The sequence below is a fragment of the Oryzicola mucosus genome (assembly GCF_014534685.1).
Taxonomy (GTDB): Bacteria; Pseudomonadota; Alphaproteobacteria; order Rhizobiales; family Rhizobiaceae; genus Oryzicola; species Oryzicola mucosus.
In genome coordinates, this window is record NZ_JACVVX010000007.1 from 1 (window position 1) to 175,594 (window position 175,594).

The window sequence follows — 175,594 nt, forward strand, 5'->3', positions numbered from 1 at the left end:
GTTCAGGCGCAGGTCAGTGGTGACGACGGCCGGCAGCTTCAAGGATACCGTCTGCAGGCCGCCGTCGACTTCGCGCGTGACCTTGGCGGTCTCGCCGTCGATCTCGACCTTGGAGGCGAAGGTGCCCTGTGCCCAGCCGAGCAGGGCTGCGAGCATCTGGCCGGTCTGGTTGCTGTCGTCGTCGATCGCCTGCTTGCCCAGGATCACAAGGCCGGGCTGTTCGGCATCGACCACGCCCTTGAGCACCTTGGCCACGCCCAGCGGCTCGACAAGACCGTCGACCTTGACCAGGATTGCGCGGTCGGCACCCATGGCGAGTGCTGTGCGCAGCGTTTCCTGCGCCTGCTGCACGCCGATGGAGACGACGATGACTTCCTCGGCCTTGCCGGCTTCCTTCAGCCGCAATGCTTCCTCGACGGCGATCTCGTCGAACGGGTTCATCGACATCTTCACATTCGCAAGCTCAACGCCCGAACCGTCCGACTTCACCCGGATCTTCACGTTGTAATCGACAACCCGCTTAACCGGGACCAAGATTTTCATGGGTATTTTCCTTGAAACGTCTTCAGCTCTTTTTGCTGGCCTTGAATTCGTCCCAGCGCTCGGGCGTCCAGTCAAAAAGACCGACGACACCGGCACCGCCACCATTCTGAAGGTCGCGACCGCCATCAATGGTTATGCATTCGCCGCTGATGTAGCCCGCCTGATCAGACATTAGGTAGGACACGAGATTGGAGATCTCGACATGGTCGCCGACGCGGCGGAGCGGCACTTCCATCTCTTCCGGCCTCGCCTTCGAGCCTTCTGGATACAGGTTTTCCCAGGCACCCTTGGTCGGGAACAATCCGGGCGAAACTGCGACAGTGCGAATACCGTGCGGGCCCCATTCGACGGCGAGGCTTTTCATCATCGCAAGCACGCCAGCCTTGGCGCTCGCCGAGGGCACCGTGAAAGCGCGACCGGCATTGGCGGCAGCGGAAACGATGCTGAGCACCGTCCCCGGACGCTTCTCCGCGATCCAGCGCTTGCCGGCGGCGACCGTGCAGTAGAATGTGCCGTGAAGAACGATATTGAGCACCGAATCGATCGCCCGGGGCGAGAGCGTTTCCGTGCGGGCTATGAAGTTGCCGGCGGCATTGTTGATCAGGCCATCCAGCGGCCCATCCTGCCAGATCGCGTCGAACATGGCCTCGACAGAGACCGCGTCGCGCACGTCGCAGATATATGTGGTCACCTTGGCGCCGCTTGCCACGCGAAATTCTTCCGCTGTCGCCTGCAATACTTCGGCCCTTCGGCCGCATATCACGATTTCCGCGCCGAGTTTCGCCATACGCGCGCCAAAACTTTTGCCGAGGCCGGAGCCGCCGCCGGTGATTAGGATTTTTTTTCCTTTGAGAAGACCGTGTTCAAACATTGGATGCCTCGCTGGTCGATTAGGAATGCCGATCGATCGCGTCTATTAATGAGAGATGATGGTCGACGTCGCCGAACTGACGTTCGATGGCTGTCGATCGCTTGAACTGCTGTCCAACGATGTATTCGTCGGTGACTCCGATGCCGCCGGAGAGTTGTACTGCTTGCTGCCCGACGAAATGCAGCGATTTGCCGATCTGCACCTTGGCGAAAGACAAAGCGCGGCGACGTTCGCGATCGTCCGGTTCACCCGCCATCATAGCGGCATAGATCGCCATGCTGCGCGCCTGCTCGGTCGCAACATACATTTCGGCGGCGCGATGTTGCAGCGCCTGGAAACGGGCAAGTGGCCCACCGAACTGGTTGCGGGTCTTGAGATACTCGACGACCGTGTGAAGCATGACCTCCATGAGGCCGACCGCCTCGCCGCAGACGGCGGCCAACGCGTCGCTGACGGCGCGATCGAGAACGGCAAAGCCCTCGTCGATTGTTCCGACCAGCGCGCTTTCCGGGAGCGTCACTCCGGCAAGGGTCACCGCCGCGTAGCGTGACCCGTCGATGGCGCGATAGGGCTCGACGGTCACTCCGGCCTGATCTTTCGACACGGCAAAAATCGAGATGCCGCCTTGGTCGCGGATGCCGCCGCCGGTGCGCGCGGTGACGAACAGCGTATCGGCGCTGTCGCCGGCGATCACGTTGATCTTACGCCCCTCCAGCACGAAGCCGCCGGCGGTACGTCTCACCTTGGTCGAGACATGGGACAGCACGTAACGCGCGCCTTCCTCCTCATGGGCGAGAGCGAAGAGCCGGCTGCCATCCGCCCCGGCTGCGATCATGTCAGCTCGCGCGCCGAATTCGGCATGGCGGAGTATCCCGCCGCCGAGAACGACGCTGCCCAGATAGGGTTCGATCACCAGGCCGCGGCCGAACGATTCCAAGACGATCATGGTGTCCACCATGGTGCCGCCGAAACCACCGAGGTCTTCGTCAAAGCCAAGGCCCAGCAGGCCGAGTTCGGCGAATTGCCGCCAGTTGTCGCGGCTCCACCCTTCGGGCTCCGCCATGAAGCGCTGACGCGCCTCCTGCGTGTAGCGCTGGGTCATGAGCCGGTGGACGCTATCCTTCAGCATCGACTGTTCGGATGAGAGGTCAAAATCCATGTCAGAGGCCGAGGATCGCTTTGGAGATGATGTTCTTCTGAATTTCGCTGGCGCCGCCGTAGATGCTGGCTGCGCGTGCGAGGAAGTAGTTGGGGACTGCGCCGAGCACGGCCGTCAGGTCGTCGGCGGCAAAATCCCGCCAGGGCGCCTTGCCGCCATGGGTATAGGCGAGGCCCAGCGGCCCAGCGACCTCTGCGACGAGTTCGGACGTAGCCTGCTGTGTTTCCGCGCCGCGCAGCTTAAGGATGGAGGAGGCAGGGTCCGGCTGGCCGTCATTGCGCTTGCGCTGCCGGTCGATGATGCGCAGCGCTGTGATTTCCAACGCCTTCAGTTCCACCTCGATCTCGATGCAGCGGCGGCGGAAGAAGGGATCGTCTGAGAGCTTTCCCTCTTGGGTCTGCGACAGTTCAGCAAGGCGCTTCGCCCGGGTCAGGCGTCCCTTCGACAGGCCGACGCGAGCGATGCCCGTCCGCTCGTTTCCGAGTAGGAACTTGGCGTAATCCCAGCCCTTGTTCTCCTCGCCGACGCGATTTGCGATTGGCACCCGAACATTGTCGAAAAAGACCTCGTTTGTATGGTGCTCGCCATCGATAGTGATGATGGGCCGGACGGTAATGCCAGGTGTTGCCATGTCGATCAGAACGAACGAGATGCCCTCTTGCTTCTTGCCGGTCGTGTTCGTCCTAACCAGGCAGAACATCCAGTTGGCATCGTGGGCGGTAGAGGTCCAGATCTTTTGACCGTTGATGACGTAGTCGTCTCCATCCCGAATCGCGGAGGTGCGCAGCGATGCGAGGTCGGAGCCCGCCCCCGGCTCGGAAAAGCCTTGGCAGAACCAGTAGTCAAGGCTGCGAATCTTCGGCAGGAAATGCGCCTTCTGTTCCTGCGAGCCGAAGGTGTAGACGACGGGACCGACCATATTGATGTTGAATGAGAGTGGCTCAGGCGCCGGCGCCTGAAGGATTTCTTCCATGAAGATGTAGCGTTGGACGGCGCTCCAGCCCGGACCACCATACTCGACCGGCCAGTGCGAGGCGGCCCATCCCTTGTCGTTGAGGATGCGCTGCCAGGCGCGCAGATCCGCCGCCTCGTAATAGGCCGAGAGGCCGGCCTTGGCGCGGATCTCATCCGGCAGGTTCTGCCGGATGAACGCGCGCACCTCCTCCCGGAAGGAAAGCTCGGCGGGAGTGTAGGAAAGATCCATCTTGATCGTCGCTCCAACGAATGGCCTGGACAGCCCTTACCCCTGGCGAAGAGTGCTGGCAAACGGTGCCGCATTGGTGCTTCGGCAAGCAACACATATGCGCTTTTGGCCCGTATATAGGCGGGTGGACGCCTCGGTTTACGCTAAGAACGGCTTAAGGGCTTCCGCCCGCATCCTTAAAAATTCGGAGACTGACAGCATGATCGACGAACGCTATTCACGCTACAAGCGGCTGACCTTCGATATGCCGGCCGACCGCGTGCTGCGCATCCGCATGAACAATCCAGGCAAGCTCAATGCGGCCGACCAGACCATGCATGGCGAACTGGGTGAGATCTGGCGCGACATCGATGCCGATTCCGGCGTTTCGGCAGTAATCCTGACCGGCGCAGGGGATGCCTTCTCGGCCGGCGGCGAAATGAGCATGATCGACGGGATCATGAACGACTTCCAAGTTCGCGCCCAGAACTGGAAGGAAGCCCGCGACATCGTCTACAACATCATCAACTGCTCCAAGCCGATCGTCAGCGCGATCCGCGGTCCAGCCGTCGGCGCGGGTCTGGTCTGCGGCATGCTCGCCGACATATCGATCGCGGCGAAGACGGCCAAGATCATCGACGGTCACACGAAGCTGGGCGTCGCCGCCGGCGACCATGCCGCGATTGTCTGGCCGCTGCTGTGCGGGCTCGCCAAGGCAAAGTACTATCTTCTGCTCTGCGACCCGCTGTCCGGCGAGGAGGCCGAGCGCATAGGGCTCGTCTCGCTCGCCGTCGATGACGAAGTGTTGGACGAGACCGCGGTGAAAACCGCCACGAAGCTTGCCAACATGGCGCCGAGCGCTATCCGCTGGACCAAATATTCGCTCAACAACTGGCTTCGCCAAGCGGGGCCGATCTTCGATGCATCGCTGGCACTGGAATTCCTCGGTTTTACTGGACCCGAGGTACGCGAGGGCGTTGCCGCTTTCACCGAAAAGCGCAAGCCGCAGTTCCCGACACACTCGCCACTCTAAATTGACGGCGGTTTGATATTGGCGGGCGTGGCGGCAAATGGCGCAGCGCCCGCTTCAGGTTTAACGGTTTTTCCCGAAGGCGAGGGCGGATTATTCCGCAACGGGTCGTTGTAGCCGAGCGCACGCGATGCTTTGGCCGCGGCCTCGATGACAAGTCGCGACAGCTTGTCCCTCTCGACCTTGGCACGCATTTCGGGCGCGCCGATGATCATGGTAGCGAAAATGGTGCCGTCCTGGTCGAAGATCGGTGCGGCAAAGCCTGCTGCGCCGACAACCGCCTGCCCCATGCTGACGGACAGTCCCGTCAGGCGGATTTCAGAGAGGATGTCCCTCAAAGTGTCCGCGTCCGTGATGGTGGCATCGGTAAGCGGCTTTAGTTCCGCATTGGCCAGGTAGCTTTCGCGCCAGCTCTCGTCCTGAAACGCAAGCATGACCCTGCCGCCGGCCGAGGCGTGTAAAGATCGGAGCTCTCCGGCCGGCACCACGTAGCGGATGGCCTGAACGCTCTCGATAACATCCTGATACAGGATCATGCCGGCCGCGCGCTCAAGCGTGGCAATGATCACCGTTTCTCCTGATGCGGCCATCAACTGCTCCATGATCGGGCGCATAAGATTGGAGAACTTCCGGCTGGCGATGATTGTGGCTGCAAGACCGTAGATCTCGGGCCCAAGGCCGTAGCGGCCGTCCTTGTGTGTCAGGTATCCCTGCGCGACGAGCGGCCTCAGCAGGGTCAGAAGGCTGCTTTTCGGAGCGCCTAGAGAAATGCTCAGCCGTGCCAGTGTCATGCCTTCCGCCTCGAGCGCGATGACGCCGAAGACGCCGAGCAGCCGGTTCATCCAGCGGGGAGAGGGGGTGTCATTCGCCGCTTCAACAGTCTTGCGCAAAGAAATCGCGTCCATGTTAATCATCGCAACCCCCGACTGCATTGTTGATGTCCCGCGGCGGCTCACGCACAAACAGTTGATAATGTAACATGGTGACGCGGGGAATAGACAATGAGTGACGCTATTCAATTGATCAATGTTTCCAGGGAGGGCCGCACAGGGGTGATCGAATTGGCCCGCCCCTCAGTTTTCAATTGCCTTTCCATGGAAGTCCATGCCGCCATTCTCGCGGCCTTAAAAGGATTCGAAGCGGACACTTCCATCAGCGCGCTGCTCATATGCGCAGAGGGGAAGAATTTCTGCACCGGCGCCGAACTCGGCGAGGTCAAGGAGAAGCGGAGGAGTGAGGCGGAGATCGATGCGTTCCTGCGTAGGGGGCATGAAACGCTTCAGGCGCTGGAGGAGAGTCGCCTGCCGGTGGTTTGCGCCGTGCAGGGGCTATGCCTGGCCGGCGGTATGGAACTGCTGCTTGCCTGTGACGTGGCCTTCGCGGCACAGACTGCGAAATTCGGCGACCAGCATGCCCAGTTCGGCCTCGTCCCCGGCTGGGGCGCGTCTCAAAGGCTACCGCGGCTGATCGGCCTTCGCCGCGCCATGGACCTGTTCATGAGCGTCCGCTGGATCGAGGCGGAAAAGGCGGAGCAGTGGGGGCTGGTCAACTATGTCCTCCCGGAAGGCGACCTGCGCTCGGAGGCTCTTGCCTATTGTGCCAAGCTTGCGACGCGCAATTCGGTAGGCTTGGCCATGATGAAGCGGCTGGCGATCGAAGGTCTCGACATGCCGTTGGCCGACGCGCTGGAATTCGAAATCCGCAATGTCAACGCTCCGTTGCGATCCGATGCCGTCACGGAAGGCCTCGCCGCGTTCGAAGAAAAGCGTCAGCCGAATTTCGGCTGACGCTTTTCGGCGTCATGAGACGTCAGATCACGCCGCGCGATTTCAACTCGTCCTGCTGCGCAGCGTCGAAGCCAAAGCGCTCGAGGATCTCCGCGGTGTGCTCGCCAAGAAGTGGCGGTGCGCGATAGTCGGTGATAGGCGTTTCGGAAAATTTGAGGGGATTGCCGACGAGGTCAACGGAATCGTTGTGCGGATGGCGGACGGTCACCTTCATCCCGCGCTCTTTGATCTGAGGATCGTCGAAGACCTGCTCAAAATTATAGATTGGGCCCGAGGGTACGCCCGCGGCCTCAAGAGCCGGCAGCCATTCTTCCGGCATTTTCTGCAGGAAGACCTCCTGCAGTTCGGCCGATAGCGCGTCGCGATTGCTGATGCGCGTCCGTCCATCCTTGAAGCGGGGATCGGTCGCCATTTCAGGATGGCCGATCGCCTCGCAAAGGCGGCGATACTGGCTGTCATTGCCTGCCGTCAGCATCAGGCCGCCTTCGCGGCATAAGAACATTTGCGACGGCACGCCGCCGTTACCTTGGGTCCCGCGACGCCCCGGGGGCGTTCCGGAAGACAGGTAGATCTGCACATAGTGGGAGAGAGCGGCGACGGCGGAGTCGAACAGAGACAGATCGACCTGCTGGCCGATGCCGCCGTTCTGGTCACGGTGGTAGAGAGCCGACACGATGCCGATCACTGCGTTCAGTCCAGTAATAATATCGACGATCGACGGGCCGACCTTCATGGGTCCGCCGCCCGGCACGCTGTCTGGATATCCGGTGACACTCATCAGGCCGCTCATGCCTTGAAAAACCGCATCATAGCCGGGACGCTTGCGATAGGGGCCGGTTTGGCCAAAGCCGGTAATCGAGCAATAGATCAGCTTTGGATTCAACTTGTGGAGCGTTTCGTAGTCGAGCCCGTAGCGGGCGAGGTCGCCGAACTTGAAATTCTCGATCAGCACATCGCTTTCCATGACGATCTTGCGGATGATTTCCTGACCTTCAGGCTTCGCCATGTCTACTGTAATAGACATCTTGCCGCGGTTGCAGGACAGGTGGAAGAAATTCTCGCTGGTCGGATTGCCATCCGCGTCCTTGACGTAGGGCGCACCGTAGTGGCGGGAATCGTCACCGCTTCCCGGCCGCTCCACCTTAATAACTTCCGCGCCAAGGTCGGCGAGATATTGTGCGGCCCAAGGACCGGCGAGAATGCGCGACAGGTCGAGCACCCGGATGTTCGAGAGCGGAATATTGGCCATGGGAACTCCAGTCAGGTAGACGGCAGGTTCAGGACGTTACCGGCGACGATGTTTCGCTGGACCTCGTTCGTGCCGCCATAGATAGTTGAAGGACGCGCGTTATAGAATGTGGAAAGCGTATCGAACGAGCCGCCCTCAAAGTCCGAGGGGCCATCGATCATGCCGGCGCCTGCTGACACTTCCACAATCAGATCGCCGATACGGGAAAACGTCTCAGTCCCCCAGATCTTCAGGATCGAGACGTCGGGGCCGAGCTTTTCGCCATCGCTCACCTGCGCGGTGAAGCGGCGGTAAAGGCCGTTGAGATCGTCGACATCGAGTTGAAGAGCCGTGAACTTGTCACGAAACACTGGATCGCGGACGCGACCGCTCAGGACTGCAAGGGTGGAAAGGCGGGAAAGGGCACTCTGAGCAAGTTTCGGGCTGCCCAGGAACAGGCGCTCGAAACTGAGCAAGGCTTTCGCGACGCCCCAGCCCTTGTTGATCTCGCCGACTATGTTTTCCTTCGGCACGCGGACATCGTCGAAAAAGACTTCGCAGAACTCCTCGTGGCCCGAGAGGGTGCGCATAGGGCGAACCGTGATACCCGGCGTAGTCATGTCAACCAACAGGAAACTGATGCCTTCCTGTTTGCGAGCCATCTTGTCGGTGCGTACCAGCATGAACATGTGCGTTCCATCCTGGGCTAGCGTCGACCAGGTTTTCTGGCCGTTGACCACGAAATGATCGCCATCGAGCACAGCCTCCGTACGCAGGCTAGCAAGGTCAGACCCCGCGTTAGGCTCGGAATAGCCCTGGCACCAGATCTCCTCGCCTGTCAAAATCTTCGGTAAGTAACGCAGTCGTTGTTCATCAGTGCCCTGCTGGATCAGCAGCGGACCGACCATGATAATACCGTGGTCGGGGACCCGGGCGACGCCATAGGCCTCCTGCTCCTCGATGAAGACGACGAGCTTGCCTGGCTCTAGGCCCATGCCGCCGTATCTTGTCGGCCATGACGGCGCCACCCAACCGTGCTGCGAGAGCGTGTCGTACCAGCCACGCATGTCGGACAATCGTCGCCGGCTTGGTGAATAGCGAAGGTGTTCGGGATAATGTGTGGTGAAGAAGGTTCGCACAACCTTGCGGAAGTCGTCGTCGGAAAGGGCGTTCCAGTCCTGTGCGGGAGCGCTCATGCGGCTTCTCCCAAAGTCAGCCGGGCAAATCGCGCGCGGTGCTCGGCGGCATTGCCGAGCCAGGCCGAAAGGGTCAGTGCGCGCTTGAGGTAGAGCCCGATGTCATGCTCGTCCGTATAGCCGATGCCGCCATGCATCTGGATCGCCTCCTTTGTGACGATGAGGGCTGCGGAAGACAGCCGGGCCTTGGCGCGGCTGGCCGCGATTGCCCGGGTTCTCGAATCGGTCGCCATCTCGAAGTCCGCGACAGCGCGGCTGATAGCGACGGCCGAAAGCTCCTGCTGTATAAAGAGATCGGTCGCCCGATGCTGTAGCGCCTGGAAAGAGCCGATGGTGCGATTGAACTGCTTGCGGGTCCGCAGGTAGTCCATTGTCATGTCGATCGCGCCGCGGATTAGGCCGAGAAGTTCCGCGCACACGGCAATCGTCGCCAACTGCTGCGCTTCGTCGAGAAGGGCAGCGCCGTCCACCGACAGGACGTCGTCGTCTGTGACGGCTACGTTTTCAAAATGAACGGTCGCTGCCTCGCCGCCGTCAGCCGCACGCCGTGTTTCAACCTTGACACCCTCAGCGTTAGCAGCGACCCAGACGAGCGTGGTCACTCCAGCGCCGCTGGCCGCAACGATGAAGCCGTCCACCTCATCGCCCGGCGTGACCAGGATCTTCCGCCCAGAGAGGTTTTGCCCGCCATTCTCTTTAGATAGCTTCGTGGACGTGTGGTCGCCCGCGAGATCGTAGCTTTCCTGCCAGGCGACGGCGGGAATCAACACGCCTTCCGCCAAGCTCTCCAGCAGCGACGCGCTTTTTGGCGTGCCAGAGCCTGCCAGAACGACACCGGCCAGCACCGCCGAAGCGATGAAGGGCTCTCGCAGGAGCGGTTTTCCAAGCTGTTCCAGCGCGGGCACAAGATCGCCTATCTTTAGCCCCAGGCCGCCGGCGTCCTCTGGAATCAGCAGAGACATCAGCCCGAGTTCGGCAAGCCCCTGCCAGCGCGTGTGGCTGATTGAGCCAGATCGCAAGGCTGACGGCAGAAGCTCGCGCTTGGCGAAGGCAGCCGCCGATTCCGTAATGAGCTGCTGCTGCTGCCGCCGCTCCGAAAGATCGCTGGTCTTTGTCACGCCTTCACCAAAACCTTTTCTGCCGAACCTTCACCAGTCATCGCATCGATCTCATCGGCATCGAACCCACAGCCCTCGAGCACCTCATGTGTGTGTTCGCCAAGCCGCGGCGCAAGCCGCCTGATCGAGCCGGGGGAGTCGGAAAAATCGACGGGGATTGCCGTCGTCATGAAACGGCCTTCGGTGGGATGTGTCGTGCGTTGGAAGAAATTAGTCTCCTGGAGATAAGGATCTTTGAGGAGGTCTTCGAAATCCTGCACTGGCCCGTTAGGGATGTCAGCCTGATCGAGGCGCTGACGCCATTCGGCGGTCGTCTCCATCACCATGCGCTCGGACAGGATCGAGTAGAGCGCGTCGATATTCTCCGAACGGGCACTGACCTTGGCAAAACGGGTGTCCATCGCCATATCGGGGCGACCGATCACCGAGAACAACCGCCGCCACTGTTCATTGGTGATGGCAAGCAGGCAGATATAGCCGTCCTGCGTACGGTAGGGTCGCCGGTGCGGCGTGAACATCCGGCTGTAGCCGAGCCCTTCCGCTGGATCGTCCAGTACGCCGCCCCAGAGATGTTCGAGCATGTTGAAATTCACCATGCTTTCAAGCATCGGAACATGCACTTCCTGTCCTCGGCCCGTGCGTTCGCGCCAGAGAAGCGCCATGGTGATCGCGGAGGACAGGACATAGCCGCAGTGCTTGTCAGCGATCACGGTCGGAAAATAGCGCGGTTCGCCGTGACCCTTGCCGTTCATCCAGGCAACGCCGCTCATGCCTTGGATGACGTCGTCGAAGGCTGGCCAGTTGCGCCGCGAACTGTTCAGCCGGTAGCCGCTGGCCGAGGCATAGACAATCTTAGGATTGATCGCTTCTATATCCTTATAGCCGATGCCAAGCCGCTCGGCCGCCCCCGGGCGCATGCTGTGGACGAATACGTCGGCCGTCTCCACCAGCTTGACCAGCCCCCGCTTTGCTTCCGGCTTCTTTAGGTCGAGCACGACGCTGCGCTTATTCCTGTTCAGGTTGAGGAAAAACACGCCCATCGCATCACTGCGCGACGGTCCGACATTTCGGTTGTGATCCCCTTCGGGCGCTTCGACCTTGATGACATCAGCGCCCATGTCTCCAAGGATTTGAGTTGCCACCGGTCCGAGCACGTTCACCGTGAGGTCAACGATGCGAAACCCCGAAAGCGGGCCGGCATTTCCGGACTGGATGGCGGGCTCGGTCACTGGGCGTTCTTTCCGTCGGTTTTGGCCTTCACCATACGTAGCGGCGTGTAGATCATCACCGTCTCACCTTTCTGGTTCACCACCTTATTGCGGGTGCGCACGATGCCACGATTGGGGCGGCTTCCAGAGCGGCGCGATTCCGTGACCTCCACCTCGACGTGAATGGTGTCACCGGCAACCGTCGGTCCCTTGATCTCAAGTTCCATGCCGAGGAACGCGAAACCGGTATGCTGCATGCTCGCCTGGACAAGAAGGCCTTCGGAAAAAGTGAAGACTAGAGCCCCCGGAGACACGCGGCCCTGGATATCCGATTCCTTCTCTTGGAATTCATGGTTGGTGAACAGCACTTCGGTCATGCCGGTGCAGGTTGTGAAATTGATGATGTCGGTTTCGGTGATCGTGCGGCCGATGGTCTTGAAAGAGCGGCCAACCGGCAGATCTTCGTAAAACAGGCCAAGTCCCAGAACGTCCATGATGATGTCTCCGATGCCGATTTCAGTCGAGCAAATTGCGTGAAATGATGTTCCGCTGAATTTGGTTGGTGCCTTCGATAATCTGCAGCACCTTCGCGTCGCGGAAGTAGCGGTTGATGGGATATTCGTTGGAAACACCGGCGGCGCCGAACAGCTGAACGGCATCGGTGGCGACCGACATGGCGGTGTCCGTCGCGTGGCACTTGGCGATGGCCGCCAGTTGTGCCAGCTCCTTGCCCTTGATGCCGGCATCGACAGCTGCTGCAGCTTGATAGACCAGCTTGCGCGAGGCTTCGATCTGGATCGCCATGTCGGCGATCATCCAGCGTACGCCCTGAAAGTTGGAGATCGTCTGGCCGAAGGCGCGCCGGGTCTTAATAAAATCGATGGCATGATCCATCGCGCCCTGCGCCAGGCCGACGCCGCGGGCGCCGATGATCGGTCGCGAGTCGTTCAGCGCGGCCATGGCGACCCGGAAACCGGTCTGCTCATCGCCAAGCATATTTTCGGCAGGCACATAGGCGTCATCGAAGAACAGCGCATGAGAGGGGATGCCCCGCGCGCCTATCTTGTCCTCTTTGCGCCCGACTTCGAAGCCGGGCGTGCCCTTTTCGACGATGAAGAGATTGATCTTGCCGCGTTCTTCATCTTCCCCGGTCTTGGCTGCGACCAGCACGAAATCCGCCATGCCCGCATTGGTGCACCAGATTTTCGAGCCATTGATGCGAAAGCCGTTACCGTCGCGCCTGGCGCGGGTCTTGATGCCGGCGACGTCGGAACCGCTTTGCGACTCGGTCAGCGAAAGCGCACCGCGCAGGTCGCCTGAAGCAAGGCCCGGAAGATATTTCTGTTTCTGCTCAGGGTTACCGCCTGACAGGATAGCCCCAATCGGCACCCATTGCACGACGAGCAGGTAGGCTGTGTTGTAGCAAATGCGACCGAGTTCCTCAACGGCGACGCAGGCCGACAGCATGCTGCCAGTTCCCCCATACTCCGCGGGAAAGGGCAGCGTGAACAGGCCGAGTTCCTTGATCAGCGCGTACATGTCATGCGGATATTCGGCAGTCAGGTCGATGTCCTGTGCCCGTGGGGCGACCTTTTCGCGCGCAACGCGACGGACCAAGTCCTGAATTTGCAACTGATCGTCATTCAGCTCGAGCGCCAACTTCTAACTCCGCATGCCATTGGGACAGCAACCGTATCCGCCCTTCATGGTTCGGTCGTATTTCCGAATGGCCGAAGGGGTCAATTGCTAGGCCCCGCTAGATGCCGGTTGCGGGCAACCTCAACATGCATATGTTGAAACGGCGCGTCTGCCGTCTTTCCGGAAAGTTTCCGCTCTCCGTTAATGCCAGCCGGAAGGCGGAAAAGTAAAAGGCGCGCAACCGTGTCATCGGTTGCGCGCCTTTTATGCAACGTCCTTCCAAGGCCTCAGCCGATCTCGGCGCGTCCGTTCGAAATGGCGATGACATCGCGCTCTACAGCACGTGTGCGGAAGCTTGCAATGTTTCCATCCATCCAGATCTCCGTCCGGAATGTTTCTCCGGGATAGACCGGCGCGGTGAAACGGCAGTCCAAAGATTTCAGACGGTTGGGGTCATAGCCGCAGACAGTTTTCAGGATGGCATGGCCGGAAACGCCGTATGTTCCCAATCCATGCAGTATCGGTCGCGGAAAACCGGCTTTTGCAGCAATTTCCGGATCAGCGTGTAGCGGGTTCATGTCAGCGCTCAGGCGGTAGATTAGCGCCGCCTGCGGTAAGGTCTGGAGATCGCAGACGAGGTCTGGCTCACGTTCTGGAAGCTCATGGGGCTTCGGCGTCGGGCCAGTAGGCCCACCGAAACCGCCGTCGCCACGGCAGAACGTTGTCTGAGTGACCGTAGCCAAAAGATCGCCGCTTGCCTTGTCGACGATCTTGCGCTCGGAATACACAAGCGCACCGCGACCTTCGCCCTTGTCGACAACGCCGGTGATCCGGGAAATGCCAAGCACGGTGCCTGTAGGGGGTAGAGATTTGTGCAAGGTCAGGCCTTGTTCGCCATGGACAAGCTTGACGTAATCGATCCCGGTATCCAGATCACGGGTCCAGAGGCCTGGATGGGCCAGAACGACGGCCTGGGTCGGCAGTGCCCTCAGGTTCTTCTCGTAGACGAACTCCAGCTGGGCACCGTCCACTGGGTCCTGCCCTAGGCCGACGCCCAGAGCATAGAGCATAGTGTCTTTTTGCGTATAGGTCTGCTCGACGGTCGGGATGTCGAGGTTCATCAATTTTTCGTATACGATGGCCATGTCAGACTGGATCCCATAAGAAAACGTCGCCCGAAACTTCGAGCGGGACGAGCGAGCCCTTGAAGGCAGCATTCATCATCTGGCCAAGCGATGACGGAGTCCAACCGTCGGCGGTATGGACGGTTCGCACGGGCCGGGGCTGGCTAAACAGCATCACCTCGTTATTGCGAACGCAGAAGATCTGGCCGGACATGTCCTTCGCCTCGTCTGAGCCGAGGAAGACAACGAGTGGGGCGACTTTGTCGGGATCCATCTGCTGGAACTTGGCGACGCGCGCTTTCTCTGCCTCAGTCTCGTTCGGGATCGAGCTCGTCATCCGGCTCCAGGCGAAGGGCGCGACGCAGTTCGACCGGACATTGTAGCGCCGCATATCGAGCGCGATGCCGCGTGACATGCCGACGATCGCCATCTTTGCGGCCATGTAATTGGCCTGTCCTACCTGTCCGATCAACCCGGAGGTTGAGGTCATATGTACGAAGCTACCCGTGTTCTGCTCACGAAAGCGCGCGGCCGCCGCGCGGCTTAGGGCAAAGCTGCCGTGCAGATGCACCTGGATGACATCCGACCAGTCGGACCAGGACATCTTGTGGAAGATGGAGTCGCGGATGATGCCGGCATTGTTCACGACGATATCGACGCGCCCGAACGCTTCGACCGCTGCTTCGACGATGCCTTCTGCGTTTTTCGGCTCGGAAATTGAAAGGGTGCTGGCAATCGCAACGCCGCCCGCAGCCATGATTTCCTTGGCTACACGGGCTGCCAGACCCGTATCTTCGCCGGATCCGTCGAGCGCGACACCGATGTCATTGATTACGACTTTGGCGCCCTCGGCGGCGAGCTGCATCGCGACCGAGCGCCCTATGCCACGACCCGCGCCGGTGACGATCGCCACCTTTCCATCAACCATTCCCATCCTAGCGCTCCCTTAGCCGTGCATCGTCAGGCCACCGGAGACGCTGATCGTCTGGCCGGTGATGAAGGCGGCATCGTCGCTGAGAAGAAAAGCGATCATGCCGGGATAATCGTCTGGCTTGCCGAGACGCTGCAGCGGGATAGCGCGGGCCAGGCCCTCGGCAATCTTGCCGCCGGTGGGTGAGGCAGCCTTGAAACCGTCGAACAGAGGCGTGTCCGTCGGCCCCGGTGCCACGACATTGAGCACAACGCCGCTTCGGGCGAGCTCGCGGGCAACGGTCTTGGTGAAAGCGATGATACCGCCCTTGCACGCGGAATAAACGGCTTCGCCGGACGATCCTACTCGGCCTGCGTCCGACGAGATGTTGACCACACGACCGAAGCCTCGCTCCGCCATGCGCTTGACCACCACGTGATGCATGTTGAGCGGCCCATAAAGGTTGATCTGGATCACCTTGTCCCAAAAAGCGCGATCCGTATCGAGAAACGGCACCGGGAGGTCCCAGCCGGCTACGTTTGCCAAAAGCTCGACAGGGCCGGCCTCTGCCTCGAAGGCATCGACGGCCTTTTCGATAGAATCACGGTCGGTGATGTCCACCCGAAAGGGAAGCACCCGGCCACCGGTCGATTTGGCGCTCTCGCTGACCTCTCTCGCGGCCTGTTCATTCAGGTCGAAAATCGCGACGATGCAGCCCTCTTCCGCCAGGCGCAAGGTCGCCGCCCGGCCGATTCCACTTGCGCCACCGGTTACGATGACGCGTTTTTCCTTCAGTCCGCGCAAATCCGTGCTCCATAAAATATGTAATCTGCTCCTAGCTTCGAGGGCGAGCCCTGCCAATTTTTCTCTGTTGGCCATCCTCGGTTTCACACGTATCTGCTGTTTACGGATGGTCGGTTGGTGAAATCTCGTTGACACGAATAAGCGCGCCGTTCACAATGCTGAACGCCATTCAAAAAATGGCAGGACAGTATGTGGGAGGAAATCGCATGACGTCTTCGAACAAGCCTGCATCAGCGGGCGAGGGAACGCATATCGTCAAATCCGTCGCCAGAACGTTAGAAATCCTGGAGTATTTTGATGAAGTGCGACAACCCGTAAATGTGATAACCGTCTCGCTGGCACTAGGATATCCGCAGTCCAGCACCTCGGCGCTGCTTCGCAGCATGGTTGCAATGGGCTACCTCAAATTCGATCGTGTTGAGCGAACATATCTTCCGACCGACAGAGTGCCGCTTCTCGGCTGTTGGCTAAATCCAACTTTATTTGCGGAAGCATCGCTGCCGCGCCTTCTTCAGGCAATTACCGAACGCAGTGGGCAGCTTGTCCTGCTTGGCGCGCGCAATGGCGACCATGCCCAATACATTCAGGTTCTGGATGTCAACCATGCCGTCGATCACCATATCCGATTGGGCACGAAGCGTCCGTTGGCGACCTCCGGCGTTGGCAAGGCGCTTCTCAGCGCCCATGATGACAAAGAGGTTCGTCGGATATTTCACCGGATCAATGCTTATCGCGAGGAAGGCGTCGAAGCGATTAAGATACCCGAGCTTTTACTTTCGCTCGCCGACGTACGTCGCAAAGGCTATTTTGTTTCCATCGATCAGGTAGTGAACGGCTCTGGCTTGATCGCCATGCTGCTGCCGACCGAATGCACAGATCGTCCACTTGCTCTCGGCATCGGCGCCCCGACTGCAACCATCCTAGCTCGAGAATCGGAATTGGTGCAGATCATGCGCGAAGAAATGAAGCGATTTTTCGGACAATTTATGAACGAGACAAACGTCCCGAAGGCCGCGAATCGGAATGCGTTTGGCGGCCAGAAAATTCAGGCGCCAACGCAGACGGTGGTCAAACGCCCATACACCTCCATCATGCAGACTGTTTGACGCCAAGGATCGAAATTCAGAACCGTGTTGAATGGCTGGCGCCCGTCGCTCCAGCCATTTTTGTTTGACAGGGTGAACGGTCGTCAAATTTTAGGAGATGTTATGGGACCGCTCAGCGGGGTAAAAATTGTAGAGCTCGCAGGGATCGGACCAGGTCCGATGTGCGCGATGTTGCTCGCCGATCTTGGCGCGACGGTGCTGCGAGTTGAACGGAAAGTGCCGTCGGGTCTTGGTATTGCTCGCCCGCTAAAATACAATCTCTTGCTAAGGGGCCGCAAACAAATTGCCGTCGATCTGAAAAGCAAGGCAGGGGTCGATTTCGTTCTTTCTCTTGTGGAAGAGGCGGATGGGTTGATCGAAGGTTTTCGGCCCGGTGTCACGGAACGGCTGGGATTGGGGCCAGATGACTGCCTGGCACGCAATCCCCGCCTGGTTTATGGGCGCATGACCGGCTGGGGTCAGACAGGTCCGCTTGCTCAGGCGGCGGCACACGATCTCAACTATATCGCCATTACCGGCGCACTGGCCGCTATAGGCCGCAAAGACCAGCCACCGACCCCGCCGCTCACGCTTGCCGGCGATCTTGGCGGCGGTGCTCTCTATCTCGCCCTCGGTATGCTCGCGGCGATTATCGAAGCGCGCAGCTCTGGCAAGGGCCAGACGGTCGATGCTGCGATTTCCGACGGAACCGCGCACCTGATGACAAATTTCCACGGTATGCGCGCCGCCGGGCTGATGTCGCTGGAGCGGGGTACCAACTACTCGGATTCCGGTGCTCCTTTTTATGACGTCTATGAATGCGCCGACGGCCGCTTCGTCTCTGTTGCGCCGATCGAGGAGAAGTTCTTCGAACTGTTGGTGGAGAAGATTGGCCTCTCGGTCGCTGAGCTTCCGCCTCAGAACGACAGAGACCGCTGGCCCGAAATTAGGGAGCGGTTCGCGGCACGGTTCAAGGAAAAGACCGCCGCAGATTGGTGTGACCTTCTGGAAGGGACAGACGCCTGCTTCGCACCTGTTTTGACGATGGACGAGGCCCCGGATCATCCGCATATGAAAGCCCGCGGCGTCTATGTCGAGATCGACGGCGTGGTACAACCCGCTCCTGCCCCGCGCTTCAGCCGCACGGTTCCCGAGAATCCTTTTGCAGCCAAGGCTGCGGACGACACACCGATAGCGGAGGCCCTATTCGGTTGGAATGTAGCCGGCGATGAGTCGGATTGGACGGCAAAGGGCGCGATTGGCTGAAAAAAAGACCCCGGCGCTTAAAGTGCCGGGGTCGCCGGTCCAGCCTTGGGAGGATTTCCTGGCCGGTCTTGTTATTTGCCGTTGAATTCCGGCAGACGTTTTTCACGGAACGCGTCGATCGCCCCTAAATGGTCTGCGCTGCGAACCAGCATCGGATGATGGTCGCGTTCGGCGCGAAACGCATCGTCAAGCGTGAGTACGCCATCGGCATAGACCGCTTTGGTCACCGCGATGGAGAGCGGCGCAGCAGCGGCAAACTGTTCTGCGACGACCAGCGCCCGCGCCAGCGCTTCGCCGTCCGCCGCGACCTCATCGACCAGTCCTATCGTTTCGGCCTCGGCCGCCTGCAGTGTTGGAGCAAGCATAATGAGCCGCTTGGCGCGGCCGAGGCCAACACGCTGCGGGAGGGTCCAGTACAGACCGAGATCGGGCGCGAGCCCAACCTTGGCAAAGGCGGCGCAGAATTTAGAGCGCTGCGAGGCGACCACGAAATCGCAACCGGCCACCAGCGACATGCCGGCTCCGAAAGCGGCCCCTTCGACTGCAGCAATCACCGGCTTGGCGCCGTTGACCACGGCGCGAATGATCCGGTGCGCGCCGCCAATATAGACGCGCGTATCAAGAACCTGACGGTCGCGCTGCATGCGCGAGACGTCGCCTCCCGAGCAGAAGGCGCCGTTTGCTCCCGTGAGCACGATGGCGCGGCAGTTCCAGTCGCCCATCAGTGCCTCGAGCCGGTCGCCAAGGTCGCGGATCATTTCCGGCGAAAGCGCGTTTTTTGTCTTGGGATTGTCCATTGTGACGACAACGACATTGCCCTTGAACTCGACCTTTACCGGCGACTCGTGTTCCGCGCTCACAATGTTGCCTCCGATCCTAGAATTAGCGTCGCTTGGCTCGACAGCGTACCGCCATTGCCGTGCGATAATGCCAAGTTCACATCCTTGGCTTGGCGGTCTCCCGCGATGCCCATGACCTGCTCCATGGCCTCGACGATGGTAAAAAGACCGTACATGCCAGGATGGACACAGGACAGGCCACCGCCATTTGTATTGACGGCAAGCTTTCCTCCTGGCGCAATGGCTCCGCCTTCGACGAACCGTCCGCCTTCGCCCTTGGGGCAGAAGCCGAGGTCTTCAAGAAAGAGAATAGTGTTGATGGTGAAGGCGTCATAGATTTCCACCACGTCGATATCCTTCGGACCGACGCCGGCATGAGCGTAGGCGCGACGGCCGGATTCAACGGCTGCGGTCACGGTAAGATCGGGCATGGAGGCGATCTCCATGTGCGTCGTGGCCGAGCCGGCGCCGAGGAGGTAGGCAGGCCTTGAGGCATGATCCTTTGCCCGGTCGGCACGCGTCATGACGACAGCGGCAGCGCCATCGGTCACGAGGCAGCAATCGTTCTTTGTGAAAGGATCGGAGATCATCCGCGCTTTCAGGCAATCCTCGATTGTCAGGGCGCCATGCATGAATGCATCGGGATTGAGGTTTGCCCATTTCCGTGCCGCTACTGCGACTTCGGCAAGTTGTTCACGAGTGGTGCCATATTGATGCATGTGGCGCGAAGCGGCAAGCGCGTAGGCCGAGATCGGCAGCATCGGCTTGTAGGGCGCCTGATAGATCGACGGCTTGGTGCTGGAGATCAACTTGCCCGAGGCCGTCCGCTGGTTGCTGCCATAGGCGATCAGCGCTACGTCGCATTCGCCGGCGGCTAGCGCCAGAGCGGCCATGTGCGCATAGGTCTGAAAGGAAGATCCGCCCGTGCGATTGTTGCTCATCACGCTCGGCTGGATGCCAAAATATTGCGCCATCGTCAGCTGCGACATCATATCGGACGGCAGCGCTACAAACAGCCCGTCGACGTCGGCCGGGGTCAGACCAGCCTTGTCCAGTGCCTTCAAACTGGCATGCACGGCAAGATCCATGGAATCGAAGCCCGGTGCCTCGCCCATGCCGAAGGTTGCGCCGGCGACGAAGGCGGTGGCACCACGGGGAAATGCCTGGATGCTCATGCCAATGCTCCTGTTACCGGAGTAAAGACGACGAAGGACCGCCCGTCCTCCGTAACGATGCCTGCCTTGACCGGCATCCCGATCTTCACCGCATCCGGCGCGATTCCATCTACCCTCGACATCATCCGCGGTCCTTCGGCAAGGTCGACCAACACGACATTATAGTCTTTCTCCGGGGGGCGCTTGTGCACGACAGTCACGGCATAGACGACGCCGTCGCCCGAGGCTTCCACCCATTCGAGGTCTCGCGAGCCGGTGCGCGGCTCGGCGACGCGCGGATAGAAGACATGGTTACCGCTGGAGCGGCTGCGCTGTATCATGAAGCGTCCCTCTGCGAGGAAGGCTTCGAAATCTTGGTCTGGTCTGATCTGGTCCATAACATCCACGGATTTGCTGGCCTCGCTTTTCTTTGGAGGAAGTTTGGCCCCCGCGGGAGTCGGGCATGGTTCAATCGCATATATGCGTTGGCGAAGGAGGCGCAGCCTTCTTTCGCATATCCGTGATGGCTTGCCGATGCATATTTACCAGCAGTGCCGATAGCGGCATGCCACCTTAAACAAAGTGTGAGGATGACTATGCCGCTGATCCAGTTTGTCAATCGAGTGTGGTTCGATGCGGGTGCCACCAAGAGGATCGGCGCTGAATTGCAGAGGCTCGGCGTCAAGCGACCCTTGGTCTGCACCGATCGCGGCATCGCCGCTGCCGGTATCCTCGATCAGGTGAAGGAGCACTGGCCGGAAGACCTGCCCTGGATTGTCTTCGATGGAACACCGCCGAACCCAACGGAGGCAGCAGTGAAGGCCGCGTTGGAACTCTACCGAAGCGAGGGCTGCGATGGGATCGTAGCCATTGGTGGCGGCTCGCCGATCGACCTCGGCAAGGCCGTCAACCTGCTTGCCAGCCACGCGGAGCCGCTCGCCCAGTACGAAACTGCGCGAAAGGGCCAGGGAAAGATCGGCAAGGTTGGCCCTCTGATCGCCGTGCCGACGACGGCCGGCACGGGCACTGAGGTCAGCGTTGGTACTATCATCGTCACGGAGGACGGGCGCAAATCGACCATCGCCAGCCCCTACCTCATCCCCAACGCGGCGATTTGCGATCCCGAACTGACGTTAAAGCTTCCCGCGTCGCTGACGGCGGCTACAGGTATGGATGCAGTGACCCACTGTATTGAGGCCTATCTGTCGCCGCTCTATAACCCGATAGCAGACGCCATTGCCCTCGACGGGTTGAAGCGGTCAATTCGCGATGGCGCGCTGGAACGTGCGGTCGCCGATGGTAGCGACATCAATGCCCGCAGCGATATGATGATGGCGGCGCTAGAAGGCGCCCTTGCCTTCACCAAGGGGCTCGGGGCAGTGCATTCGATGAGCCATGCCGCCGGTCGGATAGAGAAGCTGAAGCTGCACCATGGGACGCTCAACGCGGTCCTGCTGCCGCCGGTCCTACGCTTCAATGCGCCGCATGTCGGCACCAAGCTCGATGACATCGCTGCGGCCATGGGCCTGAAATCGGGCGGTGACGTCGCCGAAGCCATCTCCGCGCTCAACCGCCGGCTCGGCATTCCTGCGTCGCTTGGTGCGATGGGCGTGACCGCCGATGCCGTCGACGAGATGGTTGGCTATGCCAGCGACGACGTTTCGACGCTGACAAATCCCGTGAAACCGTCGGCAGAAGACTATCGCGCGCTCTTTGGAGCATCGTTGACTTAAGGCTTCGCTCACCCACACAAGGACAACGTTGCATGTCCAACCTCTATGACCTGCCAGATGAAATCAGTGTTTCCGCAGAAGGCGCGTTACGCGTGATCACGCTTAACCGCCCGGAGGATATGAATGCGTCCACCAGCGAGATGCTTTTTTCGTTTCCCAAGCTGTTTCAGGCACTTGCCGCTGACAAACAGGCTCGCGTCGCGATTTTGACGGGCGCCGGACGGGCGTTTAGCGCGGGCGGCGACATGAACCATTTCGTCAAGACCCTAGAAGATCCGGAGTTTGCTGCGGAGGTCCAGGAAAACGCACGCCGGACCATCCATGGGTTCATCGATGTCCCAATCCCAATCATTGCGGCGGTCAATGGACCAGCAGTCGGCTGGGGCGCCACGCTGGCCACGCTATGCGATATTGTGTTGATGTCGGAAAACTCCTTCATAGCCGAGCCACACATTAATATTGGTCTCGTAGTAGGCGATGGCATTTCGGTTTCCTGGCCTCTTTACATGAGCCTGCTGCGGGCAAAGGAGTTAATCTTTACCGGCGAGCGGATCACTCCGCAGCGGGCGGTAGAATACGGCTTGGCTAACAGGGTGGTTGCGCCGGACGCTTTGATGGGAGAGGCGCGCGCGTTGGCAGCGAAGATGATTGCCCAGCCGGCCAATGCGCTACGCGAGAGCAAGAAGCTCATGAATTCCTACTTGCACCGCTCTGCTGCTAGCATGCTCGACACAACGCTTGCACGCCAGCTCACCGCCACCTTGAGCGACGAACACCATGCGATTGCCTCTGAATTCATCTCAAATCAGAAGCGAAAGTCGCAGAATTGAAGTCAGCGCACACAATTTCATTGTTGCGTCGAAGCCACTGGCGAGCACAGCACTGGATATTATACGTAAATTTATGCGCTTCTCGTGATCATCAATTCAGATCAGGCGGACTGCACGGCGGCAGCAATCTTCGCTGCACAAGCTCTTTTGAAGGCGATATGATCTGCGGCCTTAAGCTTGGTGGTCGGGCGCCATCACCACGGTCGATGGTGTCTTCATCGCGATCGGTCATTCTCCTGCCGTCACTTTCTTCGGCGGGCAGCTTAGACAGAAGTCCAATGGCTACCTCTGGAAAGAAGCGTGCAGCACCCGAACCAGTATTCCAGGCGTATTCGCCGCCGGGGATGTCGCCAACGACATCTATCGCCCAACCGCGACTGTGGCGGACTCTGCTGCATGGGGCTCTCGAAGCAGAAAATTCCTGAACAGCCTTGAGGGCAAGCAGCAGGCAGCCTGAACACAACGATCGACTTTAAAGGGGGTGCCGGTAGGGCGCCTCCTTTTCTGTTTTTCAAAACCGCGGAACAATTACCGCATCGAGGGCGATGGCGCCGCCTTTTCCGCTGAGGATACGCAGGGGATTGAGGTCGAGGCTTTCGATGGTATCGCTGTTTAGCGCCGCAAAGCGCGAGACGGCGGCGAGCACCTTTGCCAGCGCCTCGATGTCGTAACGGCCCGCACCGCGCACGCCTTCCAGCACAGTATATCCCTTGATTCGCCGGATCATCGCCATTGCCTCCGTCTCATCGAACGGCGCGATGCTGAAGGTTACGTCCTTCAGCACTTCCACAAGAACGCCACCCAGACCGAACATCACAACCGGGCCGAAAACCGGATCGCGCATCACGCCGACGATGGTCTCGACGCCCTGCGGCGCCATGGGTGCGACAAGCACGCCGTCGATGTCGGCGTGGGGCATATGGCCACGGACATTGTCCATGATGGTATCGAAGGCAGTACCCGCAGCGCTGGTATCCTTGATGTTGAGGACGACACCGCCGATGTCGGACTTGTGCTGGATCTCGGCAGAGACGATTTTCATGGCGACGGGGAAGCCGATTTCGGAGGCGGCGGCAACCGCCGCGGTCCGGTCCGACGCAAGGCGCTCCTGCAGGAAGGGAACTCCAGCCTCACCTAGGACAGCCTTTGCAACATGTTCCGAAAGCGTCCCGGAATTCGGCTCGAAGCGTGGCGCTGTGCCCGCCACCGAGAGACCTGTCTTGACTTCGAAGCTCCGGCCGAAATGGGTGAGGGCGCCCACCACCTGCACGGCCCGGTCTGCATCTTGGTAAACCAGGAAGCCTGCATCGCGGTAGCTTTTCACTGCATCCGGCGGCGCGGCCATGCACAGGACGGCAAGCCGGTCACCGCCAGCCGCCGCTACGCCCGCGAGAATGGCGTCGCGCAGCTTGGTGCCATAGGCCTTCGCCGCCGGCACCGTGGTCAGGAAACTTACCAGCGAATCATATCCGCCGTCCCTTAGAACGATCTCGAGGTTCTTGGCGACGAGCGACATGTCGTTCATGACCTGCGCTGTAGTGTCGATCGGATTGGCGACTGCGGCGTAGGGAAGAAGGGCGCGCAGTTTCTCTTGTGCAGGCTTCGGCATGGGGGCAACATCAAGCCCGTAGGTTTCTGCCGCATCGCACATCTGGACCCCGACACCTCCCGAAAGTGTCACGATACCTAGGCGGTTGCTGACTGGGAATTTGCCCGCGAGGCAGGCTTCGGCAATGTCCAGTTGCTCTTCCGTGGTACGGGCGCGGAAGGCCCCATACTCGCGGAAGACCGCGTCGTAAACTGCATCGGTGCCGGCCAGCGACGCAGTATGCGACGAGGCGGCGATGGCGCCGGCCGCCGAGCGGCCGACCTTCATGACGACCACCGGCTTGCGCGCCGCGCGAGCGGTCGCGAGCGCCCGCATAAAGGCTGGGCCGTTGCGCACGCCTTCAAGATAGACCGCTATCACCTGGACGTCGTCGCGCAGGGCGAGCCAGGCGATCGCCTCTGCGGCGTCGACATCCGCTTCGTTGCCGGTCGTGATCCAGTAATTCAGGCCGAGGCCGCGTTCGCGGGCGAGATAGGCGATGTAGCCCCCATAGGCGCCACTTTGCGACACAACGGCGACGCCGCCGGCCGGTGGGACGCCGCCGTCGAGCGACTGGGTGAAAGTACCGTAAAACCGGCTGCTCGCCGAGAAAAGCCCCACGCAGTTCGGGCCAATCAGTCGGACGCCTCCCTGTTTGCCGAGGCGCACCAACTCCCGCTGTAACGCCACCCCATCGCCGCCGGCTTCCGCGAAACCGGACGACATGATGATGGCTGAGGCAACACCCTTCTTTCCAGCGTCAGAAACGGCCTGGAGGACATGCTGAGCGGAGACGGCAATGATTGCGACGTCAGGAATTTCAGGCGGGTCGAGAAGCGACGGATAGGCCTTCAGGCCCTGGACCGTCTGACGCTTCGGATTGATCGGGTAGATGGTGCCGGCGAAGCCATAAGCTTTGAGATAGGCCAGCGGCCGACCGGAAATGCGGACCGGATCGTCGGATGCGCCGACCACGGCGACTGAGCGTGGATTGAAGAGTTGGTCGAGCCGGCTGTCCGGTAGATCGAGAGGCTGCATGGTCTTTCCTGGCCGATGGGGAGAAGCATGATGTCTGGTCGATAGCAGGCGCGAATTCTACGTGTGGTTCCATGGTGCAGTGCCACAAAGTTCATATGTGCTCAAAACTGCCGCCGTCGCACGGGTCGTCCTGGATCAGCTATGAAGCGACCTGAATAGAGGTAGCGGGAGAAGGGACATTATGAGCATCTGGTCGGACAAGGGGCACTTCATCAACGGTATCTGGACCGGAGCGAACGGTGCGACACCGGTCGAAAATCCGACGGACCACTCCATCATCGCTCATATTTCCGCCGGGTCCACGCGCGACGTTGATTCCGCGGTGGCCGCCGCGAAGACCGCATGGCCTGCCTGGATGGCTACGCCGGTTGCCGAGCGTGCCGCATTACTCGCCCGCGTCGCCGAGCTGATAGAGGCCCGGCAGGATGACCTTGCCAGAGCCATTACCTTCGAGGTCGGCATGCCACTGAAGCTGGCGAAGATGATTCAGGTCGGTCTGCCGCTGCAGAGCTTCCAGAACACCTCTCGCATCGCCAGCGCATTTCCGTTCGAACGGAAGGTCGGCAATTCCATGGTGCTGCAGGAGGCCGTCGGCGTCGTTGCCGCAATAACGCCGTGGAATTATCCCCTGCACCAGATCGCTGCGAAGGTGGCGCCTGCGCTTGCCGCCGGGTGCACGGTCGTGCTGAAGCCCGCTGACCTGGCGCCGCTGAATGCCCTTTTGTTGGCGGATATCTTCGAGGCTGCCGGCGCGCCGGCCGGCATCTTCAACGTCGTGACCGGATCCGGCGCGAAGATCGGGCTGCATTTAGCTACCCATCCGGATGTCGACATGATTTCGTTCACCGGCTCCACCCGCACCGGCGCCACGCTTGCGCGCGAAGCGTCCGCCCAGATAAAGCGTGTTTCCCTGGAATTGGGCGGGAAGTCCGCCGCCTTGGTGTTGGAGGACGCCGACATCGTGAAGGCGGTCAAGGCTACGGTGAATGCCTGCTTCCTCAATTCCGGCCAGACCTGTTCGGCACTGACGCGTCTGATCGTGCCTGCATCGCGCAAAGACGAAGCCGTCGAGATCGCCCGCGAGGCGACGCGCGCTTTCGTGCTCGGCGATCCGATGGACCCTGCGACACGGCTCGGACCGGTGATCTCGGAAAAACAACGCGAGGGCATCCGACGCCTGATCCGAACCGCGGCAGACGAGGGCGGAACACTGGTGACCGGTGGCGCAGAGGCGCCGGACGGCCTAGATCAAGGTTACTTCGTCAAGCCGACGATCTTCGCCGACGTGATTCCGGATTCCACGTTGGCGCAGGAGGAGGTCTTCGGGCCGGTTCTGGCGATCCTGACGGCTAGCGACGATGACGATGCGGTAGCAATCGCCAACAACTCGCGCTACGGGCTCTCCGGCTCCGTCTGGGCCGGCAGCTCGGAACGCGCCACTGCCGCCGCCCGCCTCATTCGCACCGGCCAGATCGAGATCAACGGCGGCCGCTTCAACGCGCTGGCGCCGTTCGGCGGCTTCAAGCAGTCCGGCTACGGCCGCGAACTCGGCGTTTACGGCATCGAAGAGTTTGTCGAGCCGAAGGCGTTGCAGTTCTGAGGGCGTTCCAGCAAACGGGAAACGGCCTTGCCTCAAATGGCAAGGCTTTTTACACTGGAAAAAAAGCTCAGCTACCCGACCGGAGCAGTTCGTCGAGCAACTGGCGTTTCAGGATCTTGCCGGTGGAGCCGAGCGGCAGGTTACTGTGGATCAAGAGACGCGACGGAACCTTATAGGGCGCGACCTCGGTGCGCATGTGGCTTTTAAGCTCGCTTTCCGATATCGCCGCCTCGTCGCGCGGCTGCACGAAGGCAACAACCTCCTCGTCGCCGTCCGGACGCCGGACGCCCAAGACGGCTGATTGCAGCACCCCGGGGTGTCGGTTCAAGGCAGCTTCCACCTCGGCCGGATAGACATTGAAGCCGGATCGGATGATCATCTCTTTTTTGCGGCCGACAATGCGGATTTCGCCGTCCTCGGCGCGGGTCGCAAGGTCGCCCGTCGCCATCCATCCGCCGTCGCGCAGCGCTTCGCCAGTGGCCTCCGGATTGCGGTAGTAACCCTGCATCATCCCCAACGCGCGGGCCCACAACTCGCCGATTTCGCCCGGCACCGCATCTTTCCCGTCTTCGCGGACGATGCGGATTTCCGCTCCTGGCTCGGCATAGCCTATGCTGTCATGGTCGTAGTCCCGGTCAGGGCGTGTGCGCGTAATGGGGCAGCATTCCGTCATGCCATAGCCATTGACGAGCCGAACTCGGAAAAGCCTCTCGATTTCGGCTTTCAGCGTCGGATCGAGCGGTGCGCCGCCTGATGAAATATACTCGAGACGCGATCCAGACATGTCGATACCGTTGGTGCGGATGTGATCCAGCATGCGGGTGTAGACGGTCGGCACGAAAGAAAGATGCGTCAGCGTCCCGTTGGCGATGCGGCGCACGACATCCGGCACGTCGATGCGTCCCGTGAAAGTAAGGTTGGCTCCCCCTGTCAGGACTGACATCAATGTGCAGATGCCCATGACGTGGGAAAGCGGCGCACCGCCATCGTAGCTACCGCCTGGCCTTACCTTACGGACATCGGCAAGGGCCGCACCAATCCTGAGAAGGGCGGTATGGCTGAGCATTACCGCCTTCGGAAGTCCCGTTGTACCAGAGGTAAAGAGAACCAGCGCCGTCTGACGCCCAGCGTCTTTCTCGACGAGTTCCCGCGTGTAGCCTCCAATCGTGGCGACTGAAAGTTGACCGAGCACTCCAGCATCGACGGTCGTTGCACCGACGCGACCTGCGAACTCGATAGCCTCCCGGGACGAGGTGGAGGCTATCACAACGACCCGCGGCTCGACCAAATTGCGCAAGGCTTCCATTTCCGCGGCTGCGACCCGAGCATTAACGATGCATGGCCAAGCGTCCATGGCCTGGGCGCCCAGCATCAGCACCGGCGCCACTAGATCGTTGTCGGCAACGATGAAGACCCTGTCGCCGGGCTGCGCTCCTTGTCGCCGCAAGAAATCCGCTGCCCGGCTTATCTCATCGACGAGAGTTGCGTAGGTGAGGCGCTGGGCGCCGTGGATGAGGGCAAGCGCAGTCGGGGTTTCTCCGGCCCATCGATAAATGGCGTCCGAGGTTCGCGCCTCCGGAGCAAAATTGAGATATGGGATCGTCGTCATCGCGGCGACATGCTCCTTGCAGGCCCGCGCAGAGCGGCCGGTTGCTTAATCGACGGTCGCGCCCGACGCCTTCACGATCGGCGCCCAGCGGGTCATTTCCGCCTGGACGAAGGCTTGGAAGTCCGCCGGCAGCTGGTAGATGATCTCTGCACCCATTTTGCCGTAGTAGTCTTCGGCTTCCTTGCTTGCGAGGATGGTTTTAATCTCACTGCTGATTTTAGCGAGAATGTCATCCGGAATGCCCTTCGGACCAATCAGCGCGTACCAGCTTGTGACGTCGAAGTCCGGGTAGCCGGATTCAGCAACGGTTGGGACGTCGGGTAGCTGCCTAGACCGTGTCTTCGTCGTCACCGCCAGCGCCTTGACCGCGCCGGCCTTGATCTGACCGAGCGCACCAGGGAGATTGTCGACCGCCACGTCGAGCTCTCCCGACATGATGGCGTTCATCAGCGGAGCGCTGCCCTTGAAGGGGATGTGGGAAATCTGCGTGCCGCTGTTTTGCATCAGCAGGACGCCGATCATTTGCGTCGAACTCCCGACGCCGATCGAACCCTGCGAAATCTCGCCTGGATTTTCCTTGGCGGCCTTCACGAGATCAGCCAGCGAATTGTAAGGAGAATCCTTCGGCACATAGATCACATTCGGAAAGCCGGCGATACGCGCCACGAAGGTGAAGTTGGCGGGGTCGTAGCTAAGCTTCTTGTACAGCGTCGGGCCGATGCCGTGCGGCGCGACGGACGTCATGCCGAACGTGTAACCGTCAGGTGCTGAACGCGAGACAAATTCATTGGCGATGTTGCCGCCTGCACCAGGCTTGCTTTCAATCACGAATTGCTGGTTCAACATCTTCGAGAGTGGCTCGGAAAAGCCACGGACGACCATTTCGACCGGTCCGCCCGGCGCGCCGCCGCCTATGATCGTCACCGGCTTGGCCGGCCAATCCTGGGCCTGCGCCGAGATGGCGCACGTCACGCTTAGGACGCTGGTCATGAGAGCTGTAGTCAGGAAACGCATGCTGTTCTCCTCCAATCCGACTGCTGCACAGTTTCCCGTCCATGAACGGGCTTGCAAGTCCGATGACGGGTTCGCAAGCCTGGGAGCATGGATGTGTTTTCAGGCATGCGGACGGTGTTGAGCGGCAAAGAAGCTTCGAATCTCCCTCGTCAAAAGGTCGGGGGTTTCGAGGCCCGGGAAGTGCCCGCCCTTCGGTGCGACGAACCAGCCCTGCACATTGAAGGCCAATTCCGCGAGCCGCCTCGGCGGCGGACCCGTGCGCTCCGTCTTGCCTGGTGAACTGCTCCGCGGGGCTTCCAGAAAGAAGCCGCTCGGCACCTCGACTCGTTGACCTGGTGCAAGGCGCACGGGATCTCGCCGGCTTTCATAGTAGATACGCGCTGAACTCGAAGCAGTCTGCGTAAACCAGTAAAGGCTGAGCGTTGCGAGGATGGAGTCCATTGCAATGATTTCTGCCGGGTCATCGATACAGTCTGCCCAAGCCCTCCATTTTTCGATGATCCAGGCGGCGAGACCTGCGGGAGAGTCGTTCAGCGGAATGCCGACGGTCGCAGGCTTCGTGCCCTGCTGGTAGAAATAGCCGAACTCCTCATCGTTCCAGCGCCGACGCCGCTCGCCATAGGCCTTCTCCTCCAAATCGGACGCATTCGGCCTGGCATCGGGAGACATCAGGCTCAGGTAGCCCATCTGGATCGCGCTTATTCGATCAGGATGGTCGAGGCCCATCAGCGCCGTGACATAGGCGCCCCAATCGCAGCCGAAAGCCGCGAAGCGGTCATAGCCGAGCCTTTGCATCAGTTTGACCCAGAGGCCGGCAATGCGGCGCGGAGACATACCTGGCCATTGCGGCGCCGCCGAGAAGCCGAAGCCCGGCAGCGAAGGGACGACGACGTCAAATGCAGGCCCGTCTTCCGGGCCGTTGCCGACGGGGTCGGTGAGGCGATCGACGATCGGTAGATATTCCAGAAAGCTGCTCGGCCACCCATGCGTCAAAATCAATGGCACTGCATTGGGACGTGGCGAGCGGACCCAAAGGAAGTGGATCTGCTGGCCGTCGATCTCGGTCACGAAATTTGGCCGCGCGTTCAGCCGTTTCTCGAAAGCCGGCCAATCGAATTGGCCCCAGAGGCACACAATCCGGCGTATGTAAGCCTGATCGGCGCCTCCCGCCCAGCCATCTTGCGGCCCGGCGGGAGGCCAGCGGGTCTCGGCGAGACGGCGATGGAGGTCGTCGATATCCGTTTGCGGAACACTGCTCCAGAAAGGTTGAATGAGAGCCGTCATTGCTTCGCCTCCACAGCGTCTTGCGGGACCTGAAGCGACGCAAGCCGCGCCATCGCCATAACCGCATCGTCGACGATCTCGTCAAAGATCGCCTCGACCGGCTTGATCTTGTCTGCGAAGACGACCGCGGGGCCATAGTCGATCATGCCCTTAGACACATCGCCGCTGCGGTAGGCGTGGCGTGTTACGGCGCCGTTTATATGCGGGCGATAGGCCTCGAAGTCAGTGACCTTGTCGTCCTCGAGAGCCAAGATGGCTTTTGCGCTATCGTTGTCGAGCACCCGGTGATGGTCGCGCAGGAGTTTCTTAACGACTTGGCTCTCGGTGCCGTCGCCGGCGACAACCCTTCGCTTGTAGTCTTCGTGAACCCAAAGCTCTTCAGCGACCATCATGCGCGAGCCCATCAGCATAGCACCGCAGCCCATGGAAAGGGCAGCTACAAGCTGGCGGCCGGTGCCAAATCCGCCGGCCGCCACCACTGGTATGCTCGCGATTTCGGGGGCCCGCGTCGCTTGAACGATCGAACTGATCTGATAGACGCCCGGGTGTCCGCCGCAGTCCGCACCAACTACGATCACCGCATCGGCGCCGATCCGCACCGCCGTTGGCACGTAGCGAACGGCCGGGACCTTGTGCAGAACCTTGATGCGCATCTCCTTGAGTGCCGGAATGATTGGCTCAGGACTGGCGCCTGCCGTCTCGACGCACGCCACGCCGTACTGATCGAGCAGATGCAACAGATCCAGCACACGCTCGACGCCACCGGCGAAGCGGGAAATATAAAGGTTGACGCCGAACTGCTTGCCGCCCGTCAGTTGACGGCAAATCTTAAGCTCTTCCTCGAAACGGTCGGGGTCGTCGTAACCGGTCGATACGATGAAGCCCATTCCGCCGGCATTCACCGTCGCGGCGACATAGCGTCCGTCCGATACGCCGGGACCAAGTCCGCCGCACAGCAGCGGATGGCGTATTCCCAGCAAAGTGGTGATGGAGGTTTCGAAAACCTGTGGTCGCATGTCGTTCGCCCGATCTCACTCGCAACGACATTGAAGCTCATTGGGTGCCCCCCGCCAGCAAGGTCCAAAAACAGAGCACATTCGTGTTGTCTGACCGCGCCGGCCAGCTTGGGATTGGACCGGGCAAGGGGCCATGGTGCTAGAAGTCTGCGCAGTCATGCCGGAGCCCCACATGAAGCTTCTTTCCGACGTTCACGAGCGCAACGCATCCTTGTTTCCAAATGCGCCTGCGATCGTCTTCGGCCAGCAGGTGATCAGTTTCGGCAGCCATTGGAGGCGACTCAATCAGCTGGCCGATGGCTTGCACCGAGGTGGCGCTCGCCGGCAGGACCGGATTGCCATGCTGGCTATGAACACGCCCGAATATATTGAGGCGTACGGTGCCTGCGAACGCGGCGGTTATATCTTCAGTACCGTCAATTTCCGGCTGGCTGCGCCGGAGATCGCCTTTGTCTTGAAGGACAGCGCACCGCATACCCTGATCTTCGAGGCGCAATACGCCGAATTGGTGGACAGCCTGCGCAGCGAGCTTGAGATCGAGAGCTATATCTGTCTCGGCGGACAGACGCCGCCATGGGCGCTTTCCTACGAGGAGGTTCTGGCGGCCGGCTCGCCTGAAGGACCGCCTTTCCGCGGAAAACCGGACGACGGCGTTCTTATCATGTATACAAGCGGCACGACGGGGCGGCCGAAAGGCGTGCTGCGCTCGCAATATGGCGAGGCCCGGCTCGCCGAGGTTATGGCAGGCCAACTCGCTATGACCAGCGATGGCAGGCAACTCCTGATGATGCCGTTCTTTCATGCCGGGTCGCGCAGCCAATATATCGGCAGCTTCTGGAAAGGCGGCGCCGTCCATATGCACAGGGTCTTTGATCCGCAACTCATCCTGAAAACGATCGAGGCCGATCGCATCACCCATCTTCATCTGGCGCCCACAATGGTGCAGAGCATCCTCGACGTTCCGGACATAGGCGATTACGATCTGTCCAGCGTTCGAACAATCCTGTACGCGGCGGCACCCATGCCGGTGCCAGTACTCAGGCGAGGTCTGGCTGTTTTCGGTCCGGTCTTCGCCAACGGGTACGGCTCTACCGAAGTCAACTGCACATGTCATTATCCGCACCAGCATAAACTGAACGGCACGCCGGACGAAGTTCGCCGGCTCGGCTCGGTCGGCCAGCCCGCCACAGATACCGATATCCGCATTGTCGACGATCATGGCAACGAGTGCCCGGCGGGAACGCCTGGGGAGGTGGTGGCGCGTTCGGGCACCGCCCTGATGCGCTACTGGAACAATGACAAGGCAACGGCACAGTCACTTAGGGACGGGTGGTTCCGCACTGGCGATGTCGGCTATCTGGACGACGAGAAATTCCTTTTCCTGGTAGACCGGAAGAAGGACATGATCATTTCGGGCGGCGAGAACGTTTATTGCCGGGAAGTCGAAGAGGCGCTGATCACTCATCCAGCACTGTCTGATGTCGCTGTCATCGGTGTGCCGGATGCGAAATGGGGTGAAACGGTGAAAGCCGTTGCCGTGCTAGCCCCCGGCCGGCATGCGACGCAGGATGACCTCATCGAGCACGCCCGAAGCCTGATTGCGCGGTACAAATGTCCGAAATCTGTCATTTTCGTCGACGACCTGCCACGTTTGCCCAGCGGCAAGGTCAGCAAAGTCATACTTCGACAGCTCTACGGAGCATGTCTTTAGGGCCGAGTGCTCAACCCGGCGAGCCGCGCAATCGTCGCTTCGGCTTCTCCGACGAGCCGGCGGACGAGTTCCGCACAACTCGGCACGTCATTGATCAGGCCGAGCGCGATGCCTGACGGGATGGGCGCTTCAGCAAGCCGCCCCGAAATCAACGCCCGGTGCCAAAGCTCGGCAGAGATCAGCGGCGCCAGAGCCTCCTTGCTAGCACCTGCTCGCTCCATCGCCAGCACTTCCGCCGTCACCGGCGTTTTCAGCACGCGAACGGAATCGCCCAGCGACCGGGCGACAAGCGTCGTGTCCCTTTCGCTCGCTTGCGAAAGACCGGTTTTGCTGTCGGCGTGGATCGGGCTTTCCTCTGTGACGAGGAACCGCGTTCCCATGTTGACGCCGACGGCGCCGAGCGTGAGAGCGGCGGCGAGCCCGCGGCCGTCGGCAAAACCGCCGGAGGCAATCACTGGAATCGTCAGTTCATCCACCGCGCGCGGTACGAGCACGAGGCTCGGCACGTCGTCCTCCCCCGGGTGCCCGGCGGATTCGTAGCCGGTGACGCAGACGGCATCGACGCCGTATTTTTGCGCCGAAAGCGCATGGCGTACAGATGTGCATTTGTGGATGACCTTCACGCCGGATTTCTTTAGCCTATGAATGAAGGCAGCCGGCTTTGCGCCCGATGTTTCAACGACGGCGATGCCTTCACCGACGATGACGTCGATATAGTCGTCATATGGGTGGGAGGCGATGTTCTCGGGCAGCAGAGTGAGGTTCACGGCGAAAGGCTTCGCGGTCAGCCGACGCGTCTGGCGTATTTCTTCGGCCAGGTCGCTGCCAGTCGGCTGAGTATGGGCCGACAGGGTTCCAAGCGCCCCGGCATTGGAGACGGCAGCCACGAACGGTGCACGCGAAATGTAGCGGAACCCGCTTTGCATGATTGGGTGTTCGATCCCGAAAAGGGAGGTCATGGGCGTGGAAAGCATCGTCTGATCCTCAAGCTCGTCGATCGAATGTGCGTCGGTGGCCATTGCGAAAAAATCCCACAAGCCGAAGCGCCACATATGTAATTTGAACGCCCGGAGCCGCCTGGCGTGGTGGCGCTTTGAAAACGGCGCGGCGATAACATGACCTGAGAAGCGAGGCGACATGAGCTACAAGACAATCCTCTACGATACCGCCGATGGTGTCACCACGATCACGTTGAACCGTCCCGAGCAGATGAACAGTCTCAATGACGAGATTGTCGCCGAGCTCTACGAGGCTATGTGGCAGGCGGATGCGGACCCCGAAACGCGCGTTATCGTGCTCACGGGTGCCGGTCGGGCGTTCTGCGCGGGCGGAGACATCAGCGGCTTCGGGGGGCAGACACCAAAGGAATTGCTCACCAAGCTGCCTCGGCTGTTCGACATGAACAAGCGGCCTGACTATCAGACCCGCCATACCTATTTTCCGCGGCTGCGAAAGCCCGTGATCGGCATGCTGAACGGCGCCACCGCCGGGCTCGGGATGGTCTATGCGCTCTGCTGCGATATCCGCTTCGCCGCTGAAAACACCGTCTTCACCACTGCCTTCGCACGCCGTGGCCTTTCCGCCGAGTACGGCATGGCGTGGATGCTGCCGCTCGTCGTCGGCCATGCCAACGCGCTAGAGTTGCTGCTGTCTGGCCGCAAGTTCCATGCGCCGGAGGCCAAGAAACTTGGCCTCGTCAATCGTGTCTTCCCGGCTGACAAACTGGTTGAAGAAACATACACGTACGCCAAGGAGATGGCCGTATGGTGCTCGCCGCGCTCTATGCGCACCTTGAAGGAACAGGTCTACGAGGTCCCGTTCCAGTCGTTGGCCGAAGCCGTCCGTATGGCTAATCAAGACATGCTCGTCAGCAACCTTTGCGCCGATTTCAAAGAGGGAACGGCAAGCTTCAAAGAGAAACGCACGCCCAATTTTCCAGGTGAGGACGATTGAGCATGGTTCCTGAAAAGATGCGCGCTTTGATGGTTTCCGCCTATGGCGACTGGAATGCAGCGCAGATATCGTGGGCGGATCGCCCGTCACCGGCTGCGCATGAAGTGCTGATCCGTACCGAAGCCGCCGCTCTGAATTTCCCCGATCTGCTGATGATCGAGGGCAAGTATCAGGTAAAGCCGGAGCTGCCGTTTGTGCCAGGCCGCGATGTCGCCGGCACGGTCGTATCAGTCGGTTCGGACGTCATTGATTTCAAGCCGGGCGATCGGGTGGCAGCCCAACCTCAGTTCGGGGCATTCGCCGAATATGTTGTGGCGCCGGATTGGACCTGTATCGCAATTCCCGAAGAAATCGATTTTGCAGAAGCTGCAGCGAGCGGCACGGTAATCGCTACCGTGGTCGGAGCCATGCGATTGCGGGCGCGACTCCAGCCCGGGGAATGGGTGTTGATGACGGGGGCGACTGGCGGCGTTGGTTCGGCTGGCATCCAATATGCCCGTCATCTTGGTGCTCGAGTTGTTGCCCTGGTCTCTTCCGGAGAAAAGGAAGCTGCCGCCCGCCGCTTGGGTGCCGAGATCGTGCTGCGTTCGGACAGGATCGCTGCATCGCGAAATGCGATGAAGGAAGCTCTGGCCGCAACTGGGCTTAAGGGCGTTGACGCGGTGGTGGACGTCGTCGGCGGCGACGCCTTCGAGGGTGCCATCCGCTGTCTGGTGCCGGGTGGACGGTACGTCGTTGTTGGGTTCGCGTCCGGACAGATACCGCAAATCCCGGCCAACTATGTCTTGGTCAAGGATCTGATCGTGCTCGGATCAACGCTCGACCGCCTATTCAAGCTGCGTGACCCTGGCCTCCTTGAGGGCATCGGGGATGCTTTCGCGGCGCTTGCCGCGGGCAAGATGACGGCTGAGATCGACTGCATTCTCCCGTTCACTTGTTTTTCCGAGGGCGCTGGGCGGATCGCGTCGCGCCGCGCGGTTGGCAAGATCGTTTTTCAAGGCTTCGGAAGGGAACGACAATGACGGACGACAATGCAGACGGTCGCATCAATGTCAGCAGCGATGGCGCCCTGCGACTGATCGAGATCGATCGCCCTGCCAAGCTGAACGGCTTCACGCCGAAGATGCTTAGTGAATATGCCTATGCGATAACTGACTTCGATCGGGATCCGGAGGCGCGTTGCGCGCTGATCTATGCGGGGGGTGCGAATTTCACGGCGGGGCTGGACCTCCCCAAGATTTCCGAGGCCTGGGCGCGCGGCGAATCCATTTATCCCGCCGATGCGCTGGATGTTTGGAACCTGCGGCCGCCCTTCCGACGCAAACCCATGGTCGTGGCCGTGAAGGGCATCTGCTACACCGTCGGCGTCGAGATGATGCTCTCTGCCGATATCGTGGTTGCCGCCGACAATTGCCGTTTTACCCAGATGGAGGTGAAGCGTGGCATCATGGCGGCAGGAGGTGCCACGATCCGCATGGTGGAGCGGGCAGGCTGGGGCAATGCCATGCGCTATCTCCTGACTGGAGACGAGTGGAACGCCGAGACAGCTCTGCGTTTCAACTTCGTTCAGGAGGTGGTGCCGGCAGGACAGGAGTTCGAGCGCGCTCGTGAGATCGCACTGAAGATCGCCGAGACGGTGGCGCCGCTTGCCGTAGAGGCGACGATCGCCAACGCCCGAACAGCGCTCGAAGAAGGTGCTGCGGCAGCGGTTGCGGGGTTCGACGAAATCCGGTCTCGTCTGCGTCAGAGCGAGGACGCGAAGGAAGGGGTCGACAGCTTCCGCGAGAAACGGGCGCCAAGATTTAAGGGCCGCTAGGCCAGAACAGCAGGAGGGCGCCGCAGGTGAACGTGGTATCGTGAGCACGGAGCCTGCACCGATCGGTCGCGTCTATCTTGGCATTGCCATGCGTATGGGAGCGGCATTCTGCTTCATCTCCATGGCAGCTTTGGTAAAAGCTGCAGGTGAGCTTCCCCTTGGTCAGATGCTGTTTGCCCGCTCGTTTGTCATCGTGCCCGTGATCGTCGCGGCACTCGCGGTCAGGGGTGACCTTGGTCTGCTGAGAACGCGCAAACCCGGTGGGCACCTGGTCCGGTCGGTACTTGGTTGCGGAGCGCTCGGCTTCTGGTTCATGGCGCTCGGCTACCTGCCTCTAACGGATGTGACGGCGCTGCTTTATCTGTCACCGATCCTGAACGTCGTCCTGGCCGTGGTATTTCTGAGAGAGTCCGTCGGTCTATGGCGAGCTGGGGCCGTGGTCGTCGGTATCGTCGGTGTGCTCATCATTATGATCCCGAAGGTTAGCGGGAACTACGAGGCCGCGGCGCTGATCGGTGTCGCCTTCTGCCTCGCCAATACGCTTTGCTTCTCCTTTTCAGTCGTGCAGATCCGTCAGCTTTCAACAACGGAATCGCCCACAGCCATCGTCTTCTATTTCTCACTGTTTTCCTCGCTCATCGCTCTGGTCACCTTGCCATTCGGCTGGGTGTCGCCGGTCGGACATGAATGGCTTCTCCTTTTTGGAATCGGTGCGTTGGGGGGCATTGGCCAACTGTTGCTGACTACCTGCTACAAATACGCGCCGGTCTCGCTAATCGCGCCGTTCGAATATTCCACACTGATATGGGCCACGCTGATCGGCGTCGTTTTCTTCAACGAGCGTCCAGGGCTTTCAACGCTCGGCGGCGCTGCACTGATCATCGCGGCCGGCATTGTCGTCGCCCATCGGGAGCACAGGCTAGGGCGCCAACGCCTTGCAGCGGAGATACAACCATGACAAGCACAGGCAACCAGGATCTGATCGTTACAACGGAAGGACATGTCCGAATCCTGCGGATGAACCGGCCCCGCGCGCGTAACGCGCTGAGTGTGGCGCTACGCGATGCGATTTCGTCTGCAATTGTCACCGGCGACCGCGACCCACAGGTCAGAGCGATCGTCATCACCGGCAGCGACACGTGTTTCTCGGCGGGCGGGGACATCAAGGAATTTCCGGATGCGGCCAATCAGGAAGACAGCATGTTCGTCTCGCAGCGCATCTGGTCGCCGCTCGGCTCCTGCCGCGTGCCGCTGATCGCCGCGGTGGAAGGGATCGCCCTGGGAGGCGGGGCAGAGTTCGCGATGCTTTGCGACATTATCATCGCGGGGGACACGGCCGAATTTGCTTTTCCCGAGGTGCGCTTAGGTATCCTGCCCGGCAATGGTGGCACGCAGCGTTTTCCCCGCGCCGTCGGCAAGTACAAGGCGATGCGCTATCTGCTGACAGGAGATCGCATTTCGGCAGGTTCCGCGGCCGAGATGGGTCTCGTTAGCGAGGTCGTCGAGGCGGGGAGCGCCTTCGCCTCGGCGCTGGCGCTCGCGCAGCGTATCGCAGAACTGCCGCCGCTCGCAGTCCGCCAGATCAAAGACGTCGTGACGCATGGCGCCGACGCGCCGCTGTCGTCCGCACTCAACATCGAGCGGGAGGGCAGCCGCCTGCTGATGCGCACCAGCGACCACAAGGAAGCATCAAACGCTTTTATTCAAAAGAGGAGGCCGGTTTTCACCGGAAAGTAACATGAGCGCCTACGACAGATACAAACATCTCAAATTCTCATCGCGCAGCGGTGTGTTGACCATCACATTGGAAAGTGGATCGACCAACGCCGTGACAGCCGGCATGCACGAGGATTTCAAAACCCTTTTCACTACGATCAACCAGGATAGCGATACCAAGGTGGTCGTGATCACAGGCGCCGGGGAACGCGCCTTCTCCGCTGGAGGCGATGTCAACGACATGGTCAAGCTGCTGTCGGAGCCTATGGTCGCCGCCCATTCGATGCGCGAGGCGGGGGATATGCTCTACGGCCTGCTGCGATTGGAAAAACCGATAATCGCGCGCATCAACGGTCACGCGATCGGGCTCGGCGCGACACTCGCGCTTTTTTGCGACCTCACCTATGCCGTCGAGACCGCCAAGATCGGCGACCCGCATGTGGCCGTCGGCTACACGGCCGGCGATGGCGGTGCGCTGATCTGGCCTCAGCTGATCGGCTACCAGCGCGCCCGGGAATATCTACTGACCGGCGATCCGATCATTGCCAGGGAAGCCGCCGAGATCGGGCTTATTACGCGTGCTGTTAAAGCCGACAAGTTAGACGAGACTGTCTACGGCATCGCAGACCGTCTGGCCTCCGGGGCAAGCTTCGCGATCAACTCGACGAAGCAGGCGATTAACATGGTTCTGCGCCGCCAGTTCGAGGCGGTGATCGAGGCCCATAACGGACTTGAGCTGATGTCGCATTTTACGGCGGATCACGCCGAAGCGGCGCACGCGTTTCTGGAAAAGCGCAAGCCCAACTTTACCGGCAAGTAATCGATGACGGCGGAGGCGCCTCAGGGCGCCTCCGCCTCTAGTCCCAGCGCAAGATGCTGTTGATACGCCGGGCCACAAGCTCGCCCGCCGCATTGTGATACAGTTTCTCCGCGGTAATCAGGTAAAGGTCGCGACTGCTTCCAGCCTTCTTCTCGACTGAGCGCAATTCGGTCTTGACGGTGATGTCCTCGCCTATGAAAACGTCGCCGAAAAACTCGAATTCGTCACTGGCGTTGACCGTTCCACCCGGTAGTCGGTTCAGATGAGGCCTTCGGTTGCGGCCGAGCGACAACAGAAAAAGGGGAGGAACCGGCTCGGAAGGATCCGTCAGGTCGCTCTCCAGCGCGAGAAGATAATCGCGGACACGACCGGCCTCCACGCGCTCGGTGACCGCTCCACGATAGCGTGACCTCTGCTCTTCGGCATAGCGCTCTGCAACGGAATCCATGGATTTACCTCCCGGCGTACTGTCTTCTCCAATAGCACTGACTGAACATGTGAGGTCAAGCAAGCCCTCCAGGCACAGCTGCCTTTGGCAGCGGCAGTCTTCACGAATGTGCTTTTTGAGAGTTTTGAAGCCGTTGCCTCGCCCGAGGATTTTGGGTACGCCACTGCCGAGGACAGGCCATGACTACATCCCTTTCGACGCTTACGGAATCCATATCGCTGGTGAACCGGGTTGCAGAAGCAATCCGGGGGGCGATCATGAGCGGAGAGATCGCTCCGGGAGAACGACTGAGCGTTCCCGATCTAGCAAGACGGCTTGGTGTCAGCCGCACACCGGCCCGCGAGGCGCTGCTCATTCTTGAGCGCGACGGGCTGGTAGAGTCGCGACCGCGCCTCGGCGTTGTCGTCCTTAGCGGCAACGAGCAGAACCTTCAGCAACTGTTCGAACTCCGCGAGGCCCTAGACGGGCTGACGGCACGGCTGGCTGCGCGTTCAATGACCTCCGCCGAACGTGGTAGCCTGGAAAGCATCATAGTGTATCACGAGGAAGCGGTCGCTAGGCAGGACATCGACGGCCACATCGCCCAAGACATAGCCTTCCACGCCGCGCTGCGAGAAGGCTCACGCAACCTTTATCTGTCTCAATCTATCACGCAGATCGAGCGGCAGATCATGGTATTGATGCGGAAGCTTTCTTCCGCTCCGCGTGCGATGAGCGACGGTGTCATCCGCGATCACCGGCTGATCGCCTCGGCGGTGGAGAGAGGCGACGAAGACGCTGCCGAAGCAGCAGCACGTCGCCACGTGCGGAACGTATGGGCATTCTATCAGACATCGCTTGATCATATACGGGCGCCCTAGCTTGCTTTCGGCCCCGGTCTCTTCACAGTCCGAGATAGGCCTGCTGTATCCGAGGGTCATTGAGGAGCGGCCTCGCTTCGCCATCAAGCGTCGTGCGCCCGGAATCCAACACGTAGGCCCGCTGAGATATGCGAAGCGCCGCTCGAGCGTTCTGCTCGATCAGCAGGATGGCCATTCCTTCGCCGTGGAGGCGGGTCAGAAGCGCGATCACCGTGTCCATCATTAGTGGGGAGAGGCCGAGTGATGGCTCGTCGAGCAGCAATAGATCGGGATCGCTCATCAAAGCGCGCGCGATAGCCACCATTTGCTGCTCTCCGCCAGAAAGCGTCCCGGCGATCTGGTTCAGGCGCTCGCCGATGCGTGGAAAATAGCCGTCAATCTTTTCGAGCCGGCTTTGGAATCCCTTGCGGTCAAAACGCATCCGGAACTTCCGACCGTAGCCGACCTCCAGGTTTTCCTGGACTGTCAGGTGGCTGAACAATTGCCGGCCTTCCGGAACGAGCGCAACGCCGAGATCGAGAATACGATTTGAGGGCCGGCCAACAAGGTTTTCGCCCTTCAGGGTGATAGTGCCGGCCTTCGGCTTAAGCAGCCCCATGACGCTGTGCAGGACCGTCGTCTTGCCGGCGCCGTTCGCGCCGATCAGCGCAACCATTTCACCAGTTCCGACAAAGATCGACACGCCGCGAACAGCTTCGACCTGTGCATAGTTCACGATGAGATTGTCGATGCTAAGCACGTGCCGTCTCCGCCTCGTCGTGGCTCTTGCCCAGATAGCTTTCGATCACCTGAGGATCCCGTCGGATTACCCCTGGGCTGCCCTCGGCGATCTTCTTGCCATAGTTCAGCACGACGATCCGATCGCACAGCCCCATGATCACCTTCATGTCATGTTCGACGATGACGATCGTGATGCCGAAATCGCGCAACCGCCGCGCAAGCTTCGAGAATTCTGCCGATTCCGTTGGATTGAGCCCCGCTGCCGGTTCGTCCATAAGCAGCAGGGCAGGGTTGGTCCCTAGCGCAATGCCGATGCCAAGCCGTCGCAGATAGCCGTAGGGCAGGCCCTTGGCGCGGCTGTCCTGAACATGCCGCAAGTCGATCATCGACAGGATGTCGTCGACCGAAGTCTTCAGCGAAATTTCGCTCGAACGGTAGCTGGAGGTGCGAAGGAGCGTGCAGCCAAGCCCAACCTTCGACCGAAGCCAACAAGCCGCTTCGATGTTTTCGCGCACCGTCAAGTGCTGGAAGACGGTGGTATGCTGGAACGTGCGCGCAAGCCCCATGTGTGCCGTTAGGTAAGGCGGCATGCCGGTAATGTCTTGTTCGCGCAACTCGATCCGCCCGCTGGTGGGCTTTAGAGTGCCGGTGATCACGTTGAAGCAGGTGCTTTTGCCGGCGCCGTTGGGCCCGATCAAGCCGAGGATTTCGCCTTCGTCGAGATGGAAGCTGACCTGGTCAAGCGCCACAAGCCCGGCGAACTTCTTGGTAATGTCGAACGCCTGGAAAAGGTGGGTCATGCCTCGTCCTTTCTGTTCACATCGAGCACCGCAGGCTCGCGGCGCGAAGGCCGGCGCAGGTAATCGATCAGCGGGGTAAGGACGCCGCGAGGCATAAAGATGATCGCGGCGATCAGCAGCGCAGAAAAGATAATCATCCGAAGCTCTGCGGCGGCGCGGAAGATTTCGGTGACGACGGAGAACATGAACGCGCCGAATATCGCACCGTAGATTGTGCCAAAGCCGCCAACGACGACCATAAGCATTCCCATCGCCGAATATGTCGGGGACAGAAGATCGGGCGATATGATGCCGATGAAGGGTGCATAGATCGCACCTGCGAGCCCCGCCAGTCCGCCGGAGACGCCGAACGCGTAGAACTTGATGCGAAACACCGGCACGCCGACGGATGCTGCGAGTTGCTCGTTCTCCCGGATTGCGATGAAGCTTCGGCCAAGGGGCGATCGCCGGAAGCGCTCGAGGAGGAAACAGGAGAGCGCCAGCACTGCGAAAGTTAGATAATAGAAGCCGAGATTCTCGTAGCCATAGGGTACGCCTGGGAAGCTTGGCAAGGGAGTTGTCAGGCCCATCGTTCCTCGCGTAACGCTCGGCACGTTGGTAACGATGAGGCGAACGACCTCGGCACAAAATAGCGTTGTGATCGCAAAATAGATGCCGCGCATGCGAAGTGCCGGGATCGCGACCAAAAGGCCGAGCAATGCCGATAAAACCGTTGCTGCGACCAGCGACAGGCCGAAGGATACGCCATAGGTCTCCATCAGGATTCCGCAGACGTAGGCGCCACCGCCGAAGAAGGCGGCATGGCCGAATGAGTGGACGCCAAGAAAGCCAAACAGGATATCCAGCGCCACCGCGAAAATCGCGTAGATGCCGAAGATCACCATGACCTGCTGAAAATAGAGGTCAGTGACGACGAAGGGGGCACCGATCGCCACCACGACGGCCACGGCAGTGAGAAAGATGCGGATCATCAGTGAGCAACTCCTTGGCCGAAAAGCCCATTCGGCCTCGTCAGCAGCACCGTGATGAGCACGAGGAACGCCACGCCGTCTTTCCATGCGCTCGAGAGATAGCCGGCGGTGAGGGCCTCGACCATGCCGAGACCGACGCCGGCGATGATGGCGCCTGGGATGCTGCCCATGCCGCCCAGCACGATAACGGCGAAAGCCTTGAGCGTGTACGCGGTGCCGACGCTCGGGACGAGCGGCGTCAGAGGCGCGATCAGGACACCGGCGACCGCTGCCAGCGCTATGCCAAGCCCGAACGTGAATCGGTCGATCCTTTTCACGTCTATGCCAAGCACAGTGGCCGCGTATCGGTTTTCCGCCGTTGCGCGCATCTGCTTGCCGACAGGCGTATGGGAAAGAAAGACGGCCAGAAGCCCAAGGAAAATGACGCCTGCCACCATCACTAGGAGCTTCTGTTCGGTCAGGATCACGTTGCCAAGCGTGATCACGCCATCGAAGGGTGTATCGATGGTGCGCCCTCCCGAACCGGAGATGACCACGACGGAATGAAACATGAAGAGGCTGAGTGCAAAAGTCGCGAGAAGGGTATTCAGCGGGTCGGTTTCCATCAGCGGCTCGATGGTCAGCCGCTGGATGAGATAGCCGAATGCGACGACCGCCACGATCGCCAGAGCAGCGGCGGCGAAGTATGGCAGCCCGAGAACCGACATGCCGTAGTAAAGGACATAGCCCGCGATCATGAAGAACTCACCATGGGCGAAGTTCACGATGCGCATGATGCCAAAGATGGCAGCCAGTCCTCCGGCTACCAGCGCATAGCCCACTCCGATGGTCAAACCATTCAGAAGCTGCTGTAGAAGAATGTTGAACGCCAAGATCATGCCTCCGCTGGAAGGTCCGTCCGGGCGGCGCGAGCTACCCGGACGGTCGCGCCGTCACGGCTTATAGTTGATGATCTTGCCATCCTTGACGGTCAGCAGCGCGAAGCCTGCCGGCGCCTGATAGGATTGACCGAGCTTGTCGAAACGCCATCTGCCGCGAGCTGTATCCATCTCCAGCTGGGAGATCGCCTCGCCGATCTCGCGAGGACCGCCATCGGGGCCAGCATTTTCCAAACCCTTGGCCGCCACGGTCACCGCCTCGTAACCGAGCAACTCCATCTTTTCCGGGGGATAGCCGTATTCTTTTTGGAACCGCTGAACGAAGTCCGTACTCTCTGGCAGTTCGCTGCCGTTCGAATAGAAATCTCCGAAGATAAGCCCCTCCGTAGCTTCGCCAGCAAGCCCGATAAGCGATCCCGTCATGGCGCCCGGCGCAGGCAGGACAATGCCAGGCACGGCAAGCTGATTGCGCTGCTTCAGGATATTGGCAAAGGTCTCGACTGCACCGCCTGGGGCGACATAGAGCGCGTCGGGCATAGCCCCTTTTATTGAGGTGAGGATCGGCGAAAAATCAGTATCACGTGGATCGAAGCGCTCGATGGCGACGATTTCGGGCGCATTTGGATCGTCCTTCCAGAGCGATGTGATGGAATTGATCGCCGACTGGCCGTAATCAGATTGTTCGGCGATGATCGCAACGCGTTTCAGTTTCAGATTGTTGACGATGAAGTCGCTGTACTGCGCCGTATCTTGGCCGACAGTGCTATTGAGGAAGAACTGGAGCGGCGTGCCGCCCTCGCGCAAAACCTCGGATTTAGCCGACCAGCCGACGAGAACTGCGTTGCGACGCTTGGCTACCGACGACAGCGCCGCAGTCGCGGTAGTGGTCAGGGAGCCGAGGATCACCTTGGCCTTGTCGCGCGAAATCAGCCGCTCGGCCGCAGCCGCAGCTTCCTCCGGCTTGTTCTGGTCGTCATACTTGATGAGTTCGATGGGGTGGCCGCTCCAAACGCCACCTGCGCCGTTAATCTCCTTCACCGCGAGATCCATGCCGCGAACGCCTTGTTGGGTGTAAGCGCTGCTCATCAGGGCGACGCTGCCTATTTTGACGGTTTCCTTCTCCTGAGCGAAGGCGGGCAGCGTCAAGCCCGCCGCTGCGGCTACGGTCAGCGCATAGATCATCGTACGCCAGCCGCCACGCCGGACGTCTCTAAAAATGTGCATTCGAATCCTCCCTGAACCAAAGCAATTAACACACCAAGTTGATTACACAATCGATTGTGTTGCTTTAGACAATCGATTGTGTAACAGGGTATTTGCCGCTTTGACAAGCGGTTTCGATCAAATGAATGCCGCGCATTACGTCGTCGACGTCAAGAGGCGGTTCATCGGCGCATAGGGGAGAACGATCTATGTCGATCAAACAAGATGTGGATCCAAATATTGCAGATGCTGCGCGCAGGGCGGCCGCCGTAGCCGCGCGTTATGCGACGGAAGTGGACATTGAGGAGCGCTTTCCGGAGGAAGCACTGGCGGCCCTGAGCGAAGAGGGTCTGCTCGGCCTCGCCGTTCCGAAAGAGTATGGCGGGCTCGGCGCGAATTCGCGCACCGCATCGCTGGTTGTTGAAGAGGTCGCGGCGGCCTGCGCATCGACGGGCGCCATTCTGCTGACATGGGCCGGCCCGATCACCGGCTTGGTTGATTTCGGAACCAGCGAGCAGAAATCGAAATATCTGCCAGAGATCGCCGCAGGTCGCTGCAAGCTGAGTTTCGCCTTGACGGAGGAACACTGCGGTTCGGATGCCGGTGCCATTACGACGACGGCCGTCCTCGATGGCGACCACTACGTCCTGGATGGCAAGAAGGCCTGGATAGGCAATGCCATCAATGCCGACCTGACACTCGTCGCCGCGAAAACCGATCCGACAGCTCGGGCTAAGGGTGTAAGCAGCTTCCTCGTTGAAAATGGCACTGCCGGTTTAGCGGTAGAGGAAATCTATTCGAAGATGGGAGCAAGGGGCACCAAGCATGGTGACCTGGTGCTGCGCGCTGTGAGGGTCCCCCGGGCCCAGCTTCTCGGCCAAGAGGGGCGCGGGCTAGCGCAGATGCTGCAGTCGCTGGACTACATCCGCCTTATGACGGCAGCCCACGCGCTCGGTATCGCCCGCTCTGCCTACGAAGCTGCCGTAGGCTACGCCAAGACCCGCGAAGTATTTGGCAGCCGTCTCCACAAGAACCAGGCGATCAGCTTTCTGATAGCCGATTGCGCCACCCAATTGCATGCGTCACGTCTGATCATGCTTGATGCTGCTGCGGATCTCGACGCAGGCAAGTCGATCGGGGCCAAGGCGGCGATGGCGAAACTTCATTCTAGTGAGATCGCCACCCGGATAGCCCATGCTTCGGTGCAGGTCCACGGCGCCTGGGGCCTCAAGAAAGGCAACGCGGCTGAACGCGCTTATCGCGACGCCCGCATCACCGAGGTTTGGGACGGGACGTCCGAAATTCAGAAACTGATCATAGCACGCGAGATTTTCGGGAGGGACTGAGACATGTCAAGCGCAGAAGTACGCACGGAGAAAATCGAGGCAAAAAAGTGGGGCCTTTCGGTTTCTCAGCTTGCCGCGCACCCTACGGTTTTCGCGGATGGGCTGCTGTCTGGCCAGTCCATACTGATATCAGGTGGCGGCAGCGGCATGGGACGTGCCACCGCAGTCCTGGCGGCCCGCCTCGGCGCCAAGGTGATGATCTGCGGTCGTGACGGCGATAAGCTCGACCGCGCTGCCGCCGAGATCAGCGAACATGTCGGCGCCGACGTTGTGACCTTTGCGATGTCGATCCGCGATCCCGACGCAGTCGACCGCCTGATGGACGAGGCATTCTCGCGCCTCGGCAGAGTCCACGCGCTGATCAACAGCGCTGGCGGCCAGTTTCCAATCAATGCCATCGACATGTCGAAGAAGGGTTGGAACGCCGTCGTTGATACCAATCTGAATGGTACCTGGTACATGATGCAGGCGGCTGCCATCCGCTGGCGGGACCGGGGAGAGCCGGGCAGCATCGTCAATATCGTGGCTACTATCGATCGCGGCATTCCCCAATCGGCCCACACGGCTGCTGCGCGGGCAGGCGTCGTCTACCTGTCGCGTTCCGTAGCGGTGGAGTGGGCGCCACTCGGCATTCGAGTCAATTCACTGGCGCCCGGAACGATCGAGACTGAAGGGCTGAATAATTACCCTCCGTCGCTCATGGAGCGTCTCGGAAAGGGAAATCCGATGCGCCGTATGGGTGATACGTGGGACATCGCTGAGGGCGTCATCTATCTTACGGCGCCCAGCGGAAAATTCGTTACCGGCGAACTGCTTCAGATTAATGGCGGCATGCATCTTTGGGGTACAAACTGGCCGCTGGGCGTTCCCGAGCCATTCCAAGGGGTTGGAGGATGAAAAGTGATCAACTTCCCGTTCACCACCGCGCGTCCGCTGACCGCTATCGAAGGCAAGGATGGTGGAGCGCCGAGCCGGTTGCGGATACCCTTGCAGCCTTCGCGGCGCAACAGCCAGATCGCCTCGCCCTCGTAGATCACTCCAATCGGCTGAGCTATCGCGACTTCAATCATCTGGTCACCCGTGCGGCCGCAGGCCTATGGGCGGTCGGGATGAGGCCGGGAGACGTCATCGGCATTCAACTGCCAAACATACTGGATTTTGCGATTTTCCAACAGGCAGCTGTCCGCATGGGCGCAATTTATCTCCCGCTCATCCCACAGTTGCGAGCACTCGACCTAAGTTACCTTCTCGACGTGGTCAAGGCCAGGGTACTCGTCATCCCGGGAGGCTACCGGGGCTTCGACCACACCGCGATGATCGACACGATCAGCGCGAACGTTCCCTCTCTTCAGAAGATACTGGTCGCCGGTGAGGCATCGGCTTTTCTCGAAGATACACGCACCTTTCTCGACCAGCCCTGGGAAACGCAGCACGGCACACATATCTCGGGAATCGTGAGGGATCCGGACTCGGTGCGCATCATCTCGTTCACGTCAGGCACGGAATCCAAGCCGAAGGCGGTCCAGCATTCCCACAATACGATGCTCTTTCCGCTACGCAACCACACGCGTCTGTTCGGTCTCAGCGTTGAGGATGTTATTTTCACCCCGAGCCCCGTTGGCCATTCGACCGGCGCCGTCTTCGGCGTCGAGATGGGCCTCTACTTCGGTGGCACCGTCGTCCTCATGGACGGCTGGCATGCGGAGCGCGCCGTCGAAGTTATAGCCCGTGAGGGGGCCAGCATCATGTGGGGCGCGACGACCTTCTACAACGATCTCGTTAACGCACCGAACCTGTCTAACCACGACCTCTCGCGGTTCCGGCTTCTCTGCACGGCGGGCGCCCCGATCCCCCGAAGCCTCGTTACCCTCGTCAAGGAGCGCATCGGCGGCCAACTCGTCACCGCTTACGGCCAATCGGAGGGCCAGAACATTACGATCACGCGTCCCGACGATCCCATCGAAAAGGTCACCGGTTCGGACGGACGGTTCCAAGAAGGCATCGACTACAGGCTAGTGGATGGAGACGGGAAGCCGGTGGCCGCAGGTGATGAGGGGGAAATCCATTATCGCGGGCCTAATGTCTGCATGGGATATCTCGACCCTGAGCACAGTGACCACGCCTTTGCCGCGGACGGCTTCATTAAGTCCGGCGATCTCGGCATCATGGACGAGGACGGCTATCTGCGGATCGTCGGTCGGCGCAAAGAGATCATCATTCGCGGCGGCGAGAACATCAGCCCGGCAGAGATCGAGGACTATCTCTTCAAACACCCTAAGATCGCCAGCGTTGCGGTTGTCGGGTTGCCGGACGAGAGGCTTGGCCAACGTGCATGCGCCGCCGTAATAGTGCGCGACGGCGCGACGCTGACGCTTGCCGAACTGACCGAATTTATGAGTGAACTGGGCGTTGCGAAGTTCAAGTATCCTGAACGGCTGGAACTCGTCAGCGACCTGCCAAGGACGCTGACCGGAAAGGTCCAGCGGGACATCCTGCGAAATCGCATTTTGACCGGTACGACGGCGTGATCCTTCTCGCCTGAGCCCGGCTGGCTCCTTACGCCCGCGGCGGTGCCGTTGATCCGCGGAGCACCAGCGCGGGCAGGAACACCGAAGCGGGCGTTGCCTGGGTCCTGCCGGACATGGCGTCGAGCAGAACTTCGGCGGATTTCTGGCCAATCGCCGTTAGATCGGTGTGGACTGTGGTCAGTGGAGGGGTCATCAGGTCGCACATGGCGATGTCCTCGAAACCCACCACGGAATAATCGTCAGGGCATGACAGCCCGGCCTCTCGCAGCGCGTCGTAGCAGCCGAGCGCCAAGAAGTCCGATGCCGTGGCGACAGCGGTGGGCGGCGTGGGCAGTGCTATCAGCTCGGCCATGGCGGCCCGGCCTTCCTCTCGCGTATGGCTAAGCGCGCTGTGGAAATATTCGGGAGGCTGTGCGAGTCCCAGCCCGACGAGCGCCTGCGCAAAGGAGTCCTTTCGCACCCGGCTGCTTCCCAGCCCCACAGGGCCGCTGATGTGAGCGACACGCCTATGCCCGAGGCCGACGAGATGTTGGACGATGGCAAGCGTCCCTTCCACGTCGTCTCCAAGAACCCTTAAGACATCATCCCCGCCGTCCCGGTTAAAGATGAGGACCAGCGGGACGCAGGCCGCTGCGCAGGCGGCGACCGCCTCAGTGCAATCGTAAGAGGAGGCCAGGATTATGCCGTCCACTTGATGAGCCAGCAAATTGTCGACCGCTTCCAAGACGCCGCCCTGATCCTCGCTAAGCGACTGGATGTAGCAGACGTACCCTGCAGCTTTCGCAACCGTTTGAATCACCTCAATGAGGGGCGGGAAAACTGGATAACTGATGCTCGTTACCAGGATGCCGATTGTATGGCTGCGCCGGCCACGCAAACCGGCGGCTTGCAGATTGCGTTTATAGCCCAGCTCCTCTGCGGCCTTCGTAATGCGTTCTGCTGTTTCGGCACCCACATAGGCGGTGTTGCGAGCGTTCATGAAGCGCGAGACAGTTGCTGGATGGACGCCAGCAGTAAGAGCAACGTCTTTCAATGTGACCTGCCTGCGCGGTAAATTTGGAGACAAAGACGAACCCTTTCAAGCGACGCCCATTGCAATTAACGGATGCCGAGCATGGAGTGTTTAGACACGCCGCGCTTCGAACGCAATTCGCCTCTGCATTCGCAGGCACAAACACATCGCCGTTCTGCCGCGCTGGCTGCAACACAGAAATGCCCTGAACGCGCGCCGCTGCGCCTCCGTCGAAGCCGTCTTCAGCGCAATGAAGCGCCTCTACGGGAAAGCCGTACGCGATACCATTCGCTCTTCGCCAACGCCCGCTTACCTCATCCTTGCCACAACAGTCTACAACCTCCGGCATGCTACCATAATCATGGGTCACTGACCCAAGCCCGCCAAGGTTCCAAAAAAGCTCGCTAATTACTGAGTCCTAGCAGGAGGCCTCCCAAAACACCTCAATAAATCCGCCCTCATCAATCCGAGACGGCGTTTCTCAGAGAAACTCCCATGGCCATGAGTTCCATAATACATATTATGCGCGCGGAACGTGTAGCCGCAAAGTTAAAGTGTCCTGTTTCTGCAAAGTTGGAATGTCACACTCCCCGGGCCTGAACGATGCCTGCGAGATTGCAGATGGGACTGATAGCGATGAGCGAACGCGATCTTCAGCGGATCGAGGTTTTGTCGAGGGTGATTGCCGGTCGGATGACAATAGTCTCGGCGGCATATGTGCTGGATATCAGCACACGGCAAGTCCGCCGGTTGTTGAACAGGATACAAACCGGCGGCGCAGCCTCGATCCGTCATAGGTCGATTGGCCGGCCGTCCAACAACCGGATCAGCGACGGGGTTCGCGATTATGCAATGACTCTGGTTCGCGAACGCTATGCGGATTTCGGGCCGACATTGGCGACGGAGAAGCTGGCCGAGCGCGATGGACTGCGTGTATCGCGCGAGACGGTGCGCAGCTGGATGGCTGATGCCGGCCTCTGGCTGTCGCGCAAGCAGCGGCGGACGTTTCATCAGCCGCGGTTGCGACGAGAAGCCTATGGCGAACTGGTGCAGATCGACGGCTCGGAGCATCGCTGGTTCGAGGATCGCGGACCGTCTTGCTCGCTGCTGGTGTTTGTCGACGATGCGACCGGCAGGTTGATGCAGTTGCGCTTTGTGCGCTCGGAAAGTGCCTTCACCTACTTTGAGGCGCTCAAGCTCTATCTGCAGGCGCATGGTGCTCCCGTCGCCTTTTATTCCGACAGGCATTCGGTGTTCGGGTGGCGAAGAAGGATGCCAAAGGCGGTCAGAGCATGACCCAGTTCGGGCGCGCGCTTTGCGAGCTAAACATCGAGATTCTCTGTGCAAATTTGAGCAAAGTCTCTCGACCGGATCGCGGATGAGATAGGTTGCGAATCGGGAAGCGCCTTTAGCACAGCGTCAGCAAAAGGCTTGGCTGGTCCCCGGGCAGGTTCGCCCGAACGCATGAGCTCAGTGCCAGCCCTAGTATGCGTGCGATCTTATTTGATGATACCCGAGGCCGTCCCCCGGCGGTAATAGTTCATATAACCGCCGTTTGCGCATTCTTGCCATCGATGTCGTAGCGGCATTTTTCGGAATGCCCAATCGAGCTTGGTCAATGTTTGAGAAAAACACCGCTTACGATAGAAGCCAAATCCGTCACTTGTTCAACAGGCAGCTAGCCCCTTCACGGCCTTTCTGAATCCACCCCAGAAAGATCGACCCTTATTCCAGCATTATTGGGATCAGTATCAGGCGTTGGGGCTTTAGCGTCCTCGCCAAGTTCTTCAAAGCGGTCGCTTTCAATTTCTAAGTTCTCTTTGATTTCCGGTATCGGGACCGCGAACTGTTCCTTTCCTGGATTTGGGGCCTGAAAAACTGTGACCCCCTCGAAATAGCCAGTCTGCCAAGCAATGACTGCCTCGTCGAACACTCGCGGTAGAACCTCCTGCTCGGTTGGGCTTCCATACCACTTGGCTACGATACGATAAATTCTGGCGAACAGCGCCGTGCCCATGCGAATGTTCTCGCAGGCGTCGAGCATATCCCGCTTCAGCTCGCCGGAATCGCCCAAGCCAACGCCGGCGGGGTATTGCGTGATGCCGACACGCACCACGCTGCGGCCGATGTGCTGCCGGATCAGTTTCATTGCCAGGTCAGGCGTGGAAGGCTTCTGAAACAGCACGGCTCTGTTTCCGGAGCGGACCGTGATTGCGAGCGGATCCGGTGCCCCTGCCCGCTCGATAAGTTGTTCGACGATCGCCGGCTTCAGTCCGGGATCGGCGCATTGCTTGATAAGAGCGGCATCGATCATGCTGGTTCTCCTGTGCTCAGATGTTGAAGGCGTTGACGAGAGGCACATCGAAAAGCCTTGCCCACGCAGCGGCGCTAGCTTGCTGGATTGCGACAATCGAAGTACCTGCGGTCCACCAGCCGTTTCCGGTCGCGACGACGACGTCCGGCGAATGCAGCATCGACTGCAGGACGGGCCACAGGATGAGCTGCTCGTAGCAGACCAACGGCGCGATCCTATTCCCCCCGATTTCCACGGCAGGATTGTTGAAAAAATGCGCGCGAGCTCCACCGCCCCGGCCAGTCCACCCCCGCCATGGCTGCCACATCGATACTGGAACCGGCATACGCTCGCGATAGAGGACGTGGGTTCCGTCGGGCGAGATCACCACCATGACATTGTCATATCCGCCGGCATCAACGGCTGCCGCACCTGCGATCACGACGAGGTCCGAGCCTCGCAGGCTTTGCTGCCAAAGCTTTGCGACGGTCGGCGTCCAGAAGCCAAGCGCGCTTTCGGGAAGAACCACAAAACGCGTTCCCGCTCCTGCGGCGGCGCGCACCGTTGCGATCAGATCACGGTGATGATTTAGGGAACCGTCGCGCCCAAGGTCTTGGCCGTGCGCGAAATTAATGCCTTTCCATCCTTCCGGGGGTGGTGGTTGCGTCCATGTAGCGGCGGACGACAACCACAGACCTACGAGCGCAATGGCGGTGATCGGCCAATATCGTGATGTCATCATTGCGAGGCCGGCGGCGGCCGCGCCGAGGCCCCACCAGCCCCATCCGGGAAACAGCACGCCCGCTGCAGTCAGCGGATGCGCCCAGCCGGTTATGCCGAAGGGCGGCAGTCCCATAAGCGTCACCACCGTCAAATAGCGCGCCGCCCTGCTAATTCCCGGTCGACCTTTTTTTTCCGAAGGCAGCCCCTCCATGTGCCCTTCCCAGAACACCGCATGCACGCCAGCGAAGGAAAGCGAGGCAGCCGCCCAGAGCAGCAGGCCAGGCCAAAGATCGGCGGCATAGAAATTGGCGACACCTTGCGGCAGGCCTCGGGATGCAGCGAGAAAGTACCCCGCTGATACCAGCGCTGCGACCGTTCTCGACCCTGAGGTTGCCCAAAGCGATGGGAAGACCATAGCGACCGGAAGCAGGAGGACCTCGCCACTCCAGCCGACCCAACCGCAGACGCCCGACATGGCGATGAGCAGGCTGGATCGCCATTGGTGGGACGATTGGACATGAAGTTGACTACGGAGCGAAGGTGAACACCGGCCGCGCCAGGCCAAGAAGACCCGCTTCCGAAAGCGATCCAAAATATCGGCTGTCATAGGAGCTCGCAAAGGATGAATAGAGAAACAGATGATGGGGCGGCACGATGCCACCGGGATCAGGTGCGAGCGCTCTGCCCTCGCCGTCCCTATCCTGGACCAGCGACGCGGGAACCGGACGACCATCGACGAGAACGTGATCGGTGATTTCGACACGCTGTCCAGGAAGTGCTGCGACCGTCTTAAGCAGCGGCGCGACGCCGCCAGGGCAAAGCCCGCGGCGGAGGTAACCGCGGCGTTGCGCCTCCCTGAATGCGGCTGTCGCGGGCGGACACATAAACACCAGATCCCCTATCGCAACCCGCCGCTGAAGCGTTTCGATACGCCAAAGCCCGAGCGGCTCGCTTGGAGTCAGGTTCAGCCGATAGCCACCGGCGAAGGCAGCCGCCGCCAATGCGGACATGATGACGGCGATGCCCGTCAGAAACAGAACAACCCCTCGCCGCCTCATTGCTTTAGCACCGGCTTCTGGGTCTGTGCGAGACGCGGTTCCTCGGCTAGCTTCAACGATTGCACGGTGCGCTCATGAGCCGCGAGTTGCTGGACCGTGCGCATCACTGGCCAGGCTTGTTTCAGTTGCTCCTTCTGCTCGGACTTCATGCCCTCGGAGAGCTTTTCGTAGATCTTTCCGGACGGCTCACGCGCAGCGTTGCTCAACAGCACCCGCTCACCGAACCGCTCAGTGACAGCCTTGTTGAAGCCATCGATTTCGAGCTTGGTTTCGCGGTTGCTAAGCGCACAGGCCATCGCCGCCGGCAGGTCATTGCGGTCGATGGCATCGCGGACACGCTCCAGCACAACCCATGCCGCCGGTGACAGGGCCGGAATGTCGATCGAAACGCGCTGGCGCAACGCCTCTTCATCAGTCGCCATGCGCTGCGTAGCCGTCTCACGCATGCGCAGATACCGCTCGAGGTCGCGCTTCAACGCCGGAACGTTGACCTCGGCGATGCGGCGCGCTTCCCGATCAACCTTGCTGGCGAGAATGCCGATCTTGCCCTTCAGCGGGCCGATCGATGCCGCGTCCGCCACCAGCTTTTGCAAGACCTGTTTCGCCGTTTCCTTGTTCACCAGAACCGCATCGAAGTTCATCGCCCGGAATGCGGTTTCGGGATCGGCGAAGACGTAAGCGAAACGCGCCGACACTTCCTCCCATTGCTGTTTGAGGGCGGGATCGTTGCCGACTTTATCGCCAATGGCGTCGGCAACGGAGCCGGGGAATATCTTGATGCCTGCGACCATGGGGTTGGCCTCCTTCATCGTTTGGATTTTCGGGGATTGGTTGAGGCCAAGCCGAACGGCAAAAGCGGCCAGTCGCTGAGCGAGATCAGCCAGCTTGGTCTTCTGGCGCAACGTCCAGTCGAGTTGGTCGCGCAGTAACGTGCGGGCGACCTGGACAATATGCAGGCCACGGGCCTCGGCAAACCGCAGCGTCTCGCGATAGAGCCGGCCGCGCTCATAGTCGAGCGTCGTCTCCTTGGCGTTCTTTCGGGACAGAACGGCCGCAAGACCACCATTGTAGGAGAAGGACCGCGTGCCGTAGTAGAGTTGCAGATCCTCACGATGACGGGTCAGCGCCACGTAGCTCAGATGGCGATCGAGCGACAGAGACGCGAGCACCTTGACTCGGTCGACGGTGGCGCCCTGGCTTTTGTGGATCGTGGTGGCATAGCCGTGGTCGAGATTGTTATAGAACCTCTGTTCGACCGTGATTTGTCGGCGCTGGTTGTCCTCTCCGATGACAGCAACGATCCTGTTGGGCGCGGCTTCGACCACACGGCCGATCGTGCCGTTCTTGACGCCGAGCGAGCTCTCGTTTTTCAGGAAGACGATCTGGTCGCCGGCGTCGAACTGGCGCACGCCGTCAGCCGTCTTGAAAACATGACCCTCGCCGACAATACCGCGCTCGACCAGTTTTTCGCGCGCCATGACGTTCAACATGCGAACGTCGCGGCGCAGATGGGCGAGGATCAATGTCGTCTTCGACTGGTCGTGATCGCGGTTCCAGTCGGCGACCAGCTTCTCGACCGCTTCGGCCTTCAGACGCTCGCCTGTAATCCTGCCATTGGCACCATACGCACTCATCGCCTTCTCGACATTGCCACGCGCGACGTCGAGCGATGCCTTGCGCATCCAGTCCTCGCGCTGGCGATAGATCGTTCCGAGTTCAACGTAACCAATACGGTCGACAATGGCGCGGAAAGCAGCCCCTGCCTCGATCGGCTGAAGCTGCTCGGGGTCGCCGACCAGAACGATCTTCGCACCCGCCCTGACCACGGCATCGACGAACCCCGCCATTTGCTTCGACGCCACCATGCCCGCCTCGTCCATGACGAAGACGGTTTTGTCATCGAGGACGTCACGACCGCGGTTCCAGCGCAGCTCCCATGACGCGAGCGTGCGGCTCTGGATCCCGGCCTCCTTTTCCAGACCCTCTGCCGCCTTGCCGGCAAGCGCGCCGCCGACCACATGATATCCGGCCACTTCCCACGCCTCGCGGGCAGCCTTCATCATCGTGGTTTTGCCGGCGCCGGCGCGTCCAACCACGGCCGCGATCCGGGCGGGACCGGCAATCCGCGCGATTGCCGCTTTCTGCTCCTCCGATAGGCGCTCATGACGACTGAATGTTGCGTCGAGCACCGCCGCGGCAACCGCATGCGCATCCCTGTTCGACAGCCACATCGCCTGGCGCGCCATCGTCGCTTCCAGCCGGATCATCGCCCGCGTCGAATAGCGGGCCGGCACCTTGTCTCCGGTGGCAAAATCGATCGTTTCGCGCTGCAAACGCAGAACTTCCGGGTTCAGGATGATCTTGATCATCAACTGCTGGAAGACAGTCGGGTCATCGACATAGCGATGCAGAACCTTAGCCACATCGCGTTCATCGAAGACGCTCTTTTCCCGCGTAATCAGATCGAGCACGATGCCGGGATTTTTAAGGATGCGGCGGGCGTTTTCCGAGCGGCGCTGCTCGTTCAGCTCGATCCGTTCAAGCTCCGGCCGAACACCCTGTTTCTGCGCTTTCCGCTCGATCGCCTTGGCCCCGACACCGAGATGAATGGTCGGTTCCAGGTCGATCCCCTGCCTTTCGTAAGAGCGGCCGTCGACCCTGAGATCAATGCCGCCAAGCGCCAGATGATGGTTCAGCCGCTCGAACCATCCATCGCGCAGGACGTTGAAATCGTCCGTCGAACCGGCCCACAGTTCGTAGAGGATTTTGCCGGATCTCGTGCGGACCGACTGGCCGTCCTCCCCAATGACAGCAACCTTCTTCGACCCGAACCCATCCCCGGTGAGCGGCCGCAACGTGGTCATCAAATGGATGTGCGGATTGCCGGGACTGTCGTGATAAACCCAGTCGGCGACCATGCCTTTGGCGAGAACATGTTTTTCGACAAAGTCCCGGACCAGCGCGACGTTCTGTTCGGCGGAGAGCTCCAAGGGCAGCGCAATCGTAAGGTCACGGGCAAGCTGGGCATCGGAACGTTTTTCGAAAGCCTCGACGCTGTTCCAGAACGCTTCCGAGGCTCCGGCAACAGAGCGGTCGGCTATTAGTGAACGAACCCATTTCGGGGCATCGGCCGGCAGGACAAATTCCTCATGCAGAAGACCTTGCTTGCGCGTGTAATCGATGGTGCGGGCTTCGCGCTCGTATTCCATCTTTGCGCAGTGCCGGTAGGCCGCGGACAGCACGATGCTGCGGCCGGAGCCACGGCTGACGATGCTGGCTGAGAAATGGGCGATGGCCACGGCGAACAATGCTTCCGGTTAGAACCATGTTCGTCCAGAGCGGCGGCGAAGCCGGGCCCCGCCAGGGCTTTAAAGCAACACGTCGCATCGCGACGTATAATTGCGCCCTTGGATCCGCTCCTTCGGAACGGCGGGATCATCCTCCAAAGTGTCGGCTTTGCCGACGTGCAGATCTGCACATTCCTTCGGAAGTGCTTTTGGGGAAATCTTGCAACGGAACAGACGCCGCAAGATTTCCAGGGAGATACGACCGGAATGAAGAAACCATCATCGAAGATCAGGGAAGAAATCGCCCGATTGCAGGAGCAGCTGAGAGCCGCCGAGAGCCGTGAGGCCGAGCGCATTGGTCGGATAGCGCTGAAGGCAGGTCTCGGTGAGATCGAGATCGATGAGGCCGAGCTTCAGGCGGCTTTCGAACAGATCGCCGAGCGGTTTCGTGGAGGTAAGGAAGCGGCATCCGGGAGAAAAAATACCAGCGACGGTAGGGCCGACAGTGAGATGGCCTCAACACTCACGCCTGGCGCGGATGCGGGCGGCACTGGCGAGGCTTGATCGGATGGCCAAGAAAATATCGACGGAAGCACGCAAAAAAGACACGCATGAGAAGATCCAGCTCGGCGGCCTGATCGCCAAGGCGGGACTTCGCTACGAGAAGCGCGCGTTGCTGCTCGGCTTGCTCATCGACGGCGCCAGCCGGATCAAGGCCGACGACGCGGAACGCCGTCGGCTGCTGGAGATCGGGGAAAAGGCGTTTGCCAGTGACGCCGACTAGAATCGCCTTGCTTATAGTGCCGGGCGTGCTGATGGCGGGGATGCTGTTCCTGTTCGCCGGCATCGAGCACTGGCTGGCGAGGTTCGGCTCGACAGAACAGGCGCAGCTCATAATGGGCCGGATCGGCATCACCCTGCCTTATGCAATCTCCGCCGCGACCGGCATCATGTGCCTGTTCGCTGCGAAGGGCGCGATCGCCATCAGAAGCGCTGGTTTCGGCGTGCTGATCGGCGCGGTCGGTGTCATTCTGATCGCGACCGTTCGGGAGATCGGTCGGCTCACCGCTTTCTCGGACGCCATCCCCGCCGGCGGCAGTATCCTGAACTATGCCGATCCGGCAGCCGGAGTGGGTGCGGTCCTTGCTGCCTTCGCCGGCATATTCGCCGCACGAGTCGCGATGCGTGGCAATGCGGCCTTCGCCGCCTCGGCGCCACGCCGCGTCAGCGGCAAGCGCGCGATCCATGGCGAGGCCTACTGGATGACGCTCAACGACGCAAAGCGCCTGTTCCCGGAAACAGCCGGCATCGTCATCGGAGAAGCCTACCGCGTGGACAAGGACACCGTCGCCGATCGCGGTTTCCGCGCAGACGACAGTGAGACATGGGGGGCAGGCGGCAAATCCCCCGTGCTCTGCTTCGACGCATCGTTCGGCTCGACCCATGGCCTCGTCTTCGCCGGCTCCGGCGGATTCAAGACGACGTCGGTGACCATCCCGACCGCACTCAAATGGGGTGGCGGGCTGGTCGCGCTCGATCCGTCCAACGAGGTCGCGCCGATGGTGATCGCCCATCGGCGCAAGGCGGGCCGCGATGTCCATGTCCTCAATCCCAAGGATCCGGCGACAGGCTTCAATGTACTCGACTGGATCGGCCGCTTCGGCGGCACGAAAGAGGAAGATGTCGTCGCAGTCGCCAACTGGGTAGTGACCGATACGGGGCGCTCGACTTCCATCCGCGACGACTTCTTCCGCGCTTCCGCGTTGCAGCTCATCACCGCGCTGATCGCCGATGTCTGCCTGTCAGGGCATACGGAAAAAGAAGACCAACATCTGCGTCAGATGCGAGCGAACCTGTCGGAACCAGAACCGAAACTGCGCGAGCGGCTGCAGAATATCTACGACAATTCCGAAAGCGATTTCGTGAAGGAAAACGTCGCCCCCTTCATCGCCATGACGCCGGAAACCTTTTCCGGCGTCTATGCCAATGCGGTCAAAGAAACCCATTGGTTGTCCTATCCGAACTATGCCGCGCTGGTGTCGGGATCAAGCTTTGCCACCGACGATATCGCCGACGGAAGGACAGACATCTTCGTCAATCTCGATTTGAAAACGCTAGAGGCGCATCCGGGTCTGGCGCGCACGATCATCGGCGCGTTGCTCAACGCCATCTACAACCGAAATGGAGACATCAAGGGACGGACCCTGTTCCTGCTCGATGAGGTCGCTCGGCTCGGCTATCTCAGAATTCTGGAGACCGCACGCGATGCCGGCCGCAAATATGGCATCAGCCTGGTGCTGCTGTTCCAGTCGATCGGCCCGATGCGCGAAACCTATGGCGGCCGGGACGCGACGTCCAAATGGTTCGAGAGCGCGTCATGGGTGTCCTTCGCCGCCATCAACGATCCGGAGACGGCCGACTACATCTCGCGCCGCTGCGGCAACACCACCGTCGAGGTCGACCAGCTTAGCCGGTCATCACAGATGTCCGGATCGTCGCGCACGCGCTCGAAGCAGCTGGCCGCTCGCCCGCTGATCCTGCCCGAAGAAGTGCTGCGCATGCGCGGCGACGAGCAGATCGTATTCACGGCCGGCAATGCGCCGCTACGTTGCGGCCGCGCCATCTGGTTCCGGCGCAACGACATGAAAACCGTGGTCGGCAAGAACAGGTTCCACCCGAATTCCTGACCTCACACGCCGGTCGATGTTGTTGCCGGGCGCAGCGATCGCGCCAGCGGCGGCGCGTGGGGGAGGTTCGCACCGGCGGCGCCACATCGCGAGAGGTTCGTCACCCGAATGGGCCGAAACCGCGTCGCGGGTTCGGTGAGCGCCCCCTTATGGGCGCGAGTAGAGCCGTGCCCGTTAGGGCATCGCCCAAACCGTCCTTTTCGGAAGCCGGAATAGATACTTTCGACAAGAGAAGAGCACCTATCAGCGCCGTGAATCGAACCTGCCGTTACGATTCATGAAACTCGTTGGACGCCGCTTCCACAGGAAGCGAGACTCCAGCCCATGGAGAATGAGGAAATAGCCCCGGTTCATCTTCGCCGTATAGATCCGTCGCAGAATATGCGCCGGTTCTATACGCTCGCCATCCAGCCGACATTGTTCGGCGGCGCGTCCGTCATCCGCAACTGGGGCCGGATCGGCACGAATGGCCAGTCGATGATGGAGACCTTCGACGAGACCGAAGAGGCGGGGGCGACCATGGCGAAGCTGGAACGAACCAAGCGGCGACGCGGCTATCGGGATTGAGCCGGCTCAGCAAGAGCCGATGCACAAGCCGGCCACGAATCCATGAATTCCGGCGTTTTCGGTGGATTCTCCCGGATTACAAGAGTCCCGGCCTCTTCCGAAGGAAGGATTTCGTTGTCATAGGTGGTTGGGGCTTTCCAACGCAAAGGTATTTCAATGACAACGACGAATGAGATTGCCGACAAGATCGCATCCGAGCAGAGCCTGACGAAAGCTCAGGCCAAGACGATTGTTGAGAGCGTGTTCCAGCAGATTGCCGATGCCGCCAAGGCAGGCGCCGAAACCAGCATCCCGGCGTTTGGGAAATTCAAGATAAAAGACACCCCGGAGCGTGAGGGCCGGAATCCTTCGACCGGCGCGACGATCAAGATTGCGGCGTCGAAGAAGCTGACCTTCACGCCGGCGAAGGCGATCAAGGATGCCCTCAACGGCTGAGCCGGGACGGTCGGGGCGTGCTTGCTCGCATCCGAAAATCGATCAGCGCCGCTCTCAATCGATGCGGCGCTGATGAAGGCCTGCCCAGAAGGGAGGCTCGCAAAGAACGGCCCGTGGGCTTCGGCAAGAAACAGATCTCGCTCCGTAATCGCCTTGGCCAGTTCCGCCTCGATCTCGCGGCGTTCATCGGGATACACCGCGTTGCGCCTCTCGGCTTTCAATTCCTGGATGTGCTGATGTATCTTCGCCCAGCTTCCACATCTGGTAGTTGAGGTAGTTCGGAATAACCCGCACATTTTTGTCGATCGACATTGGTCGTCTCCTTGATGCTGGTGAAAGACGACATCGGCTGTCATGGCGGACCGGAGGGGTCAGGGATCGCGTAGCGACCGCCAGCGGCGGCGAGTGGGGGAGCCGGAATGCGCCAGCATTTTGGGGGAACCGCTCGTCCTTGAGGCCTCGGGCCGGCGTGGCAGCCTGGACGATCGGAGCAGACCCCCGTTCCACCGGTTGACGCCAAAAAGCCGGCAACAGGCTCGATGCCTGTTTCCGGTTTCCGCTCCTGTGCAGGAAGAAGGCCCCGCCTTGCGGCGAGGCCCTCTGGCGGGAACTTCAGTCCCGGTTGGGGCGGGACCAGATCAGCTGCAGGCCTTCCTCGCCTTCAACCTCGATCAGGGTGGCGTAGATCGGGGCGGGGAAGCTCGGGTCGTCCAGCTTGACCGAGAGGTAGTCGCGGCCCTCGTTGGAGACCTTCTGCCAGGCTGCGCCGAGTTCGACACTGGCTCCAGCGAAGATGCGGAAGTGCGGTCCCTTGTCGGAGGGGTTTTCGACGCGGACCAGCTTGGCCTTGACGTTGAGGTTCAGAGTCTTGATGGAACCGGAAAAGCCGTTGCCCGTGGAGGTGAAGGTGCCGATGGTAGCCATGTGTTTCAGTCCTTGTGTTTCTCGGGCCGCGCCCATCGCGACCTCGATAAGGGCGGGTGGACCGGAGGCGATCGACCTGCACCCCGAAGGGGCTGGAACGAAGTGGAAGGGGGCCGGGAGAGACTTTCTTGCTCCGCGGGGAATGCGAACGCAGTTCGCAGGGGAAGAAAGTCGCGAAGGCCTTTGCCAGGACAAGATCGAAGGGGCGGCGCAGCGCCCCTGGCCTTCGGTCAGACAAGCCACATCGAGGACGTCTTGATGGGTGTGCCCGTCGCGGAAACATTCGGAATGGGATCAGGCGACCTGCTATCGGATACCTCGCGTCCCCCGGCGGTGTGGTGGTGGCACAGGATCGTAACCAACTTTCCCCGGCAAAGCCGCGCTCTCGCCGAAACTCCGCACAAGCGCCCCCTCGTCGTATTCTTTCGGGCGAGCAACCGACGCTCAACAAACGGAAAGGAACCCGAACGAGCCTTCCGCGCAACTCCGGACATCGGCGGCCACGATGACCGCTGTCGGCTCTTTTCGCCACGCCGACGGAGGTGGATGGCCAGACCTCGATCTGTTGCCGGGGGCCGGCTTTCCGGGCGTTGCCTGCCGACAAGCCCGGCGCGAGACGCTTGCTTCAGCCGCCCATACAGAATGGTACTATAGGAAAGGGGATGCAGGCAGAGAAGACGCTGCGCGGCGGGCAGGCGCAGCTGCGGATTGCCGGTCCCGGCCCGGGCGGAAAGGTCGGGAATGGGGATCAGACGCCGCACATCCCCTCACATTCGTTCGGCCACAGGTCGAGCTGACCATGATCTGCCGCGGTCGATAGATCGACCTCATCCAGCGGGACGCAGGAGCGATGCAGGAAAACTTCACCGCGGATGCCGCGCAGCCCGGTACGCAGCGCCCGATCAACCTCGACAGCATCGTTCCACCCCTCGACATCATGATCGCGCATGTGCCGCCACCGTGCATTGTCATGAAATGGGCAGCCGATGCAGGCCGATTTGGGGGGATCCGGATAGTCGTGCCGGCGCAGCCAAGCGAGGCAATCCCGGCGGCTCAGGCACTTTTCGATCAGTGGAAACCGTTTGACCTGCCATGGCTCGAAACTCGGCTTCGCCCGGATAATCTCGTCCGTCGATATCCCTATCCAGCACTCAACGACCGGGAAGGATGGTGAGCGCTTGCGGGGGAGCCCCGCCAGCTCACGGATCTTACGGCGGATCGGCACGATCTTGAAGTCGGTCGTGCACTGGCGACGGATCATTCCGATGGACACCGTCTCGACTGAGGTTCGGCGTCTACCTATCTCGATCAGCTCGCCATCGTCGTCCTCGTCGAAAACGGCAACGTCCGCTCCTGCCGGCGTGACGGTCTTGGCGAAGGCGGGGATGGATGCCCAGCGCTTGCCCTGCCCGGCCGCGATCAGCTGCTCGCGGATATTGCCGACCGAGACGATATATACCGGAAAGGGCAGGACGTTGGGCGACATCAGCCATGCCAGATGATCGTATACGGCGCGCGGCTCCCAACCAGTATCGGCAAAAATCGCACAATCGGGCATGGGAGCGATCTCACCATGTGCTGCCATCAGCGCGAGCGTGGTGGATTGCACGCCAGCGCCGAGCGAGAGCGCGCGCAGGCGGATCGGGGAAGGCTCGCGGGCCTCCCCGGTGATGACGTGAGAATGGAACATTACGCGGCCTCCACGACCTGGGCCGCTTGAGGCTGGAGCTCATGCAGATAATTGACGGCGCGCTGCGCATGGGCCGCCGCCTGGAAGATCGCCCGCTTGTCGGAGCGAAGCACGGCCGCCCAGCTTTGGATATAGGCCGCATGGTCAGGCCTCGGCTCGAGCTCGGGCACGATGCCGAGGTCCGCGCAGATCATTGCGGCTCCAAATTCTACAAGCATCTCTTCTCGCGCGCGATCCGTGCGATCCTTGTGATACCGGCTGAGATCCCTGTTCAGGCGGTGAGGAGCCGCCGTCCAATGCAAGGTTTCGTGCGCCCTGATGGCGACGAATGAGGCCATGTCCCTGAAAAATTCAGGGGCAGGCAGCTGCACGTGATCGGAGACCGGAGAATAATAGGCCTTGTTGCCGCCATAGCGGACGACCGCTCCGGTATTGTCGAAGAACCGATCGGCGTGCTCGATACGCTGGACAGGTTCAGCAACAGGTACAGGTGCGGCATAGTAGTGGGCCGGAAGCCCCTCGATCTGATCGGCGCAGAACACGGTGTAGGCCTTGAGGAAGGGAATGCCGCGTTCGACTTCCTCGCCTTTCGCATCGGTTTCGGTGCGGGTGAAACGGCTGGCATAGACGACCATGGAGCCAGTTTCGCCCTTGCGGACATGACCACCGAGCTCGACGCTCTGCTTGAACGTCATCCAGGTGGGAGAGACGAACGCTCTCGCCGCTGCTTCCGACCAGAGAAGCAAGGTATTGATGCCCTGATAGGGCAGACCGTTGTGGCGCAGCGGCCGCGTGATGCGACCCGTCGTATTCCCGGGGCGCCACGGCTGCACCCAAGGGCGCACGCCCTTTTCCAGATCCGCGACGATGCGGTCGGTGATCTTCGCGTAGATATCGACGCGGGATTTGCTCTCTTTCCTGCTCATTTTTCGAACCTCCATTCCGGGCCGCGCCACTCGCGGCCGTCACGAGGTCCGCAAGCGCAGGACCGCAGGTTCGCGAACCCGCAGACAAGCAATCGGAAGGAGGAGAGATGTCGTGTGCGGGCCGCAACGTCAGTGAAGGACGGCAAAGCCGTTTCGCGAGGTGAGGACCGGAGCAGGACCAACATTCGTGACGGTCGCGAGTGGCGCGGCCGGCAGGATGATTTGCCATTTGTCGAATTTCGTTGGCGACGCACACGCGAAGAGGCCGGCGTCAAAAAGGACGCCAGCCTCAATGCACGATATATCGGCGGAGCCGAAGCTCCCCCCGGTAGCGATCAGCCCAGAGCCGCCATCTGGAGATCGGCCGCCTGCCGGCTGACGGTCTGGCCGGGTTTCTCGACCTGACGCTCGTAGGGCTTCCAGATCTCGCCGACGATGTGCTCGTAGGCAGCGACGGCACCCTCGGCGGCCATGCGCAGGGCGTGAGACTGAAGGCCCATGTCGGCGGCGAATTCGCGCTTGCGCTGGGCGTTGCCGTCGAAGCCGACCGGGCCGTCGAGATCCTCGTCGCGGGTGTCGTTGGCGAGTTTGGCCGTGGCGTCTTTCGCCTCGGTGACGGCCTTGGAGTAGAACTGGCCTGCCCCGTAGGCGGAGCCGACATAGGAGCCGACGATCCGTTGCAGGTGGATCTGCATCGCCTTGTCGGAAAGTCCTTCGGAAAGGGTGTCAGCGCCCTCGATCAGGCTGCGCTCGTGGAAGTCACGGATGCCGTCGCTGTCGAGGACGGGAAGGCCGAAGCTTTCGGAGATGAGGGCGGCCTGGTTGCCATCCGGGCAGCAGAGCCGGACCATTTTGAGGGTCGTGCCCTTGCGGAGCGGGACGACGCGAGCCTTGGACTTGGTGGAGCGGGTTGAACTGGACATTGAGCGTACCTTTCTAGCGATGCCCTTCAGGCGATCCGGCCCTCGGCCGGTCTGTCCTGCGGGTGCGGTCGAAAGGAACCGGCGGAAGCTGGACGCTTCAGGGTCCGGGATCTGCCAGGCGAGCGAGGTCGGCTTGCGGACAAGCGGGGGCCAGTCCTTCACTGGTTCCTGCGCGGGACGCGGGCCGGCCTTGCCGAGACTGGCTGCGTTCCGGCCGCTCCGCGGCGCGATAGCGGCCTTGAAGGGGCTAGCCGCTGGTTCAGACCGCAGCAAACCCGCCGGAAAGAGCGGCCGAGGGATGATCTACGACACCGGCATGCGGATCGGTAAGCGTCCAGTCGGATCGCGCGTCGCCATGGTGTTTCACGGCATGCCACGCACCCGATGGGGGTATCCACGATGGCCCTGGGCCGTTTGGGCACCATGGTCAGCATCGTCGCCACGGATGAATGTCGTCCCACGGCGAGAACAACATCCGCGTCAAGCCCGCAGCTCTTCCGGCTTGAGCTGCGCCCGCAACGCCGCTATGGCGCTTTCCTGGCGTGCCAGTTTGCGCGTCAAGGCGTCGATTTCCGGCTGACGCTCCGCGGTAATGGCAGCCAGATTGGCCCGATACCGTTCGAGGAATGCGCCAGGGTCGGGCGACTTTCCGCGCCGATACGTGGTCTGGCGCGGATGCAATTGCGGTATCAGCGCTGTCATGCGCCGCGTGATCTGCCGGTCGATCATGTCCAGCCGACGCTGGATTTGCCGGCGAGCTTCCTCCATGCGGAAGAGCTGCGTCCGGCGATCTCGCTCGAGCATCACGCTGGTCTCTCTTGCCAGGCGACAAAACTTGATGGCCCGCCATAGACGGTATGTCGCTTCGGATCGACGACGAAGCCGAAACGGCCAACTCGATACTCTCCCGAGGGGACAAGAAAGCGACGTTCCTCGCCGCCGGGCCCGCGTTTACCGCCGAGGGTGGCGATGACTTCAGTGAATCCGGGATGCTGATCGGACATGATCGCCGAGATGACGATCCAGTCATCGCGGTGGTCCGCGAAGAATGCACGTTCATCCTTCTTCCAGGACTCACCGGCACCAAGGATATTGCCGGTAATCGTCTCCCAGGCATCCGGGAAGCTATCCTTCATCGTCTTTTCCGCGGCCCGCCGTTCGAAGGCGGTAAACAATTGAGGAAAGCTGAAGGCGACGATCGCCCAGGCCTCATCCTCCTCATAGGCCCCGCCTGTGACGCGAATCGACTGATCAACCTTGCGGTTGCGGTCGATTGAGAGAAGGAAACCGCCATGGCCGGCCGTTGAGTGGAAGACAACGCCATCGGCATAGACGGTGGCCCCCTGCGATGGACCCCATGGTGTATTCGCCGTGGATCGCTCTTCGCGTCGGCCGAGCGCGATCTTCTCTTGGCTGTGCTCGGCGTTTTCCAGAACCTTTGCCCGGAACGCGTTCTCATCGGCGAGGTCGCCGCCATGACCGTAGAAGTCGCCCCGCGTCCACTCGGCCATGGGCCGGCGGAGACGCCAGCCGGTGACAAGAAAATGGCGTCCGTCCCGGGCGGGTGCCATGGCAAAGGCGTGCTCGCCGACAAGTGCAACGAGCAGACCATCGGCACTTTTCCCAAAAGAAACCCCCGGAAAACCGGGGGCTGCGATGACGTTGATTTCGAGAGCAGGTGTGGTCATTCCGCTGCCCTCCCCTCGACACTGTCCGCCGCTTCCGTGTCGGCGGTGATTTGCTGCAGCACGGCATGGGGATAACCATGGCGGGTCAGCCATTCCTCGGCGGCCGCACGATCGCCGGCAAGATGGACGAGCTCTGCATCGTCTCCGGCCCGATTGAGGACAAGGACCGAGCCGATGGCCGGCGGTTCCTTGACTGCGAATCTAAGTTCGCTGTTCACCGAAAACGTCCGGTGGACGCGCAGGACGATCGTCCCCTGACTGCCATAGTCACCCTCATGGAGGGTGATGGAGGCGGGGATCGTCGTATTTCCGACACGCGCTTCGGCCTGTTTGCGGATCAGGCGGCCACAGGAGTTGCGAGTTTCCCAGGCGACGAGCTTCTTGGCGAACCGGTCCGGGGGGCGCGCGGAACCGTCGGAATATGTCAGGGTCGAGCCAAGAGGCACGAGGTCGTAGATCAACTGAGCGGACATGGTTTTCTCCATGGTGTCGAGTGGGAAACAAAACCGCCGCCGGTGCGGGCCGGCGGCGGAATGATCGTTCGAAGGGGAAGGTGTGACGCCTATTCGGCGGCTACCTTGTAGGCTTCGCGCTGCTCGTCGGTGAAATCCTCGTCCTGCGGAGCCGGACCTTCATCGATGAAGTCATGCGCGGGTTCAACGACCGCATCGCCGTCGAGCTCGTCCTGGTCTTCCGGCGTTCCGCCGTCTTCAGGCTGCTCAACGCGCTCGTTCTTCTTCAGCCACAACGCGAGCTTCGTCTGGTCAGGACCAAACAGCGCTGACGGATGGACGAAACGACCGTCCTTAAAGTTCTCGACCAGGGCCGCGCGGGTCTCCTTGACCTTCTGCCGGGGAAGGACCGACGTATCCGCACACGACGCCTCCAACGCAGGACGCGACAGGCACGAGAGAAAGTCCTCCGTGCCCATGTTCGGCAGGAAGCTGTCGGCGCCGATCACGTCGCCAGCTACACGGGATACCACGCCACTATCCGAACGGTTTTCCCTGCACGACAGGACGTCGATCAAAAGCGAGCGCACGGCGACGCGAAGCGTGTCCATGTCGAAGTCGAGCTTGCGCTCCTGGTCGAAGAGGCGAGCAGCATGTTCGCCAAGGCCGGCCGTCCCATAGTAGGAGACGTCACGCGTACCCGACGCCACCGTCACGTTCTGCCCCGCAAACGCCAGGACCAACAGCGCCATCAGCGTGCCGTCCTCGATCGGTGCCCGCGCGAGCGCTTCATGCAGAGCATCGGTGCGCAGATCGCCGATCATCTCGATGCCCTTGCGGGTGACATCGGGCCGCGTCTTCACGACGATGGCGGCATCGTCACCCTCGCCCGCCGGCTGCTCGCCCTTCTTCAGCTTTTTCGCTTCCGGCGTACGGAAGTGCACTGTCTGCACCTTGCCCTCGCGATCGATGTACAGAGCCGTATGGTCTGACTTGGTCGGCTTGCCATAGACGCGTTCCGCCTTCTTCGGCAGTTCGGGCTGCCCCCAAGTGTTGGTCTCGGCGATGATCCCCTTCTTGGGCAGGTTCTGCGTCATCCACTCCTGCTGGGCGCCCAGGAATGCCTCGACATCGGTGGTGTAGCGGCTGTCCTGATCGGCCGGTGCGAACAGGTCCTCGACCCAGGCAATGCCGTAGGCCTGCGCGAGCTCGTCGCCAAAGCTCGCATCGCGGGCATACATGCGGGTCTTCTGCAGGCCCTGGGCCACACTCCACCAGGAGACCTGCGGGTCGGCCTTAGACGGCTTGTGCTTCTTCCAGACCTCCTTCTGATCGTCGAGCGAGGCGGAGGCGATGGTACGCAGCTGGCTCTCATTGGGCATGTCGCCCTTGGCCATCTGGTCGAGCATGGCCGGCAGCACGTTGGCGAGCAGACGAAGCTTGCGGATCTGGCGAACCGGCAGAGCCAGGGCGACAGCGATCGCTTCCTCGGTCCAGCCGAGTGCGACCAGGCGCTCGATCGCCCGCCACTGATCGACGGGATTGAGCTGTTCATGTGCCAGCGTTTCTGCGAGCGAGCGCATCGCGCCGCCATCTGCGGCGCGCTCGATCACCAGCACGGCGATCTCTTCAAGCCCTGCCGCGATGGCCTGCTTGACGCGGCGATGGCCGGCATCGATCACGAAGCCGTTGCCACCATCAGATTCCGGCGCCACGACGGGCGGCTGCACGATACCGACAGCACGGATCGTCGCCAGCAGCAAGGCGTCAGCCTGCGGGCTGGACTTTGAGCGCCGCGCCTTGTCGGGGTTTTCTTTGAGCCCACGCGGATCGACAAACTTCAGTTCCATGGAAATGCTCCTTACGGGGTTGCCGGACACAGCCAATCGCTGCGTCCTTTTCCGTCTTCTTCTCGAAGACACCCCCCGGCCCGCGGAGCGGACGGGCCGGAGCAACTGCGGCCGAGCATCCCTGCCCGGCAGGCCAAGCGGGGCTAACAGCCCTGCGCAGGACGACGTGGCCGGGATCGCGAGCGGCGCGGTTGAGCGCAAGCGTCAGCGGCTCGCCCGATCTGGGAGCAAGTCTTTCCTATTCTTCTCCTCCCTATTTTCTCGCCCTCCCTTGCAATTTTTGTATATGTTGACAATATACAGCTATGGTCGCATGGGACAAAATTGTCGGCTTCGACTGGGACGACGGCAACGCGCGCAAGAGCGCCGATAAGCACGCTGTCAGCCAGATGGAAGCCGAGCAGGTGTTCTTCAACGAACCCCTGCTGACGGTTCCCGACGTGAAGCACAGCAGCGCCGAGCGGCGCATCCATGCCCTCGGACGCACCGATGACGGGAGGCTGCTGCACATCACCTTCACGCTTCGGGAAGATGGGAAGAAACTGCGGGTGATTTCAGCCCGTGATATGAGCCGCAAGGAGCGGAGCTATTATGAACAGGGCATCTGACACGATACCGACATTCACGAGCGAGGCTGAGGAACGGGCTTTCTGGGAAAGCCATGACTCCAGCGAGCACATCGATTGGAGCAAGGCCGAAAAGGTGCGGTTGCCCAATCTGAAGCCTTCGTCGACATCAATTTCGTTGCGACTGCCCAATTCCCTTCTGGAGCGGATCAAAGTTGCGGCTGGCAAGCGCGATGTCCCTTATCAGTCCCTTATCAAGGTCTGGCTTGCCGAGAAACTCGATACGGCCGGTCCGCAACGCTGATCCAAACCACATGGAAATGGCCGGTCAATCCAGAAGGCAGACCGGCCATGATCGTAGCGTCAGGCAACGATCGTGTCGGAAGCACCGTCGATATCGGCAGCAAGCGCTTTCTCAATCTCCCCAAGTTGTTGACGCTTATCGGCCAGTTCGCCGGCGAAGGCGAAATCAGTTTCGCCGCTACGCGATTGGTATGAGGCAAGCCTCCGGCGCGCGTCGGCGAGGCGCTGGCGGTTGCGCTCACGCTCTCCCTCGAAATCGTCAAGCGCATGTTCGACGCGCGACACGGCGCCAAGCGGTGTGACTGTCATGGGAAGCTCGATCTCATAGTCCGCGCCGGTTCGCATCAGCATGGTGGTATAGCGATAGCCGTCCCTGCCGAAGCGCTGACCGTCAAATTCGAGATCGAAGCCGCCTATGGAGGCAATGACGCTTTCGCCCTCCTGCTGGAGCTGCGCCACGGTAAGAACTTCCTTCATCAACGCCCTGCCCGCCTCCTTGCGCTCGGTATAAGTCTTGTCCGCCACGGTCATGGTGAAGGCTTCGCCCGTGGTCGGAACCAGCCGTTCAATATCCTGTCCGATCTCGGCAATACGCCGGGTCGACAACTCGATATCGCGCTCGGCATCGCGGACCTGACGACGAACCGCATGCTGGTCATCGATATGAGCGGCGCGCAGGCGCTCCAGCCGGGCGATGTCGGCTTCGAGTCCCGCCTTCTGCATCAGGCGTTGGTCGCCTGATGCGATCGCCTTCGCCATGGCGAACTGGCTGGCCTGGCCTTCGCCCATGTCCTCAAGGCGGCGAATGGAGGTGTCGCCCGACAGTGCCGCGGCGATGAAGCGGGCCTTGCGCTCATTGTTCTGCCACATGGTCGCGTCGAGGCTTCCTTCGGTGGCGTATGCGAACAGATCAACACTGTCGTGCTGATTGCCCTGCCGGACAATGCGGCCTTCCCGCTGTTCGATTTGGGAGGGGAGCCAGGGGACGTCGAGATGATGCAGCGCCTTCAGGCGAAGTTGCGCATTGACGCCGGTGCCCATGGTTTCGGAGCTGCCGAGAAGGAAGCGGACCTTGCCGGCGCGGACATCACCGAACAGCCGCTGTTTGGCCTCGGACTTCTTGTAGTCCTGCATGAAGGCGATTTCGGAAGCCGGAACGCCCATCCGGATCAGTTCGTCCCGGATCCAGCGATAGGCCGAGAAGCCCCGCGTTTTTTCGACGTTGATCGTGCCGAGATCGGAGAAGATCATCTGCGCCGCGCCGGGGAACTCGAATGGCTTGCCGTCGGGCCGGACATAGGCGTTCCCGGCTGTCTCCTGCTGTCAGTTTGCATTTAACCGTGAGATTCCGCTCCTAATATTTTCAACAAGATAGCTTGGCACTTAATTTGCGACTTGGCATTTAATGTGAGATTCCTTCTTGGATTTTGGCACTTAATGTGAGATTCAATCGTCGACGCAATCGACGGTATTTCTGCATGATTGATCCATTACCTGAGGAGGTTGACGAAGCGCTTTGGGATGAGGCGTGTCGACGAGCCGAGGCCATTCGAGGATTTCTGATGCGTCGGTCTGGCAAGGTAGCGGCCGGGGATATGGCGCTGCTGGCTGCCGAACTCGACGTCAGTCGGGCAACCGCATTCCGCCTTATCAAGCTATTTCGAGCTGGAGGAACGGTGATGTCGCTGGTGGAGCGCAAACCCGGCCGGCCTAATGGCCGCAGGATGCTCGATGACAGGCGAGAGGAAATCATCCGCACCAGCATCAACCGATACTACTTGAATAAGAACCGTCCGGGCGTTTCTCAATTAATTCGCGATGTACAGACGACCTGCGTCTCGGTCGGGCTCAAACCGCCACATCGCCGGACGATCGAAGCACGGATCGAGGACATCGACCTTCAGAAGCGCGCCAAACGACGGGGCGAAGCCGAAGTCGTGAAGCGGACAACAGCTGTTCCGGGAGTGCTCGCTGCCTCACGTCCACTCCAGATTGTCCAAGTCGATCATACCAAAGCAGATGTCTTTATCGTCGACGAAGAAACGCGTCTGCCGATCGGGAGGCCTTGGCTAACTCTTGCCATGGACGTCTGCACTCGGATGGTGACAGGGTTTTACCTCACGATGGACGCCCCCTCCCGGCTCTCGACCAGTTTATGCTTGCTACACTCCGTCTTTGACAAATCGCCTTGGCTGCGGGAGCGCGAGATCATCGAACCGTGGCCCGTAGCCGGACTCCCAGAGACGTTGCATGTCGATAATGGCAGCGACTTCAGGAGTCGTGCTTTCAAGAGGGGGTGTGAGGACGCGGGCATGGCGATCAACTGGCGTCCACCGGGCGAACCGCGGTTCGGTGGCCATATCGAACGGTTGATCGGCACCCAGATGGGAAAACTCCACTTACTACCCGGTACGACGTTCAGCAATGCACAGGAGCTTGGCGAATACGATTCGAAGCGGCATTCGGCGCTGACTTTGCGCGAACTCGAGCGATACATCGCCCTCGACATTGTTGGTAACTACCATCAGTCGATCCACGGCAGTCTAGGCCGTCCCCCAATCGCCGTCTGGCGCGAGCAAGAGGGTGAAATTCCGCTCCGATTGCCGCAGGATCGCATGCGTTTTTGGCTGACATTCCTGCCCGAGCAGGAGCGCACGCTGCAACCAACCGGGATCCATCTCTTTGGACTGCGCTATTGGTCGGCAGCCCTAAGTGCCGACGTCGGGAGTGCAAATCGCCGGTTGCTCGTCAAATACGATCCTCGGGACATGTCTCGTGTCTTCGTGCGGCGACAATCGGGCAACTTCGTGGAAGCTCGCTACGCCGATCTTACCTTGCCTTCGATAACACTGCACGAAGCCTTGGCGGCGCGCCGTGCGCTTCTGGCGAAGGGGCGACGAGAGGTGAATACCCGCACCATCGTTGGCACAGCGATTGAGCAGCGCAAGCTGGTGGATGCAGCGGTCAAGGCGACAGCGACTGCGCGACGGGGGTGCCCTGCCCGCGCGAAAACGAAAGTGGATGACGGCAGTTGGGGCTCGCTTCGGGGGATCGACTCCAGCAAACCTGTTGCTTTCGAGGACACGGAATGAGCTTGCATGAACACAGAAATCTCTCACCTGACGGCGAATGCCGCGGTACTGCTCGGTGAAGCAGATAAACAGCGCATCCGCGCGATAAGATCACGCCGCTGGCTCGTTTATCCGCGTGCCAAGCAGGTGCTCGATCGCCTCAACCTCCTGGTTGATCATCCACGCGGGACGCGAATGCCTTCCATCGCCGTATACGGTGACAGTGGAATGGGCAAAACAATGATCATGAAGCGTTTCCGTGACCAGCATCCGCCAAGCTTCAATTCGCTCACCGGCAGGCTGAAAACGCCGGTTCTCGCAATGGAGATGACCAGCCGGCCTGGTGAGAGACGGTTTTATGCCGAACTTCTGACCCTCCTCGGCGCACCACAGCGGCCGCGCGCCGATATCGCACAAATGGAGCAGGCTGCGTTGCGCATCATGGAAGCAATCGGCGTGCAAGTGCTGGTGATCGACGAAGTGCATAACATTCTCGCTGGAACATATCGCGAGCAGCGCATCGTCCTCAATACGCTGCGCTTTCTGAGCAACCGCCTTCAGATCTCGCTCATCTGCTTCGGGGTCAATGACGCCCGTGAGGCCATTGGCGGCGATGTACAATTGGCGCGCCGCTTCGAACAGTTCACGCTGAGCCGCTGGGTTGCAAATGAGCAGTTCGAAATCTTGGTTGCCTTGATCCTGCGCAACACACCACTGCGTCACCCATCGGTGCTAACCGCAAAATCATTGCGGCGGATACTGCAGATCAGCGAGGGCATCACTGCCAACATCTTCCACATAATCAACTCACTGGCTATCGAGGCGATCGAAAGCGGAAAAGAGCGGATTACCGATGAAGCCATTGAGAAATGGGAGCCGGAATTTGACGCCGAAGCAGCGTTCGCATGAGATGGGATTATCCGCACGGCAATTGCCGGTAAGGCTGGCGCCCTACCCCGATGAACTTCTGTCGTCGTGGATCATTCGGCATGCTGCTTTCTATGCGGTCCCTCCCTTGGCTATGCTTCAGCATTGCCTTCCCGAGATACAATCTTTGCGCACGGCCGATCTAGACATCACCGAAAGTCGGGTTGCCCGCATCGCCCGTATGTTCTCTGCTGATCCCGCCACGGTGCTGCGCATGACGTTCTCGAACATCACGCAGTCATCGCGGCGCCTGATTGCCAGCGAGCCCCGGCAATTATGTTGCAGCTGTAGTCCGATTACTAACGAGTTGCATCCCGTTCTTCGTAGCCGGTTTCTCGGCTGGCGCATCACCTGTCCGCTTTGTGGCAACCTCCTTCAGAACGCTGACGGGGGTCCCCGACGCTCTCCCTTCAGCCGCTATCACAATAGTGCCCTTATAGGAGAACAGCTTCTCGACGACGAGGCCGAGCGCGGCATGCAAAACTGGATGCCGCCAAGCGAAATTGCTCGCCTCCTCCTGATGCGGCGCGTCCCAAGGCCTTTGCCCGATCGTTACGAACCATCAAACTATAGAGTGCTCGGCGTGATCATTCCTGATCTCGACGACGTTCTCAGGGTGCAAAATAGCAAACTTCCGTCGCGAGCAAGTACGCTCTTGCCGCTGCACTTGAGGCCGGCTCTTTTAGCTGGTGTAGCCATCGTCCAGCGCTCAGGCCCGGAGATGCTTCACATGCTGCGAAGCCATATGATGGGCGAGAACAAAGCTCGCTTCGGGAGCGCCATAGACGAGATCGTGGACTGCGCACGTCAGTCACGGACATCTTCGCAGCTGCACTTAATTTGAGATTCTTTGCCCATAGAATCTCAAATTAAGAGCCAAACAAGAAGAAACGGCCGCATTCTTACGTTTAAGTGCCAAACGACACAAGCCCAAGCCTCGCGACGCGCCAACGATCAACGCATTCTGGTGATGATCTGCCATAACGTTTCCTCCGGATTGTCGATGAATTTCGAGATCATTGTCGATTGAGTTGCCTGACGATCTCCTCGCTCTGCCGCATGGCGAGCGCGACGATGGTCAGTGTCGGATTTGCCGCCGCCGAGGTTGTGAAGATGCTCCCGTCGGCAACGAACAGATTGTCGATTTCATGGGCACGCCCCCAGCGGTCGACAACGCCGGCGGCTGGATCGGCACTCATGCGCATCGTTCCCATATTTGGGATGTCGGCAAGGGCGGCATTTCGATCATTGTCGCCGACATTCTGTGCGCAGGTCCAGGCGGCCAATGGCAGGAACTCGGTTTTCTGGTCAGATGGCATCGGATGGATTGCGAGCTTTGCTGACAAGGCACTCCTATCACCTTGCGATGCGGGCAGTTACTGCGCGATCAAGGCAGCTGCTTTCTCGCCGATCATCGTGCACGCAGCATTCGTGTTTCCGTTGGGTATGAGCGGGATGATAGACCCGTCGGCAATCCGCAATCCATCTATCCCACTTACCCGCAAGAAAGGATCCACGACAGCCCTAGGATCTGAACCCATCCGGCACGTGCCGACGGCATGGAAGTTTGGGCGCCCAAATTTTCTAGCATAGTTCAGCAACTCTTCATCTCCCTCGAACGCTGGACCGGGAACGACTTCCCTTAGTGATATGTTCTTAAGTGGAGATGTTGCGGCGAGCGATCGGGCGAGCTTCATGGCGCGAACGATCGCCTCCCGATCTCGGTCAGTTTCCAAGAAAGGCGCAGAAATATGCGGCAGTTGGTGGATAGACGGGCTCGTTATCTTAACCGTCCCACGAGCTTCTGGTGTTAGGTCGACAACGGTTAGCCGAAAGGCGGAAAAGGGATCCAGCAATGGCGCCTTCTCATCTCCCAACCCGCGCGAGGTCGACCAGGCACCGAAGTTTATCTGACAATCCGGAAATGACGAGTTTGGGTTCAAGCGAAAGAAGCCACCGCCCATCGTGCCCGCTCCTGCCATCGGCCCACTCCGTTTGAGAATGTAACGGGCACCCATAGCCAACCGGCGGGCAATCGAATTGTAGCTATCATTGATCGTAATTTTCTTGCTGCATTCCATCACCACTCTGGATTCAAAATGATCCTGATAGTTTTCGCCGACCTCTTGCAAATCCACAATTGTTTCTATGCCGAGGGACGAAAGTAGAGCGCCTGGTCCTACCCCTGACAATTGCAGCAACTGCGGGGTACCAAAGCTGCCTGCGCTCAAAATGATTTCGGCACATGCGCGGAAGAAACGCCGTTCGCCTTTTATCACGGAGCTAACTGTTGTGGCCCGTTTTCTGTCGAACAGAATACGGTCGCACAGCGCGTCAGTAACGATCCGCAGGTTCGGCTTAGAGCTCGATAGATAAGCAGTGGCGGAACTCGAGCGCCTCCCATTCGAATAGGAAAATTGGAAGTATCCCACGCCATCTTGTTGTCCAGAATTGAAGTCTGGATTTCTTGAAAAGCCAAGCGTTGACGCCGCGTCAACAAATGCCGTCATCAAAGGATGGCACTCTGGATCAGATATTCGGATAGGGCCGGTTCCTCCATGTGCCGCATCTTCGCCACGCACGTTGCTTTCGGCTTTTCGGAAATATGGAAGTACATCGTCGTAGCTCCAACCTGAACAGCCATTTTCCGCCCAAGCATCGTAGATTTCAGGAGCGCCCCTTACGTAGGTCATGCCGTTAATGGAACTTGTCCCGCCAAGGACACGGCCACGGGGCTGGGGGGTGACACGGCCTTCCAACCCCAGACGGCCGTGAACATTGTGCGGCCAGATTATGCCCGGGTTGTCGAAGAGCTTTCCGAACCCTAGGGGTATATGTATCCAAGGGTTCCTATCCCGGGGACCAGCTTCCAAGAGAACGACGCGATGCCCGGCCTGCGCCAGGCGCGCAGCCACGATGGCACCAGACGATCCCGCCCCTACGACTACATAGTCGCTCTCGATCGTATTCGCGGGCGACGGCATTCCCGGCGGCGGGGTAGTGGCACTCGTCTCTGTCATGCAGGAGTCTCCATTCTAACGTGGCAAAACTTCCTTGCGGCCGCGCAGAGCAGGGGCTCGCTGCCCATTGGGCCTACGAGTTGGAGGCTAATTGGTTGCCCGGCGACGGGCTCCAGCGGTATCGCAATCGCCGGATGCCCCGAGAGATTGAACGGCCTGACCATGCTGGTCAGGTTCACAATCCTCGGAGTGCGCCTTGCCGCTTCAAGCCTTGGGGGAAACACGCTCAGCGTCGGTAGTACCAGCAGATCCACCTTAGTGAATATCGCTGCCAGTTCGGCGCGCAAATCACGCCTGCATTCTTCCGCAGAAGAGATGTCCTTGTCCGTGATGTTCCCGTCGACACTGAGGCGGGCTTCGATATCTGATCCAAGAAGCCCTCTTCCAACGAGGTGGCCAAATGCCCTGAAGTTCTCCGCGCCGATGATTGTCAGACCGGCCTCAAATGCCTTCTCTAAGGTTCGGATCGGTTGTTCGGAGCTTTCGAAACCAGATCTTTCAATGGCTGATGCGATCGACAGCCTGATGTGGTCCACACTTTTTACAGGAACAATGCCTAGCTTCAGGTCGGGTGTCTTAGTTAGCGGAACAAAACCTGAGTCCAAAATGGCCATCGCATGCTCGATCCAGTCAATCGATCGGGCGAAGATGCCCACGCAGTCAAGTGAGCTATCTGGAGGCATGACACCTTCTCGCGATAGCGTGCCAAAACCAGGCTTCAGGCCGTAGATGCCGCAACATGCGGCGGGGATGCGCACTGATCCTCCGGTATCCGTTCCTAAGGCGAATTCCACCAGCCCAGCCGCTACCGCAGCGGCGGAACCACTGGACGAGCCACCCGGTATCAAGTCCGGAAAAAGTGGATTCGGCGGCGTTCCCGCCCAATCGTTGATGCCGGTGACCCCATAAGCCAATTCATGCAGCACCGTGATGCCTACAATACGACAGCCGGATACTAGAAGCTTTCTCACGACCTCAGCATGGGCTTTAGCTGGCTTGACATCCCCCAGGGCCCTTGAACCCGCGGTTGTAGGGAAACTTGCGACGTCTATTGTATTCTTGATGGCGACGCGAGGTCCGTCACCCCCAATATCGACGACGTACTCGAAAAATTTCTTGGTAAAGTTCATAAGGTAGGGTTCTTCGTGCTGATGCGCCGCTCGGTTTCCGGATCGAACAGGTGCATCAGGCCGGGACGAGCCTGTACGTGGATTTCATCGCCGGGCCGGAAGAATCTGCGCTCGTGAAGAAACACGGTGATGGGTTGCTGGCCATGGAGACAGAACAACATGGTCTCCGCGCCGGTGGGTTCCACGACCTCGATCCTGCACGGAATGCCCTCATCCCCGACGACAAGATGCTCCGGTCTAATGCCATAGATGAGGCTGCGTTCGATCAGCGATGGCTCGGGATCGCCCAATAGCCGTAGCCGGTTCTGCTGATTGTCGGCGAGCTGGAAGCCTTGGCTGTCGATCGTCCCCTTGAGGAAATTCATGGAGGGCGAGCCGATGAAGCCAGCTACGAACAAGCTTTCCGGCTTGTCATACAGCTCAAGCGGGGTCCCTACCTGCTCGACCCGTCCCTCCTTCATCACCACGATCTGATCGGCCATTGTCATGGCTTCAACCTGGTCATGGGTGACATAGATTGTGGTCGTTTTCAGGCGCTGCTGAAGAGAGCGGATTTCCGTCCTCATCTGAACCCGCAACTTCGCGTCGAGGTTAGAGAGCGGCTCATCGAATAGAAACACGTCAGGCTCGCGGACGAGCGCACGACCCATGGCGACCCGCTGACGCTGTCCCCCGGAAAGCGCCTTGGGATAACGGTCAAGGAGCTGCGACAACCCCAGTGTGTCGGCGGCCGATGCGACCTTCTGCGCGATCTCCGGCCTTGGGACACGAGAAAGCCGTAGCCCGAAACCCATGTTCTCGGCGACCGTCATATGCGGGTAGAGCGCATAGTTCTGGAAGACCATTGCAATGTTGCGCGCTTTCGGGCTGAGACCGTTAACTACGCGTTCGCCGATACGGATAGTTCCATTCGAAATCGGTTCCAACCCGGCGATCGTCCGTAGAAGTGTGGACTTGCCACATCCGGACGGGCCTACTAGAACGACGAAATCTCCTTGCGGTATCCTGATATTGATGTCGTGTAGAACGGTGGTGTGCCCGTATTTTTTGACGACATTCTCTATGCTGACAGAAGTCATTGTTCTGAGTTTCCGATTTTAGGATAATCATAAGAAGCTGTCAGCCTTTGACAGCTCCGCTGCCAAGCCCTGAGACGAAGTGCTTCTGGATGAAAAGGAACAACGCCACCGGTGGAACGGTGAAGGCCAAGGCAATCGCCATGACCTCGTTCCAAGGTGTCGCGTTCTCTCCCATGAAGGACGACAGACCTATTGTTCCGACCCATTGGTCGACGCTGCGCAGTAGCGTGCGAGCCAAAAGGAACTCATCCCAGCTGTTAAGGAAAGCAAAAATTGACGCAGCTATAACGCCCGGCAGCGCCAACGGGACAACTATTAGGAGCGATATGTGGAACCAAGAGGCGCCATCGACCCTTGCCGCTTCGTCTATTTCAAAGGGAACTGTATCGAAGCTCGTCTTCAACATCCAAACGATCACGGGTAATGCGAACGCGGCGTTGGCAATGATCACACTCCACAGGCTGTCCGCGAGGCCGAACCGAATGAAGAAGGTGTAGAGTGGTATGATCAGAACGATGGGCGGCATCATCTGCGCCGACAGGATAGCCACACTGACGCCGCTTTTTCCCCAGAAACGGAACCGAGAAAGGGCGTAGGCGGCGGGTATTGCAAGAGCGAGGGCTAGGAGGGTCGAAACGGCAGAGACGACGAACGAGTTCCACAACCACAGCAACAGTTTTGAATTAAAAAAAATCGTCTCGAACGTTTCAAAGAAACCGCCATCCGGCAAGAGATTAGGTGGGAAGGCCGTAGAGGCGGCGGAGCTCTCGGTCGCAGTTTTCAGCATCCAGAGAAAAGGAAGTGAAATCACTAGTGCGACCGCATAGGTGAGGGCGGTTGCCAGCCAACCCCATCCGCCTTCTCCGGGTGAACGAGTTTCATCCATTCTTCCGACTCCCGACTGCGAGGACCATTATGTAGGCGATGGCAAATACCAGCGATATGAGCAGAACCCCTACCCCGAGCGTCGCTGCCGTTGCAGGCTTAAAGAGCTGGAACATCTGCAGGTAGCTTTTGAGAACGAGTGTTTCGCTGCAACCTGCTGGCCCCCCGCCGGTGAGCAGATAGATAGCTGTGAATGACCTTCCGAAACACCATATCATCATCAGCAGCGTCAGCGTAATAGTGGTCGAGCGAAGGCCGGGTAAAGTCACGAACCAGAACCTTTGCAATCCCGTTGCCCCGTCGACTCTGGCAGCCTCGTACTGTGTCTCCGGAATGCTCTGGAGCCCGGTGAGCATCATTACGATCCCGAGGGGCAGTAATTTCCACACCGAGATTCCCGTGAGACTGATTAGTGCGTTAGGGCACGACGTGAGATAATCGATACGAAGCTGGCCGTAGGACAGGAGACCCAGCAAGTAGTTCAAAATTCCTACGTCGTAGTTGAACATCAGCGAGAAGATGAGGCTTGCGGCGACATAGGGCGTGGCCCACGGCACGATGAAGGCAGCACGCACCAATCCACGTCCAACGAAGTTCCGGTTAAGCAACAAGGCAATCCCGAGCCCAATAAGCCACACGAAGATTACATTCCCGGCCGTGTATAGGACCGAAGTCGTCATTAGGCGGACGAAATTTCGGTCGCTGGCGACCGCGATATAGTTCGCTAGGCCGACATAGGCGGGATTGGGTGCCATCGTGTCCGCATGTACGCTCATCACGAACGTTTGCCACACCGGTACGATGAAAAAGGCCATCAACGCGGCGACGCATGGCCCCAAAAATAAAACCAAATGGCGGTTCATGATGTTGTTCCCGGTCTGGACCTGACAGAAACGCGACTGTTTCCATCAGGCCCAGGATGTCACTTGGACTCGATGAATTTCACGAGATCGGCCTGCATCTCTGTGGAAACCTGCTCTGCAGGCACCCCGGTGAACAGCATTCTCTCTATGTGCCCACCGATAATGTTGATGATGTCGCTGCCATATTGCTCTGCCCCTTCCGGCGCGTATGAGGTGGCGGAGTCGCCAAGCTCGGCGAAGGTCTTGAACCAAGCATTCTCGGCCAGGATGCTGTCGGGCACCATCCCTTTCCGACCTGGAATTGTGTTCGTGAGCGCGACAATCCGCTTCTGCCAATCGTCTTGCAGGATTGTCATCAGAAGCTTTGCGGAGGCGTCCTTGTTTTTCGCGTTCTTCGGGATGGCCAGATAGTTTGTCACGGTTAGGGGCTTGCCGCCGCCCAGTTGCAGAGGGATGGTCACTAGGTCGGAATATGTCTCGGCGTTGGTGGACTGAGTCAGAGCCCCCATGAACGGGCCAGCGACATACATCGCGATCTTGCCGTTCATGAACATAGGCCGGTATATATCGAACTTCGCGCCTTTCGGCACCAGGCCCTGATCCACGATGTCCTTGTAGAAGGTGAGAGCTTTAATCATTTCTGGTGTATCCGCCGTCGGTTTTCCTTCCGTGAAGAACTTGGCACCAAAGCTCGCAAAATAGGGTGCATACTCAAGGAATTGCATGCCCGGGGCGCCCGATTGAGCGGATATGGCAACGCCGAACGTCTGCGTGGATGGATCGCGCAGAGCCGAGACAACTTTGTTAAATTCTTCAAGGTTTGTCGGCAGCGGTAAGCCGGCCTTGTCGAGCATTTTCTTATTTACGAATAATGCACGCGGATTGGTCAAAAACGGGATGCCGTAGATATGACCATCCTTGACGGCCAGCTGCGCGGGAGCGATGAAATCGTCAATCGAATATCCGGCTGCCTCGAGGTAAGCGTCAAGCGGTTCCAACAGGTCGGCGTCTATATAGCGTTTGAAGTCGGGATCGAGAGAGGTCAGGATGTCCGGCGCATTCCCGGCCGTGATGTCAATATACATCTGATCAACATAGCTCGTATACGGCACGAATGTGTCTTTGATCGTGACTCCAGGGTTCTTAGACTCGAAATCAGTTTTCAGTTCCTTCAGGAAGGCGCCATAGGTCGGCTCTTTCCAATGATAACTCGGATAGTCAATTTGCTGGGCTTGGACTCCACCTACTGCAAGACCGAGGATCGAGATAACTGCTGCAGTGCGCAGACAGCTTCCAATGATTGAGGCTGTACGGGAATTTGTATTTTTCGTGTGAATGTAAGTCATTTCTTTTTCTCCCATTGTATTACTATTTCTAAAGATGCTTCTTACTGATCTTGTAGAAGAACCGAGCGATCAACGAAGCTTTCCCACCAGTTATCGGGCATCTTCGCAACGAATACGTTCTCGGTCCTGTACCGAGACATCTTCCAAATGCCGTCTACCTTCCTGAATGCATTAAAAAGCCGGCTAGATCGGAGAGCTGAGGTCCCGTCACTGAAAATCCAGGGCTGGAAATGCACCCATCTACCCTCGGCACTTTCCCCGGTGACCGTAATATGTTCTGCGGTTAGATAGTGGCAGTTCAGGAGCATAGCCGGGTCCCTGGATTTGAAGAACCCCTGGAAATGCGTGCGTAGCTCTTCCATACCACGCCTGATGCCGAACTGATCTTGATAGAAAGTGCCCACGCCTTCCCAAGTTGCGTCGGCAGTGTACAGATTGAGGATCAACTCGATCTTCTGATCGACGTCTATACCCGGTTCCATGATCGGAATATCGCACAGGAACATGTACTGGCTGACGATACGTCGGATCTCTGCCTCGCCTTGAAGCGCATCTACTGTTGCTGAAAGCTGTTCGAAACGCTCTTCAAGAGAACTCATCGGCATGCTCCTTTTGTATTCTCATTATTCAGTTCCTCAAGGTTGGTGATCTCGATTTCACCTTGTACGTAACGCTCTTTTCCATGCATAAATTCCGCAAACACATCACCCTCCAGATGCAAACGGAAGGCGGCCTTGTCCTCCCATATCTCATAGAAAATCAGCATGACTGGCTCATTCGCGTCTATATGGATATTGTAAGTTAAACAGCCCGGCTCGCTTCTCGACCTCACCTTCGCAGTGTTCAGCCATGAAGCCGCCTCGTCCCGGATCTCGGCACGCAGACGCATTTTGGCGATGAGAGCTACGCGGTCCGACATGGAGGCTCCTCTGGATGAGAAGGGCCTTCGAGATGCCGCCGAAACTCGTTGGCCAGGAGCTCCGCGCCGCGGGCAAGTATTGCTACGTCGATACCGATTGCAACGAAGTCCGCGCCGAGGTCTAGACATTGTTTTGCGAACGCTTTGTCGCTGGACAATATTCCCGCGGGTCTGTCGGCGGCGTTGATCCGCTTCAATGCCTCTGCGACCGCGTCCAGAACGCGCGGATGACCAGGCTGGCCGATCAGCCCCATGCTCGCAGCCAGATCCGCCGGGCCAATAAAAATCCCATCGACTCCATCGACTGCCGCAATCTCTTCGATGTTCTCGAGCGCCTGCTCGGTTTCAATTTGGACTAACAGGCAGACTTCCTGTTCGATGCGCTCGAAATAGTCCTTGATGCGCCCGAACTGTGTGGCGCGCGTCAGCGCGGACACACCGCGGATACCGCGAGGCGGGTATCGAATCGACGAGACGGCAGCCCTGGCGTCTTGCGCATTCTGTACAAAGGGGATCAAAAATGTTCTGACGCCAAAGTCGAGATACCTCTTTATTAAAACTTGATCGTTGCTGGCAGGACGCACAACCGGGTGGACCGGATATCCTGAAAGCGCCTGGAGTTGTGCGAGCACGGTCAGAACGTCGCCAGGTGAGTGTTCAGTATCGAGTAACAGCCAATCATACCCGGTCTCCGCAACCACCTCCACGGCGAACGCAGTGGACAAAGTGATCCACAGACCCAACTGCTTTCGCCTCTCGGCTAGGGCACGTTTGAAGATATTCGATTGAAGCAGCATGGCATTACCCTATCGAGACGCCGATGGAACCCATTTGCCCATAGTCAGCATGCAGCACGTCGCCTGCTGCAATATCGACTGGGCGCGTAAAGGAGCCCGAGAGAATAACTTGACCTACTTTGAGCTTGGCACCGACGGCATGCAGTTTATTGGCGAGCCAAGCGACCCCAGCCGCCGGATGGCCCATAATCGCGGCGGAAACACCCGATTCCTCAATCACGCCGTTCTTTGAAAGTGTTGCACCGACCCACCGAACGTCGATATCTTGGGGCCGAGCAATTCGCCCGCCCAAGATCAACGCCCCGAATGCCGCGTTGTCTGCAATCGTGTCGACGATCTTACGCGGTACTTCGGTTCGATAATCGATAATCTCGATGGCAGGCGTGATAAATTCAGTAGCCCGCAAAACATCGTGCACCCGCACATTCGGACCTTCGAGATCCTGGCAAAGCACAAAGGCCAGCTCTACTTCCAGCCTGGGCTTCAAAAAGCGATCAGCGGGAATGCACGCCCCGTCGTTGAATACCGAGCTATCAAAGATCTGACCGTAGTCAGGTTCAGTCATTCTGGATGCTATTTGCATTGCGCGAGAGGTCAGGCCGATCTTGTGACCGATAACACGCGAGCCTTCCGCAATCTTTTTCTGGGCCCACGCGTCTTGCACACGATATGCATCGTCGATGGTCATGGAGGGATAGATTTCGCTAATTTGCGGAACGGCTACCTTGCTGATCTCAGCCTGATGAAGGGAGGCTGCCGCGCGATAGATGTCGTCTATGGTGGCTGACATTTCGATCTCCTGTATTGTAATGAAGAACAGGGCCAGGGTCCTGACTACTTTCCGTCCCCCAGCCAAAGCAACGCGATGATACCGACCGCTAAAATGCTCGTTGCCACCGTGAAGATCGTAACATTTGCATCCATTTCGACACGCCCAAAGCGTAAAGGCGGAACGCCGTTGGCGTCAGCATTTGCGCCGCCGTAGAGCGGCTTACTCGCCATTGCAGTGAAAAATCCTATATATGGAGCTGCGCAGAGAGTAGCCGCCAGCCAGAGCCGGTCGCCTTCTTCCACGCCGGCTGTCCAGATAAGGCAGAGGCTCACCAGACCTAGGCAAACATAGCTGACCACCTGCCAAACGACATGGAAGCGTGCATGAGGTGTCCACAGTGGATTTGTGGCATGGGTTGAGTTGCTGTCAAAAATAGCCGGAACTGCACTAAACCCGAGGACTGCCAAGGTCAGGAGTATCTTAACCCAAATTATGCTCATTCTTCCCCCAAAGGCACTTGTCATTCAGAAGACATATGCCAACATCACAGCCGTATATGTTCACATAGCGATACAACTGTATCGAAAACGAGATTAGGCAAGGAACTTTAAATTGTCAACAAGCGATCTGGGCCTCAACCAGCCCAAAGGGCAGCGGAATGAAATGCGAATGATTGCCCGCGCGGCTGCGGTTTTGCGCGCAATAGCCGAAAGCGGGACTGCGCTAAGCCTCGGACAACTTGCCAAGAAGACGGACTTGCCAAGAGCGACGGTGCAACGTTTGGTCGGGGCGTTGGAAGCGGAGCGGTTCGTGATCACCGACGCCACTATGCCAGGTGTGAGATTGGGTTCGGAGGTCGCAAGGCTGGCGGCATTAGCTCATCAGGACCCAAGGGCGGTTTGCAAACCGTGGATACAGTGGTTGAGCGATAAAATTAACGAATCAGTCGATCTCACCGTACTGCAGGGTGATTCAGCAATCGTAATTGATCAGGTCTTGACCCCGCATCCGTTCAAGATTGTCACACATATAGGTACAGCTCTTCCAGTCCATTGCACGGCAAGTGGGAAGGCACACTTGTCGCAAATGAGTATCGATCTGGCGGCGAGAATTCTTGACAAACCACTACTTGCGCACACAGAGAATACGATCACCGACAAGGAGATACTTTTGTCATTGGTCGGTACTGATCCTAGCGCCGACAGATGCACCGATAATGAAGAGTACGTATCCGGAGTTGTGGCAGTTGCATTGCCGATCCGAGGACTACCCAGCGGCAACTATGCTATTGCGGTCTCGATGGCTCGACAATCTTTCCTCAATCGAAGATTGCAAATAGCAGATGCGCTTACTACTGCAAGGGGCTCCATTGAACGCTCACTTGGTCTCGATGAAAATGCATGATCTAGCGTCTTCGCTAATTTCAAAACTGGAGTGAGGGGTTCCCTTTTTGCCGCCAGCCTCTCGATCGCCAGGAAGGTATTGCCGGCAGGCCCCCGATCATCTCCAGCATCGGTGAGCAAAGCCGCATCACGCAACGCGTGTTCGTCCTCCTTGCGGCCGCTCAGCCGCACGGCTGTAGCGGCTGATTTCAGGGCCTGTCGAGAGCGCCAGCAGCCGATCCAAGGTGGGGCGGCGCGGACCAAATCATCGAGAGATTTCACAGCGATACCGGCGGCGAAGGCAGCGTCTGCTTCGTTGAGGTCGCCGCCGCGTGCCTGCGCCCAGACGGGCAGACGGGGCGACCACAGTGAGGCGCGTTCTGTGATTGGGGTGATATCGTCCATGCAACGAAGTATTAACCATGCGAGCGGTTTGTGCCACATTTTATTAACCAAACCGCACGGCCTGTCGGCAAAACAAAACGCCCGATAATCTTGCATTATCGGACGTTTTTGATACCGTCCCAAAATGACCGGAATCCCCGAGAAAACAACACCAGCCCTCTCCGAATCCGGCGCTGGTTCAGAGCCGCTAGGGACGGCCAATGTCCCGCTTGGAGCGTCCCTGCCGCAGGACGACGACGCCAAGGCAAAAAATGCCTTATCGGACATCATCGAGATCGTCATGCAGATGGGCAGGAGTAAAGCCGCCGACTCCGCTGGGAAGAGCGCTGCTTCAAAGAGTTCGCAGAGCCTGGATGTCCCCTCCCCTGCTGCATCGGCATTGCCAGCAAGCCATCTGGAGCAACTCGCCGATCGCGCCCGCTTCTATGTCGAAGCGGCAAACTCGACCAACACCCGGCGCGCCTATGCGTCCGACTGGAAACAGTTCGAAGCTTGGCTTCGCCGCCAGAATCTTCAGGCGTTGCCGCCCTCCCCACAAACCGTCGGGCTCTACATCACCGCCCTCGCCTCGGGCGCCGCGTCCGGTAAAAAAATGGCGGTGTCGACGATCGAGCGGCACCTGTCATCGCTGACCTGGAACTACACCCAGCGCGGCTTGTCCCTCGACCGTAAGGACCGGCATATCGCCACCGTGCTTGCCGGCATTCGCAACAGCCACGCCAGGCCACCGGTGCAGAAGGAGGCCGTTCTGCCGGAGGATCTGATGGCGATGCTGGAGACACTCGATCGAGGCACCCTGCGGGGCCTGCGCGACCGGGCAATCCTCCTGCTCGGTTTCGCCGGGGGTTTGCGCCGCTCCGAGATCGTTGGCCTGGATTGTGGCCGCGATCAGACCGAGGATGCATCTGGCTGGATCGAGTTTTACATGGACAAGGGTGTGTTGGTGACACTGCGCGGCAAGACCGGTTGGCGCGAGATCGAGATCGGCCGCGGCTCGACCGATCTGTCCTGTCCGGTCGTTGCTTTGAAAGACTGGCTCACGCTCGCCCGGGTCGCACATGGGCCCTTGTTCCGTCGCGTTACCGGCAAAGGCAAGGTGATTGGCACGACACGGCTGAACGACAAGCAGGTAGCGCGGCTGGTCAAGCGTACCGCAATCGCCGGCGGCGTTCGTGTCGACTTTTCCGAAGACGACCGGGAGCGGAAGTTTTCGGGGCACTCTCTGCGGGCTGGGCTCGCATCCTCGGCCGAGGTCGATGAGCGGTATGTACAAAAGCAGCTTGGCCATACCACTGCTGAAATGACACGAAAATACCAACGCCGGCGCGATCGTTTCCGTGTCAATCTCACCAAGGCGAGCGGGCTTTAAAGCCCCCTGCCCTGCTGGTCAACCAACAGCGAAAATGGGCATCTCTACTCCGTGCGACCGACGCTGGTGTGATTTCGCGATCGAGCAACGTCGACGAATCGGCGCTTCACCATCTCGAAAAGAACCGGCGGAATAGCGCCGTAGTAGCCATTCTCCGTGCCTACTGGTCGAATGTCCGGCCCCGGCCAGACAAAATGATTGCTTTCGGTCAAAACGATCCATGAGCGGTCATCGTCCAGCTTCAACCTTGCCTTTACCGGTAAGGGAATCTCGACAGCGTCATCGGGATTCTCAGGTGCTGTATGCGTCACTGGAAGCACTCGAACGAACGGCGAGCCGTCCTCTTCGGTCGTTACGATGGCCAACACGAGGCACGGCCGATCCTTGTCGCCCTCCTCACGTCCTTCGAGATGCTGCCAGTTCCAAAGATAGGAATAACGGAAGATATAACCGACTTTGACTTCAGTCGGCAGCATTTGCCGTCATCTCCTCGTCCAGGTGCTCATGGCCCGGCGCCATTGCCGAACGTTCAACGTCGGCGATCTCGGCCGGGCTGAGTTTACTGGTCAGCTGAACGCGACGATCCCTCTTAGACAACCGAACAAAATCCTCATAAGCCATCAAAACGGTTCTAGGCCGGCCGTTCTTGGTGATGATAACGGGATCGCGGACGGCGGCATCCTGATATGCACCAAAATTCTTGGAAACTTCAGCGGCGGTAACGGTTGACGTCATGGCGATCTCCTTTATTCCGCAATATACGGAAATACCGTAATTCCCGCAAGGCTCAACTCGTTCCGACAAAGGGCGCAAACGTGTCGGAGTACCGATGGAAAGCCGATGAGGAGTTCCAGGAATTGGTGACGGCGATCCTGCGCAGCCTGCCACTGCAACTTCCGTCGGCTTTATCGAGCCAAAGCCTTCGACATCTTTCCCGTCTGGGTGATGGAATCAGCCCGCGTCTTCGGGATACTCAATGAGCTAGCAATCGAGGCAATCCAAGACGGTATCGAACGCATTCCCAATGACAGCATTGAATCCTAGAGGCCAGCCTTGGAAAAGGAGGCTGCCTTCGCAAAAACCCCCTCCCCTGCCTGCGATCAGCTCAACTGTTCGGTGTGATCAGTTTCAATGATGGAAAATAGGTGCGATAGCGGCCGACATCGCGGGTGAGCAACGGCAGCCCATTCACGGCGGCATAGGAACCGATGAAGAAGTCGGGTAACACGCCGGTGCGCGTTCCCCCCGACTTCCGGTACTGCGTAAAGACTTTCCCGGCGAGAAACAGCGCCGCCCGGGGCATCGGAGCCATTTCGAAACCGGCTTCGGCAAGAAACGCGTCGAGGTCCTCGATACGTTTATATCGAACCGAAAGCTCGGCATAGACCGCGTCGTTGATCGACAACGCCCCGTTGAGGCTTGCTGCCTCAAGCTGAGCGATCGACCAATCCGCCCACTTCGGATCGTCAGTGACAAGGTCGAGCAGAACGTTGGTGTCGACGAGCGTCACGCTTCGCCACGTGTCAGGGCCATGATCGCGTCAGTACCGAGCCCCTCACCGGCATGGCCGCGCAATTTTGCGAAGCGGCTCGCGGGCTGCTTCTTGTCCATGCGGGCAAGCACCACGCTGCCATCAGCGGCGCGGCGGAAGTCAACCTTACTGCCCGGAACAATCCCGAGAAGATCGCGGACCGCCTTTGGGATGGTCACCTGTCCTTTGGCTGTGACTGTCGTGGTCATGTTCGCACCTCGGTAATACCAGATTTACAGAAAGTATTACTTAGGGAAGTAAATTTCAATCCCGTGGACGATCGAATTCAAAGGGCCACGTCCTCGACGCCCCCTCCCCTGCTTCCGAACTACAATTCTGGCAGCATTACGAAAGGATCCAGCGCACGAACCCCAAAGGTTCGAAGTGCCGCATGTCGGGTCAAAACAGTGAGGCCGTGAATCTTAGCTGTGGCTGCTATTGCGATATTTTCGAATCCAGGCTTACGGGCACGAGCGTCGTCAAGAATCTGACCGGCGGCATGGGCGCGGCTGAGATCGAATGGCAGTAGTCTCTGCGCATAGAGATACTCGATGCTCTCCCACCATTCCGCGAGCCCCTGGTGCTTTGGTCGTTGCACCTCTCGCGCGGCTTTTGCTACTCCGGATCTGACTTCAGCAGCCGAGACCATCGAGAGAAATAGCTGCTTACTAGCCCTGTCGAGCCATTCGGCCAGTTCGATAGCGCCCGGTCGTTTGGCTGGCGCCAACGCAGGTGGGATCGCATGTGACGCCAACCACCGATCGTTTTGGCCGAATCTTCTACGTTCGGAAAAAGGGGCTCTGTTGGTCCCAAGCTCGGCAAAATGGCTCGAAATAGTAAAACTCGAGTTCTGTTCCACCGTAGGGACGCCTGCTCTGGTATGCGCGTGTCTTCACGGAGGGGCAGGTGACCGAGCTGCGCTCGGCCGGCTGTGTTTCGATCGTCCAAGAGCACGAACCCGCCGCCTCGAAGGCCCGCCTGCCTGCATGACGCGCTCTGTCAACCGTCTGCTTGATTTGTGCTCGGTCAAATCGAGAAGCATCAACGTGGGTTTACCCGGTCCGTGACGTAGCGGGCGAATTCGCTCGCGCCAGCGCCATTAGCATCGGACCAATCGCAAATTCGCTCCGCTCCGCACGCCGTGTAAGATCTCGCAGATAACCTCCCGCTGAATTGATGTGCCCTCCCCTCTCCAGTATGCAGGCTATTATGGTGGCCGCATTTTCAGGCCCCATCGTAAGACACGCGTCCTCGTAGGCAGACGGACTCACCCCCAGCATCGAGCGGACAATGACTGCGGCCGACATCAAGTCCCGCCAATTTCCGACCTTACCTCCAGGACCATAGTCTGCAATCTGGGGGCATGCCTGCAAAACCAGACCCAGCGGGAACGATTTCAGCTGGGTTTGTTCTAGCCGTTCTACTGGCCGATGCCCCACCGGGCGACTGTCAGTCAGCTCTTCGCCCTGCTTTTTTTCGAAGCAAGGTTCAAGTTCAGTAAGGGAATCTGGATTTGAATTCTGTATGTGCCGCTCAATATGAGACTCACTGGCGTTCATTTTTTGTGAATTTAGCTGCATTTCCAGTATGTTGACGATCTCGTCCCGCAACATGGCCAGCTCTTCCAGAACAGGCGAGAGGTTTTCGATCGTGGGCGAACGTGGAATGCTATCGACAAGCCTGCGGTAGATTACAGATATCTGTTCCCAGTTGCCCGGGACATTCTCCTCCATAGCCGACGCAATAAGTTTCGCCACATCTCGGCGACAAATGGTCAGGCGCTCCCGCGTAACCCGCAAAAATTCGCGATCGGCGATGACCTGGGCCGCCATAGTTTCAATTTCACTAGCACGTGCAAGCAGCGGCGTCAGACTAAAGCCGTAGGCTTCATCGATCTCCCCTTCCCCGCCGCGGCGGGCATAGCGCTTGCCGTTCGGGCTATCTTTCCGCGCGACAAGCCCAGTTTCGACGAGCACAGCAAGATGCCGGCGCAGGGTCGCGGGTGCCATACCGCGTGCCCGCAGTGACAACTGTGCATTCGATGGAAAGACCACCAGACCCTGCCCTGCCACCAACTCGTCGCCGGGAAGAAACGACAACAAGGCGTCGAGCACGGTAAGCGAGCGCTCCGTCACGCCAAGCATTGGCCTTGCCTCGCAGCAGGCGCGAAACAGCTTCCATTTGCTCCGGATTGTACCCGGCTCGACTTTGTCTGCCAGTTGCTGACTGGCCAGCATGCCAAGAGTCATCGACCGCCGCCCAAACGGCGTCGTCACATATCCATTTTCCATTTCCGTTTACCTACGTTGAGGCAAAAGAAATAGGTTCGCCAAAACAGCGTTGAGCCTCAGATGACTCTTGACGGCGATTCCAGGAAATGCGATTCTCTAACTCGCCAGAGATTGAGAAGGGCTTCCGGAATTCGTTTCGGGGGCCTTTTTCTTTTGCGGGATTAGCTACATTTTTTCCGTTCCTTGAAATTCCTTATAGAGACGCTCTAACTGCTCCGAGAGGTAAGCGCCGAAGCGAGATGCGTCTTTCGCCTTCAGCGCCAAGGTAAAGCCCCTTCCAGTGTCCCTGGTCGCGACTTTCACTGCATTTTCGGCAAGCGACCAATTTCTCTCCGCAGGCTTGGCCACCTCCGACTTTCTACTTTTCGCCTTCTTCCTCAGCTCAGAAAGCAGAATCGAAAATCGAGCGCCTTGGTCTATTGCGGTGAATTCGTCGCTTCGTACGAGAGCCAACGCGTGCTCGATTTTTCCAGGTAACTGAAGAAGTTTCTTGAGGTCCTCCCACCGATCTCTTCCCACTCCTTTGGCTGCGCCCAATGTGTTGAGAACGTCTCCAGGCACTTGTTCTGCGACCGCTAGCATGCGGGAGAGGAGGCTATCATCGATAGTAAGCGCGCTCTTGACGGTTTCCTTATCGATTCCAGATCCGACCAACTTTCTCGCGAAGAGCGCTTTTTCGATGAACGTAAGATCGGATCGCGCAGTATTTTCTTGCCCTTGCGCAACCACATGGGCGATTTCCTCAAGGGGTTTGATAATAGCGCGGACAGTAGTACCGAGTTGCCGCGCAGCGCGGGCTCGGCGATGCCCGTAGACGATTATGAAACGACCTTCGACATCTGGATGAGGTCGGACAAGAATAGGGGACGATTGCCCTGCCTTTTCGATAGCCGCGACAAGAGCAGAAAAGTCGTCATCCTGGCCTTCAATACGGTCAGCAAACGGTGACGCGTCAAGCACGTCAGGATCCAAAGCGACGACCGTCTCGCCTCCTAGCGCCCGCATTGAATTTTCCGCCATCTCGTCGAGTGACATCATCATCGACCGCGATGCCCCTTTTCGGGCATAGTCTGCTCTGCTTTCGAAAGCAGGATTTTTGAGGGTCCCGCTTGTTCCGGCGCCAATGTTGGTCAGGAGGTGCTTTCTAGCCATTCACACCCTCCACTTTGAAGCTATCGATATGTTTTCTCTAAACTTTTTCCCGTTCTGCACGGCTGTCAAAAAAAAGATCATTTGCGCCCCCAAGCCTTGTGTATCAACTCGACAAGCTCACCGTTCACCGCGTTGAGGGATTCCATTGCTCGATCATATGTCGATCTCGTGAACTGACTCCGATCAACTTCATAGAGCGTTTGCTTGGTGATGCCGGCATCGGAGATCGCAGTGGACTTTACCATCTGATTGGCGAGCATTCGCTTGTTGAACATGGCCTGCATAAAGCCGACCATTTGCGCCTGCGGTCCGTCGGTGGGCTCGTACCTGGTCACAAGATAACGGAACCAGTTTAATCTCACCCTGGCCCCGACCCCTTTGATGGATTGCAGGATACCCCCCAGCATCAACAGGAACTGGCTCATTGACATGATGTCGAGCATCTGGGGATGCACCGTGATAAGAACGGAGGTAGAGGCGGTCAGGGCCGTGAGTGTGAGGTAGCCAAGTTGAGGAGGACAATCGATTACTACTACGTCATATTGATCGTCGACTTCTTTGAGGGCTCGCGAAATGCGGGTGAAGAACAAGCGTCCTTCGGGAGATTGCTTATTTGATGCGGCTAGAGGGGTCTCGTATTCGTATTCCTGCAGTTCTAAATTGGCCGGTACGATATCGAGACCAGGGAAGTTCGTTGGTTGTATTACCTCTTTTATCGATTTGCGCTGATCGTCGTAACGAAGCGCTTCAAAAAGGGACGGGTTCTTGTCCAGTTCGGGCTGCATTCCATGAAGCGCGGTCAGTGACGCTTGTGGATCAAGATCGATCGCAAGTACGCGATGTCCTGTGAGTGCGAGATACTGTGCAAGATGAGCGGTGGTCGTCGTCTTTCCACTACCACCTTTGAAGTTGACAACGGAGATCACTTGTAGAGCATCGCCCGGCCGGCGATGGGGGACGTAACGCTTGAAATCGGTGCGACCGTGTTTGTCGAGGAAGACGCGCAACTCCATCATCTGCTCGGCTGTGTACGAGCGGCGGCCCGATTGCGTGACATGCGGCACCGGCCCTTTACCTTCAAGGTGCAGCTTCTTGATGTGATTTTGCGTAACGCCAAGAAATTCCGCCGCCTCGGCAGATGAAAAGAGCCGCAAGCCTTTTTCGGCATCTGGCGGGTACTGTTCAATCCGCAACATATTCAGCTTGTCAGAGATAAGTTCCCCCTGCTGGAGGATCTCCTCATCAAAGTCGATGCTTGGTTCAACGATATGCGCCACGTTCAAAATCACTGCAAACAGAGGAATAACGCTTTTCCACCCACGCTAGGCATGAAAGCGTGATTACTATGTGCGATTCTGGCAGGCCTGCAAGACGATTTTGGTAAATGAACGGTAAGCCCGCTCAATCCTAGAAGATATCTCAACTGCGATTGTTGAGTATTTTCCATGCCTTAGCGTCAAATTTCCGCTCTGGACGATTGGCCAAAAAGTGCAGATTTGCACATCTTGTTTGCAAGTGGTGGCTCGGGCGACGGTCGAACTCGAATAAAAATCTAATGCTTTGCGAGAATCAGCGAATGCAAATCTGCACATAGACCCCATACGAATTGCATGATTCTTTCCGCACGACCTGTTCAACGGAGAACAAGATGCGGATAGTCTCCATCCCACCTCAACATCACGAACACAGCCAACGTCTGCTTAATCAGATGTACCGCCTGCGCGCAGCGGTTTTTAGCGAGCGCCTGCGATGGAATGTCGACGTCACGGAGGCAGGCGAGCGAGACGACTTCGACAATCTCGACCCAACCTACATCCTAGCGGTCACACAGGACCTGAAGGTCGTTGGCAGCGTGCGGCTGCTACCAGCGTTGGGCCCGACTATGCTGGAGCAGACGTTCCCGCAACTGTTGGCGGGCGGCTCCTTTACGGCATCTGCCTCTATGTTGGAAAGCTCTCGGTTCTGCGTTGACACATCGTGGCGCGCCGGCAGGGGAGGGGCACCTTTGCACGTTGCAACGCTCACTATGTTCGCCGGCATCATCGAGTGGTCGATCTCGAACGGTTACGACGAGATCGTTACCGCAACCGACTTACGCTTCGAACGCATTTTGAGGCGGACCGGATGGCCGATGAAGCGACTTGGAGTTCCGGTGACGATCGGCAGGACGGTCGCAGTCGCCGGAAGGCTGTCAGCCGATCAAGCAAGCTTTGATCGGGTCTGCCCGGCAGGCTACCGATCAATCATCGCCTCCGACCTTGACCTGCGGATCCGGAGCGCTGCGTGAGCCAGCTCCGTTCCCACCCCCGCCTGGTGCGCAAACTGCAGGACGCCCTCGGCGAGCAGCTCTGCGTCGCGCTGGACGACGCCGCAGTGGTCGAGATCATGCTCAATCCCGATGGACGGCTCTTCATTGAGCGGCTAGGGCACGGCGTGGCGGCTGCGGGCATAATGAGTCCGGGCGCCGCTGAAGTCGTAATTGGCAGTGTCGCACACGCCCTGCAGTCGCAAGTCGACAACGAGCGGCCAATCATATCCGGCGAGTTGCCTATCGGTGGGCACCGCTTCGAGGGGCTATTGCCGCCGATCGTATCAACACCGGCATTCGTCATTCGCCGTCGCGCCTCCCGTCTCATCCCGCTCGCCGAATATGTGAGGTTAAAAATGATGACGGATGCACAAGCGTCCGCCATTCGCAGCGCGATCGACGCCCGAGTGAACATCGTCATCTCCGGTGGTACAGGCTCCGGCAAAACAACGCTTGCCAATGCTATCATTGCTGAGATCGTGGCTGCTGCCCCGGACGACCGGTTGGTTATCCTAGAAGACACCGCAGAGATACAATGCGCGGCCGAAAACGCCGTATCCCTTCACACCAGCGATAGCGTCGACATGGCCCGCCTGCTCAAGAGCACAATGCGCTTGCGGCCGGACCGGATCATTGTCGGGGAAGTCCGCGACGGTGCCGCGCTGACGTTGCTAAAGGCGTGGAACACCGGACATCCGGGCGGCGTCACCACGGTTCACTCAAACACGGCGATGTCAGCCCTACGCCGGCTTGAGCAACTGACAGCGGAAGCCAGTCAGCAGCCGATGCGCGAGGTGATCGGTGAAGCCGTCGGTCTTGTCGTCTCGATTGAGCGAACGGCCAAGGGGAGGCGGGTGCGCGAGATCATCCACATCGAAGGCTACCGCGATGGGCGGTACCACATGGAACCCAATTCCCCTGCCGACGAGGACCCCCATGTCACGTAAATCCCGCTTTTTTCTCGTCGGCGCTATGCTGGCGACCATACCGGTAGGCCTTTCGGATTTCGCCTTGGCATCCTCAGGCGGCAGTCTCCCATGGGAATCGCCGCTAGAGCAAATTCAGGAGTCAATCACGGGACCTGTCGCCGGCTTTATCGCGCTGGCTGCGGTTGCCATTGCCGGCGCCATGTTGATCTTCGGCGGTGAGCTCAATGATTTTGCACGGCGGCTTTGTTACGTCGCCCTGGTCGGTGGCGTCCTGCTCGGCGCTACCCAGATCGTGGCTCTTTTTGGAGCGACCGGCGCATCGATTGGCCAAATTCCCACTCAAGCGGAACAAATGGTATGGTTTCAGTCGACGATTATCTCCTGGGCAAGGGAGTCGGCGCATGGGTGAGGCTGCCTCCGGTCTCGCTCGCTCGCGGGTGCATCGGGCGCTATCACGCCCAAACCTCTTGATGGGTGCCGATCGCGAGCTGGTGCTCCTAACGGCACTTGCAGCCGTCATCTTGGTCTTCGTCGTCCTCACCTGGTACGCCGCGCTGTTCGGCGTCACGATCTGGCTAGTCGCGGTCGCAGCCCTTCGCATGATGGCCAAGTCCGACCCCCTAATGCGCCGAGTCTATTTTCGGCATATCGCCTTCAAGGCCTTTTACCGGGCGACGTCGTCGCCATGGCGAACCTACTGAGATCCCTAAATGGTTGCCCTGAAATCACTCCGCCATTCCGGACCGTCCTTTGCCGACCTCTTGCCCTACGCCGGGCTGATCGAAAACGGCGTCATCCTCTTGAAGGACGGCTCGCTGATGGCTGGGTGGTATTTTGCAGGCCCCGATAGCGAAAGCTCTACTGACGCCGAGCGCAATGAGGTGTCTCAGCAGATCAACGCCATCCTGTCGCGGCTCGGCTCAGGATGGATGATGCAGGTCGAGGCGGTGCGGGTGCCCACTGGCGATTACCCAAACGAGGCTGAGTCGTATTTTCCCGATCCCGTCACCCGCGCGATCGACGGCGAGCGCCGCGCACATTTTCAAAAAGAGCGGGGGCATTTCGAAAGCCGCCATGCCCTGATCCTGACCTGGCGCCCGCCGGAACCACGGCGCTCTGGGCTGACGCGATATATCTACTCGGACTCCGCCAGCCGTTCAGCGACCTATGCTGACAAGGTCCTCGAGAGCTTTCTCAACTCGATTCGGGAAGTCGAGCAATATCTTGGCAATGTCGTGTCGATCCGCCGAATGATGACCCGGGAAACCCCCGAGCGAAGCGGCTTCCGCGTCGCACACTACGACGAACTTTTCCAGTTTATCCGATTCTGCATCACTGGTGAGAACCATCCGGTGCGGCTACCAGAAATCCCGATGTATCTCGACTGGCTGGTGACGGCCGAACTGCAGCACGGGCTCACACCCTTGGTCGATAACCGCTTTCTCGGCGTGGTGGCGATCGACGGCCTGCCGGCGGAAAGCTGGCCTGGAATCCTCAACACGCTTGACTTGATGCCGCTGACTTTTCGCTGGTCGTCCCGTTTCGTTTTCCTGGACGCCGAGGAGGCCCGGGCCAAGCTCGAGCGCACCCGGAAGAAATGGCAACAGAAGGTGCGACCTTTCTTCGATCAACTGTTCCAGACACAAAGCCGTTCGGTCGACCAGAATGCCATGGTGATGGTGGCTGAAACAGAGGATGCAATCGCTGAGGCCACCTCGCAGCTCGTCGCCTATGGCTATTACACACCGGTGATCGTCCTTTTTGAGGAAGATCAAGCCCACCTGCAGGACAAGTGCGAAGCTATCCGCCGTCTGATTCAGGCCGAAGGCTTTGGCGCACGCATCGAGACGCTGAACGCCACGGATGCCTTTCTTGGCAGCCTGCCAGGTGTCTCCTACGCCAACATCCGCGAACCCCTTATCAACACCCGAAATCTCGCAGATCTCATCCCGTTAAACTCCGTGTGGTCGGGCAATCCGAACGCGCCTTGCCCCTTCTATCCTCCTGCCTCCCCACCCTTAATGCAGGTGGCATCCGGTTCGACACCGTTCCGGCTGAACCTGCATGTCGCAGATGTCGGACATACGCTGATCTTTGGACCCACCGGCTCCGGCAAGTCGACGTTGCTGGCGTTGGTCGCCGCGCAGTTCCGACGTTATGCTAATGCCCAGGTCTTCGCATTCGACAAGGGCGGTTCGATGCTTCCGCTGACGCTCGGCGTTGACGGTGACTACTATCAGATCGGGGCCTACGCGACCGCGGAAGAGGAGGCGAAGGGTCTCTCCTTCTGCCCACTGGCGGAACTCTCTACCGATGGTGATCGCGCCTTTGCGTCCGAGTGGATCGAGATGCTCGTAGCGCTGCAGGGGGGCACCATCACCCCGGATCATCGCAACGCCATTTCGCGCCAGATCGCCTTGATGGGAGAATCGCGTGGCCGCTCGTTGTCGGACTTCGTCTCCGGCGTCCAGATGCGCGAGATAAAGGACGCGCTGCATCACTACACCGTCGACGGCCCGATGGGGCAGTTGCTTGACGCGGAGCGAGACGGCTTGGCGCTTGGTGCATTTCAGTGCTTCGAAATCGAGGAACTGATGAACATGGGTGAGCGCAATCTCGTTCCGGTCCTCACCTATCTGTTTCGCCGTATCGAGAAACGCCTTACCGGCGCACCCAGCCTGATCATTCTCGACGAAGCTTGGCTGATGCTTGGCCATCCTGTGTTTCGCGACAAGATTCGCGAGTGGCTGAAGGTTCTTCGCAAGGCCAATTGCGCCGTGGTACTCGCCACCCAGTCTATCTCGGACGCTGAGCGCTCCGGCATCATCGATGTTCTGAAAGAGAGCTGCCCTACGAAGATTTGCCTGCCAAACGGCGCCGCGCGCGAACCGGGCACACGCGAGTTTTATGAGCGCATCGGCTTCAGTGAACGACAGATCGAGATCGTCGCGACCGCCATTCCCAAGCGCGACTACTACGTCGTCTCGCCGGAGGGACGTCGCCTGTTCAACATGGCGCTCGGTCCGATAGCGCTTTCATTCGTCGGAGCTTCCGGCAAGGAAGACCTGCAGCGCATTCGTGCCCTGCATTCCGAACATAGGGCCGCATGGCCTCTCTACTGGCTTCAGCAAAGAGGGATCGACCATGTCGAAACATTGTTTCCGGATAAGTAAGATGCCGGGCGCAACCGTAATCGCAGCCGTCATTCTCCCGGCCATACTTCCAGCCTCAGCCGAGGCCGGCGGCGTCACTGGGCAGGCGACCGAATGGACCCAGCTCGCCAACAACGCAGAGCTGGTTTCACTGGTGGGAAAATCGGCAGAACAGGTCAACAACCAGATCACCCAGATCTCGCAGCTTGCCGAGCAAATCCAGAACCAGATCAACATCTACAAGAACATGCTGCAAAACACGGCGCAACTGCCAAACCACGTCTGGGGCCAGGTCGAGAACGACCTGAAGAACCTTCAGAATGTCGTGGCCCAAGGGCAGGGCGTCGCCTTCTCGATGGGGAATATCGACGACGTCCTGAAGCAGCGCTTCCAGAGTTTTTCCGAGATGAAGAGCAATCTACCGGATAGTGCGAGCTTCTCGTCGACCTATCAGAGCTGGTCCGACACCAATCGCGATACGATCGGAGGCACCTTGAAGGCCGCAAACCTGACGGCGGACCAATTCTCAAGCGAGGCAAGCACGATGTCGTCGCTGCGATCGATGTCGGAGACGGCTGATGGGCAGATGAAGGCGCTGCAGGTCGGACACCAGATCGCCGCACAACAGGTGGCGCAAATGCAAAAGCTGCGTGGCCTGGTTTCCCAGCAGATGACGATGATGGGGACATGGTTCCAGTCGGAGCAGGCGCAAAAAGATATGGCTCAAGCCCGACGCGAGCAGTTCTTCAGCGGAACCGTGCCTGACATCCGGGGTGGGCAGAACATGGAACCCCGCTGGTGAGTTCGCGCAGTCTCCTCATCCTCACGGGGGCGGCATCCGTTGCTGGCACCATCACATCGATTCTAGTCCAGTGGCTGCCACGCACATCTTTGGAGCAGGAGAGGCATCGCCGAAATCCGAACCAGATGCTGACCGCCGCGCACACCGGGAACAATTCTCTGGCGGCAGCAGCGACCGTGACACTCGCAGTGGTGAGGAGATGAAGCCGCGATGGTGATCTTTCCGGCTTCTCGCCGCTATGACGTCGCTTTTGTTGGGATTGGGATCGTCTTGATCGCAACCGCACCAACCTTTGCACAACAGGGTGAGGTGCTTACCACTCTGGAAAACTCCGTTGTTGCAGCTGCAAAGGAGTGGGAGACGACCGTCATGGATGCGGCGCGGTCGTTGTTCTGGATACTTGCGGGTATCGAGATCGGTGTCGCGGCCGTGTGGCTGGCGATTAATGCTGCCTCGCTTGACAGTTGGTTCGCTGAGCTTGTCAGGCGCATCATGTTTATCGGACTCTTCGCTTTCATTCTCGACCAGGGACCTGCCTTCGCCAAAGCTGTGATCGACAGCCTCTACCAGATCGGTGCCGGAGGTGGATCAGCCTCCCCCGCCAACATTTTCGACGCCGGCATCCGGGTCGCGACCAAAATGTCGGAGCAAGCACAGTTCGGGCTTTGGGAAGACAATGCGCTGGCGATCGCTGCGGTCTTCGCAATGGTTGTGGTCGTCGTTTCCTTTTCGCTCGTTGCGGCAATCTTCGTTGCCATAATGGTTGAGATGTATGTCGGCTTGCTCGCGGGAACGATCATGCTGGGATTAGGTGGCACATCCTACACCAAGGACTTTGCCGTTCGATATCTCGTCTATGCCTTCTCCGTCGGGATAAAGCTGATGGCTTTGGTGATGATCGCCAAGATCGGCTCTGACATTCTGCTGGACTTGGCGGAGGCACCGACGGCGCAGACCGAGCAATTTGTCACGACACTCGCGATCGCCGGCATTTCGGTCGTGGTCTTTGTCATTGCGATGTATGTACCGCCGATCCTGCAGGGCGTGGTGCAGGGAGCCTCGGTTTCAGGTGGCATGGAAGCTATTCGCCACGGCGGACAAGCCGCATCCGTCGCCGCGGGAGCAGGTTTCTTGGCCACTTCTGCAGCTCGCGGCGGCGCCCAAGCCGCGAGCAGTGCAAGGGCAGGGGGGGCGTCTCTTGGGAGTGCCGCCCTACGCGGTATGGAGGCTGGGATCAGCGGGGCGACCGGGGCAGTCGGCTCGGCCGCCAAGGATAAGGCGATCCGTTCACCAGGTGCGTATGCCGGGTCGCTCCTGGGATTGGCCAACGCCAAACTCGACCAGCAACTGGGCCGTTCCACATCGATGCCTCCACAACCGCCGATCAACGACCCCAAATGACTGGAGGCTGATAAGCCATGGCCGGGACTCCGCTTGAAAAGCCTGATATCTCCAATCCCTACCTTGCTGCGCGCAACGAATGGAACGAGCGCTATGGATCCTACGTAAAGGCGGCCGCAGGCTGGCGGATCGTCGGTGTCACCGGCATGACCATGGCTGTGATCGGCTTTGGCTACGCGCTCTACCAAAGTACCCAGGTAAAGCTCGTTCCCTATATCGTCGAGGTCGACAAGCTCGGCACAGCGGTCAATGCAGGCTTTCCACAGCAGATCGAATATGCCGATCCACGTGTGGTGCGCGCAACGCTCGGCAGCTTCATATCGAATTTTCGAAGTGTCACGCCGGATGCGGTCGTACAGAAGCAATATATCGACCGGACCTACGGACTTCTGAGGACATCCGATCCCGCGACCGAGAAGGTCAACGCGTGGTTCCGCTCGAACTCCCCCTTTGAAAAAGCCAAGACGTCCACGGTCGCGATCGAGGTCAGCAATATAGTCGCGCTTTCGAACCAGACCTACCAGATTGACTGGACCGAGTTTGAGCGCGATCGCCGCGGCAAAGAAACCGCCGTGCGTCGATTTCGTGGCATCGCGACCGTGATCCTAACGCCTCCGCAGGATGAGGGCGTCATTCGTGTGAATCCCATCGGACTCTATCTCCGCGATTTTGATTGGACAGCGCAGCTTTGAAAGGCATCGCCCAGGACATGAACATCCTACGCACAAGAACACTTGCCACGCTTGTAGGCGCTATCGCCTGGGCGATTCTAGCCTCCTCGACGATCGCTCCGCTCCACACTTTTGCTGCCGACGGCGTAACAGCGAACGAGGCCAAGGGTATGGGCATCTCGACACAATGGCGCGGGTCTCCCGGTTTGGTTACCAAAGGTGCCGACGGCAAGGTGATCTTCCTGTACGGCGAGGTTCAACCATCCGTCGTCTGCTCTCCCCTGCAGGTTTGCGATATCGAATTGCAAGGCGGCGAGGTAGTCCGAGACGTGCTGGTCGGCGACACAGTACGGTGGAAAGTTGAACCCGCTACTTCAGGGGCGGCCGGAGGGCAGGCGATCCACCTGATCGTCAAACCGTCGGAGCCAGGCCTCGTAACCTCCATGGTAGTGACGACCTCTCGGCGTACCTACCATATCCAGCTTAAGTCCCATTCGACACAGTACATGGCACGTGTCGGGTTCGAATATCCGGAAGATGTCTCGGCAAAGCTGTCCGACATCAACGCAAGGTTGGAAGCAAGCACTATTCCCGGCGCCGGTGTCCCTGCGGAACAGCTGAACTTTTCCTATTCGGTTTCGGGTAGCGCAGGCTGGCGGCCGACCCGTGTGTATTCGGACGGAGAGAAAACCTACATTCAGTTCCCTCGCTCAATATCCGGCCAGGACGCGCCGGTTTTGTTCGTCACGTCTGGCGAGCAGAACCGGATCGTCAACTACCGCATGAAGAACAACATGATGGTCGTCGACTACCATATTGACCGAGCGGTGCTTGTTTCCGGCGTCGGTTGGAAACAGGAAAAGATCACGATCAGAAGGGGAGGGAGGTAGTGTATATCGTGCCCTCCCATTCGCGCGGCTTGCGGCCCATCCGCAGCTTTGCCGCAGCCTGTGCTTTAGCTATCCTTCTTTCCGGATGCCAGTCGACGAGAACAGAGGGTCTTGTCTCCAGCGCGGCGCCGCCAGAAATATCCGGTCCTGCCGCCAGCTCCATTGCCGGTGATATGGTCAGCCGCCTTGCCGAACAGATCGGACCGGGAAAGGCGACCGTTGCGCTGGAACCTGATACCTCGCCCTTCGGCCAAGCGCTGGAGGCGGCTCTGAAGGGTTGGGGCTACGCCGTCGTCACCGACCAGAAAACGGATGGCGATACGAAGCTCATCGAACTCGCCTATGTGGTCGTGCCATTTGATGGTCAGGTGCTGGCCCGTCTTTCGACGTCCAGCGTGGAGTTGGGGCGGGCCTACACGGTCACTACCAACGGCGCTACGCCGACGAGCGCCTTGTCCCTCATGCGGAGAAATTGAGGAGGAGAACGCAAACATGGTACAATCCCTCAACCTCGGCAGCGCGCAAGCCAGCCAACCGCAATCCGGCATTCGGCGGATCAACCGCCTGCCGGTTGTCGTCGCTATCGTCTTGGTCGTTGCCTTTATCGGCGTTATCTTCTTTGGAATAAACTCTCGTGGACTATTTTATGGCCGAGAGAGCCGACTGGAAACGTCGCCCGGCGACCCGGCCTCCACCTATGCTGACCAGATCAAACGCGGTGTGACCGATGGCATTATTGGAGAACCCCAGCAGATAACGATGTTTCAGCCTTCGCCGGCCGAGACAGACGGAACCCCAAACCCTTTCACATCGCCACCTGGCCAAAAGGAAGACATCAGAAGTTCGCAGGATTTAGAGCCTGAATGGGTATGGCGAGCTCGGCTCGAGCGCGAACAGCGCGAGCAATATCTGCGGGAACGGCATCGCCAGCAAATGGCGCGGCTCCAGGCAGATGACGCAGCGTATGACGCGCCTATTGCGCTTGATCGTGGGAAGCTTGACTCTGGCAAAGGGGCTACAGACGGGGAGGTTGGAGGTGGAGTTGCTGCTCAACCCGCGACCATTTCGCCTGCAGGCCCTGCCTCAGACCTTTATTCCACAGCTCTCCGCGCTGGTTTCGCTAGCGAGAAGACCGACCCAAACAATCAGCGTGGGAAGGAAGAGTTTTTCAACGCCGACTTGAAGGAACTTGGATATCTGGCCAGCCGGGTTTTGCCGCAGCAATCGCCCTTTGAGCTGAAGCGTGGCTCAGTTATCCCGGCGACACTGATCACAGGCATCAATTCCGATCTCCCAGGCCGGATCACCGCCCAGGTGAGCCAGAACGTTTACGACAGTGCGACAGGGCGCCGGTTGCTGATTCCCCAGGGGACGAAGCTCTTTGGCCGTTACGACAATGAGATTTCATTCGGCCAAAGCCGTGTGCTTGTGGTCTGGACCGATATCATCTTTCCCAACGGATCTACCCTTCAACTTGGCGGTATGGCAGGAACGGATGTCCAAGGTTATGGGGGCTTCCGCGATAAGGTTGATCGGAAGTGGCTTCAAACCTTCGGTTCTGCGGTTCTGATCGCTATCATTGGCACCGGTATTGACTTGGCTGTCCCGCAAGGCTCCACGCTTTCGACGCAAGCCACGGCGTCCGACGCCACGCGCCGCAACTTCGCCGAGACCTTCGGGCGTTTGGCGGATCGAAACGTTCAGAAGAATATGGACGTGCAGCCCACGATGGAAATCCGGCCTGGCTATAAATTCAATGTGCTTGTTGACCAGGACATTATTTTCGATCGCCAATATGCAGGGTAGCTGTAGCGATCATCATTCTGCGGAAAAGACGCGCCTGATCAAGAATTATAGCGCACCAGAGATTTAGATTAAACTCCTTCGGATAGCCACAGCAAGAAGATGTGAAATATTATAGACGTCGAACCTCTTCCGTGCCTGGTTTAATTTAACGCGCACAGTATTGTACTTTACCCCCTCGATATCAGCTACTTCCCGCATGCTCTTTCCTACAGCAACCCACCGAAGATACGTGGATTCCCTGGAATTTAAATATCCATTTTCCTGACTGGTCGGTTGAATCTGCAAAAAGGTGATCCGGGCATGAAGCTGCGCGACGGCGGCGGCGGCCATGACAGGATCGATATCCTTGTCTTCGTACAGGACGGGCTTTTTAGAAGCCAAGGTGAACACCGACATGAAACCATTCGCCGTCCGGATGGGAATGGTGGCGCCAGACCGTACACCGAAGTCAGAAGCGTGAGCGAGGAAATTCTGCTCCTGAAGTGACAGTCTCGACTTCATCTTGTCTCCGCTCCACACGAAAGCGCGATCACACGTTTTCGCAAGTTTGACGATGGGATCGATGGCCGCGTATTTCCTCTCGAAATAAAGCTCCTGCCATTCCGGGGGATAGTTCGAGATCGCAAAACTCTGTCCCGGCTGGAGATAGAGGTAGGCATAGCCTCCAAAACCGAGCTGGTGGGCAAGCTCGGCGAGTGAATCCTCAAGTTTCGACTTGCTGGTGCCTAAAGCCGCAATATCCGTAATTTTATCGAACCATTGCTTCAATACAGAGCTCCTTTGAATCCGTTACGGTTAGTAATACGCCATAATAAGTTCGTTTGTTCGAGCCGTTTAACTTTTTAAAGCCATTGAGCCCAACGCTCCTATTGCACCGGACATCCCATGGTTGTTTCTCGACAAAAGCGCGTCAACTCGGAAAAACCCTAGGTGACGGCTAGCTTGTTTGCGCCCAATACTAGGTTTCCGGCCCTGCCGTCTTCCAGTTCCAAAATCCAAGGATGAGCGGAGAATTCCATGTGCGAAATTGCAGAAGGCGTCGCTGCCAGCCGCATCGGCGTCGGAAGTGCCATCGGACACCACGGCGAGCTTATGCAGGGCGCATTCGAAGGCTCCGACGGCCATTTCTATCGAGCTCTTGTGACGCTCCCGATGCGAACACTTCAGTCACATGCCACCTTTGAGCTGTCGAAGGGGCATGAGATAGCGGTCTATCCTGCAGACCGCACGAAAGCTCTGCGAGCAGCAATTCTGGTCATGGAGCGTTGTGCCCCGTCTGGGTTCGGCGGCGTGCTGAGAGTTCGGAGCGAAATTCCGGTAGGACATGGTTATGGCTCATCCAGCGCCGACGTGATCGCGGCGATACGAGCCGTAAGCAACGCTTTGGGAATCGATCTACTACCATCGACCACAAGTGAAATCGCGGTCGCTGCTGAATCTGCGTCTGATGCAATAGCCTATGAAGAGGAGGCGGTTCTTTTCGCCCATCGGCAAGGGCGGGTTATCGAACATTTCGGCGGGAGCTTGCCACCTTTCTACCTGACAAGTTTCAAGCCATCCGACGCAAAACCGATCAACACCGATGAGATTGGACGCGCACGTTACACCGCCGAGGAGATCCAGATGTTCCGCTGCGCGGCGGGTGCAGTCCGCCGCGCGGTTCGGAACCAGGACCCAAGACTCTTGGGCTTTGCCGCCAGTCTCAGCGCAAGAATCAGTCAGCGGCATCTTCCAAAATCCGACTTCGAGAGTGCTTCAGCGATAGCTGGCCAGCATGATGCCTGCGGCGTCCAGGTTTCTCACAGCGGCTCGCTGATCGGTATCATCGTTGATGCAGGTGAGCCCGGGGCTGCGGCAAAGGCTGCAGGGATTGCTGCATCTGCACGAAACGCTGGCTTTATCGAAGCGGGTGTTTTCGCCGTTAACGTCGAGGAGGTGAAAGGTGAGAATCGATTCTGACTTCTTCCGCCACATGGAGACGCCACGACTGGTCCACCTGTCGACGACCTTAGTGGGAGCGGCATTTCCAATGATGAAGTTGATGCCTGCCCGTTACATACTAGACCAAGCGGAAAAAAGCGGCGAGGTTAAACCGGGCGCCCATATCATCGAGACAACTTCCGGCACATTTGGGATGGCGCTCGCGCTATTGGCAGCGGCGCGCGGATACAAGTTGACCCTTGTGTCGGCCTTGAGTCTGATGGACGAGAAGTATCGCCAGCGACTGGCGATGTTGGGAGCTGATGTCATCGCGCTTGAGGATGAAAAGGGCGATGGCAATCAGGTTGGTCGGCTAGAGCAAATTAACCGTCTCCGCCTCACGAGTTCCGGCAGTTATTGGACGCGGCAATACGATAGTGACGGCAATTGGCTTTCCTATGCTCGACTGGCCGAACAGTTGGTGGTCGCTATGGGTAAGATCGATTGCCTTGTCGGATGCGTGGGGACCGGCGGCTCGCTATGTGGCACAGGCACTTTCCTGCGGTCTTTGTACCCCGACCTACGGATCGTTGCTGTCGACACACATCGCAGCGTTTTGTTTGGTCATCCTGTTGGAAAACGCGTCTTACGCGGGCTGGGCAACAGTGTCCTGCCCAAAAATGTTCGCCATGAACTTGTCGATGAAATCCACTGGATGGGAGCCTATCCTGCGTTTAGGAATTGTCACCGGCTCTACAGAAAGTACGGAGTGTTTGCCGGCCCGACAAGCGGTGCTTCTGCGTTGGTGGGACGATGGATTAGCAAAACAAATCCCGGAATGCGTATCGCGGTCATCATGCCGGACGAAGGCCATCGGCATGCCGAAACAGTGTTCAACGAAACCTGGCTATCAGCCTTGCCGAACTGGACCGAGAAAATCGCGTCCGCGCCGACAAAGGTCTCAACGATTGCGCCGCTTGATGAGGGAGACTGGACGTTTTTCAATTGGTCGCGGAGGACGCTGGCGGATGTAATGCGGAGCCAAAAGGAGGACTGAGCTACCTAGTTCCGACCGGGAGCGTGATCGTTTGCTTCCAGGTGTGATAGTGCCGCTTCGACGCTGGAAAATACCGTCAAGGGCAAGTTATCGCGAGTGGCCCGATCAACATCCTTCAACCCGCTTGCAGTGGCGACTGCCACGACCAGGTCATTTTCCTCAATGACCCCGTCTTTGCGAAGAGTGTCAAGCACCACCAGTGGCGCTACAGAAGCGAGCTCGGCAAAAAGACCCTCGTGCGAGGCGAGCGTTTCTTGCATCCTTAGGAGGGACGTATTGTCAACAGAGATCGCCACACCGTTGGACTCCCTTAAGGCCTTGAGCGCCTGGAAGGTGCTTCGAGGCGCGCCGATTGAGACCGCAATGCTCGTAGTACCCATAGGTTGTTCAGCGAGGAGATCCGTACCGGTGGCCATCGCGTGACTCAACGATCCATAGATCTCGGCAGCGGCAAGTCTTGGGAGCCTTTGGATGCGACCTGCATCAGCGAGATCCTTAAAGCCATGCCAGAGGCCTGCAAGTGCGTCCCCGTAACAGACCGGCAGGATGCACCAATGCGGAACCATTCCTCCCATTTGCTCAACGATCTCATAAGCCAAAGTCTTATATCCCTCTATTCCAACGGGATGGCTGCCGACGACTGGTGCATGATATGGCGAGGTAACAAACCAGCCGTGGCGGTCGACCCCTTGCTTGAGAAACTCCCAACGGTCTTGTTTTTTAACGAAAGGGATAACCTCTGCTCCATATCTGCGCATTTGGGAGACCATTGGACCGGCTGTGTCAGCGAATGTCGCAACCACGCATTTCATCCCCGCACGAGCGGCATACGCTGCAAGCGAGGCGCCCGCATTGCCAGAGGAGGCCGTAGCCACGACCCGGGCACCGCAGGCCTGGGCATAGGAAACTGCAACTGTCGAGAATCTGTCCTTATGAGACCAAGTTGGATTTCGCCCCTCATCTTTGATGTAGATGGCCTGCATACCGAACGCTGCTCCCAACCTCTCGGCGAGGATAAGAGGGGTAAGGCCTTCCCCAAGCGTTATGGCTTCCGACCGCAAGCAAGGCAGCGCAGCGGCGTAGCGCCAAAGGGAGAATTCACTTCCGAAACATTTTTCCGGAGTCTGGACATCCACCGGATAGACTGGCCTCAGATTTGCCGGGGCGGTAGCATAGCAATGGCCGCATCCGCTGGAGTCGATTTCAATGTCGGCTCGATACCGTGCTCCGCAGCGGATGCAGGCGAAACTTTCAATCAACATGAGCGAGGGCTCCGGAGGTTTATGATGGACCGCATTTTTCGCACGAACCTGACAAACGGCTCGCGCGCCGGGCCCGCGGCACAGCGTGACGTTCCATTCTAGGAAAACAAAGCGATTCAAGCAGGCTCGAAATCGGCTGTCAATTGAAAATGTAAACTATAGTGCGTCTTCTTATAGAAAGCATTTAGGGGATTTTGTATGAATTTGCGCACCGCTTTTGGCATCAATCTCCAGCGCATAAGGCGTCAGAGGGGACTCTCCCAAGAGCAGCTAGCCGCCCGTGCCGGTCTTGCCAGGGCCTATCTGAGCGGAGCAGAAGCCGGCCGTCGAAATCCGACGCTCGATACAATCGAAGCATTCGCCCAGGTTTTGGAGGTTGACGCCGCAGAGCTGCTCCTCAAGCCCAGTTCAGGAGCTAGCGAATTGACGAGTTGACAGTATCAATTCGCTCCCAGGAAACGCATGAGTATTAAATGCTAAGTTCTCAAGCACTCTGATACATTTATTTAGCAAAATTTTGAGCCTACTTGAGATCGACCGCCTGGAAGAATATTGAAAGGAATGCGTTGTAGCGAAGTACCTAAATCGATAGAGTACCCTTGCGAGTTAGTGGAAACTCTCCTTCACATCGATGCCTCCGATACGGTGTCCGAGGCAGTGGTGAGATTTCTGACCGCTCTGGCTCCATATGGACTTCGCGATTTGCTCATTACCGGATTGCCTTCCGGACCTCGGCGGCAGTGGCAAAGCGAGATCATCTGCCTGGGGTGGCCGGAGGAATGGTACCAAAGATACCTTGAGCAGGATCATTTCGCTGCCGATCCATGCGCCGCCCAGTGTCGAAGCTCGATATTGCCGTTTCGGTGGAGTGATCTCAGTCTCGCCGACCTCACACCCCGACAGCGCCTAGTCATGAGCGAAGCCACCGAGTTTAATATGCATGATGGTGTATGTGTCCCGATCCATGCACCGTTCCGTGTGCCCGCCGTTGTCACGCTGGCCGGCGATCGTCTCGATGTCGGGAAGCGGGAGTTACTGCATATAGAGATGATGGCGCAATGTGTTTTCCGTACTATCTGCCAACTGGAGGGATATGACTTGATGAATCCGACACCGATGCTCTCGCCGAGGGAGCGCGAAATATTGCAATGGTCATCCGCTGGAAAATCTGCGGAAGACACAGGCTGCATTCTGGGCATCACGAAAAAAACCGTTGAATACCACTTGCGCAACAGTCGCATGAAACTTGAGACGATCAACACGGTCCACACCGTGGTCGAAGCGATCCGCCAAAAGGAAATTTTGCCCTGACGACCTAGTAAAAACCCCAGTTTATTTTTTGGCGTACCCCATTTTAAAAAAAGGCGGGGGCACGCCATGTTCAAAATTCGCGTAATCGACTGGAATAGCCGCAAGGAACACGCTGAACTCTTGGAAGCTTATTTTCGTCTGCGGCATAAGATATATGTTGAGACCAGGGGCTGGACCGACGTCGAACGGCCCATACCCTTTGAGATCGATGCCTACGACAATCGACACGCTGTCTATCTCGTCGGAATCGATAAGCAGGGTGAATTGATGTCTGGCACCCGCCTGGTGCCTACGACAGAGCCGCATCTGCTTGCGGATATTTTTCCGATCCTCGCACGCGGAGAGCCACCACGTCAGCCGGGTGTTTTTGAGTGGACGCGTTTCTTTGTAGCTCCGAAACTTCGAACAACAGGCGCCTCTTCAAAAGCATCGGGCATAATGCTGACGGGATTGCTCGAATACTGTCTCCACTCCAAGATAAGCGTCATAACCGTGGTCTGCGAAGCGTTCTGGCCCGAACGGTTGCGCGCGCTGGGTTGGCATTTGAAAAACCTTGGAGAGGTGTTGAAACACGTAGATGGCGATATCGTTGGGCTCGCTATCACCGTAACGCCGGCAATGGTCGAAACCACCAAGAATGCTTACGGTCTCCCGGCTGACAGAAGCGTTTTGGAAAGCCATTTTGCAAAATGAATTGTCTCAACCGCAGATATTCCAACTAGCTTCCTGCACCTCCTCACGAGGAAGAAATGACCCCGCGAGTACATAAGAGACACCTGGAGCTCCGATGCCTCTCCGATCTCACGTCCCTGGACGATTTCGAACTTGGAGATCTGGAGCAGGAATACGCAGGCGGTCCAATTCAGCGGGTAGTTGACCGGGCAAGAGCAACAACACATCCCCTGCTTCACCATTTCTTTGTGGCGCGGGACCATAAGCAACTCGTGGGTTTTTTTTGCTTGCGTGAAGGGTTGGCACGTCCGGACTGGGCCTTCGACGATACGATCAGCCTTCATCACATGAGGATTTCCAAGCAATTTCAGGGAATGGGATATGGCGCCAGGACGCTCGGCCTGGCTGCAGATTGGATTTATCGCAACAGACCAAACGTTCACACCCTCATATTGTCAGTCAACAGCGAAAACCTAAATGCCCGCAGATTCTATGAACGTTGCGGCTTTGAACAATCCGGCACCATCCGTGATGGACGACTCGGTCCGGAATTGGTGATGACGGGTTCTATCGGCGAGTTGACCAGAATCGAGTGGCCAGCCGCTATGTAGATTCTGTGACCGGCAAAGAAGTCAGGGATGAGGACACGCCACCGTCAACCCCGGGACGCGGCATAGCACGGCCGTCATTGCGCTTCCGCGAGCGCTACAGCATCAGGCCCCGCGGGAAATCGAAGCCGACCGGTTACATCATGTACGGCGTTCCAGACGCCCTCGGCCACATCGATTTCCCTGGTGGTCAGCGCCGGCGTGGCAAAGCCTTTCATGATTGGCTTTGCGAAATCGGCGTACTCGCCCGGAAGCAGCTGGTCGAACGGAATGATGGCGTTCGCGCCGAAGTTGGTGGTCGGGGCGTAGCCGGGCTCGACCAGCTTCACCAAGATATCGAAGTAGGCGAGCTCATGGGCAAGCGAGCCGGTGAAGCCCTGGATCGCCTGTTTGCTCGCGGTATAGGCAGCAGCTAGCGGGAAAGCGTCGAGCGTGACGCTCGATGTCACATTGACGATGATGCCTGAGCGACGCGCAGGCATCTGAGGTAAGACCGCTTGGCACATCGCCATCGCGCCGATCGTATTGGTCTTGAGCAACTGGCGGACAAGCGACATCGGCATCGCCTCAAAGGCCCCGACCGCGCCGATGCCAGCATTGTTCACCAACACGTCGATGGGACCAGCGGTCTCAAACAGCGCCGCTATGCTCGCCTCGTTGGTGACGTCGAGCGGCAGGACCCGTAGGCGGCTTGTATCGCCAGAGAAACCGGCCGTCCCAGGCCGCCGCATCGTGGCGATCACTTTCCAACCTTGTGCGAGGAAATGCTCGGTGATTGCCTTGCCATAGCCCGACGAGGTTCCGGTAATAAGAATGGTCTTAGTCATGTCAGTCTCCTTCGGTTTGATGATCAGGAGATAGACAAAGTGATCTGTACGATCTATAATCAAGGTTCTGTATTTATTTATGGATCGTCCAGAAATATGGATCTGCTCAGCGATGTGATTGCCTTGTTGCGCCCGAGTGCTGCGGTGTCGAAGCCGATCTCCGGAAAGGGGCGCTGGGCTGTTCATTGTGAGGCGCATGACGAGCCTGGCTTTGCGATCGTCCTGTCCGGCGAGGCTTGGCTGACCTTCGATGCCCAGGAGCCGTTGCGTCTCGCGGAAGGAGATTTTTTGTTGTTACCAACCACGCCGGCCTTTTCGCTGGCGAGCAAACCTCATATTTCCGGCACGCGTGTCACGCCGCGTGACGAAGCCGTCCGGCATGGAGACGCTATTGGTACGCCTGACTTCATGGCGTTGGGCGGGAGCTTTGCCTTCGAGCGGGTCAATGCTCCTCTCCTGCTGTCTCTTCTGCCCGAGCGTATCCATATCCCGGCATCCGAAGGTCGCGCGACGCGTCTTGGACGTTTTATCGATCTGCTGGCCGAGGAATGCGCCACCGACTACCCCGGCAAAGAGCTCATCATTCAGCGCATGCTGGAGGCCTTGCTTGTCGAGGCGCTTCGCTGGCGCAGCCTTGGCAAAGAGGCTGTCCCGGCGAGCCTGTTGAGCGGGATGCAGGACCCGGCGATCGCCCGCGCGCTACAGGCGATCCATGCCGATGTCCGCGCCAGCTGGACAGTGGCAGAACTCGCAAGTATCGCGGGCATGTCGCGCTCTGCTTTCTCGGCCCGGTTCGGTGAGCTCTTGGGATGCGCGCCAATCGAGTATCTGGTGCGCTGGCGCATGGCGATCGCCAAGGAAGCGCTGGCCCGCGGCAACAAGAAGCTCGACCGAATCGCGCAGGAGATAGGCTACGAGTCGGCGAGCGCCTTCAGCACTGCATTTCGCAAGCGACTCGGATATCCACCCGGCAAGTTCGCGCGCGCTGCGGCCTGAGCCCACCCACTACGAGCACTGCCACCCGCTCAGAAGGCCAGTGGGGTGACAAAGGGCAACGGTATTTGAGACGCTTCAGTTGAACGTATTTCTAAGCGGAGCTCGCTTCAAGTCATCTCTCCAAACTGCGGCCCCGCATTGTCATCCGAGGGAAGTATCCAAGACTCCCGCTGTTGATCAGTACACCTTCGTCCTCAGCCGCCTTCGCGAAGGCTCGGCGCGCGACGATTGAGTTCTTCTGATCAGTGCAAACCCTTTGGGGCTGAGGCAGCCGAAAGGACCGTGCGGGCGTTGCGCTGTGGTGATGCACATCGCCTTCCCGCCCGGAGGGCCGCGGTCTCGCCGCCCTGAAACTTAGAAAATTCCTACGGCAAGGTGGGCCCAGACCGCCAGCGCCGCAATTACGACAATCGCCATCAGGAGCCCACGGGCCGGCTGCGAATGGATTGTGCGGCTCACCAGCAGAACACCCACTCCGACCGCGATCAATATTGCGGCGGCGGCTACAAAGTCCTCAGCGCCCCAGTTCATCGGTCTGCCTCTCCTGCTTAAATGGGTTCCATCCGCGACCAGAGCCCAAGGCCAGGCGCCGGATTTGGACGCCGGGCGTGAACCTCAATCCGATGGCCGTCCGGGATGCCCGCTTTGGCGACGCCACCGATGCCGAGTTCATCGCGGAACTGCTGATATCAGTCATTGTCAGTATTGGCCATTAGCAGTGCGCTTCGTTAGCAAGCGGCAGGCTGGGTTACCTGCGGCGGTGACCGCGAGTGCTTGGTGATCGCGCCATTGATCGGGCCAAAGGATCAGCGGACACCATCAGAGCCAGCGGTGACAATACCACAACGACAGGCCGGAGACATAACCGCATCCGCGACCATCCCATCGCCGAAAACAAGCCCTTGATCCGCGGGCGCCGTCCAGACATGGCTATGTTGTATCGCTCGACGGATTGCCGCTGTCGTTGTGGCGCTTGCGTGGTCAACTTACCCATAGACCTTCCTTCCACTCGTATGAAAAGATTGCACCATCAATCCTGGAATCAAACAATTTCATTCCGGATGATAGCCCGCAATCGTACCTCTTTGCAGACTTTGGGGCCTGACGTCACCCGGGCGTTTGTACCTTCTGCCTCAGTTCGGTCTTCAGCACCTTGCCGTAGTTGTTTTTTGGCAGCGTTTCGATGACGATGTAGTCCTTGGGACGCTTGAAGCGGGCGATCTCGTTGACGCAATGGGCGTCGAGGCTCTCGCGGTCGAGAGTTGCGCCAGGCGAGAGGACGACGAAGGCTACGATGTCCTCGCCCCATTCGGCGGAAGGACGACCGACGACGGAGACTTCGCGGATACAGGGGTGGGTGAGAAGGACTTCCTCCACCTCGCGGGGGTAGATGTTGGTGCCGCCGGAAATAATGACGTCTTTCGAGCGGTCCTGAAGGGTGAGGTAGCCGTCCGCGTCGAGATAGCCGACGTCGCCGGTCATCAGCCAGCCGCTCTTCAACGTCTTTGCGTTTGCCTCCGGATTACGCCAGTAGCCGGGCATGACCGGCAGCCCGCGCACCATGATCTCGCCCTGCGAGCCAAGGGGCAGGGGAGCGCCGTCCGCGTCGCCGATTGCCACCTCCACGGCGCATTGGGCGCGGCCGACGCCGGCCAGCCGCTCGCGCCAGTGCGGATGGGTCCGGTCGGCGACTTCGGCGCGGGAGAGGGCGGTGATCGCCATTGGGCACTCGCCCTGGCCGAAGATCTGCACGAAGCGGGGGCCGAACCAGTCGACTGCCTCCTCAATGTCGGCGCGATACATGGGACCGCCGCCATAGACGATGGTGCCGATGCCCTCGCCGCGGCGGCCGGCGGCCTTGGCGGTCTCTGTCAGGCGCTTGACCATGGTCGGGGCGAGGAACATCGAGGTCGGGCCGCAACGTCCCGAAAGGTCCAGCAGGTCCTGAGGATCGAAATGGGCTGCGGCCGGCACGATGTGACGCGCGCCCCGCAGAACATGCACTGGCGCATAGAGCCCCGCGCCGTGGCTCATCGGTGCGGCGTAATAGGCGGCCATGTCGGGTGCGATGTCATCAACGTCGTTAAGATAGGCGAGCGACATGGCAGTGAGCATGCCGTGGGTGATTTGCACGCCTTTGGGCCGCCCGGTCGTGCCGGAGGTATAGAAGAGCCAGGCATTCTCGTCGGCGCGGCAGGAATGTGCCGGTATGCAATCCCCCAGGACGGGGGTTTCCAGAAGGCTGTCTCCGATCGTGCGGATCGGCCCGCAGAAGTGCGTGGAAAGATCTCCGGTCATCGCGTCGTCGGCAAAGACGAGCTTCGCTTCACTGTCGCCGATGATCCAGCCGGCCTCCTTGGGGTGGAGCTTGGCGTTAACCGGGACGATGACGCCGCCGGCGATCCAGACGCCGAACATGGCGACAAGATAGTCAGGGCAGTTCTTCGCCACCAGCGCCACACGGTCGCCGGGCGCGATACCGTCGGCGCAAAGCTCCACGGCAAGCGCGCTCGCGCGACCGAGAAACGCATCGTAGGTCGCAAGGATTCGCTCGCCGAGGAGGATCGCCGGCCTATCGCCGCTGGACTTCGCCGTCTTCTCCAGCCATGTCGCAATGTTCATCGGGTGCGCTCCGCCTCGAGGATCGAGCAATAGTTGGCGACGCCCGATCCGCCCATGTTGAAAACGAGGCCCAGCGAGGCGTCCTTCGCCTGCATCTCGCCGGCCTCGCCCAGCACCTGCCGAGCGATCATCACATGCATGGAGACGCCTGTTGCGCCGACCGGGTGGCCCTTTGCCTTGAGGCCGCCGGAGAGATTGATCGGCAGGGCGCCACCCGGCGCCACAAGCCCACTTTGCAGAACATCTTCGCCGCGGCCGGGGGCGGCTAAACCCATAGCTTCGTAGATCATCAGCTCGGCAATGGTGAAGCAGTCGTGCACTTCGGCGACATGGAGGTCTGCATTGTCGACGCCTGCGGCGGCCTTTGCGCGGCTGATCGCCTCGCGTGGACCCTCGAAGGCGGTCAGGTCGCGGCGCGACATGGGGAGATAGTCGCTGACCTGCGCCATGCCGCGAAAGCGGGCAGCGCGGCGCATGTCCCGTGCTACCTCGTCCGAGACCATGACGATGGCTGCGGCGCCGTCCGAGACCAGCGAGCAGTCCGTGACTTTCAGAGGCGCGGCGACGACCGGGTTCTTCTCGCTAACGGTGGCGCAATATTCGACCGTCAGTGGCTTCCTCAACTGCGCCAGCGGGTTGTTCATTGCGTTCTGGTGGTTCTTGGCGGCGATTTGGGCCAGAACGCGGGTCTTATCACCGTATTTCTGGAAATAGGCCTGGGCGAAACGAGCGAAGACCTGCGGGAAGCTGTAGCCGCTTTCCTCCGCCTGATAGGAGGCATGGCCCAGCGCTGCCGCGACTTCGGCCGTCGGCAGATGGGTCATCTTTTCGACGCCGATCACGAGCGCGATCCTCGTCTGTCCGGCCTCGATGGCGTTGCGGGCCGCGAAGACCGCCGCCGAACCAGAGGCGCAGGCGTTCTCCAATCGCGTCGCGGGCGTGAAGCGTAGCGCGGGATCGATCGACAGGGCGAGCGAAGAAGGAAAGCCGTCCGACACCATCCCGGCATTGAAATGCCCGACCCAGATGCCGTCCACGTCGGCCGCCTCCACGCCCGCATGGACCAGAGCCTCCGCACCGACCTCCCGCATCAACTCTTCGACCGAAGTTTCCTGATGCTTTCCGAAGCGCGTGTGTCCCCAGCCGACGATCGATGTCATGATGCTCTCTTTCGTGTCTAGACAAATGCTGCTTTTGCGGCGCGGGCGGCGGATTTCAGCATGGCCTGCTCGGTGCCGACGATAAAGATGGAATAGCCGAGCGCGCGCCAACGCGGGGCCTCCTCGGGCGAGGCGATCATGATGGCGAGCGCCTTACCGGCCCGCTGGCCTGCCTTGGCCACGCGTTCGCTCGCGCGCTCGACGGCTGGATCGAGCATGCTTCTTGCGCCGAGCGAGCGCATCAGATCGGCGCGGCCGACGAAAAGCGCGTCAATTCCCTCGACGGCGCAAATCTCGTCCAGCCGGTCGATGGCGTCGCGATCCTCGATCTGGCACCAGAGGCTGACGGCACGGTTGCTGGCTTCGATAAAGTCGCCCAGCGCAGCACCACCGTAATTTCCGGCGCGGCCGGAGGGCGATAGACCGCGCCCGTCCTCGGTGAAGCGTGCGGCTGCGACTGCCACTTCCGCGGTGCGACGGTCGACGACATGGGGCAGCACGATTCCGGCGGCGCCGGCGTCGAGGCAGACACCCATGAAGGCGGCTCGATGGTCGGGCACGCGAACGAGAACCGGAAACCCTCGTGACGCCGTGACGCCAAGGATGTGGTCAATGGCGTCAATGCCAAAGGGGGCATGCTCGGCGTCGAGAATGACGAAGTCGAGCCCGCTCAGCGCGAGCACTTCGGAAATTTGTGGCGAGGGCGTCTTCTGGAAGGTGCCTGCAACGATTTCACCCTTCCGGCAGCGATCGCGGAACGCGGCGGATGCCTCAAGCATGGCGGTCACGCATACTCAGGGCGCCGGGGGGTAAAGACGTCGAGGTTCAGGACGACCTCGTCGCCCACGACCTCGCCCCAATGCCGAACGTTCGGCGGGATGACCAGCACGCCGCCGGGACCGAGCAGATGCTGCTCCTCGCCGACGAAGAAAAGGATCTGGCCCTGGAGGATGTAGGCTATCTGCTCGTTTTCGTGCGAGTGGGGCAGCGGCTTGTGGCCTGGCTGAAGCCGGTGCAGAGCGACTGTCGCGCCGTCGCCGGAAAAGGCCTTGCGCTCGACGCCCTCGCGGACCGCTGTCCACTCGATGGCGCTCCAGTCGATCGATCGGATGTTCATGGCTTGGTTCCCTTAACGTGTGCTGCCGAGCAAGCCCGAGGGCCTGAAGAAGAGGAAGAGGAGAAGCAGCGATAGGGCGGCGACGTTCTTGAAGCCCGCCCCGAGGCCGAGAATCGCCATCGACTGGATGACCCCGAGCGCGATGCCGCCGATGAAGGCGCCGAGCGGCTTGCCGAAACCGCCGATGATCGCCGCTATGAAGCCGGAAATGGCGAAGGGCACGCCCATGTTGAACGCGGTATACTGCGTCGGAGTCAGAAGGATGCCGGCAACGGCGCCGAGCATGGCGCTGAGCACGAAGGCCAACGTCAGCATACGCGAGACGGGAATGCCCTGCAGGGCGGCAGCCTCGGCGTTGATCGAAACGGCGCGCATCGCCTTGCCAGTGCGCGTTGACCTGAAGAAGGAGTTCAGCGCCAGTATGATGAGCACAGAGCAACCGACGATCCAGAGAGACTGATAGTTCACGGCGATGCCGCCGAGCCTGATCGGCGCGATATCGGTAAAAGGCGGCAGGGTCTTTGGCTGGTCGTCGACCAGGATATAGGCGAGGCGCTCGATGACGATCTGGGCTGCCAGCGTCGCCAGGATCATCACGAACATCGCCGCGTTGCGATCCCAGAGCGGGCGAACCACGAGCCGTTCGACAACCGCACCAACGATGCCGGCCAGCAGAATCGCGCAGATGGCGGCGACCGCGTAGGGCAGGTTGTAATCGGTCATCAGCACGTAAGTCGCCATTCCGCCGATCATGACGAACGCTCCTTGGGCGAAATTCACGATGCCGCTGGCATTGTAGATTACGCAGAAGCCGATGCCGATCAGGCCGTACACGCAGCCGATACTGATGCCGCTGATCAGGCTTTGCAGGACGAGGTTGAGATCCATCTTTTTCCGTCCTTATCCGAGATAGGCCGCGAGCACCGCGGGGTCCTTCTTGACCGCCTCAGGCGTGCCCTGCGCGATCTTGCGGCCGTAGTCGAGCACGACCACCTCGTCGGCAATGTCCATCACCAGCTTCATGTCGTGTTCGATGAGGAGCACCGCCGTGCCGTCCGCGGCGATGCGCCGGATGGTCTTGGCAAGCCGTTCGCTTTCCTCGGCGTTGAGGCCGGCGGCGGGTTCGTCCAGAAGCAGGATGCGCGGTTCGGCGGCGAGCGCCCGGGCTATTTCCAGCAGCCGCTGCTGACCATAGGGCAGGACTGAGGCCGAGGTTCGGGCGACCTTGGAGAGGCCGACGAGATCGAGCAAGGCGGCGGCCTTTTCCTCCGCGTCACGCTCGGCCTGTTTTGCCCAGGCGGGTTGAAACAGCGCGGCCAGCAGACCGCCGCGCGACTTCAGGTGAAAGCCGACTTTGACGTTCTCCGTCGCGGTCAGGTCCTGGAAGAGCTTGACCAGCTGAAAAGTGCGCACCAGTCCGCGCGCCGCCTTCGCCTCCGGCTTCAGGGCCGTCACGTCCTCGCCGGCGAGCAGGATTGCGCCTTCGCTCGGCGGGATCGAGCCGGAAATGATGTTGAAGAGCGTTGTCTTGCCGGCGCCGTTCGGGCCGATCACAGCGGTGACGCCGGTGGAGGAGACCTTGAAGGAGACATCGTTGACGGCGACGAGACCGCCGAAGCGGCGCGTGGCCTTGGTGACTTCGAGGATCGCGGTCATGCCGACCTCCGGGCATCGAGCGCGCCGGCAACGCCCGCGATGCCCTTGGGCGCATAGATCAGGATGAGGATCATCGTCACGCCGTAAGCGAGGTCCTGATAATCCTTCATGCCCCGGAAAACCTCCGGCAAGATGCTGATGATCAGCGCGCCGATCAGCGGCCCCGCGACGGTGCCGAGCCCGCCGATATAGACCATGGTGAAGGCGAGGATGACCATGTGCAGGCCGAAGACTTCCGGGCTGACATAGCCGACCACATGCACGAAGAGCGAGCCGGACAAAGAGGCGATAGCGGCGGCGATGAGGAAAGAGACGAGCTTGTAGCGTGAGACATTGATGCCGAGGGCACCCGCCGCTTCCTCGCTGCCCGCCACGGCCGAGAAGGCGCGGCCGAGCCGCGAGCGGCGGATGCGGGTCACCGCGAAGGCGAGGATGACGACGATGACGGACAGCACGGAAAGGATCGCCCGATCGCTGACGGCCTCGAAGGGGCCGATGCCCAGCGGCGGAATACCGGAAATGCCCAGATATCCCTGCGTCACCGATTCCCATTCGACCGCGATTTCATAGGTGATGAGGCCGATGGCGAGCGTCGCCATGGCGAGATAGTGACCCTTGAGGCGCAGCGTCGGAAAGCCGATCAGAAAGGCAGCGACCAGCGCGAAGACGAGGCCGGCGACCATCCCTGGCAGAGGCGCCCATTCATAAGTCGTGGTGAGCACCGCGGACGTATAGCCGCCGATCGCTGCAAACGCGCTTTGGCCGAAGGACACCTGCGCGGTCAGGCCCATGAAGACATTAAGGCCGGAGACGAAGACGGCATAGATCAGCGCGAAGGCGACAATCGTCGCCATGTAGCCGCCGAACACCAGTGCATAGCCGATGATGGCAGCCGACAGGGCCCAAACGGCGGCGGAGCCAAAATGGCGCGTGTGGGGCCGGGCGAGGCCGGGCGCCTCAGGCGAAGTAGTACTGGGCGAGTTCGTCATGGGATTTCACCTCGCGGGGATTGATCGTGGCGACGATGCGTCCGAGGGAGAGAAGATAGGCGCGGCAGGCGAGTTTGAGCGCCAGGGGCGCCTTCTGTTCCACCAGCACCACGGGCAACCCGCTTGCGCTGAGCGCGCCGAGTGTGTCGAGGATTTCGCCTGTGACGCGGGGCGCAAGGCCGAGCGACGGCTCGTCGAGCAGCAGCACCTTGGGATCCGACATCATGGCGCGGCCGACGGCGACCATCTGCTGTTCACCGCCTGACATGGAACCGGCGACTTGCTTCAGGCGCTCCTTGACGCGTGGAAAAAGCTCGAAGACGCGGTTAAGGCGGCGTTCCATCTCGGCCTTGTCGCGGCCGATGGCGAAGGCGCCGAGCTCCAGGTTCTCGAGCACCGTCATCGGCCCGAAAATGCCGCGGCCTTCGGGAACGAGCACGACACCCTTGTTGGCCGCGCCGGCAGGATCGCGGCGCGGCAGGCTCTTGTCGAGAAACCGGACCTCACCCTGATTGGGAATGAGGCCCATGATGGCACGCAACAGGGTGGACTTGCCCGCTCCGTTCGGACCGAGCACGGCGACGAGTTCGCCGCGTCCTGCCGTAAGGTCGACGCCCTTCAGCGCCTCGACGTGGCCGTAGCGGGCGGTCAGCCCCCGGACATCGAGGACCGGTGGCACCACCTCAAGCGTGCCGGCGGCTGTCATTGGGCGATCCTGACCTGGCCGTCGATGATCTGCGCGACCACGAAGGGGTTGCTGGAAATGCCCTGGTGCTGTGTCGGCGACATGTCATAGACGCCGGTCGTGCCCTGGAAGCCGGTGATCTTCTCGAGGTTTTCACGCACAGCCTGGCCCTCGAAGGACTTGCCGGTCTCGATGGCTTTGGCGGCCAACATGACGCTGTCCCAGCCGCGCGAGGCCCAGTTGGGGTCTCGGTCGCCGAACTTCTTCTTCCATGGATCGAGGAACTGGCCGATGGCGGTTTTCAACGGACCGTCCGGATAGGCCTCGAAGACCTGCGAAGGGGAAGCTACGAAGAAGAACTTGTCGCCGAGCACTTCGGCCACCGGCTTGAAGACGGCGAGGTCTTCAAGGCTGGTGAGCAAGAGCATGGGAGAGTCGAGCTGCTTCAGGTTCTTGGCCGCCGTCAGCGTCGTGCCGCCCAGGCCAATTTTCATGACCGCGCCCGCGCCGGCCGACTGCATCTTGGACAGTTGGACGCTGAGGTCGGCATCTTCCTGCTTGTAGGCTTCGGTGGAAACGACTTCGATGCCGTATTTCGCGGCAACCTTCTGGGCGACATCCTTCTGGAGCAGTGCATAAGGGGTGGGGTCGTGCAGCACGCCGACCTTGCGGATCTGGGTCTTGTCGCGCAGATATTCGAAGCGCTTCTCGATCTCGAAGCCGGCCGGCGGCAGGGTGGTAAAGGCCCACTCGACGTCCTTTGGCAGGATCGAGCAGAGGATCATCGGGATCTCGGACTTGGCGACCATAGGGGCGGCCGCCGCATTGCCGGCTGACACGCAGCCGCTCGAAAACAGGTTGACCTGGTCGGAGCTGACCATCTTGCGATAGACGGTGACGGCTTCCTGCGGGTTGGAACGATTGTCCTCAATGACGACCTCGAGCTTGCGCCCCATGACGCCGCCTTTTTCGTTGAGCACGTCGACGGCGGTTTGCACGCCGTCGCTCCAGGCACGGTCGACGGTCGCGGCATAGCCCGTCAGGCCTGCCGAAATGCCGATCTTGTAGGTCTCCTGGGCCTGGGCGGCGCCCGCAAAAGCGAGCGCGACGACGAGGCCGGCGATGAGTTGGTGTTTAGCTTGGAACATGAACTTCCTCCCACGTTCAGATGAAAAAACGACTGTCTGCTGGAACTCTTAGACCGGTTTGCCGAAGCCTCCGCCCCCTGGTGTCTCAAGAAGCACCCGGTCGTCCGGCTGCATCGTGAGCTTCTTAGCCTCGCTGACGGACGCGCCATTGACGAGGAATTGACCCGCCGCCCCCGGCTCGCCGCCGCCGATGCCATCCGGCCCCTTGAGGAGCCGGCTCGGTACGGCGTTCAGGAGCCAGGGCTGGTCGGTGCGCATGTGGAAGCCGATGGACTGGCCGTCTCCGCCCTGCGTGCGTCCCTTGCCGCCCGATCCGCGCCGCAGCTCCTTTTTGTCGAAGACGATGGGCATGGCCGCCTCGAGAATCTCGATCGGCACGGCCGCGACGCCGGTCGGGTAGCAGGTGGCGCTCGGGCCGGTCTTTTCGGCGCGCGCACCCATGCCGCCGGAATAGTTGAACATGGACGAGGTGAAGTTCTGGCCGGCGGCGTTCTTGCCCTGGATCTGGATCGTCCAGACGGCGCCCGAGCCTTCGGCCAGCACCTGGTTTGGGATGACCTGGTGCAGCGCTTTGAGGATCGGCATCGGCACATACATGCCGACTACATGGCGCGCGTTCACTGGCGCTGGATATTCGCAGTTGATGATCGAACCCTTCGGCGCCCGGATCTCGATCGGCGCGAGGCTGCCGTAATTGTTCGGCAGGTCGGGGTTGAGGCAGGAGCGGATCGCAAAGGTCGAATAGGCGTGGGTGTAGTTCAGCACCACATTGATGCCGGTGGTGGTCTGCTTCGAGGAGCCGTCGAAGTCGACGATAATGCTGCCGCTTTCTGCATCCACCGTCACGGCCGTCTTCAGCGTGATGACCTCGCCGCCCGGAACGTCGAAACTTGATTCGCCGTGATAGGTGCCGGGCGTCAGCTTGCGGATCGCGGCGCGCGTCGCGTCTTCCGAGCGCTGGATGATTTCGTCGGAGAGCATTTCGATGTCGTCCACGCCCTGTCGCTCGCAAAGGTTGATCAGGTGTTCAGCCGCCGCCTGGCCGCTCGACACCTGCGCCGACAGGTCGCCGAAGACGGCATCTGGGGTGCGCACATTGCGGCGGATCATCGCTGCCAGAACGGGATTGGCGACGCCGCGCTCGTAGAGCTTCAGCGGCGGAATCCAGAGACCTTCCTCATGCACGTCGCGGGCGCCGGCTCCGATGCCGTAGCCGCCGATATCCGTGTGGTGGATGGTCGAGCCGATATAGGCGATCAGCCGCTCGCCGTTGAAGATCGGCGTCAGGATGGTGATGTCGAAAAAGTGGCCGGCCGACAGCCAGGGGTCATTGGTGATGAGAACGTCGCCCGGTTCGCAGCGGCCGGCAAATTCCTCCACCAGGTGGCCGCCGGCAAAGGCCAGCGAATTGATATGGCCGGGCGTGCCGGTATTAGCCTGCGCGACCATGCGGCCGCGCTGGTCGAAGAGAGCGCAGGCCAGGTCGCCGGCTTCGCGCACGATGGGCGAGAAGGCGATACGTTGCAGGGCCTTCGCCCGCTCGGTCACGATGCCGATGATGTTCGACCAGAGAATCTCGAGTTCGACGCCGTCCATGGTCATGCTCCTCAGTTGGCCGTCTTCTTGGTGGCGACGATGCAGCCGAGATGGTCGATGGTGGCGACCCAGTTCGGCGGTATGGCGGTCGTGGTCTCGCGTTCCTCGATGATCAGCGGGCCATTCACGATCTGGCCGACGGCGAGCGCCTGACGGTCGTAGACCGGTACCATTTCGTCGTCCTGCCAGGCATGGACCGGACGATGGCGCTTCGGCTCGCCTTCCGCGCTGCCCGGCTGGCCGGCGGGGTGGAAGCGGATTGCCGGACCGTTGACGACAACGCGCCAGGAGACGATCTCGACCGGAACGTGGTTTGGATTGACGCCGTAAAGCGTCTTGTAATTCTCGGCGAAAAGGTCAGCCAACGCCTCCGTGTCGCGCGATATGCGCGGATCGGCATCGAAGGTGACGGTGACTTCGTGCTGCTGGCCGAAATAGCGCATGTCGGCGCCGACATGGATCTCGATGTCAGCCGCTGCGCAGCCGGCTTCCAGCAGGGCCGTGCGACCCTCCTTCTCCATCTCCCCGATGACCTTTTCGACGCGGCCCCAGTCTATATTGTCAAGGCGCACCAGATCGGAGCGCACCAGATCGAGCCGCAGCGGCGTCACCAGCGTGCCGAAGGCGGAGAGCACGCTGGAGCGCGGCGGCACGATGACGGACGAGCTCTGCAGCAGTTCGGCGACGCCGCAGGCATGCAAGGGACCGGCGCCGCCAAAGGCGAAAAGCGGCAGACCGCGATAGTCGACGCCGCGATCGGTTGCATGTGCACGAGCCGCCGAAGCCATGGCTTCGGTGACGACGCGGTAGATGCCGCGCGCCGCCTGTACGCCCGAACTGCCGAGCTTGTCGCCCAGCGCCTGCATGGCGCGGTCGGTGGCCGGCTTGTCGAGTTGCATGTCGCCACCGAGGAAGTTTTCGGCATCGATCAGGCCGAGCACCAGATCCGCATCGGTGACTGTGGCATGGGTGCCGCCGCGACCGTAGCAGGCTGGGCCCGGATTGGAGCCGGCGCTTTCGGGGCCGACCTTGAGCAGGCCGAGGTCGTCGACATGGGCAATGGAGCCGCCGCCCGCGCCGATCTCGATCAGGTCGATCGACGGCACGGTTACCGGCAAGCCGCTGCCTTCTTTGAAGCGATAGCGGCGGTCGACCTCGAACAGGCCAGTGATCAGCGGCGTGCGGTTTTCAATGAGGCAGGCCTTGGCCGTTGTACCGCCCATGTCGAAGGACATCAGGCGGTCTATGCCGAGCACCTCGGCATAGTGGCAGGCGGCGAGCGCGCCCGCTGCCGGGCCGCTCTCGATCATGCGCACGGGATTGCGCCCGGCCGTTTCCGCGCCGACGACCCCGCCGGAGCTCAGCATAATCAATGGCGTGTTGGAAAAGCCTTCCGAGCGCAGCCTGTCGCTGAGGCGGCGCAGATAGGGCTGCGAGATCGGCATGGTGTAGGCGTTCACCGTCGCCGTCGAGGCGCGCTGATATTCGCGAATCTGCGGCGCCACGTCCGACGAGGTGCAGATGAAGATATCGTTCAGATGCCGGGCCAGCTCGCCGGCCACCAGTGTCTCGTTCTCGGCATTGATGAAGCTGTTAAGAAAGCAGATGGCGACCGATTGCGCGCCGCTTTCGCGGATCTGTTTCGCCAGCGCGGCAATGTCGGTCTCGGAGGGCTTCATCAGAACCGTGCCGTCGGCGAGCGTCCGCTCCGCAATGCCGAACGTCAGATGTTCCGGCACCAGCGGCTCGGGGAACTCGATCTGCGGATCGTACATGTCGTAGCGATGCTCGTTGCGGATCGACAGGACGTCGCGAAAGCCTTCGGTGACGACCAGCGCCGTGGCCGGCCCCTTGCGCTCGATCAGAGCGTTGGTGACGACGGTGGTTGCATGGACCACGACGCCATCCACCGCGTCGGATGAAATGCCGGCGTGGGACAGAACGGAATTGACGCCGCCGAAGAAGCCCTTCAGCAGGTCTTCATGGGTGGTCAGCGTCTTGTCGACGGTGAGGCGGCCATCGGAATTGCGCAGAACGATGTCGGTGAAGGTGCCACCGATGTCGACCGCCAGCGAATAGGTCATTTACGTATTCCTCCATCCAAGTCGTTCGGAGATCCTGTGCGCCGTGGCGAGGACCACCTCTATCTGCTCCGGATTCGGTGGTTCCGGAATGAATTGCGTCGCACCGACGATCGCGACGGAGCCGACGATGTCGTTGTGGTGATTGAAGATCGGCGCGGCGAGCGCGTTGACCGCCGTGATCAACTCGTCCGGAGCAGCGGCCCAGCCGCGCTCGCGAACAAGTGCGATCTCTTCGCGCAGCCGTTCCGCTCCGGTGATCGTGCGCGGCGCCCATTGCTTCATGGGCTGCGAGACGACGTGATCGAAAAGCTCAGGTCCGCTATAGGCCAGCCAGATCTTGCCGTGCGCCGAGGAATGGATCGACAGTTCCGTGCCCGGGCGGGTGCCAAATTCGATGACCGTGCGGCCATGCAGAAGATCCAGAACCACGAGTTTCCAGTCAATCAGACGGCAAATGGTCACCGCCTGGCCGGTCGCCGCGCCGAGTTGCTCGGCCTCCTGCCGACCGATGGTGGCGACGTCGAAGCGGGCACGCACGCTTTCCCCGAGCATCAGCAGCTTGATGCCGGGCTCGTAGCGGCTTGTATCCGCGTCCTGCCGCACCAGGCCATGGCGCTGCAGGGTCACGAGATGGCGATAGACCGTTGCCTTGGAGGCGCCGAACGTCTTTGCAATTTGAGCAAGGGTGAGCGGCTGGTTTTGGGTGGCGAGATAATCGATCAGGCGCAAGGCCAGATCGAGCGTGCTCGTCCCTCCCGGTTCCTTCGCCGAATTCTCCACCCTGCCCTCCTTTATGCGTTTCATTTAATGAAACATCGTTTTATATTTTTATGCTAGCTTCCCCGCGCCGACGCGTCAAGCGGTCTGCCCCCTGAAAAGTGGTCCTCCCTGAGGTAGGCGATTGAGCCATTTGGATAGGACGTTGGAATGCCCCAGAAGAAGCACAAGCCCGAAGAGATCGTCGCGAGGCTGCGCCAGGTCGATGTTCTGTTGTCTCAGGGCTGATCTGTTGGCGAAGCGGTTCGCTCGATCGGCGTGACGCAGTTCACCTATTACCGCTGGCGCAATCAGATCGGTGGCCTGAAGGGTGACCAGGCAAAAGCGGCTGAAGGATCTTGAGAAAGAGAACGAGCGGCTTCGCAAGGTGGTGTCGGACCTGACGCTCGAGAAACTGATCTTGAAAGAGGCTGCCTCGGGAAACTTCTGAGCTCTTCCCGCCGCCGCCGACGCATCGACCATGTCATGGCGAAATTCTCCGTCTCGCAGCGCTTCGCCTGCAAGGTTCTGGGCCAGCACCGTTCGACCCAGCGCAAGAGGCCTGGAAGCAGGCCGGATGAAGAGGCATTGACCGCCGACATCATCCGGCTCGCTTCCCACTATGGCCGTTATGGCTATCGCAGGATCACCGCGATGCTGCGGTGCGAAGGCTGGACGGTGAATGCCAAGCGCGTCGAGCGCATCTGGCGGCGGGAGGGGCTGAAGGCTCCCCAGAAGCAACCGAAGAGAGGTCGTCTCTGCTGAATGACGGATCGTGCGTCCGGCTTCGGCCGGAGCACCCCAACCATGTCTGGTGCTAAGACTTCGTCGAGGGCCGGACCCACGAGGGCAGGAGGTTCCGCATGCTCAACATCATCGACGAGTTCACCCGGGAGTGCCTGGCGATCCGCATCGCGCGCAAGCTCAACTCGACCGACGTCATCGACGCCCTGTCGGACCTGTTCATCCTGCGCGGTGTGCCCCGCCATGTTCGTTCCGACAACGGCCGGGAGTTCATCGCCAAGGCCGTGCGGGAGTGGATTGTCGCCGTCGGTGCGAAGACTGCGTTCATCGAGCCGGGAAGCCCGTGGGAGAACAGCTGCTCCGAGAGCTTCAACTCGAAGCTTCGCGACGAACTGCTCAACGGTGAGATCTTCTACAGCATCGCCGAGGCTAGGTCATCATTGAGGCATGGCGGCGCTACTACAATACCGCGGCCGGACTCATCGCTCGGAGATAAACCGCCGGCACCGCAGGCGATCATCTGGCCTGCGCCGCCCCCCGGATCGACACGCCATCTGCCCAGGCCATGGCCGAAAAGCCGATCATACAATAAGACTGAAACCACCTTATGGGGTCAGGCCAGCTCTCGATGCTGCTAGGTGGAGAGTTTGCCTAAGTTCATGACCAATGTGATGATAATTCCCTCTGGCGACCAATCGGTCTCGATGCTGCCGCCAAGCTGGCCGGCCACGCTTCGTCTGAGCAGCTTGCTTCCGTATCCCTCGCCTTCCGGGGCCTGAACAGGAGGGCCGCCTCGCTCCGTCCACGCAAGACATACTTCATGGTCGTCGCCCGTCCCGGAAATGTCGAGCATGCCAGACGCTACGGAAAGCGCGCCATACTTAACAGAGTTGGTCGCCAACTCGTGAATGACCAGTGCCAGCGTTGTGGCTGCCTGCTCGCCAATTCCCATTCTTGGGACCGCCACCCTTATGCGTCCACTGAAAGCACCGGAGTCGTCGTATGGCGCAAGCAGCACCGCCAGAAGATCCCCTAGAAGCGCGGCACGCCCCTGATGTCCCGGCAGAGGTCGGACCGTGTCATGGGCTCTGCCGAGCGCCGACAGCCGTTCCGTCAGCTCTTTCGCCATTTCTGGAACTGTGGTGGCGGACCGGGACGTGAGATTGGTGAGGCTCGAAGCAATGGCCAGCAGGTTCTTCACCCTGTGGCTCATCTCGCCCGCGAGCAATTCGTGGCCTTCCTCCGCCTGCTTGCGCCCGGTAACATCAAGAAAAACGCCGGACATTTTGCCTCTGTGCAATCCCTCGTCGTTTCCAAGCCCTAGCGCCGAGACCCAACGGATTTCCTCACCCAACATGATACGAAAGTCGATCTCGTAGGCGCCAACGACCCCGCGCGTTGCCGTGAAAGCTGCGCGCACGCGGTCCCGGTCCGCGGGATGAATACGAGACGACAGGTCCTCAAACGTAACGATGTCTGCAGGGGGCAAGCCCCATAAATCAAAACCCTTATCGTCCATGGCAAAAGCATCGGTCTCGACACGCCAAGACCAAAGCGCCACGCCCGCGGCATGCAGGGCCCGCTTCAAATTTGCGACTTCTCTGAGCGGGTGGTTCGGGTCACTGAATGGCATGGGATCTCAATCTCGGGGTAGACCGAAAGGCGGCGGGTTCGACTGCCGTTCACCGGCTACAAACAGGTTTCCCTATGCGTCTGCAAGTTGTTTTCATACGTCGGTGGTGCCTCGCTCTCGAACTCGGTCATGGCCATATCGAGCGCCGCATACCGGCCTGCGCCCCGATATGCTGGGCGGTTACAAGTATCAAAGCGACCATCGGTCTGCTAGGGTGTCACCCGCGCAGGCATCAAGCGCTCAGTTACTCGAAATGTCGTCAATTGCGCCCTCGTCCAGGCCCCCGACGGCAAGGAAAGTACCCAAATGGACAAACCATACAACAACGCTCGCGATCAGTTCTTCGCGGCGATACGCCTGCTTGCGACTTCGACAGACACCATCCAGACCCGGGTGATCGACGCCACACGGAGCATCCTTCAGGTGACCATCGACGAATTCGAAACTGAGGCGGAATTGAAGATCAGTTTTGCCCGCCTTCTCGACCGGTTGGCGATCGACCATGATGATCTGACAATGACGGCGGTTGAGAATGCAGCCTATATGACCGACTTCGAGGCGGCAAAGGTGGCTGACCTCATCTGCGATTTTTACTATGATTTGAGGTGATCGGAAAACCCGCTCTGCCTGTACGACAGTCTCAATTCCAGCCCGTACCTGCGATATGCAACAGGAAAAGATAGCGGCGACCGAATTGCTCTTTGGCGCGGGACATGTGCTGCGGGCCCAGCAAGCAGTACCCGCCAGACCGAAGCGGCGTCGTTTATAGCAGCCATGACCTCTGCCAGGGCTGTCCGGTCAAGTCCGGGTTTTAACCTGTTCAGACTTGAACATCCGCCACCCGCCGATCCACAGAACAGCACCCAGGATAAGAAACCCTGCATCCCAGTAAATCCATTGATCGGGTGGTACGGTTTCATTGACATGATGCAGGCCAAGAATATGGTGGTTTATGGTTCCCTCGACCACGTTGAAGATGCCGAATCCCATCAGCATCGAGGCGATGAGCAGCCGCGCCGACCACTTGAAGTGCTGCTTGCGTGCTGAGTGCCAGAGGACAGTCAAACCGACCACGGTGAAGATATATGTCGCGGCGTGAAACAGTCCGTCGAGCATCACGTTCAGCTGGAGATTGGACAGAGAGTGTGCTGGATATCCGGCGCTCGTTGCCATGTGATGCCATTGAAGAATCTGATGGAAAACGATGCCGTCAAAAAAACCGCCGAGGCCCAATCCCAGTAGGATTCCGGCTGACATTGGGAATTGACGGATTTCAAGCGGTACTACCAAAGCTATCTCCGCATACTTTACGACCCAGGCGCGCTGGTTCTTTTTCCCAAAGGTGCTCGGCAGACAGTGCCATCGGTAGTAAGTGCGCTTCGTCCATCGCGCTAGCACGTGCCGCTGCTACACCGCCCAAAAGAGCGCGAAACGCAGGGGGCTGACGCCCCGTGGATTGTCTTCATCATGCTCTGCCATTGGTGACCGCGTATGGATACTGGTCATCAACATGAGAGATTCAATTATGTTCCGCCAACGTCGGATATCAAATGTTATACGCAGGTCCACCAAGAACTGCCTGCTTCTGGGAAGGATAACTCTTCTTCGGCGCTATTGGTCGCATGGATGCGACGACCGCCTAAGTTCAGGACCAATTATTTCCGATTGACTTGTGATTCACGGTCTCCGAAGGAGGCCGCAATGGGTGATATGTTTCTGCTAATCGAGCGGTCAAAGTCATTGTCGCTGCGGGCTATGCCCGAGCTACCAGGAGGAGAAGGCGGCTGTCTAAACCCTTTACACAGGCACAATGACCGACGCATTGGCGACGGTGGTAGAAAACGATATGCCATTGCTTGATCCTATTGCGACGACACCTCAGGCTTAGCGCTTAGATGCGCTCCGTATGCAAGGTAGCTTCAGCTGCAGCAAATGCTTCCATTTGGAGATAGACAGCTCTTCAAGAGCTCGATCCTGGCAGGCTTCGAGTGCGGTCTCGTTCACCGGGGTCGCCATGACCTTTTGACTACGACCCACCACACCGCCCAATCGCGGATGCTTGACCATTTTCGCATCGTCCGTGAGCATGGGGTAAAGACAGTACGCGATGGACTTGTGCCCGGGCATCGCGCCATCGAGCGTCTTAGGATTGCAAGGCAGGCGGGTGTGGAAGCGATATGGGATCTTTCACATTACCATCGAAACCAAGATCCCGCTCGATGTGCGAGGATTGTAAGTGACGCTGCGTTGGCGGTGAACGGGCCGGATAAGCTCCGGCTCTGCCCCGTCAACGAACCTTCTGTCTATCCTGCCATCGCTGGCGTGCCACGTCACGAGGCTGTTGACATGGCGGTAACCATGGCACGCGTTGCCCGCGATCACCACCCCAACATCGGTATAATGACGAATGACCCTATAACCGGTGTCGGAGATCGGCAGTTCGAGGCGACAGATGCCATTGTTTCGGCCGTCGACGTCGATGTTGTAGGCGTCAACTACTATCCGCACACGGCGCGGACCTCTTTGATTAAAGTGCTGTTGTCGACCTGGGGTCGGTACCGCAAGCCAATCATGGTTTCCGAAACCAGCTGGCACGATGGCCATCCTGTTCACCATCGTCGTCATCCCAGGTTGCATAAGGGCACGTGGCTGCGGCATATTCTTGATCAGGTCCGCATGGCCCAGTTCCACGGTGTGATCGTCGTTGGAGTTTGTTGGTATCCCATCGTTGACTGTCCGCCTTGGAACGCACCGGGTTCTCGCAGCAGATGGAGCCACGGCCTCATTCGAAAAGATATGTCTCTTGATTCGTTACTCTCAGCTGAGCTGACCAAGGCAACAGGGCTCCGTGCCGCTTAGCCAGGGCGAAGGCCAGTCAACCTCCGCATCTTTGCCAGCCTGCTTTGTTGCTTCGCTAGTTCACTCCCACACTATGCCACGCTGTGGGTACCAGTGTCGCCGACGCTGGTATCACCGGCGAGGTATGTGCGGAGCCTTACCCACCTTGTCCAGCCTTGTGGTCGCCCTTATCCCCCTCACCGGGCCTAGCATCATGCGTCGCTTTGTGCCGGGCGTCTGCTGAGAGCGATCTCGATACGTCAACACTCTCTTTAAACTTGCCATCTTTCTCACGCCGGACGTAGCGCTTATCGGTTCCGGTATCGATCAGTTCGCGTTTGGCCATAACGGGCTCCTTTCTCTTGTTGGAAGTCGATGCTCGGATAAACGCGGTTTTGGATCAAAAGATGCATGCGAATCAAAGCCCTAACCTAGCGACGGATCAACGGGCCTCGTAGCGCGTCTAAGTCATTGGAAAATGATTCGTTTTGGACTCGGAAAAATTGCATCACGATCCGATTGAATCGCTTAAGTTGTGCGGGAGTTCTGTGTATGGTTGCGCTAAGAGCCAATTGGAAAGGCTTCATCAAGTTCGGTGAAGTGTCATGTCCGGTTTCTCTGTACACCGCCGCGTCGTCCTCCGAGCGGATCGCCTTCAACACCCTCAACCGCAAGACGGGGAATCGCGTCAAGCGGGAGTTTATCGACAGCGAGACCGGCGATCCGGTTGAGCGTGACGACCAAGTGAAAGGGTACGAGATCGAGAACGGCCAATATATCGTGCTCGAGCCAGACGAGGTTTCCGCCGCAGTCCCGGCAAGCGACAAGACGCTGAAGATTGATGCCTTTATACCTTGTGACGAAATCGACGACGTCTATTTCGATAAGCCCTACTATCTTGCTCCCGACAAGCTGGGCGCCGAAGCTTTTGTTTTGTTGCGCGACGGGATGAAAAAAGCCAGGGTCGCCGCCATCGCCCGCACGGTCCTCTTTCGCCGCATGCGAACGGTATTGATACGCGCTCATGGCAAGGGTCTCATCGCAACGACCCTCAATTTTGACTATGAGGTCCGCTCTTCCGAGAGAGCTTTCGAAGATTTGCCGGAACTGAAGATGGAAGGCGAGATGCTGGAATTGGCAGAACTCATCATCGGGAGAAAGAGCGGAACTTTCGATGCCGGCGCCTTCGACGATCGATACGAAGCTGCGGTCGCCGAGCTGGTCAGGGCCAAACTCGAAGGCCGGACGCTGCCCAAGAAAAAAGCGGTGGCTCCATCAAAGCAAAGTGACCTGCTGAAGGCGCTGCGTGAAAGCGCCGCCCTTGCATCCAAAGCAGCGTCGCGCGGGACCGACACGCCTTCCATCAAAGGCACCCGTCGTAAGAAAATGGGCAACCCTGCCGCGCCCGCAAAGCCTCCGGCCGCGCTGCCTGCGCGCCGAGCAGGCTGATTGGAGAGTTGAATGGCAGTTCGCCCATATTGGAAAGGCTATCTGAAACTGTCGCTCGTCACCTGTCCAGTGCAGATGATGCCGGCAACGTCAGAAAGCGAGAAGGTGCGCTTCCACACGCTCAATCGCCAGACCCAAAACCGTGTGGTCAGTCATTACGTGGATTCGGTAACCGGCACAGAAGTCAGGGACGAGGATTCGGTCAAGGGCTACCAGCGTGGGCAGGATGAATACATTATCCTGGAGGACGAAGAACTTGAAAACGTCGCACTCGACAGTACCAAGACGATAGACATTTCCACCTTCGCACCACGCGAAAGCATCGAGTGGATTTGGCTTGATACGCCTTATTACCTGTCGCCGAATGACGCTGTCGGTCAGGAGGCTTTCTCGGTGATTAGAGACGCGATGGTGTCAAAGGGTATGGTCGGCATTTCACGCTTGGTGATTACCCGCCGAGAGCGAGCGGTCATGCTGGAGCCGCGCGGCAAAGGTATCGTTCTTTGGACATTACGTTACGGCGATGAGGTGCGAGACGAGGACACCTATTTCGCGTCCATCGGCGACAAATCCGCCGACAGCGAGATGATGCCGTTGATCCAGCAACTTATAAAAAAGCAGACCCGGCACTGGGACCCGACGATGGTCGTCGATCCCGTCCAGGACCACCTGCTCGATATCATTGCAGCCAAAAAGAAGTCAATGAGGAAGCCGTCCAGGGTGAAGGGCAAAGCTGCGGTCCCATCGTCAGCACCAAGCAACGTCATCAATATCATGGACGCTTTGAAGAAGTCGGTCGCGTCGGAAATCCGGAGCGGGAAATGACCAAACGCTCCCAGCCGCTACTTCACGATGACGGCCTCATCGTCCAATCACAGCCCAGACGCAAGCGCGACGTGGCACAACAAAACCTACCCTTCGATCCGATGCCCGATCGGATAGAACCTTGTCTGGCATTACTGAAGTCGGCACCACCGACTGGCCCTGACTGGTCCTACGAAATAAAATGGGATGGGTATCGCCTGGCTGTTCACATTGAATCGAACAGGGTGCGGATTATCACCCGTGGTGGCCATGATTGGACGCATCGCTTTCCGGCGATCGCGACTGCCGCCAAGGAGCTTGGGATTAGGACGGCGATTCTGGATGGCGAAGCGGTTGTCCTGGACGAGCATGGCCGATCCGACTTTGGCGCGCTGCAAAGATCGTTAGGTGGGCGCGGGGGCAAACGAGCCTCGACGGAATCAGTGCTCTTCACTTTCGACCTTCTTTATCTCGATGGGCACGATCTGACACAAACCGAGCTTTCCGTCCGTCGCCACCTTCTGGAAGACCTTCTCGATGGGGTCGCCGGGGCAATCCAGCTATCCGAGGAAGTGGACGGTGATTGCAACGAGTTGTTGGCGAACGCTTGCTTGACCGGGATGGAAGGCATCATCGCCAAGCGCCGAGACAGACCGTATCGCTCCGGTCGCACTGGTGATTGGCTCAAGATCAAATGCGTGCAGAGCGAAAGCTTCATGATCATCGGTTACGAGCAGTCAGAAAGCGCGCGAGGTGGGATCGGGAGTCTTCTGCTTGCAGGAAGGCGAGGCCGTGAGTGGGTCTATGTCGGGGCCGTGGGAACAGGCTTTAAGGAAAAAGATGCGTCTCTTCTGAGAAAGTCGCTGGACGCGTTGAGGGTTCAGGAGCCGGTCGTGCCTTTGAAGGGCAAGAGATACGTCTTTGTGACACCAGATTTGATAGCCGAGATTGAATTTCGCGGTTGGACGGACGATGGCAACTTGCGGCACGCCTCATATAAAGGCCTGCGCGATGGTCAGGATCAGGCCTTAGTTTACGAGCTGGCTTGACCTGATCCTCTTTTCTAGCCGGCCTGCTTGGTTAGCAAAAGAAACAGAGGACCACAGCGGATGGGTGTCACTGTTGCTGCTGCTTAAGCGACCTGTTTCATTGACTTGGCGAGCCGTTTCATGGCCTGATCGAGCGAGCGCTGGCCATCACAATAATCTTGCCAGGCGGTCGACTTCGCCAGCAATGCCGGTACAGTTCGGATGGTAAAGCGCGTCGGATCGAGATCTGTCTTCACCTGGCTCCAGTTGAGCGGCATCGATACAGTGGCGCCGGGTCGAGCACGCGGCGACAACGGCGCGACCGCGGTCGCCATCCGGTCATTGCGCAGATAATCGAGGAAGATGCGGCCATGGCGCTGGTTCTTCGCCATTTTAATCAGATAGCGGTCAGGGTTATCTCGGGCCATCTGTAAGCAAACGTCGTGTGCAAAAGCTTTGGCTTCCGGCCAGGCGAGTTTCTTGCCCTTCGACACGGCGAGCGGCGTAACCACATGGAGGCCCTTACCGCCGGTCGTCTTGCAGAAACTCACGAGCCCAAGTTCCTCAAGCCGGTCGCGCATCTCGCGGGCGGCTTCGACCACGGTTGCAAAGGTCACGTTTGGGCCAGGATCGAGATCGAACACGAGACGACCAGGGACTTCCGGCTGACCTGGTTGGCAATTCCAAGGATGCAACTCCACCCCACCAATCTGGGCGATCGCCGCGAGACCTTCGACGCGATCGATCTGCAGATAAGGTTTCTTGTCACCAAAGACTGCCACCAGCTCGATCAAGTTTGAAGTTCCCGGCATAGCATGGCGCTGGAAAAACTGTTCGCCGCCGATTCCGTCCGGCGCTCGAATGATGGAGCACGGCCGGCCTTTAATATGATCGATCAGCCAGTGGCCGACGGCTTCATGATACTGGGCAAGTTCGACCTTGGTTACCGGCTTATCGTCGAGCGCGTCCGGCCATAGCGGTTTGTCCGGATTGGAGATCAGCACGCCCATCACATTCTCTTTTCCGCCCTGACGACGAGATGTCTTTGCTGATGGTGTGTCGGTGTCGATCTCAGGATCGGGGGGCTCCGCTTGGCTCGGCGCGGCTGGCTTTTCAGCTACCACCTCTTCGGCGGGTTTGTCCTCGCGCAAGCCTTTGAAGGCTGCCTGGCGTACTAGCCCGTCCGTGGTCCAGCCCGCGAACTCGATCTCTGCCACCAGTTCCGGTTTGACCCACACCACATTGGGGTCCTTCTTTGGCGCTCCGATGCCCGTGAACGGTGACTTAGTCGTCTCGAGCTTTCGCAGCTTGGACATCAGCACATCGACCTTGCTACTGCCATAGCCGGTACCCACGCGACCGACATAAACGAAATGGCGTCCTCGGTTGGCGCCAACCAGCAGCGAGCGGAACTTGCCGTTGGTTGTTGCGTAGGCGCCGATCACCACCTCATGCCCGGCACGACACTTCGACTTTACCCAGGTCTCGGTGCGACCGGACTGATAGGGGGCATCGGCCAGTTTCGAGACGATGCCCTCGAGCGACAAACGGCAGGCTGAGCGGAGCACAGCGGCTCCACCGGTCTCGAAATGCTCAACGAAGCGCAATCGCGGATCGTCTCCAGCATCGCCAAGCAACTCCTCAAGCCGCTTCTTCCGCTTGGTCAGGGGCTGCTCCCGCAGGTCTTTATGTCCGTCAAACAGCAAGTCGAACGCGAAGAACACCAGCTCATCGGTCTTGCCTTCCGACAGGGCCGCCTGAAGGGCAGCGAAGTCTGGCGCGCCGTTCTCGTCCAGCGCGCAAATCTCGCCGTCGATGATTGCGTCAGGCAGCTTGGCTCCGGAGCCTGCGATCGCAGGATACTTGGCCGTCCAATCCAATCCCTTGCGGGTCATCAGCCTAACCTCACCATTCTCGATCCGCATCTGGATGCGATAGCCGTCAAACTTGATTTCATGTATCCAGCCATCGGCAGCCGGCGGGCGCTGGCGTGTCTCGCAGAGTTGCGGAGCAACGAAGTCGGGCAGTTTCGACTTCGACGTGCTGGCGGACGCCGTTTTTTTCTTTTTTGCAGTCCCCGCAGCACGTTTGTCGGCTGCGAGGCCATGATTGCTATTCCATACAGCATCAGCCTGAAGATCGCCGGACACAGTCATAAACGGTTTTGGCTTTCTTCCTTTGCCAGAGGCAATAGCTTGCATGGTGCGTCCGGAAGCCACAGAGGTAGCGTTCTCCTCCAGAATGACGGCGCCGTTTTCTTCAACTGAATAATCGTCCTGGTGCTTGATGAGAAGCCAGTTGGTGCGCTTGCCACCGTCACGGTCGTGTTTCATCCGCACCAGGACAAAGCTGCCGCGCAGCCGCTTGCCCTCTAAAGTGAACTTGAAATCGCCTTTCGACAGCGCCTGTTCGGGGTTCCTGTTTCCCTCCGGTTCCCAATAACCGCGGTCCCAAAGCATAACTGTTCCGCCACCGTACTGGCCTTTCGGGATCGTGCCTTCAAAATCGCCATAGTCGAGCGGATGGTCCTCGACCTCAACGGCAAGTCGTTTATCGTGTGGATCGAGCGACGGGCCCCTGGTCACCGCCCAGGACTTGAATACGCCATCGAGCTCCAATCGAAGGTCGTAGTGCAATCGGCTCGCGTCATGCTTCTGGATCACGAAACGGCGGCGGTTCGACGACTTCAGTTTCGCTTGGCCACTTGGCTCCTGAGTTTTTTGGAAATCGCGCTTTTGCTTGTAGGTTGATAGCTTGTCGCTTGCCATGGCCACTCCCTTCCCTCAACGAGCGTCCGCCGCAGGACGATGACGGAGCTGAGGCGCGGGCCGGACAGGGGGACGCTCGACTGCCGATCCGTTGGCCACGAGGAGAACCGGAAAACCCTCGCATTCATCATCCCTGTCACGTCCGGTTGACACGGCACGCAACCTCGGAATTGAGAAGCTATCACAGGGGTTTTAGTTCCATGCAGGTGCGTTATGGCTCCAGAAAACAAGCCGCGCCGGCCCTCATGTGGCGCGGCTCCGGCGAAGACCGACGCCCATTCTCACAGTCGCCGGCGGCGCTCTTCGAGATATTCGACCACTGGAAGTGGGCGGGATTGTGCTCGATAATACCCGCTTCGAAAGCGCAGGTGTAAGCACGCCGTCGCGGAATTTCAAGGCGCCGGTGAATTCCATCGGTCAGAAAGGCCCGCCGGGCCGCTAGTCTTCGTGCTATTCGTTGAATTCAGACGCTTGTCCCAGAGCAGCGAGCCCCAGCCAAGAATGGCGATGCGCGAATGGTTTCTTGCCTTAGACAGAGGCGACTGCTGCCAATGAATCGGCGATGAGCCGGATACGGTGGCTGAGAGCCGCCATAGTTGATGTCACCAGCTGCTCTGGAAATCCCTTGGGTAGCGCCACGATCACGGCCTCTGCCTGCCCTTCGGCGTTCGCTGCGATATCTTCAAAGATCGCCTTCATCGCCGGGTTGCCGACACCGGCGATGTCCGCCGTTTGTAGGAAATGGCGTGGCACGATGTCGTGAATGGCGGAGTGGCGGTTTGTTCCGACCGACATGGCGAGCTTGAATTTCTTGCGCGGGATTTGGCCATCGTCGAGGCTCGGCTGCGCAGTCAGGACGTCGTATAGCGGCGTCATGCGGAACCGTCCGCCAGGGCTGAGGAAAATGCTGAAGTTCTTCGCGTGACCGTCGGTCGCGCCCAGCAGCCAGAAAATGATGCAGGCGCGCATGAATATTGCGATGTCGACTTCCGGCGTGTCGCTGCCTTTGAGCAGGTTGATGATCTCCCGCATGCCTGGGCCGCCGTCGGACTGGTATTTTTTGGTGGGCGGGATCGACAGGGCCTGGCAGGTGTCCTCTTGCGGAAGCCGTAGCAATCGTCCATCCTTTGTCCAAAGGCGGTCGAAGCGTTCGACGATCAGCGTGCGGCGTTCCCCGAAATCCGCGAACTCGACGTTGGCGGCGGGGAGGCCGAACGCTTCCACCAGTTTCAGGCACAGATATTCGTTCTCGACGCTGTTCGAGAGGTCGATACCATTAGGCATTTGGCCTATCTGCGGTTTTAGAATGTGGGTGGTGGCGGCAGTGCCGGTCGGTTTGAACCACTGGCCGTCCTTGCGCAGCAAAGCGGTTTTCTCTTGAGCACCCGCGATGGAGATTCGAAAATCCTCGTCCTCGCCCATGCCGAGCGGCGCGGCGGCGAGGTTCTTGATGATATCGGCGACCTCGTCGTCGCTGACCGGTTTGCCCGCGGTGTCACCGGCGGTGCCCGGATCCGTTCCGTCGGGCAGGAATTGCAAAGCACCGACGCAGTCATGGCCGAGGGCGGTCAACAGGCTGAAGGTGTCTGTGCCGTCAGCGCCGACGCGCTCCGCGACACGCTTACGGATCGGATAGCTGTCTGGCAGCAGGTTGTCGAACACGTTGATGACCGGGGTGCCGATATAGCGATCCTCGCGCAGAGGCAGTGACAGCGACACCGGGAATGTGCCGCGCCAGTCCAACCAGTCGCGCCCGTACTGGAAGTCAATCGCCCCTGTCGCCTCACGGCGCAGTACGCCCAGGTGGCGACTGTTCAGAAAGACATTAAGAGGAACGTGGGCGCGCTTCCGTGCCATCAAAACAAATCCTCGATGTCGGTGAGGCTGCCCTGGCTGCGCGCTCGGACGACCAGTTCGAGATTGAGCGCCGAGAGGACTTCCATCAGGGTACGCAACTGGACGGCGGGTTCTCCGGCTTCGAGGCGCGAGACTGTGCCCTGCCGTAGGTGGATTTGTTCGCCGAGCGTACTTTGGCTCAGCCGCGCCTGCTTGCGGGCGCGGCGCAGGATGGCGCCGAGTTGCTTTTCTGTGCGGGCGATCTGTTCGTTCATGGCTGCCTTCACGTACAAATATACGCGAGGGCGTATATCATTTCAATATACGGGGTCGCGTATAAAGGTCAGATATACGTAGTCGCGTATTAAACATAGTTATACGCGCTCGCAGACCGAGGCGCCAGCAAGAGATTCCAACCCCTTTCAAGGTGGGCGCTCTGCGAGAGAAAGCCGTTTCAAACCTGCCGGACGATCGTGCCGACCACATTGACGACAATACCTGCGGCTGTTCTCGCAGACATACCGTCAATATCGGCCGGAGGATAGAGCTCGAGGTGGAACCGTGCGACGCTAGCTCGTTTGCCAATGGCCTAAAGGACAGTGCACTGGGCTAGGGGGACAGCGGCATGAACTCGCGCCGGGGACTAACTTACTGCCCCAAGAATATCGGTGATGATGTGCTGGCGGCTTCAAGTTCTTTCGTGCTTGACACGAGCCAGGGCAGTATCTCATCCATGCGTTTGGCTACTCAGCCGCATCGATGGACCCGCGACGCTTAGGGTGCCGATCGGCACACCCGTCGCGCGACGCACAATCGGAACCGCCATGGCGGTCGTGCCAACGGCATAGCTGTCCTGAACGCTCGAGTAGCCTCTTTCTCGCGCAAAAAGCAGAACGGATCCCTTCCTGCAGGAACAATCCCGAGCAGAACTCACGAAGCCATTGATTTCCGGGCTCATGGTCAAATCGCGAAGCCACCACCCGTTGATCCACTTGAGACACGCCTCCATCATCGAATGCGTATAGGCGCCCTTATCCCATGCGAAAACGATCGTGTGCACTGAGCCGCAACGTCAAAGGATCGGCATCCTCCCAACGATAGATCTCTGTCCGAAGATAGCGGAGTTCGGCGTCGTAGAGGTCCTCATCAACTTCGATCCACCAGGCCTTCGGCCGACCATCTGATCCATCAGACCAGCGATATCCCCGGTTCTTGAGGTGGTCCTTCATGTCAAAAGGCGAATTCTGAGCAAAAATCCGAACACGCTGGGCCGCACTGGCCTGCAGCAGTTGCGCAAAGGGCGTTCGGCCAGCGTCTCCCTGTGAACCGGCCAGAACTTCGAGGAGAGCGTGGCAATCGTCTGTGGCGCGATGCCCATCATGAAACAGCCCAGACTGGCCGACGAGATAGCCGAGCTTGTTGCCTTCAAATCCAAGTTCCGCCCAATTGATCTCCTTCACAGAGCATGCCCAAGCCTTTGGAATGAATGACGGAGTCAGCTTCTCGCAGAATGGTCTGTCAAAGGCAGCGTTGTGAGCGAGCACTAGGTCTGCAGGTTCGATAAGGGCATCTAGCTTAGCCATCTCGAGCGCCTGTCCCGCGACCATATCATCAGTGATCCCTGTTAGCCTCGTGATTTCAGCCGGGATTGGGGCAGATGGCTGCTGCAGGCCACCATAAACGTCGACAACGTCACCGATCCGCCCATCGTCATCATACGTGAAGGCTATGGCACCGATCTCGATGACTTCGTCGCGGGCGTGCTGGAGGCCCGTTGTCTCTGTATCCACCAAGAGCGCAAGCCTAGGAAACCTGCTTTCGCCCCGGGAGATGATTGGACGAGGGACCAGCTTGCGCAAAACCTTATATCGACCACTGTCTTCGAGACGTGCCGCTGCCTTTTCGGCGTCCCACACATCCATGATTACGGGTGCCTTAGAGCGTCTTCTCCCGAAAATGCGTCTTGGTATCTCCCTGTAGCCAGGTGCTTCATCGAAAAGGTCAAATTGGCCCGACAGTGTCTGTACTCCACCCACTTACGATATGACCCTTCAGGTCCCAGGACCACATTATAGTTGCTTTTTTCGATCAGCGAACAGCAAGTAGCTTAGAATTCACCCGCAACATAGAAGAAGATTTACCTGAGATCCTGCGTTTTGACCTTGCTCTCACAGAGATGAAGACGGGGGTCGATGATGTCGCGTGGCTATACTCCTTTGGGACGACCACATGGGGGTCGTTTGCGGGAGGGGGCGGAATCCTACGCTAACGCATTGGCCAACGATAATCTCCAGTAAGATTGATGTGTTCCCATCCCAGCGGCGAGACATGGGCCAGCAGATCGGGCGATAGCAGCTTTCCCTCGCGTTTCTGACTGGCGACGACGTCGCCCACCTTCATGATGTCCCAGAAGACGATGATCGAGGTGATCCGGGAAAGCCCCATTCTGGATGAGCTGGAACTTGCGACTCCTGGGTAGCCCCAGTCTCGATCCGGAAAACTGATTGCAGGGCGTGCGACACTTCGCAGTTCTGAATCTTTTTTGACACCCTTGAGACGGGTGCCTTGGCAACCAGCACCAAAGTGGAAACTTAACGCTGAAACGCGCCACCGCCCAAGGTTGGCGTTGAAAGCGCGCGAGCGTGCTTTTTCGAATTTTTGGCCAGTTGGTAAGGCCAATTGACTCTAAGTCCAATTATGTTAAGTCTCCTGCCAGGAGGGTCACATGCACAAGAGAAGCATTGAGTTTCAGGTCGTCCGGCCGAGACGGCTATACGAACAGGTAGCCGATCATGTGCGCGAGCTTGTTCTCGACGGCACCTTCCCCCCGGGTTCGGCACTGCCGCCGGAACGAGAACTGGCCGAGATCATTGGCGTCAGCCGCCCATCGATCCGGGAAGCTTTGATCGCCCTTGAAGTCATGGGGTTGGTGGAGAGCCGGCAGGGTGGCGGAAACTATGTGCGCGCCGATGCCGGCGGCCTGCGCATGATCCCGCTTTCAAAGGGGCGTGATCTCGGCCCGGGACCGATTGAGCAGTTTGAGGCGCGGCGCACGATAGAGCTGACTTGCGCGAAACTGGCCGCGCAACGCGCCACGCCGGAGGATGTTCTCGATCTTGAGCAATGCCTCGTCCGGATGAAGGACCTTGTCGCGCGGGATGTCTCGCCCGCGGCTGAGCACAGGTGCTTCCACATGACGCTCGCAAATATTTCGCAGAACCAGATTTTCGCATCAGCAGTCGCCGAGCTTTGGCGTGTCCGTGACGGCAAGCTTTGGGACACGCTACGCCAGAAGGTCGACAACAAGGAGAGCTGGCAGCTCGGCATCAAGTTTCGCGCGCAGCTTATCCACGCCATACGCAACGGGAATCCGGCCGCGGCGGTCGCCATTATGAGCGATCACTTCGACCGGATTGGCGAACTCTACTTTGGGTTGGCACCACAGTCCGACAAAACATCAAGGGAGGAATAGGATGAAGAAATTCTGGAGCATTGGCGGCGGCCTGCTGGCCGTGTCGCTGATGGCAAGCAGCGCTGCCATCGCGCAGACGACGCTGACGATGTGGACGTTCCTCGACATCAATGCCAAGGGCGGTCGCAATGCCGCACTGAAGCAGATGATTTCTGATTTCGAGGCAGTCAATCCCGATATTAAGGTCAAGGTCGAGCCGCAGGTTTGGTCGACGCTGGCCGAAAAGTTCGTGCTCGGGTCGAACGCCGGGAATGCACCGGATATCGGCTGGGTGAATTCGGAGAACCTCGGGTTTATCATGAATTCCGATGCCGCCGCAGACCTGAAGCCCCTGGTCCTCGATGGCTGGTCGGATCAGCAGAAGCAGGACTTTCTGCTGAACAGCAGCTTCAGCGCTGTGACGGACGGAGATGCGGTCAAGGCGATGCCCCTACTTCCGTCGACATGGGTGCTCATGTACCGCAAGGATCTGTTCGATGCGGCCGGGTTGACACCGACCGACGTAGCCACCTGGGATGGCGTGACCAAGGCAGCAAAACTGCTGACGAAGGACACCAACGGTGACGGTCAGAACGACGTCTGGGGCATCGGGCTTGGTCTCAGTCAGGAACGTTTTTCGGTGACGCCGGCATTTCTGGCGACGGTCGACGGAAATGGCGGCATCTTCGATGATAGCTGCAAGGCTACGTTCGACAATGATGCGGGTCGCGCCGCCGTCACCATGCAGGTTGACTGGATCGACAAGGACAAGGTGACGCCGCGAGAGGCGCTGGCCATGTCGTCAGACGACGCCATAGACCAGTTCGCGGCAGGCCGCTATGCGATGATGATCATCGCGAATTCACGCTACGAGCAGATTCAGCGCACGGCAGCCGGATGGGATGGTAGCCATCTGGCTATCGCCCCTGTACCGGGCACGAATGCCGGCAAGCCGGGACCAGCCTTGCTTGTGGGATGGTGGGCCGTTCAGTGGTCAAAATCGCCCAACCAGGAGGCCGCCGCGAAATTCATCAGTTACATGTCGGGTCTGGACGGCGCGAAGCTCTGGAATGTGCCAGGCGAGCAGATACCCACCTACCGGTCGGTCGCCGAACGTCCCGAAATGTCTGATCCCGTTCGGCAAGGACTTCGCGTCACATCGGAGATTCTCGCCAACAGCGGTGTGCTGATGCCCGGTAAGTGCAACTGGGGTCGCACCCAGGCAGACTTCAATCTTGCCACGCAACAGGTCATCCTCGGCCAGGCAACGCTTGAAGATGCTCTGCGCCAGGCCGAGCAAGCCACCAACGACCGCCAGTAAAGCAGGCTCCGGGCGAAGCTGTCCTGCGTCGTCTCCGCCCCGCACAATAACGGTCCATCATGTTCAGTTCAGAGAAATTCACGCCTTATCGGTTGGTCGGGCTGGCGGTGCTCGTCGAGCTTGGCTTTGTCATCGTCCCCCTAGTCATAGGGTTCTGGTACAGCGTCAACCGGGTGCAGTTCTTCCAGATCCGCAGCTTCACGGGCTTCGACAATTACTGGCGAGTGCTTACCTCGCCAAGCGTGGCCAACGCCCTCGCCGTCACCGTCACATTCTCCGTAATCTCGCTCGTGCTCACCTTCGTCATCGGCTTCGGACTGGCAATGTGGCTGGAGCGCTCGAACAGGCTGAACGGCGTCATGCAGGCCGTAGTGCTGATCCCCTACATGATCGCAATGCTGGTCGGCTCGATGCTCCTCAAATGGGTGTTCTCGAAAGAGTCCGGCCTTTCGGATCTGGTTCTCGCGCCCATGGGAATGGGTGACGTGAGCATTCTCGCCGACCCCGAAACGGCGATGGCCGCGCTCGTCTACAATGCGGTCTGGCGAGACAGCGCCTTTGCCATGATCATGCTGCTCGCCGGACTGAAGAGCATTCCGGGCCATCTTCAGTTGGCGGCCCGCGTGGACGGCGCTTCAGCCTGGTATCGATTCAGGCGGATCACCCTGCCGCTGCTGCAGGTGCCGATTTTCATCACGATGATCCGGCTCTTCATTCATCTGGTGAACACGCTGACCTATCCGCTGATCCTGACCGGGGGCGGTCCCGGAACGTCGACGGAAACCGTCGTCCTCAAGATGTACCGCCTTGGATTCAACGACAATGTGCTCGGACAAGCCAATGCGCTGGCGATCATGGTCTTCATCGTCAACATCGCACTGGTGGCCGTTCTCCTGCGTCTCTTCAAGAAGGCGGGCAATATCCAATGAACGACAATCCCTACCTGCGTCATGCGTTCAGGCGCGCAGCCCTACGAACCGTAGTCAATGCCGGTATCGTCTTCTTCGCACTGGCGCCGATCGCTTGGGGCGTTCTGTCCTCTCTGAAGCCGACCAATCAGATCCTGGAGGTGCCGCCGCGCTTCATTCCCCAGGATGTCACGCTCGAACACTATGAGCGCGTGATCGGCGACAAGGGGCTGCTCTTCCTCGGAAACAGCGCCCTCATATCCGCCATCACCATAGTCTGCGCCCTGGCTATAGGCTCTATCGCCGCTTATGCCATTGCGCGCTACGAATTCCCGGGTCGCAAGGTGCTGATGGTGTTCACCATCGGTGTGATGAGCATTCCCATCGCGTCGCTGCTGATTCCGACCTTCACGCTGCTCAGCGTCGTGGGCCTGATCAACACGCATGTCGGCCTGATTCTCCTCTACACCGCCTACCAGCTGCCGATCGTCATCTGGATGCTCTACGGCTATTTTCTTTCGCTGCCTGTGGAGGTCGAGCATGCTGCCCGCATAGATGGCTACACGGCGCTTGGCACATTGCGGCGCGTGGTGCTGCCGCTCTCCAAGCCCGCGCTCGTTGCCGCCGCCTTGTTCGTGCTGGTCTTCGCGTGGAACGACTTCGTCGTGGCCGTCACCATGACGTCCTCGGAGAGCGTCCGCACCTTCCCCGTCGCGGTCTATTTCTATCTCGGCTTCTATGGGCGCGAATGGGGTCCGCTGCTGGCCGCGGCTGTCATCTCCATCATCCCGATCATCCTCATCTTCATTGTTCTGCAGCGCTACTTCATCTCCGGTCTCACCGGCGGTGGGGTGAAGGGTTAATCCATGTCCACTGTCACCTTCAGGAATGTCTCAAAGCGCTATGGCGCGATCACCGCGCTCGACGATCTCGACCTGGAGATCGGCGACGGGGAATTTGTCTCGCTGCTCGGGCCATCGGGTTCCGGCAAGTCGACCACGCTCAACCTGCTGGCAGGGCTGATTTCCGCAAATTCGGGGACCATTCACATCGGCGAGCGTGAGATCACCCATCTGCCGCCGGAACAGCGTGATCTGGCGATGGTCTTCCAGAACTATGCCCTCTACCCGCATATGACCGTTGCCGAGAACATCGCGTTCCCGCTTGAGGCGCGAAAGCCGCGTCCGGACAAGGACGTCATTTCGCGAAGCGTCGAGCGCGTGGCCGAGACATTGAGCATCGGCAATCTGCTTGCGCGCTATCCGAAGGAGATATCGGGCGGCCAGCAGCAGCGCGTTGCACTCGGCCGCGCCATGGTCCGCGACCCCCGCGTCTTCCTGCTCGATGAGCCGCTGTCTAATCTGGATGCGCGACTGCGCGTGCGGATGCGCCGTGATCTCAAGGAACTTCACCGCCAGCTCGGCTCGACCATCGTCTATGTCACGCATGACCAGTCGGAGGCGATGACACTGTCGGATCGCGTCGCGGTGTTCGCACAGGGGCGGTTGCAGCAGGTGGCGCCTCCGCGCGAGATCTACGACAACCCGGTCAACACCTTCGTTGCGAATTTCGTCGGCGACCGCGAAACAAACTTTCTCGACGGCGTGCTGGAGGGAGATGACTATCTGACCTTCCATAGCGGACCGGTGGCACTCAAGCTCGGCAAAAGGCAGCTCAAGAATGCCAGGCAGAAGGTGACGCTGGGGGTTCGGCCGGAGGCAGTCGCCATTGCGTCGTCGGCGACCGACGGCATGCGTGCCGAGGTCATACTGACTGAACTCGCCGGCGCGGAACTGTTCGTCTACCTCCGGCTGGCCAGCGGCGACGAGATCGGTATGCGCTGTGATCCGCGAGAAGTCTCCGTTGCGACCGGCGAGACCGTCAATGTTCGCTTCGACCCCCGCCAAATCCACCTTTTCGATCAAGAGAGCGGTCAAACCCTCGCCTGATCTCCTCCCACCATCCCTTAGGAGTTACGAATGGCTCAGACCTTGATTCAAGAAAACTATGACGTCGTCGTCACCGGCGGCGGATGTGCCGGAATCGCTGCGGCAATCAGCGCCGCTAAGGCCGGCATGAAGACCCTGCTCGTCGAAGCGGGTTCAATGCTGGGCGGAGAACTCATCACCGGCCTTTGCATCGACGGCGCCCTCAACGCGCGCGGCGAATGGATAGTCGGCGGCGTCCTGAAGGAAATTCTCGACGAGCATGAACGGCTCGGCGGGTATATCGGCCCAGTCAAGGACTGGCGTTTGATCTGGTATGTCTGCGTCGACCCAGAGATCATGAAGCTTGCCGTTGCCAATGTTGTGCGCCGCGCCGGTGTCCACGTCTGGATGTATTCGTTCGCGGAGGACGTGGTGCGCCGTGGCGACGAGATCACGGGCGTCGTGGTGATCAACAAGCGCGGTCGCGTGCTGGTCGAGGCGCCGGTCTATATCGATGCGTCCGGCGACGGAGACATCGCGCTGCGGGCTGGCGCGCAGATGATGATCTCCAACGACAAGGGGGAATTCCAGCCGGTCACGATGCTGTTCCGCATAGGTGGCGTCGATACGATGGACCTCCTGAGGTTCTGTGTCGACCATCCTGAAAATCTGGCGGTTGGCGAGTCCGAATGGATGGGCGCCAGCTTGACGCCAAAGGAGTGTGCACAGAACCTCTACGATCAGGGACAGCCGGCGGTGTTCTTCAAGGCAAACGGTCCTTTGATCACCGGCGGCATCGAGCGTGGCGAACTGCAGCAGACCGCACTGATCGGCATCATTCCCGTGTCGTCAGAGCGGAAGGAGGTTTCGGTCAACACGACCCGCGTCGCCAATATCGACGCGACAGATGCCGTCGCGCTCTCGCGGGTCTTTAGCGACCTCACCGACCAGGCATGGCGGAGCATCGCCTTCATGAAGAAGAACATTCCGGGCTTCGAGAAATCGTACTTTGCCGGCCTCTCCCATCGTATCGGTATTCGCGAAACGCGCCGCGTGGTCGGCGACTATGTGCTGACCGGGGACGATGTCCGGAATGCCCGCAAGCGCGAGGACGGCATCGGCAAGGGCTCTCATCACATCGATATCCATCAGGACGGCACCAAACAGGTTCGCATTCCCGTGGCGGATGGCGGATCCTACGACATGCCCTACGACATGCTCGTGGCTAAGGGCATTCGCAATCTCTATGTCGCGGGTCGCTGCATGTCGGCCGATCGCGAGGGGCACGGGTCAGCCCGTGTCATGGGGCCTTGCATGGCGCAAGGCGAGGCCGCAGGCCTTGGCGCAGCACTCACCCTGCGTGGCAACCAGCCCGGAGATCTTCGCTCCGTCGATATCGGGCAGCTTCAGTCTGAACTAAAGAAGCAAGGGGCTATCGTGGATGGTACTCACTGATACGCCGGCCCGCGCCCGGCTTGCATTGAGCGAGGCGGAGGCTGCCCGGCTCGAAGCGATATTCGACCGCATGTTTCCCGACGATGGCGACGGCTATGCGGCTGCCGGGATGGGGGCGGGCGACTATGTCGACGGAGCCCTTGCCGGCGCGGAATCGGAAAACCTGCCTGCCTACAGGCGGATGCTGGGCTGGTTCGCGGCTTCAGCCCGGTCGCGATGGGGGAAGGACGTTACGGATCTGGCAGATGGCCAGCTCGACGAACTGATCGGCGAGCTAGAGCGGGGCGATCCTGCCCCGGCTGGCTGCTTCGAATTGCTGCGCCGGGACCTGCTGCGCGGCCTGTTTTCTGATCCCGCTTATGGCGGCAACTGCGACCTGTTGGGATGGAAATTTCTGAGACATCGGGGTCTCGGTCAAGATGATGCCTCTCCCAAAGGACTGAAGGAGTGGCATGGCAGGAGCACCAGCCCATTGCCCGCGGCGTTCGATCTGGATGCTGGCAGGCGTCCGCCGGCAAAGGACGTCGATGCTGTGATTGTCGGCGGCGGAGCCGTGGGCAGTGTTGTCGCTGCGCGGCTGGCCCATAGCGGCTTGAAGGTGGTCGTGCTCGAAGCGGGGCCGTGGCGGGCCGGCGAAACTTACCGCCCCGATGAACTCGGTCAGGCATTTTACGGCCGGGCCGCTCTCGGACCTAAGTTTAATGCAGAAGTCCCGCGTTGGGTGCGGAACGTCTCTGATGTGGAAGATCGCGCCCTGAGCTTCTCGCTAGGCAGGATGGCCAATGGCGTCGGCGGTTCGTCGGTACTCTATGGTGCAAGATTCCGGCGTTTTCATCCGCATCATTTCCAGCACTATTCGGCACTTGTCCGGCGCGGCCTTGCGGATGCACTTCCCGACGCGTCGAGCCTGGTCGATTGGCCGATCAGATATGAAGATCTGGAGCCTTACTACACCGAGCTGGAATGGACGATTGGCGTCGCGGGCGAGCCCAGTCCGTTCACGCCACGCTCCCGGCCTCTGCCATTCAAGCCATTGCGACCGTTCAGGGTAGGTGAGGAGTTCCGCGGGGCAGCGACACGGCTGGGGTACCAGCCGTACACCATCCCTGTCGGGCGGGTAGGCGAGGCACGCGATGGAATCACGCCTGCCTATGATCCATGGGATGAAGGCATCGGCGCCGAGATCAGGGAACGCTGGACCCCGATGGATACCTTGCTTCCTGCGGCTCTGGAGACCGGTAATCTCGACCTGAGAACCATGTGTCGGGCCTTGCGTATCGTGACAGACCGTGCGGGACGGGCGCGGGGCGTCACCTATCTCGATCCAGATGGACGTGAACGGCAGCAGGACGCGCGCGTAACCCTAGTCGCGGCTTATACGTTCGAGACGGTGCGGCTGCTGGCGCTCTCGGGTAATTCGGCGCGGCCCGACGGCCTGGGAAACAGTCACGGCCAGCTTGGCCAGAGTTACATGTCCAAGATGTTCCCGCAGGTCGTGGGGCAGTTCAGCGACAAGGTATTCGACCGGCACACCGGTCCGGGGGGCCAGGCGATCATTGTCGAAGACCTGATGGCCGAAGGTGCAATCGAAGAGCCCGACATATTCGGTGGCGGAACGCTCAGCACCGAGAACCAACTGCTACCGCTTCAGATTGCCGGCGACCCAGCACCGATCTATGCACCACGCTGGGGCGAGGGCTACAAGCAACATCTGCGCGGCTGGAACCGGCGCGCCTCCATCAAGATTCAGGCCGACGCGCTTCCGCTCTCCACCAATCGCCTCCTGCTTGATCCCAGGTGGCGCGATCGCAGTGGCGTTGGCGACCCTGTCGTCCGGGTCGTCTGGGATCTCTGCGAGGCAGACCGCCGCCTCTATGAGCACATGCAGGAACGTGCAGAGGCGCTGCTGCTGGAAATGGGAGCGGAACGCATTGGCCGTGGTCCCATCGAAACCGGCGTTGGCTGCTGCCATGATTTGGGTGGGGCCCGGGCTGGCGAGGATCCTGCGCATAGCGTCGTAGATCCCGACTGGCAGGTTCACGATACGCCGGGGCTCTACGTCTATTCTGGCGCGACTTTCCCGACGTGTCCGGGGATCAATCCCACACTGACCATATGGGCTTGGGCATTGCGAAATGCCGACAACCTCGCGCATTACCTTGGAGCTTCTTCATGACGGCACCACACATCCGCAGCCGAATCGCCAATGAATGGCTTGAACACGGTCATATTCACGAGATCCGCAATCCCGCCGACATAGGCGAGACGGTTGCAACTGCCGTTTTCGCAGAGCCACTCGAAGCCGACCGAGCTGTCCGGACCGCCAGATCGGCCTTCGACTTTTGGCGGCGGATGCCGTTGATGCAGCGAACCCACATCCTATTCTCGGCGTCGCGTCTTATAGCGGAGCATTCGCAATCAATTGCCCGGGCCATTTCTCGCGAGCAGGGCAAGGTGCTGCCTGAAGCGATGGGGGAGGTCCAGCGCGCGTCCGACATCTTCGCCTATTTCGCCGGAGAGGTGCTGCGCATGCGTGGCGAGCATTACCCCTCGACGCGCCCCAATACGGAGATCGAGGTGGTGCGCGAGCCGGTTGGCGTCGTGCTTGCCATTACGCCGTGGAATTTCCCGGTAGCAATTCCTGCTACAAAGATTGCTGCGGCGCTGGCCTATGGAAACTCTGTCATTCTGAAGCCGAGCGAGGTGACGCCACTCTCGACCAGCCTGCTTGTCGAGACAGTCGTGGCTGCGGGTGTGCCGGAATCCGTCCTTACGCTGCTGATCGGCGGCGGACAGCTTGGCGCCTCACTTGCTCGGCATCCGGGAATTGACGCAATTTCGTTCACCGGCTCCATCGAAACGGGACGCAGCATTCGCCGTGCCGCCGCCGAGACCGAAGCCGAACTGCAACTCGAGTTGGGAGGCAAAAATGCCTGGGTCGTTCTGGATGATGCTGATCCTGCGCTCGCGGCCCGGATAGCGGCCGAGAGTGCGTTCCTTGGGTCAGGGCAACGCTGCACCGCTTCCAGCATCGTGCTGGTGACACCAGGCATTCGGACCACATTCCTCGAGCATCTGCGCGAGGAGGTGACACGTTTCATCACCGGCGATCCACTAGACCCCGAGGTTCGCATCGGCCCATTGGTCAGCGCCGCCCAAAGAGATAAGGTCGAGACCTATCTGCAGCAGGCAAGGGTCGCGGGCTACCGCATGACGACAGGGCCGGCGCCCCGATCCTCCCACGCCGGATACTTCGTGGTCCCGCATATGTTCGAGAGTGTCGACCCAGAAGACACCCTTGCGACCGACGAGATTTTTGGTCCCGTTCTCGCAACACTTGATGTTCCGGACCTGGAGACCGCGCTCATGATTGCCAACCGGTCGCCCTATGGCCTGTCGGCCGGCATCTGCACGCGCTCGCTTGCCGCCGTGCAGAAGTTCAAGCGGGAGATGGAGGCCGGAATTGTGACGGTAAACCTGCCGACGGCAGGCTCGGAGCCGCACGTACCGTTTGGCGGGGTCAAGCAATCGAGCCACGGACCACGGGAGATATCCAGCCATGCCGCCTCGTTCTTCACGCGGACGCGGACCATATACACTTCCGTGCCGGTCTGAACGCTTGCGGGCGTCGCTTTGCGTGCCTTGATGAAGCAAGATGAAGAGTTGACGCAAGCCGGGCCGATCCAATGCCTGTCCGGCGAGACTATCGCATTCCCGCGTATGGATGGATCGCGTGTGGCCATGAACTGGAGCGTAGCGAGGCAGAAAGTCAGATTGATTGTGATGGGCGTTTCGGGCTCCGGGAAGTCCACGGTGGGGGCTGCTCTGGCCGGGCGGTTGGGCGTTCCCTTCATTGAGGGCGATAGCCTCCATTCTGCGGCCAATGTCGAGAAGATGTCGCTGGGAATTCCGCTTTCGGACGCCGACCGATGGCCATGGCTCGACGATATTGCCGGGATTGTGCGGGAATCCGAGAGCGGTGTGATCATATCCTGTTCGGCGCTGAAGAAGGCCTATCGTGACAGATTGCGGGAAAAGGGCAGTTCCGTTCTTGGTTTCCTGTTTCTGGCAGGCGAGCCTGGCTTGCTTCTCCAACGCCTCCAATCCCGCAGCGGTCACTACATGAAGGCGACCATGCTCGAGAGCCAGTTGGCAGCTTTGGAGCCGCCGTTTGGCGAGCCAAGAGTCCTGATCCGAACGATCACCGAACCCTTAGAGACGACGGTGTCAGCGGCCGCGGATTGGATCCTCGCATCGTGAGAGTAGCGACTACGATGGTCGATGGCGTGCCCTTGGGTTCCCTTGCAATGAAGAGATCAAGGAGTCGCATACTTCGGGAATGAGGATACGACTTTCGGAAATGTCCGAAAGTGCTCTTCGTACTGGGCAGGGGTCGTTTGCGGGGCGAAATCCTACGCCAAGCCGAGCACGCGCTTACCGTAGTCCCTGAGTTCGCCCTTTGGGCCGACATATCGATAGAGAGTGACGCGTTCGATTCTGAGTTCCTTGCACAGGTCGGAAACGGAAGTGTCGCGCTGCGCCATGGCGGCCTGGGCTAGGCGCACCTGTGCTTTGGTCAGGGCGAATTTTCGGCCTCCTTTGCGACCGCGCGCTCTTGCAGCGGCGAGGCCGGCCATGGTGCGCTCGCGGATCAGATCCCGCTCGAACTCGGCCAGAGTGGCGAAAATGCCGAACACCATGCGGCCGGATGCGGTGGTGGTGTCGATCTGCGCGCCCTTTCCGGTTAGCACACGCAAGCCGACATTGCGATCCGACAGATTCTTCACAATGTTGACCAGGTGGGCAAGCGAGCGCCCGAGGCGGTCAAGCTTCCAGACCACGAGCACATCGCCGTCGCGCAAGGATTTGAGACAGGCGGCCAGACCTGACCGATCATCGCGGCCGCCGGAAGCGCGATCCTCATATATGTTGTCCTGTTCGACGCCGGTGGTGCGCAGCGCGTCGTGCTGCAGGTCGAGAGACTGCGAGCCATCGGCTTTTGAAACGCGGGCATATCCGATCAGCATGTTTCTTAAACGTTGGTTTGAGGCGGCGCGCCGGCCACGAATGATTTGTTCGCTGGAAATGTATCTCAACCAGCTTCATAAACAAAACCTCTTTAACACGATCGGATTTTGAAAAAGGAACATGGATGCCGCGTCGCGTCACTCTAACCGATCGGCAGAAGCACGCGCTGTTGCGCCTGCCGACCTCGCAGGCGGATTTGCTCAAGCACTATACGCTGAGTGACGAAGACCTTGGACACATCAGGTTGCGTCGGCGCGCTCACAACAGGTTCGGCTTCGCCCTGCAATTGTGCGTCCTGCGCTATCCCGGCCGGGTGCTGGCGCTGGCGAACTGATCCCGGCGGAGGTCGTCGAATTTATCGGAGCACAGCTTGGCCTGCGTGCCGACGATCTGGTTGACTATGCCGCCCGTGAGGAAACGCGGCACGAGCATCTTGCCGAGTTGCGGGCGCTCTATGGATTCCGCACCTTCTCTGGACGTGGCGCGCGCGAGCTGAAGGAATGGCTGTTCCAGGAAGCCGAGATGGCAGTGTCGAACGAAGATATCGCCCGCCGCTTGGTGGTGGAGTGCCGGCGCACCCGCACGGTCCTTCCTGCGAGGTCCACGATCGAGCGGCTTTGCGCCACGGCTCTGGTTGATGCAGAGCGGCGGATCGAGACGAGGATCGCCAGTCGGCTGTCCCTGGCCATCCGGGAGCAGTTGCTGTCATTGCTCGAGGAGACGGCCGACGATCGGGTGACCCGCTTCGTGTGGCTGCGTCAGTTCGAGCCGGGGTCGAACTCTTCTTCTGCCAACCGGCTGCTCGACCGGCTCGAATACCTGCAACGGATCGATCTCCCCGAGGATCTGCTGGCCGGTGTTCCCGCTCATCGCGTGACGCGTCTGCGCAGGCAAGGCGAACGGTACTATGCCGACGGCATGCGCGATCTTCCGGAAGACAGGCGGATTGCGATTTTGGCCGTTTGCGCGTCGGAATGGCAAGCGATGCTCGCCGACGCCGTGGTCGAAACCCATGACCGGATCGTCGGCAGGCTTCACCGGGCGTCCGAGCGCATTTGCCAGGCGAAGGTCGCCGACGAAGCGAGCGCGGTGCGCGGTACCCTGAAATCCTTCGCCGAAATCGGCGGCGCCCTGGTGGATGCACAGGACGACGGCCAGCCTCTGGGCGACGTCATCGCGAGCGGATCAGGGTGGGACGGCTTCAAAACCCTTGTTGCAATGGCAACCCGGCTGACCGCCACCATGGCGGACGACCCTCTCAATCATGTGCTCGACGGTTATCATCGCTTCCGCCGGTACGCTCCGCGCATGGTGCGCCTGCCGGATCTGCGGGCTGCGCCCGTCGCGCTCCCGCTTCTGGAAGCGGTGACGGCCCTGCGCGCCGGTTTGAACGATGCTGCCCATACCGGCTTCCTGCGGCCGAGCTCGAAATGGCATCGTCATCTTCGTGCCCAGGCGTTCGGTGATACTCGCCTATGGGAGATCGCGGTGATGTTCCATCTGCGCGATGCGTTCCGCTCCGGGGATATTTGGTTGGCCAGGTCTCGGCGTTATGGTGATCTGAAACACGCACTCGTCCCGGCGCAGGCTGTCGCGGAAAGCGGTCGTCTCGCTGTGCCATTGCGGCCGGAAGAATGGCTGGCAGATCGGCAATCTCGCCTCGATATCCGGCTGCGCGAGCTGGGGCGCGCAGCACGCACGGGCACGATTCCCGGCGGGTCGATCGAAAATGGCATTCTGCATATCGAGAAGCTCGAAGCTGCTGCACCTGACGGCGCCGAAGATCTGGTGCTCGATCTCTACAAGCAGATCCCACCCACGCGGATCACCGACCTCCTGCTGGAGGTGGATGCAGCGACCGGCTTCACCGAAGCGTTCACGCATCTGCGCACCGGAGCGCCCTGAGGACCGGATCGGGCTGATGAACGTCATCCTTGCGGAAGGGATCAACCTCGGACTGCGCAAGATGGCCGACGCGACGAACACGCACACGTTTTGGGAATTGATTCGCATTGCCAGATGGCATGTCGAAGGCGAAGCCTACGATCGGGCGCTGGGCATGGTGGTCGAGGCGCAGGCGGCGCTACCCATGGCCCAGCTCTGGGGCATGGGCTCCTCGGCTTCGAGCGACGGCCAATTCTTCGCCGCCACAGAGCAAGGCGAGGCCATGAACCTGGTCAACGCGAAATACGGCAATACCCCTGGCCTGAAAGCCTATAGCCACGTCTCGGACCAATATGCGCCATTCGCGACCCAGGTGATTCCTGCGACGGCGAGCGAAGCTGCTTATATCCTCGACGGACTGCTCATGAACGATGCCGGCCGCCATATCCGCGAGCAGTTCGCCGATACGGGCGGCTTCACCGATCACGTCTTTGCCGCATGCGCCATTCTCGGCTACCGGTTCGCGCCGCGAATCCGCGATCTGCCGTCCAAGCGGCTCTATGCGTTCAATCCATCGGCCGCCCCGGCCCACTTGCGGGCCATGATCGGCGGCAAAATCAATCAGGCCATGATCGAGCGCAATTGGCCCGATATCCTGCGCATCGCCGCCACCATTGCAGCCGGAAGCATCGCACCCAGCCAGATCCTGCGCAAACTCGCCTCCTATCCGCGGCAAAACGAACTGGCCACAGCTTTGCGCGAGGTCGGCCGCGTCGAGCGGACCTTGTTCATGATCGACTGGATTCTGGATGCCGATTTGCAACGCCGCGCGCAGATCGGGCTCAACAAGGGCGAGGCACATCACGCGCTGAAGAGGGCCATCAGCTTCCACCGGCGCGGCGAAATCCGCGACCGTTCCGCCGAAGGCCAGCATTACCGGATTGCCGGTATGAATCTGCTCGCCGCCATCATCATCTTCTGGAACACCATGAAGCTGGGCGAAGTCGTCGCCAACCAGAAACGCGATGGAAAGCTGCTATCGCCCGATCTGCTGGCCCATGTCTCGCCGCTCGGATGGGAGCACATCAACCTCGCCGGCGAATATCGGTGGCCAAAGCCTTAGCGTAGGATTCCGCCCCCTCCCGCAAACGACCCCACATGGATCGATTGGTGCGATCCGCGACGAAAACTCATCGCCACAACCATGTGGCAGTGGAAAATGGACCGTAGCTGAACTGGCTGCCGTCGCTGCGATCACGCTCAGGACAACCAGCAGCCATCTGTCCCAGCTGTTCCGTCGTTAATAGCGGTCGAGAGACAGGGCCTCCGCCGCTATCCCGACCTCGCCAGCCGCGAGGTGGCGCGCTGATGTCGGCCGCTGCCAAGTGAGTACTCGCCGGTAAAATAGGGAAGCTGAGATCCATATCCGGTCTGTAAACGCCGCTCGCGCTTTGCCAGCGTTTTCAACGACGACGGAATCAACTTGCCGCGACTGGCGTGCGCGTCTCGCGGGCATCATGCACACGCCGCCAGTCACGCCCTTCCAGCAGCGCCTGCATCTGAGCGGCATCAACATGACCACACCATCGGTGATGGCAGGCCAGCAGAACTTCCCGTCTCCTAAACGCTTCGCCAGCAAACACAAGCCGGTGCCGTCGAAGTAGACGAGTTTGACCCGGTCGGCGCGATTTGCCCTGAAGACGTAGATCGCGCCAAAGATCGGATCGGCGCCCATCGTCTCGCGCACCAGCGCAGCCAGGTAAACAGTTGCTGCGGGGTCAGGTCATGCCGGGGCGCGACCGCCGACACCACCGCGCCGGGCGCAAGTGTCTCCTCCAGGATGCGCGCTCGGTCATCGGCCGAGCAACGCCGGCAGCCCACGCGCCATTGATGACGTTGAAACGCCGGATCTCGCCATCCCGCTCAAGTCTAAGCCCAAGTCCAGACACAAACGATCCTCCAAAAGGATCGCCACCGTGTCGCGTCAGAGCCGTGCAAAGAAGGTGCGGCTGGAGGCCACTCACGATCGATCAAAGCTCGATTGATGGGTTCGTGCGGAAGGCTCACGCCGCCGTAGCCGTGCTTCAGCAGGTCGGCACGCTGATGAACAAGTCGAATGATGCGCTTTATAGAGAATGCGCCGCACCCAGACCGACTACGGCGTGGCGCCGGAGATTTTGCACCTAGTTGACGTTCGCGTGCGCCAGGTAAGTCCAGATGACAGATAAAAGCCCGCGCCTTGTGAGAGACGCGGGCCACTCGTTTGAGGTCAAATGATCAAGAAATCCTTGTAGCTTATGGTTTCCTGGTTCGACAGGATAGCGAACAGGACCGGCTGATAGGTGCTGCCGCTGCCGTCGCGGTCGAAATACAGCTCGCCAGTATCTGTTTCATAGATGATCCGGTCCGAAGCATCGGCGGCGTTGCCGGTTGTGTTTGCCCGGAACGCGGCGGACGACAGATTGCCCGCTGAAAGCCCCAAGAACACAGCGTTGTCGATGCGGATGCTGTCGTCTGGCGCATAGAAATCGGTGATCGTGTCGACATTCGACGCGCCAAGCGCCTGATCGAACACGAAGCGGTCCGCACCGCCTTTGCCGGTCAGCGTATCCTTGCCGGCCATCCCGTTCAGGATGTTCGAACCGTTGTTGCCGTCCAGCACATTATTGAGCTTGTTTCCGGTGGCGTTGATATTGCCGGTTCCCACGAGATCCAACGTTTCGACGTAGCGCCCTGCCAGCGTATAGCTCACTGAAGAGATGACCTTGTCGTTGCCTTCGCCGTTTATCTCCACGACATTATCGCCGGCGTTGTCGACATAAAAAATGTCGTTCCCGGCTTCGCCACGCATGACATCGCCGCCGGTGCCTCCGTCGACGATATCGTTGCCAGTGCCGGCATAAATGGTGTCGCTGCCAGAACCACCATAGACTTTATCGTCGTTCTCCTGCGCATAGATGACGTCGTTCCCGTCCTCGCCCTGAATCAGGTCATTGCCGGTATTGCCGTAGAAAACGTCGTTGCCGGAGCCGCCATACAGCTTGTCATCGCCGGCCCAACCTTCCAAAGTGTCATCCCCTTCACCGCCATAAGCTGTGTCGTTGCCGTCTCCGGCCCTTATCAGATCCGCACCGCCGCCGCCGTTAAGAACATCGTTTCCGCCCTCACCGCGCAGCGTATTGGCCATGGCATTGCCGGTGATTGTCTGGCCGAATTCGTTTCCGGTTATGTTGATGGCCACATTCGCAGCGGTGTTGCTCGTCCGGATCGCCGCGACATTCATCCCGGCCTTCAGTGTGAAACTGTCGCGGACGACAAATATGTCGGTCCCAGCGCCGAGATCGACCGATGTGATACCGGCTAAGACCGCGTTGGACACAAGCACCGTATCGTTCCCTGCGGAACCCACCAGCCGCTCGACGTTGGTGATCGCAGAGACGGCAGCCAGGTCGTAGGTGCCCCCCTTGGTCAGTTGGATGCGGTCGGTGCCGCCACCGCCGTGGATTTGGTCGCCTCGGTTCAATGTTCCGGGTGCGGCCTTAAAGATGTCGTTGGCGCCGTCGCCCTGAGCGATCTCGATCGCGCTGGACAGCGTACCGTTCGTCACGTCGGACGGTTCGAATATCCGGGAAAAGATCCCCGTATCCGGAAGATCGTCGGTGTCCGCTGCGTCCGGCATCGTCCAGGTTACGATGAACCTCCCCCCGCTGAGACCCGCTACGGCAGGATTGAACTGATTGCCCGCAGTGGTCTCTGCAACGAGGAGTTCTGAACCTACCTTAGCGCCGCTAGCGGAGTAGCGCTGTGCGTACACACCCTGGCCATCACCGTCCTGCCCATCCGAAACCCAGACAACAACAAAACCGCCATCCGTCAACTCGGCCACATCGACGGAATGCTGATTTCCTGTCGTCGTAGCATTCGCTCGGAACTCCGTGCCTACGCGAACGCCATTTGCGTTGTAGCGCTGTCCATGGATGTCCCAACCCACATCGGATTGGCTCGCCGACTGCCAGACGATCACGTAACCGCCATCGGGCAAAGCGGTCGCAGCGGGCGCGGTTTGGTAGCCATCGTTGACCGTGTTGACGACGACCTCGCCACCGGTAGGCACTCCAAAGTTGGAGGTGAAGCGCTGTGCGTAGATATCCGAAAAAGCGTTCGCGTCACCCTGCCAGACGATCACGCTGCCGCCGCCGTAAAGGCCGATCACGACAGGCTCCACCTGGTTACCCGCAGTCGTCGTATTGACGAGGAGAGTTGGATAGAGGACGCCGTCGCTCGCATTGTAACGCTGACGATAGACGGCTGAACCGCTGGCGTCGGTAATGTCGTTGAACGTATCGCCCCAAACGAGATTGTAGCCTCCAGTCGTCACGCCAGAGACCGATGGGCGCAAGATTCTCGATGAGGCATCGCTGGGGTCGCTTTCCTGCACGGCCGTATATTGGGGATTGGAACTTCCGTCCGCGTTGAAACGCATGACGTTGATCACCTCGGTCGATAGGCTAGTGGTTCCATTCCAGGCGACAACAAAACCACCATCGCTTAGCGCTGCAACGGAGGGCGCGGTGGGCGTCGGCGGCGATATGAAATACGATCCAATATTGAAACTACCAACGGAATTGTCACCCGCGTCATATGTACGGCCCTGGATTTGGCTGAGGTAAAGTATGCTGCTGCTGTTTTCCTGCCAGACGATCTGATACCCGCCACCGGCAAGCGCCACGACGTCACTGTTGTCTTGTTGGTAGTCAGTGCTACCATTTTCCCGACGTTCGAAGCTGGCCGATGTAATGATAATTGCCATGCCGTATCCCGCCATTTCGTGACTTGGTTCTATTAGAATAGCATAAGTTTAGTATGTCGAGACCTATGGGTACAGTCGGCATTTGCCGTTGCTTTTACAAGCCTTGCCGTTGCCGCAGATCGGAGAATGGACGCGTCGGCAAGGGCAAGGCCGGCCGTGGCCAGGCATGAAAGGCTGAAGGCCCCAAAATCCGATAGAGACGATTCTCATGATGCCGCCGATGCGCCGGAGGCCATCTCCGCAATGAGCTGGTGGTGATCGGCGTAGGAGGCCAGACCGTTGAAATCGGTGAACCAAGCAGCCTCCTTGGCGTCATCATCAGCAGCGCTCACCACTACATCGATCCCGGCTAGCAGCACGAACCGATGCACATGGGTGATGATGTGGCTGCGTAAATCTCGTGCCGGATCTGAGAACACCATTGGAAGGCTGAGATATGCGGCCTGCAGAGCGGACGATGCCAGGTTGATAGAGGTCTCTTCGGAAAGCTCGCGAATGGCAGCTTCAAGAGCTGTTCTCTCTGATCGACGACGCCGCCTGGCAGCGCCCACGTGCTGTCATCCGCGACTATGCTCGCCTCGTGCCACCAACGGCGGGAGCGTGAGGCTTCCGATCGCACCATGCCCCATCCCGACAATCCTTATGCGGGCGAATTCATGTGGGTGAATGAGCATATCATGGGCTGATGGAGGTCCGCACGATCCGCGCTTGGCACTATACCCGCCGGACCGACGGAAATTCGGCGTTCTTCGACAGGGCGGCATTTATCCATCTGGACTAGCCTCGACACCATGCGATCACGCTTGCGGCGCAAGTTGCCGCTGACGCATTCAGCCAAGAGAATGCAGATCGCTTGTTCATCGACAGCCCGTACCGAAGCGATCAGCTCGACTCCCGCTCCGACAAGTTCTGGATGGTCTGGCATCCCATCGACGTCGAACATGGTGGCGTTGAATTGCTCCTCGAGCGCTGGGGCGGCGTGTCGCCGCCTAGCGCCGCCGTGCGTTGAATTGCCGGGCGCTGGCTTGACTTTCCAGACTTCCACGTTGCGCTGCGGGCGATACCAATGGGGTTAAGGTCATCCGTGGTAGTGGCGAAGCTGGCCGCTATCCGAAATCCGCCTCGCAGCTGGATAAGCAGCTATCGTCCAATGAGGCGCATAGGTCGAAGCGGGCGTGTGCCAGGGGAAGTTGATGGCGCGTAAAGTAGCGGCAGGCGCGTAGCTTTCCCTCGTAGAATGCGCGCTCGCCATCGCTGAGTGGGTTTGACAGTGCCTGTGCAGCAATCCTTGCCTGCCACAGCCATAGCCAACCGATGACGACGTGGCCAAACGCATCGAGATAGATAGTTGCGTTGGCCGTGCGGAGTGCAACGTCTTTGCAGCCGAGTAGCGTTTCGGTTGTGAATTCCAGCGCGTCCACCAATTTCGTCAGATCTACCCGATCTTCCGTGAGTAACGGCTCGTTGGCCGCCTCTGAAATAGTCGCACGGATGATAGCTGTTAGACGATTAAGCGTTACGCCATCGTCGGCGGTCACCTTGCGACCCAGCAGGTCGAGGCCCTGAATTCCGAACGTGCCCTCATGGATGTGATTGAGGCGGTTGTCGCGATAGAGCCGTTCAACTGGATGGTCGTTCGTGTAGCCGTAGCCGCCGAGAATCTGAATGGCCCACTTGTTGGCTTCCAGGCAGTGCTCCGAAGGCCATGCCTTCACAACCGGCGTCAGGAGCCCGAGCAGGGAGGTCAAATCGGCCCGGCGACCCGCATTGGGCTCGACGGTGAGTTGATCCACAAGCATCGCGCAATAGAAGCAGAGCGCCTGCGCGCCCTCCACCGCCGACTTCTGCGCCATCAGCATGCGGCGCACGTCGACATGCTCTACAATAGGCACCTGCGGACTGTTGGGGTCGCGTTGGTCAACGCGGCGCCCTTGTAGTCGGTTGCGCGCATAGTCGGCCGAGTGCAAATAGCCGGCGAGTGCCGCCATCACCGAGGCGTGACCGACGCCAATTCGCGCCTCATTCATCATGTGGAACATGCACTCGATGCCGCTGTTTGGTTCACCGATCATGTAGCCCAGCGTCGCGCCGCCCTCGCCAAAATTTAGAAGGCAGTTCGTAGTGCCTCGCTGACCCAACTTGTGGTTTAGACCTGCGAGCCGGACGTTGTTCGATGCGCCCATCGAGCCGTCGTCGTTGATCTGTTGCTTCGGTACCATGAATAGCGACAGGCCCTTGGTGCCGGGTGGCCCTCCGGGCAAACGGGCAAGCACCATGTGGATGATGTTGTCGGTGATGTCTTGGTCGCCGCCGGATATCCACATCTTGCTGCCTCGGATACTGTAGAGCCCATCTCCGGCGTCCGTAGCGGTGGTTCGGATGTCGGCCAGGGACGACCCCGCCTGGGGCTCTGAGAGGCACATCGTGCCGAACCACTCGCCAGCCAGCATACGGGGAAGGACTCGCTTCTTCAGTTCCTCGGAGCCGAACTCAAAAAGTAAGTTGGCAGCTGCGATGGTTAGAAAGGCGTAGTTGGTCACTGAGGTGTTGGCTGCCGTGAACATGCCACCAACGGCCGTGTGCACGAACCATGGCGCCTGTAGCCCGCCCGCTTCCTCGTCGAAGGGAAGGGCGAAGAAACCGGCATCAGCAAAGGCATGTAGCGCCTGTGCCGTCTGCGGTGGCACGATCGCCTTGCCCTTCACGAAATCCGGCTCTTGCGCATCGACGAGTGCGGCGATTGGCTGGAAGATTTCCTCCGCCATGGCCTGAGCTGTGTCGAAAATCTGCGTGACTGCCTCGCGGTCATAAGCTGAATAGCGTTTCGCGCTAAACAACCGCTCGACGTGCAGCATTTCGTACATCACGAAGTCGAGGTCGCGGCGGTTAACAATCTGACTCATGTCCACTCTGCCGATATACTGGTGCTTGTCTGCTGCACTGCGAATGGGCAGCGCGATGCGATGCTTCAATTGTGGCTTCCTCAGTAGAGGCTCATGCCCCCATCGATCACCAGCGATTGCGCGACGATCAGATCGGCCTCCGGCGAGCACAGGAAGCCAACTAATTTGCCGATGTCAGCGGGCATCGCGGTCTGCCGCGCCGGCGCAGTGGCGCGGAACATGTTCATGCGCTGCTCGGCCAGTTCATCGCCGCGCACCGCCCGCATCGCAGCCGTCTTTACCGCTCCGGGTGCTACGGCGTTGACGCGGATGCCTTGCGGGCGCAATTCCGCCGCGACGTAGCGCAACAGATGCTCGAGTGCCGCCTTCGGCACGCCCATCAACGCATAGTCCGTCAGCACACGGTGGGCGCCCAGCGAGGTCACACCGATCAGCCAGCCGGCGCCGCGCCGACGCATGATCGGCGAGGCAGCCTGGGCGAGGTAAAGGAAGGCCGAGCAGGTGATGTCCATCGCGCGGGTCCACTCTCCTGCACTGACCTCCATCAATGGCTTGGTGACGGGCTCAACGGAATTGGAGACGACGATATCTGGGCCTCCGAGCTTGTCATCGATCTTTGCGATCATCGCGAAGAGTTCGTCGCGTATGGTCACGTCGCACCGGAAAATCTCGGCGCGGACACCGAGCTCGCGTGCGGCGTCTGCAGTCTCGACCGCGCCGTTTTCGTCGCGTGCGTAGTTGACGGCAATGTCGGCGCCGAGCCGGGCCAGTTCGATCGCGATGCCTTGGCCTATCCCGCGCGACGCGCCAGTGACCAAGGCGGTTTTGCCAACAAGCGGACGGCGGGGTACCTGCATGGAGGCGGTCATGGCTCATTCCTTCCAAATTGCGACATGCTTGTCTTCCCGTACACCGGTAAGGGCGGTGCGTTGACCGTAACTACCCAGATATTCAGCGCATCCGCATAGGCGAGTGCGTATCTTTCGACTGCGCGGATAAATTTGATTCCAGCTTCGGAGTCGGCAGATTGGCCCAGCCAAATTTCGTCTACGCAATCGACTGGCAAGTCGTCATAGCTGGCCGGTTGGCGGTCGGCCGTACGCGCGGTAACGAAGTTCTGCACGTAGCCGGCAATGCCAGGCTCGGCCTCGATCCAACGAGCAAATTCGCCGTTCCAGCGTTGTTTGAAGGCGGCTGGGTTCAATCCCTCGCAACGGGTGACCAGCGAAATGCATTTGGTCCTGGCATTTGCTGCAACAGGAACGACCTCGGCCGGGTGCACAACAAAGGTTCGAAGCCCTTCGATGAATTTAGCCTCGTCTTCGACGAGAACGCGTATCATTTCCGGCGACATAACGCTCTTCGTGGCGCTCTCGTCTGCAAACTGGAGCTTGCAGATGCCGTCGATGGGCAGGGCAAATTCCTGGTTTCCCGAGCTGTGGTGATCGATCGCGTAGTTCTGCTCGTATCGCTGGAGCGCAGGGATAGTCACTGCGATCGGCGCATGGATGTCGCGCCAGTAGGCCTGGAACTCCGCCGGTTCCAGTTCCTGCTTCCTGCGGAATATGCTCATGCGTACGGTCACGGCGCGCCTCAATACATGATCCGGCCGCCGTCGACGCGGAAGCTCTGGCCCGACATGTGATTGGAGAGATCGGACGCGAGAAACAGCATTACGTTTGAAATCTGATCGGGCGTGGCGAGGCGGCCATTGGGCGAGTCGATCGCGTATTTGCGCATTTGCACCTCAGCTCCCCCCGGCTGCTTGAGCTGCGCCAGAGAATGCAACATGCGGCTATCCACCGCTCCCGGAGAGACGGCGTTAACGCGAACGTTGAATTTTGCCCCTTCTATGGCAGCGGTTTTGGTCATGCCGAGTACAGCGTGCTTGGACGCAGTGTAGGCGACGAGGCCGGGCGAGCCGATATGCCCAGCGATCGAGGATGTATTGATGACTACGCCGCCGCCTTGCGCGTACATGACCGGCAGCACATACTTCAGGCCAAGAAATACGCCTCGGATGTTGATTGCCATAACCTTGTCGAACACATGGTCTGGATAATTTACGAGGCTCTCGACTACGCCTTCCCAGGCCGCATTATTCAGGAAGACGTCGATGCTGCCGAACCGTTCGTGCGCTGCGGCGACATAGGCCACGACGTCCTCGGCTTTCGAGACGTCTGCCCTGACGAAAAGCGCCTCGCCGCCGGATTGCTCGATCTCGTGCGCGGCCCGCATGCCGTCATCTTCAGAGATGTCGACGATCACTACCTTTGCGCCAGCGCGAACGAATGTCTGCGCCGCGGCGCGGCCGATGCCACCCGCGCCGCCCGTGACAACTGCGACCTTTCCGGACAGATCGATCATTGAAGTGCTTTTCCATGAGATGCGATAGCCAGTTTGTCCTCGCCCCAGAGGCGGACGACAGCCTTGCCGCGCCGCGTGCCAGACCTGCAGTCGCTGAGGGCCTCTACGAAATCGTCGGTCGGTAAGACCTGGAGCTCCGGCAGGGTCAGACCATCTATGTAAAGTGCGATCAACGTTTCGAGACCTTCGCGTGTCCGCTCGCGCACCAGCCCGCCGGGGACAAAAGTGGCACCGACCGCAGCGAGTTTGCGAGCGTCCGGGCGAACGGCGCGCGGATCAAGCGTCGGAATGGTGACATAGCGGCCGCCGCTAGCGAGGCAGCCAATCAGACCATGTTGTCCGTCGTTGATCGCATCCACCACGACGTCGCACGTGCCGGCGGCCCGGATTTTTGTCGCCATATCCGGATCCCGATAATCGAACGTTTTGTAGGCGCCCCGCGCCCTGAGATATTCGGCGTTGGCGGGGCTGCAACTCGCAAGCACCTTGGCGCCGGCGCGAGCAGCTATCTGCACAGCGAAGCTCCCCACGCCTCCTGCGCCGGCATGAATGAATACGGTTTCGTTTGGCTTCATCGCGCCATGCAACATCAGGCTGTGCCACGCGGTCAGGCCAGCGATGGGCAACGAGGCCGCTGCGTCCAGAGGTAATCCCCTTGGGAGCCTTGCAGCGAGCCTCGGCTCAATCGCGATACACTCGGCAAAGGTGCCCCATCGGCCCTGCGACACGTCGGATTTGAGCACGACATGATCGCCGGGCGCAAAATCGGTGACCCCTTCACCGACTGTTGCAACGGTACCTGCGCCTTCGAGGCCGATTACGAACGGGAAGTGTGGGCGGAAGTGAGGGATAACTTTGAGATAGCCTTCCGCCGTCTTCCAATCGGCAGGGTTAATACCAGCAAAGCGCATCCTCACCAGGATCTCGCCAGCAGGCAACGCCGGTGTCGCGACGTCACCTAATCGCAGTCCGTCAAGTCCGTTCAGATGGTCGGCCACCAGCGCCTTCACGTTTCTTTCTCTCTCTTCATGTTGGCCGCTTATCCGAGGGTGGATAGGTGGCAGCGGCGCTCGGAACACCGCAGCCTCGGGCAGCGCGGTCGTGCCAGTTGATGCTGCCGTAAGGAAACACTCGGCGGCAGCGCGTTCAATAGGTTGACGTGGATCAGCCTGGGAGCAGAACGCCATCGCGGCCTGTGAAGGCTGCGATGTTGGGATTGTAGCGCTTGAGTATCTTTCCGTAGGGCAGGGTGAAGTTGTAGTAGCCCCAGGACGAGCGGACCATGTTCTGCACCGGCAGGCGGAAACATGGGTTGATAACCGACTCGGAATCGAAGGTGACGTTACCGGGGCCGCTGAACGCCTCGTACCTCCCGTCCGAGCCCTGTACGACGTTCTTCTGCGTGCGCAGCATAACAAGTTCAGCAACCTCGGGAGGTGCCCCTTCCTCGGGGCTTGGGATAACCTTGAGCGCCACTGCCGGCACGCTCGGTCCCGGCTCGAGGAATTCCCGCGGACGGAAAACGCCAGTCACGAGGCGTTTGCCTTTCGGACGCTCGGCCCAACCGATGATCAGGTTGTTCTCGCGCTCGAAGCCAATATTGGCGAACAACTTTGCGAAACCGTAGGGCTCTCGCCCCGTGATCAAGCCGACCTCGTTGTCCACCAGGATCGTGTCATAGTAGCAGACAGGCTCGCCTTCCCAGAAGCAGTTGATGCCAAAGATCGCCTCATTGTAGCAGCCCACCGTGCTGAAATGGAATTTGTTGAAGGTCACCTGAGCGAGGGTGGTCCTCTCCGGCAGCATCAACCCCTCCGGCAGGATGAGCGCCGCCGCTTCCGTCGGTGTCTCATAGACAAAGGTCATCGATTCAATATTGCGGAAGTAGTAGGGCGGCTTGTCGATGGGCGGGTTGCTGACTGGCATCGTGAACCCGAACCTGTCCGGGGTCATCTGGCCGTTCACGAGTTTTGCCACCATTGTCTCACCTATATTCTTTGGGGTTTTGCGAGCGCAGTGCGTTTACGGGAGCTTCACGAACTTTCCGTCCTGGATCTTCATAAAGTACATGGCGCTGGCACCCAGGCCGCGCTGGTTCGGACCGTAGGTGACATTGTCGACGATCCAGGCGCCGTTCCATTCTTTCATGCCTTCCATGGCGGCAATGACTTTTTCCTGGGTCAAGTCCGGGCCGGCGCGGGTCAAAGCCTCGACAGCGAGCTGGGCCATGTAGGTGCCTAGGAACATGTAGTTGGTAACATCCTTGCCGGGCAAATACTTAGCTGCGAAAGCCTTTAGTTCCTTCATTTTGGGGTCGTTCTCGTCCGCGACCAGCGAGGTTTGATAAGACGAAAATATCGCACCTTCTGCGGCTGGGCCGGCCAGCTTGCTTACGGAGATGTCGGCGGCTGCGTAGCTTACGAGGAACTGCGTTTTCAGCGCGAGCTTCGCGGCGTCCTTGAGGAATTGCGAAAGCGGCTTTGGGGCGGGCGCGAGGATAACAACATCGGGCTTGGCCACGCGCAACTGCAACACTGATGAGGAGAAGTCGAGGTCGGCCGGGTTATAGGGAAGCGCAGCGACCAGCTCCATGTTTCGCTTCTTCAGTTCCTCGGTGACGGCGGCGAGTTCGTCCTTTCCGAAGTCGTCGTTCTGGTACCAGATCGCGACTGACTTCGCCCCGAGCTTATCGACCGCATAGTTTGCCAGCATCCGCCCGTCGGTGACGTAGTCCGGATACATCTGGAAAATGTTCTCGTACGTCAGCAGGCGCTTGGAGCCGGTCATCGCCGGAACGACCGGGATATTTCGTTCCTTGAGGTAGTCGGCGATCGCCGCCGTTGTCGCCGCGCCCAGCGTGTTCATCATAAACACCTTGTCGGACTCAACCAGCTTCTTAGCGACGCCGACTGTCTTGGAGGGATCGTAGGCGTCATCGTAATAGATAAACTTGATCTTGCGACCATGGACGCCGCCCTGCTCGTTGACCATATTGAAGTAAGCTTCGATCGTCGGGTAGACGACGCCGCCGGCTGCCGCGAGCGGGCCTGTCAGCGGGGCATTGGCACCGATGAGTATCTGGTCGGTGGTCACTCCTTGGGGCGCCTGCTGCGCTCCAACTGCACCGGCGAACGCGATCGCAGCTACGGCCACGAGCGTCCTGACGACGGCTACTGGGTTGAATATATTGGATGGCATAGGTCTTCCTCCCTGATTGTCAATGAAACTCACCGCCGGCTTTGCGTGTTCTCGCAGCCCTTCGGTTCTTCATCAGATCGCGGACGGGATTCCGGCCGCTTGATCGTGGCGTCGGCCGAGGCCAGCTAATCCTTGTGAACTACCCTCCGAGATAGGAACGGCGAACCTCGTCGTTGCGCTTCATCTCTGCGGCAGTGCCCTCGGCCGAGATCTCGCCGGTTTCCAGAACATATGCGTAATCGGAGACGTCCAGCGCCATGTTGGCGTTCTGCTCGACCAGCAGAATGGTTGTGCCGCGCTTGCTGATCGTGCGAATAATCGAGAATATTTCCTGCACCAGGATTGGCGCGAGACCCAGCGAGGGCTCGTCGAGCAGCAGCAGTTTGGGCCGTGCCATCAGGCCGCGACCGATCGCTAGCATCTGTTGTTGACCGCCGGAGAGCGTCCCTGCGAAGTCCTTCGTCTTGGTTTTAAGAATAGGGAACAGGTCGAAGACGTCATCATAGTCCTTCACGACCTCGGAGCGATCGCGGCGCGAATAGCTGCCGAGCCGTAGGTTCTCGTAGACCGTAAGTTCGGGGAACACCTGCCGGGCTTCCGGCACCATGACTATCCCGCGACTGACTATGCGATCGGGCTTCAGACGGTCGGTGCGCTCACCCTCGAAACTGATCGAACCGCTGCGCGGGTGGAGCAGGCCGCTGATTGTTTTCAAGACGGTTGATTTGCCCGCCCCGTTCGCGCCGAGAAGAGAGACGACGCTATGCCGCTCAACCTTCATCGAGATGCCGCGCAACGCTTTAACGCTGCCGTAGTTGGCGTGAACGTCGTCAAGCTGCAGCATGCTCAGGCTCCTGCTTTCCCAGATAGGCCTCGATGACCAGCGGATTGCGGCTGATCTCATCGGGCGTGCCGTGGGCGATACGGCGGCCGAAATCCATGACGTAGATTTCGTCGCAGATGCTGCGGACAAGTCCCATGTCATGCTCCACCAACATAACGGTGATGCCGTCCTCGTCGCGCAGGCGGCGGATCAGGTCTGTAAGCTCCTTTGTCTCGCTGGGGTTCAGGCCGGCTGCCGGTTCGTCAAGCAGGATCAGGCGCGGCTTCGACACCAGCGCGCGGCCGAACTCGACCATCTTCTGAAGACCGTACGGCAACGAAGACACCGGCGCGTGGGCGAAGGACATCAGACCAAAGCGTTCCATTACCGCCACGGCCCGGCGGCGGACCTCCGATTCATTCCGCCGAGAGCCCGCGAGAGACAGCGCGGCTCCCCAAAATCCGCTTCTGATTTCGCAGTGCTGACCGACCAAGAGGTTGTCTTGCACGGTCATGGAGCGGAACAGTTCCATGTTCTGGAAGGTACGAGCGATGCCGCGCGGCAGGACTTGGTGCGGGCGCGCGGACAGAAGGTCGACGCCGTCGAAGCGGATCGCGCCGCTGGCGGGTTGGTAGTAACGGGCGATGCAATTGAAAACGGTCGTCTTGCCGGCTCCGTTCGGACCGATCAGGCCGACGATGGCGCCCGGATTGACCCCAAGACTGAAGTTGTCTACGGCCTTGAGACCGCCGAAGGCAATCGACATGTTCTCAATTTCGAGGAGCGGGCGCGAGCTCATGGCGGGACCGCTCAATCTGCCTGGGAAACAGGCTTTGCGGCGGCGGATGTGCCACGGATGGCGCTGACAAATAAGCCGACGACTGTCGCGTAAATGCCTGCCAAACCCTTAGGAAAGAACAGGATGATGATCAGTAGAGCGCCGCCAAACAGGATGCCCGACAGGCTCTTCGATCCGACAAAGAATTGCGGCGCCGCGGTCATGAACGCTGCACCCAGCATCGCTCCAGGGATGCTGCCTACGCCTCCGACGAAGACCATGCATAAAAAGACCAGCGACATCCAGCTGTTGAAGTCGGATGGGCTGATGAAGCCGACGACATGGGCGTACAGGCTGCCAGCTATGCCAGCGAAAACAGCGCTCAGCACGAATGCAAGGATGCGGTAGCGGGAAAGGGGGATGCCCATGGCCTCCGCGCCCGCCTCGCTGTCGCGCGAGGCGATAAAGGCGCGGCCGATCTTGGAGTGCAGCAGGTTATTGGTCACCAGCATAACTACAACCAGCACCGCGAGTATCAGAAAATAAAGCTTGAACTCGCTGTCGAAAACAAAGCCGGCAATTGAAGGACGCGCGGGCTTCAAGCCGTTGTAGCCGTTGGTTACCGAATCCCATTTCATCAGGATGTGCGGCATGGCCTCACCGAGACCAAGCGTAGCGATGGCAAGATACAGCCCCGATAGCCGCAGCGCAGATAGCCCGAGCAGCAGTCCGGCGAGACCAGCAATTACACCCGATGCCACTAGAGCAAGCAGAAAGGGCAGCCCAAAATCCAGCGTCAGCAGCGCAGAGGAATAAGCGCCTATGGCAAACAGAGCAGCGTGGCCCAGCGAAATCTGCCCGGTGTAGCCGATCAGGAAGTCAAGCCCAATCGCCACGATCATATAAATGCCGACGAGGCACGCGAAATACAGGATATAGGTGTTGCCGTGGAATAGAAGCGGGAAGGCCACGGCGGCAGCCAGCAAAAGCAGCTTTCTTGCACGAGACAGACCCCGGGCGCTGGAATCAAATGGCGTGTGCTCCTCCGTTGCCTTTTTACCGAGCATCCGAATTGGCTTGCCAAGCATGCCTTCTGGCCGAATGCAAAGTACGGCGATCAGCAACACGAAAGAAAATGTGTCCTTGAGTTCGGTCGAGACGTAACCTGCCACGAGATTCTCGAGGACGCCCAACGTCAATCCGCCAAGCACCACGCCAGGGTAGCTTGTAAATCCGCCAAGCACCGCCGCCGTGAAGGCCTTGAGCAGTAGCACCGCCATCATGTTGGTATCGAGGAATGTCGTGGGTGCTACGAGGAAGCCGGCAACTCCGCCCAGGATGCCGCTCAGCGCCCAAGTCAGGATGAAAAGGCGATCAACGCTGATCCCCATCAGGCTCGCCGCCATCTGGTTTTGCGACAGCGCGCGCATGGCTATGCCGATCATGGTGAACTTGAAAAACAAGAACATCATGATCATGAGCGCGAAGGTGACAGCGAGATTGAACAGACTCTCTGGGCTGGCGACGATATCGAAGAAGATCACCGGGTCGCCGCTAAACACGGTCGGAAAGGATTGGGGATCCCAGCCCCATATCATCCCAGCAACTGCCGAGAAGATCATGTAGAGCGCCAGTGTTGCTACAATTACGGCCGAGCCACTCCTGGCGGGCCGTAGGATCAGTTGCACTGCAATTGCAAGCAATGCCGAGAAGATCAGGGCACCAACGAACGAAACGCCATAGGGCAGGCCAAATTGCTCCAGTAGCGTGTAACCGAAGAACGTAGACAGCATAGCCATTTGGCCATATGCGAAATTTATAAGGTTGGTCGACTTGAACACCAAGACTAGCCCCAATGCGACGAGCGCATAGAGACTTCCAATGGCAATGCCACTGAACACCAATTGTCCGAACATAACTGTCAGCTCCTACCCTTGATGATACAGCCTACCGGCCATTCACATCTTGACAGCGCGCTTACTAAGCGCTTGCTTACCTTGCATTGAGTGAAAGTTGAGTCAATGAAAATTTCGAGCGAGCCAAGCGTCGGCGGTGAGTTGTGGGAAATGTTGCCGGTTGGGCCTCGTCGTGCTCTGGCGCAGGCCGCCGCGAGTGAGTTCGGCAAGCGTGGCTATCACGCCACGACAACGCGCCACATCGCCGAGCATGTCGGCATGAGCCCAGCGGGGCTTTATGTTCACTACGCCTCGAAGGCAGAGTTGCTCTTTACAATTTCTCGAATTGGCCACGAGTCGGTGTTGTCCGAGAGTTCGGCGGCGCTGGAAGGAATTTCATCGCCAGATGAGCGAGTCCATGCTCTGGTACGGAGCTTCACGATCTGGCATGCGGTCAATCACAATCTCGCGCGCGTTATCCAATACGAGTTGCGCTCACTTGAGCCTAAGCACTATCAGGTGATCGCCGCTATCCGTCGGAGCACGGAAGCGCTCGCTGCGGAAGTGTTCCGGCCGCTTTTTCGCGATGCGGAAAGCTTGAGTATGCACACTGTCGCCATCCTGTCTCTCGGCATCGATGTTGCCCGTTGGTACGTACCTGGCCGATCCCCCGATCCGATAGTCTTGGGAGAGGCCTATGCGAAGCTGGCACGAAATCTGCTCAGAGCTTAACATGCTTCTGCCATTTGAAATCATTATCACAGTCTGAACCGCCGACGGCGTCGGGCTTGCGAATTTCAAAGCTCACCGGCCACCAACAAAGGCAACGGGCGCTGGAGGTCCGGGGACAAAAGCAGGGAGCTATTCCGCCCAACTCGCGGCATCGGCAGAGGCCGCAAGCGGAGGAGCTCAGGCCACGGCCACCATTATGCCCCGTCGCGGCTGTTCGAGCGTGCCAGTCTATCCTGTCCCAGGCAGTCGGCTACGATTTAGATCACTCCATATCGGGAATATCGCCGGCGGTGAACAACACCGTCGGTTCTCCGTATTCGCCAATCGCCGGGCTGGCCTCTCGGCACCAGGCGATGGCGCCGACATGCTTCGTCGCCAGTGCCCTCGCAGTTCGTATGGCGCGATCCTCCGACTGCTGCTGCTCGGGTCCGAATGCGCTGAACAGCACGCCCTCGTCGTCACGATCGAAGGCCTGGACCACAATCAGCTGCGGCAGTTCCGGTGATGCGGCTTCGACCATGGCTATCCATACCTTTTCAAGATTTCGTCGGTCGTCAGATAGGAAGGCCGCCACTCGACCGGGTTGAACTCCTCGTCCGATGAGAAGAGCGCCCAATAGGGTGCTTCTCCGTGATCGAGA

Annotated in this window: 171 protein-coding genes and 7 pseudogenes; 72 read left to right on the forward strand and 106 right to left on the reverse strand. The window is 59.6% G+C overall.

Annotated elements, in window-relative coordinates; translation table 11 throughout:
* The 4 genes from ICI42_RS18855 to ICI42_RS18870 all read right to left on the reverse strand — a co-directional run.
* Nucleotides 1–543 (reverse strand): electron transfer flavoprotein subunit beta/FixA family protein (locus ICI42_RS18855; protein ID WP_188166162.1); only part of this gene is annotated, 543 nt, incomplete at its 3' end.
* Between the two features lie 22 nt (nt 544–565).
* Nucleotides 566–1,414 carry an SDR family oxidoreductase gene (locus tag ICI42_RS18860; RefSeq protein WP_188166163.1) on the reverse strand — a complete coding sequence of 283 codons (849 nt, stop codon included), beginning with the start codon at nt 1,412–1,414 and terminating at the stop codon, nt 566–568.
* Nucleotides 1,415–1,433: 19 nt separating this feature from the next.
* Nucleotides 1,434–2,573, reverse strand: a complete 1,140-nt coding sequence (locus tag ICI42_RS18865; RefSeq protein ID WP_188166164.1) for an acyl-CoA dehydrogenase family protein — start codon at nt 2,571–2,573, stop codon at nt 1,434–1,436.
* 1 nt (nt 2,574) lies between these two features.
* Nucleotides 2,575–3,777 (reverse strand): acyl-CoA dehydrogenase family protein, encoded by a 1,203-nt coding sequence (locus ICI42_RS18870; RefSeq protein WP_188166165.1) that lies wholly within the window; start codon nt 3,775–3,777, stop codon nt 2,575–2,577.
* A gap of 199 nt (nt 3,778–3,976) precedes the next feature.
* Here ICI42_RS18870 and ICI42_RS18875 point away from each other — a divergent pair, with 199 nt between their 5' ends.
* Nucleotides 3,977–4,789, forward strand: coding sequence for an enoyl-CoA hydratase/isomerase family protein (locus ICI42_RS18875; RefSeq protein WP_188166166.1), 813 nt, complete (start codon nt 3,977–3,979; stop codon nt 4,787–4,789).
* On the opposite strand, the gene ICI42_RS18880 is transcribed toward ICI42_RS18875, so the two are convergent.
* A complete protein-coding gene (locus tag ICI42_RS18880; RefSeq protein WP_188166167.1) occupies nt 4,786–5,805 on the reverse strand; it encodes an IclR family transcriptional regulator in 1,020 nt (339 codons plus the stop codon). The genes ICI42_RS18875 and ICI42_RS18880 overlap by 4 nt on opposite strands.
* On the opposite strand from ICI42_RS18880, the gene ICI42_RS18885 reads away from it, so the two are divergent.
* Nucleotides 5,788–6,573, forward strand: coding sequence for an enoyl-CoA hydratase/isomerase family protein (locus ICI42_RS18885; protein ID WP_188166168.1), 786 nt, complete (start codon nt 5,788–5,790; stop codon nt 6,571–6,573). The two genes, ICI42_RS18880 and ICI42_RS18885, sit on opposite strands and share 18 nt — an antisense overlap.
* Before the next feature lie 22 nt (nt 6,574–6,595).
* Here the strand turns inward: ICI42_RS18885 and ICI42_RS18890 are convergent, their stop codons facing one another.
* The 9 genes from ICI42_RS18890 to ICI42_RS18930 form a co-directional block, all read right to left on the reverse strand.
* The gene (locus ICI42_RS18890) at nt 6,596–7,822 is read right to left on the reverse strand and encodes a CaiB/BaiF CoA transferase family protein (protein WP_188166169.1); all 1,227 of its coding nucleotides are present in this window, start codon (nt 7,820–7,822) and stop codon (nt 6,596–6,598) included.
* Between the two features lie 11 nt (nt 7,823–7,833).
* Entirely contained in the window at nt 7,834–8,997 is a 1,164-nt protein-coding gene (locus ICI42_RS18895; RefSeq protein ID WP_188166170.1) for an acyl-CoA dehydrogenase family protein, read from the reverse strand.
* Nucleotides 8,994–10,115: an acyl-CoA dehydrogenase family protein gene (locus ICI42_RS18900; protein ID WP_188166171.1), complete on the reverse strand. Its 1,122-nt coding sequence runs from the start codon at nt 10,113–10,115 to the stop codon at nt 8,994–8,996. Before ICI42_RS18900 ends, ICI42_RS18895 begins: the two co-directional genes overlap by 4 nt.
* Entirely contained in the window at nt 10,112–11,344 is a 1,233-nt protein-coding gene (locus tag ICI42_RS18905; RefSeq protein ID WP_188166172.1) for a CaiB/BaiF CoA transferase family protein, read from the reverse strand. Before ICI42_RS18905 ends, ICI42_RS18900 begins: the two co-directional genes overlap by 4 nt.
* Nucleotides 11,341–11,817: a MaoC family dehydratase gene (locus tag ICI42_RS18910; RefSeq protein WP_188166173.1), complete on the reverse strand. Its 477-nt coding sequence runs from the start codon at nt 11,815–11,817 to the stop codon at nt 11,341–11,343. The genes ICI42_RS18905 and ICI42_RS18910 overlap by 4 nt, the downstream gene beginning before the upstream one ends.
* A gap of 22 nt (nt 11,818–11,839) precedes the next feature.
* Complete coding sequence (locus ICI42_RS18915) at nt 11,840–12,982, reverse strand: acyl-CoA dehydrogenase family protein (protein WP_188166174.1); 1,143 nt, start codon at nt 12,980–12,982, stop codon at nt 11,840–11,842.
* Between the two features lie 266 nt (nt 12,983–13,248).
* On the reverse strand, nt 13,249–14,106 hold the full coding sequence (locus ICI42_RS18920; RefSeq protein WP_188166175.1) for a MaoC family dehydratase: 858 nt from the start codon (nt 14,104–14,106) through the stop codon (nt 13,249–13,251).
* 1 nt (nt 14,107) lies between these two features.
* Entirely contained in the window at nt 14,108–15,013 is a 906-nt protein-coding gene (locus ICI42_RS18925; RefSeq protein WP_188166176.1) for an SDR family oxidoreductase, read from the reverse strand.
* 18 nt (nt 15,014–15,031) lie between these two features.
* On the reverse strand, nt 15,032–15,799 hold the full coding sequence (locus ICI42_RS18930) for an SDR family oxidoreductase (RefSeq protein ID WP_188166177.1): 768 nt from the start codon (nt 15,797–15,799) through the stop codon (nt 15,032–15,034).
* A gap of 206 nt (nt 15,800–16,005) precedes the next feature.
* On the opposite strand from ICI42_RS18930, the gene ICI42_RS18935 reads away from it, so the two are divergent.
* Both ICI42_RS18935 and ICI42_RS18940 read left to right on the forward strand, forming a co-directional pair.
* Nucleotides 16,006–16,905, forward strand: a complete 900-nt coding sequence (locus ICI42_RS18935; protein WP_188166178.1) for an IclR family transcriptional regulator — start codon at nt 16,006–16,008, stop codon at nt 16,903–16,905.
* Nucleotides 16,906–17,007: 102 nt separating this feature from the next.
* Nucleotides 17,008–18,150, forward strand: a complete 1,143-nt coding sequence (locus ICI42_RS18940; RefSeq protein ID WP_188166179.1) for a CaiB/BaiF CoA transferase family protein — start codon at nt 17,008–17,010, stop codon at nt 18,148–18,150.
* 71 nt (nt 18,151–18,221) lie between these two features.
* On the opposite strand, the gene ICI42_RS18945 is transcribed toward ICI42_RS18940, so the two are convergent.
* Genes ICI42_RS18945 through ICI42_RS18955 form a run of 3 tightly spaced genes read right to left on the reverse strand, consistent with a single transcriptional unit; the run spans nt 18,222 to nt 20,541 of the window.
* A complete protein-coding gene (locus tag ICI42_RS18945) occupies nt 18,222–19,010 on the reverse strand; it encodes an enoyl-CoA hydratase/isomerase family protein (RefSeq protein ID WP_210317374.1) in 789 nt (262 codons plus the stop codon).
* Entirely contained in the window at nt 19,007–20,164 is a 1,158-nt protein-coding gene (locus tag ICI42_RS18950; RefSeq protein ID WP_188166180.1) for a thiolase, read from the reverse strand. Before ICI42_RS18950 ends, ICI42_RS18945 begins: the two co-directional genes overlap by 4 nt.
* Nucleotides 20,161–20,541: a Zn-ribbon domain-containing OB-fold protein gene (locus ICI42_RS18955; RefSeq protein ID WP_188166181.1), complete on the reverse strand. Its 381-nt coding sequence runs from the start codon at nt 20,539–20,541 to the stop codon at nt 20,161–20,163. The genes ICI42_RS18950 and ICI42_RS18955 overlap by 4 nt, the downstream gene beginning before the upstream one ends.
* Before the next feature lie 198 nt (nt 20,542–20,739).
* Here ICI42_RS18955 and ICI42_RS18960 point away from each other — a divergent pair, with 198 nt between their 5' ends.
* From ICI42_RS18960 to ICI42_RS24270, 3 genes are all read left to right on the forward strand, one after another.
* Nucleotides 20,740–21,876, forward strand: a complete 1,137-nt coding sequence (locus ICI42_RS18960) for an iron-containing alcohol dehydrogenase (RefSeq protein ID WP_188166182.1) — start codon at nt 20,740–20,742, stop codon at nt 21,874–21,876.
* 32 nt (nt 21,877–21,908) lie between these two features.
* A complete protein-coding gene (locus ICI42_RS18965) occupies nt 21,909–22,706 on the forward strand; it encodes an enoyl-CoA hydratase/isomerase family protein (protein ID WP_188166183.1) in 798 nt (265 codons plus the stop codon).
* Nucleotides 22,707–22,929: 223 nt separating this feature from the next.
* A complete protein-coding gene (locus ICI42_RS24270; RefSeq protein WP_407945189.1) occupies nt 22,930–23,163 on the forward strand; it encodes a hypothetical protein in 234 nt (77 codons plus the stop codon).
* Nucleotides 23,164–23,217: 54 nt separating this feature from the next.
* Here ICI42_RS24270 and ICI42_RS18975 read toward each other — a convergent pair whose 3' ends face one another.
* Nucleotides 23,218–25,332, reverse strand: a complete 2,115-nt coding sequence (locus ICI42_RS18975; RefSeq protein ID WP_188166184.1) for an acetate--CoA ligase family protein — start codon at nt 25,330–25,332, stop codon at nt 23,218–23,220.
* Nucleotides 25,333–25,513: 181 nt separating this feature from the next.
* Here ICI42_RS18975 and ICI42_RS18980 point away from each other — a divergent pair, with 181 nt between their 5' ends.
* On the forward strand, nt 25,514–26,932 hold the full coding sequence (locus ICI42_RS18980) for an aldehyde dehydrogenase family protein (protein WP_188166185.1): 1,419 nt from the start codon (nt 25,514–25,516) through the stop codon (nt 26,930–26,932).
* Nucleotides 26,933–26,999: 67 nt separating this feature from the next.
* On the opposite strand, the gene ICI42_RS18985 is transcribed toward ICI42_RS18980, so the two are convergent.
* The 4 genes from ICI42_RS18985 to ICI42_RS19000 all read right to left on the reverse strand — a co-directional run bounded on the left by ICI42_RS18985 (nt 27,000) and on the right by ICI42_RS19000 (nt 31,855).
* Complete coding sequence (locus ICI42_RS18985; protein WP_188166186.1) at nt 27,000–28,541, reverse strand: class I adenylate-forming enzyme family protein; 1,542 nt, start codon at nt 28,539–28,541, stop codon at nt 27,000–27,002.
* A 45-nt stretch (nt 28,542–28,586) separates the two neighbouring features.
* The gene (locus ICI42_RS18990; protein ID WP_188166187.1) at nt 28,587–29,555 is read right to left on the reverse strand and encodes a Bug family tripartite tricarboxylate transporter substrate binding protein; all 969 of its coding nucleotides are present in this window, start codon (nt 29,553–29,555) and stop codon (nt 28,587–28,589) included.
* 99 nt (nt 29,556–29,654) lie between these two features.
* A complete protein-coding gene (locus ICI42_RS18995) occupies nt 29,655–30,839 on the reverse strand; it encodes an epoxide hydrolase family protein (RefSeq protein ID WP_188166188.1) in 1,185 nt (394 codons plus the stop codon).
* On the reverse strand, nt 30,836–31,855 hold the full coding sequence (locus ICI42_RS19000) for an NAD(P)H-dependent flavin oxidoreductase (protein WP_188166189.1): 1,020 nt from the start codon (nt 31,853–31,855) through the stop codon (nt 30,836–30,838). Before ICI42_RS19000 ends, ICI42_RS18995 begins: the two co-directional genes overlap by 4 nt.
* A 172-nt stretch (nt 31,856–32,027) precedes the next feature.
* Here ICI42_RS19000 and ICI42_RS19005 point away from each other — a divergent pair, with 172 nt between their 5' ends.
* The gene (locus tag ICI42_RS19005) at nt 32,028–33,566 is read left to right on the forward strand and encodes a class I adenylate-forming enzyme family protein (RefSeq protein WP_188166190.1); all 1,539 of its coding nucleotides are present in this window, start codon (nt 32,028–32,030) and stop codon (nt 33,564–33,566) included.
* On the opposite strand, the gene ICI42_RS19010 is transcribed toward ICI42_RS19005, so the two are convergent.
* Nucleotides 33,563–34,585, reverse strand: a complete 1,023-nt coding sequence (locus ICI42_RS19010) for an NAD(P)H-dependent flavin oxidoreductase (RefSeq protein WP_330999199.1) — start codon at nt 34,583–34,585, stop codon at nt 33,563–33,565. The genes ICI42_RS19005 and ICI42_RS19010 overlap by 4 nt on opposite strands.
* Nucleotides 34,586–34,703: 118 nt before the next feature.
* Between ICI42_RS19010 and ICI42_RS19015 the strand changes: the two genes are divergently transcribed.
* From ICI42_RS19015 to ICI42_RS19040, 6 genes are all read left to right on the forward strand, one after another.
* Nucleotides 34,704–35,519, forward strand: coding sequence for an enoyl-CoA hydratase (locus ICI42_RS19015; protein WP_188166191.1), 816 nt, complete (start codon nt 34,704–34,706; stop codon nt 35,517–35,519).
* Nucleotides 35,520–35,548: 29 nt separating this feature from the next.
* Nucleotides 35,549–36,541: an NADPH:quinone oxidoreductase family protein gene (locus ICI42_RS19020; RefSeq protein ID WP_188166192.1), complete on the forward strand. Its 993-nt coding sequence runs from the start codon at nt 35,549–35,551 to the stop codon at nt 36,539–36,541.
* The gene (locus tag ICI42_RS19025; RefSeq protein WP_188166193.1) at nt 36,538–37,335 is read left to right on the forward strand and encodes a crotonase/enoyl-CoA hydratase family protein; all 798 of its coding nucleotides are present in this window, start codon (nt 36,538–36,540) and stop codon (nt 37,333–37,335) included. The genes ICI42_RS19020 and ICI42_RS19025 overlap by 4 nt, the downstream gene beginning before the upstream one ends.
* An 88-nt stretch (nt 37,336–37,423) precedes the next feature.
* A complete protein-coding gene (locus tag ICI42_RS19030; RefSeq protein ID WP_188166194.1) occupies nt 37,424–38,293 on the forward strand; it encodes a DMT family transporter in 870 nt (289 codons plus the stop codon).
* Nucleotides 38,290–39,072, forward strand: coding sequence for an enoyl-CoA hydratase-related protein (locus ICI42_RS19035; protein ID WP_188166195.1), 783 nt, complete (start codon nt 38,290–38,292; stop codon nt 39,070–39,072). Before ICI42_RS19030 ends, ICI42_RS19035 begins: the two co-directional genes overlap by 4 nt.
* Before the next feature lies 1 nt (nt 39,073).
* A complete protein-coding gene (locus tag ICI42_RS19040) occupies nt 39,074–39,871 on the forward strand; it encodes an enoyl-CoA hydratase/isomerase family protein (RefSeq protein ID WP_188166196.1) in 798 nt (265 codons plus the stop codon).
* Between the two features lie 37 nt (nt 39,872–39,908).
* On the opposite strand, the gene ICI42_RS19045 is transcribed toward ICI42_RS19040, so the two are convergent.
* The gene (locus ICI42_RS19045) at nt 39,909–40,319 is read right to left on the reverse strand and encodes an FAS1-like dehydratase domain-containing protein (RefSeq protein WP_188166197.1); all 411 of its coding nucleotides are present in this window, start codon (nt 40,317–40,319) and stop codon (nt 39,909–39,911) included.
* 179 nt (nt 40,320–40,498) lie between these two features.
* On the opposite strand from ICI42_RS19045, the gene ICI42_RS19050 reads away from it, so the two are divergent.
* Nucleotides 40,499–41,179 (forward strand): GntR family transcriptional regulator, encoded by a 681-nt coding sequence (locus ICI42_RS19050; RefSeq protein ID WP_188166198.1) that lies wholly within the window; start codon nt 40,499–40,501, stop codon nt 41,177–41,179.
* A 22-nt stretch (nt 41,180–41,201) separates the two neighbouring features.
* Here ICI42_RS19050 and ICI42_RS19055 read toward each other — a convergent pair whose 3' ends face one another.
* From ICI42_RS19055 to ICI42_RS19075, 5 genes are read right to left on the reverse strand one after another with little or no spacing between them, the layout of a single operon-like run.
* Nucleotides 41,202–41,918 carry an ABC transporter ATP-binding protein gene (locus tag ICI42_RS19055; RefSeq protein ID WP_188166199.1) on the reverse strand — a complete coding sequence of 239 codons (717 nt, stop codon included), beginning with the start codon at nt 41,916–41,918 and terminating at the stop codon, nt 41,202–41,204.
* A complete protein-coding gene (locus ICI42_RS19060) occupies nt 41,911–42,699 on the reverse strand; it encodes an ABC transporter ATP-binding protein (protein WP_188166200.1) in 789 nt (262 codons plus the stop codon). Before ICI42_RS19060 ends, ICI42_RS19055 begins: the two co-directional genes overlap by 8 nt.
* The gene (locus ICI42_RS19065) at nt 42,696–43,670 is read right to left on the reverse strand and encodes a branched-chain amino acid ABC transporter permease (RefSeq protein ID WP_188166201.1); all 975 of its coding nucleotides are present in this window, start codon (nt 43,668–43,670) and stop codon (nt 42,696–42,698) included. Before ICI42_RS19065 ends, ICI42_RS19060 begins: the two co-directional genes overlap by 4 nt.
* Nucleotides 43,670–44,542 (reverse strand): branched-chain amino acid ABC transporter permease, encoded by an 873-nt coding sequence (locus tag ICI42_RS19070; protein WP_188166202.1) that lies wholly within the window; start codon nt 44,540–44,542, stop codon nt 43,670–43,672. Before ICI42_RS19070 ends, ICI42_RS19065 begins: the two co-directional genes overlap by 1 nt.
* A gap of 60 nt (nt 44,543–44,602) precedes the next feature.
* The gene (locus ICI42_RS19075) at nt 44,603–45,772 is read right to left on the reverse strand and encodes an ABC transporter substrate-binding protein (protein ID WP_188166203.1); all 1,170 of its coding nucleotides are present in this window, start codon (nt 45,770–45,772) and stop codon (nt 44,603–44,605) included.
* A 188-nt stretch (nt 45,773–45,960) separates the two neighbouring features.
* On the opposite strand from ICI42_RS19075, the gene ICI42_RS19080 reads away from it, so the two are divergent.
* The 4 genes from ICI42_RS19080 to ICI42_RS19090 are packed head-to-tail and all read left to right on the forward strand — an operon-like array spanning nt 45,961 to nt 49,625.
* Nucleotides 45,961–47,097, forward strand: a complete 1,137-nt coding sequence (locus tag ICI42_RS19080; protein ID WP_188166204.1) for an acyl-CoA dehydrogenase family protein — start codon at nt 45,961–45,963, stop codon at nt 47,095–47,097.
* A gap of 3 nt (nt 47,098–47,100) precedes the next feature.
* On the forward strand, nt 47,101–47,994 hold the full coding sequence (locus ICI42_RS19085) for an SDR family oxidoreductase (RefSeq protein ID WP_188166205.1): 894 nt from the start codon (nt 47,101–47,103) through the stop codon (nt 47,992–47,994).
* Between the two features lie 3 nt (nt 47,995–47,997).
* Nucleotides 47,998–48,129 (forward strand): hypothetical protein, encoded by a 132-nt coding sequence (locus tag ICI42_RS24160; RefSeq protein WP_330999205.1) that lies wholly within the window; start codon nt 47,998–48,000, stop codon nt 48,127–48,129.
* A 14-nt stretch (nt 48,130–48,143) separates the two neighbouring features.
* A complete protein-coding gene (locus tag ICI42_RS19090; protein WP_330999204.1) occupies nt 48,144–49,625 on the forward strand; it encodes an AMP-binding protein in 1,482 nt (493 codons plus the stop codon).
* 28 nt (nt 49,626–49,653) lie between these two features.
* On the opposite strand, the gene ICI42_RS19095 is transcribed toward ICI42_RS19090, so the two are convergent.
* A complete protein-coding gene (locus tag ICI42_RS19095; RefSeq protein ID WP_188166207.1) occupies nt 49,654–50,658 on the reverse strand; it encodes a LacI family DNA-binding transcriptional regulator in 1,005 nt (334 codons plus the stop codon).
* A 600-nt stretch (nt 50,659–51,258) separates the two neighbouring features.
* On the opposite strand from ICI42_RS19095, the pseudogene ICI42_RS19100 reads away from it, so the two are divergent.
* Nucleotides 51,259–51,995 (forward strand): annotated as a pseudogene (locus tag ICI42_RS19100) (ISNCY family transposase); the annotation flags it as partial.
* Nucleotides 51,996–52,324: 329 nt separating this feature from the next.
* Here ICI42_RS19100 and ICI42_RS19105 read toward each other — a convergent pair.
* The 4 genes from ICI42_RS19105 to traA are packed head-to-tail and all read right to left on the reverse strand — an operon-like array spanning nt 52,325 to nt 58,010.
* Nucleotides 52,325–52,951, reverse strand: coding sequence for a TraH family protein (locus tag ICI42_RS19105; RefSeq protein ID WP_188166208.1), 627 nt, complete (start codon nt 52,949–52,951; stop codon nt 52,325–52,327).
* A 16-nt stretch (nt 52,952–52,967) separates the two neighbouring features.
* The gene (locus tag ICI42_RS19110) at nt 52,968–54,140 is read right to left on the reverse strand and encodes a conjugal transfer protein TraB (protein ID WP_269140794.1); all 1,173 of its coding nucleotides are present in this window, start codon (nt 54,138–54,140) and stop codon (nt 52,968–52,970) included.
* Between the two features lie 40 nt (nt 54,141–54,180).
* Entirely contained in the window at nt 54,181–54,711 is a 531-nt protein-coding gene (gene traF, locus ICI42_RS19115; protein WP_188166210.1) for a conjugative transfer signal peptidase TraF, read from the reverse strand.
* Nucleotides 54,708–58,010 (reverse strand): Ti-type conjugative transfer relaxase TraA, encoded by a 3,303-nt coding sequence (gene traA, locus ICI42_RS19120; RefSeq protein WP_188166211.1) that lies wholly within the window; start codon nt 58,008–58,010, stop codon nt 54,708–54,710. Before traA ends, traF begins: the two co-directional genes overlap by 4 nt.
* 255 nt (nt 58,011–58,265) lie before the next feature.
* Here traA and traC point away from each other — a divergent pair, with 255 nt between their 5' ends.
* The 5 genes from traC (at nt 58,266) to ICI42_RS19145 (ending at nt 61,687) form a co-directional block, all read left to right on the forward strand.
* Nucleotides 58,266–58,562, forward strand: a complete 297-nt coding sequence (gene traC, locus ICI42_RS19125; RefSeq protein ID WP_188166320.1) for a conjugal transfer protein TraC — start codon at nt 58,266–58,268, stop codon at nt 58,560–58,562.
* Between the two features lie 4 nt (nt 58,563–58,566).
* Nucleotides 58,567–58,782: a conjugal transfer protein TraD gene (gene traD, locus ICI42_RS19130; RefSeq protein WP_230980443.1), complete on the forward strand. Its 216-nt coding sequence runs from the start codon at nt 58,567–58,569 to the stop codon at nt 58,780–58,782.
* Nucleotides 58,769–60,685 carry a Ti-type conjugative transfer system protein TraG gene (gene traG, locus ICI42_RS19135; RefSeq protein ID WP_188166213.1) on the forward strand — a complete coding sequence of 639 codons (1,917 nt, stop codon included), beginning with the start codon at nt 58,769–58,771 and terminating at the stop codon, nt 60,683–60,685. The genes traD and traG overlap by 14 nt, the downstream gene beginning before the upstream one ends.
* 324 nt (nt 60,686–61,009) lie before the next feature.
* A complete protein-coding gene (locus tag ICI42_RS19140; protein ID WP_188166214.1) occupies nt 61,010–61,252 on the forward strand; it encodes a WGR domain-containing protein in 243 nt (80 codons plus the stop codon).
* Nucleotides 61,253–61,408: 156 nt separating this feature from the next.
* Complete coding sequence (locus ICI42_RS19145; protein ID WP_188166215.1) at nt 61,409–61,687, forward strand: HU family DNA-binding protein; 279 nt, start codon at nt 61,409–61,411, stop codon at nt 61,685–61,687.
* A gap of 183 nt (nt 61,688–61,870) precedes the next feature.
* Here the strand turns inward: ICI42_RS19145 and ICI42_RS23995 are convergent, their stop codons facing one another.
* The 9 genes from ICI42_RS23995 to ICI42_RS19185 form a co-directional block, all read right to left on the reverse strand.
* Complete coding sequence (locus ICI42_RS23995; RefSeq protein ID WP_269140796.1) at nt 61,871–61,999, reverse strand: hypothetical protein; 129 nt, start codon at nt 61,997–61,999, stop codon at nt 61,871–61,873.
* Between the two features lie 300 nt (nt 62,000–62,299).
* A complete protein-coding gene (locus ICI42_RS19150; protein ID WP_188166216.1) occupies nt 62,300–62,611 on the reverse strand; it encodes a DUF736 domain-containing protein in 312 nt (103 codons plus the stop codon).
* Nucleotides 62,612–63,359: 748 nt separating this feature from the next.
* Nucleotides 63,360–64,301: a hypothetical protein gene (locus ICI42_RS19155; protein ID WP_188166217.1), complete on the reverse strand. Its 942-nt coding sequence runs from the start codon at nt 64,299–64,301 to the stop codon at nt 63,360–63,362.
* Nucleotides 64,301–65,227: an ArdC family protein gene (locus ICI42_RS19160; protein WP_188166218.1), complete on the reverse strand. Its 927-nt coding sequence runs from the start codon at nt 65,225–65,227 to the stop codon at nt 64,301–64,303. The genes ICI42_RS19155 and ICI42_RS19160 overlap by 1 nt, the downstream gene beginning before the upstream one ends.
* Nucleotides 65,228–65,562: 335 nt before the next feature.
* Entirely contained in the window at nt 65,563–66,150 is a 588-nt protein-coding gene (locus tag ICI42_RS19165; RefSeq protein WP_188166219.1) for a hypothetical protein, read from the reverse strand.
* Between the two features lie 480 nt (nt 66,151–66,630).
* Nucleotides 66,631–66,954 (reverse strand): hypothetical protein, encoded by a 324-nt coding sequence (locus ICI42_RS19170; RefSeq protein ID WP_188166220.1) that lies wholly within the window; start codon nt 66,952–66,954, stop codon nt 66,631–66,633.
* Entirely contained in the window at nt 66,954–67,838 is an 885-nt protein-coding gene (locus ICI42_RS19175; RefSeq protein WP_188166221.1) for a DUF7007 domain-containing protein, read from the reverse strand. Before ICI42_RS19175 ends, ICI42_RS19170 begins: the two co-directional genes overlap by 1 nt.
* The gene (locus tag ICI42_RS19180; RefSeq protein WP_188166222.1) at nt 67,835–68,311 is read right to left on the reverse strand and encodes a hypothetical protein; all 477 of its coding nucleotides are present in this window, start codon (nt 68,309–68,311) and stop codon (nt 67,835–67,837) included. Before ICI42_RS19180 ends, ICI42_RS19175 begins: the two co-directional genes overlap by 4 nt.
* A gap of 89 nt (nt 68,312–68,400) precedes the next feature.
* Nucleotides 68,401–70,140: a ParB N-terminal domain-containing protein gene (locus ICI42_RS19185; protein ID WP_188166223.1), complete on the reverse strand. Its 1,740-nt coding sequence runs from the start codon at nt 70,138–70,140 to the stop codon at nt 68,401–68,403.
* Between the two features lie 305 nt (nt 70,141–70,445).
* On the opposite strand from ICI42_RS19185, the gene ICI42_RS19190 reads away from it, so the two are divergent.
* Together ICI42_RS19190 and ICI42_RS19195 are read left to right on the forward strand one after the other, a co-directional pair.
* Nucleotides 70,446–70,748, forward strand: coding sequence for a BrnT family toxin (locus tag ICI42_RS19190; protein ID WP_188166224.1), 303 nt, complete (start codon nt 70,446–70,448; stop codon nt 70,746–70,748).
* The gene (locus tag ICI42_RS19195) at nt 70,732–71,010 is read left to right on the forward strand and encodes a BrnA antitoxin family protein (RefSeq protein WP_188166225.1); all 279 of its coding nucleotides are present in this window, start codon (nt 70,732–70,734) and stop codon (nt 71,008–71,010) included. Before ICI42_RS19190 ends, ICI42_RS19195 begins: the two co-directional genes overlap by 17 nt.
* Nucleotides 71,011–71,069: 59 nt before the next feature.
* Here ICI42_RS19195 and ICI42_RS19200 read toward each other — a convergent pair.
* Nucleotides 71,070–72,329 (reverse strand): annotated as a pseudogene (locus ICI42_RS19200) (helicase-related protein); the annotation flags it as partial.
* Nucleotides 72,330–72,487: 158 nt separating this feature from the next.
* Here ICI42_RS19200 and ICI42_RS19205 point away from each other — a divergent pair.
* Genes ICI42_RS19205 through ICI42_RS19215 form a run of 3 tightly spaced genes read left to right on the forward strand, consistent with a single transcriptional unit; the run spans nt 72,488 to nt 75,851 of the window.
* The gene (locus ICI42_RS19205; RefSeq protein ID WP_188166226.1) at nt 72,488–74,101 is read left to right on the forward strand and encodes a Mu transposase C-terminal domain-containing protein; all 1,614 of its coding nucleotides are present in this window, start codon (nt 72,488–72,490) and stop codon (nt 74,099–74,101) included.
* A gap of 6 nt (nt 74,102–74,107) precedes the next feature.
* Nucleotides 74,108–74,989, forward strand: a complete 882-nt coding sequence (locus ICI42_RS19210) for a TniB family NTP-binding protein (RefSeq protein ID WP_188166227.1) — start codon at nt 74,108–74,110, stop codon at nt 74,987–74,989.
* Nucleotides 74,964–75,851, forward strand: coding sequence for a TniQ family protein (locus tag ICI42_RS19215; RefSeq protein WP_230980444.1), 888 nt, complete (start codon nt 74,964–74,966; stop codon nt 75,849–75,851). Before ICI42_RS19210 ends, ICI42_RS19215 begins: the two co-directional genes overlap by 26 nt.
* A gap of 172 nt (nt 75,852–76,023) precedes the next feature.
* Here the strand turns inward: ICI42_RS19215 and ICI42_RS19220 are convergent, their stop codons facing one another.
* Genes ICI42_RS19220 through ICI42_RS19275 form a run of 12 tightly spaced genes read right to left on the reverse strand, consistent with a single transcriptional unit; the run spans nt 76,024 to nt 86,318 of the window.
* Nucleotides 76,024–76,353, reverse strand: coding sequence for a GMC oxidoreductase (locus ICI42_RS19220; protein ID WP_230980445.1), 330 nt, complete (start codon nt 76,351–76,353; stop codon nt 76,024–76,026).
* Nucleotides 76,354–76,383: 30 nt separating this feature from the next.
* Nucleotides 76,384–78,027, reverse strand: coding sequence for a GMC family oxidoreductase (locus ICI42_RS19225; protein WP_188166228.1), 1,644 nt, complete (start codon nt 78,025–78,027; stop codon nt 76,384–76,386).
* Nucleotides 78,024–79,157, reverse strand: coding sequence for an amidase (locus tag ICI42_RS19230; protein ID WP_188166229.1), 1,134 nt, complete (start codon nt 79,155–79,157; stop codon nt 78,024–78,026). The genes ICI42_RS19225 and ICI42_RS19230 overlap by 4 nt, the downstream gene beginning before the upstream one ends.
* On the reverse strand, nt 79,154–80,236 hold the full coding sequence (locus ICI42_RS19235; RefSeq protein ID WP_188166230.1) for an ABC transporter ATP-binding protein: 1,083 nt from the start codon (nt 80,234–80,236) through the stop codon (nt 79,154–79,156). The genes ICI42_RS19230 and ICI42_RS19235 overlap by 4 nt, the downstream gene beginning before the upstream one ends.
* Nucleotides 80,237–80,276: 40 nt before the next feature.
* Nucleotides 80,277–81,122, reverse strand: coding sequence for a carbohydrate ABC transporter permease (locus tag ICI42_RS19240; protein ID WP_188166231.1), 846 nt, complete (start codon nt 81,120–81,122; stop codon nt 80,277–80,279).
* Complete coding sequence (locus ICI42_RS19245) at nt 81,115–81,984, reverse strand: carbohydrate ABC transporter permease (RefSeq protein WP_188166232.1); 870 nt, start codon at nt 81,982–81,984, stop codon at nt 81,115–81,117. The genes ICI42_RS19240 and ICI42_RS19245 overlap by 8 nt, the downstream gene beginning before the upstream one ends.
* Nucleotides 81,985–82,043: 59 nt before the next feature.
* A complete protein-coding gene (locus ICI42_RS19250) occupies nt 82,044–83,330 on the reverse strand; it encodes an ABC transporter substrate-binding protein (RefSeq protein WP_188166233.1) in 1,287 nt (428 codons plus the stop codon).
* 41 nt (nt 83,331–83,371) lie between these two features.
* Nucleotides 83,372–83,929 carry a nuclear transport factor 2 family protein gene (locus ICI42_RS19255; protein WP_188166234.1) on the reverse strand — a complete coding sequence of 186 codons (558 nt, stop codon included), beginning with the start codon at nt 83,927–83,929 and terminating at the stop codon, nt 83,372–83,374.
* Nucleotides 83,926–84,249 carry a putative quinol monooxygenase gene (locus tag ICI42_RS19260; protein WP_188166235.1) on the reverse strand — a complete coding sequence of 108 codons (324 nt, stop codon included), beginning with the start codon at nt 84,247–84,249 and terminating at the stop codon, nt 83,926–83,928. The genes ICI42_RS19255 and ICI42_RS19260 overlap by 4 nt, the downstream gene beginning before the upstream one ends.
* Entirely contained in the window at nt 84,234–85,046 is an 813-nt protein-coding gene (locus ICI42_RS19265) for an aldolase/citrate lyase family protein (RefSeq protein ID WP_188166236.1), read from the reverse strand. Before ICI42_RS19265 ends, ICI42_RS19260 begins: the two co-directional genes overlap by 16 nt.
* A 4-nt stretch (nt 85,047–85,050) precedes the next feature.
* Nucleotides 85,051–85,836 (reverse strand): 2-oxo-hept-4-ene-1,7-dioate hydratase, encoded by a 786-nt coding sequence (hpaH, locus tag ICI42_RS19270; protein WP_188166237.1) that lies wholly within the window; start codon nt 85,834–85,836, stop codon nt 85,051–85,053.
* Nucleotides 85,837–85,880: 44 nt separating this feature from the next.
* The gene (locus tag ICI42_RS19275) at nt 85,881–86,318 is read right to left on the reverse strand and encodes a hypothetical protein (RefSeq protein WP_188166238.1); all 438 of its coding nucleotides are present in this window, start codon (nt 86,316–86,318) and stop codon (nt 85,881–85,883) included.
* A 112-nt stretch (nt 86,319–86,430) separates the two neighbouring features.
* Between ICI42_RS19275 and ICI42_RS19280 the strand changes: the two genes are divergently transcribed.
* Entirely contained in the window at nt 86,431–87,222 is a 792-nt protein-coding gene (locus ICI42_RS19280; protein WP_188166239.1) for an IclR family transcriptional regulator, read from the forward strand.
* Between the two features lie 32 nt (nt 87,223–87,254).
* On the opposite strand, the pseudogene ICI42_RS24165 reads toward ICI42_RS19280, so the two are convergent.
* Nucleotides 87,255–87,701 (reverse strand): annotated as a pseudogene (locus ICI42_RS24165) (DUF1403 family protein); the annotation flags it as partial.
* A 28-nt stretch (nt 87,702–87,729) separates the two neighbouring features.
* On the opposite strand from ICI42_RS24165, the gene ICI42_RS19285 reads away from it, so the two are divergent.
* Entirely contained in the window at nt 87,730–88,974 is a 1,245-nt protein-coding gene (locus ICI42_RS19285) for a site-specific integrase (protein ID WP_188166240.1), read from the forward strand.
* 44 nt (nt 88,975–89,018) lie between these two features.
* On the opposite strand, the gene ICI42_RS19290 is transcribed toward ICI42_RS19285, so the two are convergent.
* The 8 genes from ICI42_RS19290 to repA all read right to left on the reverse strand — a co-directional run bounded on the left by ICI42_RS19290 (nt 89,019) and on the right by repA (nt 95,225).
* Complete coding sequence (locus tag ICI42_RS19290) at nt 89,019–89,450, reverse strand: plasmid maintenance toxin (PemK-like) (RefSeq protein ID WP_188166241.1); 432 nt, start codon at nt 89,448–89,450, stop codon at nt 89,019–89,021.
* Nucleotides 89,437–89,709: a type II toxin-antitoxin system Phd/YefM family antitoxin gene (locus ICI42_RS19295; RefSeq protein WP_188166242.1), complete on the reverse strand. Its 273-nt coding sequence runs from the start codon at nt 89,707–89,709 to the stop codon at nt 89,437–89,439. The genes ICI42_RS19290 and ICI42_RS19295 overlap by 14 nt, the downstream gene beginning before the upstream one ends.
* A 370-nt stretch (nt 89,710–90,079) precedes the next feature.
* Nucleotides 90,080–90,484, reverse strand: coding sequence for a type II toxin-antitoxin system VapC family toxin (locus tag ICI42_RS19300; RefSeq protein WP_188166243.1), 405 nt, complete (start codon nt 90,482–90,484; stop codon nt 90,080–90,082).
* Entirely contained in the window at nt 90,481–90,714 is a 234-nt protein-coding gene (locus tag ICI42_RS19305) for an AbrB/MazE/SpoVT family DNA-binding domain-containing protein (protein WP_188166244.1), read from the reverse strand. Before ICI42_RS19305 ends, ICI42_RS19300 begins: the two co-directional genes overlap by 4 nt.
* Nucleotides 90,715–90,833: 119 nt before the next feature.
* Nucleotides 90,834–91,364 carry a PIN domain-containing protein gene (locus tag ICI42_RS19310; protein WP_330999200.1) on the reverse strand — a complete coding sequence of 177 codons (531 nt, stop codon included), beginning with the start codon at nt 91,362–91,364 and terminating at the stop codon, nt 90,834–90,836.
* Nucleotides 91,365–91,557: 193 nt separating this feature from the next.
* A complete protein-coding gene (gene repC, locus ICI42_RS19315; RefSeq protein WP_188166245.1) occupies nt 91,558–92,796 on the reverse strand; it encodes a plasmid replication protein RepC in 1,239 nt (412 codons plus the stop codon).
* A gap of 165 nt (nt 92,797–92,961) precedes the next feature.
* Nucleotides 92,962–93,948, reverse strand: coding sequence for a plasmid partitioning protein RepB (repB, locus tag ICI42_RS19320; RefSeq protein ID WP_188166246.1), 987 nt, complete (start codon nt 93,946–93,948; stop codon nt 92,962–92,964).
* A 77-nt stretch (nt 93,949–94,025) separates the two neighbouring features.
* Nucleotides 94,026–95,225 carry a plasmid partitioning protein RepA gene (repA, locus tag ICI42_RS19325; RefSeq protein WP_407945186.1) on the reverse strand — a complete coding sequence of 400 codons (1,200 nt, stop codon included), beginning with the start codon at nt 95,223–95,225 and terminating at the stop codon, nt 94,026–94,028.
* 371 nt (nt 95,226–95,596) lie between these two features.
* On the opposite strand from repA, the gene traI reads away from it, so the two are divergent.
* The 12 genes from traI (at nt 95,597) to trbI (ending at nt 105,907) form a co-directional block, all read left to right on the forward strand.
* The gene (gene traI / locus ICI42_RS19330) at nt 95,597–96,235 is read left to right on the forward strand and encodes an acyl-homoserine-lactone synthase (protein WP_188166248.1); all 639 of its coding nucleotides are present in this window, start codon (nt 95,597–95,599) and stop codon (nt 96,233–96,235) included.
* On the forward strand, nt 96,232–97,203 hold the full coding sequence (gene trbB / locus ICI42_RS19335; protein WP_188166249.1) for a P-type conjugative transfer ATPase TrbB: 972 nt from the start codon (nt 96,232–96,234) through the stop codon (nt 97,201–97,203). The genes traI and trbB overlap by 4 nt, the downstream gene beginning before the upstream one ends.
* Nucleotides 97,193–97,594: a TrbC/VirB2 family protein gene (locus ICI42_RS19340; protein ID WP_210317380.1), complete on the forward strand. Its 402-nt coding sequence runs from the start codon at nt 97,193–97,195 to the stop codon at nt 97,592–97,594. Before trbB ends, ICI42_RS19340 begins: the two co-directional genes overlap by 11 nt.
* On the forward strand, nt 97,587–97,886 hold the full coding sequence (locus tag ICI42_RS19345) for a conjugal transfer protein TrbD (protein WP_188166250.1): 300 nt from the start codon (nt 97,587–97,589) through the stop codon (nt 97,884–97,886). Before ICI42_RS19340 ends, ICI42_RS19345 begins: the two co-directional genes overlap by 8 nt.
* 9 nt (nt 97,887–97,895) lie before the next feature.
* Nucleotides 97,896–100,358: a conjugal transfer protein TrbE gene (locus tag ICI42_RS19350; RefSeq protein WP_188166251.1), complete on the forward strand. Its 2,463-nt coding sequence runs from the start codon at nt 97,896–97,898 to the stop codon at nt 100,356–100,358.
* 1 nt (nt 100,359) lies between these two features.
* On the forward strand, nt 100,360–101,139 hold the full coding sequence (gene trbJ, locus ICI42_RS19355) for a P-type conjugative transfer protein TrbJ (protein ID WP_407945187.1): 780 nt from the start codon (nt 100,360–100,362) through the stop codon (nt 101,137–101,139).
* A gap of 70 nt (nt 101,140–101,209) precedes the next feature.
* Entirely contained in the window at nt 101,210–101,356 is a 147-nt protein-coding gene (gene trbK, locus ICI42_RS24170) for an entry exclusion protein TrbK (protein WP_330999201.1), read from the forward strand.
* Nucleotides 101,350–102,540, forward strand: a complete 1,191-nt coding sequence (gene trbL, locus ICI42_RS19365; protein WP_188166253.1) for a P-type conjugative transfer protein TrbL — start codon at nt 101,350–101,352, stop codon at nt 102,538–102,540. The genes trbK and trbL overlap by 7 nt, the downstream gene beginning before the upstream one ends.
* A 17-nt stretch (nt 102,541–102,557) precedes the next feature.
* On the forward strand, nt 102,558–103,232 hold the full coding sequence (locus tag ICI42_RS19370; protein ID WP_188166254.1) for a conjugal transfer protein TrbF: 675 nt from the start codon (nt 102,558–102,560) through the stop codon (nt 103,230–103,232).
* A gap of 17 nt (nt 103,233–103,249) precedes the next feature.
* Complete coding sequence (trbG, locus tag ICI42_RS19375; RefSeq protein WP_188166326.1) at nt 103,250–104,101, forward strand: P-type conjugative transfer protein TrbG; 852 nt, start codon at nt 103,250–103,252, stop codon at nt 104,099–104,101.
* On the forward strand, nt 104,101–104,577 hold the full coding sequence (gene trbH / locus ICI42_RS19380; protein ID WP_188166255.1) for a conjugal transfer protein TrbH: 477 nt from the start codon (nt 104,101–104,103) through the stop codon (nt 104,575–104,577). Before trbG ends, trbH begins: the two co-directional genes overlap by 1 nt.
* 16 nt (nt 104,578–104,593) lie before the next feature.
* Nucleotides 104,594–105,907: an IncP-type conjugal transfer protein TrbI gene (gene trbI / locus ICI42_RS19385; protein ID WP_188166256.1), complete on the forward strand. Its 1,314-nt coding sequence runs from the start codon at nt 104,594–104,596 to the stop codon at nt 105,905–105,907.
* Nucleotides 105,908–105,970: 63 nt separating this feature from the next.
* On the opposite strand, the gene traR is transcribed toward trbI, so the two are convergent.
* Nucleotides 105,971–106,675, reverse strand: coding sequence for an autoinducer-binding transcriptional regulator TraR (gene traR / locus ICI42_RS19390; protein WP_188166257.1), 705 nt, complete (start codon nt 106,673–106,675; stop codon nt 105,971–105,973).
* A 249-nt stretch (nt 106,676–106,924) separates the two neighbouring features.
* Between traR and ICI42_RS19395 the strand changes: the two genes are divergently transcribed.
* The gene (locus ICI42_RS19395) at nt 106,925–107,866 is read left to right on the forward strand and encodes a GHMP family kinase ATP-binding protein (protein WP_188166258.1); all 942 of its coding nucleotides are present in this window, start codon (nt 106,925–106,927) and stop codon (nt 107,864–107,866) included.
* Complete coding sequence (locus ICI42_RS19400; RefSeq protein ID WP_330999202.1) at nt 107,850–108,884, forward strand: pyridoxal-phosphate dependent enzyme; 1,035 nt, start codon at nt 107,850–107,852, stop codon at nt 108,882–108,884. Before ICI42_RS19395 ends, ICI42_RS19400 begins: the two co-directional genes overlap by 17 nt.
* 5 nt (nt 108,885–108,889) lie before the next feature.
* On the opposite strand, the gene ICI42_RS19405 is transcribed toward ICI42_RS19400, so the two are convergent.
* Nucleotides 108,890–110,146, reverse strand: coding sequence for a threonine synthase (locus ICI42_RS19405; protein WP_188166259.1), 1,257 nt, complete (start codon nt 110,144–110,146; stop codon nt 108,890–108,892).
* A 198-nt stretch (nt 110,147–110,344) separates the two neighbouring features.
* Here ICI42_RS19405 and ICI42_RS19410 point away from each other — a divergent pair, with 198 nt between their 5' ends.
* From ICI42_RS19410 to ICI42_RS19425, 4 genes are all read left to right on the forward strand, one after another.
* Nucleotides 110,345–110,581, forward strand: a complete 237-nt coding sequence (locus ICI42_RS19410) for a helix-turn-helix domain-containing protein (RefSeq protein WP_188166260.1) — start codon at nt 110,345–110,347, stop codon at nt 110,579–110,581.
* Between the two features lie 126 nt (nt 110,582–110,707).
* Nucleotides 110,708–111,457, forward strand: a complete 750-nt coding sequence (locus ICI42_RS19415; protein ID WP_230980451.1) for an autoinducer binding domain-containing protein — start codon at nt 110,708–110,710, stop codon at nt 111,455–111,457.
* Nucleotides 111,458–111,523: 66 nt separating this feature from the next.
* Nucleotides 111,524–112,150, forward strand: coding sequence for an acyl-homoserine-lactone synthase (locus ICI42_RS19420; protein WP_188166262.1), 627 nt, complete (start codon nt 111,524–111,526; stop codon nt 112,148–112,150).
* A gap of 56 nt (nt 112,151–112,206) precedes the next feature.
* Nucleotides 112,207–112,740: a GNAT family N-acetyltransferase gene (locus tag ICI42_RS19425; RefSeq protein WP_188166263.1), complete on the forward strand. Its 534-nt coding sequence runs from the start codon at nt 112,207–112,209 to the stop codon at nt 112,738–112,740.
* Nucleotides 112,741–112,814: 74 nt separating this feature from the next.
* Here ICI42_RS19425 and ICI42_RS19430 read toward each other — a convergent pair whose 3' ends face one another.
* A complete protein-coding gene (locus ICI42_RS19430; protein WP_188166264.1) occupies nt 112,815–113,564 on the reverse strand; it encodes an SDR family oxidoreductase in 750 nt (249 codons plus the stop codon).
* 96 nt (nt 113,565–113,660) lie between these two features.
* Here ICI42_RS19430 and ICI42_RS19435 point away from each other — a divergent pair, with 96 nt between their 5' ends.
* On the forward strand, nt 113,661–114,560 hold the full coding sequence (locus ICI42_RS19435; RefSeq protein WP_188166265.1) for an AraC family transcriptional regulator: 900 nt from the start codon (nt 113,661–113,663) through the stop codon (nt 114,558–114,560).
* A 354-nt stretch (nt 114,561–114,914) separates the two neighbouring features.
* On the opposite strand, the gene ICI42_RS19440 is transcribed toward ICI42_RS19435, so the two are convergent.
* The 13 genes from ICI42_RS19440 to ICI42_RS19500 form a co-directional block, all read right to left on the reverse strand.
* On the reverse strand, nt 114,915–115,091 hold the full coding sequence (locus ICI42_RS19440) for a hypothetical protein (RefSeq protein ID WP_188166266.1): 177 nt from the start codon (nt 115,089–115,091) through the stop codon (nt 114,915–114,917).
* A 576-nt stretch (nt 115,092–115,667) separates the two neighbouring features.
* Nucleotides 115,668–117,182 carry a class I adenylate-forming enzyme family protein gene (locus tag ICI42_RS19445; protein ID WP_188166267.1) on the reverse strand — a complete coding sequence of 505 codons (1,515 nt, stop codon included), beginning with the start codon at nt 117,180–117,182 and terminating at the stop codon, nt 115,668–115,670.
* Nucleotides 117,179–118,342 carry an acetyl-CoA acetyltransferase gene (locus ICI42_RS19450; RefSeq protein WP_188166268.1) on the reverse strand — a complete coding sequence of 388 codons (1,164 nt, stop codon included), beginning with the start codon at nt 118,340–118,342 and terminating at the stop codon, nt 117,179–117,181. The genes ICI42_RS19445 and ICI42_RS19450 overlap by 4 nt, the downstream gene beginning before the upstream one ends.
* A 17-nt stretch (nt 118,343–118,359) precedes the next feature.
* Complete coding sequence (locus ICI42_RS19455; RefSeq protein WP_188166269.1) at nt 118,360–119,121, reverse strand: HpcH/HpaI aldolase family protein; 762 nt, start codon at nt 119,119–119,121, stop codon at nt 118,360–118,362.
* Between the two features lie 5 nt (nt 119,122–119,126).
* Nucleotides 119,127–119,459: a cupin domain-containing protein gene (locus tag ICI42_RS19460; RefSeq protein ID WP_188166270.1), complete on the reverse strand. Its 333-nt coding sequence runs from the start codon at nt 119,457–119,459 to the stop codon at nt 119,127–119,129.
* A gap of 12 nt (nt 119,460–119,471) precedes the next feature.
* A complete protein-coding gene (locus tag ICI42_RS19465; RefSeq protein WP_188166271.1) occupies nt 119,472–120,347 on the reverse strand; it encodes a branched-chain amino acid ABC transporter permease in 876 nt (291 codons plus the stop codon).
* Nucleotides 120,348–120,359: 12 nt separating this feature from the next.
* A complete protein-coding gene (locus tag ICI42_RS19470) occupies nt 120,360–121,115 on the reverse strand; it encodes an ABC transporter ATP-binding protein (RefSeq protein WP_188166272.1) in 756 nt (251 codons plus the stop codon).
* Complete coding sequence (locus ICI42_RS19475) at nt 121,112–122,104, reverse strand: branched-chain amino acid ABC transporter permease (RefSeq protein WP_188166273.1); 993 nt, start codon at nt 122,102–122,104, stop codon at nt 121,112–121,114. Before ICI42_RS19475 ends, ICI42_RS19470 begins: the two co-directional genes overlap by 4 nt.
* Nucleotides 122,073–122,810, reverse strand: a complete 738-nt coding sequence (locus tag ICI42_RS19480; protein ID WP_188166274.1) for an ABC transporter ATP-binding protein — start codon at nt 122,808–122,810, stop codon at nt 122,073–122,075. The genes ICI42_RS19475 and ICI42_RS19480 overlap by 32 nt, the downstream gene beginning before the upstream one ends.
* Entirely contained in the window at nt 122,807–123,937 is a 1,131-nt protein-coding gene (locus tag ICI42_RS19485; protein ID WP_188166275.1) for an ABC transporter substrate-binding protein, read from the reverse strand. Before ICI42_RS19485 ends, ICI42_RS19480 begins: the two co-directional genes overlap by 4 nt.
* A 48-nt stretch (nt 123,938–123,985) precedes the next feature.
* Complete coding sequence (locus ICI42_RS19490; protein WP_188166276.1) at nt 123,986–125,533, reverse strand: hydantoinase B/oxoprolinase family protein; 1,548 nt, start codon at nt 125,531–125,533, stop codon at nt 123,986–123,988.
* A gap of 11 nt (nt 125,534–125,544) precedes the next feature.
* Nucleotides 125,545–127,617 carry a hydantoinase/oxoprolinase family protein gene (locus ICI42_RS19495; RefSeq protein ID WP_188166277.1) on the reverse strand — a complete coding sequence of 691 codons (2,073 nt, stop codon included), beginning with the start codon at nt 127,615–127,617 and terminating at the stop codon, nt 125,545–125,547.
* Nucleotides 127,618–128,421 (reverse strand): IclR family transcriptional regulator, encoded by an 804-nt coding sequence (locus tag ICI42_RS19500; RefSeq protein WP_188166278.1) that lies wholly within the window; start codon nt 128,419–128,421, stop codon nt 127,618–127,620.
* A 123-nt stretch (nt 128,422–128,544) separates the two neighbouring features.
* On the opposite strand from ICI42_RS19500, the pseudogene ICI42_RS19505 reads away from it, so the two are divergent.
* Nucleotides 128,545–129,755 (forward strand): annotated as a pseudogene (locus ICI42_RS19505) (IS3 family transposase).
* Here ICI42_RS19505 and ICI42_RS19510 read toward each other — a convergent pair.
* Nucleotides 129,752–130,750 (reverse strand): sensor histidine kinase, encoded by a 999-nt coding sequence (locus ICI42_RS19510; protein ID WP_188166279.1) that lies wholly within the window; start codon nt 130,748–130,750, stop codon nt 129,752–129,754. The pseudogene ICI42_RS19505 and the gene ICI42_RS19510 overlap by 4 nt on opposite strands.
* Before the next feature lie 306 nt (nt 130,751–131,056).
* Here ICI42_RS19510 and ICI42_RS19515 point away from each other — a divergent pair, with 306 nt between their 5' ends.
* Nucleotides 131,057–131,359, forward strand: coding sequence for a hypothetical protein (locus ICI42_RS19515; protein WP_188166280.1), 303 nt, complete (start codon nt 131,057–131,059; stop codon nt 131,357–131,359).
* A 189-nt stretch (nt 131,360–131,548) separates the two neighbouring features.
* Here the strand turns inward: ICI42_RS19515 and ICI42_RS19520 are convergent, their stop codons facing one another.
* Complete coding sequence (locus ICI42_RS19520) at nt 131,549–132,007, reverse strand: DUF2243 domain-containing protein (protein ID WP_188166328.1); 459 nt, start codon at nt 132,005–132,007, stop codon at nt 131,549–131,551.
* Between the two features lie 1,101 nt (nt 132,008–133,108).
* Between ICI42_RS19520 and ICI42_RS19525 the strand changes: the two genes are divergently transcribed.
* Entirely contained in the window at nt 133,109–133,609 is a 501-nt protein-coding gene (locus ICI42_RS19525) for a glycosyl hydrolase 53 family protein (protein WP_188166281.1), read from the forward strand.
* 136 nt (nt 133,610–133,745) lie between these two features.
* Here the strand turns inward: ICI42_RS19525 and ICI42_RS19530 are convergent, their stop codons facing one another.
* A complete protein-coding gene (locus ICI42_RS19530; protein WP_188166282.1) occupies nt 133,746–133,934 on the reverse strand; it encodes a hypothetical protein in 189 nt (62 codons plus the stop codon).
* Nucleotides 133,935–134,140: 206 nt separating this feature from the next.
* On the opposite strand from ICI42_RS19530, the gene ku (ICI42_RS19535) reads away from it, so the two are divergent.
* From ku (ICI42_RS19535) to ligD (ICI42_RS19545), 3 genes are read left to right on the forward strand one after another with little or no spacing between them, the layout of a single operon-like run.
* Nucleotides 134,141–135,037: a non-homologous end joining protein Ku gene (ku, locus tag ICI42_RS19535; protein ID WP_188166283.1), complete on the forward strand. Its 897-nt coding sequence runs from the start codon at nt 134,141–134,143 to the stop codon at nt 135,035–135,037.
* A gap of 12 nt (nt 135,038–135,049) precedes the next feature.
* Nucleotides 135,050–135,862: a non-homologous end joining protein Ku gene (ku, locus tag ICI42_RS19540; protein WP_188166284.1), complete on the forward strand. Its 813-nt coding sequence runs from the start codon at nt 135,050–135,052 to the stop codon at nt 135,860–135,862.
* Nucleotides 135,859–136,890, forward strand: coding sequence for a non-homologous end-joining DNA ligase (gene ligD / locus ICI42_RS19545; protein ID WP_188166285.1), 1,032 nt, complete (start codon nt 135,859–135,861; stop codon nt 136,888–136,890). Before ku (ICI42_RS19540) ends, ligD (ICI42_RS19545) begins: the two co-directional genes overlap by 4 nt.
* Before the next feature lie 83 nt (nt 136,891–136,973).
* Here the strand turns inward: ligD (ICI42_RS19545) and ligD (ICI42_RS19550) are convergent, their stop codons facing one another.
* From ligD (ICI42_RS19550) to ICI42_RS24000, 6 genes and pseudogenes are all read right to left on the reverse strand, one after another.
* Complete coding sequence (gene ligD / locus ICI42_RS19550; RefSeq protein WP_188166286.1) at nt 136,974–139,637, reverse strand: DNA ligase D; 2,664 nt, start codon at nt 139,635–139,637, stop codon at nt 136,974–136,976.
* A 528-nt stretch (nt 139,638–140,165) separates the two neighbouring features.
* Entirely contained in the window at nt 140,166–141,494 is a 1,329-nt protein-coding gene (locus ICI42_RS19555) for a type II toxin-antitoxin system HipA family toxin (RefSeq protein ID WP_188166287.1), read from the reverse strand.
* Nucleotides 141,494–141,748, reverse strand: coding sequence for a helix-turn-helix domain-containing protein (locus ICI42_RS19560; RefSeq protein WP_188166288.1), 255 nt, complete (start codon nt 141,746–141,748; stop codon nt 141,494–141,496). Before ICI42_RS19560 ends, ICI42_RS19555 begins: the two co-directional genes overlap by 1 nt.
* Before the next feature lie 179 nt (nt 141,749–141,927).
* Nucleotides 141,928–142,059, reverse strand: a pseudogene (locus ICI42_RS23740) (agmatinase); the annotation flags it as partial.
* Between the two features lie 445 nt (nt 142,060–142,504).
* On the reverse strand, nt 142,505–143,491 hold the full coding sequence (locus ICI42_RS19570; protein WP_407945190.1) for a 3'-5' exonuclease: 987 nt from the start codon (nt 143,489–143,491) through the stop codon (nt 142,505–142,507).
* Between the two features lie 247 nt (nt 143,492–143,738).
* Nucleotides 143,739–143,894: pseudogene (locus ICI42_RS24000) on the reverse strand (Tn3 family transposase); the annotation flags it as partial.
* A gap of 304 nt (nt 143,895–144,198) precedes the next feature.
* On the opposite strand from ICI42_RS24000, the gene ICI42_RS19580 reads away from it, so the two are divergent.
* The 9 genes from ICI42_RS19580 (at nt 144,199) to ICI42_RS19620 (ending at nt 154,796) form a co-directional block, all read left to right on the forward strand.
* Nucleotides 144,199–144,945 carry a FadR/GntR family transcriptional regulator gene (locus tag ICI42_RS19580; RefSeq protein WP_188166291.1) on the forward strand — a complete coding sequence of 249 codons (747 nt, stop codon included), beginning with the start codon at nt 144,199–144,201 and terminating at the stop codon, nt 144,943–144,945.
* 1 nt (nt 144,946) lies between these two features.
* Nucleotides 144,947–146,245: an ABC transporter substrate-binding protein gene (locus ICI42_RS19585; protein WP_188166292.1), complete on the forward strand. Its 1,299-nt coding sequence runs from the start codon at nt 144,947–144,949 to the stop codon at nt 146,243–146,245.
* 59 nt (nt 146,246–146,304) lie between these two features.
* A complete protein-coding gene (locus ICI42_RS19590) occupies nt 146,305–147,174 on the forward strand; it encodes a carbohydrate ABC transporter permease (protein ID WP_188166293.1) in 870 nt (289 codons plus the stop codon).
* The gene (locus tag ICI42_RS19595; RefSeq protein WP_188166294.1) at nt 147,171–148,016 is read left to right on the forward strand and encodes a carbohydrate ABC transporter permease; all 846 of its coding nucleotides are present in this window, start codon (nt 147,171–147,173) and stop codon (nt 148,014–148,016) included. The genes ICI42_RS19590 and ICI42_RS19595 overlap by 4 nt, the downstream gene beginning before the upstream one ends.
* 3 nt (nt 148,017–148,019) lie before the next feature.
* Nucleotides 148,020–149,102: an ABC transporter ATP-binding protein gene (locus ICI42_RS19600; protein ID WP_188166295.1), complete on the forward strand. Its 1,083-nt coding sequence runs from the start codon at nt 148,020–148,022 to the stop codon at nt 149,100–149,102.
* 30 nt (nt 149,103–149,132) lie between these two features.
* Nucleotides 149,133–150,536, forward strand: a complete 1,404-nt coding sequence (locus ICI42_RS19605; protein ID WP_188166296.1) for an FAD-dependent oxidoreductase — start codon at nt 149,133–149,135, stop codon at nt 150,534–150,536.
* A 25-nt stretch (nt 150,537–150,561) separates the two neighbouring features.
* A complete protein-coding gene (locus ICI42_RS19610) occupies nt 150,562–152,712 on the forward strand; it encodes an FAD-dependent oxidoreductase (RefSeq protein ID WP_188166297.1) in 2,151 nt (716 codons plus the stop codon).
* On the forward strand, nt 152,709–154,151 hold the full coding sequence (locus ICI42_RS19615; RefSeq protein WP_188166298.1) for an aldehyde dehydrogenase family protein: 1,443 nt from the start codon (nt 152,709–152,711) through the stop codon (nt 154,149–154,151). Before ICI42_RS19610 ends, ICI42_RS19615 begins: the two co-directional genes overlap by 4 nt.
* Nucleotides 154,152–154,277: 126 nt before the next feature.
* Nucleotides 154,278–154,796 carry a gluconokinase gene (locus ICI42_RS19620; RefSeq protein WP_188166299.1) on the forward strand — a complete coding sequence of 173 codons (519 nt, stop codon included), beginning with the start codon at nt 154,278–154,280 and terminating at the stop codon, nt 154,794–154,796.
* 152 nt (nt 154,797–154,948) lie between these two features.
* Here ICI42_RS19620 and ICI42_RS19625 read toward each other — a convergent pair whose 3' ends face one another.
* The gene (locus tag ICI42_RS19625) at nt 154,949–155,563 is read right to left on the reverse strand and encodes a recombinase family protein (RefSeq protein WP_188166300.1); all 615 of its coding nucleotides are present in this window, start codon (nt 155,561–155,563) and stop codon (nt 154,949–154,951) included.
* A 125-nt stretch (nt 155,564–155,688) separates the two neighbouring features.
* Between ICI42_RS19625 and ICI42_RS24005 the strand changes: the two genes are divergently transcribed.
* The 3 genes from ICI42_RS24005 to ICI42_RS23755 are packed head-to-tail and all read left to right on the forward strand — an operon-like array spanning nt 155,689 to nt 158,571.
* Entirely contained in the window at nt 155,689–155,898 is a 210-nt protein-coding gene (locus ICI42_RS24005; RefSeq protein WP_269140792.1) for a DUF4158 domain-containing protein, read from the forward strand.
* Entirely contained in the window at nt 155,853–157,469 is a 1,617-nt protein-coding gene (locus ICI42_RS23750) for a DUF4158 domain-containing protein (protein WP_330999203.1), read from the forward strand. Before ICI42_RS24005 ends, ICI42_RS23750 begins: the two co-directional genes overlap by 46 nt.
* Before the next feature lie 16 nt (nt 157,470–157,485).
* A complete protein-coding gene (locus ICI42_RS23755) occupies nt 157,486–158,571 on the forward strand; it encodes a Tn3 family transposase (RefSeq protein WP_230980447.1) in 1,086 nt (361 codons plus the stop codon).
* 177 nt (nt 158,572–158,748) lie between these two features.
* On the opposite strand, the gene tnpB is transcribed toward ICI42_RS23755, so the two are convergent.
* The 4 genes and pseudogenes from tnpB to ICI42_RS19650 form a co-directional block, all read right to left on the reverse strand.
* The gene (tnpB, locus tag ICI42_RS19635; protein ID WP_407945188.1) at nt 158,749–159,195 is read right to left on the reverse strand and encodes an IS66 family insertion sequence element accessory protein TnpB; all 447 of its coding nucleotides are present in this window, start codon (nt 159,193–159,195) and stop codon (nt 158,749–158,751) included.
* 14 nt (nt 159,196–159,209) lie between these two features.
* A pseudogene (locus tag ICI42_RS24275) lies at nt 159,210–159,329 on the reverse strand (transposase); the annotation flags it as partial.
* A gap of 388 nt (nt 159,330–159,717) precedes the next feature.
* Nucleotides 159,718–162,258 carry a calcium-binding protein gene (locus tag ICI42_RS24175; RefSeq protein WP_188166303.1) on the reverse strand — a complete coding sequence of 847 codons (2,541 nt, stop codon included), beginning with the start codon at nt 162,256–162,258 and terminating at the stop codon, nt 159,718–159,720.
* A gap of 206 nt (nt 162,259–162,464) precedes the next feature.
* A complete protein-coding gene (locus ICI42_RS19650) occupies nt 162,465–162,809 on the reverse strand; it encodes an NUDIX domain-containing protein (protein WP_188166304.1) in 345 nt (114 codons plus the stop codon).
* A gap of 302 nt (nt 162,810–163,111) precedes the next feature.
* Between ICI42_RS19650 and ICI42_RS19655 the strand changes: the two genes are divergently transcribed.
* Nucleotides 163,112–163,267, forward strand: coding sequence for a hypothetical protein (locus ICI42_RS19655; RefSeq protein WP_188166305.1), 156 nt, complete (start codon nt 163,112–163,114; stop codon nt 163,265–163,267).
* A gap of 97 nt (nt 163,268–163,364) precedes the next feature.
* On the opposite strand, the gene ICI42_RS19660 is transcribed toward ICI42_RS19655, so the two are convergent.
* The 10 genes from ICI42_RS19660 to ICI42_RS19705 all read right to left on the reverse strand — a co-directional run bounded on the left by ICI42_RS19660 (nt 163,365) and on the right by ICI42_RS19705 (nt 174,243).
* The gene (locus ICI42_RS19660) at nt 163,365–165,230 is read right to left on the reverse strand and encodes an acyl-CoA dehydrogenase (protein WP_210317382.1); all 1,866 of its coding nucleotides are present in this window, start codon (nt 165,228–165,230) and stop codon (nt 163,365–163,367) included.
* Nucleotides 165,231–165,241: 11 nt separating this feature from the next.
* Entirely contained in the window at nt 165,242–166,030 is a 789-nt protein-coding gene (locus tag ICI42_RS19665; RefSeq protein WP_188166306.1) for an SDR family oxidoreductase, read from the reverse strand.
* On the reverse strand, nt 166,027–166,746 hold the full coding sequence (locus ICI42_RS19670) for an EthD domain-containing protein (RefSeq protein WP_188166307.1): 720 nt from the start codon (nt 166,744–166,746) through the stop codon (nt 166,027–166,029). Before ICI42_RS19670 ends, ICI42_RS19665 begins: the two co-directional genes overlap by 4 nt.
* A gap of 8 nt (nt 166,747–166,754) precedes the next feature.
* A complete protein-coding gene (locus ICI42_RS19675; protein WP_188166308.1) occupies nt 166,755–167,528 on the reverse strand; it encodes an SDR family NAD(P)-dependent oxidoreductase in 774 nt (257 codons plus the stop codon).
* Nucleotides 167,525–168,538, reverse strand: a complete 1,014-nt coding sequence (locus tag ICI42_RS19680; protein ID WP_210317384.1) for a quinone oxidoreductase family protein — start codon at nt 168,536–168,538, stop codon at nt 167,525–167,527. The genes ICI42_RS19675 and ICI42_RS19680 overlap by 4 nt, the downstream gene beginning before the upstream one ends.
* 154 nt (nt 168,539–168,692) lie before the next feature.
* Nucleotides 168,693–169,508, reverse strand: a complete 816-nt coding sequence (locus ICI42_RS19685; protein WP_210317386.1) for an acetoacetate decarboxylase family protein — start codon at nt 169,506–169,508, stop codon at nt 168,693–168,695.
* A 42-nt stretch (nt 169,509–169,550) separates the two neighbouring features.
* A complete protein-coding gene (locus ICI42_RS19690; protein ID WP_188166311.1) occupies nt 169,551–170,681 on the reverse strand; it encodes an ABC transporter substrate-binding protein in 1,131 nt (376 codons plus the stop codon).
* Nucleotides 170,682–170,865: 184 nt separating this feature from the next.
* Nucleotides 170,866–171,570 carry an ABC transporter ATP-binding protein gene (locus ICI42_RS19695; protein WP_188166312.1) on the reverse strand — a complete coding sequence of 235 codons (705 nt, stop codon included), beginning with the start codon at nt 171,568–171,570 and terminating at the stop codon, nt 170,866–170,868.
* Nucleotides 171,557–172,348, reverse strand: coding sequence for an ABC transporter ATP-binding protein (locus ICI42_RS19700; RefSeq protein ID WP_188166313.1), 792 nt, complete (start codon nt 172,346–172,348; stop codon nt 171,557–171,559). Before ICI42_RS19700 ends, ICI42_RS19695 begins: the two co-directional genes overlap by 14 nt.
* 11 nt (nt 172,349–172,359) lie before the next feature.
* Nucleotides 172,360–174,243 carry an ABC transporter permease gene (locus ICI42_RS19705; protein ID WP_188166314.1) on the reverse strand — a complete coding sequence of 628 codons (1,884 nt, stop codon included), beginning with the start codon at nt 174,241–174,243 and terminating at the stop codon, nt 172,360–172,362.
* Between the two features lie 105 nt (nt 174,244–174,348).
* Here ICI42_RS19705 and ICI42_RS19710 point away from each other — a divergent pair, with 105 nt between their 5' ends.
* Complete coding sequence (locus tag ICI42_RS19710; protein WP_188166315.1) at nt 174,349–174,954, forward strand: TetR/AcrR family transcriptional regulator; 606 nt, start codon at nt 174,349–174,351, stop codon at nt 174,952–174,954.
* Between the two features lie 262 nt (nt 174,955–175,216).
* Here ICI42_RS19710 and ICI42_RS19715 read toward each other — a convergent pair whose 3' ends face one another.
* Nucleotides 175,217–175,474 (reverse strand): hypothetical protein, encoded by a 258-nt coding sequence (locus ICI42_RS19715; protein WP_188166316.1) that lies wholly within the window; start codon nt 175,472–175,474, stop codon nt 175,217–175,219.
* Between the last annotated feature and the right edge of the window lie 120 nt (nt 175,475–175,594).

What these genes read in the sequence shown, in the direction of transcription:
- ICI42_RS18860 (WP_188166163.1), bottom strand. Translation starts at nt 1,414, where the DNA reads ATGTTTGAACACGGTCTTCTCAAAGGAAAAAAAATCCTAATCACCGGC.
- ICI42_RS18865 (WP_188166164.1), bottom strand. Translation starts at nt 2,573, where the DNA reads ATGGATTTTGACCTCTCATCCGAACAGTCGATGCTGAAGGATAGCGTC.
- ICI42_RS18870 (WP_188166165.1), bottom strand. Translation starts at nt 3,777, where the DNA reads ATGGATCTTTCCTACACTCCCGCCGAGCTTTCCTTCCGGGAGGAGGTG.
- ICI42_RS18875 (WP_188166166.1), top strand. Translation starts at nt 3,977, where the DNA reads ATGATCGACGAACGCTATTCACGCTACAAGCGGCTGACCTTCGATATG.
- ICI42_RS18885 (WP_188166168.1), top strand. Translation starts at nt 5,788, where the DNA reads ATGAGTGACGCTATTCAATTGATCAATGTTTCCAGGGAGGGCCGCACA.
- ICI42_RS18890 (WP_188166169.1), bottom strand. Translation starts at nt 7,822, where the DNA reads ATGGCCAATATTCCGCTCTCGAACATCCGGGTGCTCGACCTGTCGCGC.
- ICI42_RS18895 (WP_188166170.1), bottom strand. Translation starts at nt 8,997, where the DNA reads ATGAGCGCTCCCGCACAGGACTGGAACGCCCTTTCCGACGACGACTTC.
- ICI42_RS18910 (WP_188166173.1), bottom strand. Translation starts at nt 11,817, where the DNA reads ATGGACGTTCTGGGACTTGGCCTGTTTTACGAAGATCTGCCGGTTGGC.
- ICI42_RS18920 (WP_188166175.1), bottom strand. Translation starts at nt 14,106, where the DNA reads ATGGCCATCGTATACGAAAAATTGATGAACCTCGACATCCCGACCGTC.
- ICI42_RS18925 (WP_188166176.1), bottom strand. Translation starts at nt 15,013, where the DNA reads ATGGTTGATGGAAAGGTGGCGATCGTCACCGGCGCGGGTCGTGGCATA.
- ICI42_RS18935 (WP_188166178.1), top strand. Translation starts at nt 16,006, where the DNA reads ATGACGTCTTCGAACAAGCCTGCATCAGCGGGCGAGGGAACGCATATC.
- ICI42_RS18940 (WP_188166179.1), top strand. Translation starts at nt 17,008, where the DNA reads ATGGGACCGCTCAGCGGGGTAAAAATTGTAGAGCTCGCAGGGATCGGA.
- ICI42_RS18950 (WP_188166180.1), bottom strand. Translation starts at nt 20,164, where the DNA reads ATGAGCATCCAGGCATTTCCCCGTGGTGCCACCGCCTTCGTCGCCGGC.
- ICI42_RS18955 (WP_188166181.1), bottom strand. Translation starts at nt 20,541, where the DNA reads ATGGACCAGATCAGACCAGACCAAGATTTCGAAGCCTTCCTCGCAGAG.
- ICI42_RS18960 (WP_188166182.1), top strand. Translation starts at nt 20,740, where the DNA reads ATGCCGCTGATCCAGTTTGTCAATCGAGTGTGGTTCGATGCGGGTGCC.
- ICI42_RS18965 (WP_188166183.1), top strand. Translation starts at nt 21,909, where the DNA reads ATGTCCAACCTCTATGACCTGCCAGATGAAATCAGTGTTTCCGCAGAA.
- ICI42_RS18975 (WP_188166184.1), bottom strand. Translation starts at nt 25,332, where the DNA reads ATGCAGCCTCTCGATCTACCGGACAGCCGGCTCGACCAACTCTTCAAT.
- ICI42_RS18980 (WP_188166185.1), top strand. Translation starts at nt 25,514, where the DNA reads ATGAGCATCTGGTCGGACAAGGGGCACTTCATCAACGGTATCTGGACC.
- ICI42_RS18985 (WP_188166186.1), bottom strand. Translation starts at nt 28,541, where the DNA reads ATGACGACGATCCCATATCTCAATTTTGCTCCGGAGGCGCGAACCTCG.
- ICI42_RS18990 (WP_188166187.1), bottom strand. Translation starts at nt 29,555, where the DNA reads ATGCGTTTCCTGACTACAGCTCTCATGACCAGCGTCCTAAGCGTGACG.
- ICI42_RS18995 (WP_188166188.1), bottom strand. Translation starts at nt 30,839, where the DNA reads ATGACGGCTCTCATTCAACCTTTCTGGAGCAGTGTTCCGCAAACGGAT.
- ICI42_RS19000 (WP_188166189.1), bottom strand. Translation starts at nt 31,855, where the DNA reads ATGCGACCACAGGTTTTCGAAACCTCCATCACCACTTTGCTGGGAATA.
- ICI42_RS19005 (WP_188166190.1), top strand. Translation starts at nt 32,028, where the DNA reads ATGAAGCTTCTTTCCGACGTTCACGAGCGCAACGCATCCTTGTTTCCA.
- ICI42_RS19010 (WP_330999199.1), bottom strand. Translation starts at nt 34,585, where the DNA reads ATGGCCACCGACGCACATTCGATCGACGAGCTTGAGGATCAGACGATG.
- ICI42_RS19015 (WP_188166191.1), top strand. Translation starts at nt 34,704, where the DNA reads ATGAGCTACAAGACAATCCTCTACGATACCGCCGATGGTGTCACCACG.
- ICI42_RS19020 (WP_188166192.1), top strand. Translation starts at nt 35,549, where the DNA reads ATGGTTTCCGCCTATGGCGACTGGAATGCAGCGCAGATATCGTGGGCG.
- ICI42_RS19025 (WP_188166193.1), top strand. Translation starts at nt 36,538, where the DNA reads ATGACGGACGACAATGCAGACGGTCGCATCAATGTCAGCAGCGATGGC.
- ICI42_RS19030 (WP_188166194.1), top strand. Translation starts at nt 37,424, where the DNA reads ATGCGTATGGGAGCGGCATTCTGCTTCATCTCCATGGCAGCTTTGGTA.
- ICI42_RS19035 (WP_188166195.1), top strand. Translation starts at nt 38,290, where the DNA reads ATGACAAGCACAGGCAACCAGGATCTGATCGTTACAACGGAAGGACAT.
- ICI42_RS19040 (WP_188166196.1), top strand. Translation starts at nt 39,074, where the DNA reads ATGAGCGCCTACGACAGATACAAACATCTCAAATTCTCATCGCGCAGC.
- ICI42_RS19045 (WP_188166197.1), bottom strand. Translation starts at nt 40,319, where the DNA reads ATGGATTCCGTTGCAGAGCGCTATGCCGAAGAGCAGAGGTCACGCTAT.
- ICI42_RS19050 (WP_188166198.1), top strand. Translation starts at nt 40,499, where the DNA reads ATGACTACATCCCTTTCGACGCTTACGGAATCCATATCGCTGGTGAAC.
- ICI42_RS19060 (WP_188166200.1), bottom strand. Translation starts at nt 42,699, where the DNA reads ATGACCCACCTTTTCCAGGCGTTCGACATTACCAAGAAGTTCGCCGGG.
- ICI42_RS19065 (WP_188166201.1), bottom strand. Translation starts at nt 43,670, where the DNA reads ATGATCCGCATCTTTCTCACTGCCGTGGCCGTCGTGGTGGCGATCGGT.
- ICI42_RS19075 (WP_188166203.1), bottom strand. Translation starts at nt 45,772, where the DNA reads ATGCACATTTTTAGAGACGTCCGGCGTGGCGGCTGGCGTACGATGATC.
- ICI42_RS19080 (WP_188166204.1), top strand. Translation starts at nt 45,961, where the DNA reads ATGTCGATCAAACAAGATGTGGATCCAAATATTGCAGATGCTGCGCGC.
- ICI42_RS19085 (WP_188166205.1), top strand. Translation starts at nt 47,101, where the DNA reads ATGTCAAGCGCAGAAGTACGCACGGAGAAAATCGAGGCAAAAAAGTGG.
- ICI42_RS19105 (WP_188166208.1), bottom strand. Translation starts at nt 52,951, where the DNA reads ATGATCGATGCCGCTCTTATCAAGCAATGCGCCGATCCCGGACTGAAG.
- traF (WP_188166210.1), bottom strand. Translation starts at nt 54,711, where the DNA reads ATGAGGCGGCGAGGGGTTGTTCTGTTTCTGACGGGCATCGCCGTCATC.
- traC (WP_188166320.1), top strand. Translation starts at nt 58,266, where the DNA reads ATGAAGAAACCATCATCGAAGATCAGGGAAGAAATCGCCCGATTGCAG.
- traD (WP_230980443.1), top strand. Translation starts at nt 58,567, where the DNA reads ATGGCCAAGAAAATATCGACGGAAGCACGCAAAAAAGACACGCATGAG.
- ICI42_RS19140 (WP_188166214.1), top strand. Translation starts at nt 61,010, where the DNA reads ATGGAGAATGAGGAAATAGCCCCGGTTCATCTTCGCCGTATAGATCCG.
- ICI42_RS19145 (WP_188166215.1), top strand. Translation starts at nt 61,409, where the DNA reads ATGACAACGACGAATGAGATTGCCGACAAGATCGCATCCGAGCAGAGC.
- ICI42_RS23995 (WP_269140796.1), bottom strand. Translation starts at nt 61,999, where the DNA reads ATGTCGATCGACAAAAATGTGCGGGTTATTCCGAACTACCTCAACTAC.
- ICI42_RS19150 (WP_188166216.1), bottom strand. Translation starts at nt 62,611, where the DNA reads ATGGCTACCATCGGCACCTTCACCTCCACGGGCAACGGCTTTTCCGGT.
- ICI42_RS19155 (WP_188166217.1), bottom strand. Translation starts at nt 64,301, where the DNA reads ATGTTCCATTCTCACGTCATCACCGGGGAGGCCCGCGAGCCTTCCCCG.
- ICI42_RS19160 (WP_188166218.1), bottom strand. Translation starts at nt 65,227, where the DNA reads ATGAGCAGGAAAGAGAGCAAATCCCGCGTCGATATCTACGCGAAGATC.
- ICI42_RS19165 (WP_188166219.1), bottom strand. Translation starts at nt 66,150, where the DNA reads ATGTCCAGTTCAACCCGCTCCACCAAGTCCAAGGCTCGCGTCGTCCCG.
- ICI42_RS19170 (WP_188166220.1), bottom strand. Translation starts at nt 66,954, where the DNA reads ATGCTCGAGCGAGATCGCCGGACGCAGCTCTTCCGCATGGAGGAAGCT.
- ICI42_RS19175 (WP_188166221.1), bottom strand. Translation starts at nt 67,838, where the DNA reads ATGACCACACCTGCTCTCGAAATCAACGTCATCGCAGCCCCCGGTTTT.
- ICI42_RS19180 (WP_188166222.1), bottom strand. Translation starts at nt 68,311, where the DNA reads ATGTCCGCTCAGTTGATCTACGACCTCGTGCCTCTTGGCTCGACCCTG.
- ICI42_RS19185 (WP_188166223.1), bottom strand. Translation starts at nt 70,140, where the DNA reads ATGGAACTGAAGTTTGTCGATCCGCGTGGGCTCAAAGAAAACCCCGAC.
- ICI42_RS19190 (WP_188166224.1), top strand. Translation starts at nt 70,446, where the DNA reads ATGGTCGCATGGGACAAAATTGTCGGCTTCGACTGGGACGACGGCAAC.
- ICI42_RS19195 (WP_188166225.1), top strand. Translation starts at nt 70,732, where the DNA reads ATGAACAGGGCATCTGACACGATACCGACATTCACGAGCGAGGCTGAG.
- ICI42_RS19205 (WP_188166226.1), top strand. Translation starts at nt 72,488, where the DNA reads ATGATTGATCCATTACCTGAGGAGGTTGACGAAGCGCTTTGGGATGAG.
- ICI42_RS19210 (WP_188166227.1), top strand. Translation starts at nt 74,108, where the DNA reads ATGAACACAGAAATCTCTCACCTGACGGCGAATGCCGCGGTACTGCTC.
- ICI42_RS19225 (WP_188166228.1), bottom strand. Translation starts at nt 78,027, where the DNA reads ATGACAGAGACGAGTGCCACTACCCCGCCGCCGGGAATGCCGTCGCCC.
- ICI42_RS19230 (WP_188166229.1), bottom strand. Translation starts at nt 79,157, where the DNA reads ATGAACTTTACCAAGAAATTTTTCGAGTACGTCGTCGATATTGGGGGT.
- ICI42_RS19235 (WP_188166230.1), bottom strand. Translation starts at nt 80,236, where the DNA reads ATGACTTCTGTCAGCATAGAGAATGTCGTCAAAAAATACGGGCACACC.
- ICI42_RS19240 (WP_188166231.1), bottom strand. Translation starts at nt 81,122, where the DNA reads ATGGATGAAACTCGTTCACCCGGAGAAGGCGGATGGGGTTGGCTGGCA.
- ICI42_RS19245 (WP_188166232.1), bottom strand. Translation starts at nt 81,984, where the DNA reads ATGAACCGCCATTTGGTTTTATTTTTGGGGCCATGCGTCGCCGCGTTG.
- ICI42_RS19250 (WP_188166233.1), bottom strand. Translation starts at nt 83,330, where the DNA reads ATGACTTACATTCACACGAAAAATACAAATTCCCGTACAGCCTCAATC.
- ICI42_RS19255 (WP_188166234.1), bottom strand. Translation starts at nt 83,929, where the DNA reads ATGAGTTCTCTTGAAGAGCGTTTCGAACAGCTTTCAGCAACAGTAGAT.
- ICI42_RS19260 (WP_188166235.1), bottom strand. Translation starts at nt 84,249, where the DNA reads ATGTCGGACCGCGTAGCTCTCATCGCCAAAATGCGTCTGCGTGCCGAG.
- ICI42_RS19265 (WP_188166236.1), bottom strand. Translation starts at nt 85,046, where the DNA reads ATGCTGCTTCAATCGAATATCTTCAAACGTGCCCTAGCCGAGAGGCGA.
- hpaH (WP_188166237.1), bottom strand. Translation starts at nt 85,836, where the DNA reads ATGTCAGCCACCATAGACGACATCTATCGCGCGGCAGCCTCCCTTCAT.
- ICI42_RS19275 (WP_188166238.1), bottom strand. Translation starts at nt 86,318, where the DNA reads ATGAGCATAATTTGGGTTAAGATACTCCTGACCTTGGCAGTCCTCGGG.
- ICI42_RS19285 (WP_188166240.1), top strand. Translation starts at nt 87,730, where the DNA reads ATGACCGGAATCCCCGAGAAAACAACACCAGCCCTCTCCGAATCCGGC.
- ICI42_RS19290 (WP_188166241.1), bottom strand. Translation starts at nt 89,450, where the DNA reads ATGCTGCCGACTGAAGTCAAAGTCGGTTATATCTTCCGTTATTCCTAT.
- ICI42_RS19295 (WP_188166242.1), bottom strand. Translation starts at nt 89,709, where the DNA reads ATGACGTCAACCGTTACCGCCGCTGAAGTTTCCAAGAATTTTGGTGCA.
- ICI42_RS19305 (WP_188166244.1), bottom strand. Translation starts at nt 90,714, where the DNA reads ATGACCACGACAGTCACAGCCAAAGGACAGGTGACCATCCCAAAGGCG.
- repC (WP_188166245.1), bottom strand. Translation starts at nt 92,796, where the DNA reads ATGGAAAATGGATATGTGACGACGCCGTTTGGGCGGCGGTCGATGACT.
- repB (WP_188166246.1), bottom strand. Translation starts at nt 93,948, where the DNA reads ATGGCTAGAAAGCACCTCCTGACCAACATTGGCGCCGGAACAAGCGGG.
- traI (WP_188166248.1), top strand. Translation starts at nt 95,597, where the DNA reads ATGCGGATAGTCTCCATCCCACCTCAACATCACGAACACAGCCAACGT.
- ICI42_RS19340 (WP_210317380.1), top strand. Translation starts at nt 97,193, where the DNA reads ATGTCACGTAAATCCCGCTTTTTTCTCGTCGGCGCTATGCTGGCGACC.
- ICI42_RS19345 (WP_188166250.1), top strand. Translation starts at nt 97,587, where the DNA reads ATGGGTGAGGCTGCCTCCGGTCTCGCTCGCTCGCGGGTGCATCGGGCG.
- ICI42_RS19350 (WP_188166251.1), top strand. Translation starts at nt 97,896, where the DNA reads ATGGTTGCCCTGAAATCACTCCGCCATTCCGGACCGTCCTTTGCCGAC.
- trbJ (WP_407945187.1), top strand. Translation starts at nt 100,360, where the DNA reads ATGCCGGGCGCAACCGTAATCGCAGCCGTCATTCTCCCGGCCATACTT.
- trbL (WP_188166253.1), top strand. Translation starts at nt 101,350, where the DNA reads ATGGTGATCTTTCCGGCTTCTCGCCGCTATGACGTCGCTTTTGTTGGG.
- ICI42_RS19370 (WP_188166254.1), top strand. Translation starts at nt 102,558, where the DNA reads ATGGCCGGGACTCCGCTTGAAAAGCCTGATATCTCCAATCCCTACCTT.
- trbG (WP_188166326.1), top strand. Translation starts at nt 103,250, where the DNA reads ATGAACATCCTACGCACAAGAACACTTGCCACGCTTGTAGGCGCTATC.
- trbI (WP_188166256.1), top strand. Translation starts at nt 104,594, where the DNA reads ATGGTACAATCCCTCAACCTCGGCAGCGCGCAAGCCAGCCAACCGCAA.
- ICI42_RS19395 (WP_188166258.1), top strand. Translation starts at nt 106,925, where the DNA reads ATGTGCGAAATTGCAGAAGGCGTCGCTGCCAGCCGCATCGGCGTCGGA.
- ICI42_RS19405 (WP_188166259.1), bottom strand. Translation starts at nt 110,146, where the DNA reads ATGTTGATTGAAAGTTTCGCCTGCATCCGCTGCGGAGCACGGTATCGA.
- ICI42_RS19410 (WP_188166260.1), top strand. Translation starts at nt 110,345, where the DNA reads ATGAATTTGCGCACCGCTTTTGGCATCAATCTCCAGCGCATAAGGCGT.
- ICI42_RS19415 (WP_230980451.1), top strand. Translation starts at nt 110,708, where the DNA reads ATGCGTTGTAGCGAAGTACCTAAATCGATAGAGTACCCTTGCGAGTTA.
- ICI42_RS19420 (WP_188166262.1), top strand. Translation starts at nt 111,524, where the DNA reads ATGTTCAAAATTCGCGTAATCGACTGGAATAGCCGCAAGGAACACGCT.
- ICI42_RS19425 (WP_188166263.1), top strand. Translation starts at nt 112,207, where the DNA reads ATGACCCCGCGAGTACATAAGAGACACCTGGAGCTCCGATGCCTCTCC.
- ICI42_RS19430 (WP_188166264.1), bottom strand. Translation starts at nt 113,564, where the DNA reads ATGACTAAGACCATTCTTATTACCGGAACCTCGTCGGGCTATGGCAAG.
- ICI42_RS19435 (WP_188166265.1), top strand. Translation starts at nt 113,661, where the DNA reads ATGGATCTGCTCAGCGATGTGATTGCCTTGTTGCGCCCGAGTGCTGCG.
- ICI42_RS19440 (WP_188166266.1), bottom strand. Translation starts at nt 115,091, where the DNA reads ATGAACTGGGGCGCTGAGGACTTTGTAGCCGCCGCCGCAATATTGATC.
- ICI42_RS19445 (WP_188166267.1), bottom strand. Translation starts at nt 117,182, where the DNA reads ATGAACATTGCGACATGGCTGGAGAAGACGGCGAAGTCCAGCGGCGAT.
- ICI42_RS19450 (WP_188166268.1), bottom strand. Translation starts at nt 118,342, where the DNA reads ATGACATCGATCGTCGGCTGGGGACACACGCGCTTCGGAAAGCATCAG.
- ICI42_RS19455 (WP_188166269.1), bottom strand. Translation starts at nt 119,121, where the DNA reads ATGCTTGAGGCATCCGCCGCGTTCCGCGATCGCTGCCGGAAGGGTGAA.
- ICI42_RS19460 (WP_188166270.1), bottom strand. Translation starts at nt 119,459, where the DNA reads ATGAACATCCGATCGATCGACTGGAGCGCCATCGAGTGGACAGCGGTC.
- ICI42_RS19465 (WP_188166271.1), bottom strand. Translation starts at nt 120,347, where the DNA reads ATGGATCTCAACCTCGTCCTGCAAAGCCTGATCAGCGGCATCAGTATC.
- ICI42_RS19470 (WP_188166272.1), bottom strand. Translation starts at nt 121,115, where the DNA reads ATGACCGCGATCCTCGAAGTCACCAAGGCCACGCGCCGCTTCGGCGGT.
- ICI42_RS19475 (WP_188166273.1), bottom strand. Translation starts at nt 122,104, where the DNA reads ATGACGAACTCGCCCAGTACTACTTCGCCTGAGGCGCCCGGCCTCGCC.
- ICI42_RS19480 (WP_188166274.1), bottom strand. Translation starts at nt 122,810, where the DNA reads ATGACAGCCGCCGGCACGCTTGAGGTGGTGCCACCGGTCCTCGATGTC.
- ICI42_RS19485 (WP_188166275.1), bottom strand. Translation starts at nt 123,937, where the DNA reads ATGTTCCAAGCTAAACACCAACTCATCGCCGGCCTCGTCGTCGCGCTC.
- ICI42_RS19490 (WP_188166276.1), bottom strand. Translation starts at nt 125,533, where the DNA reads ATGGACGGCGTCGAACTCGAGATTCTCTGGTCGAACATCATCGGCATC.
- ICI42_RS19495 (WP_188166277.1), bottom strand. Translation starts at nt 127,617, where the DNA reads ATGACCTATTCGCTGGCGGTCGACATCGGTGGCACCTTCACCGACATC.
- ICI42_RS19500 (WP_188166278.1), bottom strand. Translation starts at nt 128,421, where the DNA reads ATGAAACGCATAAAGGAGGGCAGGGTGGAGAATTCGGCGAAGGAACCG.
- ICI42_RS19510 (WP_188166279.1), bottom strand. Translation starts at nt 130,750, where the DNA reads ATGCCATTCAGTGACCCGAACCACCCGCTCAGAGAAGTCGCAAATTTG.
- ICI42_RS19515 (WP_188166280.1), top strand. Translation starts at nt 131,057, where the DNA reads ATGGACAAACCATACAACAACGCTCGCGATCAGTTCTTCGCGGCGATA.
- ICI42_RS19520 (WP_188166328.1), bottom strand. Translation starts at nt 132,007, where the DNA reads ATGTCAGCCGGAATCCTACTGGGATTGGGCCTCGGCGGTTTTTTTGAC.
- ICI42_RS19525 (WP_188166281.1), top strand. Translation starts at nt 133,109, where the DNA reads ATGGCACGCGTTGCCCGCGATCACCACCCCAACATCGGTATAATGACG.
- ICI42_RS19530 (WP_188166282.1), bottom strand. Translation starts at nt 133,934, where the DNA reads ATGGCCAAACGCGAACTGATCGATACCGGAACCGATAAGCGCTACGTC.
- ku (WP_188166283.1), top strand. Translation starts at nt 134,141, where the DNA reads ATGGTTGCGCTAAGAGCCAATTGGAAAGGCTTCATCAAGTTCGGTGAA.
- ku (WP_188166284.1), top strand. Translation starts at nt 135,050, where the DNA reads ATGGCAGTTCGCCCATATTGGAAAGGCTATCTGAAACTGTCGCTCGTC.
- ligD (WP_188166285.1), top strand. Translation starts at nt 135,859, where the DNA reads ATGACCAAACGCTCCCAGCCGCTACTTCACGATGACGGCCTCATCGTC.
- ligD (WP_188166286.1), bottom strand. Translation starts at nt 139,637, where the DNA reads ATGGCAAGCGACAAGCTATCAACCTACAAGCAAAAGCGCGATTTCCAA.
- ICI42_RS19555 (WP_188166287.1), bottom strand. Translation starts at nt 141,494, where the DNA reads ATGGCACGGAAGCGCGCCCACGTTCCTCTTAATGTCTTTCTGAACAGT.
- ICI42_RS19560 (WP_188166288.1), bottom strand. Translation starts at nt 141,748, where the DNA reads ATGAACGAACAGATCGCCCGCACAGAAAAGCAACTCGGCGCCATCCTG.
- ICI42_RS19580 (WP_188166291.1), top strand. Translation starts at nt 144,199, where the DNA reads ATGCACAAGAGAAGCATTGAGTTTCAGGTCGTCCGGCCGAGACGGCTA.
- ICI42_RS19585 (WP_188166292.1), top strand. Translation starts at nt 144,947, where the DNA reads ATGAAGAAATTCTGGAGCATTGGCGGCGGCCTGCTGGCCGTGTCGCTG.
- ICI42_RS19590 (WP_188166293.1), top strand. Translation starts at nt 146,305, where the DNA reads ATGTTCAGTTCAGAGAAATTCACGCCTTATCGGTTGGTCGGGCTGGCG.
- ICI42_RS19595 (WP_188166294.1), top strand. Translation starts at nt 147,171, where the DNA reads ATGAACGACAATCCCTACCTGCGTCATGCGTTCAGGCGCGCAGCCCTA.
- ICI42_RS19600 (WP_188166295.1), top strand. Translation starts at nt 148,020, where the DNA reads ATGTCCACTGTCACCTTCAGGAATGTCTCAAAGCGCTATGGCGCGATC.
- ICI42_RS19605 (WP_188166296.1), top strand. Translation starts at nt 149,133, where the DNA reads ATGGCTCAGACCTTGATTCAAGAAAACTATGACGTCGTCGTCACCGGC.
- ICI42_RS19615 (WP_188166298.1), top strand. Translation starts at nt 152,709, where the DNA reads ATGACGGCACCACACATCCGCAGCCGAATCGCCAATGAATGGCTTGAA.
- ICI42_RS19620 (WP_188166299.1), top strand. Translation starts at nt 154,278, where the DNA reads ATGAACTGGAGCGTAGCGAGGCAGAAAGTCAGATTGATTGTGATGGGC.
- ICI42_RS19625 (WP_188166300.1), bottom strand. Translation starts at nt 155,563, where the DNA reads ATGCTGATCGGATATGCCCGCGTTTCAAAAGCCGATGGCTCGCAGTCT.
- ICI42_RS24005 (WP_269140792.1), top strand. Translation starts at nt 155,689, where the DNA reads ATGCCGCGTCGCGTCACTCTAACCGATCGGCAGAAGCACGCGCTGTTG.
- ICI42_RS23755 (WP_230980447.1), top strand. Translation starts at nt 157,486, where the DNA reads ATGAACGTCATCCTTGCGGAAGGGATCAACCTCGGACTGCGCAAGATG.
- ICI42_RS24175 (WP_188166303.1), bottom strand. Translation starts at nt 162,258, where the DNA reads ATGGCAATTATCATTACATCGGCCAGCTTCGAACGTCGGGAAAATGGT.
- ICI42_RS19665 (WP_188166306.1), bottom strand. Translation starts at nt 166,030, where the DNA reads ATGACCGCCTCCATGCAGGTACCCCGCCGTCCGCTTGTTGGCAAAACC.
- ICI42_RS19675 (WP_188166308.1), bottom strand. Translation starts at nt 167,528, where the DNA reads ATGATCGATCTGTCCGGAAAGGTCGCAGTTGTCACGGGCGGCGCGGGT.
- ICI42_RS19685 (WP_210317386.1), bottom strand. Translation starts at nt 169,508, where the DNA reads ATGGTGGCAAAACTCGTGAACGGCCAGATGACCCCGGACAGGTTCGGG.
- ICI42_RS19695 (WP_188166312.1), bottom strand. Translation starts at nt 171,570, where the DNA reads ATGCTGCAGCTTGACGACGTTCACGCCAACTACGGCAGCGTTAAAGCG.
- ICI42_RS19700 (WP_188166313.1), bottom strand. Translation starts at nt 172,348, where the DNA reads ATGAGCTCGCGCCCGCTCCTCGAAATTGAGAACATGTCGATTGCCTTC.
- ICI42_RS19705 (WP_188166314.1), bottom strand. Translation starts at nt 174,243, where the DNA reads ATGTTCGGACAATTGGTGTTCAGTGGCATTGCCATTGGAAGTCTCTAT.
- ICI42_RS19710 (WP_188166315.1), top strand. Translation starts at nt 174,349, where the DNA reads ATGAAAATTTCGAGCGAGCCAAGCGTCGGCGGTGAGTTGTGGGAAATG.
- ICI42_RS19715 (WP_188166316.1), bottom strand. Translation starts at nt 175,474, where the DNA reads ATGGTCGAAGCCGCATCACCGGAACTGCCGCAGCTGATTGTGGTCCAG.